Source organism: Planktothrix serta PCC 8927, from assembly GCF_900010725.2.
Classification (GTDB): domain Bacteria; phylum Cyanobacteriota; class Cyanobacteriia; order Cyanobacteriales; family Microcoleaceae; genus Planktothrix; species Planktothrix serta.
The window spans coordinates 57,672-225,910 of sequence record NZ_LR734875.1 but is presented as its reverse complement, the minus strand read 5'-3'; the positions used below and the strand labels follow the sequence as shown (position 1 = coordinate 225,910).

The window sequence follows — 168,239 nt, the reverse complement described above, 5'->3', positions numbered from 1 at the left end:
ATGTTTGCTACAAATACTTGATCGGGTGGGTAATAACTTTTTTCTATTCCCTATTCCCTCCTGTTCCCTGTTCCAAATACCTAATATCCAATTTCACCTGGCATGACTAATATTGTTCTGACCCTTAGTATTGTTGTTCTGGCTTTAATTGCCTTTATTTTTGAATGGCTTCCTGTTGATTTAACCGCCCTCACCGTTACCGTTGTTTTAATGATTTTCAAGTTAGTCACACCCGATGAAGGTATATCTGGGTTTGGCAACTCTGCCACAATTACGGTGATGGCAATGTTTATTTTAAGTGCGGGAATTACAAAAACAGGAGTTGTACAAACCGTTCGAGATTGGTTATTAAAATGGGGAGGAAAAACGGCAGGTCAGCAAATTTTAGTCATGGGATTAATTGTTGGCCCCATTACCGCCTTTATTAATAACACGGCAGTTGTTGCTATTTTCTTACCAATTATTGAAGATTGGTGTCGTAAACAAAAAATTTCCCCTTCTAAATTATTAATTCCCCTCTCCTATGCAACCGTTTTAGGGGGAATGATTACCGTAATTGGCACTTCCACTAACGTTTTAGCCAGTGGCATTTCTAAACAAATGGGATATGGGGAATTCCAGTTATTTCAGTTTACCCTATTAGGCGTTATCACCTTTATTATCGGTTTAGTTTATTTGGCTGTTATTGCTCCTCGACTCTTACCCAACCGCAAACCCGCAAATTTTGATATTCTTCAACAAGAATATGGATTAAAAGATTATGTCAGTGAAGTGGTCATTACTCCCCGTTCTATCCTAGTGGGACAAACCCTTAAAGCCAGTGAAATTCAACGCAAATTTGATTTAGATGTGTTAGAATTAATTCAAAATAATATGCGGTTTGCTCAACCTTTAGCCGATAAAGTATTGAGTGCTGGGGATATTTTAATTGTTCGCAGTAATCGAGAAGATTTACTCAAAATTCGAGATGAAAAAGGGTTAGATATTCTTCCCGATGTTAAATTTAAAGAGGAATCTTTAGAAACCGTTTTGAGTTCTGGGGAAGAAAAAATAGCCGAGGTTTTGATTTTATCTAACTCCCGATTAATTGGAACAACCTTAAAAGATTTAAGATTCCGTCAACGCTACAACGCAACGGTTTTAGCAATTCGTCGAGGTTCCGAATTAGTTCAAGGACGATTAGGGAAAGTTCCCTTACGATTTGGAGATTTATTATTACTACAAGGGCCAAGACAAAGTTTTGTTGGGTTACAAACAACACGGGAACTCCTAGTTTTAGAAGAACGAGATGTAGAAACCCTCAGACAGGATAAAGCTTGGATTGCACTAGCCATTATTTTAGGTGTTATTGTTGTCGCAGCTTTTAATTTAATGCCGATTTTAGTCAGCGCCTTAGCAGGTGTAATTTTAATGGTGATTACAGGCTGTATCAAACCCGGAGAGGTTTATGGGGCGGTTCGTTGGGATGTTGTGTTTCTATTAGCAGGATTAATTCCATTAGGAATAGCGATGGATAAATCGGGTGCTACCCAATGGTTAGCGGATACTTTAGTCGCTTTTGGCGGTCATTTATCCGGTTATTGGATTTTATTATTATTCTATATTGCCACATCCCTTCTGACAGAAATTCTGTCTAATAATGCAACGGTAGTGTTAATGCTTCCTGTTGCTGTAAAAGTCGCAACAACATTAGGTTTAAATCCCTTTGCTTTTATGTATGCGGTGACGTTTGCGGCTTCTAATAGTTATATGACCCCCATTGGCTATCAAACAAATACAATGGTTTACAGTCCAGGGGGATACAAATTCTTCGACTTTACCCGTGTCGGTGCCCCCCTGAACTTAATTTTAACGATTGTCACTCCCTTATTAATCGTTTGGATTTATGGCTTATCCCCGATAAAATAGAAGTAAATTCCTCACTCCTTTACCCTTGAATTTCTTTGATTAATTTAGCATAGGTTTCCGCCGGGCGATCGCCTAAATGATCCTCAAATTCCCGTTCTGTTCCGCGATTAAAATCAATACTAAATAACCCAAACCTGGGCGTATAAGATCCCCATTCATAATTATCGGTGAGTGACCAGTGCATATAACCCACAATGGGAATATTTTCCTTTAATAACTGTTGAATTTGGCGAAGATGAGCTTCTAAAAATTGGCTGCGATGCAGTTGATCAGATCGGCGAGTTGCAATACTATTATCGGGTTTTCGACGTAACGCCATCCCATTTTCAGCGATTAAAATCGGGAGGTTATATTCCTGAGCATAGTATTTGCAGAAAAACGATAATCCTTCAGGGAGCGCTCGCCAGTCCCACCATTTACTCGTAATTCCGGTCATTAACCAATTTCTAATTCCTTTAGTTTTAAATTCAAAATCAGAAAAAGAGGGTAAACGGAAGGTATGAGCAATAAAGGGATCATAATAATCGATGGCGAGATAATCATAGACTTTTTGGCGAGGAGAAACCATTAATTCTTGCCAATAATAATCTAAATGTTGTATATCAAAAGTCCGATGACCAATTCGATTTCCCATCCAACGCGCTAACCGTCCCAATTGATAGGGAAAATCTTTGCGAAAAGGTAAAGAAGCTTGACGCAAAGCTGTTTCTAAATGTTTAGCTTGAGCATAAACATAATTTCTGAGTTCCTTGGGTTTGACTTGATTTTTCTGCGCGTCTAACAAATCCCAGATCACTTTTTCTGACCAATATAAGTCACTACAATAGGTGTTTAAGGTTACTAGGGGTTGTTTCCAACCATACTGTTCATAAATATCATGAACCACATTATAGGCACGAATATGAGCCGCCAATAAATGATTATAAGCTCGCCAAACCGCTAGAATTCCTGTAAAATTCCCGACGGGAAATTGACCACTTAAATAGGTGTTTAAGACTAAAATATTGGGTTCATTAATGGTAATATACCAATGAATTGGCGGTTGTTGATGATAATCCGTTAAACGCTGGTTAATATGGGTAACTGTTACCCTAACATAATCAATAAAACAATCGATGGTTTCTGGGGATAACCAAGCATCAATTCCTAACCAAGCAGGATGGGTAAAATGATGTAGGGTGACAATGGGTTCTAAGCCATGTTGACGACAACTGGCGATGCGTTCAGCATAGTCATCTAAGACTTGAAAATCATAATTTGGGGCTGGAGAAATTTCAGGGGTTGTTGTGGGTTGAATTCGACTCCATTCTAAACTTAAGCGAAAAGAATTTAACCCTAATTCTTGACAATTAGAAAAATCTTCTGGGTAGCGAGTCCAAAAATCCGAAGCGCTTCCGGTTCGCATCACTCTACCTTTTTGTTCACTTTCTGACCAGTTATTCTGGGGTTGTCCAACACCGTTATAACCGCCTTCGCTTTGATACCCAGATGTAGCAACGCCCCATAAAAAGTTACTTTGAGCAGTCAAAATTTAATCTCCTTTTGTTAATATAGTAGTTGCGTTGGGAGCTTGAGAATAATTAAGTTTAATCTAACCACAAAGACACCAAGACACAAAGAATAAGAGCAATTATTATTCTTTGGGTTTCTAAAAACTATTGTCTATTGTGATTTGTGATAAAATATTTTCAGCAATATTGAGAGCCGCGCGAGGTTCTCCTAATTCTAAAGCAGCGGCTTGCATTTGGGATAATCGTTCTGAATGGTTTAACAGAAACTTTACACAAGGAGCAACCATTTCAGGTAATTTTAACTGTACTCCTGCACCCGCCGCCACAACTAAATCCGCATTCCATTCTTCTTGACCGGGAAACGGGTCTACAATAATCATGGGTGTTCCTCTAGCTAAGATTTCACTAACAATTAATCCTCCGGCTTTGGTAATGACTAAATCACTCGCTACAACTAAATCATCCACATAATCAATTAATCCTATTTTTCGCAGTTCTATTTCTGGGGTAGAGTCTAATTCTGTTAATGAATCTAACAGTTGTTCATTGCGTCCGGCTGCTACAATTAATGTTCCACTTTGGAGGTTATCCATGAGTTGAGAAACCATCAAACGTACCCGTTTATAATGTAACCCTCCTCCAAATATAGTAATAACAGGTTTGTCCGTTACTAGGTGATAACGTTGTCGCATTTCGACTTGAGATTTGGGTTCTAAGATTTCCAGTTTAATCGGAATTCCGGTGACATGAAGAATAGCAGGGTCAACGCCTCGTTTAATTAGAAAATCGACGGTTAAATCGTTCGGTAAATAATAACCATCTACTTCTTTATTAATCCAACTACTGTGAGCAATTACATCAGTAATCACGACATAATGGGGTTTGGAGATGCGTTCTTCTTCTTCTAATAATTGTAACAGACGGCTGGGAATTTGTTGAACACAAACAATGGCATCAGGGTTGACTTTTTCAATAAAATGCCTCAATTTTCTAAAAAAAACTCGTTCTAGTTTAGCAGTAACAATATTTAATTCTAAGGAACGTTCTAAATCTTCTACATCGGTTCCTTCATAATAGGCGCGATAAATTTGAGGAGCTTTTTCGCTTAATTGTTTATAAATACTGGTAACGGTATTACGATAAATAGGACTAGCATAATCTAAGGCATCTTCTACCGTAACAGTGACATCTGGAAAATGAGAAAAGGCTTGATTTAATGCTTTAGCTGCACTATTATGTCCAGCACCTAAAGAAGAGTACAATATCAAAACATGAGTCATAAGGAATTAAGAATTGTTAAGACTAAATTAATGTTAATTTAACTTGCTATAGACGTTTATATTATATCATAATTTTGTATAAAGGGTGTAAAAATTTTTATCTATAAACGGGATAAACAAACCTAAAAATAATGCTTAGTAGAGACGTTGTATACAACGTCTCTACACTCTTATCTTTCCATTGCTTCCACAGACTTAGGAACACCTGCGGTTAACACTTCATACCCGCCAGAAGTGACTAAAACATCATCTTCAATTCTGACTCCAATTCCTCGCCAACATTCGGGGATTTCCGGTTGTCCTTCAACAAGTTTAATATTAGGAGAAATATAAATTCCCGGTTCAACTGTTAATATATTTCCAGGTTGTAAGGGTTGCGGATTTTCACCCCATTGATAAACCCCAACATCATGCACATCTAACCCTAACCAATGTCCAGTTCTGTGCATATAAAAAGGTTTATATTTTTCTTCTTTAATAATTTCCTCAATCTCCCCCACTAATAACCCTAAATCCATTAAACCTTCCACTAAAACCCGCACCGCAGTATCATGAATATTTTTATAAGGATTTCCCGGTTTAACTTGTTCAATGGCGGCTAATTGAGCTTTTAAAACCAGTTCATAAATAATCTTTTGTTCCGGTGTGAATTTACCGCTAACTGGAAAGGTACGGGTAATATCTCCATTATAATATTGATAACAACATCCGGCATCAATTAATATTAAATCGTTCTCTTGCACTTGGCAATTATTTTCTACATAATGCAAAATACAAGCATTTTTCCCCGATGCGACAATAGAAGGATAGGCAATAGTTCCCCCATTTAAGCCAAAAATATGTTCAATTTCCGCTTGAATTTCATACTCATATCGTCCGGGTTGAGCAAATTCCCTCGCGTGGTTATGGGCTTTTACAGATATATCTGTGGCTTTCCGCATTAACTCTAATTCCGTATCGCTTTTAATTAAGCGCATCGGATGTAAAATTGTACAAACATCCTCAATAGCAGTTGGCCCTGTGCCATGTTTAGGATAAACTCTTAATAATTTTTGCCAATGTTTTAAAATCGTTTGATTGAATTTTTCATCTCGTCCTAAGCGATAATAAATTCGTTCCGCTTTTTGTAAATATTGGGGTAATTTTTCATCTAACTCGTTAATAGGATAAACTTCATCGGCTCCATACAGTTCTTTGGCTTTTTCAACTCCAGTAATATACCCTGACCAAGTTTCTTTTTCTGGGTCTTTCGGCTGTACAAATAAAATATATCGATGTTCTTGATGATGGGGAGCTAATACTGCAACCGCATTGGCTTCATTAAACCCGGTTAAATAGAAAAAATCACTATCTTGGCGAAAATTATATTCAACATCATTGTGCATTACAGCCATCGGTGAACTTCTAAAAATAGCAGTTCCCTGTTTAATTTTCGCCATTAATTGTTCCCGTCGTTGTCGATATTCTGCTTGAGTAATCATGTTATTGTTCCTTTTTAACCCATAATAATCATAATAATATGGTTTTGTTGTTAATTTAGTATTTTCCCGGTTGACATTGAGGCAATGATCAACAAATTATAATAGTAGAGATGTTTTTCTTAAAGTTGTTGCGCTTGGATGCAGCCTAAGCGTTGAAGCTCAACAACGACTGATCAACCCTTCTTCACTCATTTAAACCTAAAAATTCATGAAAATAGAAGACTATCCTCTTGCTAAAGAATTGCTCTTTGATGCTGAAGGTAACATTAGTCAAGTCATCCTGAATTATACTGACTATCAATATCTTCTCGACGCACTCGAAGATCGAGGACTTCTCATGGCTATGGCTGAAGTAAAACATGAAAAGCCACTCAGTTTACAGGAAGCACTTACAGAACTGGAAAAAGAATGAATATTGAATATTTACCCAGTTTTCTGCTATGTTTTAAAAGCTCTAAAAAGTACACCTGTATTTGATCAAATCAAGGCGATCGCTTTTGAAGAAATACCCAATCTTACCGATTTACAGACAATTATTAACCTGAAAAAATTAAAAGGCGATGACAATGCCTATCGGCTTAGGGTTGGCGACTATCGAATCGGTTTTTATTTTGATGGCGAAACTGTTACTTTTGCCAGAGTTCTCCACCGTAAAGATATTTATCGTTACTTTCCTCCCTAAAAAACAAGGGTAAGCAATGCTTTACCCTTGTTAATTTTAGGTTAATTGAGACTGGAATTGAGATTAAAGCACAGCCGCAAATCGTTCTTTGTCAGGAACTTCTGTGTACTCAGCCACAATTTGCCGAAATTCATCGCCGTCGATGCTTTCTTTTTCAATCAAAAGATCTACTAACCGATCAATGACGGCTCGGTTATCTCGAATAACTTGACAAGCTTGCTGATAACAATGACCAGCAATGGCGCGAATTTGACCATCAATGCGAGAGGCAATTTCGTTAGAATATTCGGTACGAGTCGCAAAGTCCCGACCTAAGAAAACTTCCTGCTGAGATTCTAAGGATAATGGCCCTAAATCGGACATTCCGTAACGAGTTACCATCTGACGGGCCATGCCAGCAACCTGTTGTAAGTCGCCACCTGCACCCGTTGTCACTTCCGAGTCTCCAAAAATAATATCTTCGGCTGCCCGTCCCCCCAAGGCTCCGGTAATCCGCGCTAGGATTTGAGAACGGGAAATTAAGCCTTGATCTTCATCGGGCATAAACCAAGTTAACCCCTGGGCCTGACCCCTGGGAATTAACGTCACTTTCTGTACCGGATCATGGTCTTTCAGCAGAGTTCCAACGATGGCATGACCGATTTCGTGATAGGCAATTAAGCGTTTGCTCTTGCCATCAATTAACGGGGTTCCTTCCATCCCGGCAATTACCCGATCCACCGCATCATCAATTTCTAACATGGTCATGCCTTCTTTGCGACGACGGGCCGTTAAAATCGCGGCTTCGTTGAGCAAGTTGGCTAAGTCAGCCCCGGTAAACCCAGGAGTCCGACGGGCGATCGCTTCTAAGGACACTTCCTCAGAAATTTTCTTATTGCGGGCGTGAACTTCCAATACCGCTAAACGGCCTTTAATATCCGGGGCGTCAACAGTGATTTGACGGTCAAAGCGACCCGGACGCAGAAGGGCGGAGTCCAGAACATCAGGGCGGTTTGTAGCGGCAATAATAATAATTCCGGTATTACCCTCAAACCCGTCCATTTCCGTTAATAATTGGTTTAGGGTTTGTTCGCGTTCATCATTTCCCCCGCCAATTCCGGCGCCGCGTTGACGACCAACGGCGTCAATTTCATCAATAAAGACGATACAAGGGGCGGTTTCTTTGGCTTTTTTGAACAGGTCACGAACCCGGGACGCGCCCACACCGACAAACATTTCCACAAATTCCGAACCGGAGATACTGAAGAAGGGAACACCCGCTTCTCCAGCGATGGCTTTGGCTAATAAGGTTTTACCTGTCCCTGGAGGGCCGACTAATAACACCCCTTTAGGAATTCTCGCCCCAACCGCCGTAAACCGTTCGGGTTTTTTCAGGAATGTTACCACTTCTTGTAATTCTTCTTTGGCTTCTTCTACCCCAGCCACATCATCAAATAGGACTCCGGTTTTGGCTTCCATTTGAAATCTAGCCTTAGACTTGCCAAAGTTCATGGCTTGACCGGGGCCACCAGGAACGTTATTCGAGCGACGGAACAGAAAGAATAGACCCGCGATTAATAAAATTGGGAAGATCAAATTGCCCACGAGTCCCCACAGAGCACCATCATTGCGAGGGGGATGGCTATCAAAACTAATATTAGACTCTCTTAATCGGGTGATCAGTTCTGGGGCGTTATTGGGTAAGTCCACCCGCAACCGTTGAAGGCGGTTATCCAGTTGGGGATCAATGGCATCGACAATGGCCGTGCGACCGCCATCATACAATTCCACACTGGTCACACGACCAGCATTCAAATAGTCTAAGAAACGGCCATAGCTCATGCGGGTGCTGGCGGTGTTTTTACCGAATTCTGCGGGTGCAGTGGCAAAAGCTCCTTGCCAGACAAAAAACCCGATGACCAAGGCGGGTAAAGTCCAAAGCAGTATTGTTTTCCACGACGTCTTCATAAATTGCGTTGCCCTAGGTTATGGAGTATTGAATGTACAAATGCAGTGCGGGTGGACTGCGATCGCATTTTGTTATTCATAATCTTAACTAAATTTAACGAAATCCCCAAAAGAAGTTCTCACCCTTTACTCGAAGCGGGGTGCAGATGAATTTTGGGAAAACAAAAAAGTGCGATGAGCATCCTTGACAATTCAGAACTCCTTTTGTTAGTATTTTATCATAAACGTGGTTCCCGATAAAATGCTGAAAACAGTCAAAGTCAGAATCTATCCCACAGTTCAACAACAAGAGTTATTAGCTCAAGCTTTTGGCTCTGTTCGTTGGCTGTGGAATCGTTTTTTGAACTTGACAAATGAAACTTATCAGCAAACAGGGAAAGGATTGTCACGTTACGACTTACAGAAGCAACTACCCGATCTAAAGAAAGAATATGAATGGTTAAAAAATACCTATAGCCAATGCTTACAGGTTGTCTGTTTGAATCTTAGTCGAGCATTTATCAACTTCTTTGAAAGACGTGCTGATTACCCCAGATTCAAGTCTAAACATGGAAAACAATCCTTGTCCTATCCTCAAAACGTAAAAATCAGTAGTGATACAATATGCTTTCCCAAGCTAGGTGAAATATACGCTAAAATTCACCGTCCTGTAGAGGGAGAAATTAAAACTGTTACTATTAGTAAAAACAAGTGTAATCAATATTACGCTTCTATTCTGTTTGAGGATGGAAAGGAAATTCCTAATCCTTCATCTGAAGGTAAGGCGATTGGTTTAGATATGGGATTAAATGATTTCTGTGTCACTTCAGATGGAAGTAAATTCACTAATCCCAGATGGTTAAAAAAGCATGAACGCAATCTCAAGATTAAACAAAAATCACTATCTCGCAAAAAGCAAGATTCAAACAATCGAGCTAAGGCTAGGCTTAAAGTAGCCAAAGTTCATAATAAAATTACTCGATGTCGTGAAGATTTTCACCATAAACTATCACGCAGGATAGTCAACGAAAACCAAGTTATTGTGGTAGAAAATCTAAATATCAAAGGCATGGTCAAAAACCACTGTTTAGCCCAAGCTATCTCTCAAGTCGGATGGGGTCAATTCCAGACCATGTTGTCCTACAAGGCAGAGCAAGAAGGCAAACTCTATTTAGAAATTGAGAGATTTTTCCCATCTTCAAAGACTTGTAATTATTGCTTAAATGTGGTTAATAGTTTGTCTTTGGAAGTCCGACAATGGACTTGTAATCATTGTGGAACAAAACACGACCGAGATATCAACGCCGCCAAAAACATTAGAGATGAAGGACTGCGAGTTTTGTCGTTAGGGACTAGCGAGTCAGCCTGTTGTCCAGATGTCAGACGCAACAGTGGAGGACGTAAGAAATCCACTGTTGTGCTTTCTGTTGGACAGGAAGCTCCGACAAGCCGCGCGTAGCGGGTCGGAGTAGTTCACCGTAATATTTCAGCATCAGGCAACTCACTTCCCTCAAATTGTGCTAGTAGCTAAACATTGGGTGTTAAGAGTTAACCACCCGTCACCCTTTTCGAGATACAATAACTCAGACTAAACCCCCTCGAATGCCAAAATAGCAAACCTCCTATCTGGTTATAGTGCTCAGGGAATAGTTGCCCTGACAAGGTAGCTGAGATCATTTTTCCAGAAGAGGATGTCAAATTGTCAACAGTTCAGGGATGAAATTGGCAACAGATAAGGCATTATCGAAAAATTGGGTTTAAAACCGTCATGAAAGCGATAGCGGAGGACGGCTTTATATGGGTGGGTTGTCTATTGACATCTGATCCTGGTACTATTTCCAGTAACAGGAAAAGGTAAACAACCTGTCTAAAAACCTAGTTGCTTAACGGCAGAACACTGAACCTTGACAATTGAATCTATGCGGTTCTGCTGCACAGTTCTAGTTTCCCCCAGCAGTGGGTAAAAGATTCATGGGAGCTAGGCAACCAGTTTTTGAAACAAATTTGTTTCAAGTCAAAAAAGAACTCGCAGTCATGCGAATAGGGTAGGGCATACCCGAATTTACGCTGGGGGAGAATCCCACCTCTGGTTGAAGCACTGCAAGGCACTTTGATTAAGTGGTTTCGTTGAACCCAGAATCCCCACGCCTTTAGGCACAGGGAGTGTCAAAAATCTTGAATCTCCGTGAGGTAAAATATTCCGATGCAAACAGGTGGTAACAAACAACAGCCCGGACAACCAGCAGCAGCAGCAGCAGCAGCTTCAATGCTAAATCGGCAAACGCCGACAACCGGCAAAAAAACGATTTTAAGTATTGATTTAGGGCGGACATCGACAAAAGCCAGTACCAGTCGTAACCCGAATGAAGTCGTTTTTATTCCCTCTAATATCAAAGCCCTAACAGTAGATACCGCTAGAGGCGGTGGCTTTGAGTCCAAAAATACCGATCCGCTCCTTGATATTTGGGTAGAATATCAGGGTATGGGTTATGCGGTTGGTCAACTCGCAGCCGACTTTGGAGCGGCATTATTTAAAGATGGTTCCGATTCTCCTTCCAAAGTTGATGATGCTTTAATTAAACTTTTTGCTTGTGTTGGCTACTTCAAGCTACAAGGTGATATCGATGTTGTGCTAGGGCTGCCCTTCTATTCTCAAGCCCAATTTGAGCAAGAGAAAGAACATATCACTCGGTTACTGAGTGGAAGCCACGAAATGTTATATCGGGGTGAGCAGATTAAATTTACGGTTACTACTGTTCGCGTTATGCCCGAAGGCTATGGCAGCTTAATTTGGCTGGAAGCTCAAGGCGGCCAAAACGTCCCCAATTTTGCCGATCTCTCTGTTGCTATTGTGGATGTGGGTCATCAAACCACTGATTTCTTAACGGTTGATCGGTTCCGGTTTGCCAGAGGGGTTTCCCAAAGTGATACCTTTGCAATGGGTAAATTCTATGAAGAAGTGGCGAGTAAAATTGAAGGAGCCGATAGTCAATCTCTGTACTTACTCGAAGCCGTTCATAAACCCGCCGGAGAACGGTTATATCGTCCTCGTGGTGCGGTAAAACCGTTTAACTTAGATGACATTATCCCCGACTTACGGAAGAATTTTGCCCGTGATTTATGCGATCGCGTTGTCCGATGGCTCCCTGAACGGGTGACAGATGTTGTTGTTACCGGAGGCGGTGGCGAATTTTTCTGGGAAGACCTGCAACCCCTGCTGAAAAACGCAGGTCTGAGAGCGCACTTGGTTCAACCTTCCCGCAAAGCGAATGCTTTAGGACAGTATGTCTATGGTGAAGCTCAGTTAACCAGACGTTAATTCCGTCCCCTAAACCCGTCCTTGACTCAGTTCACAACCCGTGAAAAAACTTGGAAAGGCCGGGTTTTATTTTAGCCAAATTGCCTCGAAATTCTGATACACTAACAAACGTGGATCTGGTTAATTATTTGGGGGGTTAAGATTTTCCAGAATCCCCAATAGGCGATGGGATAACAATCGGTCTGGACTTATATTATGCTGTGGGCAAATCGAAAACAAACTCAGTCAGTCACATTCAGCGAAGATCCCGCAGATCAGACGTTATTCGATGCGATCGAAAAAGAATTATCGCAGGCAAAATATCAAACGTTTAGTAATCTTTGTAAACAAGCTCTGTGGCAATTTCTATTATTATCCCGTTCTGAATCTACAACCCCGCCTCCCGCAAATCCTACCCCCAATTCTCCTCAAGTTTTGCCCAATTTGCAGCGCGTTGAAGAACGGTTATTTGAAATTCAAAATAAATTAACAGATTTAGAAAAAAAGGTACTGACGGAGGAGGGAACTCAGACCGAACGTTTGGATGTTCAACTCCATCAGTTAACTGAACAAATGACTCAATTACAAACGTCAATTAACCAAAAATTAACTCAAATTGCGATAGGTTTAGAAACCGTTCAATCTCAACCTGTACCGATGATCGTGACGGATTCAAAACCGTTCCCCGCAGATCCAGAACCTGTTTCTAAAGAAGCGATGGAAGAAGCTGATCCGTTACTCAAACGGTTAGGTTCCCTATTAGATGATTTTTAGGGGTAGTATTAAGTTGTCACTCTTAAAACTTCGTGTCTTAGTATCTTTGTGTTTCCTGATTCCCTTAACCATCAGTTTTCAAAAAAGTGAAATCCCCTAAAACTTGACGTTGAGCTTCTAATAATTCTTGAATTCCTAATTCGGCAAAATCCATAATTTTATCTAATTTTTGCCGACTAAAACTTCCTAATTCAGCCGTTCCTTGCAGTTCAATAATTTCTAATTCTTCTGTCATCACCAGATTAAAATCAACATCCGCAGCCACATCTTCCGTATAATTCAAATCTAAATAAGGTTCCCCTTCTAATAACCCGACAGAAATTGCTGCAATTTGATGACAGATGGGTAATTGTTTAAGTCTACCTTGTTCAACCCATGAATTTAAGGCATCTACTAACGCGATAAACCCCCCTGTAATCGCCGTAGTTCGGGTTCCCGCATCCGCTTGAATCACATCTGCATCAACAGTAATTGTAAATTCTCCTAATGCTTTTAAATCCAGTGCGGCTCTTAAACTGCGTCCAATTAATCGTTGAATTTCTTGGGTTCGTCCTGATAATTTTAATAATTCTCTCGGTTGACGTTGTGGCGTGGCTCCGGGTAACATTCGATATTCTGCGGTTAACCATCCTTGTCCTGTATTCTGTAAAAACTTAGGAACTCCCGGCTCAATACTAACAGTACATAAAACTTTTGTATCCCCACTTTTAGCTAAAACAGAACCAGGGGAAAAGCGAGTAAAATTTCGTTCAAAACTCACAGGACGGAGTTGATTTGGTTCTCTATGATCAGGACGTTTCCACATAATTATTAAAGGTAATTGTAGTAAGCCCGACCGGGCTGTATTATATTAATTGAGACGTTGACAAATCTCTTGATAAATTTGTTCTGGAGATTGCTCCCCATTCACATCTAAAAGCCGACCTCTGGGTTCATAGTATTCTAAAATTGGCACAGTCCGTTGATAAAATAACTCAATTCGACGCTCAATAATTCCCAGTTGATCATCAGCGCGCGATCGCGCTAAAGAACGTTTTGTTAAGATTATTTCTGGAACATTCAAATAAATTACCCTATTTAACCGTTGTTCTAAATCTTCTAATAAAAAATCTAATTCTTCCGCCTGAAATGCTGTGCGGGGATAACCATCCAAAAGCCAACCCTTCGCCACACCAGGCTCTAACAATTGTTGACGGACAAATTGAATCATAATTTCATCGGGAACTAATTCTCCTTGTTCAACATAGGGTTTGGCTTGTTGGCCCAGTTCCGTCTCAGATATAATTCTTTGTCTTAAAATCTGACCGATATCCAAACAAGGAATACCCAAATCTTGACATAGCAATTTAGCTTGAGTTCCCTTTCCGGCTCCTGGCCCTCCCAGAATCACCAGTCTCACAATATTTAGCTCCTTCAATGCTCAAATTTAATCCGTGAAATCTAAGAAATTCGTCTAAATTCGTGATTTAGTTTCCTCCTTTAACCATTGTAGAAACCGAGGTCGGATTTAATAAAAATGAGGCTCCTTTTTGGGTAATTTCTTCAGAAAGATGAATCTGTTTTAACGTAACCAAACCATCGTTAATGTATAAATCTCGTACCATTGCCTTTTCTCCACTATTAAAAATAGTCTCATAAAAGACTTCTTTAATTCCTGTAGAAATAATTAATTTTAAACAGGAAATACAGGGTTCTAAAGTAACATAAATACTCGCTCCCCCACAAGAAATTCCATGTTTAGCCGCTTGAGCGATCGCATTAGCTTCCGCATGAACCGCACGCGAAGGTAAAACTGGACTCGCATCACAGGTACTTAACCCTGGATAACAATAGCCCTGAGTCGTGCAGTGAATGGAACCGGAGGGCGAACCATTGTAACCCGTAGCCACGATTTGCCGATCTTTAACAATGACCGCACCCACCGGAAACACTAAACAGGTCGAGCGTGTGGCGACCAGTTTAGCCATCATCATAAAATACTCATCCCAAGTCGGTCGTAGGGGCGGTTGATAGGTTTCAGGAGAATCTTCCATGCCAATAAAACAGTAAAAATTAGTTGAGTTTTGTGGATGTTAATCCCGTAGATCCAAATCCATTATCGCGTCTTGTGGTATCACTTAACTGTTGAACTTCTTGAATCTCAACCCGCAAAACAGGTGCAATTACCATTTGAGCGATTTTCATGCCTTTGGTAATATTAAAGGATGTTTTACCATGATTGATCAAAATTACTCCAATTTCTCCTCGATATCCCGCATCAATAGTTCCGGGTGTATTCAAAACGGTGATTTGATGTTTCAAGGCTAACCCACTTCTAGGTCGAATTTGGGCTTCTGTTCCGAGGGGTAATTCAATAGCAATTCCTGTGGGAATTAATTGACTTTCTCCGGGGGAAATTGTGAGATTTGCTAGGGAAAATAAATCTAATCCTGCATCCCCAATATGAGCATATTGAGGTAAAATTGCTTCTTCATTCAGTTTTAATATTTTCAATTGCATATTTAATTAACCCTTCACAAAAACTAAGTCCGGGCGGGAGAACCCCGCCCCTACTGATTACGGTGCAAGTCGAGCTTTTCCGAGCCGAGTGTGTTCATACCATTGAGCAATATCAGGAACCCATTCTTCAACATGGGGCCAGATCAAATCACAGAGTTTTTGGATTTCTAACTGAGCATCTTTTTTAAATCGTAAATCCAGAAAATGTAATAACGCCCTTAAGGTAAAACTGACGACAAAATGTTGACGATAATCAAAGGGAACTTTTCCCCGTGCGTGTTCTTCAGACATTCCATTTTCAATATCAATTTTATAGCGTTTGGCAGCTTCTAAACACCAGTTTAAATCCTGTTGGCGTTGTTCAGGAGAATAATAATATTTTTTGCCTTGGCGATCGCTATAATAACCCACAGGTCTTAAATAAAAAGCTTCCTCAATATCACCTTTTCCTTCAGCAACGGCTAATACTTTTCCTGAAGTATAGCGGTAAGAGTTGTGAACAACCACCCCATTAGCAACAAAGTTATGATGAGGAGCAGCCATGACTAAATCATAAGTTGGCTCTATTCCAACATATTCAATGGAAACAATTTTAACAGGATGAGCGCATAACGGATTTTTCTGATTTTGTCTGTGATGTTTTGCATGACAAGGTGAACACAAAACTTCTAAATTAGTTTCATCAAAAGCCAGTTCTGGATGTTGGGAAACTTCTAAAATATGATGGATAGAAAGCCTTCTTGTTCCTCCACATCGAGCGCATTTTTCACCCTTTTCTTCAAGAATTCGCTGACGGTTAGATTTAAGCCAATGATAAACCCGCTTTTCCACAGGTAAATCAGGTTTCCAAGACGGATGATCTTCTCCCTTGAGAATTGTACCGTTTTCAATCCTTAGCGCTGTAATTGCTCTCCCATGATTTGCCCTCCGTTCTCGTTCTTCTTCAGAAATATTAATCTTATATTTTAACCCTTTGTTCCATTGTTTTTTCTGCCAGGTTAACTCATAATAGTAAGCCCACTTTTTGACAGTTTCCACCGAACATCCAATTAGAGCCGCGACTTCTTTCGGAGTCAGTCCTTCAGAAAACTTTGACTCTAACCATTCTTTATTTTGATAAGTCTGATCTGCATTTTTTAACGGTTGACCATTAACAAGCACCTCAGAACCTACCCCAAGTTGAGCTAAAATCCGCCAACCATAAGGGGTTAAGATTTTATGATTTTGAGTACATTTCAACTGTTTGCCATCGGCAAGGGTGACTTGATAAACGGGATTAAACCCATTAAAAACGATATCCTCAATATGATTATAAGTAAAGGTATTATTCTCTTCATTTAAGCTACGAACCCGCATTTTTTTAATCCGATTTTTACAATCCCGTCGATAGAAACCTGGGGGTTCATCATTTCTACCCTTGATCTTACGTTCTCGAATTGCTTGCTCTCCATAATACCAGAGATCATAAAGTTCACCAATCGTCTTTTTTAATTTTTTAGAACTTTCACCATTAATATCAACAAAAGTAATAACAACCTCTGCTGCAAGACACTGAACATCAAAACTAATGCCCACCCTGTGAGTTCTCGCTTGCTGCATGACGCTATGGGGAAAATAACCACAATTAAACACAATTTGACAGTGTTCTAAGGGGCCATAATGTCCCCGTTCTCCGGCTAACAAACGCTTAACAATGACTTCGCCAGCTTTTTCTTCCGACGGCCAAGATTCTCGTTCCTCAACAACAAACTGATCGCTATAATCTTGGTGCATTGCAGCATAAATAACCTGCTGAGGAAAGGGAGTTTTAGCAATTACTTCTACACGAAATCGATCCATTTTTGAAGCTTCAATATTTTCAGCCTTTAATATTAAAGCACCAAATGGATCGATTTAAGTTATTTTTAAGATTAGCAACAGGATCTCAATTATGCTTTCCGACAAATTTACCGAAGCCTTAGTCTATGCAACCCAACTCCACAGCACCCAAATTCGCAAGGGGTCTGGTATTCCCTATATTGCTCACCTGTTGGGAGTTGCTAGTATTGCCTTAGAATATGGAGCTAACGAATCAGAAGCGATCGCAGCCCTTTTACATGATGCCATAGAAGACCAAGGAGGCGCTAAAATTCGAGCCGAAATTCAACAGCGTTTTGGGGAAACCGTCGCCCAAATTGTTGAGGGGTGTACCGATACTGATATTACCCCTAAACCGCCTTGGAAAGAAAGAAAACAGACTTATATTGCTCATATTCCCCACGCTTCTGCTTCGGTGCGCTTGGTTTCTGCGGCGGATAAACTTTATAATGCTCAATCGATTTTAAAAGATTATCGTCAAATTGGAGAGGATTTATGGCAACGATTTACAGGCAAAAAAGAAGGAACTTTATGGTACTATCGAGCTTTGGTAGATGCCTTCCGTCAAGTGGAATCAACACCTTTAGTTGAAGAATTAGATCGAGTTGTTTCTGAACTTGAACAATTAGTTAAAGTAGCTGATTAACTCTGAAATTTATTCTATTTTAATGAATTACTAATGGCAAATGTTCGCTTAGAAAATATTACCCGACGTTATCATACCACGATTGCAATTGAAGAAATTAATTTTGAAGTTCCCGATGGAGAATTCTGGGTATTAGTAGGGCCATCGGGTTGTGGAAAATCAACGGTTTTAAGAACCATTGCGGGCTTAGAAACAGCCACTTCCGGCAATGTTTATATTGATAATACCTTAGTGAATGAGATTCCAGCGCGTAAACGAGATGTGGCGATGGTGTTTCAAAATTATGCTCTTTATCCCCATCTCAGCGTGGCTGAAAATTTAGCCTTTGGCTTAAAAATGCGGGGAGTTGATTCCAAAAAAACCCAAGAAATCATTCAAAAAGTAGCTCAATCTCTCTCAATTGAACATTTATTAAATCGCAAACCCAAACAACTCTCAGGAGGACAACAACAACGGGTAGCGTTAGGACGAGCGATCGCCCGTGAACCGAAAGTATTTCTATTAGATGAACCCTTATCAAACTTAGACGCTCAACTGCGAGATGATACCCGTGCGGAACTCAAACAACTGCATCAACGCTTAGGAATTACAACTATTTATGTTACCCATGATCAAGTGGAGGCGATGACTTTAGCCGATAAAATAGTAATTTTGCATCAAGGAAAAATTCAACAAATCGGTGATCCGCAAAGCGTTTATTCTCGTCCAAAAAATCGCATGGTCGCCACTTTTTTAGGCAATCCTCCCATGAATATTTTACCGATTACATACAAAAATAGTTTATTTTGGATAGGAAATCAATCCTTAACTTGTCCCAGCACAATTCGAGAAAAATTACAAATTCAGGAGGGTCAAAAATTTGATTTAGGTATTCGTCCTGAACATATTCAAGTAGTAAGCCCTTCAGGGCTTCTTCCCACATCCGATAAATTTATTAATGATTTACAACAAGATGTTTGGGCGTTGGAAAAATTACCCCTGAATGTGGAAGTCAGCGTTGTTGAACCCTTGGGCCGAGAAACATTAGTTCGCGCTAATATACCCCAAAGCGATCAATATTCTATTCAATTTCAAGTCCCCATTCAACATCGCATTCATCCCGGCGATCGCTTAACCGTCAAACTCGATTTTAATCAGATTTTGATTTTTGATTCTACAACAGGTGATAATCTCTACCCCTAAACCATTCGTAGGGTGTGTAAGCATCGCGCACGCACCGCCCAACGCTTAATTTTGTATCTAAAGTAACTGAAATTCTTGACAGACTATGATTTTTAGAGTACCTTAGAAATAGCCTTCCCAGAGTAAAACAACAGGCAATTAAAGCCGAGAAATTAGTAAAGAAACTTTAACTAATATTGACTTTTATTAAATCAGTAAAAAAAATAAACTCTACATAAAAAATATTCCATTTTTCTGATTTTGAATCATACTTAAAAACAAATCCTGAGTCGATCCCGACTATGGGTTGGTGGGGGGAATGGAATCGTCAACCATTGGGGTTGTTTCATTCAAGTCCTCATCTATCCTAGATTCAGGACTATTTCCTACCACCCTAAAACCAATATGATCCTTTTAAACCAACCTAGTCTTAAACAGGATGAGTCTGGAACTAGGAAACATCATGATATCTTTCCGATTAGTTACTCAACCCTGGACGTAAGAGCATTAATTACTGAAATTTTAAGCTGTTATCCCATTGATACCGTTGAAAAATGCAAATTTTGGCATCGAGGATTAAGTGATGTTTATTCCGTAAAAACTCTAACTTCCCGTTACTTTTTAAGAATTTCCCATCAACATTGGCGATGTCAATCTGAAATTGATTTTGAGGTTGAACTTCTGGATTTTTTACACGATCATCAACTTCCCGTTGCTTATCCTTTGAGAACAATAGACGGAAAATTATTCATTGAAATTAATGCTCCTGAAGGAAAACGATATGCGGTTTTATTGGTCAAGGCTCCCGGACAAGTTGCGATCGGAGATTTGAATGTTAACCAAAGTTTAAAATTAGGTGCAACCGTTGCTAAAATTCATCAAGTTTCCTTGAACTTTAAACCTTCTGTTTACCGTCAACCCTTAAGTTTAGATTATTTATTAGAAGGTTCATTAGTGGCGATCGCACCCTATTTAAAAACCCGCCCAACGGATTTAAACTATTTAGTTGAAATTGTATTTCAACTCCAAACTCAATTGCAAAGCCTACCTCAAACCCCTCCATTTTGGGGAATTTGTTGGGGTGATCCTCATAGTGGGAATGCTCATTTTACCTCCGATGATCAAATTACCCTTTTTGACTTTGATCAATGTGGGTATGGATGGCGATCCTTCGATATTGCTAAGTTTTTACAAGTCTCCTTACAGTCGGGACTGAGTAAAAAAGTTCGAGAAGCTTTTTTAATCGGGTATGAAGAAATTAACCCGTTAACGGAAATGGAAAAAAACCACATTCAAGCCTTAACTCAAGCCGCCCATATTTGGGCTTGGGCGATTAGTGTTATTAACGCAGAACAGTTTAATTATAGTCGTTTAGATCCGGGCTATTTTACTCGAAATTTAGAACAATTAAAACGGTTACATTCTCCAGATTGGCAATAAAATGAATTTAAAATTAGTCGGGGAGAAATCCACAACTCATTTCAATAATGCGATCGCCCTCTAATTTAAAATAGAGATACGATCCGCCTGAAAAGGAATAGCTAACAACTTGAATGTCCTCTTGACTGTGGGGTTCTTGTTGACCATAAACCTCGAATATACGATTTAAAGAATCTCCCACCCGCACCCCGTCCGGTGTTGATAAACTGCGATCGGTAGTGGTTAAAACGACAATTTTTCCGTCTCCAATATCAACTATTAAATTAGGATAAACCAGTCGAGCATAGGTATTATAATTCCCTGGAGGATGTTTTAAAATTTGAAGCGGTGTTCCTAAAATATCCAATTTTGATTCTAAATCTCCTAAGCGAAATTCCCCTAAACCCAGTTCTTTTTCCGAGGAAGGATCAGCCACACTTGCAGAAATTCCGAACGGAATGGGAAGATTATTAAAAACCGTAATTCCACTTCCCAAAATCAGCAGGGTAAGAATAATTTTTAAATAGTTTTTCATCATGTTAATTTTTCTGAATTTTACTTCTAGCCGTTAGGCCTTGGATTTAGGACATATATAACAATCCGTGTAGGATTTGTGATCAAAACCTGTAGGGGTGGCGTCCCTCCCAACCCTCTTTGCGCCTGGGTTGGGAGGGACGCCACCCCTACGATCAAATATTATATGACTTGATCAGGTGGCCAATCACTTTTTTCTATCTCCTATTCCCTATTCCCTGCTATAAAACAACATTTTAGCGGCTTCCTTAATTCTAACAATCGGTTCAACAGAACGGGGAAGAGTGGGCAAAATGACTAAAGTTTGATTCGGGAATTTCCCAGTAACGAATTCCTGTCCGGCTTCAAAACGATTTTGAACAATATAGCGTTGAGAAATCCCTTTTTCTGTTAAAGATGCGGTTAAGCGTTCGGCTTCTGCCACAATTGCAACTTGTGCTTGAACAACTCCAATAAATTCAGTATAATTCGGATCTTGAAGTTTTTTCTGCGCTTTAACAACTCGTTGACGGAGGGTTCTTAAACGTCCCATAAATTCAGTTCGTCCTAAAACATCTTGATATTTAATCCACAGTTTAAAAATCCACGCTAACCATTCACTCATCGCCGTTGGCATTTCTAAAAATCGTAATAAATGACCCGTAGGAGCCGTATCTAAAATGATTAAATCTAATTCATGACTTTCTAATAAATCCATGACCTCAACTAAGGATAACATTTCATCAATTCCGGGTAAAGATTGGGAGACAATTCGCCGCCATGCTTCCGGGCCATAAGCTAATTGTAAGGTTGCATTGGGATCATTTTTATCCCCACTCATCATTTCGGCGAGTTCCCAGAGATAATCTTCTCGAAACTGGTTTAAAACTTCAGTTGAATCTATTTCTTGACCGAATAAATTTTCCGTAATCGCTATCGGTTGATGGTTTAATTTTAACCCAAAAGCATCCCCTAAAGAATGAGCCGGATCAATAGAAACCATCTGAATTTTTCGCTGAGGATATTGTTGTGCCATCTCCCAGCCAATAGCCGCAGCAACGGTGGTTTTACCTACTCCTCCTTTACCTCCTACAATAATTAATCGCCGATTTTCAGCGATAAAATCACTAAATTTTGCTAAGAAACTGGGGAATTCTAAGGGTTGAGTTGGAATAAACGGTTGATCAGATTTTTCAGATACGGTTAAAATTTCTAGTTTAGAAAATAAGGTTTTTAGAGCATCAGTTCCTAAAGGTTCTGTAGGGAGTTCAGGAATTGTATAAATGGGATGATCTTCAGCAATATCCTGAAATTGTTGTAGAAGTTTTTGTTGTTCTTGATAACGATCTAAATTTTGACTTTCAGAAACAAGATGATTAATTAATAATCCCCCAACCGGGATATTTAAACCCTTGAGAGCGTCTAAAAATCGTCCCGTTTCTAACCAACTCATCGGCTCAGGAATGGCGACTACAAAACAAGCGGTTTTTTCTTGATCTTGGAGTTGAGATCTTCCTGTAGCCAGTTGATCTTGCATTTCTGCTAAAAATTCATCGGCTTGATCCGGTTGATAACGACCTGTAAACGATTGACTAATGGTGTGGTGTTTTTCTTGAAATAACGTTAAAGAAGCTAATAAATTATCTAAAAAATCCATTAATTCTAAAAGGTTCAACGCATGACCACTGGGAGCCATATCCACAACGATCCGATCAACAACTTTGTCATGAAATAACCGTTGAATTTCTAATAATCCCATTAATTCATCAATTCCTGGCCAGTCTAAATCCCAAACCGGAGTTAAATCTTCCCCTTCTACAAAACTACCCCGTTCAACTAATAATTCTAAAACCGAACCATAACGAGCTTTAAATGCCGTTAATAATGTTTCCGCATCTAAAGCTCTAACTTTTAAATTAGGTAAATTGCCAACGTTCTCAGCTTGATCTGTAACCTTAATTTGTAAAACATCCCCCAAAGAATGGGCGGGATCAGTCGAAAGCAGTAAAATTTGTTCATGGGGAAATTCTTTGGCCCATTGTAGGGCAAACCCACAAGAAAGGGTGGTTTTTCCCACACCTCCTTTTCCACTGAATAAGACTAAACTAAAGGTATTGAAATTAAACATTAAATTTTTGGCAAGTTAATCAGAGTTCGCTATATTTCTACTTTAACCCCTCCACAAAAGCCTTTAAGCAAAACTGCAAGATATTTTAAGACATGAAACCCTAGGAATGTGCGTGTGGGAGTCCATTAGTCTATTTTAGAATTAACCCTTGTGTCAGTTGCTCAAGTGTTATAACCTTCAGAACTTATGCCGGAATTGAGTGGGTCGAAGAAAAATCTTAATTTCATCCCATCCAGGTCAGAAACCGGGTTTCTGGTGTCCTGTGCGTAAGTCTTATATGCGGATGGGTAGCTGCGGGTATTCCTCTTGAGTTGGAATCAACTTACAATTGAACTGTCACAGGACAGAGAATAAATCCCCAGTTAATTCAACACAATAGGAAGTAAGAGCAAGCTTTAACCCCAAGCCCTCGGATGAAGCCATCAATCACTGAGTTAGAAACAAATTAGGACGTAAATATTATGTTGACAAATCCTAGAAAAAAATACAGTTGGATCATGGCATTATCGCTATTGGGTGTAATCAATACTACCCCTAGTTTAGCAGCCCCACAAGGGACAAATGCCAACCTTTCGACTAGATCACCCTCGACTCCTGAACAGATCCGACCCCGTACCTCAAATTTAGAATCAATCTTGAGGGGGCCAGCCGTGAGTAGACGCATCTCTGAATGTTACGATAATGGTTTATGTTAGGAACCTTTTCACCATCCGTGAACCTCGATGGGGTCATAAACTTTTGATTGACTGGGTTTCAATAGACCCACCGGATCAGCAGAAGAATTGCTGCGGTGAAATCCAGTCAAAATCTTGAGGATAAAACGGATCGGTTAGGGGATGTGCCTGAATTGTTGATTGAAAATCCCATATTGATAATTTTGATTATTTTTAAGTTAAACCGTCCACTTTTTCTATCAACCTTCAGATCATGATCTGAGAAGGAGATTCATAACGATGGCACTTTATCCCGTAAACGATATAATCACCCAGAATCAGCAACAAATTCATACCCTAGCGAGATCATTAGTGAAAATGCAAGGAAGTTTTTCCTTATTGCTAGTGCGGTGTAATTATGAAAGTTTACGCGAACAAATCGTTGCCCGACTGAAGGAAGAATGTTCGCTGAATATTGGAGAATTTAAGCTTTCTCCGGCGAGTCAAACCTTATATGGTTCAATTAAAGCTGAACTCGAACCTAATTATCCTTCGAGTTTAATGGTTTATGGGTTAGAATCCGTTGTTGCGATTGATCAAGTATTGCATTCCGCTAATTTAGTTAGAGAGGCTTTTCGCAATTTTACTTTTCCTTTAGTGTTATGGATTAATGATAAATTGTGGAAAAAACTCAATCGAAATGCCCCCGATTTTACCAGTTGGGCAACAACCTATGAATTCTTGCTCAGTTCCGATGAATTAATCACTTTTTTAGAGGAAAGAACATCGGCAGTTTTTACAACGGTTTTAGAAGCAGGTACAGAACGATTTTTACCGACGACTGCTATTTTAGGAACAGAATCGGGAACAGAACTTCAGGCGGCTTATCAAGATTTGAAAGAGCGAGAAATTCCTATCGATCAGACTTTAGAAGCGAAGTTAAAGTGGATTTATGGTCGCTATTTTTATGCTCATCAACAAATTGCCCTCGCCCTTCAACAGTATCAACAAAGTTTAAGATTTTGGCAACAACAATCCCAGGGGACTTCCCCAAATTCTACAGATGATTCTGAGATTTTATTATGGGAAGGATTGGTATTATTTCATATTGGTTTGTGTTGGTGTTATTTAGCGGAACAACATCGTCATCTAAATGGTCAAAAGGAATGGAAACAAGCCAAAGATTCTCTCCAGCAGTGTATAGAACGATTTGAGGAGGCTCAACGTCAAGATTTAGTCGCCAAATTTTTAAATAAAATGGGAGAAGTTTTGACCCATTTAAGCGATTTGAAAAGTCTTAAAAACCTAGCTTTAAAAGGTCGAAAATTACATCAGGATTTGGGAGATAGTTTTCTGATTCCACTGGCGCAGGATTATGGATTTTTAGCTTATGTTGCTCTCCAGGATAAAGATTGGGATAATGCTAAGGAATTAGCCAGTGTTTCCTTAGAAATTTTGACTTTAGTAGCTCGAAAAACTCCTGAGCATCCGGGGATTTCTGAAGTAGAAAGTTTCTGTTTATGTTTGTTGGCGCAAGCGTTAGAAAAGCAAGGGTTAAAATGGGAGGCGATCGAGAAATTAGAAGCAGCAGCCCAAAGAATTAAAACAACGCTGTTGACGGTGAATTTAATTCGGTTATATCTGCAAATTTTGCAAATGTTAAACCGTCTTTATTTTGAATTGGGAGATTATCAAGAAGCCTTTAAAATTAAAGAAGAATATCGCAATCAATCGAGTGCTTATGGATATAATGCCTTTGTCGGAGCCGGACGTTTACAACCTCGAAAACAAGTCCTAACTTCGACTTTAGATCCGAGTCAAATCACGGCTAATTTCACCGATGAAATTACCGCTTCAGGACGGGAAGAAGCCATTAAGCATCTGTTACAACGGATGGCGAGTAATCATCATAAATTAACGGTGATTTATGGTCAATCTGGGGTAGGGAAAAGTTCGATTTTGAGAGCCGGATTAGTCCCAGCTTTACAGCAAAAAATTATTGATGCTCGTATTACTCTGCCGATTTTTATTAAAACCTATAATTGTTTTGTAATTGAGTTACAACGAAAACTCCTGACCCCTGATGTAGAATCCCCAGTTACTCCTGTACCGTTAACATTAGATAGTGATTTGAGTGTGGAGAATCAGGAAGAACCGGAACATCAAAATTATACGGATATTTTAATTCAAGTTATTGCTCAACTCCAAGAAAATGCTAGACAAAATTTATTGACGGTTTTAATCTTTGATCAATTTGAAGAACTATTTTTTGCTCAGTCTCCTAAAAATCAAAAGCTGTTCTTTGAATTTTTAAAAGATGCTTTAAATTTGCCTTTTGTTAAAATAATTATTTCATTACGAGAAGATTATTTACATTATTTACTAGAAGGAAGTCGCCAAGTTAATTTAGAAGCAATTAATAATGATATTTTAAGTAAAGATATTTTGTTTTATTTGGGAAATTTTAGTAAAACCGAAGCTTATAACGTGATCAAAAATTTAACGGATCGCGCCCATTTCTATTTAGAAGATACCTTAATTCAAGCCTTAGTTCAGGATTTAGCGGGAGAGGCTGAAGAAGTCCGTCCGATTGAATTACAAGTTGTTGGTACTCAACTTCAAGCTGAGAATATTACTACTTTAGAAGTCTATCAACAACAAGGGCCAAAACAAAAATTAGTCGAACGGTTTTTAGAAGAAGTGATTCAAGATTGTGGGCCAGAAAATGAAGCAATGGCGCGTTTAGTTTTATATGCGTTGACCGATGAAAATGATACTCGTCCTTTAAAAACACGCACTGAATTAGCGGAAGAGTTAAAACACAAATTAAATCAAGATCAGGTATTAAATCCGTTAGATTTAATTCTTTATATTTTAGAAAAATCGGGCTTGGTTTATCGAGATATTAGTCCAACGGGAGAATTTTATCAATTAGTGCATGATTATTTAGCTGGATTTATTCGCCGACAAAGTAGAAATGAACAAGAAGAAGCGATCGCTAAACTTCAACAGGAAAAAGCCCAACTGATTCAAGAAAAAGAAATGAGTAAAAAATTAGCTGAAGAACAGGAAAAACGCCACCAAGCGGAAGAAAGAACTCGCCGTTTAGAACAATCAAGGGGATTGATTATTGGAACAGTTGTGATTATCTTTACAGCCCTATTAGCTGGGATATTCTATGCTAATGGTCAAAATCAAGTTAAAGCTCGAATTCAAGCCTTAACCTCTGCTAAAAATGCCCTATTATTAGCCGATCAACAGGATCAATTAGGGGTATTAACAACAACAGTACAAATTGGTCAAAACACCTTAGAAACAAACGCATCAGAAGCAACAAAAACAGAAATTGCTCAAGGGTTAATGCAAATGATTTCGGGTATTCAAGAACGAAATCGTTTAGAAGGACATACCGGAACAATTTTAGGGGTTAATTTTAGTCCCGATGGTCAAAAGATTGCCACGGCGAGCAGCGATCGCACGCTTAAAATTTGGAGTCTTGAGGGTAAATTATTAACGACACCGGAGCAATTTCCTCATGAGATTCCGATTAAAAGTGTTCGCTATAGTCCTGATGGCAAAATCATCGCTACCACCACAGCCAGTGTTGATAACCCTGATCAAAACCAAGTGTTATTATGGACGACAGCCGGAACTCGCCTCCCCCATCTTCCGATGAAACATCGGCAAGTTATTAATAATATTAGTTTTAGTCCTGATGGTAAACAATTAGTTACCTCTAGTAATGATAAAACGGTTAAATTATGGGGATTAGACGGAACGTTAATTCGTGAATTTAAAGGTCATCAGGATCGAGTTTTTGATGCAAAATTGAGCCCCGATGGTCAAAATATTGCCAGTTGTAGTAAAGATGGAGAAGTTAAAATTTGGTCGATTGATGGCAGCTTAATTCGCACCATTAAAGCCCATAATCAACCTATTTATGATCTCGATTTTAGTCCCGATGGTAAACTGATTGTTTCCGCCAGTGGCGATCGCACTCTCAAGCTCTGGAGTACGGAAACCGGAACAGAAACTAAAGCCCCTTTAAAGGGTCATAACGATGATATTTTAACTGTTAATTTTAGTCCCGATGGTCAATTTTTAATCAGTGGTAGCCGCGATCGCAGCGTCAAACTTTGGAACTTAAACGGGGTATTACTCAAAACCTTTATTGGTCATCGAGATAATGTTTGGGGTGTGGAATTTAGTCCCGATGGTCAAACCCTGGTATCCGTCAGCGCCGATGCGACCGCCCGACTCTGGGATCGAAGTCGAGATCCCTTGAATACGACGTTACAGGGTCATACAGGACGGGTGTGGAGTGTGAATTTTAGTCCCGATGGTCAAACCTTAGCCAGCGCCAGTGATGATAAAACCGTGAAATTATGGGGGCGTCAGGAACCTCTGCAATATACCTCACGGCCTGCTTCGATCTTGCCACATCCGAGTAAAGTTAACTGGGTGAGTTTCAGTCCCAATGGTCAAGAAATCGCCACCGCCAGTGAGGATAAAATCGTGCGACTCTGGACAAAAAAAGGTCAGTTGTTGCGCTCGTTTTTGGGCCATACCCAAGCGGTCAAAGCGGTGACATTTAGCCCGAATGGTCAAATCTTGGCCAGCGCCAGTGAAGATAAAACCGTTAAACTTTGGGACAAACAAGGAAAATTGATCACGACCTTACCCCATCAAGAGGCCGTTTGGGATGTCCGTTTTAGTCCCGATGGCAACACCTTAGCCACGTCAGCGCGTTTTGTCAAAAATATAGGCAAGCCACCAACAACCTCCAGCGTGACTCTATGGACAAAACAAGGAAACCAATGGAAACCAACCTTAGAATTACCCTCGGAAAATAGCCTAACGACCTTAAGTTTTTTAGGTAATTCTCAACAACTAGCCGTTGCTGGAAATGATATTGTAACGCTCTGGAAGGTTGAGGGGAAAAAATCGGTTGCATCTTGTCCGTTAGGACATCATGCGACGGTACAAAGTTTAAGTTTTTATCCCCAAGGGCAACTTTTAGCAACGGCCAGTGATGATAAAAAAGTTAGACTGTGGCGAATTAATGATCAGCTTTGGCAGTCATCAGAATGCGATCGCATTCAACCTTTAATTGTTTTAGCACAGGATGATTTTGTCAATAGTGTTAGTTTTAGTCCAGGGGATGCAACCCTTCTCGCTATTGCTAAGGATAATGGCACTGTGATTTTGTGGAGTTTAGCAAATTTAGACTTAGATCATCAGATGCAACAAAGTTGTAACTGGTTGCACAATTATCTCTCCACTAACCCGATACAATTGCAGCAACAAAACCAGAATTTATGTGTTGCTTCTGGGGAGTCGGGTGCTGTAAAATCTGATGTTACTAACAGATGATTACTGAAAANTACATGGGGGCCAGCGAATGCCAACTAAAGAAGGAATTCCCTTGATTGAAATTTGGCAAGGGTTGGGGGTGGACTGGTCTAAATTATCCTTATCACAAACTCAACAGGTATTTGAAGCAACAGGTTTAGGGTTTGTTTATCTTCCTCAACATTTCCCTGAAGCAGAAAGATTAGTCACCTATCGCCGAGAAATTGGCAAACGGCCCCCTTTAGCAACGATGGAATTGATGTGGAAACCCTATTTAGGACAAGCAACGGTGGTTTCTGGATATGTCCATCCCCCCACAGAAACCATGTTTCGAGAAGCTTTTCAATTGCGGGAGGTGACGGAATTTATTACCGTTAAAGGGTTAGAAGGGAGTTGTGATTTACCGCGCGATCGCACTTGTATTATTGGGTTGCGTCAACCTAGTCTAGGAACACAACAGGTTAAACACCCAACTCCAGAAGGACAAGATTCTGATCCGACAGAGGAGGATTTTTCCTTTGAACGGTTATTATTACATCCCCGTGATTATGGGTTGGGCGGGAAAGAAGTTCCTTTACCTTCGACCCAGATTTTAATTGAACAAATCCAAACTGTTTTAGCGGGTCAAACCAGTGAATTCATGAAAGCAGCGATTTGGAATGGGGGTTTCTATTTGTGGCGTTCTGGGGTTTGTTCTGATTTAGAATCGGGATTATCCCAGGCTGAATCTTTACTGACGCAGGGGAAAGTTCAAGCTAAATTGCAAGAGATTCAACATTCCTTCTAAATCCTTGAACCGATGATCAATGATCTCTCAATTGCAGCTTTAATTCTGGCAGGGGGCCAAAGTTCTCGCATGGGTGAGGATAAAGCTTTTGTTCTTTATGAAGGCAAACCTTTGCTTCAGCGAGTCTATCAAGTCGCGGCTGCTTGTAGCCAAAAAGTATATATTGCTACACCTTGGCCAGAACGCTATAAAACTCTATTAACGGAGGATTACGAAGTTCTATTAGAGACGGAACCGAACCAAGGGCCGTTAGTTGCATTGTCCCAAGGTTTATTAGAAATTCCCTTTGATTGGATTTGGTTATTAGCCTGTGATTTACCGATATTAGAAGTGTCTATGATTCAACGTTGGCAAAGTCGTTTAACGGTTGTTGCTAATACAGTTTTAGCGGTTGTTCCTCAAAGTCAGTCTCGATGGGAACCGTTATGTGGATTTTATCGCCGTTCTGCTTATTCGCATTTACAAGAATTTATGATTCCAGGAGGAAGATCGTTTCAACGGTGGTTAACCCATATTTCCGTAGAACCGATTTATCTATCTAAAGAAGAGTCACAAATGTTGTTAAATTGCAATCGACCTACAGACCTAAAACCTTAAGAAATAATACAAATATTGCTGGAAATTGTAATAAAAATCAAAGTTATTCTCATTTCTGAGGTAGAGAAAACCCTATAATCAGTTGCCAGTTACCAGTTATCAGTTATCAGTGTAGGAAACAACTGTTAATTAATACTCTTGACTATTAGCTTTTAACTCTTAACTCTTAACTGATAACTGATGACTGATGACTGATAACTGATTCTACCTTGTGAATTTTTCTAAAGTCTGCATTAAAATCAAAAAAATCTGGGTAACTTGTAGGTAAATTTACGTTATTAGCCCGGAAAACTTGGTATAACCAGCAAATATTAAAAATGAACAGGAGGAACCTATGCCATACACCTTCGATTTAGTCGGTGTTTCTCCCATTCTTTCCTTTTTTTATCAACAACAAGAATTAACTGAACAACCCGCCCCAGGGGTTGAATACTTGGGAAATCGCAAATGTACCCTCGATACCTTTATTGAATCGGTGCAGACGGTTTCTCCTCAACAAGGTTGGAACGTTGATCAAGTGGTCGATACGGTGATTCACTTCTGGATGAACAACGCCGACAGCATCCAATATTGGAAAACTCGCCTGGAAGACGCCGGACAAGAAAATCTATTAGTCGCCAGAGTCGCTGACCTCAAATTCCTTCGCACTACTTTTGAATCGTTACTAGGACATTAAAGTGTTGATGGTTGACGGTTGACTGTTAATTGTTAATTGTTAATTGTTAAATTTTGGTGCGTGCGATACAGCTTACGCACCCTACAATTGCTTTATATCACAGGAAAACGGGCTTCAGGTCTTAGGTGCCTTGATTATTTCTCCACCTGCCTAGGAATGTCAACTGTCAACTGTCAACTGTCAACTGTCAACCGTCAACCATCTATCATGTCTCGTTCCAGAGCTTTACAATATTACGTCTTTACTCGTTTACTCCTGGCTCCGTTAATGCTGTGGACAATTACCACCGTAGTTTTTTTGTTGTTACGCGCTACCCCCGGAGATCCAGTCGATGCAATTCTTGGCCCCCGTGCGCCGGAAGCCGCCAAAGAAGCGTTGCGATCGCAATTGGGGTTAAAGGGCTCTCTATGGCAACAATATTTTGACTATATGGGCAACCTGCTCCACTTGAATTTAGGAACGTCCCTCACCAGTCGCGGAGAAACCGTTTGGCAAATTATCCAAAATCATTTTCCGGCAACGGTTGAACTGGCTCTGTTTAGCATGATTGTGGCTTTAGCGCTGGGAATTACCGTTGGAGCGGTGGCGGCGTCTCATCCTGATACGGTTTGGGATACAGGGGGGCGTTTATTTGGAATTATTACTTATGCTGTTCCCCCGTTTTGGGCGGGGATGTTATTTCAGTTAATATTTGCGGTGCAATTGGGTTGGTTTCCCTTGGGAACTCGGTTTCCGGTGACTGTTCCTGCGCCAGAAGGTTGGAGTGGTTTATATACCCTGGATAGTTTGTTCACCGGAAGCTGGATGCAATTGGGGGTAGCTCTGTATTACTTGTTTTTACCCTGTGTAACGTTAGGGTTATTGTTAAGCGGTATTTTTGAGCGAATTGTGCGGGTGAATCTCAAACAAACCTTAAAAGCGGATTATGTCGAAGCAGCTAGGGCTAGAGGTATTCCCGAATTGCGAATTGTTCTGGCCCATGCGTTGAAAAATGCCATGATTCCGGTGATTACGGTTTTGGGTTTAACCTTTGCGGCTTTATTAGGAGGGGCGATTTTAACGGAAGTGACGTTTTCCTGGCCGGGTTTAGCTAATCGGTTATATGAAGCGATTAGTTTACGCGATTATCCAACGGTGCAAGGGATTGTTGTGTTTTTCGCGGCAATAGTTGTTCTTGCCAGTATTTTAATTGATGTTCTCAATGCCTGTGTTGACCCACGCATCCGATATTAAAAGAATGGGTTTCGGGTTTCGGGTTTCGGGTTTCGGGTTTCGGGTTTCGGGTTTCAGGCTTTAACGAACAATAATATTGTTGATTGTTCAAATCTATTTCTCTAACACTTCTTTCTTAAAACCTGAGACCCTACTTAATGAACAGGCAAGATGCCTGTTCCACATACCTGAATTAATAACGCTTTAATACCAATTCTAAACGGGATAAAGCACTGGTAGCCGACTCGCGGATATAGGTATCGGCTGCTTCATCATTGGCTAATTGAGTTAAAACTTCAGAGACGCGGGGATCAGGAATTGCACTAATGGCATTAATCATCGCCACCGCCGTACCCAGGTTCTCTGTTGTTTGTAACGCATCTAATAAAATATCTAAAGCGGGTAATCCTATTTCTCCTAATGCCATTACAGAAGCAATATGAACTACTGGATTTGGATCATGTATGGCAATTTTTAGCCCTTCCATTCCCTCTACAGGAAAAGGCAAATCAGGGTGATTATAGGCAACCTGGGCTAAGGCCTTTGCACAACTGGAACGAATTATCGTGTTATCACTTTCTAGTAAAGTTTTGACTAGGGAAGGAACGGAATCTGGGCCAATATAACCCAAGGCTTTCACCGCCGAGCGTCGATAGGTGACATCCTCTTCCCCTAAAATACTCATCAGCCGAGGAATTGTCTCTTGATTCCGGGTTTCGGCTATTTCTACCATCGCCCGTTCTCTAAGATTGGGATTGGGATGTTTTAATTGTTCAAAGACTGAATCTGTAGTCATTATGGTTATTTGTTATTGGTTAGGTATAAACGGCGGACAGTGAGGCTGCTTTGGCTCGAACTAACCCATCGGGGTCATTAGCGAGGAGGGTATAACCTGTAGAATCCCCCAATTGTTCCAAGGCCATTAATGTAGCATATTTCAAATCCCAGATTCGGGTGTTTAAACTATTGATCAGAAGTGGAATTGCCTGTTTATCTCCGAGTTCTGCTAACGCTAGGGCTGCTGCGGCTCTTGATTTCTGGAACTGAGGGGCAGGATTTTGTAATGCTTCCACTAAGAGATCATAACTAGGAGCATACCGCAACCAACCCAAGAGTTTAACAACGTGATAATGGGCTCCATAATCATTATGGGCTTCTTCCCGATAGGCTGTCAGTAATGCTTCAGGAGCTTCTTGAGGATAGGTTTCTAATAGGGTTTTACTGGCTAAATAGCAACGGCCAAAATCCGTTTGATAGAGTTCTTGAATCAAAAACTCTAGGGTCGGTGGCTGATCATATTCATGGACTAAGTTTAGATCATGGGGATGATCTCGCAAGACTTGTTCTAAACTGGGTTGAATTTCCTTAAAGCTAATCTCTCCACTTTTCTCTCCCAGTTCTCCTAATAAGCGAATTCCTCGCAGTCGAAATACTAAAGATACTGGACAGCGTGCAATTTCAGGAATCGCGGCATAATAACGGGCATCAATTAGATCTTGAATACAGCCCCGGCGAGCATTAACATTGGTATGGTACAGAAACTCAACAACTTGATCCATCAAGCTGTAATCTTGACTCAGACGACAAACGGCCGAAAGTGCAGCACAGGCAATGGGGGGATCTTCGGCATCGATCAATCTACGAATTCGTTCTAAAGCGGGTTTATAGTTTAATTTGGCTAAAGTCTGAATAATTGTACGATACAGTTGTCCGGGTTTTTCTAATAATTGAGCCATGTCTTCCAGTATGTCGGGATCACTGACCTCAATTTCTCCGAGAGCCCAAACGGCATTCTCAACGGTATAACAATCTGGATCGGCTAAACAGGTATGAAAGATTGATAACGCTTGGGTGGCTTGCAATCGTCCTAATGTCTCTACACACTTGCGGCGTACAATCTGATTATCCAGAGATGGATCAAGGGTTTGTACCGCCCGAATTAAAGCAAGTATGGTATTTTCTGTGGGGAAATTAACTAAATGGGCGGCGGCTACATAGCGAGAATCATCCTCTCCTATTTCCTCCTGGGGAGTATCTAAGAGGGCGATCGCCTGTTCTTCGGTTAAATTATAAAGATTAAAAAAACGTTTATCCATAATCCGGTTTTAAAACCAACAAACCTGGGGACTCTTTGAGCAATACTCTGCTTTAGAGTAGCAAAGCATTGTACTAAGAATACCCAGGTTTATAGAATCTAAGGCAAAAATAATTTGACTTAAATTCAGTCCGTTACAGTCTACTAAGACAAGGAGTTGATCACATAGTCGAGCAGAGCATTGTATTCAAGCAGAGCTTGAGCGGACATATCACGAGGAGCGCAACCCCGGTTCCGAGAGAATCTCAATGCTTCAACATAGGGAGCGGTAGGCAGACCTAAAGCGCGATACACTTCACGTTGGCCAGCAATTCCCCACTCATCTAAGGGCCCTGTACCACCGACAACCAGGCAGTAGTTGACTAAGCGCAGGTAGTGTTTGATGTCACGGAGGCATTTTTCTTTGAACACAGGGGTAGAATTAGCTTCCCCTTCGTTGTTCAGGTAAGGATATTTTTTGATAGCGGCATCATAACCTTCCCGTGCAACTGCATCCAGATTGGAAGCGAGTTTTTCGGCGGCTTCTAAACGAGCAGCAGCACGTTGAAGACTACCTTGTACGGATTCTAAGTCAGAGGTGCTAGGAAAACGTCCGGCTGCATCCGCAGCGCCGACCGCAGTGGTAACAACTGATTTCATGATTGGGATATCTCCTGAATGGATCTGAATTACTTGTTGGTTTCAATTCAGCTAGTTCATCAATTAGAAGAACATTAGCTATTAGCTGAGGGCAGCAATCACGCGATCAAAGTAGCTGGCAGCTTCAGCAGACAGAGCCGAGCAGTCACCTTGAGGTGTTTCCATTTTGCGGAATTTGTTACCAGCCATCGCAGGAGTGTTGGTGCCATTGATGTGAGCAACGCAAATTGCTTTCATGATTCCAACAGCGCGAGCCGCAGATTGGAGGGGAACACCCAAAGCGATGTATGTTTCTTTCAGACCATTCAAGCAGCGATCATCGAGAACGGAAGCATCACCAGATAACAGGGCGTAGCTGACATAGCGCAGGATAATTTCACCATCACGCAGACAAGCAGCCATGCGACGGTTGGGGTAGCAATTACCGCCCGCTTGGATTAAACCTGTATTTTCGCAGATCATCCCAGCGATGGCATCGGAAACGCAGCAGCTTGCATTACTGGCAATGGCGTTGACTGCATCAAGGCGCTTGTTCCCTTCAGCAATAAAATTTCTGAGGCCGGCGAGGTCAGCACCACCAATTGCGGCTGTTTTGCTATCGGCAGTTACTACTGCTCTGGAAAAAGCGTCTAGCATTGAGTTCTCCTTAAATCAGTTAAAAGGAATTTTTTAATCAGACATCGTTAGTTGTTGTGACTAACTTGTATATGAGAATACAGGCAGGCCATTTTTTTGTCTTTTGTCTGAGAAACTAATTAACAATTTGTAAACTTTCTGAAATTAACCCTCAACTAACCCCAAACTTTCGGCGGTATTGTGGCGGGTAAACGGGTTCCAAGTGCCTAACTCTTCCGCCGGACGACTACACAACATGGCTCTCATCTCCTCGCTCAACCCTTGAACTAAAGTAAAGTCAGCCCCAGCTATACTTTCAATTTGCTCTAGGTTAGCATCGGTTAAGTCGGCCGCCCGGAAATCTACCCCCTGAATCTCGGTTCCAACTAAACGGGCTTTGCGTAAATAAGCCCCCGTCAGCAACGCGCCTTGAAGGTTCGCCCCACTCAATGCCGCCTCTTCTAAGTTGGCTCCACTCAAATCCGCTCCACTCAGATAGGCTCCCCGCAGGTTCACCCCTCGCAAATCAGCGTTTCTCAGATTTGCTGTATTCAGATAGACTCCGTTGAGGTTGGCTTTTGGCCCCACAGCCCCGGAGTTGCGGTAGTTATATCCCTCTGGCCAAAGGGTCTGACCATCATAACGAGCCAGTTGCAGTTTCGCGCCCTCAAGTTGAGCTTGATTGAGACAACATCCCTGTAAATTAGCTCGAAATAATAGACTATCTGCCAATAATGCTTCGCTGAGGTTCGCTCCTGTTAGGTTCGCGGCGCGTAAATCAGCCCCAGTGAGGTTTGCTCCCGTTAGGTTAGCGTGACTCAAATCTGCTTGAATTAAGTTGGCTCCTGTGAAATCAACTCCTGATAAGTCAAGGGAATGGAGATCAAGGCTTTGTAAGTCGGCTTTTGCTAAACTTTTTCCGTGTTGGAGAAGTTGTACAATTTCATGGCGGGTTATGGTCATAGTTGTTGAAAAAAAATCATGCCCAATATTATCGGTGGACGTGGTGACTTACAATACCTTCGCCCGGCTTTTTAATTGTGGAAGGAACCACAAAGACACGAAGACACGAAGGAAGAAATTAAGGGGGATATTTCCTGGTTTCTGGGTTTGGGTTTGCTGGATTTGTCTTTGTCAATCAGCTTTGATGGTAAAAATAGAGGTTTAATAGTCATTTTAATCGCTATAACTTTGATTAACAAGGAGAAAAACGGTCAATGAAATTACCGATGACGATGATGGATTTTTTTAAAAAAAGTGAAGGGATGTGGCTTTCACAACGAGCCGTTCATCGCTTTGATTCGGCTGCGGATGAATCGGGAGAATCGAATTTAATTATTAAAGTTTTAGATAAAACTGATCCGACTATCTTAGAAATTTGTTCGGAACAAGGGGTTGATTCGACTTCAGTGGTTGGAGGGGCTAGTTTTATGTGGCAGGGAAATTTTAAGGAGGGCGAACCTAATCCTAATTATGGTGCTATTTTGATTGATGTTCCTAATCCCGATAATCCTCGTTATGGTAAATTCTTCCGCAATAAAGGCTATGTTGAAGGCATTCCGGTTGTGGGGATTTATCAGTTTGCTGATGATGGGGTTTTAACAATTGATACTGAATATGAACGCAATCAAGGTCAAGAACGTTGTTGGTTTATTACGGATAATTTTCGGGTGAGAGTTAGTACGGTTAAGATGATGAATGGTGTTAATTTGATGACGTATTCTTCTGAACGTCGCTGTGTTTTACCTTCTGAATTAGATGAAATGATGGAAACCAATCGTCAAAGAGCGTTACTTTCAATGTAGGGGAAGGTAGGCTATTAGAAACCGGGTTTCTCAAGATATCTGGATTTAGTTGTACAAAAATTCTGTAGGGGTAATGTCCTTCCAAACCCAGGCTTAAAGAGGGTTTGAAGGGACGCCACCCCTACAATAAATAAAATATTACAATCTCCGTCTCGACGGTGCGGATTGCTCCAGATAACGTTCTAAATCAAATAGAAACCCGTGAATATATTCCTCAGTCCATTCTTCCCCATAGAAACGAGTAAACATTCCCCGTGCGGGGTCTTTTTCAGCCCGATAACTAACATAACGTTTTTGGGCTTGTAAAATGTCTTGGCGTTGCTCAGAATTATCAATGGGTTGGGCTTGTTCTACAAATTCCAGATAGGCTTGTAAATAAGCTTTAAACGCTTCAAAAACATGGGTTTTAACAACTTCTGTTTCTTGAGGACGAGTCCATAAAAAAGCCGGAGAAAAGAAGGGGTGCGCTTCTTCGGGGAAATCTCCCCCCCAAGGTAAATGTTGTTGATAGTTTTGAAAAATAGGCAATATTGGGTGAGTATATTTTTGTTGATAAGCAGAATTATGAAATAACGGCTGCATATCTAAGGCGATTAAATGTCCTCCTGGTAGGGTAACTAAATCAGCCCCAAAAAATGGTAAATCATAGTTTAAATGGGGGAAAATCACAAAGTTGAGAACTTGTAAAGCTTCTCCCCCTTGAACATGAGCGGCTCGAATTTGTCGCAGTTTGGGTGTTTGATAACCGTAACTGGTGGTCATCACAACTTGCTGTCTTTTTCCTGTTCCTGTTACCTGTTCTTTTTGTTCAAATCCTGGGGGAATGGGGTAAGAAGTTAGGGGAAGTTTTTCTTCAAGAAGAGTAAGGGCGTAATCTAAAAAGGGTTGATAGAGCGTCATATTAGTTGAAAAATTTTTATTTGGTAGCAACCGCTAAGGGAACAGCATCTTCAAATAAAAATTCATAGAGAAAACGTTCCGCCCATTCATGACCAAAATAGCTACTAAATAAGCCGGATGCTGGATCTCGGTCAGCGCTATATTGATCATAAGCTTTTTGGGCTTTAATAACTTCTTGAATTCTTTTAGAATCTGAAAGCGGTTGGGAGTTTTGTAACAATTCCCAATAGAGATGAATATAGTCCTGATAAGCTGAAAATACCTTTCCTCTAACGGTGGCTGCATCGGTTTTAGCAAACAGGATATATTTAGAAAAATACTGATTCGCATCATAGAATTTCATGGGTAAATCCTGAGCTAAATCATCATATTTTTCCCAAAGAGGACGCAGGGGTTCAATATATTTTTGTTGATATCCTTCATCTCGAAATAAAGGTTGAAAATCTAAAACCACTAAATTTTTAACTTGACCAAATGATAAGAAATCAATCCCTAAAATGGGTAAATCGTAGTGATAATTGGGATAAATGACACTATTAAAAATTTGAGCCGTTTCACCTGCATCAATATAGGTGTAGCGAATTTTCCGCAATTGAGGACATTCATAGCACCAACTTTGAATCCGGGCGGGATTTTTTCCCCGTTCACTGACGTTAGACTCTAATCCGGCGGGAATAGAACGACTGACCACCTGGAAACGAGAAAAGATCTCTGCTTCTAAAAATTCCTGAAACGGCTGATACATAAAACTTGACACGGGTTTTAATGTTATCCGTTTAGATTAACGGAAGCCCACCGAACTTGTCTGGCTTTTATTAAAGAAAGTAACATTTCTTCAACTTACAAAGTTTTCCAGTACCGCAGCCACCACGCGATGATCTTCATCCTGTTTCAATGCTTCTAAGGCGGTTTCGGCTTGGGGACTGGAAAAGCGATGCAGAGCGCGAGCAACCCTCGCCCGAATTCGCCAGGAAGAATCCTTGACTTTAGATAGAAGTTGTGGTAGAGCTTTTTCTCGTTGGGAGCTACTAGCGAGGAAGGCTAAACTATCGATACAGGCTTCTTGTACCGTTAGATCTTCTCCGTCAATCCCACAAACACAGATTTCTAATAGGTGTTCTGGACAGTCTAATTCTACCAACGCTCCAATAATACTTCGACGCACGAGCCAGTTGTCGTCTTGGTAAAATGCAGCGACCAGATGAGAAGCAACGGGTTGTCCAAATAGGGATAGGGAATTGCTGGCTTCGGCTCGAACATTAGCATCGCGGTCAAATTTAACCATTTGTAACAAAGCGGCTAAGGACTCGGCGGTGCGTTGTTTCCCCAAACCCATGGCGACAAAAGACCGAACTAAAAAGTCTTTTTCCTGCATTTGACTCAAGAGTAAGGGAATGGCGACTTCGGGTTCATACTGATGCAATTCTTGAATGGCTTTGAGTCGGTCTTTGGGGTTGGTGTTGGCTAAACAGGCTTTAATTTCGCTGAGTTCCATGATTTCAGGTTGAGGAGGGGAGGGATCTTCAATATCATATAATATCAAGGGCAGAATTTCTATTTTTTTATTCTCTCCGGTAACGATTCAATTTCTATCAAAAATCAATCCAATTTTATGCAGTTAACTGAACGCGCTAAACAATTAATTCCGCTTTCTCGAATTGTGAGTTTTGCGGCTTGGAAAAATCACTATCCCGCCTCCGTGATTGAGATCTTTCAACAAGCTGATGATCAAGGACGTTATTTAACCGATCAAGACTTAGAACAGATTGCAACGCTGATTCCTGAGTCTTCATCGGCTCTCGAATCTGCCCGATTGCTCAGAGATAAAGCGGATACTATTATCGATTCTGCTCGTCAAAAAGTATTAGATGAATACTCAGGAATTACTAATATTGATGGAGATTTATATCCTCCAGCACGAGCGCAGGCTTGCTGGCGAGATTTTTGGCATTTTCTGCGCTGTATTACCTATGGAATTGCTGGAAGTTGTATTCCGTTTACTTCTTCGGAAGGCTTGAAGAATATGCAATTATTATATCAAGAATTAAAGGTTCCGTTACCTGCGATGATTGTGGGACTAGAAGCTTTAAAAACCTTTGGTCTTGAGGAATTTAACCCGGAACAACAGATAGAATTGAGTTCTTATTTTAACCATTTAATTGAGGCGATGAGACGGTTTCAGTAATCGCTTTTTCTCTGAACAAAGGGTTCGAGTCACCCACACCGGGTTTTAGGTTTATGAGACATAAAAGCTTCCTATCGAGACAAATGTTACAAATCTTTACGGATTCTCAGGAAAATGTCTAATTTAAAACCTTGTATGGTACAACATTAAGCGAACAGGCTTAAGTGTAGCTTTCAAGACAATTTCTGATTTTTATATCTTAACAGATTGTTAAGTTTTGTAACAAACTTCAGAAATCCTAATTTTCGCCAACTTATCGTGCCTCGAGGAGATTGTTTGATGGTTTTTGGGCCAGCATCCCAACTGGGCGTGAGTCTATACGAAGACACCCCCCCGGTAGAAATGATTCTCGGACGTTCTGAAGAAGATGCCGAAGCCGTGATTTGCGCGGTTTATCGGCAAATTCTGGGCAATGCCTACGTCATGGAGAGTGAACGGGCCATCGTCCCCGAATCTCAATTTAAGCGGGGAGAATTGAGTGTCCGTGAATTTGTCCGCGCTGTTGCCAAATCTGACTTGTATCGCGTTCGCTTTTTCGAGAGTTGTCCGCGTTATCGGTCTATTGAACTCAATTTCAAACATTTTCTAGGTCGCGCCCCTCGGGACTTAGAAGAAATGAGAGCACACAGCACCCTGTTAGATACCCAAGGGTTTGAAGCGGAAATCGACTCCTATCTCGATAGCGACGAATATCAAAACGCCTACGGCGAAAACTTCGTTCCTTACTATCGGGGTTATAAAACTCAACCCGGTCAAACAATGGTTGGGTTTACCCATTTCTTTGCTCTGGCGCGGGGCGCGTCCAGTAGTGACCTCAAGGGCAGTTTGGCGGGGAAAGCATCGGTGCTGAATCGATATGTGATTCAAAAAACCCCCTTAGCTGTAATTCCTCCCTCTGGGGGTGCAATGGGCAATGGTTGGTCTTTCCAAGACCCGACCGGAAGCGCTCGCACCCGTCATGGAGCCGGGGCGAGCGAAGGCGGCAAAGTTTACCGCATCGAAGTCACGGGTTATAGCTCCCCTGGGAAAGTTAACCGGGTGTCGAAGTTCCGTCGCAGTAACCAAGTTTTTTTGGTTCCCTTTGAAAAACTGTCTCAGGAATATCAGCGCATTCACCAACAAGGCGGCGTGATTGCCAGTATTACTCCGATTAGTTAATTGGGTTTGGGATTAATATCAATATCCAAAATCCAACTTTTTAATATTTTTTCTGAGGCAATAGGATCTCACTCATCATTTATTGATGAATTGATTGCCGATTTTTTCTATATTCTATTGCCCAGATTTCTTGAATTCCCTCAATCTATTTTTAGGAGATCTAAATCATGGGCGTTGTTGTCGATGCTCCCGTAGAACTGCGGACAGTGAGTTGTTCCGATGAAATTTCGACGGTGATTCGGGCTGTTTACAAACAAGTTTTAGGCAATCCCCATGTTATGGAGAGTGAGCGGTTGGTGACAGCCGAATCTCAACTGGCAAATGGCAGTATCTCTGTGCGGGAATTTGTGCGTCAAGTGGCGAAATCGGAGTTTTATCGGAGTCGTTACTTTGAGTCCTGCGCCCCTTATCGGTTTGTGGAACTCAATTTTAAACATTTACTGGGTCGCGCTCCCAGTTGTCAAGCCGAACTCTCAGAACATATCCGTCGTTGTATTGAGGAAGGATATGATGCTGAAATTGATTCCTATCTCGATAGCCAAGAATATCAAGATCTGTTCGGAGAAATGATTGTTCCCTATTATCAAGGGGCAAAAACTCAGGTGGGACAAAAACAGGTCAACTATAACCGTACTCTGTCTTTATATCAAGGCTATGCGGGAGTTGATAGTGCTTTTACGAATTCTCGCTTGGTGGAAGCGGTGGCTACAAACAGTGGCAATAAAATTCAGTTGCCTAGTTCTGGCGGCCGTTTAGGGGGTTATCAAGATGCCACAGAAAAGACGTTTAAAATTATTGTCAAGGGGTCTAAATTTGACGCTCCCCGTCGGTTTAGCAATACCGTTTATGTGGTTTCTGGCGGGAATATGACTCCCCAAATTCAGCGCATTCATCGGAGCGGTGGCAAGATTATTAGCATCAATGAAGTTTCCTAATTCCGTTTGATTCTCATAGAATTAATTCGGAATTAAGAATTAGGAATTAACCATTAACGGTTGAACGGTTGGGTGTTGATCACTCAGCACCCAACACTCAATAAAATCACCTGTAGCGAGGAAGAATAACAATGACAACTTTAACTCCAAGTTTCACATCAGAACGCCTAGAATTACGTTCTAATACGACAGAAGAAGATTTACAAGTGATTATCCGAGCCGTTTATAAACAGGTCTTGGGTAATGCTCATGTGTTGGAAAGTCAACGGAATCAAACGGCAGAATCTTTACTGCGAAATCGAGATTTAACCGTGCGGGGTTTTGTGCGGGCGATCGCTCAATCAGAACTCTACAAATCTCTGTTTTTTGAACCTAATTCTGCCTATCGGTTTATTGAGTTAAACTGTAAGCATTTATTGGGACGGGCACCGTTAGATCAAGCGGAAATTTCGGCTCATGTTCAAATTTGTATTCAACAAGGTTACGCAGCAGAAATTGATTCTTATCTCGATAGTGCAGAATATCTGAACAACTTCGGAGAAAATTGTGTTCCCTATCCTCGCAGTAGTACCACACAAACGGGGATTAAAAATGTTGTCTTTAATCGGACAATGAATTTATTAGGTGGTGCCGCCACCAGCGACAGTGAACACCAATCTAAATTAATTTCCAGCGTCGCCACCAATTTACCTCAAAAAATCAAGGTGTCTTCCTTGGGTCAAGGTGGCGCTCAAGAAAAGCGGTTTCGGATTGTGGTAACAAAAGGCGTAAATTCGATGTCAAAACTGGCGAATAAAACCTATTGTGTCAGTTATTCCCAACTGTCTCAAAATATTCAAAATATTCAAAAGACTGGGGGTAAAATTCTCAGCATTACTGAGGTGGTTTAACGCTTAAGTTTATGGAAAAAAGGTGCTTCCATAAACTTAAACCTGTGGGTTGTTAAAACTGACTCAGGTTATATTCCATCATCAAATGTTGGCTACATATTCCCCCGGTGTAGAGACGTTGCATGCAACGTCTCTACAGGGGGTAGAAAGATAATCTCTAGCATCTGTAATGGGATTTAATATTAGATTTTGATGACCCACAGAATCTTTAGCCAAGTTGGTCTTGTGTGTTCGCTGATACTCTTTTTATTTTCTGCATGGATATTGCTGAATTTGTTGAACAGTCTTTAGGACGATGGCGTTCACAACGGAGCGCTCATCATCTGGCTTTTAGTCACTTTGAAGCTGTTACTTCTATTATTGATATTGTTCCTTTAGAAGAACAGGATTCTGATGTAATTGCCTTGTGTCATTCTTATCAGATTGATCCTGAATTAGCAACTCATCCTTTTCGGATGACTTGGGAGGGAGAGTCAGATTGGGAGGAGGGAAACATCATTAAAGGAACAACGATTTTAGTTCCTATTCCTGATCAAAATGACTTTACAAAAGGTCAATTATTGCGGGATCAAGGCTATGCAGAAACCATTCCTTCTGTGGGAGATTATCAGATTAATCCAGAAGGAGTTTTTACGCTGTTAACGCCCTATGACCGAGCGATGGCTGAAGAAAGAATTTGGTTTGCTACTCCGAATCTGCGATTTCGAGTTTCATTAATTAGAACCAGTGCTGGAACTGGAGTGGTAACGGCTTCTTTTTCTTCGGAAATCCGAGATTTAAAATCGGAATAAACTATGAGCTTAATTCTACGTTTTTCTCGATGTATAGCTGGGGATTTTAGCAATGCTAAACAAACGATTGCTGACCCTAAAAATTTTGCTCATATTCGGATTTTTTTTCGACCTTTACCCTTTGAATTTTTTCAAGGCATTGGTTTTTATTCTGAGCAAACTTATGATTATGATCTGTGGAGTCCTTATCGTCAAGGATTGCATAGATTAGTTGAACAAAACGATGAAATTTATATTGAAAACTATGGGATAAAAGACGCTTATTTGTACGCTGGAGCCGGACACAATCTGGATATTTTACGAACATTGACTCCAATTGTCACCGAACGTCGTTATCACTGTTCGATGATTTTTCAACCTTTTGGAAATGGATTTCAAGGACGGGTGGAAGGGAATCAATGTTTAATTGAACGCAATGGTCGTCAAACCTATTTAGTTAGTGATGTGGAACTCACAGAAACGACTTGGGTGAGTTTAGATCGAGGCATGGATATTAATACTGATGAACAGGTTTGGGGATCGGTACACGGCCCTTTAAGGTTTGAGAAACGACAAAGTTTTGCGGATGAACTTCCGACTCAGATTGAATAATTTTTTTTTGATTGACACCAAAATGAATCATAAAAACAATGTTACCTCCAGTGGCTCGAAAAAAAATGGAGGCTTGGATTCGGAGTCGCCATTTGATTTTTTTAGATAATTTTTTGATTTTTGAAACCTTAGATTATTCAGCGATTGAACGCTTTGAAGCTTGCATCGCTAGTTTAAATGGAACTCTAATTTCTGTGGCGATTAAGGAAAAAATTTGGATGGGAAACCATCGACAGGTGATTCTTTATCAAGCCAAGGCTTATTTAGATGTTCCTAATCATGAATTGAAGCAATATTGGATTAAGTACGGAGCATTTTATACTCGATTTGATCAACGATTTTAAACGTTTTATAACAAAGGTTTACCAGGAGTCACCGAATCTGAGAAAATTTGACTAGATCTCAATCTAAATTATAAAAATATGACAGAACAAACCGAACTCACAGGCACAGAACCCGTTGTTTCTGAAGAATTGGCAGAAGTTATTCAGGAACTAGAACAGTATCGAGAACGCCTCCTGAATGAAACGTTGACTACGGCGCAACGGGCTAAAATGTCCAAAACAAAGGCAATGGCACAACTAGAGCCGATCTTGGCTCAAATTGATGCCAAACTTGAGGAACTCCGCAGCCAACAGGCAATGCTGAGTGTTCAGAATTAAGTCAACCCACTTGATCTATATATATGTCTAACTCAGAAACTTTATTAGGAGAAGATGCTGCTGTCCTGTCTCCTGAAGGAACAGATTTTTTGTTGGCGAGGGTGAATCAACAGTTAGCCGATAACGGTTTTGACTGTAGCGACCTTACTCTAATCAAACAAATGGTGGAGTGTCTAGGGGATACACGGGGAATGGTGAGACTGGGTTTTGCGGAAGCTTTGGGTCAAGTGGGAAAACCTGCTGTTCCTTTTTTACTGACGGCTCTGGGAACTCACGTTAACCCGGTAGTGCGAAGGGCGGCGGCAAAAACTTTAACGTTGATTGCTGACCCGGAAGCGGTTCCGGTTTTGATCAAAGCGTTGTTAGAGGATGAGGATACGGTGGTCAAAGGTTCGGCGATTGGGGCCTTAGCGGGTACGGGAGCCGCATCTGTCCCGCCTCTATTGGAGATTTTGGCGTCCCCGGATTCCCCTGAAAGCACGAAAGGACACGCGGCTTGGGCTTTGGCTTTTATAGGGCCAGCAGCGAAGGAGATTTTATATCGGGAAATTCATTCTGATTCCCCAGAAGTGCGGATGGCGGTGGTGGGGGCGATCGCAAAAATGGCGGAAGAACAACCGGACACCGAAGCCTCCGAGATTCTTGTTCAAGCTTTAGAGGATATTGATTCGGAAGTTCGCTGTGAAGCGATCGCAGCTTTAGGAAATATCAGCTATGCACCTGCGATTCCCCGGTTGATTGAGTTATTGCAGCATCCAGATGGAGACAGTCGGAAAGGGGTGGCGATGGCTTTGATGAAGATGGGGGATGAAGTCAAAGATCAAGGTGCAATGGAATTCCTAAATATGGCATTGATTCAGGAAACTGACCCCATAGTGCAACGGGCGATGCAGTTAGCCATTTCTCATCTAAGCCGGGATTAACGGCGGAATTTAATTTTCTAGGTAGGTATTTTCACTTAGCAGCAATAATGAGGAAAAGGGGACTGTGTTCTTTGCCCAAGACATAGTTCGTAATAAATTTTAACGCAACTTGTTGCGAGGGCGTTGTATAACTAATATCTGAAGGGCAAAGACGACAGCCAAATGTTGGTCTCCCAACAATTGATTAACATTTGATTAAAAAAGTTTAATGTCCTTTCATAAAATGGTGTAAGATTTCTAAGGTTCTTCTAAGTGAAGTTAAGGTTACTCAAAAAAACAGTAACAATAGCCAAACTAGAGAGACTCTCAAGGGTCAGAATCGGGAAAAACCCATCATTTCGCTTTGAGTCGAAAACAAAGTTAAGCAAGTCAAGTAGGAGATTAATCCATGTTTGATGCCTTTACCAAGGTAGTTTCTCAAGCTGATGCACGCGGCGAACTGTTAAGCTCTAGCCAAATCGATGCCCTCAGCCAAATGGTTGCCGAAAGCAGCAAACGTTTAGACGCTGTTAACCGCATCACCGGTAACGCTTCCACCATCGTTACCAATGCAGCTCGTACTTTATTTGATGAGCAAGCCCAATTGATCGCTCCCGGCGGTAATGCTTATACTCATCGTCGTATGGCCGCTTGCTTACGTGACATGGAAATCATCTTACGTTATGTCACCTACGCAGTTTTCGCTGGAGATGCTAGCGTTCTTGATGATCGTTGCTTAAACGGTCTGCGTGAAACCTACCTGGCTCTGGGCGTTCCTGGTGCTTCCGTTGCTGTTGGCGTTGGCAAAATGAAAGATGCCGCTCTGGCTATCGTTAACGATCCCGCAGGAATCACTCCTGGAGATTGTAGTGCCTTGGCTTCTGAAATCGCCAGCTACTTTGATCGGGCTGCGGCTGCTGTTGCCTAATTTTTCTAAAATCCGATTTTCATAACTCCATAGAAGTCTAATTAAACGACTTCAATTTGTACCTCAACTTTGTAAACCCATAGGGAGATAACTCAAGCATGAAAACCCCCCTGACTGAAGCAGTGACTACCGCCGATTCTCAAGGCCGTTTCTTAAGCAGCACTGAATTGCAAGTTGCTTTTGGACGTTTTCGTCAAGCCAAAGCTGGCTTAGAAGCTGCTAAAGCTTTGACCGCAAAATCTGACAGCCTCGTCAGCGGTGCTGCCCAAGCAGTGTATAACAAATTCCCTTACACCACCCAAATGCAAGGGCCTAACTACGCTTCTAGCGAGCGTGGTAAAGCCAAATGTGCTCGTGATATCGGTTACTATGTCCGCATGGTCACATATTGCTTAATTTCTGGTGGTACAGGCCCTATGGACGAGTACCTGATTGCTGGTGTTGATGAAATCAACCGCACTTTTGAACTGTCTCCTAGCTGGTACGTCGAAGCTCTGAAGTACATCAAAGCCAATCATGGCTTAAGTGGCGACGCAGCTGTTGAAGCCAACTCCTACATCGATTATGCTATCAACGCTCTGAGCTAGACTTAGCGCGCTTGATGCCCGGAACGGTAAGTAGCTGTTAGCAACTGGGTTAACGGTTGTTTAACGCTCCGGGCATTTTTGATTATTTGGGTTGGTATGCCCCATTAACAAAGCTTTCTTTTTTTTGTTTTTCTTGTTTGTTTTGAAAATCTCTTACGGAGCATAAGGCTATGGTTGGCTTGCTTGAGGGTGGCCGACTTGGTATCCGGGCTTTTGAAGAAACAAAACCCGTAGAACTGCGCCCCAACTACACGGAAGCAGACGTGCAAACCGTGATTTTGGCAGCATATCGTCAGGTGATGGGCAACGAACACCTGATGTTACGGGAACGGCTCACTAGCGCGGAATCTTTACTGCGCCAAGGACAAATTACCGTTCGGGATTTTGTCAGAGCTATTGCTTTATCTGAGCTTTACCGGACTAAGTTTTTTTACCCTAACTTTCAAACTCGGTTTATCGAGTTAAATTACAAACATCTGCTCGGTCGGGCTCCTTACGATGAGTCAGAGATTGCGTTTCACGTCGATCTCTATAGCAATCAAGGGTTTGAAGCCGAAATCAACTCTTACCTGGATTCCCCTGAATATCTGGAGAATTTTGGGGAGAATATCGTTCCTTATTATCGGGGCTTTTCCACCCAAAAGGGAGATAAAACTCTAGGTTTTAACCGCTTGTTTACCCTCTATCGTGGGTATGCCAGCAGCGATCGCGCTCAAAACCAAAAGCAAAGTCGCTTAACTTGGGAATTAGCTCGGAATTTGGCTTCTCCGATTCAAACTCCTGAGAGTGGGCAAAGTTTAGTCGGTACGACAGGCGGTAGTCGTGGACAACTCTACCGCCTGACTGTGATTCAAAAAGCAACACAGTCTCTGCCACAAGTGCGCCGTACCACTACTGAATATACCGTACCCTACGAGCAACTGTCTACTCAGTTGCAGCGTATTCATCGCGCTGGGGGACGGGTGATGAGAATTACTTTGGCATAATCTCATTCATTAAAACCTGAATGGCTGTTTATGTCTGAGGATTTAGAGTTCGGGCTGACTTTTAAAATAGGAGGCTTGGACTCTTATCTCTGGTGGCTTAACATCGACAAGTGACTCGTTGCACGCTACACTCGCAACTTCATTCTCGGTCATATTCTTAGTAAGAGGAGAATTTTAGGTGGCTATTACAACAGCAGCATCTAGGCTCGGAACAACTGCGTTCCAAGAAACGCCTCGTGTGGAACTGCGACCCAACTGGAGTCAGAGCGATGCTCAACAGGTGATTCGTGCCGTTTATCGTCAACTCCTGGGTAACGATTATTTAATGAGTTCTGAGCGCCTCAAAGGTGCTGAGTCTATGTTGTGTGATGGCAGCGTCACCGTGCGGGAGTTTGTGCGTTCCGTTGCTAAATCAGAACTGTACAAAACCAAGTTTTTCTACCCCAACTTCCAGACCCGTGTAATTGAACTCAATTACAAACATTTATTGGGTCGCGCTCCCTATGATGAATCCGAAGTGATTTTTCACTTAGATTTATATCAAAATCAAGGTTATGAAGCTGATATTGATTCTTATATTGATTCAGCCGAATACCTAGAAAACTTTGGGGAAAATATTGTTCCCTACTATCGCGCCTTTGAAGTGCAACGGGGACAAAGAACCGTGGGCTTTACTCGGATATTCCAGTTGTATCGCGGTTATGCTAATAGCGATCGCTCTCAATTAGGTGGGAATGCGTCTCGCTTGGCGACGGAACTCGGCGCCAATAGTGTTTCTACGATTGTTGGCCCCTCCGGTGGTAGCGAAGGTTGGTCTTATCGTTCCTCTGGTCAAGGTGTAGTTCCGACTACAGGATTCAGCACCGGGGGCGTTTTAGGACAATCTGGCCGCAGCTATCGCGTTGAAGTGGCTGGAATTCGTGAACGTCGCTATCCGAAAGTTCGTCGGAGCAGCAAATCCTTTATTGTTGCTTACGAACAGTTATCTCCTTTACTTCAGGAAATTCAACGCCAAGGCGGTAAAGTTGCCAGCGTTACTCCTGTTTAGCATTGTTTTCATCAAGACCAGGGTGCGCTGATTAGCAATCCCTGTTCATTCTGTTTTTATAACTGTCGTGGATTAATTCAAGCCCATGTTAGGTCAAATTGCAGTTGGACAATCATCGGCTTCCCCATCGGGAAATCGCTTTTTTCGCTATGAAGTAGTTGGTTTACGTCAATCGGATGAAACTGACAAAACGGGGTATGAGATTCGTTCTAGCTCTAGCCAATTTATTGTTGTTCCCTACAACCGCATGAACCAAGAAATGCAGCGTTTAACGCGGATGGGTGCAAAAATTGTTAGCATTCAACCTTTAACTTCCGAGCCAGAATAATCGCCATTATTCTTTAGTTTAGTTGCTCTAAATTCAGAACTGAATTTAACAATTGAACAGACCTGAGTTTAATTTAAACATTAATATTTAGGGTTAGATGTTTTAAATCCAAAACATCTAACCTTTTTTTATTCAGAGAATAAAAAAATTTTTATATCGACCATTGAGTTGAACTTGAATCAAGATTTCCCCTTGATTGCTGACTCCTGGTATGATTAATAAGGTTGAAAACAATACACTTTAACATAATGCAGGATTTTGGATCTGAATCAACGGGGAACAATACTGCTCAAGAGGAGGAGTCTTTAACGATTGAACAAGCGATCGCTAATCTTCAACACGAAGAACTAGGCCGTCGCTACTATGCTGCTTGGTGGTTAGGACGCTTTCGAGTGAATGAACCCTCGGCCGTGGATGCGCTAATTCTAGCATTAAAAGATGAATCTGACCGCACTGAAGAAGGGGGTTATCCTTTACGAAGAAATGCCGCCAGAGCCTTGGGAAAATTAGGAGATCAACGAGCAGTTCCAGTATTAATTCAATGTTTAGACTGTTCTGATGTTTATGTGCGAGAAGCCGCTGCCCAATCCTTAGAACAGTTAGGGGATGATTGTTGTGTTCCCGCCTTAATCAAATTATTAGAAGGGGGGATAGAAGCAGCCCTACTTGTTCCTGGAAAACCCTATTTAGTTCAACCCTATGATGCGATTTTAGAAGCATTAGGCAGTTTAAAAGCGACTGTTGCGATTCCTTATGTTCAACCCTTTATAGAGCATTCAATTCCCAAAGTTCAGTATGCTGCATTGAGAGCAATGTATCAACTAACCGGAGAAGATGGCTATGGAAAACGGTTAACAGAGGCTTTAAAAGGTAATGATTTAACCTTACGTCGTACTGCTTTAATGGATTTAGGAGCGATTGGTTATTTACCGGGAGCAAATGCGATCGCCAACACCTTAGCAGAAAATAGTTTAAAATTAATTGCCTTAAAAGGTGTTTTAGAACATCAATTAACAGATACTCCAGATTTAAAATTATCTGACTCAGCGATTTCTGTGATGGAGTTAATGGATTCGCTTTTATAAAAAACTGTATCTATTATCCTTTTAAACCAAAAATTCAATATCCAAAATATGACTATACAAACCTTAATTCAAGCTGTTGAAAAAGCGGATTCTGCGAATGCTTTATTAGATGCTGTTTCTGCTTTAGCAGAAGCGAATTCTATTGAGGCAATTCCGACATTAATTACTGTTTTAGGCTATAATAATCCTGGGGCTGCCGTTGCCGCTGTTGATGGATTAATTCAACTGGGTGAACCTGCGGTTATCCCCTTATTAGAACAATTAGATGGTTATAATTATGGGGCAAGAGCCTGGGCTGTTCGTGCCTTATCCGGGATTGGTGATCCGCGTGGATTAGAGGTTTTATTAGAATCCGCAGGCAGTGATTTTGCCTTAAGTGTTCGTCGCGCAGCAGCAAGAGGATTAGGAAATATTCACTGGGATCAATTACCCCCTGAACAACTTCCTGATGCTCAATTTCAGACTTTAATGATATTACAAAAAACTTTAGAAGACCCAGAATGGATTGTTAGATATGGGGGAGTTTTTGGTTTACAGGGTTTAGCAATAGCTACTCAAAAAACTCAGCCGGAATGGTTCAGTAAAATCAAAGAACAGTTACAACAACTCTCGAAGACCGATAAAACCCTAGCCGTTCGAGCCAGGGCAAAATGGGCAATTCAAAAGTTAGAATAAGATGAATATTTTAAATATTGGCAGTGAAAACGGACAGTATTTGCATGATTTAGAACTGGCTTATTTGTTGCAGCAAATGGTTAATAAAAACTTAGAGGTTTCAGTTATTTTAGATTGCTGTCATTATTGATGCTGACCTACCAAATGCTAGTTGAACAAGCTGATTATTTTGTTCGGGTAGCAATTTTAGATGCTGTAATTTAAACTCTGGTTTTGCCGTTGTTTAAAGCTAGGTTTTGCCGTCACCTCCCTTAAACCCTCTTAACTCCGTTTCCTAAATATTCTATCGAGACGGCTTTTTAAACCCTGATTTTGCCGAAATTTCATTTTTCAAGTTTGGCATTGCCGAAATAATTAAGAGTTGTTATGATGATTTTATCATCAAAGTTAAATCAATTTTAGGGAGGATAGCCATGCTCTCTGATACTGAATTTCAAGCATGGTGCGATCGCCTGCAACTCTCACAACAACAAAGAGATTGGGTTAACCAAATTCGCACATCTCCTCCCGTCCGTAAGGTCAAAGGGAGTTCAAGAAATGTTCATGGCCCTTACGCTAGTAAAAAAATGGGCAGAACGATTCAATTTGAATCCCACACCGTTGAATTACCTGCGATCATTCAATTTTATGAAAATGATGACTCAGTTTTAGAATACTGGGATCAACCGATTAAACTCACTATCAAATGCTCACCTCAAGGAAAACAAGCTACTACTATTGCTCATTACCCTGATTTCTTTGTGATGAAAAAGAATCGCTGTGGGTTTGAGGAATGGAAAACAGAGAAAAAGCTTGACACACTAAGCAAGGAACAGGCTTATCGTTACCAAAATTTGGAAGGAAAATGGGTAGATATCATTGTTCAAGAATATATTAAAAGCTTAGGATATTATTACAGTCTTCGCTCAGATAGTGAAATTGATTGGGTCAAATATCGTAATCAGAAGTATTTACAACCCTACAAGCAAGGATATTTAGATCAACAATACATCCTTGATGAACAGGTAGAATTCCATATTAAAGAGATTATCATTAATAATCCGGGTATTAACCTGACAAATCTGATTAAAAAAGCGCAAAATGCCAGCATTGACGATATTAATACCTTAATGGCGCTTGAAAAAGTTTATGTTGATTTAAGTGCAGTAGCCTTAATCGAACAAGATAGAGTACATTTATTCCGTGACCAAGCAACTGCCGAAGCATACATTACTGCTACCCATGATTATAGTGAACCTGTATCTAGCAGCGTGCAGATAGTCGATCTCAAAGTGGGTTCATCATTTCTTTTAGATGGAAAAAGCGTGACTATTGACCATATTGGAGAGAGTAAAATTATTCTCAAAGGAGAACAAGGAATTATTCGTTGGACTCATGCAGAATTTCAACAATTAGTTGAGTTAGGGGAAATTAGTTATCTTCAAACAAAAGAACAGACAACCTTAGATGAGGAGGGATGGCAACAATACTTTATAGAAGCCAGCCCTAAAGCTTTAGAAATTGCTAATCAGCGATATCAAGCAATTAAACCGCTTTTAGATGGAGAGTCTTATGATTCTCTGGACTGTAATAGACCAGAACGAACCTTACGCGAGTGGAAAGCCAAATATCGCAAAGCGAAACAAGAACATGGAGTTGGTTTAGTAGGTCTAATTCCCCAATATAAAGGTAATCCAACTCCTCGCTATTCTGATGAAGATTTAGAATTCATTGATAAGGTGATAGAAGAACACTATGAAACCTTTAAACAAAAGAATGCTTGGCAAACTTATCTAATACTAAGAGATAAATGGGAGGAATCAGGACTCACTTCTCCAATTCCTAGCCATACCTTTTACTATGAAAGGCTAAAGAAACGAAACTCTTATAAACAAACTAAAAGAAGGATGGGATCTCGCGCCGCTAATAGTCTTTTGGGGCCTTGGTTGATTAAACCCACCACCCCCCGTCATGGAGATCGCCCTCTTGAAATTGTTCATATTGACCATACTCAGCTTGATGTTCAATGTGTATGTCCCTACAGTAAGAAGAACTTAGGCAGACCTTGGGTAACAGGCATGATTGATGCCTACAGTCGTCGGATTTTAGCCTTATATCTAACTTTCGATCATCCGAGTTATCGGTCTTGTATGATGGCTATCCGCATTTGTGTGCAACGGTTTGGGCGATTCCCTGAATGGATTGTTGTGGATAATGGAAAAGAGTTTCAATCTACTTATTTTGAAACTTTATTAGCTCGATTTGAAGCAAGTAAAAAACATCGTCCCAAAGATGTTCCGAAATTTAGTTCGATTATTGAACGTTGGTTTGGGTCACAAAATACGGAATTTATCAATAATTTAAGGGGTAATACCCAAATTATGAAGCACGTCCGGCTCGTTAAGAAAGAAAATAATCCAAAAAATTTAGCGGTTTGGAATTTAGAAGAATTATATGATTATTTGGCTTTTGGCTATGCTTATGGAGTTTATGATCGCTCAGAACATCCGGCTTTAGAAGGAATGTCTCCTCAACAAGCCTTTGAATCACGATTAGCTAAAACGGGACATCGCCCTCATCAATATATCAAGTATGATGAGCAATTTAAAATTTTAACTTTGCCTACCAATAATAAGGGAACAGCTAAAGTTATTCCGGGTAAAGGAGTAAGGATTAACTATCAAGATTATTGGTCGGATGAATTTTATAGTGTTGAAAATCAATCTGTTCCCGTCCGCTATGATCCGCTTGATTATGGGATTGCTTATGCCTATGTTAATAATCATTGGGTGAAGTGTTTATCTAATTATTATATGAAATTTCAAGGTTATTCAGAAAAGGCGGTAGAGATAGCATCAACCGTTTGCAAAAGAAAACAACAAAGATACAATCAGAGTCAATATGTGGGAGCTAAAGAGATTGTTGACTTGCTGAATAATGCAGAAGAACATGAAGAAATAATGCTACAAATCCGTCGAGATCAATCGGCTAAATTAGTTTATAATTTAATCGAAGGAACTCTTAGTAGCGCTGTTTTAAATTCAGGAGATATTAAACAGCCTTCCGCACCTAAGACTAAAGAGATTGAAGAGACTATTCTGGATAGGGAAGAAGAAATTTTACAACCTAGTCTATCCAGAGAAATTAACCTTGACAACATTAAACCTTTTGCTGATGGGGACTTATGGTAATCGCTAATAATCGTCCGTTTCCTTTAGAAATTCTTCATGAATCAACGGATAACAAACTTAAATACTTTAAAGATGTGATTGTTCCTCATCGCAATATCAGGTTGATTTTAGAACAGCTACTCAAAAATGCGATCGAACCGGATGATGCTTTAGTCTATCTGGTGTTTGGGGTAACAGGCGTAGGTAAATCTCGATTAAAAGCAGAATTTGAAAAACGATTACTTAAACATTTTCAAGATGAAATTATTTCCAATCCTGGGAGTTTAATCGTAGGGGGAATCGAGGTAGATAGTGCTGAAGGAGGGAAGTTTAACTATTCTGATTACTATATTCAGGTGTTGGAGTCTTTGAAGGAAGTTTTAATTGATTATAAGGAAAATTATGGAATTGATTTAGAAAACGATAACGAAGATAATTTAAAAGGAGATCATGAAGGAAAGAATGCTAAGGCTTTGCGCCGAACAATGCAAAAAGTTTTTCTACACCGTCAGTTAAAGGCTTATACCCTTGATGAAGCACAGCACTTATTTGATGTAGCAGGAGGAAGACAAATTAATGTTCAAATGAACTGGCTTAAATCAATTGCTAATAAAACTCAAACCGTTCATATTTTATTTGGAACCTATGAGCTTTTAAAGTGTCAACAAGTAAATGGTCAGGTAGGAAGAAGAAGTGAAGATTATTATTTACCTCCCTATTATCTAAATAAAGTAGAAGATCAACAAGAATTTATTAAGGTTATTAAGACATTACAGCAGTATTTACCTGTGGAAAATGCACCACAATTAGAAGAGAATTGGGAATACTTTATGGAATACTCGATAGGATGTGTAGGAATTCTCAAAAGTTGGTGGTATCGCGCCCTCAAAAATGCGTTAGATGATCAAGCAAAAACAGTGAGAATGAAAGATTTTAAAGCGAGGGAATTATCCGCAGGAAGACGAAAAAAGATTAAAGAAGAGTTAGAAGCAGGAGAAAGACTTTTAGCCAGTTTATATAATGATGGAAACCTCAAGAAAATTGAATCTACTGCTAGTTCATCGCCCAAGAAAGGTCGAAGGGTTGGGGAGCGTAAGGTAGGTAGAGACTTAGTAGGAATCAATCAAGAAGGATGAGTATTTACTCAGAGCTTTGGAGTCCAAAACCTTTAGAAATCCCCCAACGGAGTCGGTTATTTTGTCTTGAACCTATTGCAGTAGGAACTCCCTACGCAGAAAGTCTTAGTAGTTATATCAATCGTTTGGCGCAGGCGCATTGTTTAACTTCCCAAAAGCTCGTGATGGGTGAAATTGCCCCTCTTATCCTTAAAGATGAGGATCAATCTGAGCTATTGTCAAAAAATCTCAGTCACCTATTGGGAAATAGCGATGCTAAACCAGCCATCAACGGAATGCGGGAAATGACGGAAAAGTTAGTAACTGTCTTAGAAGAGTTAACTAGGCGTCAGGATTTACGTTTTTTGACTCTTTTAAGTTGGAAAGGAATGATTCATGACCAAGGATTATTTCGGAATTACCGCGCTTGGTGTCCTTGTTGTTGGGAAGTGTGGAAGCAGGAGAAGAAGACGGTCTATGAACCCTTATTATGGTCATTTAAGGATGTAGAAGTTTGTTTAATTCATAAACAGCGATTAGTAGAAGTATGCCCTCATTGCGGTTCCAGTTTACCTGTAATGGCTAGGACTTCACCTGCGGGATTTTGTTCTCGTTGTTATGGGTGGTTAGGACAGGAAATTAAAGGTGAAGAAGAAATAGAGAAATATCGAGTTAATATTCAAGGAATTAGTGAATTAATTGTACTTACTCCCCAATTAGAATATCAACCCATCCCAATTGAGTTAACCCGAAAATTACAATTAATTTCTTTAGTGTTTGAACAAGCGATTGAGAAAGATTTGAAGTTCTTGGGAGAACTAGGGGGAATCATAGAATCCTTAAAGATAGCATCAATACAAAATCAAAATCAACCTTATCATTTGGTGAAGTTGATTATTCCTGTTTGTGAGAAAGCGAAGATTAGTATATCCCAGTTATTTTTGTTAAATTTTAAAAATTTTGTAGAGATATTGTTTAAGAATTTTGCTATTGAATTAAAGCTGTAAAAATTAGGGAATTCTAAAAATGGTTAATTGTTTATTTTTGTAGCTTTTATAGTACATTTGTTTTAATTAAGGTATTATAAATATTATAGTGTTTAGCATATTTATTTAGTGAAGTTTCTGGCTTTACTAGAGCCTGGGAAATTTGTCCAGATTAAAAGCCTTATGTCAACAGCCCGTCATGTTATTGCGCTCTTAAAAAGCTACCTAGAAGGTGAGGAGCAGCATTTTTTTTCTGTTGCTCTACAGATGGCTGCACATGAAGTACGACAAGGACATACCAAAATTGCTCAAGAGATCCAAAGCCTGGTTGACCAAGCAAAAGAACGTAAATCTGCTATCGAACATAAGGCTTTGCCCACGTCGCTCGTCCAGTCCAAAGGAGAATTAGTCAATCTTGTATCAGTTTCTTATTCAGAAACCAGGTTGACTGATATGGTTCTTCCTGTAGCCTTAAAAAAAAGATTAGAACGTATTCTTATAGAACAGACCCAGAGGCATCGTTTAGCCGAGTACAATCTTAAGCCTCGTCGCAAAATACTTCTGGTTGGGCCACCAGGATCGGGGAAGTCAATGACTGCTGCTGCTCTTGCTGGAGAACTGAAACTCCCGCTTTTCACTGTTGCTTATACTGGATTAATTACCAAATACATGGGTGATACGGCTAATCAACTCAAACTGATATTTGATGCAATGGCTGTAACACGAGGCGTTTATTTTTTTGAAGAATTTGATGCCATTAGTTCAGAACGGGCTGCGGTTAATGATGTTGGAGAGCTCCGTCGAGTTCTAAACTCCTGGTTGCAGTTTTTGGAGAATGATAATAGCCAGAGTCTAATCATTGCTGCGACTAATCATCATAATTTATTAGACAAGGCTCTTTTTCGACGTTTTGATGATGTTATTCAATACGACTTACCAAATTCAGAAGTTGTTCGCAATTTACTAGAAGCACGTCTAGCTCTTTTTAATATTGAGTGGAACGATTGGCATCATATTATTGAAACTGCTAATGGTCTAAGTCAAGCAGAGGTAGTTCGAGCAGCAGATGAAGCAGCTAAAGCAGCCGTAATCTCCAAACAGGATTCAATATCTGAAGAGAATATGATTTGCGCGATTACAGAACGCAAAAAAACTATCTTTCAGTAAATGGGTTATTCCCTTTATAATAGGTGTTGAAAATGACTTTATAGTTCAATGGTAAAATACCAGAGGAATCTCCCTAATTTTTATATTGTAGAAAAGGGAGATAGCCAAAAATATACATCTCGCGGTGGCGGCGGAGACGGGAAGAAATCGCTTCCACCCCGCGATCGCATACAACACGCTGAAAGGTTGCAAGAAGCTTTTGAAAAAGCTCTGGAAAATTATCAGCAACAAAAATTAGTGCGCGAACCAGAACTTGCAGTTGGACAATCTGGTTTTTATTTAGAGTTACAGCTACAAAAAAGTGAACTGAAAGCGGTTGCGTCATTGGAAAATAAGCTTAAGAAAATCGAGTTGCTTGCAGTCCGAGCAAATGATGAGGCAGAGGAAACTGTATCAGCAACCGTATTTGTGCCAGAGAAGGCATCAGATTTTTTTTCTTCCAGGATAGAAGCTTACCGCGATCAGGAAACTATAAAGGGTAATCCGAAGAACGAGCAGTTAATCGCACCATTGGAAGAAATTAACTTAGGTACAGTGCGATCGCTATTCACAGACAATCTTGAATTTCCATCTGAATATCAGCAAGTATGGTGGGAAGTTTGGTTACGTCAGGGTTGTCTTGAATCTTTCCAGCGAATAGCTCAAATACTGGAGATTAGGATAACAGAAAACTCCATTAGTTTCCCTGAGAGAGAAGTAATTTTAGCATTGGCAACTGTAACAGATTTATCACGAATTATTAACAATAATGGTTTGATTGCCGAACTTCGCCTTGCTAAAGATTTACCTTCCATATTCTTGGAAATGGATAACCAAGAACAGATTGACTGGGTAAAAGAGCTTGCTCACCGCACTATCGTGCCATCAAATAATAATTTAGCTATTTGTTTGTTAGATAGCGGTGTCACACGCTCCCATCCTTTAATTAAGTCAGCCCTTGCTCCTCAAGATTTGTTGACTTGCGATCCAAACTGGGTACTGGCAGACAATTGTGGGCATGGTACTGAAATGGCTGGTATAGCTCTGTATGGCGACCTTTGTGAGCCATTGATAAAATCAAACAGGGTATATCATCTAACCCACTGTTTGGAATCTGTAAAGATACTTCCAGACCAAGGACAAAACGACCCTAGACTTTATGGAGCGATTACACAAGAGGCTGTTTCTCGTGCGGAAATCAAGAACCCGAAACGCCAGCGTGTAATTTGTATGGCTTTAACGAGTGAAATCAATAGTAATGCCGGAGTTCCCTCTTCTTGGTCGGCAGCAGTCGATCAAATCTGCTTTGAATCTCAAAGATTAATGATTATTCCGGTTGGTAATATCAGAGGGGACATTATGCTTAGTGAATATCTTGATAAAAATGATCTAAGCCCAGCAGAAAACCCCTCGCAAGCATGGAACGCACTTGTAGTCGGGGCTTATACCGATAAAGTTAATATCATCGATCAGAAATATGCTGGATGGCAATCTATTGCTCCTGCGGGCGACCTTTCACCTCGAAGTCGAACTTCTCTTTTGTGGCGTGATAAGTGGCCTATCCGACCAGATGTGACTTTTGAGGGCGGAAACCTAGCAACAGATGATCCTAATTATCCAGGGATGGATCTTGATGATTTACGACTTTTGACAACGTATTATCAACCCAATGTACGCCCATTCAACCTCTCTGGAGACACCAGTGCAGCAGCAGCTTTATGTAGCAATATGGCAGCACGTATTTGGGCTAAACATCCCGAATACTGGGCAGAAACAGTTCGTGGGTTAATCGTTCATTCTGCGGAGTGGACTCCCGCAATGCTTCATAATTTGCCTAAAAGTCCTTCCCAAAGGGACAAAGTATCGATACTACTGCGTCGATACGGTTATGGTGTTCCCAATCTGAATAGGGCAATTTTTAGCAGTCAAAATGACTTAACAATGATTTGTGAAGATGAGTTCCAGCCTTTTCATAAAGTTGATGGCGAAGTAAAAACAAAAGAAATGAACCTTCACATATTACCCTGGCCAACACAAGAGCTAGAAGAGTTGCGTGAAACAAAAGTCGAAATGCGGGTAACACTTTCATACTTTATCGAACCCAACCCTGGAGAGCGAGGATGGTTGAATAAACATTCTTACGCTTCGTATGGTTTGAGGCTTGCTGTTAAGCGTTCTAAAGAGTCTTTAACTGCTTTTAGGCAACGGATTAATAAGGAAGCGTTAAAAACTGAAGAGAATGTTCCATCTACTAAAAATAAAGATAAAAAAGATCAAGATACTGGATGGTTTCTAGGGCCTAAGACATGGAATCGGGGTTCAATCCATTCTGATATTTGGCAAGGTACTGCGGCTGAGTTGGCTCAGAAAGACGCTATTGGCATATACCCTGTTAGCGGTTGGTGGAAATATAACTCAAGGTGGGAAGGATGGAATAATACTGCTAGATACGCTCTAATTGTTTCGATCCGAGTTGTAGATGAAGTTGAAGTTGATATTTATACTCCTATTTCTATTTCCAATAAAATTAAGCAGACTATACCTATTAATCTGTAGGTTTCACTGATAGGCATCGCATCCGCATCACACAGCTAATACTTCTCGTGCTGCAACTTCCATCAGTTTTTCGCTGTGCGATCACACTTCCTTCAGCTTGCCTTCCAGCGCATCACAGAGGACAGACGATTTAAATCTGCTTGTTATGTCTTAGTAACTACACTTTTACAGACAGGGCAACGCCATATCGGGCCAACGTCATTAACTCTGATTAATTTCTGATTATTGTCATAACAACCTGTGCAGTAAGGGCCATCGCCGTCCTCTTTGTAGTAACCACCCTTTTTAACAGTCAGCTTAATTTCTTCTTGGCCGTCTGCTAATCTCTGCTCAAGTTCTGTAATCCTAGCTTTGAGTGTAGCGTTCTCTTCCTTATAATTAGAAACCTGTTCTTTTGCATCTAAAAGTGCGTCTTTTGCCTCTAAAAGTTGTTCTCTAAGGTTAAGAATCCCTTCTCGCAGCTCTAGGTTTTGAGTTTTGACTGCCAAATCACCAAGCTTTTTAATTGCATCGATACCTGCTGACACGCCCATAACGGCTTTTGAAATATCTGTTGACATTAAGTTAATTCCTTTACTATGTGTTATGGCAATCCAGCATCTTGCTATCCCAATATCCACCCTAAGACGGACTCAAAGAAGGTCTTAGGGTAACAAGGCAAGGTAGTATGTAATTAACGCCAGTGTTTAGTTGGGTCAGCTAACTTAAAACCATAACCAGAAGGAACGGGTGGAAAAGGTTCTCCCTTAACAACCGTAACTTCACGGCCAATACTATATCCTTGCTGATTAACTACAGCATATTGGCCACTTGTGGGTACGATTTGACCTGATCTATAAATCATGGCAACATTGCCTCCATATAAATTACAACTAGAGCATGAGCTTAGAGGTCAAGCTATCTCATGCTCCTCTCATATACTAACAAATGTATTCAGTTTTGTGTTTTGAATACTTCATTGATTGATCGGTTCATTAGAAAAGAGATAATGGAACTGACTGGGGCGACCTCCAATCAGCTACAATCTCTTGAGCGTGCTGGATTGGTTGTGCCAGAGAGAATATGGAATGGGAAGAAGAAACCTGAAGTCTATTACACTTGGGAACAACTTCTAGATATCAAAGCTATTCGAGACCTGCGAGAAAACACCTCGCTCCAGATGATCCGCAGAGTCTTAGATTACTTTGACAAGTGCAATATAGACGGGAGCTTAAGGGATAAAAGGATTGTTGTGGTAGGTGATGAAGTCTTCTGGATAAAAGAGGACTTGTCAGATCTGGGCTATCAAATCTCAGCATTAAAAGTGGGAGACAAACGGAATAAAGGGATTGGGCAATATACGTTGCTAGTATTACCTGCTTTTCAGGAAGTAGTAGACGATATATGGGATGCTGCTGAGAACTCTACAGTAATTGACTTTGGAGAGTTTAGAAATAAAGCTAAAGCTGAACGTAGTAGGAACCCCAAAGCTTCTTAGTCTCAATGAGCAGCAGACTGTTGCCATAAAGATTCATTCAACTAAAGCCACCCCACGAGGAGGATGACGAGCCATATAATGCCAAAGTGGTATTGTATTCCGAGTAGGTTGGATTCCTACTGATTGCGATCGCCTTTCTAAAACTTACACTAACCATCGCACTCCCCATCAAACAGCCAACACTTCCCGCGCTGCAACTTCCATCAGTTTTTCGCTATGCGATCGCGTTTCCTTCAGTTTGCCTTCTAGTTCATCGCAGAGTGACATCAGGCGATTAATTTCCTTCATAAGTTCGTTTAAATTTTTAGCGCAACTAACCCTAGACTTAATGGTACTTATAGTCCGTAGACTTATAGGACTCAGGGAAATATTCTAAGCAATCAGACACAAGATAACTAGCTATTACCGTTTTTTATCGTGCTAGTGGTCTTAAGTTTAATAAGCTATGAAAAAGAAACATCCTTGGTTAGTTGACATCGGTAAAAATATAAGAGCTATTAGAGAATCGAAAGGGTTATCTCAAGAAGAGCTTGCTGAGTTAGTAGAGATAGACCGAACTTATATAGGAGGTATAGAAAGAGGAGAGCGTAATGTTGCCTCACTAAACCTTATTAGAATTGCTATTGCGCTTAATACCGAAGTTGGAAACTTGTTTCCAAGACTAGATATGCTTCCATTGATTTCTAGGTATTAAGTCATGACCAGAACTCCTCCAGATTCTCTGATCCAGTTAGTTCATCAAACTATCTCAAAGCTACTGGAAGATAATCCAGCAGCAACTTCATCGGAAGCTTATGTCCAACATTATATGCAATTTGAAATAATCCGAGCAAATGTCACTCCTCGGTATTATCTTCGCATTGGTATTAATTATCATGGTCAGCAAGTTCAACATATCCGAATTGATAGTTCGACAGGTAGGTTAATAGGTTGGAATCCTTCAGGAGATGCTCTCGGTACAAGAAAAAATGCAAAAGTTCAACTTGCAAATGTAACAATTTTTGATCGCGATCCACATGAACCAATGATGAATGATGCTAAAATTGGTGGAGGTGAGATTCCTGAACATAAATATATCCGGGTTGAATTTAAAGCTCGTGGTTGGTTAGGACAAACAAAAAATCTTGCTGGTAAAGAGCTTGAAAAAGATTTAGATTTGTTAAAAGAAGACAAGGCAGATTTGCTCGTTATTTGTCTCTCGGAAACTGCTCATCGCAAATGGAGAGGCGAGGGAAAGGAACATCAAATGAAAAAAAGAACTGGTGTAGAGAGATTTAAACAGATTCTAGTTGATGTAAATCAACTTTCGGGAACAAATATTCTCAGGCAGAAGATTACTTTTGAAGATCAAAGCTGGGTGATTTCTACTCAAAAAGTCATTGGTTCTTTGAACTCTATTATGCCTGGGGCTGAACATTACATAACACTTTGCTGGACTGAATAAAGATAGATTTTAGGTCAGAGATTTAGAAGTTTTATTTATTAAAGCTTCGGCTAAACGTTCCTGATGAATTTTTACCTCTGTCATTTTCGCTTCAAAAGTATTGCAAAGTGACATAAGGTAATCAACTCTTTCAACAATACGCTTTTGTTCTTTAAGGGGGGGGATAGGGATCATAATTAAACTAAATTCTTTACCTGATATCTCTTTAAAAGTGGTTCCAGAAGCTTGATAATCTATTTCTCTAGCAGCGAATTTCAAAAAGTAATAAATATATTCGCTCATCTCTAAACAGAAAGGAACACATGATTTAAACCCCTGATTTGTAGACAAATCGTTTTTAGCAATGGCAACATAACCTATAGGCGCACGGCTTGAGAATACCACAGTACCCGTTGGCATTAGCTGTGCTGAACTCTTTTGCAATCCTAGGAGAGAAATATCTTTTTTCCCCCGACTAACGAATTTACCTGATAATCCATATAAGTCAGATGGAGTTATCCAAGGAATGTCATGATCTGCGTAGTATTCAGATTGATCCGTTTTTGGAGTGCCTCCCCCTACAACATTTCCGATATCTCCAATACGCACCCATTTCCAACTATCGGGAATCTTGAATGGTATTTCAGTTGGCTTGATGCCGATAACGGGATATTTGTCTCTAATCTTTTTCTCCTTAATTAAACGCTCTTTTTCAGTTCGGATTCTCTCTAGCAGTATAGAAGCAGGTTCATCATTAGGATCTTGACGAACAAGCTTACCGCTTACAGCCAATTGCAGAATAAGTTCCCGCAACTTAACAACAGCATTCGGCGCATCAGTTAATAATTCAAAATTACTAAAAAAACTTTCTATTTTCATTTGAACGGATTCACAATTTCAAGTTGATTATTAATAACTAACCCATCTTGCATATCTTGAGAATAAAGGATACTAGCCTTTGCAGACAAGGCTGTAGCAATAATAAAACTGTCCCAGAACGAAAAATTATGCTGAAGTCGCAGACTAGAAGCTTGTTTCCAAGTAGCAACCGTTAACTATAGGTTTTAGTCACTTGCTCACCATTCTTTTTCATCACTCATCCGGCATTAATGCCTCCATTAACTCAAACTTCAGTTTACTCCGCACCTCATTCAATTCTACCATCAGTTGTTGATGATGCTTGAGCATCTCATCGAGATCAGTGTGTTCAATATCAACTTGGTGAGGGTTCTTAATATCCAAGTTGTAGTTATTTGCCTTAATATCCTCTACTGAAACCTGCCAAGCAAACTCATTTTCCTCTCGATTATCCCACCAATTTTGCTCCGGTTGAAACTCCTCAAATCTAATCGGTTTAGTTTTCGAGTAAGACTTGTAACCCAGTGGGTATGGGTGTTCATAATACCAGATTTTTTCCGTCGGTTCACCCTTAGTAAAAAATAGTAAATTCGTTTTAATCCCCGTATAAGGATTAAATACCCCATTCGGTAAACGAACAATGGTATGGAGATTGCACTCTTGCAGCAACTTTTCCTTAATTCGGGTTTTCACCCCTTCCCCAAACAGTGTTCCATCGGGCAGAACGATCGCTCCTCTCCCCCCATCTTTTAACAAGTGTATAATTAACAAAAGGAACAAATCCGCCGTTTCCCTAGTGCGATAACTCGCCGGAAAATTGCTCTCAATTCCATCTTCTTCCATCCCTCCAAAGGGCGGATTAGTAATAATGACATCGACTCGTTCTTTAGGACTATAATCTCTTAAAGGCCGTGCCAAAGTATTGTCATGTTCCACCGAAGGCAGATCAATCCCGTGCAAGATCAGATTTGTCATACACAGGTTATAAGGTAAGGGCTTTTTCTCAGTTCCCCGAATATTACGCTGTAATATTCCTGGCACATCAGCACTATTAAAATGATGGCGAATATGGTCAATTGCGGCGATTAAAAAGCCACCCGTCCCACAAGCCGGATCGAGTAGCACTTCCCCCAATTGAGGATTAACGCGATCGACTATAAACTTTGTCACCGCACGGGGCGTGTAATATTCCCCCGCATTTCCTGCACTTTGTAAATCCTTCAGAATTTTCTCGTAAATCTCGCTAAACTGCTGCTTTTGTACCGACTTATTAAAATCAACCTCATTCAGCTTGTTAATTACCTGGCGGATGAGAGTGCCATTTTTCATGTAGTTATAGGCATCCTCAAACACCTTCCCAATCATCCGTCCACGCGGATCGGTAGAGGTTCTTAAATCCTTCAGGCTTTTAAACAGCGCATTATCCACAAAATCCAGTAAATTAGGCCCAGTAATTCCCTCATCATCTGCCGCCCAATTCCGCCATCGCAACCCCTCTGGAATCGGCGATTTATAATTGTCTTTCAGCAGTTCGTATTCCTCCTCACGAGAGTCAAACACCTTGAGGAAAATCATCCACACCAATTGACTAATGCGCTGGGCGTCACCATCCACACCCGCATCTTTCCGCATGATGTCTTGAATGGTTTTAATCGTCGTGCTGATAGACATCTACATTGCCTCATAGAGCCGAATCTTTAATTCTGCCAGAGTTTGTAGGTATTTGGGCTTTCCGCCAAAAAGACTTAAAATTTCTAAAGGCGTCCCCATGTCGCTTAACGGCTTCACCTTGAGTACGTCCATCTTCTCGATATCCTCAACGCCCTGATCCGTATATTTCTCTAACAGCGCATCCAGCACCGCCCGTACCTGTTCCCCATACTTATTGAAGTAATCCCGCTTTCGCACGTTATTCGCTCGTTCCCGTCGAGTTAGGGGTGGCTGATCAAAGACTACATGACAAATCAAATCAAATGGGTCAAACTCCTTCCCTACTTCATTTTCTAATGCTTCCAGCAGTACCCCTTGTTCCTGCAACTCCTGAATAATCACTTGTTTCTGTTCGATGCTATTCCATTTCTTCAGAAACGCATCCAAAGAAGTATACTGTTTGCGAACGGTTTGCCGCGTGTAATCCTTAATGGATTCTGTAATCAGCTTGCCTTCTTTGCTGTAATATTGTTCTCGAATGAGTGCGATCGCTACATCCGTATCAGCCACCACATACCGTTCTGGCTTTGCTTTACGAACGATTTCCCTATCAATTACTTGTACCTCATCTTCCCCTGGTTCTGGTGGCACAATAGGGTCAGTTGGTTTAGGTTCGTAAATCTGTACGGGGTCGCCATCAAAATCACGATCAGCAAATAGTTCTGTCGCCTTCTTAAAATCCATAATCACAAAAAACAGCTTGCCATAATCCTCATCAATTCTGGTTCCGCGTCCAATAATTTGTTTAAACTTGGTCATGGACTGAATACGCCGATCCAAAACAATCAGCTTACAAGTTTTGGTATCAACTCCAGTTGTTAGTAAATCAGACGTTGTAACAATGGTCGGATATCGACTTTCGGGGTCAATAAAATTATCGAGTTGTGCTTTCCCTACTTATCTCGTTGACCAGGCTTAGGTTTCCATCCCTCTAAATCTTTATCTAAATCAATGCGAATAACCTTATAAGGAGCCAAGAAGCCATCATCAATCCCCTGCTTTAGCGAATAAGTATAAATCGGTTTACCAAAATAATCAATATTAGAAACATCCTCAGTTTCTTTCGGAGTTGCTGTTAAACCTATCTGAGTTGCATTGTTAAAATAATCAAGGATTTCTCGCCACGCCGAATCATCAGAGGCACTTCCCCTGTGACATTCATCAATCACAATTAAATCAAAGAAATTCGGCGAAAACTGCTTATAAATATTCTTATCTTCTTCAGTTCCCGATACTGCTTGATATAAAGCTAAGTAAATCTCAGGGGACTTATTCACCTGTCGCTTCTGAATTTTAGTCATCACTGAACCAAAGGGTTTAAAGTCATTAATTCTAGTTTGGTCAATTAAAATATTCCGGTCAGCTAGAAATAAAATTCGCTTTTTCGTCTTAGACTTCCACAACCGCCAGATAATCTGAAACGCGGTAAAAGTCTTCCCCGTCCCCGTCGCCATCACTAATAGAATTCGGTTTTGACCTTTTGCGATCGCCTCAATCGTGCGGTTAATCGCAATCTGTTGATAGTAGCGTAACAGCTTATTATCTGAACTGGGGTAATAATCCTGAGTAATAATTGGCTCAATTTCCGGTTTAATATCCTTCCAAACACAATACTTGTGCCAAAGTTCCTGCTGTGTAGGGAATTGATCAAGGGGTATTTCTCGCTCTCGCTTTCCGGTGGTGATAGTGCGATCGCAAAACATGAACCCATCACCATTTGAGCTAAAAATGAATGGTACATCAATTAGTTCGGCGGTGGCGATCGCCTGCTGCATCCCATCGCTAACGCCGTGATTATTATCCTTCGCTTCAATCACCGCCAGTGAAATACCAGGCTTGTAATACAGCACATAATCTGCACGTTTTTGCTCACCTCTAGTCGTAAGCTTTCCTCTAACAATTACCCGACCTTTGGTAAGCGTTACCTCCTCCCGAATCTGAGCCATGATATCCCAACCCTGACTGGTCAGAGCAGGTGTAATATACTTGGTACAGATATCTCGTTCGCTCAAGAGCCACGAATCACAATCCCTGGAATCCCTTGATCAAGAGCGTGGGAAATCTGAGCAACGCCTAACGGCATAAAGCCACGAATCACATTAATCGGTTACGGAGATCGGGTTCAGCTTCGATCTGAGCAACGCCTAACGGCATAAAGCCACGAATCACAGCAAAGGTGAAAACCCTTGGCTGATGAAGGCTCATTTACAATCTTACAAGTATCTTCCCGATAGAGAACCCGAAAACACAAAACTTACCAAAATCTCCTTTACTTTCAGCCCCTCAAACCCTCTCCCCATAAACCTTTTCAGAAATAGCAAGCACCTTTTCCCTTAACTAAATTGCTATATCCATTACCCTGTAACACTTTTAGCCATTCTTGTACCTTCAATACCCTTTCCCATCAGAGATACTTGTCAAATGGGAGATCGAATCATCGTCCACGCTAAATCAGGAGGCGATAAACTTGACCTTTCCTCAATCTTATACCTCAAAAATCGGGTATTTCTTGACCCCACATGGTCAACCCAATAGGGTAAAGTTAACCTGCATTGATTATCCTTAATCACCCACTGTCTCATCCCTTCTAAATAATCTTCCGAGACAAGTTTGATCGTTTTAATCAACTGATCACTTTCCCCCAGAAATAAACAGCCAAATCGTTGCACTAACTCAGGACGGTCAAACGCTAACTGTAGCCTCTCCCTTAAACTTGGTTGTATTTTCTCTCCCTCAGAACGAACCCAAATCAAACACTTTAGATTAGACAAAATCTCTTGATAAGCGGGATTAACATTCTCTGGCTCGCTAAAATTAAGATTTTTAAACCGTCTCATTTGACGCAAAATTCGAGACTTTCTGGGGTTGGATAACATTGCGATCGCCAATTCTACTCCACAGTGACGATAAACATCCGTTTCCCCGACCAAAGACAACAGCATCCCATACACCGTCGCTGGAGGAGGAACAGGATAAGTTTTCCCCATTTCCCTTGCGTGGGACTCCCGAAAGGTCACAAACGGAACATCCAAATAGAGAATTAATGGTGTAATCATTTGGGTTCTTCTAATCTTAAATCTCTTTTAATAACTGTTTTTAAAGCATCAATCAGTTCATTTCGGTTGCGATGAAGATGCACCTTCTTAAAAGGGGAATTATCAAAATCAGCCAACTGTTGTAACTCCGCAACAATTGGCCCTCCAATCCACAATTCATCAGGGTCAATTTGTCCGCATTCCACTTCGTCCCTAAACTCTAATGAAGTGATGTACTATCCTTTTCTCTGCCACTTTTGGCCCCTAGCTTTAATGTGCCATCATAAGGCGTTAACGAAACAGCCATATTCATACCTAACGCACCCATTCGCTGATTAGGACTGCTGAGTTTTGCCTTTTTCTTTCTTGTTTTTGTTGTTACAGTCCCTTCCTCTGTTTCAGTAGACTCCAATAAAGCAAACCCGAAAATATCATCATCATAAAATTGCTCTGGGTCAAAATCTTCACTTGTTAACCGATTAATATGTTCATTCTCATCCCAAACTCGATTAACTAAATAACCTTGCTTTTGAAGATAAAAACGTAATGCCCAACGAATTGAACTTGAACTTACAAAAGAATGAATTTTACCATTCCAATAGCCTTTTTGTAGGATAGTCTTATTCCCTTGTCTCATGCCATGATTTAAGGACGCTAAACCATAACGAGTAAGAACTGTCCCGTAAAGATAATAGTTTGGCATTCTATCGTCATTATTATTCTGATTCATCACTAACTTCTTTTAGATCTTGATTATTTGTAGATGAACTATTTTCAGTATCGTTGGGTTTCTCCTTGGGTTTATAACTTGCGATCGCTAACAGCGACCAAATTCTTAATTCTTCCCAATGTGATTTTTTAATTAGTAGTAGAATTGACTCTTTGTTCTCATTAAAATACTTGTTTAATCCTCCTCTTACTAAAAAATCAGATAAATATTGCTGAAATGACAATTTATCATAACAACTGTTTAGCTCTGCCCGTAAGCGTTCGACTTTCTTCTTAATTGGAGGCTCTTTTCCTTCCTCTGCCTTGGCATACATCTTAGCAAAGTTGCCCTTCATCGCTTGCTGAAATACCTTAACAAAAGTAAGATATTGTTCGTCCTCTTCACTATTCTCTGCCATCATTATGACTCCTCCTCGATTGTAAAGTAACTGGTTAAATAAATATCCTTTTGTATCCTCTATAACCAATTTTTCCCATAAATCAGACCACCAAGGGATTCCTTTTACTAAGTTTTCAGCAATTAGTGATCGTATGGGATTTACTTTAACAAAAATTTTCTGAGGTTGAATCTTCTCATAATTGGGTTGAAAGCTTTGTTGAACCCGTTGATAGGTGATTAGAGTATTCTGATTAATTTCAATTTCTTCTATACTCATCAACGTCCGTTGATGAGAAGATTGATTCATTTTTTCATATAACCAAACTTGACAAGCTTGATAGTAGTCGCCTTCAGGTTGAATATTGTCTAAACTGTAATAAAGTAACCCTGCCTCGCCAATGCTACTAACATGAAGCTGTTTAGTTTCTAATTGCTGTAATCGCCATCTCCTTTGGGAAGCGTCTTCAAAATCCTTGATTTCTGGAATCACCACAAGGTAGCGATGGGGTTTCCTTTCCTTTAGGTCTTCTGATGGAAGATGAAGTAACCAATATTGACAAATAACTGGTACAAATAACAATGCTAAGGCATATTCAGGTTTCTCTTCCAGTTTTGTCATATTTTGCGCTCTGGCATGGCGTACAATTCCCCCTAGATATAACCAACTGGTTATTTGAACATAATCCTGTTTCAGTTGTTGGGTATCTGTTTCACATAACTTATCCGCAAAGGTTTGATGTGCGTACCATGTTAGGGATTTATATTGATACTCCACTTTTTTTCCTTCAACCGTTAGTTCGGTCTTTACCTGCTTCCCTGCTTTATAAAACTTATTAAGACGCAGAAAAACAGCACACATTCCTTCATGAATCTGGATTTTCTGGCTTAAATCTGCCGCATCATTATCTAATCCTGCTAAATGAATTAAACCTGTATCATCCAGTTGAAAAGACTCCTTAAATAACCATGATAATGCGACAAAATCAGTTCCCTCCCAGAATAATTCAATAGTATCAGCAGTCAACGACCATGATATATGTGCTCCACGTTGATGAGACGAGGGATATTGCGCTTCTAATCGCTTTAAAGTCATGTAAAGTCCCGTTATTCCTGCGCGGTGCATTATTGTCGTATCCGAAGCATGGAGAGATAGGGAAATTTTGGGTTGGGTAGCCACTATCATTAGCCTTCCTCCTCTTCCTTGCTACGAGTCGCCGGGACAAATATTCCACACATCATCTTTCGTTTTCCGCCAATTCCCTGTTCTTGCAACGTTAAGGAATCTTCTGGGCTGAGTTCACTAATTTTTACGCCAAATCCTCTGACTTTAAACTGTTTCCCTTGTTTATTGATGGTCAATTGTCGTCGTTGAGGTGTTCCATCTTGTCGGGTTAGAAGTTCAATCTTTCCTCGTATTCCTAAATTATCCAGTTTGCGTTGAACAGCTTGAATAAAGGTAGTTGGGTCTTGATACCCTGTAATTACAACTAATCGAGAGTAGAGGCTTTCTGAGGAAGTTAACGGTTTATAATCGGGAATATCTAGTTGATAAGAATGTTGACCTAGTTGAAAAGTTTGACCCGTTAGGTAAGGGTAGATTAAAGGAATTTGTTGATGATGAATCCGAATTTTTAACCGAGATTGAGCAGTGAGTTCAAGGAAATTGTTGCTGGTTGGTATTCCGGCAATAGGATGAATTCCAATAGAGTCGAGTTTATGAAGGGAAGGACAAATACGGGACACGGCAGCATAGATAGGATAACCATTATCCAGAGGAATCGGTGCGCCTTTTAGCTTAAAGCTTAGGTCTAAATATTCTTCACTGTTAATAGATACAGCTGTCATAGATGAAGTTTTTCGGATAAAAAATTTATGATTAATTGCATCAAATCGCTAATAATTCAATTATCATAGTATATAATAATTTACTTTTACAGTTTAGAACTATCCCTAGTCTAATTTTTAAGGAAAATTTTAAGTTTTTTAACTAAAAATTAATGGTGATGGATATTAATGTAGCCGAAATTCAACCCTACACTAATGATGAGCTATGGAGTCCAGAGAAGTTTCCTATGCCGCCCCGAAGTTCTCTGCATCATTTAGAACCGATTGGTGTGGGCACTCCTATGGTTGAGAGTTTAACCAGCTATATGACAAGGTTAGCTCATTCTCATGGAGTTTTTGTCAGTACATTATTATCGAGAGTAGTTAATCCCCTGTTACAACGAACTTTTATCAAAAATTATACGAGTAGGGGATTAGAACCCTTTTTTAACCGTTCTCACACTTTAAATGGATATGGAACAATAGCTACTGACTTTATTGAGGTTTTAAATCAATTAACTTTGTCTAATAATTTAAAGTTTTTAACATTGAGCCCTTTCTCTAATATTTTGGTGACAAAAGGCTTATTGCGTCCTTATAAAGCTTGGTGTCCAATATGCTATAAACGCTGGAAACAAAATCAAGAAGTTATTTATGAGCCACTGTTATGGTCACTCAATGATGTCAAGGTCTGTTTAATACATCAACATCCTCTTGTGCAAAATTGTCCTCATTGTCATCGTCAATTACTTTGGTTAAATTGGAAATCGAGTTTAGGCTATTGTTCGCAATGCTCTCAGTGGTTAGGAGGATCTTCTAATACTTCAATTGTAACTCAGCAGAGATGGATAGCCGATACTTTGGGAGAATTGGTTGCTAATGCAGATCGGTTATCTTCTGTACTGACTCAAGAGCGTATACAACAATCTTTGACTTATATAGTGCATCAAGTTTCTGAAGACAACATCGCTGCTTTTGCTGCAATACACAAAATTCCTAAAAATACTTTTTGGGGGTGGTACTCAGGTAAAAACCGTCCCCCTTTATCTGCTTTAACACAAATTTGTTATAACTTAAAAATTTCTCTATTTCAGTTTTTGACACAAGATTTCAATCTATCGGCTATCCCAGATCGAGATCAGAAGGTTGAGATGGAATATTGCAAGAATACGCGATCATCTGCTAGAACGCTTGATTTCAATCATATTGAAAATACCCTGAGCCTGATTTTGTCTCAAGCAGGAGAGTCTTTACCAACAATTGCAGAAATAGCAGAACAGTTGCAGATTAATAGACGACTTCTTTCAAGGCATTTCCCTGACTTATGTCACCAAATTGTCACGAAACGTCGCAATTATGTTCGTATGAGCCACTTAACTGCTATTGAACACTGTTGTCAAGAAATTAAAGAGGCGATCGCCTTACTCCATCAATCAGGAGAATACCCAACCGAGTCCCGCGTATGTGAACTGATTAGTAACCCCGGCTATTTCCGTTATCAGAAGGTTAGGCTACTGTATAAGAAAGAAGTTCAATCCATGTTCAGTCGCTTGTAAGCTCTAAGTATGAGTAAGGAAGGCTGCTCATCTACAACTATTGCTCCTTAGCATTTTTCAGGCATGGTTTTGCCGTTACAGTTTTCAGGCATAGCTTTGCCGTTACGGCAAAACCAGAGTTTAAATGACACATGCAGAAACAGCTTAACTCTTAATAATCAATGGACACAACTGGACTCGAACCAGTGACCCCTACGATGTCAACGTAGTGCTCTAACCAACTGAGCTATGCGTCCGACAATTTCTTAATATAGCACAAGGTTTTAGAAGATGCAAGCTTTTTCCAAAATTTTTTTATTGAGACAGCCACAGCCGAAAACTGTTGAACAGTTAGGGGTTTAGTGATTGAGTATTTTTAACTAATCATTTAAAATAGCTATAGTCTTGATTACCCTAATTTATCGAAAATGGGAGGCAACATGAAGGTTGCTAAACTGTCCGGTCTGGGAATTGCTTGTTTCTGTTTAGCATTCAGCCAACCTGTGAAGGCGGAAATGTTAACGTTAGGGACGGCTTCTGGGGGTCAACAAATTAGACTGGATACCAATTCTATTCAACGCAACGGAAACACAGGGAGTTGGTGGTCAGGGTTTACTTATTATTTAGGGAATGAACGAATTCAAGCAGAGGCCCATTGTGGTCGAGGACTTTGGACGGTAGACGGTGAGGAATATTCGCCCCAGTCTAAAGCCACTGAAAATATGTTGAGTATTGTTTGTTCAGCCAGACATATTCGAGAAGTTGAAGACATGGGTTATTCTGTAGTGTTTGACCCTCCTTCTAATGTTCGTTCTTCTCCTGGGGGTGCTGTTAAATGCACTCTTGATAAAATGACGGTGATTCAAGTTTATGTTGAACCGAAAAATGGTTGGTATTCGACGCAAGCTTGTGGAGGAGGATGGATTCACGAAAGCCAAATTCGAGCGTTTCGTTAAGAGGGTGTAAGCGGGTTTTGGATTTATTCAGTTTCTTAGGAGTTTAAGTTAGAGACTATAATATTGATGCCATAATTGAGGAATTTGGGAGTTTTTATGACATCAAATTTTGAAAACATGACCAATGCTGAACTTAGAGCTTATGCTTTGAAACACCGGGGTAAAGAAGATATTGAAGCTTTGCGGGTGTTATTCCGTCGTCGGACACCCTATAGAAAAGAGCTTACATTCTATCCAGCTGAAAATCCGACGGAGAAACGGGAACAATTTGAAAGATTTAAACAAATTATTGAAGAAAAACAAGGTCAAAAAATTAAAGATACAACACCCCCTTTAGACGAGTGAAATTGTATTGATAGTTTTCATACTAACTGTTCCATGAAATTAAAGGGTAACGTTCTTAGGTCTACCTCCTTTTTTTCCATTTTTTCGAGCCGCTTCAGATTTTGCTTTTGAGGTAGATTGACCGTCTTTTCGTCCGAGTTCAGCCATCCAAGATTTTGTGCCAAAAATTCCCCTCACTAATTCAGGAATTCCAAAATCTACATCTAAACTATCCCAATGAATACTTTTACCCGATGGCGGTATCCAAAAGTCTGCTAATTGTTCTGGAGTCGCCTCAGCTAAACCTTGCGCGAGTCGAGGCGGAAAGCTAAAAATACTACCATTTTTTAAGTGAATTACAATTAAATCTTGATCTTGATCATATTTTACAGAAATAGCCCTGGGTTCCGTTGCTTCTGCCTCTTGCCAAGCTTGTTTAGCTTTAGCAATTTCTTCTAACAGATTTTCTTCTATTAATTCTTGCTCCCCCTTGTTATTATTCTTCATACTGTCTACCTTGATTAAAATGTTTTGATGTTTAAATTTGCGGTTAGTTTTAAATTAATCTATTAAAGTAGAGGTCTATTCTTGACAAACCTCTACATTGATTCAAAGATTTAATTAATCATTTTTTCACCTCATATTGATTTAGAGAAGATAAAGAACGTTAAACGTTGTTGTCTGATGACTAGGTTCAACCTAGTCATCAGGAATACATTAGTTATTCTGGGATAATCACTTCAATATCCATGTCTCTACACCAAGCAAAATCATCAACATTAAAAGTATATATTCGCCTGATTCCGTGTGACATCATTGTAGCAACGTGCATAACATCAAAAACGGTTGCACCAGTTACGGGATGATTTTCCAACAATTCCAGCCAAAGATTAGTCAAGTTTGATGGTTTTGGTAAAAGTTGGATATTGGGCATTTGAATCAGTCTTTTTATTCTCCATATTGTGTCTACTGGTGTAATGGGTTTTTTGACTTGGCTACTACTGGTCATAACAGAATAAAATTCTGCAAGAATTTGATCGGAAACGCACAATATTTCCTGTTCACTAGGTCTTAAAATTTTTAATGATGTTCTGTGTTTGTCCCCACTGTCGGTGTCTACAGAATAAACTAAAATATTTGTATCTATGAATGTCTTTTTCATTTATCCGGTTTGATATATATTTGCTCTGTTAATTGGTTTTTTAACGCCAATATCAGCAACAAGCCAACTAAATTCTGCATGAAGTTGCCTAAGTTCATCATCTTCTGGAGTTAGGGTTACGTCATGATTACCTCCTTGATTAATTTGTTGATTCTTAGGAACAGACCGAAGTGCTGTTACAATTTCTTCGACAAGAGCAATTTGCTTGTCGCTGAGTCCAGTTACATCAATTATCTTAGTCATCATCATCAATCCTATTAAGCTTAATAAGCCTGTAAATTTAGCTTACAGTTATATAAATTTAAACCCTCAATACCCCCAATATTGATAGATTTAAAAAATGCTCTAAAAAGTAGATTATTAAAACTTAATCTACCTTTTAGTAGCAAGATATCTTCATATTAACACATCAAACTCATAATGGGTTAATGAAGATTGTAGAAGAGATTAAAGATTGAAGTATTTAGAAACAGGATGATAGGTAATAAACGCCGTTGTAGACTGTTCTGGATAAATTTGTTCACTTTCATCCATATACATATTAATCCGGTCAATTTGTAATAACTCCACCTGTTTATATTGGTCTTGAATATTCGGACAAGCCGGATATCCAAAACTATAGCGAGAACCGCGATGACGTTGGGCTAAAACATCCCGAACATTATCGGGTTCTTCACTTCCAAACCCTAACTCCCGACGAATTTTTGCATGAGTCCATTCAGCTAACGCTTCTGCGGTTTGCACAGCCATTCCATGAAAATACAAATAATTCGTATAGTCGTTTTCTGCAAATAGTTTTTGGGCGTATTCGGTGGCAATTTCTCCAACTGTTACCGCTTGCATCGGGAAAACATCAATCTGTCCGCTTTCTTTGGGGGCAAAAAAGTCCGCAATACACAACCGTCGCCCTGCTTTTTGTCGAGGAAAGTCAAAACGAGCAACCTGTTTTTGATGATTTTCGGGGTCAAAAATGAGTAACGAGTTATCCTCTGCTTGACAGGGAAAATACCCATAAATCACCGTTGGATGTAATAAGTTTTCCGCTAAAATTTTGGCTTTCCATTCTGTTAAAACAGGATAGACTTTTTCGGCTAAGAAAGCATCATATTCTTCCCGTGATTGTTCTCTGGGTTTGCGGAATTGCCATTGACCAGCGACTAACGCTTGTAAATCTAAATACCACCAAATATCCTCTAAAGAAATATCTTCTGGCTGTAAAATTTTCGTTCCCCAGAAGGGCGGGGTAGGACGGTGAATATTAACATCAACGGCTTCAGAACGTCGGGTATCGATGACAATTTCTTCAGGATTTTCAATTTTTTCTGAAGCAGTTTTAACGGTTTCTAACTTAACTTTAGTTTTCTTCGCTTCCGCATATTCTCCTAAAAAGCCTTGAGCATTATCCCATTTTTTCGCTTTTTTTGCAGGCATTAATTTATCCATAAAGTTCAAGTCTGAAAAGGCATCTTTTCCATAAATAACTTGACCTTTATAGGCATTTTGGCAATCTTCATGGACAAATTTCGGGGTTAATGCAGCGCCGCCTAAAATCACGGGAACTGTAATTCCGGCTTCGTTAAATGCCTCTAAATTATCCTTCATGAAGGCAGTGGATTTTACTAATAATCCACTCATTGCAATACAGTCTGCTTTGTGTTCTTGGTAAGCGTTGATAATATTCTCAACGGGTTGTTTAATCCCTAAATTAATCACGCGATAGCCGTTATTAGATAAAATAATATCGACTAAATTTTTACCAATATCATGCACATCTCCTTTAACAGTAGCAATGATAAAAGTTCCTTTGGAATTATCCCCCGTTTCCGATTTTTCCATGTAGGGTTCTAAATAGGCAACGGCGGCTTTCATGGTTTGGGCAGATTGTAACACAAAAGGTAGCTGCATTTGCCCAGAACCAAATAATTCTCCGACAACTTTCATCCCATCCAAGAGAATATTATTAATAATTTCTAGGGGAGGATATTGTTTTAAAGCTTCTTCTAAAGCAGTATCTAACCCAATGCGTTCTCCATCAATAATATGACGTTTTAACCGTTCTTCTATGGGGAGGTTAGCATCTCCAGAACGATCTCGTTTTGTGGTTTTTCCTTGGAAAAGGTTGGTGAGTTCTCCTAACGGGTCATAAACACAAACATCCCCATCAAATTGTCGCTGGTCATAAATTAATTTGCGACAAACTTCTTGATGTTCGGGGTCAATTTTTGCTAAGGGTAAAATCTTATTGGCGCTCACAATAGCCGCATCTAACCCGACTTGCATCGCTTCATGAAGAAACACCGAATTTAATACTTGTCGCGCCACTGGGTTTAACCCGAAGGAAATATTAGAAACCCCTAAAACAATATGACATCCGGGTAATTCTTGACGAATTTGCCGAATAGAATCAATTGTTGCTTTACCATTATTCCGGTCTTCTTCAATACCCGTAGAAATCGGTAACGCTAAGGGATCAAAAAAGATTTCATGAGCAGGAATTCCATAGTTAATGGCATCATTATAGGCGCGTTTAGCAATTTCAAATTTCTTGTCTGCTGTCCTCGCCATCCCTTCCTCGTCAATGGTTCCCACCACAATAGCAGCCCCATATTTTTTTGCTAATTCTAATACTTTAAAAAAGCGTTCTTCGCCGTCTTCATAGTTGGTAGAATTGAGTAAACATTTACCCCCGGATACTTTTAAACCCGCTTCCATTTTCTGCCATTCTGTGGAGTCTAACATCAAGGGTAAATTCACGTTAGTCACAACGCGAGATACTAATTCTTTCATATCTCGCACCCCATCTCGTCCGACATAATCTACGTTAACATCTAAAATTTGCGCCCCTTCTTTTATCTGGGATTTTGCTAAGGAAACTAACCCATCCCAGTCTTCTACATTGAGTAAATCTCGGCATTTTTTAGACCCACTGGCGTTGAGACGTTCACCAATAATTAAAAAGGAGTTTTCCTGTTCATAAGTTTGGGGACTATAAATAGAAGCCGCCGATGGAATTAACTGGGGTTCTCGTTGTTTGGGTTTGAGGGTTTGGGAAATTTCAGCTAAGGCTTGAATATGCTCATAACGGGTTCCACAACAGCCCCCAATGACTTGAACTCCCAAGTCTTCAACAAAGTGCATTAACGCCATTCTCAGTTCCATTGGCGTTAATTTATAATGGGCTTTACCCCCAATATTTTCGGGTAAACCTGCGTTAGGAATACAGGACACAACAAACGGAGAATGTTCAGCTAAATAGCGAATATGTTCTTTCATTAAATCGGGGCCAGTGGCACAATTTAACCCTAAAATATCAATTTTATAGGGAGCTAAAATTGTTAATGCTGCGCTAATTTCTGAACCCACTAACATCGTTCCGAAGGCTTCCATTGTTACAGAAACCATAATCGGACGACGTTCTCCTTTTTTGGCAAAAACATCCTCAATTCCGTTTAATGCGGCTTTAATTTGCAGCACATCTTGACAGGTTTCAACAATAAATAAATCGACACCTCCATCAAATAATCCTTCGGCTTGTTCAGCAAACGCATGATGCAAGGTATCAAAATCAATATGTCCGAGGGTGGGTAATTTAGTTCCTGGCCCCATTGAACCTGCAACAAATCGAGGTTTTTCGGGTGTAGAATATTCCTCGGTTAAACGTTTCGCTAATTCGGCTGCGGTTTTGTTTAAATCATAAGTTTTATCGGCTAAATCATATTCTGCTAAAACAATAGAAGTCGCACCAAAAGTATCGGTTTCAATAACATCTGCACCTGCTTCTAAAAACCCTCGATGAACGTTAGCAACGGCTTCGGGTTTGGTATAAATTAAATATTCATTACAGCCTTCATAGTCTTTTCCGCCAAAGTCATCCGCCGTCAGGTTTTGGGTTTGTAGGTTAGTTCCCATTCCTCCATCAAATACGATAACGGGACGTTCAGGACTGTGAAGGCGGTCTAAAAATGCGCTTTTCATAGAATGTTAATGATAGGGAGTAAGGGTAGTTTTACAATTTTACACGAAGAAACCGGGTTCGGTGGTAAAAAGTCTGGGTTTAACCCTGAGATATTTAAGAAGCAACCCAGTTTCTAAGTTTCATGATAAAATTAGATCAGATTTAAGGTGGGTGAGGTGAGTGAGTTTTTGTCGGGTAATAAAAATTGATTGTCCCCCTAATATTCTGATTACGAGGTATCTCTCATGATAGAACAAGTCATCAGTAAAGAATCTCAGACTTTTGATCAAAATCCTATTTCTCGTCTTAACTTAAAGGAAGTTTCTGAAAATTTAGATAAAATTATCTCTGCTGTGAAATCCGGCGAAAAACGGATTATTATTAATCAAGATCAAGAAGATATTGCCGCAATTATTTCTATGGATGAATTTTTATTATTAGAGCGTGTTATTCAAGAGTTAGAAGATCAAATAGATTTAGAAGCCTTTCAAGAAGCAAAATCAGAGTATCAACAAAATGAAGGAGTTTCCTGGGAAGATTTAAAAGAAGAATTGGGACTTTAAGCAATTGTGGATTATAAAATCGAGTTTTCTAAAAAAGCGAAGAAACAATTTAAGTCTTTACCTAAATTATTTCAAGAACGCCTCGCACCCCAGATTAATGCTTTGGCTAGTAATCCTCGTCCTAGAGGATCAATCCAATTATCAGGAGTTGAGGAAGATGTTTATCGAATTCGTGTAGGGGATTATCGAATTGTTTATGAAATTTATGATAAAATTTTGTTGGTTTGGATTATTGAAATGGGTCATCGACGTGAAGTTTATCGAAAAAAATGATTAAAAACCAGAAGTAATCAAACATGATTTATCACTTATTCTAGCGTAATAATTGATAAATTATGCGGAAATAGATGAAGGATAAATTTGTTGAAAATAAACAAAACTATTGCAAAAATTGTTGATGTTCGGGAGTTGCTAACCCAGTTTGTAATGTAGTAATAACTTCTAGCATATTCCCATTTAAAAGGGCTGAAACTGACAACCATAACCCCGGAAAAACTTGGCTGCGGATAATTCCTTCTGCATCAGGAGTTAAAGAAATATAGTCTCCATTCTGCCATAAAAACCAATCAAAACATCCTTCCATAACTTGCCAAACGAGATATTCTTTTACGCCATTTCGACGATAAACTCGCTGTTTATAATGCTAAAGTCTAATTTAACCACAAAGACACCAAGACACAAAGAAGTTGTAAACGCTTATATAAGATATGATATTCTTGATGGGGATGATTTTAATTGATCATCAATAGAAAGTTTATCGAAAAAATAATTAAAACTTCAGGAGTCAGTCAAGATGGTTAATCAATTATTCTGTAGATGCTCCCATAAACCCCCTGTAGAGACTAAGCATGGCTAGTCTCTACAGGGGACGGATGCCTAGCAAACATTAAAGGATGGAATATAAGCAATACCAACTCAAAAACCCGGTAACTTTTAAGAAACCGGGCTTTTAAATTATCTAAAACTCAATGAATTTAGATTGAGAAATCTTTCAATCTTATTGAGCGCCAGGAGCAGGAGCAGTAGGAGGAAGAATAACAACCTTAATCACATGAATAACACCGTTGCTGGCATTAATATCAGGTTGAATAACTTCAGCGCCATTAACTGTAACTTTGCCTTCAGCTACTTCTAAATTAACCGGATCTCCTTCAACCGTAGCGACTTCGCCGGGTTGAATTTCAGCCGCAGCAACTTTATTCGGCAGAATATGATATTGGAGAATTTTAGCCAATTTTTCTTTATTTTCTGGCTTCATTAACTCTTCTAAAGTTCCCGCAGGTAAGGCTGCAAAAGCTTCATCGGTGGGGGCGAAAACCGTGTAATTGCCTGCGCCAGAGAGGGTTTCTGTTAACCCAGCGGCTTCAACGGCTTTGGTAAAGGTACTGAAAGAGGGGTTGCTGTTGGCAATTTGGACAACGGTTTCTGACTCATTGGAGACTAAAGCCGCATCTGTTCCAGTATTTTCGGAAGCAACGGCGGGAGTGGTGGTTGCTGTGCTGGCTGTGGTATCAGCACCAGGAGAAGCAGTAGTTGTAGAGGTTGTAGACTCAGGAGTCCCGGCTGCTTGTTCGGTAGCGGGTTGTTCTGGGGTGGTGTTAGTTGCAGTAGGCTGACCACAGGCTGCAAGGACAGCGACACTGCTGACGGTTGCTAATAAAGTCAGAAATTTTTTGGTTTTTTGAGTCATGGTATTCCTAATTTAGGGGTAAAGTCTGTAAACGGCTACACAAACTGCTGATGTAATTTTACGCATAGTAACATATCTTCACAAAAATTCAAGCCCCTTGGGAAAATCCTGAGCCTTTACTTCCCTAAAAGCCAGCGACCTGTTCAAATTCCCAATTGCTATCGGCGTTTTGTTAACCAATATGTCACCATTTCTCCTCGACCTTTGACATCAATTAAACCGCGTTCCTCAAAGGCGTATTTGCCATTTAAAAGGTTTTTGGTTGTGGTCGTGACTTGAATTTTGCCCATTTCTCCTTGAGATTCCATGCGAGAAGCAATATTAACGGCATCCCCCCATAAATCATAAATAAATTTTTTCGTCCCAATCACACCTGCGACTACGGGCCCAGTATTCATGCCAATTCTTAAATTAAAACATTGACCCCTTTCTCGTTGAAATCGTTGAATTTGTTCCTGCATATCTAAAGCCATTTCTGCCATAGCTTCTGCATGGTCATTTCGGGGAGTTGGCAACCCGCCAGCGACCATATAAGAATCGCCAATGGTTTTAATTTTTTCTAAATTGTGTTTGTCGGCTAATTCATCAAAAGCAGAGAAAATTTGATTGAGTAAATCGACTAATTCCGAGGGAGAAATTCGGGCAGAAAATCCGGTAAAATCTACAATATCGGCAAACATAATTGTAGCTTGTTCAAAACGTTCGGCAATAGAATGAGGGTTTTGTTTGAGTTGTTCTGCAATGGATTGAGGGAGAATATTAAGTAACAACCGTTCTGATTTTTCTCGTTCTGCTTTTAAGGCTTCTAAAACCCGGCGCCGTTCGGTTGTATTTCGAGCCACCCAAATCACACAATTATCTGGCATCGGAGAAACGGTTGCCGCAAACCAGACTTCATCTCCCCCCAGGAAATCAGAGGAATTGAGTGCATGATGTCCGGGTTCAGTTTCGGCGGAAGTTAAACTATATTCAAGGTTTAAGGTTTGTTTCGTTTCTAATACTTTTTGAATTTGATCATAAAATAAAGTGGCATGACTCGAAGGAAAAACTTCAAACACACTTTTTCCTAGACGTTCTTCCGTGGGACTATATAAAACTTCCGAATTTGTGCTGACAATCTTTTTATATCGTCCTTCACTATCAAAAACCGTAATTACATCGGTCATGGCAGCAAATAAGGCTCGTAGTTCGGCTTCCGACTCTCGCAATGCGATTTCAATGCGTGTCCGTTCAGCAATTTCTCGAACTAATTGATGATTTGCCTCGCGTAAGGCTGCGGTGCGTTCTTCTACACGGGTTTCTAACTCTTCCATTGCATTTTGTAGAGCTTCTTCGGCTTTTTTACGCTCGTTAATATCCTCAACAGTTCCTTCATAGTGGAGTAAATTTCCGGCTTCATCTCGCACAGCAAAAGCATTTTCTGAAATCCAAGTTAACCGTCCATCTAAACGGCGAATTTGAGATTCAAATCCGACAATGGCTCCCTGTGCTTCTAAGAGTTGAACAAACTCTTGACGACGCGGAGGGTCAACATACAGTTGGTCTTGAATATTGGTCAAATTGTCGATTAATTCTTCAGGAGATTGATAGCCATAAATTCGAGCTAAAGCCGGATTTGCACTTAAATAAACTCCGGCGGGTGTGGTTTGGAAAATTCCTTCAACGGCATTCTCAAAAATGCTGCGATAGTTGGCTTCTGCTTGTTTTAAAGCTTCTTCTGCTTGTTTGCGCTCGGTAATATCAATTCCCACAAAGAAAGCCGCTTGATTGTTATTATATTTATGAGCAACAATTAAATAGTTTCGAGGTTTACCTTTAACGACCGACATGACTTCCTGATAGGCATCTTTTTCGGAATTATTAAAAAAACCTTGAACAAAACCATTAAATTCAAAACTAGCTTTTAAGAACCCAATATCTTTACCCACAAAGTCTTCGGGTTTTAAATCAAAAGTTGAGGCTAAATAACGATTAACGCCTAAATAGCGTAAATCTGAACTAATCCAAGAAACTGTACCCGGAACAACATCTAATACTGCTTCTAATTGGTCTTGAGTCAGTCGTAATGCTTCTTCTGCATCTTTGCGAGCGGTAATATCAATTCCCACTACAAAAGCAGCTTGATTTTGATTGTATTTTTGAGCTACAATTAAATAATGCCGTAACTGTTCATTAACAGGAACTGACACCTCTTGAAAGGCATCAATAGCAGAACTATCAAATAAATTTTGCACAAATTGAGTAAATTCTGAATTATCCCCTAAAAACCCAATATCTTGATCGATAAAAGCTTCCTTCGGCAGATTAAACATATCCGCTAACCGTTGATTTACTTCGATATAACGCAAATTTGAATTAATCCAAGAAACGCTCCCTGGAACCGCTTCTAATACGGTTTGCAATTGATCTTTTGCATTCTTTAAAGATTCTTCTGCTTGTTTACTGGCGGTAATATCAATTCCTACAATAAAAGCAGCCTGATTATTATTGTATTTTTGAGCCACAATTAAATAATTACGCCACTCTTCTTTAATTTTAGTTCTAACTTCTTGAGAAGCATCAATGTCAGGACTATCGAATAAATTTTGAACAAAATTATGGAAGTCTGAACTGGTACCTAAAAATCCAATATGTTGATCAATAAAAGCTTCTTTGGGCAGATTAAACATATCCGCCAACCGTTGATTCACTTCGATATAACGCAAATCTGAACTAATCCAAGAAACACTACCCGGCACCGCTTCTAATACCGTTTGGAGTTGATCTTTGGCATTAATTAAAGATTCTTCTGCTTGTTTGCGATCCGTAATATCAATTCCTACGACAAAAGCCGCCCGATTATGATCATATTTTTGGGCAACAATTAAATAATGTCGCCATTCCCCATAAATTTGAGTTTTGACTTCTCGATAAGCATCAATTTCAGGACTATCAAATAAATCTTGGACAAATTGATTGAATTCTGAACTGGTACCTAAAAACCCAATATGTTGACCGATAAAAGTCTCCTTGGGGAGGTTCAGCATATTAGCTAATCGATCATTGACTTCAATATAACGTAAATCAGAATTAATCCAAGAAACCGTACCCGGCACCGCTTCTAATACCGTTTGTAATTGATCTCTAGCCATGCGGAGAGCTATTTCTGCTTGTTGATGTTGAACAATTTCTTGGACTAAATTATCATTAGATTCTTTTAAAGCAGCTGTGCGTTCTTCTACTTTTTCTTCTAACTCTTCATTGGCTCTTTGTAACGCATCTTCAAATTGTTTGCGGATTTCAATTTCCTGCTGAAGTTGAGCTTTTGTTGCTTCCAATTCTATCGATTTTTGTTCTAATTGTTCGGCGCGTTCAATTCCTTGACTGACTTCGGCTAATAACTCAAAAACAATATCAGAAGCATTAAAATTCGCCTCATTAAATCCTAACCAAGGTAAAGGTTTAATCGGTTGTTCACTGGTGTATAAAATCTCAAATTGTTGATTGGGTAACACTTGACCAATTCGACAAACTTTAGCAATATGATGATTGGGTTCTAAATGAACTAACCCTCCAGGAGCTAGAAAACGTTGTCCATAAGCAGCAATCCGAATCCGCTCGATGTCAAAAGACTCCGCTAATTCAACGGCTTGTTTCCATAGATAAATTTGAGTATAAGCCGTAGCCATCGAGTCGTTTGTAACCCGATCTGCTCCATAACGGTGTTTAAATGCTTGGACAAATTGATGATTTTCTGGAGTGTTTAAACTTTGAAAATAATTAAAACAACTTAAATGACCAAGAGCAGCATTTTGAAGTTGTTGAACTTCCGATTCTGATAAGGAAGTGGCTAAAATTGGCAGGTCTGAAGCGAGAATTCCACTTTCATAAAATTGGCGATAAAAAATTAAATTGCGATCGCCTCTTAAGGTATTAATAATAATATCCGGTTGCGCCTGTCGAATCCGGGTAATAATCGGTTCAAAATCTCGTGTCGAAGACGGAACATAAGCTTCTCCTACCACCTGTCCATCGTGATGTCTGAGATGAACTTTCATCAACTTATTGAGAGTATGAGAAAAGACTTGATCCCAACCCAATAAATAACAGCGTGTTTTTTGATTTCGGAGTAACCAAGTAATTGTAGATTCAACTTGCTGATTCGCACAAAATCCCGTATAGAAAATTTGGCTACAATTTTCTAACCCCTCATAAGGGGCCGGATACCATAATTGAGCATTGAAAGTTTCCAGCACAGGTTTGACCCCGTGACGACTCGCCGAAGTCCAACATCCAAAGAGGGTGGTGACACCATCTTCTTGAATCAGTTTTTTGGCTTTTCGCTCAAACGTGAAGCAGTCTGAGGCACCATCCTCAATGATCGGCTCAATGATTTGTCCTAAAACTCCACCCCGATCATTAATTTCGGCAATTGCCATTAACTCCGCTTCTAGCAAAGGCCTTTCCCGATAGGCCATCGCTCCACTCAGAGAATGCAGTAACCCGACTCGTACACCTGGCATAGTTGATTAACGGCTGGTAGAACTAAACTTTAGACTTCGGGTAAGATAGCCGCACCCTCAAATTTCTTTACCCTTGATGCAACTGATGGTTAGACTGTCCTATCACAACAGTCTAAGCTGGGATTAGCTGAATTTTCTAATCCAATAATTCCTTGATCTTAGCACTCACATCCTCCTCCTCGTAGAGTTAGGCCGATAAAATGTATAGCTTGATACCAATTTAGGTTCGATGATGCCGGAAAAACTAGGTTTCTGGGAAGATGCGATCGCCTATATTTTCCTTTAGGCTAATTTAGAGATAATTTCCGATCTGCTTCTCTAAAATTATGAATAATCGATTAATTGTTTTTGATTTACTCAGATGTTTAGCAATTTTTATCATACTTGTCCATCATTTCCTGGAATATTTGAGTTATTTTTACAATTCAAATTTTATTGGGATTAATGTTAATTTATTATTTTATCTCAATGAATTGAATAGATATTTGGGTTTGGGATTATTTACATTTGTTTCCGGTTATTTAATAAATCTAAAAAGAGAACGCTTTAAAGATCTAAATTCTGCTTTGAAGTTTTTATATAAAAAATTTCTCAGAATTTTCCCCCTTTATTATTTAGCATTAATTACTTTCATTTACATGGATAAAATTTTTTCACCCCTCAAAATAGCAATTCATATCTTAGGATTACAATTATTATTTTCTTCTTCCAACTTTCAGCCCATAAAAACTTTATGGTTTATCGGCTTAATTCTAATTTATTACTGCTTATTTATCGTTATAAACTTTAGGAATATTATCCCCATTTATAGAATCTTTATTATCATTCTCTTTCCTATTGTTTTAGGAGGATTATCGGTTGTTTTTGGAGTAACGGATTTGAGACTTATTCTATATTACTGGATTTTTATATTTGGGATATTCTGTGCAGAAAATAATTTCTTTGAACAACAATTTTGGCGGAAAATAAGTCCAATAAATCCTATTTTATTTTTATTTATATTTTTGATTGCTTTTTTTGTAGAAATAAAATATGGATTGATGGAGATTAATTTAGTCTATAGCTATATTTTAATTACTATTCTTGAATTATTATTTGTTTTGTTGGTTTATCAAATCAGTAGTTTGATACCCATCAAAAACTCATTATTAAAATTAATTCAAGTCATTTCTTATTCTTCATATTGTATGTTTCTGTTTCATCGTCCACTCTGGTTTGTCATGGAGAATCTACTTCAACAAACACTAGAAATTAATAATTTTTATATTATGATATCAATATCAACCCTTTTGGCAATTCCAATTTTGATTACTTTCTCATATTTTTTACAGCATTTTTACGATAAATATTTTATGAAGTTAGCCTATTCTTATTGGGTCACTTCTGGGAAAGTAAAAGTTAAGTAGCAACGAAAATTAGAACAGAAAAGGTAAATTATCGTCAAGATTTAGGTTTTTCAAGAGGAAACGCCACTGAAACCCTCTTGAAGTCTAATCAATCATAAATTAATTAACAACTCCAATAAAACCTCTGCTAAATATTCATATTGAGATATATTATTATAAATTTGGGCAGAAATTCTCATCAAAGATTGATTCTCATCCTCCCAAGGCATAATTGGCACCTCAATCTGATATTCTTGCCAAAGTTTTTGATTCAAATCAGAATAATTTTTCCATCTTTTCCCCAGAGGTAAAACCGCCATTGAACCAATCATATCATCAGGACAGGGTAAAGTTATCCCTATTTTTTCTGATAATAATTTTCTGGAATTTACCGCTAAATTATGATTAGTTTTGATTAATTCTGACCATCCTCCCGGTAAAAGAGAACCCATAAATTTAATTGCTTCAGGAATAGATAAATAAGCACTGGGATCGGGGGTTCCTGTCCAGTCAAATTCTAAGAAAAATCGAGAGCGATCGCTTCGGGGAGAATTGGCTCCATGACTAATTGTAAGCGGACGAATCAACGATTGTTTATCCCGTTGTACCGATAAAAACGCGGCTCCTTTAGGTGCAGATAACCATTTATGGCAATTTCCAGTATAGTAGGTTGCTGCAATTTCTTGTAAATTTAAAGCTAACATTCCGGGTGCATGGGCACCATCCACTAAAGTATCAATTCCTAAATTAGTTAATTTTTTAATAATTTCTTGAATTGGAAAAATTAACCCGGTTTGGCTGGTAATATGATCAATTAATACTAATTTTGTTCGAGAAGAAACCTTTTCCATCAAAGCTTCAATAATTTGTTGAGATGAATTTACAGGAAAAGGAATATGTGCTATAATAATTTTAGCTCCTGTGCGAGAGGCGACAAAATCCAAGACATTGCGACAGGCATTATATTCATGATTGGTTGTGAGTAATTCATCCTGTTCGGAAAAAGTAAGCGATCGCAAAACCGTATTAATCCCCGTTGTTGCATTCGGAACAAATACCAATTCTTCAGAATTTGCCCCTACAAAATCAGCTAACTGTTGTCTAGCATCATCAAGCAAAGTTTCATATTCTCGGACAAAAAAATGGAAAGTTTGTTGTTCAAGTTGTTGTCGAAATCGATATTGAGCTTCTAATACAGGACTAGGACAAGCACCAAAAGCACCATGATTGAGGAAAGTTACCTCTGGATTAAATAGCCAATACTGATGAAAAGGAGAATATTGGGGTTTCGTCTGTAAATGAGTATCTTTCATCATTCTTCCTCTGTGGAGACTCCCACTGAACCTGTAATCAGGTCAGTGGTGAGAGGAAACAGAGGGTAGGGTTTATGTTGCATACAAGTAACCATCCTTTCTGTGAATTATTGTGCAATATTTATAACTAATTCCTTGAATAATTCCCCCTTTCGCGGTGATATTAAAACTTCCACTTGAGCGAACCGCAACTCGTCCAATATAGGTTCCAATTTTCTTGCCTTGGGTGACAACAGCTTTAATAATATCGCCCGTCTGAAACCCTTTAATAAATTTAAAGCGGGGTCAAGTCAGTGGGGGTTGTTTACAGTGGATAATGTTAAGAGCTATAGCATTCGCGCTGGTATCTTGACAAGGCAAGGGTTAAGCTTTAATTTAACCACAAAGGCACAAAGACACGGAAGTTGTTGTAAAGACTAACCTGCTGATTGCTATAGAATGATTTTAAACGAATCTTGAACCCATTATTTTTTTGAATAATTGTTTCAGATTCCAGTAAATTATAAATCAAGTATGCTTCCCTAAAACCAATGGTAATAGCCAGCTTTTTCCCGTCCTGGCGACATCTAAAATGGGTCAAGTGGCGACCTTGTTCTGTTCACACCCATTTAGTTAAACTGATTGATCACAGTGCTGATCTCGTCGCTAATTTATTGATCGCCTTGTTTCCTATCTTGATCAGAGGGATTAAGAGGGTTCATCGGCGAATAATGCGTTTTTGCTGTTTTTTTCTGTATTTGAATCCCAAAACCTTCAAACAACTGATTCAGGCTACCCTAGAACAACGATTACCGGGTTTTGCGGCGGAAATGGCTTATCATGCGACCCTGGCTTTATTTCCGGCTGTATTGGCTTTATTAATTGCCATTAGTTCGTTTGAATTAATACAAACTGAACTTTATCAAATGGCAACTTTACTGAGTCAGATTGTCCCGGAAGAGGTACAGAGTTTAATTGGAAATGGAATTGAACAATTATCCGTAACTCCGAGTTCTGGTTTACTCTCGGTTAGTTTTCTGGTTTCTCTGTGGGTTTTTTCGGGTGTTATTGGTGCGGCAATGACGGCATTAAATCATATTCATCGCGTTGAAAATAAAAATCTTAGGCCGTTTTGGAAAAATAAATTAATTGCCTTAGCCTTAGCATTGGGAACACTATTCTTATTAATTTCCGCATCGGCATTAGTCTTAATTAGTGATTTTATTGTTGAAGGAATGGCTCGTCAAAGTTGTTTGATTGAAACCGTTGGCAATTGTGCTTTAGAGGATTTAGCAATTTGTATGAGCAAACCTCCGGTACAAACTTGTTTATTACAATCAACTTTATTAGAAACCTGGAAACAATTTCGATGGCCGATTACATTAGGTATTGTTTCCACGAATTATGCCTTTATTTATCGTTATGCTCCCAGTTACCGAGAGCCCGGAACCCCTTTAATGCCAGGAGCTATTTTAGCATCTGTACTTTGGGCTTTTGTGTCTAATTTATTTCGCTGGTATGTTTACCATTTTGGCAACTTTAATATTACTTATGGCACAATTGGTGCTTTCGTTGTTTTGTTACTTTGGCTGCAAATTAGTTCCTTAATTATGTTGATTGGTGCTCAACTTAATGTTATTGTAGGAGATGCCATGAAAACCCAATCCTAGGCAATGAATCAACCTCTGTCATTACAAACCATTGCTGAACAAGTTCAAGAATTACTGCAAGCTGAAACGGCTGTTGTTGTGCTGGCAGAATCCTCTGGTGAGCAAGTTTATTCGGCGGCAGCCGTTGGCAAATATGCAGCAGATGTTGTGGGAAAACGAGGAGATGCAGCAACATCTGGTTTACCGGGAATAGTGTTTAAAGGTTCATGTCCTATTTTAATTGAAAATACTAAGGGAGATCTGCGAGTTCGCCAAGATTATGTAGAAGCCTGGGGAATTCAAACTGCTTTAGCAATACCTTTATTTTTCCGAGGTCAACTTTGGGGTGCTTTAATGGTTTTGAATCGTTTAGACAGTAAAAGTTTTAATCAAGAAGATCAGCAAAAATTAGTGAACTATGCAACAATGATTTCTGATCGCCTTCCACATACTTAATAATCAGAATTGAAACGTTAAAATTCAAGATTTTCATAAAAAACAAAATCCGCGACGTTACTCCCAGCTTTGTCCATTGGGCTTCAAGCGGGAGTTGTGGCGCGGTAGATTTTAGAGCAAGCTTCTAGGTCATGAAACACCTGAAACTAAAACATCCGCTTTTTGCGGAAAGCACGTCTTTGACGTTGGTTAGCGATGGCTTTACGCTTACGCTTTTCTGGAGGGGTTTCAAAGTGACGTTTTTTTCTAACATCCGCCAAAATCCCAGCCTTAGAAACTTCACGTTTAAAACGTCTTAAGGCTGACTCTAGCTGTTCATTTTCACCCAGAATAACTTGGGTCATGTCCTCTCCTTAATGGTCTACAACAACATTTGAAAATTTTTTGTGAGATTATTCCCCTTTATGCCATATTACAGCAATGGGGAAGATCTCGTCCATGTTTGTGAAGGCTACAAACAGGCGTGATAGTGGGGTGTAGAGGCTAACCTTAGCGGCTCACCGAACTTAAAACGCCCGTCATAATAGAGAGGATTAGTAAAATCCAAATCACATAACCTGGGATAAACGCTAAAAGGGATAAACCCCTGAGCGTCCATAACAATAGCAGTAGGCTCGTTATGAACGCAAACAGGTATGAAAAAAGCTGTTTTTGAGAATAAGGAGATCGAGTCACAGATATTACAGGGCTTGAGACGCTACGGATCTAGCTTAACCCAAGACCTCAAAGGTATTAGAAGTAATTAAATCCGCCTGTACACCCGCAAGACGCGCTAGGGATTGATCTCCAACACGAATGAGGGTAGAAGTTCCCTCTTGGGTGATGCTCAGTTGATTAAACGTTAAACCTTGAGCCAAAACCAAGAGATCCTGTCCGACTTGGAAATCGATAATCTGGTCAAAACCTGTATTAGCAGCCATAACAAAGCGATCGCTACCCGTCCCTCCACTGATTAAATCATCACCGAGATCCCCAAACAACCAATCATCCCCGGCACCACCGCTCAAGGTATCATTTTGTTGTCCACTATAGAGAGTATCATTGCCATCACCACCGCAGAGTATATTTTCTCCCTCATTAGCCAAGATCAAGTCATTCCCAGCACCGCCACTTAATTGATCTCGGTCAGAACTATTACCAAGGTTATTATTCCCTCCGACACTACCATAGAGGGTATCGTCGCCGTCGCCACCGCAGAGAATATCAGTACCTTGATCGCCGAACAGAAGATCATTTCCAGCATCTCCATAGAGCATATCATCCTGTTCGCCGCCATATCCTATATCATCTCCCTCACCGCCGATCAGGGTGTCGTTGTTGCGGTTGCCAAACATCCAATCATTTCCGGCTCCCGCCCAAACCACATCAGGCCCATCTCCGGTGTTACTGAGATCATCGGTATCAATACCGATACTGAGATTATCGGCAAATATGGTGTCATTACCCTGATCTCCATAAATCGTATCCGTGCCTAATTCACCCCGAAGAAGATCGTCACCTTGACCCCCAAACACAAAATCATTGCCGGGGCCACCATAAACCGTATCGTTACCGACACCGCCTTGGAGTAAATCGTCTTCTGTGTAGCCATAGAGGACATCTTGTTCCTGGGCTTCCAACACAGAACCATCGGTAGGACTGCCGATTAAAGTATCATTCCCCTGATCACCATAGAGGGTATCGTTGCCGTGATCTCCAAAAATTAGGTCATCATTTTGACCGCCATACGCAATATCGTTGCCATCTCCTGCTGTCAGGGTATCATTGTTCTCATTACTCGATAGAAAATCATCGCCCTGACCCCCACTCAGCCAATCTCGCCCTTCCAAATCTTGGGGAGCGTCAGGATCATCAATTCCGGCTAAGAGGGTATCATTTCCTTCTTGACCCTGAAGGGTATCATTGCCATAGCTACCCCGCAGTAGATCATCACCTTGTTCCCCTTCAATCCAATCATTACCCGATAAAGCATCAACGGTATCATTCCCTTCACCCGCGTAGATGTTTTCATTGCCTGTAAAGGCTGTAATCAAATCATCCCCACCAAAGGTAAAGATGCTTTGATCAGCAATATCTGCGATCGCAATATCATTATCCTCTGTGCCGTTCAGGATATTTGTGGTTGGGTTGGGAGAAATTAAACCCAGTATTGGCGCTTCAGGGAATACAACATCCGGTAACTCTGGAGCAGGTAGACAGATATTACACTCGAAATTTTGCCCAGATGGCGGTGGTGGTGTGGGTTCTGGGGTTGGAATCGGTGTTGGTGTTGGTGTGGGTTCTGGGGTTGGAGTTGGTGTTGGAGTTGGAACTGGAGTTTGACTGGGTGTGGCTTCCGGCGTGGGAATCGGTGTTGGAACTGGAGTTTGAATGGGTGCGGCGACTACAGAAATTGTTAGGGTTGCTGGATTAGAAGTCGCGCCGAAATTGTCCGTTGCCAGATAATTAAGAACAAAGGAACCTGCAAAGTTAGGATTGGGAGTAAATGTTAGGGTTTGGGCTTGTTCTGGGGTGAGTCCTTCTACCTGAGTCAGATCCGTAATCGGGGTTTGACCTAAGAATAATGTTCCTTGTTCAGAATTAGGCAAGCTGGTGAGACTATAGTTAACGATACTTCCGGTTAAATCCGTTGCGATCAAATTGGGTAATTTCACCGAATCAGAAGTATTGAGAACCTCTGAAAGGTCAAGGTTTTCCGCCACAGGAGGTTGATTGGGAATTGTCACCCCAAGGTTAGCGGGATTTGAAGTAGCACCTTGGTTATCCTCAACGGTATAACTGAGGGTGGCAACTCCGGCAAACCCTAGAACTGGAGTAAAGGTAATATTACCTTGATCATCAACCTCAAAGGTTCCTTGATTGTCCAGAGTAATCGTTTTTTGTAGGCCTGGAGTATTGGGATCGAGATCCACAGTGGCTAAATTCAGCGTGCCATCGGGGTCAGTGATCTGATCGGCAATATTAAAGGTAATTGGGGTATTAGGAGCGGTTTCCAGACTTTCATCGGTAGCAACGGGAGGCTGATTGGGTATGGGTTCAAAGTTTAAGTTTACGGTTGTCCCGGCTGATGTTGCGCCTTTATCATCCGTGACCGTGAAACTAAAGCCACCGCCATCGAAGTTACCCGTAGATTGAAATTGCAGTTGCGCCGCTTCTTCTGGGGTCAAAACCTGATTGAGTGTTACTGGTTTACCATTGAGGAGCAGTACCCCATCCGCCGGATCAGGGAGTTCAGTAATCGTAAAACTGGTGATTGTACCATCCGTATCTGTTCCTGAAAGCGGAGGCACGTTGACGGTACTACCCGGTTGTACAGGCAGATCTAAATCGGTAGCAACTGGAGGCAGATTCACCTCAATGAGGACTAAAGATACCGTTGCTGCTGTCGGAGAAATTAATCCTTCGTTATCAATGGTTTTATAAGCAAAAACAACCTCATTTGAAGAACCTGTAGATTGAAATTGCAGTTGCGCCGCTTCTTCGGGTGTGAGAATTTGATTGAGTTCGACAGGTTTTCCATTCAACAGCAGCACACCATCGGCAGGATCGGGGAGTTGAGTTATCGTAAAATTAGCGATCGTACCATCAGGATCAGTACCCGATAATGGGGGAATAAAGGAGGTACTATTGGGCAAAAAGGGAACGTTCAGGTTATTGGCGGTAGGAGGTTCGTTAACGTCCACCAGGACTAAATCCACCGTTGCCGCTTGTACTGAAACTGTCCCCTGATCATCCGTAGCAGTGTAACTAAAGCTACCTCCGTCAAAGTTGCTTGTTGCTTGAAATTGGAGTTGAGAAGCCTGTTCGGGTGTAACAATTTGATTCAGGGTGACAGGGTTTTCATTCAGTAATAACACCCCATCGACCTGATCAGGTAAACCAGTAATTGTATAATTTGCGACGGTTCCATCGGCATCTGTTCCCGATAGACTCGGTAGATTTACGGTGCTATTCGGAACAACGAGAGTATTTAAGTTATTGGGAATGGGAGGTTGATTGACGGGAGGTTCAATCAAGCCAATATTTCCGGCTCCGGTAGATGTCAAACCTTGATTATCCGTGACCGTGTAACTAAAGCCACTACCATTAAAGCTACCCGTAGATTGAAATTGTAGGCGAGAAGCTTGTTCAGGTGTCAAAACCTGATTTTTTGCTACAGGTTGACCATCCAGGAGCAGCACCCCATCAGCGATATCCGGTAAGCTAGTAATCGTAAAACTTGCTACTGTACCATCGGGATCACTCCCCGATAAGCTAACAGGAACAGTAGTATTAGGAGTGACAGAAACGTTGAGATTATTCGCCACAGGGGGTTGATTCACCGCAGGCGCGATTAAGCTAACAACACCAGCACTGGGGGAACTTAAATCTTGATTATCTGTAACGGTGTAAGTAAAACTACCCCCATTAAAGCTTCCTATGGCTTGGAATTGTAGTTGCGCTGCTTCTTGAGCCGTTAAAACCTGATTCAACTGTACAGGTTGACCATTGAGCAACAATATCCCATCGGTTCCCTCCGGTAAGCTCGTAATAGTAATAGTCGCTACTGTTCCATCAAGATCTTGTCCCGATAAGGAAACAGGTACGGTACTATTCGGAGTTAAAGTAAGATTAATATTATTTGCAATCGGAGGCTGATTCACAGTAGGCTGAATCAGTGTTACTGTTGCTGGAGTGGAATCAGTGGCTCCTTGATTATCCGTGACCGTATAACCAAAACTACCCCCATTAAAGGTTCCTATGGCTTGGAATTGCAGTTGAGTCGCTTCTTCAGGCGTTAAAACCTGATTCAATTGTACAGGTTGACCATTAAGCAACAATACCCCATCGGCTACATCCGGTAAGCTGGTAATCGTAAAACTAGCTATAGTCCCATCGGAGTCACTTCCTGATAATGAGATTGGAATCTTACTATTCGGTAAAACCGCAACATTTAGGCTGTCAGCCACCGGAGAAATATTATCTGGTGAAGGTGTTGGTGAAGGTGTTGGTAACGGTGTTGGTGTCGGTGTTGGATTAGGTGTTGGTGTGAGTGTAGGAGTGGGAGTTGGTGTGAGTGTAGGAGTCGGCGTGGGCGTTGGTGTGGGAGTCGGTGTAGGAGTCGGCGTGGGTTCAACGTTAACGGTGAAGGTGTTATCACCACTAAAGTCTGTACCATCACCGACTTGGAACTTAAAGTTGGCATAGTTAGTGCCGTTTTCGTTGGGGTCGGGTTGGAATTTCAGTTTACCGATATCTGCTACGGCAATATTTAATCCACCGAGGGGTAAGGTGACGGGGCTACCGTTGTATAACAGTTGACCGTTAGCAGGAAGTTCGGTAATTTTGACCGTTTGCAGAGTATCTCCCGTATCGACATCGCTGAAGGGGAAGTCGGTGCTACTGAAGGTGTAGGGTTGGTCTTCGTTGATGGTGGTGTTATTAGGGTTGCTGGTGGGGATGTCGTTGACGGGTACAACCGTAATCGTACTAACAGCAGTGTTACTAACATTAACACCATCATTAGCAATTACACGAATTTCCCGATCGCCCGGTGTTGGATTTTCTGAAGTATTCTCGTAAGCAATACCACGTAATAAAGTCTGTAAGTCAGCCGTTGTCATATTAGTTAAAACGTTATTGACATCGGGCTTAGTGATTGTAACTAGCTTTGTGGTAGAGTCGTACTTAACCGTCAGACTGGTAGCGCCTACTATTGCTGTTTGAGTTAGATTCAGGGGAAACTTTATACCTCCAATGGTTAAAGATTCTGAATCTACATCTGATAAAATACCAGAAATTTGGAGGGTAAGACTGATAATATCATCCCCATCAGGATCACTCACCGTAGGGACAATATTATCAGAACTAGCAATGAGAATTGGAGTATCGCCTTCGGTGAACGTTCTTTCGTAATTATAGCCTGCTGGAATTGTTGTTACATCGGCATAATCCAAATCAACAACAGGGGGAGAACCGAGGGTTAATACTTTTAAGTTTGAAATTTCATGAATATTTGTCGCCGAACCTCCTGTAGCAGCAGCGAAACCAAACTTGAAGGTATCAGGTAAATCTAGGTCTCCATTCTCTGTTTTTATATTCACATCATCGAAAACATATTCACCTGCATCTCCAACCCCATTTCCAACCCAATTTCCATCCTCATCAAGAATAGTAGGCTTATCGAAGAAAAGGCTTAATATTCCATCAGGAGACAGTTGAATTCCTACTTGTCTTTTAACACCATCGGTATCTCTTGTAACTGTAACTGGATTATTATTTACATCTAAATAGAGGTCATTAGGAGCATCAATGCTAGTAACACCCGTTTTCGTTAGTAATTCATTCTTGTCATAGGTCTTAATCCAGGGATAAGAATTTTTGAGATTTTGTGCCTTGGTGATAGGATCAATAATTTCTTCTTTTCCACGAATTGTAATTGAGTCAGGAACAGGGGTTTTTAAATCTGGATTTGATGCTCCTACACGAATAATCTTATTATTGCTGTTGGCTTCTGTGGCAAAGTTTCCATACTCATCAAATCCAATTCCAACATAACCTCCTTTAATACCGTATGTTGTCGTTCCAACTGTACCGTTGGGGTCAATATTACCGTTAACGTCTGGGTTAATAGCTCGATTTTGAGCATATCCCAAAGAACCGCCGAAGGCTCCTGCCTTGCTTGGAGACTCGCTACCATCAATTAAGAAAAAGCTTAATCCATCTCCTCTATTATCTGTTCCATCAGGAGTTCCTCCATAAGAGTAATAATCAAATAATATTGTTAATCCAGAGATAGAAGGAATCTCCTCATTGTAGATCACAAAACCCGACTGACTGTTCTCGTTTGGAGTTAATCTTAAGGCTCCTTCACCATCAGTATCAGCCGTACCTGAAAGAATTCCGGGAATCCCATTGGTTTCAGGTGCTCTGGTTCCTCTTGCTGTTAAGTAGGGGAAAAATTGGCTATTTAACAGGGGATCAGTAACAGTAGCTGAACCATAATCCTTATTTCCATACAGCCAATTAATTGTAGGTAAATTTCCTCCTGGAGGTTGAGGTGTTAGGTCAATGTCTGTAAAAGATTCATCGACTAATGTTTTCAGTAATACGCCATCATAGTTCAATAAAGTTTGAGTTTGAATGGCTAAATGGGTGTCAATTGTTCCAGTTATATATTCTAAATTCCAATCTGCTCCGAACTGAGTCGCACCTGTTAAATTCTCGGAGGCGGCTACATCTGTTTGAGTGAGTTGAGATAAATTTGTAACGAAAGATTGTCCTAAACTTCCAGAAGCAAGATTGCATCCGTAGAGTAAAATATCGGCATTTTCAGTTAATCCGGTTTGCCACTGTTGGAACTGTTCGGTATAGTGATCAAAAGTGTTATTATCTACAACCGTATTACCTAAGTGTAGACTTCCTGAACTTCCGTGAGCAATAATTTGTAGGGAATCAATATTTTTATAGTTAGACAAAATGGAACTAATTTGCTCAATTCCATCTTGATTTGGGTCAAGGATAACAACTTCTGCATTTGGATCAACCCCTTGCAGTAAGGTTTCGTAGTTTTCGACTTGAGGATCAATAATAACGATGGCTTGAGTTTGAAAAGAATTATTTTCAGATAGCATACCCTGATTTTCCTTGATAAAATTTTGGTAAAAAAAAATGGGATTAGCTCAATAAAGCTTTTTTGAAAAATTTTCTTATTGTCTTAGATCTCTAGTGTTTTTGAGTCAGACGAATCTTCTTCAATTCTGAGATTGATTCTGAGAGTTATTTTGACAGCTTTAGCTGTTTTACTTGTTGGACTAAACCTCAAATCTATAAGATGATAGGCTGAGTTTTAAAGTTCCGGTTTTGATTAAAACTGGATGTTGAAAGCACAATTTGAAATACTCCTAAAAAATTTTTCGCACAAAACTTAGGAACAAAACTTTTCAAATCTAGGTGTTCCTCTGGGAATACCCCATCGAAATTATCTGAAGCAGACATAAAATGTATGGGTTTATTGAAACCTATAATTGAGCTTGGATTCTAGAGAAACTGATACACTTTAACAATACCGATGACCCTGAATAGATTGTGTGTATCAAAAATTATACTTTTGATTTAAGTGTAAATGCGTAGATTCCGGGGATTAGTTGAGTGTGTACCAGATTTAAAACTGTCACATTTAGATTGACAAAATGTTTAAAGCATGGTATGTGGTTCAACTAATAACTAAGTTTCTGAATTAAGTTCCTTAGAAAGCCAGGGCTGTTTCAAAGTCGGATCTAAAATGCGATGGCGTAGCCGCCGCCTTGCGGCATCGCTAAACTCTAAAAGCCTTTCTCTGTAAAGAAAAGGAGAATGATTTCAACAGTTTTGATATTTTCTGTTTAAATAGGGTCTAAAACTTGCCCCAGATCAAAGGTTTAGCGATCGCAAATTTTGAGAAGGAAACAGCCCTGGGCTGTAAAGTGTCACTCCCCTCAATCAGTTAAGTTAAGTTTGTTTTCGGTCAACCCTGGCTGAGGATAACCTGGAAGATGTCAACTAGCATACAATAATAATATAAACCTTCCTGGCTAAGAGCGATCTCACGGATGTCTTTAATTTCATCTCAAAAGCACTTAACAAAAAGTAAGATTTCCTCTAGCATTATCTTGCCTATGTTTGATCGTCTGAGCATTCGGCAAAAAATTGGCTGGGGTTATGGGTTAGTAATCGGGGTTGTCCTTGTAGGTATCACCTCAGCATTTTTAACGGAAACCTATTATAAAAAGCCTCTGCAAACCCAATTAAAAATTGATCAGGAGAAAGCCAAGGTTCTTGATGGACTCAGCCAAAGTCTTCTACAGTTGAAGCACAATCAAGATAACTTAGTCCAATCCCTCAGCAATAGCCAGGATATAGAGAAAATTGAACAGGGGGTTTCGGCTCTGCGTTCCAATATTTTTGTGATGAATAATCAGCTTCAACAGCTACAAAATATTCCTGAAACGACAGATAATCAGATTCAACAGGATTATCAAGGGTTACAAGACTTAACTCAACGTTATAAAGAACGGTTAAATAATTATGCCCCCCAGTTTGAAAAACTGATTCAAACCACAGAAAAACCTAACCTCAATCCTAAAATTTTGCAATCGGTTCAAAAATCTCTGATCAATTTGAATCGCAGTACAGGAATTACCCAAGTTTATCCCCTCTATTCCGAAACAACTCAACTCGAAAATAGATTTCGGAAACGTGCTGAAACCGCCATCGAATACTATGAACAAATCGAAGTTTTCGGCCATAGAATTATTATCATTACTTTAGTAATATCCGGTGGATTAGCAACAATCTTAGCCATTGGTATTGGGGGAATGATTGCAATTCCTTTAGATACAATGATTAAAGTGGCAGAGCAGGTGAGTGAAGAATCTGATTTTGCCCTACAAGCACCCGTAACCAGTTCTGATGAAATTGGGGTGCTAACTCAATCTTTAAATCATTTAATTCTACGGGTTGCTGAATATACAGAAGAATTGCAGAAAGCGAAAATTGTGGCGGAAGCAGCTAACCGTTCTAAAAGTGTGTTTTTAGCCAATATGAGCCATGAACTTCGCACCCCTTTAAATGCGATTATTGGCTATAGTGAAATGCTCCATGAAGAATCTGAAGATTTAGGATATACGGGCTTTTTACCTGACCTAGAACGAATTCAGACCGCCGGAAAACATCTGCGAGATATGATTAGCGATATTTTAGATATTTCTAAAATTGAAGCGGGTCATGTCACCCTTTATTTAGAAAATTTTCCTGTTGATAAACTCATCGAAGATGTGATCACAACAGCTACACCTTTAGCAGAAAAAAATAATAATGTTTTGAAAGTTAAGGCTAAACCCAATATCGGAACAATGTATGCAGATATGCCTAAAGTTCGACAAATTCTTTTAAATTTACTCAGCAATGCTTCCAAATTTACGGAAAAAGGAACGATTTATTTAATTGTTGAACGCACTCAGGAAAAACCCCCGATTCCAGAAGATGATGAATTGATGTATGGATTAATTGGAAACTCTTCTCAATATCTGGTTTTTCGAGTTCGAGACACCGGAATTGGGATGACAGACGAACAATTACAGCATATTTTTAAACCCTTTATTCAAGCGGATGCGTCTACTACAAAACGATTTGGAGGAACGGGATTAGGATTGGCAATTAGTCAACGTTTATGTCAAATTCTGGGTGGCGTGATTACGGTGGAAAGTAAGATGGATAAAGGTTCTATTTTTAGTGTTTGGCTTCCGGTTCATGTTAAGGGGTAAAGTGTTTTTAGTCAAAATAAAATGTCTTTGGCTATTATTGACAGCAGTACCAGCGTCCTCGCTGGCTATTATTTTCAGCTATTATTAACAACCAATATTTAAGAAATGGGTGCAATTTCATGCCATTCTCTTGCTTCAACAAAAACAGATAAATGCTTTTTATTGGTAGTCACAACAATCACAGAATCTCCCTTTAATTCTTCTAATTTTGCTTGCGCTGCCAAAATCACATCCGCATCTAAAGATTTATTATCAGCCGTAGGTTTTCCGCTTTTTCTCGCATCCGCCCACATTTGAGATGCTAATAACATCACCTCCGTTGTAATCGGTTTATACTCTAAAATTGATTTTAATTGATCCAGTTTCCTAATACTGGCGTGTTTATTCGCTCTTAATAATTCTCGACGAACTTCATAATCCGCAATTTCAGGTAAAATCACTTTTTCGCCTTGAGCTAATAAGTTTTCCAACCACAATTGACAGTCTAAATTTGAGGGTGTTGCTTTCGGGTTAGAAATCATCCCTAATGGTGCAGTATCTAAGACAATTAATCGCATTTTTAGAGTCCTTAAATTGATGTGTTTTCAAAATCTAATGCTTTGCTAAGGATTTCCCAGGTTTCTGTTTGTTCTTGTTGATCATCTTCTTCTCTCCACTTTCTTAATAGTTCAATCACCGCTTGATTTTTCTTAATTTGTTCTTGACGTTGCTGTTCATCGGGAGTAAGAATAATAGGTTGAGGTTGAGGAGTTGTTGCTTGTCGAAATGTTCTCATAATTTGCAATAAATTTTGCCATTGTTCTTGAGGAGTTAATTGAATTTCTGTTAAAAATTCATTAATTAATAACGTGGGTTCGCCTTCCGATGAAGTCGGGTTACTTTCTGCTGAAATTGTGGAACTAGGGTTAACAGTTTGTGTCATGGTCAAAAGTTCCTTAACGATTTAGGATGTTTTTATTATAGATCGATTCCCCTTTGACCTTCAAATTCAGAGATTAATCCTTGATTTTCGGTGAACCGTACTAAAAAAGTCGTGAAAATAAGATAAACTACCTTAATAGAGTTCGGTATAGTAAGGAAGTGTTATAGGAAATCTCTAACTTAGAGCGTTGCTAATATTGGTAATTGTTAGTCAATTCATTTTAATCAACGTGGAGGATCAATAAAAATGCAACCGACCGACCCCAATAAATTTACAGAAAAAACCTGGGAAGCTCTAGCCAAAACTCCTGATATTGTTAAACAATCCCAACAGCAACAAATTGAAACTGAACACTTAATGAAAGCGTTGCTAGAACAAGAAGGATTAACTAAAAATATCCTGAGTAAGGCGGGAGTATCTGTTGCTCAATTCCGAGAAAGAACCGATGGGTTTATTAATCGTCAACCTAAAATAACCGGAACAATTTCTAATGTTTATTTAGGTCGAAGTTTAGATACCCTTTTAGATCGAGCCGAAACTTATCGTCAAGAATACAAAGATGAGTTTATTTCGGTTGAACATCTATTTTTAGCTTATCCTAAAGATGATCGTTTTGGCAAGGCGTTATTTCAAGAATTTCACTTAGATGAAACCAAACTCAAATCAATTATTGCTCAAATTAGAGGAAACAATAAAGTGACTGATCAAACACCCGAAAACAAATATGAAGCTCTCGAAAAATATGGCCGAGATTTAACCGAAGCCGCCCGTCAAGGAAAACTTGATCCGGTGATTGGACGAGATGATGAAATTCGGCGCACGGTGCAAATTTTAAGCCGGAGAACAAAAAATAATCCCGTATTAATTGGGGAACCCGGTGTAGGAAAAACAGCGATCGCCGAAGGACTCGCCCAACGAATTATTGCGGGAGATGTACCTCAATCTCTGCAAGAAAGACGGTTAATTGCCTTAGATATGGGGGCATTAATTGCTGGCGCAAAATTCCGAGGAGAATTTGAAGAACGCCTCAAATCGGTATTAAAAGAAGTTACCGACTCTAACGGCGCAATTATTCTGTTTATTGATGAAATTCATACTGTTGTAGGGGCAGGTGCAACCCAAGGGGCGATGGATGCTGGGAACCTTTTAAAACCCATGTTAGCACGGGGAGAATTGCGCTGTATTGGAGCAACAACCCTAGATGAATATCGCAAATATATTGAAAAAGATCCCGCCTTAGAACGCCGTTTTCAACAGGTTTATGTGGATCAACCCACCGTTGAAGATACTATCTCGATTTTACGCGGATTAAAAGAACGCTATGAAGTGCATCATGGGGTTAAAATTTCTGATAGTGCGTTAGTAGCAGCGGCCGTATTATCAACTCGATATATTAGCGATCGCTTTTTACCCGATAAAGCCATTGATTTAGTTGATGAATCTGCGGCTAAATTAAAGATGGAAATCACGTCTAAACCGGAAGAACTCGATGAAATTGATCGGCGAATTTTGCAATTAGAAATGGAACGATTATCGTTGCAAAAAGAAAGCGATCCGGCTTCTTTAGAACGTTTGGAACGGATAGAAACGGAATTAGGAACCTTAAAAGAAGAACAACGCAGTCTGAGTTCTCAATGGCAATCTGAGAAAAATGTGATTACCGATATTCAATCGATCAAAGAAGAAATTGATCGGGTTAATATTGAAATTCAGCAAGCAGAACGTAACTATGATTTAAACCGGGCTGCGGAATTAAAATATGGCAAAATGGAAGAACTCAAGAAAAAACTTAAAGCTACAGAAGCGCAATTAGAAGCGACTCAAACCAGTGGTAAAACCCTATTGCGGGAGGAAGTTACCGAAGCTGATATTGCGGAAATTATCTCGAAATGGACAGGAATTCCGATTAGTAAGTTAGTTGAGTCGGAAATGCAAAAACTCCTGAATTTAGAAGATGAATTGCACCACCGAGTTATCGGTCAAAATGAAGCCGTAACCGCCGTTGCCGATGCCATTCAACGCTCAAGAGCCGGGTTATCTGACCCCAACCGTCCCGTCGCCAGTTTTATCTTTTTAGGGCCTACAGGAGTCGGTAAAACGGAGTTAGCAAAAGCCTTAGCTTCCTATTTATTTGATACCGAAGAAGCGATGGTGCGAATTGATATGTCAGAATACATGGAAAAACACGCCGTTTCCCGTTTAATTGGCGCTCCTCCAGGGTATGTGGGATATGATGAAGGGGGGCAATTAACAGAAGCCATTCGTCGCCGTCCTTACGCTGTAATTCTGTTTGATGAAATCGAAAAAGCCCATCCCGATGTGTTTAATATTATGTTGCAAATCCTCGATGATGGGCGGGTAACGGACGCACAAGGTCATACTGTTGATTTCAAAAATAGCATTATTATCATGACGAGTAATGTGGGATCACAGTATATTTTAGATGTGTCGGGTTCTGATTCTCAATATGAAGAAATGCGGAGTCGGGTATTAGACGCAATGCGGGCAAGTTTCCGCCCAGAATTTCTCAACCGCATTGATGAAATGATCATTTTCCATGCCTTACAAAAATCGGAATTACGACAAATTGTGAGTCTGCAAGTTGAACGGTTATCTAAACGTTTGGCTGAACGGAAAATGGCATTAAAATTATCAGATTCTGCCTTAGATTTCTTAGCAGAAGTGGGTTATGATCCAGTGTATGGCGCACGTCCGTTAAAACGGGCAATTCAACGGGAATTAGAAACACCCATTGCTAAGGCAATTCTTCGCAGTGAATTTGTGAATGGAGATACCATTTTTGTTGATATCGAAAACGAACGATTAGCATTTAAACGTTTACCCGTTGAATTATTAACAGTTCAAGAAGGATAAATAAATAGAAACCGGGTTTCTTAACAATAACCCGTCATAACAATTTAGAGCGATCGCTTTTTTTATATCAATAAAAGCGATCGCTCTAAATTGGTGTTTTAGGTGAAATAGGCTTACCAATCATTAGTGATGATCGGGTAGTTTGGCGGTTAGCTCAATATGTAGTAAAATGTTATCTAAGAATAGATAAAATCGTTATGACGGAACTTTTTATGGAGAGATTTCTACCTGTGAAGGAGTCTATGCAAATGCTGAAACTCTTGAAGCGTGCCGAGAAGAATTGCAAGAGGTATTGGAAGATTGGATTTTACTGAGTCTTACCCTGAATCTTCCTTTACCTGTCCTTGATAAAAATAACTTTTAGGAGACTATCAGTATGACAACCGTACCTAACGATAAAACAGCTATTATCCGTACAGAAAGAGGATTAACAATCGCGGGTACTAGAATTACACTCTATCAGTTAATGGACTACATTCATGCTGGCTATCCCCCCAATTTAATTCGGCACAAATTTTACATTACCGATCGACAGTTTGACGCAGCTATGTCTTATATTGATGCTCATCGTGATGAAGTTGAAGCAGAATATCAAATTGTTTTACAACAAGCAGAAGAAATTCATCAATACTGGGAAAATCGTAACCGGGAACGATTTACTCAAATTGCCACAATATCTTTAAAGCCTGAACAAGAAGCAATACGCGCTAAACTAAATGCTTGGAAAGCCAAAATTGAGTCTAGGACATGATTTTTTTGATAGATCATAATATTGAAGGTCAAGCAACATGGCTTTGGGGGACTATTCTCGCTGAAGGTTGGCTTGATTTGATAGAAATTCAATTTATTACGTTTGAACAAGTGAAACTATCTATTGAAAGCAGCGATCTTGTAGTTTGGCGCTTTGCTCAAAAAAACAAAATGATCGTCCTCACTGCTAATCGTAGTATGAAAGGTAAGAATTCTTTAGAAGAAGTAATCCGTACAGAAAGAGGACTGACAATCGCGGGTACACGCATTACTATCTACGACATTATGGACTATGTGACGGCTCAATATCCCCCTAAATTTATCAGGGGATTATTCGATTTAACAGAGGCACAAATTAACGCAGCTTTAGCTTATATTGAGGCAAATCGCGCTGATGTTGAAGCTGAGTATCAAATCGTTCTTAAAGAAGCTGAAGAACTGCGACTATATTATGAAGAAAAAAATCGTGATCTGATTGCTAGAATTGCGGCGCAACCTCCCCAACCTGGAACCGAAGCTGCATGGGAAAAACTGCGAGCAGCTAAGGCAAAACGTGAGGCTAAAGCATGATTTTTTTGATAGATCATAATCTCAATGGACACGCCATGATTTTCTTTGGCTCTATTGCTAATCAAGGTTGGCTTGATATTATTCCAATGCGTTTTGTCACCTTTGCACAAATGGAATTGCCTATTAATAGCGATGATAGAGTTGTTTGGCGACTGGCTCAAGAAAATCAGATGATTTTGCTCACAGCTAATCGCAGTATGAAAGGTAAGGATTCTTTAGAGCAAGTAATGCGTGAAGAAAATACCCCTAATTCATTACCTGTGATTACGATTGGAAACGCCGATAGATTACTCAATGATTCGGAATATCGAGAACGTTGTGTTGAGCGTCTAATTGAGATTGTGCTTAATATTAATAGTTATATGGGTGTAAGTCGGCTTTTTATCCCATAAAATAAGGTTGAGATTTTTGAAGAACTGCGATCGCTTCTTTTATATCAATAAATGCGATCGCTCTAGGATTAGTATTTTAAGGTATAATATTGAAACGAGGGAACAACAGATTAAGATTGGGATACTTTAGCTGAAAGGGTAAGTCAAGACATTAGCAGATAAGTTTCTGTGTTAACTCAATAAACCTTAAACGAATATGGGAATACAAATTTCAATTTCTGATTCTGTTCTACAAGCCATTCGTTTACCTGAACAGCGTATTGAACAGGAATTGCGACAAGAATTAGCGATCGCTCTCTATACCCAGGATCTATTATCCTTTGGTAAAGCACGAGAACTGGCTGTTATGGATAAATATGAATTTGGCCAACTATTAGGAGCGCGTGGAGTTTTACGACACTACACACCAGAAGAATTAGATGATGATTTGACTTATGCTCGTAGTTAATAATACTTCACCCATTTTAAATTTGGCTATTGTGGATCAGCTTACCCTTTTACATCAGCAATATCAAAAGCAAATCTTATGAAAACATTTACTGCTATAATCGAAAAAGATTCTGATACCAATCTTTACGTTGGTTATATTCCTGGGTTTCCTGGCGCACATTCCCAGGGAGAAACATTGGATGAGTTACAGGAGAATCTGCGTGAGGTAATTGAGATGCTCCTAGAAGATGATGATCTGGTTATTGAGACAGAGTTTATAGGGACACAACAGATTGTGATCCGATAAATTATGAGCAATATTCCAGTTCTAAAACCACAGGAAATAGTTCGCATACTAGAGAATTAGGAGGCTATAAATATGACAACCCTATCCAACGAACAAACAGCTATTATCCGCACAGAAAGAGGACTAACAATCGCAGGTACACGCATCACTATCTACGATATTATGGACTATGTGACGGCTCAATATCCACCTAAGTTTATCAGGGGATTATTTGATCTGACAGAGGCACAAATTAACGCAGCTTTAGCTTATATTGAAGCCCATCGCGCTGATGTTGAAGCTGAGTATCAAATCGTTCTTAAAGAAGCTGAAGAATTGCGACTATATTATGAAGAAAAAAACCGCGATCTGATTGCTAGAATTGCCGCTCAACCACCAAAGCCAGGTCAAGAAGCTATTCGAGCAAAACTTCAAGCAGCCAAAGCCAAATTTAAGTCTCAGCTATGAATTTTTTAGTTGATCATATATATCAATAAATGCGATCGCTCTAGGATTAATATCTTTAATACATCCAAGCTGCCATGAAGCAAGCTAAGTATGAAATTTGATCGGAGAAAGCCGCTATATTATTATAGGTATATCTAGGTTTGGGCAACTTTTAATTGTTGCACACACTGATCGATTAGAAAGGGTACGAATCATCAGTGCCCGAAAAGCCACACGACAGGAGCAGAGGTTTTATGAACAAGGATAAACAGAACGAAATGGAAGATGAATTACTGTCTGAGTATGATTTTCAGCAATTGGAAGGAGGTGTTAAAGGTAAGTATGTTGAGCGGTATCGTGCGGGAACAAACTTAGTGCTTTTAGACCCCGATATTGCTCAAGCTTTTCCTAATGATCAAGCTGTCAATGAGGCATTAAGGATGTTAATTGAAATTGCACAGCGCCAGCAATCAAACACCAAAATGACGCGAACAGAATAACAATTATTAATAGAAATAATCGCGCTTATGGGAATACAAATTTCAATTTCTGATTCTGTTCTACAAGCAATTCGTTTACCTGAACAACGTATTGAACAGGAATTACGACAAGAATTAGCGATCGCTCTCTATACCCAGGATCTATTATCCTTTGGTAAAGCACGAGAATTAGCTGTTATGGATAAATATGAATTTGGCCAACTATTAGGAGCGCGTGGAGTTTTACGACACTACACTCCAGAAGAATTAGATGATGATTTGATTTATGCTGGTAGTTAGTAATACTTCACCAATAATGAGAACAGGAGAAATGAAAATGAATAAATTACTTCAGCAAGTTATGGAAGAATTGGAAAAACTCCCAGAAGACGAACAAAATGCGATCGCAACCCGTGTTTTAGCAGAACTTCAGGTTGAAAATCCTGAAAAAAACTCTCAACTTCCTACCTTTAAAGGGAATGATTTAGGATCAAAACCATCTGGACGTTCTCGTTGGGATATATCGGTTTATAATCCTGAAAACCAACTGATATTAATTGTTGAAGTGAAGCGACGATCTAATCCTCCACTCCCTTGGGTGATAGAATTAGGCTGGAAAATTTTTAAGAGTGAAAATTTTACGAAAATCCCTTATATTATGTTAGTTTTTACTGATTCAATCTATTTATGGTCTAATCTTAATCATCAAAAAAAGATCGCAGAACCTTCTTATATTATTGATGCCACTTTGATTTTTAAACCTTACTTTGAACGGGCTGGAGTTACCGCAGATCAAATCAATCCCCAGAGTTTTGAAATGATTGTTACTTCTTGGTTAAGAGAAATAATTCATTCTCAAACTTTGGGTAAAGAGGGTGATAAATCTCAACAATGGTTAGTTGAGTCAGGGCTAGGGACTGCTATAGCAGGTGGTTATTTTCAATATGAGGATATTGCGTGAATATTTACGTTGAGACTAATTTTGTCCTAGAATTAGTTTTCGAGCAAGAACAGTTTAAAAGCTGTGAAGAAATTCTGTTACTGAGTGAGCAAAAACCTGCAACATTAATTATTCCCGCCTATAGTTTAGCTGAACCTCATGAAAAACTAATTCGCCAAGCTAGAAACCGTAAAGCTTTGCAGCAATCTCTTGATCGGGAATTCAAACAGCTTGAACGCACAGTTTCCTATAAAAATCGGATTCAAAATAATATTAGAGAGTTTTTTAATTTATTGGTTGAAATTGATGTGGAAGAAACAAAACGATTTGCAAAATATAGAAATAGGTTATTGAGTTATGCAGATATTATCCCACTAAATGGGAATATTCTCTCTGAAGCAGCAACTTATGAAAACCGTTATGCTTTGATGCCTCAAGATGCCTTAGTCTATGCTTCAGTTCTGTTTCATCTACAGCAGAATCAACCAACAATTGCTTGTTTTTTAAGCCGTAATTCAAGAGATAATGATGCAAGGAAATATAGTTGGGTGGCAATCGAAAGCGAATCTTATGAAAACATTTACTGCTATAATCGAAAAAGATTCTGATACCAATCTTTACGTTGGTTATATTCCTGGGTTTCCTGGCGCACATTCCCAGGGAGAAACATTGGATGAGTTACAGGAGAATTTGCGTGAGGTAATTGAGATGCTCTTAGAGGATGATAATCTCGTTCTTGAGACAGAGTTTATAGGGACACAACAGATAGTGATCCGATAAATTATGAGCAATATTCCCGTTCTAAAACCACAGGAAATAGTTCGCATACTAGAGAACTAGGAGGCTATAAATATGACAACCCTACCTAACGAACAAACAGCTATTATCCGCACAGAAAGAGGACTAACAATCGCAGGTACACGCATTACTATCTACGATATTATGGACTATGTGACGGCTCAATATCCACCTAAGTTTATCAGGGGATTATTTGATCTGACAGAGGCACAAATTAACGCAGCTTTAGCTTATATTGAGGCAAATCGCGCTGATGTTGAAGCTGAGTATCAAATCGTTCTTAAAGAAGCTGAAGAACTGCGGCTGTATTATGAAGAAAAAAACCGCGATCTGATTGCTAGAATTGCCGCTCAACCACCAAAGCCAGGTCAAGAAGCTATTCGAGCAAAACTTCAAGCAGCTAAGGCTAAATTCAAGTCTCAGCTATGAATTTTTTAGTTGATCATAATTTAAGAGGACACGCCGTACTTCTCTCAGGTAGTATTTTAAATAGCGGCTGGCTAGATTGGGTACTGATTCGATTTATCACCTTTGATGAAATAGGCTTACCAATCAATAGTGATGATCGGGTAGTTTGGCGGTTAGCTCAATCAAACCAGATGATTCTATTGACCGCAAATCGGAGCATGAAGGGTGATAACTCTCTGGAACAAGTGATGCGCGAGGAAATAACTTCTACATCACTCCCCGTGATTACTATTAGCGATGCTGATCGCTTCTTGAATGATTTTGAATATCGGGAGCGTTGTGCAATTCGTCTGGTTGAAATTGTGATTGATATTAATACTTATATGGGTGTAAGTCGGCTTTTTATCCCCTAAAGTGAGGTAGAGGTTTTTGAAGAAACACTTTTTCTCCTACTGGGGATGGTAGAGGAGGCGCGATCGAGATTATCTAAGTTATCCCTCTTACGAAGATGGCATCCAAAACTTCCAAGTACAATCAGGATTATTTCCTAAACATCTTTCATGTAATTTCAATTCTGCGCCGTACTTTGCTCCATTCCAAGCATTGATCGCTACCCCCGTATCCATATCACTAATAAACATTCCACCTCTATAAGTCCAAGTGCAATTACGGTCATTGGCTGAACAATTATTGCTTAATCTTATATCACCACCATGTTTGGCACCATTCCAAGCCTTAATAGCTAATGATGGATCTCTTGCACTTAAAAGCATTCTATCTGTGGTATAGATCCAAGTACAATCAGGATTCGTAGGACGGCAAGCATTATGCAGTCGTAATTCTCCTCCATGACGCGCACCATTCCAAGCGTTAATTGCTAAAGTGGTGTCTCTGTCACTTAAAATCATCATTCCTTTTGGATTTTGGCTAATAATATTTTTTTGATCATCTTGAATTGCTGGTGTCATTGAAAATGTTTTTTCTATAAAATAATCTTTTTTCAATGACAAAAAAGCCAATGGAAACGCCATTAATGAAACCATTCGCAATAAAAGCTTATTAGAAGTTGTTTTCATATTTTCATAATTTTAAGCATTTTACTATATTGCTAACTAAAATATTGTATTTGGTTATAGTTATATATGACAAGTCCAAACAGTCGGATTTAGCACCCAATTTTTCCAACCATCCCGAACCAATTTAGTAGAATCTGGTACAATGCAGTTGACAAAGTAGGATTTAGTAGGATATAGTACACTCAACCGCACTCAACCCTGACCCATGAATGTTGAAGATGTTGTAGAATGGGCTAATAATTCAATTTTTGATAAAACTGGAGAAAATCTCACACCCCTACAGGAAGCAATACTAACGGGTGTTTGGCAAAGACAAAAATATCCTCAAATTGCTAAAGACTTCCATTGTAGTGAATCTCACGTTAAAAAAGAAGCGGCTAAGTTATGGGAAAAGCTGGGTGAAGACTTAGGAGAAGATCTCAAGAAATTTAATTTTCGTTCTAAGGTAGAGAAAAAATATAGGGTTTCTCAAGTTTCTAATTCAGGCGACTGTTTATTACAAGAAATTGATATTAATATTTGTAATCAATTTATCAAAAATATTAAAAATACACAAACGAGATCGCAATCTCCCCCAGAAACATCCCAAACTCAAAATCAATCAACAATCATCAATTTAATAGAAGCACCCGAATTAACAACCTTTTACGATCGCACTTCAGAATTAACCACCCTCAAACAATGGATATTAGAAGACCATACTCGCTTAATTACGATTTATGGATTAAGTGGAATTGGAAAAAGTGCGATCGCCCTTAAACTCATCGAAGAAATAAATACACAATTCGATTATATTATGTGGAAAAGTCTTAATAATATTCCTACGCTTTCAACGTTACAAACCGAACTCAAACAATTTTTTTCCAAATCTCAACAAACTCCCTTATCTACAGTTATTGATTATTTTCGTAACTGTCGCTGTTTACTGATTCTTGATGACTTACAGGATATTTTAAAAAGAGGTGAATTAGCAGGTCAATATTTACCCGGATATGAAGATTATAGTAAATTTTTTAAACAAATTGCCACATCTCCCCATCAAAGTTGTTTAATTCTTCTGAGTTGGACAAAACCCATAGAAATCGCTACATTAGAAGCTGAGAATAGATCAACACAGACCTTAAATCTCAAAGGATTAGGAGAAGAAGCAACCGAAATACTCAGAGAAAAAGGATTAATTGATCAGGAAAACTGGTTAGAATTAATTACCCTATATCAAGGTCATCCCAGGTGGTTAAAGATTATTGCTTCAACAATTATTGAACTGTTTAACGGTAGTGTTTCTTTATTTTTAACTGAACAAAATGATATCTATATAGGGGATTTAGAACCTAATTTAAAATCACACTTAGAGCGTTTATCGGAATCAGAAAAAACGGTAATTAATTGGTTAGCGAATGAAGATCAACCTGTGAATATTTCCCAAAAACCTGCTAACCTGGTATTATCAAAACCTGAATTTATGCAAGCAATACAATCCTTAATTCGACGGAATTTAATCGAAAAAGTTGAAGGAGGAGGGCGATCGCTCTTTCTATTAAATCCAGTATTCAAAGCATATATTCAGTTTGATACAACAGAACCGTAAATATAATTATCTAGTTTTTCAGACGCATCAGAAACCCCGCAGTTTACCGGGTTCATCCCCATCTCAAAAATTGGATCTGTCTGATTAGTTACGATCACAAAGATAATATTATTTTCCTTACGAATTTCTACCTCTTCAACTCCCTTGAGAAAATCCTTGGGAATAACTACACCTTGTTCTGTTACTTTAACTTTCATCAGCTTTACTCAATTTAGTTACTTTCAGTATATCCTAACTTCTATAATCTTGACTATAATGTTAATAGAATGTTTATAAAAGATAATGACGAGGAATAAAAAATGCGATCGCCCTTACCCCTATTTACCGTTGAAGACTATCTAAACGCCGAAGCTAACAGTCCTACTCGCCATGAATATGTCGGTGGCTATGTATTTGCGATGGCGGGTGCGAGTGAGGAACATAATATTATTGTAGGAAATATTTTGGCTTTATTGCGTCCTCATCTGCGGGGAAGTTCTTGTCGGGTGTTTGTGTCAGATATGAAAGTTAAAGTTCAAGACGATATTTTCTATTATCCTGACTTGCTGGTCACTTGTAACCCCCAAGATAATCACAGATATTTTAAAACTCAACCTAGTTTAATTATAGAAGTTCTTTCAGAAACGACAGAAACCACCGATAGACGGGAAAAATTAATCAACTATCAAACCCTAGACAGTTTAAAAGAATATGTTTTAGTCTCCCAAAATCAAATGCAAGTGGAAGTTTATCGTCAAGATGATCAAGGAAATTGGACTGTCCAAATCTTAGGACAAAAAGACGATTTAATCTTAGAATCTGTGGGGTTAACGTTAACAATGGCGCAAATTTATGAAGATGTATTTAATAATCAAAATTAGGATTAAGTTTAAGACTCCGATGCTCTGGGAAGTTCGATGATAAATTCGGTTCCAATTCCTAACGATGACTGACATTTAATTTTACCTTGATGTCGATCTTCAATAATTTGACGACTGACGGATAAACCAATTCCGGTTCCTTGTTCTACCCGTTTTGTGACTAATAATTCCTCAAAAATAGTCTTTTGATCACTCTCAGATATTCCTAAACTATTATCTTGAATTGATAAAATAACAGCATCTGAAGTTAAGCTGGTTTTAATCGTGATCGTCGGTTTAAATTCAGGGTTAGAGGGTTGAGCTTTGGCTTTTTCATCTAAAGCATCAATTCCATAATTAATTAAATAAGATAAAGCTTGATTAAAATGCCCTGGATAACAGTTAATTTCCGGGATGTCTCCATAGTTTTTAATCACTTCAATAGGAGATCGGATTTTAGTTCCTTTACAACGACTTTTTAACATTAATAATACACTATCAATGCCATCATGAATATTAAATAAAACTTTGCGATCGCTCTCAAATCTCCCAAAGGTTCGTAAAGCATTACTAATTTGATGTAAACGTTCTGCTCCATTCTCCATAGCCGATAACAATTTCGGCACATCTTCCATTAAATATTCTAAATCAATCGCATCAATTTCATCAGTAATTTCATTAACAGGATCGGGATAATGTTCTTGATACAATTCAATTAAATTTAATAAATCTTTGACATAATCTTTAATATAAGTAATATTCCCTGCAATACACCCTAATGGATTATTAATTTCATGGACAACACTAGAAACTAAATGACTCAAGGTAGCTGTTTTTTCTTGTTGAACTAATTGCAAAATCTCCGCCGTATTGAGTTGTTCTTCTGATGGGTTTGTTGGACTCATACTTAATTCTCCTTATAATCAGTTATCAGTCAAGAAAAGAAGTTAACTCTTAACTCTTAAACTGATAACTGATAACTGATAACTGATAACTGATTACGGTGCTAACGCACTTCCGCGTAACAAACTCCCCAGGGTTTTTGCGGTAATCTTCATCTGAATTAGAGGGTTGGCTGGAACAACGGTTTTGTACAGATAGCTATCAAAGGTTAACTTCTGCACATCTCTATCAGCACACATCTCTACAAAAGCTTCACGGGTCGCATCCGTGCGATAGAAGACTCGTTGCAGAATATCCAACACCAGATAAGTAATGCCATATTTCTTATCCCAGAGTTTGATATATTCCTTCAGATCCGCTTCTGTGGGAATGCGTTGACCACTATTACTCCGTTCCACAATGGTTTCCGCACACATCCGGCCAGACTTGGCGGCGAAATAGATGCCTTCTCCAGAGGACTTCGTAACTGTTCCGGCGGCATCTCCGACTAAAGCCACTCGTCCCACAACCCGACGGGGACGGGGATGTTCGGGAATGGGGTGAGCTTCGACTTTAATAATTTTACCGCCTTCGATGCGGTTCGCTGCCCGGGCGCGAATTCCCGCTTGCAATTGTTTGATCATGGCTTGGTTGGGTTTCATTGTCCCAGTTCCCACCGCAACGTGATCATATTTGGGGAATACCCAGGCGTAGAAGTCAGGAGAAACATCGTTTCCAACGTACATTTCCGCCCGATCTTCATAATAGGCCATTTTATCTTCGGGGATACGGATGCGTTCTTGGAAGGCGATCGCATAATTATAATCCCCAGCATCCATGGCTTTAGCAATGCGGGAGTTAGCCCCATCTGCCCCGATCACCACATCCACTTCTAGGGTTCTGGGTGTACCCACGCCACCTTCGGCCGTTGCATGATCATGGTAATGGATCACATAAGGCTTGGAACTGGTTTGAGGAATTTCTAATTGATGAACAGTACCATTGATTAAAATTGCCCCTAAAGAGACGGCGCGATCGCGCATAAACCCATCGAGAATTTCCCGACGGCACATTCCAATATATTCGTCTTCTTTTTCAATGAAAATATCAACCTCACGGTTCGAGGGAGAGATCATTTTCATTTTTCTCACCCGCCGATCAATGACGTGAGCAGGTAAGTCAAACTCACTCACCATACAAAGCGGGATCGCCCCACCACAGGGTTTGGCGTTATCCAGCTTGCGTTCAAACAGGTAGGTTTCAATGCCTGCTTTCACTAGCGTCTCGGCTGCGGAAGAACCCGCAGGGCCAGAACCAACAACAGCAACCCTTAGTGTCAACGGTCTTCTCCCAATCTATCTCGTCTTTTTACTAATGTCTGATGGTATCACGGACGCTCACGTCTGAGCCATTTTCTCTTCCTCAGTTGTGACGCTTTGCAATACACCTTAACAGTTGGTAATAAATTGTTAGCTGTTGGCGGTTCACTGACACCCTTAAAAATGGGGTTTGGGTAAAATGCGGACAAATTTGACAATTTGACCTGTAACTTCAATTCCAATTAAATAGTTTTCTAAAGTAAATCGATAAAAGATTGCACTAGAACCTAAAGGTTTAAGATCGGGTAAATCTTTAAGATGTTTAATATTTTTAAATTCAACAAACACAAAATGGTAGACCTTAGAATAAGCGGAGGGTTCTAAGCTCATCAGGTCATAAATAAAAGATCGACCATAGCGGACATCAAGCGTCACGATGGAGTTACTCAGTCATTAATTTGGGGGATAGGGCGATAAGTGGGATGGTGATGTTCTGAATGAGCAGCATTAGCTCGACTAAACTCAAAATGCAGCATTTCTAATGCTTCATCATAAGTCAAGGAGTCTCCAGGTGTTAGAGTTTCCTTCGCTTCTTCGATGGCTTTGAGCATATAGGCATTGTAAAATAGGATTTGCAAAGTTTTCCATGCTTTTCCTAAGTCTTCCTCGGAGATCTGATCTACTAAATAGTGCAGTTTTTTTCTAAGAGGATTGATCATTTGTATAAGTTCAAATCACGAAGGGGGCAGTTTGTATCTCCTATTTTATCATTTTTGGGTTTAACCTTTAAGTTGTAAAGTTTCGCTTGAAACGGGGATCAAAATCCGCTTTCTTTTTCTGGTTACATTCAAAACACAAGGTTTGCAAATTACTAATATCGTTAGACCCGCCTTTGGCTAAAGGAATAATATGATCAATCGTCAGTTGGGTTTCACTGTCTGTTTTTCCACAACTTTTACATTGATAATTGTCTCGTAAAAATACATATCTTCTGACTTCTTTGGGAATAAAAATTCTGGGGTTACTTTTCATGGGTTTACCCGTGATTGAATAATGGTTCCATTCTCTAATTTTGACACTCCTCCGTCAAGCTACTACGCTGTGACGGGGGATTCTTGTTTCACAGAAGAATGCTTTTTAATGCAAGCATTAACGAGTCTTACATCCTCTCCACAAGCTTGAATTCCTGTGTGTCTGGGCTGGCATCGAAATATTTTTATAAGACCAGGATGGGAGATTGAAAACTCAGTGTCTTCAGACCTGAGATGAAAAACGACCCAGGGGGTTTTAACCCCAGTGAATATTTTCCTGATTTATGTTAACATAGAAGCAGGTCGAAAATAGGAGAATTCCATGATAGTTTTAGAATACAAAGTTAAAGGTAAACCCAATCAATATAAAGCAATTGATCAAGCAATTCGTACCACTCAATTCATTCGCAATAAAGCGATTAGATACTGGATGGATAATTCCAGAGAATTGAAGATTGATAGATTTGCTTTAAATAAATATTCCACAACTCTCAGAAATGAATTTCCCTTTGTTGCTGACCTAAACTCAATGGCAGTCCAATCCGCATCCGAGCGGGGGTGGTCTGCCATTAGTCGTTTTTACGACAACTGTAAGAAAAAGATTTCGGGTAAAAAAGGATATCCCAAATTCCAGAAAGATTGCCGTTCTGTTGAATATAAAACATCGGGATGGAAGTTGCACCCAACCAAAAGACAGATTACCTTTACCGACAAAAACGGGATTGGCAAACTTAAATTGTTGGGAAAATGGGAGATCCATACTTACAACGTTAAAGACATCAAGCGAGTACGTCTAATTCGTCGTGCTGATGGGTATTATACTCAGTTTTGTCTAAACATTGATGTAACTGATGTTCAACCGAAAACCGGAAAGGAAATTGGACTTGATGTTGGCATAGAATCGTTTTACACAGACTCAAATGGCTATCACGAACCTAATCCTAATTTCCTGAGAAAAGCTGAACAATCAATTAAGCAATCTCAGAGACAGATTTACAAGAAAGTTAAAGGTTCATCGGGTAGACGGAGAGCCAGAAAAATTTACGCCAAAAAACACTTAAAAGTAAGCAGACAACGGATTGAACACGCAAAGAGAACTGCGCGTAACGTATGCACATCTAACGATGTAGTCGTCTATGAAGATTTAAGTGTTAGGAATTTGGTTAAAAACCACTGTTTAGCTAAATCAATTAGTGATGCCAGTTGGTATTTGTTCCGACAATGGATAGAATATTTTGCAGCTAAATTTGATAAATTAGCAATTCCGGTTCCACCTCATTACACTTCACAGAGATGTTCTAATTGCGGGGTAATTGTAAAAAAATCTCTATCAACTCGCACCCATATTTGTAATTGTGGATGTGAACTTCATAGAGATACAAATGCTGCAATANTTCTCCCCCTCCTATTTCTAGGGTAAAGTTAGCTTTGCCAATGTTATCAAGGCTTGTTAGGCTGAGTACACTGCCTCCCAAATGGCTGTTTAATACTAAGCGACAGAGCAGGGGACTAGCTTCGCATCCCAGGNGGGTTTTAATTTAGAAAATTGGGGACTCAATTTGTCTCCCCAATTTTGTAGAATGAAACAGCCCTGCCTTAAAAAGGGGGACTTGGATCTCCTGTTCCCCCCTTGTTAAGGGGTTAGGGGGGATCATTGACTGGGAATCAGATAGCGCGTGAATTCGGGTTTGAGCGCCTACTTCTAGCGTTAAGTTGACACCAATGGTTAACCCCGCCCATAACAGTTAACAGACAATCATACAACCCATCCTACGCCCCACCTTCTTGTTTTTTTTGTACCGAGTCAATACTGCGTTGGGTTTCTTGAACAGCTTTTTGGTTTCCGGTTTGTTGGAGAATAGCTAAGGCTTCTTTCCAGGTTTGTAAGGCTTGGGGATAATTTCCTAAACGTTCATAAACTTGTCCAATATTGTTTAAGGTTGTACCCATTTCGGGTTTATTACTGAGGGTTTGATAAATAGAGAACGCATTTTGGTAGGCTTCTAACGCTTGCGAATATTGACCTTGGCTATAATAAACAGTTCCTAAATTATTCAAGGCTGTACTTAAGTTAATTTGATCCTTGGCTGTTTTTGACAATTCAATTGCCTTTTGATAGGAATTTAAAGCTTGATCAGTTTGTTTAGATTTCACATGAATTTCCCCCATTAAATTATAGACTCTGGCAGCACTAGAATTATCCTCAATTCTGAGCATCAGTTCCGAAGCTTGTTGAAAATAAATTAAGGCTTGAGAATCATCTCCTAACTGACGATACAATAGCCCAATATTACTTAATAATCGTCCGACTCCGGCTTGATCTCCAATTTGGCGACGCAGGGCTAAAGCTTGTTGATAAATCTCTAAGGCTTTTTGATTATCTCCCTGAATTAAATACAAAGCGCCTAAATTATTTAAAGTGCGACTAAGATCCCGTTTATCTCCGACTTCTTCCCGGATTTTTCGGGCTTGTTGATACAAGTTTAAGGCTTGATCATATTGGTTTAAAGTGGTATAATCAGAAGCTAAATTATGCAAAGATTCGCCAATATTAACCCGATCATTAATAGACTGGGAAATTTGTAACGCTTCTTGATGTAATTTCAGGGCTTCTGAGACTTTATTCTGATTGCGATAGGCAAATCCTAGCAAATTTAAACTCCGACTGATTCCCGTTTGATATTCGGGGTTTTTGTTTGCGGCTTCTTGATTGAATTGTCGATAAGAATTGAGAGCTTGTTGTAAAACGTTGATGGCTTCGGCATCCTTCCCTAAATTGGTATAAACTTCCCCAATATAAGTCAGGGTTTCCGCAATTTCAGCTTTTTGACCTTGTTTCTGTTGTTGTTCTAAAACCGTGTTAAACGTTGCTAAGGCTTCAGAAAATAACCCTTGACGAAATTGGTCAATTCCGGTTTTAAATAAAGAATTAATGTTAGATTCTGTTGTTGTTTGAGCGAGAGCGACCGTTGAGTCTCCGAATAGAAAAGTTAAAGGTGTTGCATGAAGCAAAAACCAACTGATGCCTAAACTCAAAGAAACTTGCAACACTCCAGTACCAGCAGTTAAAATACCTTCATGTTTGAATAAAAGCAACCCTTTTTGAAAAAATAACAAATTGTTCATGGCGAGATTTTAAGAGTAAACAGCAAGATCACAAAGAAAATCGGCGGATAGGGGGAAATACAGAGGATTGATCTCTCTTCCCTGTTTCGGTATTCCCTGTTCCCTTCGTCCAAGAGCGATTCAGGTCACTTATCTTTATATTGATCAATTCATGATACTAAATTTAACTGTTGATACCATTCTTAACCGGGCTGTAGCAGGTAATGATTTATCCCCAGAGGAGGGGGTGATTTTGCTGGAACAAACTGATCCAGCGATCCTGGAAAATATTCGAGGGGTGAGTGATAGCTGGCGATCGCAACAAGTGGGAGAAACCGTTACTTATGTGATTAATCGTAATATTAATTTTACGAATATCTGTGAACAGCATTGCAGTTTTTGTGCGTTTCGTCGAGATGCGGGAGATGAAGGGGCGTTTTGGTTGGAAATTGATCAAATTTTAGAAAAAACGGCTGAGGCGGTTCAACGGGGCGCGACGGAAATTTGTATGCAGGGCGGGTTAAACCTGGAAGCCAAAATTCAGGGGAAATCCTTACCCTATTATTTGCATTTAATTCAAACGATTAAAACTCAATTTCCTCACCTGCATCTTCATGCCTTTTCCCCCCAAGAAGTACAATTTATTGCCAGGGAAGATCATCTCAATTATGCAGATGTGATCATGGCTTTAAAGGATGCTGGAGTCGGTTCAATGCCTGGGACTGCTGCGGAAATTTTAGAAGATTCTGTGCGAAAAATTATCTGTCCTGAAAAAATTAATACCGCCACTTGGTTAGAAATTGTTGAAACAGCCCATCGTCTCGGTGTTCCCACCACTAGCACAATGTTATCGGGTCATATTGAAACCCCTCAACAGCAAATGTACCATTTACAACAGTTGCGATCGCTCCAACAAAAAGCCATTGAACGGAATTATCCCGCTAGAATTACAGAATTTATTGTCTTACCTTTTGTCGGAGAAACGGCTCCGGCTCCCTTACGGCGACGAGTAGGACGGGATCAACCCCTGTTAGCTAATACCTTATTATTAACGGCCGTTGCTCGAATTTTCCTCGGTAATTATATCCCTAACCATCAACCCAGTTGGGTGAAATTGGGTTTAGCAGGTGCTACAGAAGCCTTGCGATGGGGATGTAATGACATTGGCGGGACGTTAATGGAAGAACACATCACCACAATGGCGGGTGCGAAAGGTGGAACCTCTATGGAACCCAAAACCTTAATTCAGGCGATCGCATCCCTCGGACGTCCTGCTCAACAACGAGATACCCTTTATATTCCCAATTCGTAATTCGTAATTCCCTGTTCCCTGTTCCCTGTTCCCTGTTCCCTGTTCCCTGTTCCCTCCTATTACAAAAAAGACTCGCTTAGATGAATGTTAAACCATCTCTACGAGTCCAAAGGACAAAACAGAAACTTGAGTGATTAAGCCGCGAAAGAATCCCGAAATTCTTGGGTTAAGTAATCCAATACGGTATCGAGAGTTTGCTGTTTGATCCAGCCTTTCATCACCGCAACTTCTCCAAACCTTAGATTCAATTCCCCTTGTTCTTCTAGGATTAAATCAATTTGGGCTTCATTTAACAATTTAGCTTTGTATAGATAGTAACCCAAAGGATGCCGATGTTTTGACAGTGCTAAATCGGGTAAATAATCGGCAAAGAAATCAACCGTTTCCTGTTCCAACCATCCGAACTCAACAATAAAATCGCCGAATCGTTTTTCCGGTTGTTCCATCTGCATTTCTAAGACCTGGTTTACTTGATCAGCAGACAGTAAACCAGCTTTTCTTAACAGTTGTCCCAAGCGAGGAGATTCCCAATTGACAAATTCTTCTCGCGTGGAGAACGGAGGATTATACAGTTTTAACTTTTGCAGAATCAGTAACCAGAAGAAAGGCAGATCTTCAATCAGATACCGCTTCCATAAACGTCCAGGTTCAGAAAACAAACGGTGCAACCATTCGACCCCCATATCGCTCATCCATTGGGGAGAGCGACCTTTTTCTCCGGCTTCAAAGTCAATTGTTGCACCAATTGCTAAGAAAACTTTGATATTTTTGAGTTGACTACGGTATTGTGAAATCCATTTTTCTTGTTTGGGAGCACCCACACCAATTGCTAATACTGTTGCACCCGAATTATTAATCCGATCAATAATCCGTTGACATTCTACCTCATCTTTTTCAAATCCAAAGGGAGGAGAATAGGACTCGATAATCATTTCCCGGCCTACTTTGGCATTAATTTTTTCCTGAGCGCGTTTAGCTACGCCTTCCGCAGCCCCCATCAAAAAGATGGTCATTTCTTCATTGTCTTTGAAATAATCATAGAATGCTGGAAATAAATCCGAACCTGAAATTTTTTCTATTATGGGCTGACCTAAAAATTTAGAAGCATAAATCAGGATTTTACTATCACAAACTCGGTAGGTTGAATCTTGATAGATTCCATAAAATTCCGGGTCTTTTTGCAACTTCATCAAATGATCAACATTGGGCGTAAAAACAACACCACCTTTTGCACCCAGTCGTTTGAGAAGCTCGGTTTTGCTAATGTTATGGATAGGAACATTGAGGATATTGATTTCGTTAGCCATAGCGTTTTTCTGTCCTGTCCTCAGAAATAAGGGAATTAACTTAAATTTTGCCAAAGCTTAGTTTAACGTTATGCCACAACGATCAACTTGGCAATCGGCCACAGCATCATTGTCATTTTTCTTCCTCCTTGGAGACTCCCGCCATAGCTGTACTCAGCTTGGCGGTGAGAGGAAAGGGAAGGCAGGGTCTATGCAACATAGTANATCTTGGTAAACAAGCTAGGGGAGGGCATCCCCGAAGTAACGCTAATGGACTAGAAACCTCTACTCTTCTTGGGGAAACCCTGGCGGAGCAAGTATCTAGGTTGAAGTTAGAATCTCAGTGTCTTCAGACCTGAGAGTGTCAATTCCTAATCCTCCCTTTAAAAATTCCCCAATTTTGACTTAACTATCGAATCAATATTCTGCCATTCTTCAAGAGTTAATTGGGAAGACGACAGATATTTTTGATAACCCAATCTTAACCGCTCTTCCATCTCCGAATATAGGTTATGTTGGTTGGCTAAGGGATCGGTAAAAGAATAGTCAACTAGGGCGATATTCAAGGCAAACCACAGGCAATAAATCCAGTAACAATGACGATCATTTTCTAATTTCCCTAAAGCATTTTCTATTGCTAAGGCAATTCTACCAAACTCCTCTTCTGCCTTATAATTAGCTATTCCCATTTCGGCTACTAAATCATAGTTTAGCTCAGAATATTTTTTTTTACCATTAGTCCAGAATTTATTAAACAGTTCATCCCTATCAATTTTTTTGGAATTCTCCCGATTATTAATAATAGTGCAAATTGAAGTGATTAGACTATCAATTGCAAAATATAAACTGTAAATTTTAGCTTGATTGTTCATAATTTATAAAAGGTAAGGTATTGTTTAATAAACCGAGTTTGTAGACCGTTAAATATTATTAACAAACAGGTTTATAAGCGGTTCGTTTCAAGACTGAAAAATATTAACAATTTGACAAAACCCTTCTACTTCTGAACCTGCGGTTACATACCGGGGTTTATGGATTAATTGATCCGTGTAGTCTAAAAGATTAGCAACTCCAACGGACTGAGGAAATAACTCAGAATTAAAAAGGGTTTGATCATTAGGACTATCACCAATGGTGAGAATTTGTTCAGGGGTTAATTCTGACCAATAGTGTTGAATTATTTTTAATAATCCCGTTGCTTTATCTTGGGTTTTGGGTTTAATATGACCTTGAACGGTACTATAGGTAAATCCCCAGCCTAATTCTTCACAGAGTTCTGTTAACAGTTGAATTTCCGATAAACTAATATTTTGAATATCAAAAGTCCAGTCTGTAAACCGAAAAGGATTATCGGCGGAGGCTTGTAAGTGAGGACATTGGACTTGGAGAATTTGAAAGGCTGTGGCTAAATTTTGACGATGTTGAGATAGGGAATTTAAGGAACTTAAAAATTGAGGCTGATCGGACTCAAAGGGATAAAATAATCCGCCATTTTCGGCGATCGCACCTGTCACTGGAAGATAATTTTTTAACGCTTGTACCCATCCGGCGGAACGTCCTGTAATTAAAATTACCGGAATTTTAGCTCGTTTTAATTGAGATAAAGCTTGTAATAAATCCGTTGTAAATTTTCCCTGTTTTGTTAAAGTTCCATCAATATCCGTTGCAATTAAACGAATATTATCAAGTGCATTCGCTTCTATGGCTTCTGTGAATGGTATTAAAGACATCAACACAACCCCTCTATAATTACTCAAATTATTTTACTAATTTTTTACATTAATTGAGATAGGGGTGGGTTGGGCAGGTTTATAGCGCTACGCATTACGGTTAGGACATTTCTGAATTCTCAAACTCTTTCACTTTTTACTGTTCCCTGTTCCCTGTTCCCTGTTCCCTGTTCCCTCGCGCGTAGCGCTATAGAAAGATTATTTGTCAGATTTGAAAGATTTTGTCGAACCCGCCCCTACAGATTTGATATATTTAATTCAATTTATTAATTATTTGTATTTGTCGAGCCAGTTTTTCTGTCCCGTATTGACAAGTCTCTAGAGTCCGAAATTGATTTCGGAACTTTTAGAGTTTGAACGGAGAGGGTGGGATTCGAACCCACGAGGAGTGCAAGACCCCTAACAGATTTCGAGTCTGCCGCATTCGACCAACTCTGCCACCTCTCCAAACCTGAAATCATTCAGATCGTATTTTAGACGATTTTCTGATTATATCAAAGAAAAGACCCATCTGTTTGATCAAAATCTAAAGTTGTTTCAAAACCTTGGGTCGGTGTCCATCTTAAGGCCCCATCTCGACCTGTCCAAAAGATTTGAGTCTGTTGTTGACTCAGGGTTTCTACGGTTTTAGGATCAATCGAATTGGAAGAAGCGATCGCAATTTTAGGGGTTAATACGGATAAAAGTTCTGGGGTTAAGGGTTCTCCTGACCACCATAATACCTGAGTTGAGTTGACACTTTGAGTTTGAATTAATTGTTGTTGATCAGAGGGTGAAGTTTCCCCTAATAATGTCCAAGTATTTTGACCAATTTGAAATTGAATTACCGGGGGTTGAGCATTTAATAATTCAATTTTTACAGAACCTAACATCACAGGTTGACGTAATTTTAAAGGAACATAAGCACCTTTTTGTTGAGCTAATGTTTTCAGAATAACTTCATTGGTTGCTTGATAGGTTTTTTTCGGAGCGGGATTATCGTAAAAGGTTTTTATCGGAATATTTTCTAAGATTAACGGCCAACCAATACTTAAACCCAGTTGGGAATGGGTCGCAACTGATCCTTGAATTTCATTCACACCTTGAGCGTTTAAAAAGGGTAAAACGGCAAATTGAGCCGTGTTCTGACTCCCACTATTAATTAAGGTGACTTTTCCTTTTTCTTCAATGACTAAAATCGGTTCTTTGGGTGTACTGAGAATTGTGGCTTGAAACTGAATATTTTTAGTATACCAACTCGGAACTACAACAATTAATACCGCTATAGTTACAGTAAATAAAATCGGGATTAACCCTTTTTTTGAAGAAGCAAATCTTGGATTTGATGGGCGATTAATAACCGTAAAGTAAGCCCAAATTAAAAGATTTAAACTATAAAGAACGATCAGTTGAATCAGGGAAATACTGCCAACAGCAATAGAATTCCCCGGAAGTTGACTAAAATAGTCTGCCGTTTCAATTAAACCTAATATGGGATAATGGAGTAATTGGGCGATCGCACTTCCTAAACCGGGCAAAAATAGGGAAACTAATGCACTCGCCATGCCTCCTAATGTAATAATAGAAATTAGAGGAGAGGCGATAATATTGACTAGAATACTATAAGGACATAAGGCTTTAAAAACATAGAGTTGTAAGGGTAATGTCCAGATGATAGCCGCTAAAGGAACGGCAATTAAAGAGGCGAAGAAAGGCGGCATCCAATTTAACCCTTGCATTAAGGAAGGAACCGTTACCATTAATCCTAAAGTGGCTAAAAAACTGAGTTGAAATCCAATATCAAATATCCAGGTTGGATTGACAATTAATAATAATATTGCTACCATTAACAAAACGCTTAAAGGTTTCGTTTGACGTTGGGTGACAAGGGCAATTAATACCGCTAATCCCATTAATGTTGCTCGTAAAACGGAGGGGGAAATTCCTGTTAATCCCAAATAAATTAGTAAGGTTAATAATCCCAAATTAAACCGAACGGTAGGGGAAAACTTTTGAGTAATGGCTAAAATAATACCCAATAAAAATGAGACTTGAAAACCAGAAGCAGCGAGAATATGAGCGAGTCCAACTTGAACAAAAATATCTCGAATATTGTAAGGTAAATCAACGGCTAAACGTCCTAATACCATCGCGCTTAATAGTGAACCTTCGGGAACTCCTAATAATTTAGCTTGAGCGCGAGTAATGCGTTGGCGAATTTTCCACAGTCCCCAAGGAGGCGGTTGACTATCATCATGACTAATATAACGTCCCCGCAATCCTGCAAATGATCCTTGTTGAGCGAGATAGTTTTGAAAATTAAATCCTCCGGGGTTTGAAGGGGGTTGAGGTTTGTATAAACTTCCGGTAATGGCTATACTTTCCCCAGGATATAACCCCGTTGCTTTTAATAGGGGAACGGTAACATAAACTAGACCAGTAACATCTCGACTAACGGCGATCGGAGTATTATTATTGGTAATTTCATTAACTTGATTTACCTTTAACCAAAATTGTCCCCGTCCTGAACGAGTTAACCGAGGAATACTATTAACTTCTCCGCGAACGGTAATTAATAAATCTTGGCTATTTCCACTATTTAGAATTAACTGACTAATATCATTTAGAGAAGGTTGAGGCGTTTTAATTTGTAAATAAACACTCGCCAAAAAAGCAGTAATTCCGGCTAATAACCACACCCAAAATGGCAGTTTAGGACGAGGAAGTTTAGGAACTTTAGTAGCAAACTCTATCGGGTCTGTTAGGGCATCTTTGCGGGTTTCTTTTTGCTTTATAAATTGTTGAATTCGGGCTTTACGAGATTGTTTCTGTTGATAAATTTGTTGCAAGGCTGTCGCTATTGCTAATATAATTCCTAATCCTAATAGTGCATAGTTTCCCCCAGGAATTGCACCCACCAACAAACCTAATAAATAAGCAAAAGCCAGAATTAAAATTACCGTTTGATTCATAGGAAAAAAGGGGTTTCAGGTTTCGGGGAAGAGCGGTTTCAGGTGTTGACGGTTGGCGGTTGGTACTGAGAAGAATGAAGGATCACCGTCAACAGTCGTAGGGGCGAGTTAACCCCCATCCGTGTCAACTTAAGCCGAAAACCCGTGATTACATCCGAGATCTNCGTGACCCAAATAACGGAGTCAGTTAAGACTTAGGCGGGTCAACTAGGGCTGTATTTCAAGCCCCCACTGTACTTGTACTCAAGCCAGTGGTGGGTTGTTGACTTCTATCGAGCAGTTCTCTTTTATTTCCCTTCGATTCTCTCGGCTCGGCCACCCGTTTCTTTGACGGAGAGACTTCGATCTAATTCGTCGCTTACCCATCAATGTAGCTAATATGAGGAATGAAGGGTTACTACTCGGTAGTTATGTCAAGTGGAAGGATAGGGTTTTGAATCCTTAAATTTTACACTAAAACCCCCAAACATTACTAGATTTTTTTGTAAAACTTTAAAATTATTCATGTAAAGATTTGGTAAAGGGTAGATTTCGATCAGGAATCTTTTAGAGTAACTTCATCTTTTTTCGCGGTTGTTGACCTCTGGGATGAATTATTTTTTGGGTAAACCTTAAATTTTTCCGTAAAATTACTGAACTTACTCTTAACAATCTGTTACAGGAGGACTCAGAGATCGAGTCATTGCTAAAATACTAAAGCAAGTTGCAGTTTCTAGTCAGAGGTTCAAAATGATCGATGAAGGTGTGGTGAAATATTCCTGTGAATGTATTCCTGGGGACAAGGTTGCGGTTGAATGGATCGAATCTTTAATGGAATGGCGCGATCGCATTCATGAATTAGGACTAATTGGAGTCTATGAAAATGGCATCGGATTCGGTAATATTAGTATTCGGATTGCGAATAGTTTACAATTTATTATTTCTGGAAGCCAAACCGGACATTTAGCTCAACTCAATCCCGATCATTATACTGTTGTCACAGATTTTAATATTGAACACAATCATCTCACCTGTTGTGGCCCCATTCAAGCTTCTTCTGAATCCTTAACTCATGCTGCAATTTATAGTTATGAACCCCATATTAACGCAATTATTCATGTTCATCACCCCCAACTGTGGCGAAAACTATTAAATCAAGTTCCCACTACTAGCAAAGATGTTCAATATGGAACACCACAAATGGCAAAAGAAATGTTGAGATTATTTGATCAAGAAAATTTAGCAGAAAAGAAAATATTAGTCATGGCTGGACATGAAGAGGGCTTTCTAACCTTTGGAAAAGACTTAAACGAAGCCGGAGAAATATTAATGAAATATTATCATTCGTAGTGAGTCCTTCAGGACTCTAATTTCCATAACCAGGAAAAATTAAACATTAAAAATTTGTGCAACAGTTACGTTTAATTCGGGGAAAGTTGGGAAAGCGATCGCATCTTCTCCCCGAAACTCTACCCCATCATAAAACCCATCTACTAAAGTTAAAATGGATATCTTTGATTCCTGGGGATTAATAATCCAATATTCAGGAATTCCTAATGCTGCATATTCTGAACGTTTATAACGATAATCCTCAGTTATATTATAGTTAAAAATAGATCTATAGAGGGTTAAATTTTATTAACCCTTGGCAAACTTTGATTTATATGCTACATTTATATTACACAATAAAATATTAACAGGCAATTTGTCAAAATATTGCCTCTTAATTCAATTGATTATCTATTTAAAACTGGCTATGAACCGTTTAGAAATTGAAAACCGTACTATTTTACTCACCTTAACAGGTTCCAGAGGCTATGGACTAGCAACAATCACCTCGGATTATGATTATCGTGGGGTTTTTATTGCCACAAAGCCCTATTATTTAGGATTTAATTTAATTGAACAAAAAGATACAGGCTGGACGGATGAACCTGCGGGTAAATTTCCATTTTTATCAAAAGATACCTGTTTGTATGAATTAAAGAAATTTCTGAGATTATCAACGGAAAATAACCCCAATATTTTAGAATTATTGTGGTTTAAAAACTATGTTGAGATTACAGAAGTTGGGGAATATCTAAAACAGCATCGCCAGATGTTCTTATCTAAAAAAGTCAAACAAACCTATTCTGGCTATGGTTATGCTCAAATTAAAAAGTTAGAATCCCATCGCCGTTGGTTATTGAATCCTCCGACTCATAAACCGACGGCGGCAGAATTTGGGTTAGTGGATACCCCGCCATTAACTGTTAGTCAAATGAATACTTTTTTGGAGTATTTGTATGGGTTAGTGCGCGATCGCATTGAATTTTTAGAACCCGCCAAAGAACTGTATAAACTCCTAACTGCTGATATTGATTTTAAAGGGATTTTAAAACAACATCCCTTACCCGAAGACACCTTAGAAATGACCCAACAGTTGGCAAATTCTTCTAAGGATTTTATTCAATTATTGCAAAAAAGTCAACAGTATCAACGAGCTTGTCGAGAATACCAACATTATCAAGATTGGAAGAAAAATCGCAATCCTGAACGCGCTGAAATGGAAGCTAAAGTCGGATATGATTGCAAATTTGCCATGCAAGCCATTCGGTTATTAAAAACAGGAATTGAGATTTTAGAAACTCAATCCTTAATCGTAGACCGTCGAGAAGCGGGGGATGCAGAGGAGTTATTGGATATTAAAAAGGGGAAATATGCCTATGATGAAGTTATGGAAATGGCAAAAACCTTGTATCAAAAATTGGATCAAGCGGAGGAAAATTCTACTTTACCCAAACAAGTGAATGGGGAAGCGGTGAATCAACTTTGTATTGAGTTAGTTTCTCAACAGGGATTTTGATCACGGATTTCACAGATTTTACGGATTTTTAGGGGCGGGGTATCCCCCAAAGTCCGTCAACTTAACCCATGTTAGCCCTGAACTAAAGTTCGGGCTAAGAGCTAAAGTCATCTAAAGATGACTCAAGACTTGTCTTTCTTAACCCGTTTTAACGGGTTTAAGCTTTTAGCCTGAAATTTATTTCAAGGCTTTTGGCATTAAGTTGACGGACTTTGGGTATCCCCGCCCGTAGCTGTCAATAGTCAGGGTGAATTCACAATGTAATCAGAAGCAATGGGTTGTGCTTTTCCCCGATAAACTAACCCTTGGTAAATCATAGATGACACTTCACCATAGGTTGCAGTTTGATTGGGATTGAGGGTATTTTTATCAGGATAATTAACGACTAATCCCGCTTCTGTGGCGGCGGCAACACCCTCAATAGCCCAGGGAGGAATTTGATTAGCATCTGTGAATATTTTCAGGGTTTGTTGAGGATTTGTAGGGGGTTTTAACTCTAACCCACTTGCTAAAGCGACTAACACTTGAACACGGGGAATTTCTTGTTTAGGTCGGAAGATATCTCCTGGATATCCTACTAAAAAACCCGATTGAGTTACTTCTTTTAAAGCGGGTTTAGCCCAGAAGTTTTGCGGAACATCCTTAAATTTTATCGGGGGTTGTTCGGGTTGTTTATTAAACGCCTTTTCTAATTGAGCGGCAAATTCTCCGCGTGTAATTTTTTCATCGGGTTTTAACGGTTTTTGATCAGACCCTGTTGCCCAATTTTTATTAATAAAATAGACCACAAACGGACTCGCCCAATATCCTTCTGGAATCAAAGAAGATTTGGCTGTTTGAGGTGTGGATTTTGTTGTTACAGGAGGTGGAGTCGTTGAACAAATATTTCCCCCATTAGGTTGAGTCGGACAAGCCGTTTCCGTTGGGTTGATGTTCGTTGTTTCGGGGGGAACTGGGGTAACTTGGGGCTGGGGGGACGTAGCAATGGACGTATCCGGTGCAGTTTGGGGAACTAACCCTAAAGCAATCCACCAAGGTTGATTGACTGTTGGTGCAGGTGTAGTGGCAGTTGTTGGGGGTTGGGAAGTCGTTCCCGATGGAGCCGAAACCCCGTCTGGAAGGGAATCTTCTAGGATTTTGGATAAGGTTTGATTTTCGGAAGAAGTTTGAGTTTGTGGGGGAGTTTGATCGGGGGTAAGGGTTAATTTACGGTTGGGGTGGCTTAAAGTCCAAAACAAAATTGTACCCATCGTTGCTAAGGCAACAATAATGGCAATGATCTCATCTAAGCGGGGATTCGACCGACCATTGGGGGGATCAGGGGGATAAGATTGTGACATGGATCACTCCTAATCAGGGAACAGGGAACAGGGAACAGCTTAACTGGGAATAGTCAACGGTCAACCGTCAAGGGTCAACGGTCAACCGTATTTAGGTTAATTAATCACACGCAATCCTGCTGCTTCGGGGTTATATCCTTCCATTTCAACAGGAACAGGTTTAACGTTCCAGATCTCGTTGCAATATTCGCGGATAGTGCGATCGCTAGAGAATTTACCCATGCGAAGGGCATTCAGAATCGACATTCTTGTCCATTTGGCTGTATCTTGGAAAGCTAAACTAACTTGTCGCTGACAATCAATATAAGCTTGATAATCGGCGAACAGCATATATTCATCATGGTACATTAAGGAATCCACCAAAGGTTTAAATAATTCCTCATTTCCATGGGAGAAATAACCTGATGAAATTCGATCTATCACTCCTTTTAACTCAGCATTTCGATGATAGTAATCGCTGGGTTTATAGCCTTTAGATTTTAAGGCATAAACTTCGGCTGCGGTTAATCCAAATAGGAAGAAATTATCAAAACCCGCTTCTTCTCGGATTTCAATATTCGCCCCATCCAGGGTGCCAATTGTTAAGGAACCATTCATGGCAAACTTCATGTTTCCAGTTCCAGAGGCTTCTTTTCCAGCCGTTGAAATTTGTTCCGATAAATCCGCCGCCGGATAGATGCGTTGACCCAAAGAGGCGTTAAAGTTTGCCAAAAACACCACTTTTAACCGTCCCCGCACATCGGGATCTTTATTAACAACTTCCCCAACGGCGTTAATCAATTTAATGATTAATTTTGCCATAAAATAGCCCGGAGCCGCTTTCCCCCCAAAGATAAACGTTCGGGGAGAGATATTAATATTGGGGTTCTGTTTAATCCGGTTATACAGGGTAATAATGTGCAGAACATCCAGATGTTGACGTTTGTATTCGTGAATCCGTTTCACCTGAATATCAAAAATCGAATGGGGATCAACTTCAACGCCATTATATTTCCAGATATAATCGGCTAACAATTTTTTGTTGTACAGTTTAATTTGACGCCACTGTTCACAAAACTCAGGATCATCAATGTGGCTTTCTAATTGACGCAGTTTATCCAAATCCTTGAGCCAACCATCGCCAATTTTAGAGCTATAAAACGCCGATAAAGTGGGATTACTTAATAAAATCCAACGGCGAGGAGTAACACCATTGGTTTTATTCAGAAACTTGTCTGGCCAGAGTTGATAAAAATCTCGGAGGGTATCTTGTTTCAACAATTCCGTATGTAGTGCCGCCACCCCATTAATGGCATGACTTCCAACACAGGCTAAATGAGCCATTCGCACAAATTGTTCTGGCCCTTCTTCAATTAAAGATAAGCGTCCGACTAACTGATCATCTTCGGGATACCAACGGCGAATATCTTCAATGAAACGACGGTTAATTTCATAGATAATTTGCAAATGACGAGGTAACAAATAGGCAAACAAACGCACTGACCATTTTTCTAGTGCTTCGGGTAACAGGGTATGGTTGGTATAGGCAAAGGTTTTTTGGGTGACTCGCCAAGCGGAATTCCAATCAATCCCGTGTTCATCCAACAATAACCGCATTAATTCTGCGATCGCAATCGCCGGATGGGTATCATTCAATTGAATGGCGGCGGTTTCATTTAAGTTATAAAGACCGCTATTGTGGCGTAGATGACGTTTAACAATATCTTGCAAAGAACAAGCCACAAAGAAATATTGCTGTTCTAAGCGCAATTGTTTCCCTTGGGGGGTGTTGTCATTGGGATACAAGACTTTAGAAATGGTTTCCGATCGCATTTTATCGGACACCGCGCCATCATAATTTCCGGCGTTGAAGGCTTCAAAGTTAAAATCATCACCTGCTTCTGCTTTCCACAGTCGCAGAGGGTTAACGGTATTGGTGTCATACCCTGGAACTGGCGTATCGTAGGGAATTCCGATCACGGTTTTGGCGGGAATCCAGCGAATCCGTTCCCGTCCTTTCTCATCGTGATAAATCTCGGTCAGACCGCCAAATTTGACTTCAATCGCCTGTTCAGGACGAGGAATTTCCCAAGGATTACCAAATCTTAGCCATTTGTCGGGAATTTCCGCTTGCCATCCATCTTGCATGGTTTGGTGAAAAATCCCAAATTCATAACGAATTCCATAACCAACGGCGGGAATTTCCAAGGTAGCCAGGGAGTCGAGGAAACAGGCGGCTAATCGTCCTAAACCGCCATTTCCTAAACCGGGGTCGGGTTCTTGTTCGAGGAGTTCATCTAAATTCAGTCCCGATTCTTCGACGGCCTGACGGACGCGATCATAGAGGTGTAAGTTAATTAAACTGTTACCAAGGTGGCGTCCCATCAGGAATTCGGCGGACAGATAGTAAACAATTTTGACACTATTGTCCTCGTAGGTTTTAACCGTTTTCAACCAACGGCTTAACTGGCGATCGCGCAAGGTATAGGCCAAGGCCATGTAAAAATCTTCCTTTGTGGCGATGGCTTCATATTTGCCCAGTTCATAGAATAGATTATCGGCAAAGGCCCGTTTTAGAGTTTCCACACTCGTTCCAGTGCGATCGTCCTCAATTTGGATGGGACATTGATTAATCGGAATCAAGGATTGAGTCATTCAGTCTCCTTTCTGAGCATCAATTAGCGTTCAAACAATCGTCTGGGTAACAGGATACAGATTTACTAGCGTTCGTGATGTTGTGTTTATAACTGTTGTTGGTCAACGATTCTGTATCCCGCCCCTGAATGATACAGATTATGTTGAACTCAAAATTACTTAAGGTCAGTTACGTTGGCATTTATTTTAGCTTGTTTATCAGTCCTGCACACCCCCACAGCAGAAATTAGCACAGCGTCGGGTTTCTGAGTGTCAGGGAAGTCTCCAAGAAGATCAACTGGCCTCAAGGGTTGAGTTTGGAGAACAATTCATCCTTTTTTGAAGAAAAAATAAACAGGCGATCGCATTTTAAACAAGTGACTCATCGGGTTTAGGAACTTGTACAACTAATTTAGAATGCTATATTCCTCTTTAGCTAGACATCTTTGCGAATTGTTATTTATTGCTCTTACAGAACAATTAAATGAGTGCAGAAATTTAAGTCTATATTCCTAAACTCTACAAGTGTTAAAATTTAAGATATTGCCCCAAATGAGAAAAGCAAAAATATGAGCAAAAAAACAGCACAATACGGGTCTTGGAAATCTCCCCTTATCGCCGATTTAATCGTAGAAGGAACCGTTGGACTGGGTGGGTTGACGGGGGATGGCGATAATATTTATTGGATAGAAGGACGGCCATCGGAAGCAGGACGCAGTGTGATTGTTCGTTTGACACCTGATAATCAATTAAATGATGTCACACCTCAACCCTTGAATGCTAGAACTCGTGTTCATGAATATGGGGGGGGTTCCTATATTGTTAATCAAGGAAATGTTTATTTTTCTAATTTTGTTGATCAACGTCTTTATCAACAGAAAATTCAAGGAGAAAATACCCCTCATCAAATTACTCCCGCACCTATTACTCCAGAAGGTGCATATCGTTATGCAGATGGAGTTATTGATTCCCAAAATCAACGGTTAATTTGTGTCCGAGAAGACCATACCCAAGGGGGAGAACCTGTTAATACAATTGTTAGTATTAATCTTAATAACAGTCAGGAGATTCGAGTTTTAGTCGAGGGTCATGATTTTTATGCCTTTCCCCGTTTAAGCCCCGATAATAAAAAATTATCTTGGATTTCATGGAATCATCCGAATATGCCTTGGGATGGTACAGAATTATGGATTGCTGATGTTAATTCTGAGGGTTCTTTAGGAGAAAAAATCTTAATTGCGGGAGGAACAGAAGAATCTATTTTTCAACCGCAATGGTCGCCGGATGGGGTATTATATTTTGTTAGCGATCGCTCGAATTGGTGGAACTTATATCGCTATACAGGAACAATAGAACCTTTACATCCAATAGCGGCAGAATTTGGTTTACCCCTGTGGGTCTTTGGAATGTCAACTTATGGGTTTAGTTCCGCAGAAAAGATTATTTGCACCTATAGTAAAAATGGTAATTCCTATCTAGCAAGTTTGGATACTAAAACTCTGCAATTACAGGATATTGACACCTCCTACACGGCTATTGATTCCTTAAAAGTTTCAGGAAATCAAGTCTTATTTATTGGCAGTTCTCCGACAGAAAGCAGTGCTATTGTCAAACTCAATTTAGACACCGGAGAACTGGAAGTATTAAGACGTTCTAGTCAAATTGTACTGGATAAAGGCTATTTATCCGTACCTCAACCGATAGAATTCCCCACAGAAAATGGTAAAACGGCTTATGGATTTTTCTATCCTCCTCAAAACAAAGATTATCAAGCTTCTGAAGCCGAAAAACCGCCTTTAGTGGTTAAAAGTCATGGGGGGCCAACGGCTGCCACTTCTAGCAGTTTGAGCTTAAAAAATCAATATTGGACGAGTCGAGGATTTGCAGTTTTAGATGTCAATTATGGGGGAAGTACAGGTTACGGACGAGAATACCGTCAACGGTTAAATAAAAGTTGGGGAATTGTGGATGTTGATGATTGTTGTAATGGGGCAAAATATCTGGCAGAACAGGGTTTAGTCGATGGAAACCGGATGGCAATTGCGGGGGGAAGTGCGGGCGGTTATACCACTTTATGCGCCTTAACTTTTAAGGATGTATTTAAGGCGGGAGCCAGTTATTATGGAGTCAGTGATTTAGAAGCTTTAGCAACGGATACCCATAAATTTGAATCCCGTTATTTGGATGGTTTAATTGGGGCTTATCCTGAAGAAAAAGCCATTTATCAACAGCGTTCACCGATTTATTCTGTTGATAAATTATCTTGTCCAGTGATATTTTTTCAAGGGTCAGAGGATAAAATTGTCCCTCCTAACCAAGCAGAAATGATGGTAGCAGCATTAAAAGCAAAAGGTGTCACCGTAGAATATGTTCTGTTTGAAGGAGAACAACACGGTTTTAGAAAAGCCGAAAATATTAAATCCGCTATTGATGGTGAATTTAATTTTTATGCCAAAGTCTTTGGTTTTGAACCTGCAAAATAAACCTTGATTTCATTATAAAGATTTGTTCTTGTTCCCTGATTTGGGATGGGGGTTTGAAGACCAAACCCCTACAATAAAATATTACAATATCAGCAAGAATTGCTATAATAGTCTGTAAACAGATAGCATCATTATATTATGTCTATCACACCGATTCAACCTCCAACAATTGATTTAACAGAAGTTATTACCGAGGATGATACTCCTGTGGATAATTTTCTCTCGGCAAAGTTACAGCGTTTATTAGTTGAATGTTTATATAGTTCTTGGCAAAGAACAGGAGAAAATTCAACCTTTTTAGCCGATGCAAATGTGGGGATTTTCTATGCAATTCGTCATCCTCCTATTGTACCGGATGTATTTTTATCTTTAGATGTTGAAGTCCCGCCAGATTTTCGAGAAAAACGAAATCGAACTTATTTTATTTGGGAGTTTGGTAAACCGCCCGATGTGGTAATTGAAATTGTTTCTAATCAAGAAGGTAATGAACTGGGGCGGAAGTTAATCGATTATGCTCGAATGCGGGTAACTTATTATGCAGTCTTTGACCCGTTACAACAATTAGGCGATATTTTATTACGAGTTTATGTTTTACGCGAGGGAAACTATCAAGCGTTAGCACCAACGAAAATTGAAAATCAATCTATCTTTTGGTTAGAACAAATTGGTTTAGGGTTAACTATTTGGTCAGGAATTTATGAAGAAAAACAGGAGCTTTGGTTGCGATGGTGTGATGATAAAGGGGTTATTATTCCCACCGGAAAAGAACAGGCTGAACGGGCGGAGAAATCTCGACGCAACGCGATTCCTCGGTTACGAGAAATGGGGTTAACAAATGAACAAATTGCTGACGCTTTGGGTTTAGATAGGGGAGAAATTTAACCCTCTTTTATCGACGTTTTCTCAAATTTATTTAGAGGATAGTGAAAAATGAAAATAGAAACAGCGATCTTAAAAAATGTCGAAAAATTACCTAAATCTGTTAAACAAGCAGTGCTTGACTATACGGAATTTCTTGTGAACCGATACAATGAGGAAACACCTCAAATAGAGAAACCTACCAAGCGAGGAGGACTTGGAATCTGGAAAGGTAAAATCTGGATGGCAGATGATTTTGATTCTCAATAATTACGGAAAGTAACGATAAAATTCTCGACGATGTAGAACCCGCATTACTTCTATAATATCTCCATTCACTTCTATTCCTATGCGGTAATCACCGATACGAATTCGATAGCGACTTGTATAACCTCGCATCGCTTTAATGTTAGGAATTTCTTCTAAAGTGTTGATAGCTTCCAGAGTTATAAATACTACCTCATAGATGCGTTGGTAGGATGTCGAACTTTTCAGTTGTTTGAGATCTTTTAAGAAAGCCTGACGATATTGAACTTTCAAGCCATTATTCCTCCAGATAAGCTAAGGCTTCAGAACGATTCAGCAATGGTGTATTCACAGCTTCATCAATCGCTTTATTCATGCAATAATCTTCTATAGCTTCAGTAAGTTCTTCAAAGGAAACTTCGTCAGTTGGCAACAATTTTCGCCAGATATCAATCGGAATGACCACAGCGATCGCTTCTCCATCTTTATTGGTAAGATAGTCAATATTAACCATTTTTTACTCCCTTGTTTTAGATTCAGATCCCCTACAATTATCCTAATTATAGTTTAACTCTAAAATCTAATTTTTTCAATAATAATTTTTAAATATCTTTAGACACAGAGCGCCGTTTTCTGATTCCTTTGGTTAAAATTGCTAACAAAAATCCTGTTAAAAATGCTAATTCTAACGCCGGATTTTGAGTTGTTAACAAAAAAGACCCGACAATGGAAATAGCAGCTAAAGTGTAGACAATTTGTTTGGGTTTCATCGTTCTGAACCGTAAATATTACAAAAACAGACAAAATCAATTATAATAAACTGTGTAGAGAGGTTGCATTTAACCTTTTTCAAGAAATAGGAGACTGCTAAAATTCGATGAGTACAAATTCTCGACGTTACCATATTACAACTTTCGGCTGTCAGATGAATAAAGCTGACTCTGAACGCATGGCGGGTGTTTTAGAAGAAATGGGATTTGATTTTACTGAAGATCCCAATGATGCCAATGTGATTCTTTATAATACTTGTACGATTCGAGATAATGCCGAACAAAAGGTTTATTCCTATTTAGGAAGACAGGCAAAACGCAAACAGGAAGAACCGAATTTAACCATTATTGTCGCCGGATGTGTTGCTCAACAGGAAGGGGAAACCTTGCTGCGTCGGGTTCCTGAAATCGATTTAGTTATGGGGCCACAACACGCCAACCGTTTACAAGACTTATTAGAACAGGTGTTTGATGGCAATCAAATTGTTGCGACAGAAGCCATAGAAATCATCGAAGATATTACTAAACCCCGTCGAGATAGTGAAGTGACGGCATGGGTTAATGTGATTTATGGTTGTAATGAACGCTGTACTTATTGTGTAGTTCCTAATGTGCGCGGGATTGAACAATCTCGCAGACCAGAAGCTATTCGTGCTGAAATTGAAGAATTAGCTCGTTTAGGGTATAAAGAAATAACATTATTAGGACAAAATATTGATGCCTACGGTCGTGATTTGCCCGGTTCAACTCCTGAAGGTCGGCATTTATATAACTTCACGGATTTATTATATTTTATTCATGATGTACCCGGTATTGAACGGATTCGATTTGCCACCAGTCACCCCCGTTATTTTACCGAAAGATTGATTCGAGCTTGTGCGGAACTTCCGAAAGTTTGTGAACATTTTCACATCCCGTTTCAGTCGGGAGATAATCAGCTTTTAAAGGCAATGGCACGGGGTTATACCCATGAAAAATATCGCCGAATTATTAATACGATTCGGGAGTATATGCCGGATGCTTCTATTAGTGCGGATGCTATTGTCGGATTTCCTGGGGAAACCGAGGAACAGTTTGAAAATACACTAAAATTAGTGGATGATATTGGCTTTGATTTGTTAAATACCGCAGCTTATTCTCCTCGTCCAGGGACTCCGGCGGCGTTGTGGGAAAATCAACTGAGTGAGGAGGTGAAAGCTGATCGTTTACAACGATTAAATCGCTTAGTTTCTGTTAAAGCTGCTGAACGTTCACAGCGTTATTTTAACAGAATTGAAGAAGTGTTAGTTGAGGGAACAAATTCTAAAGATCCTTCTCAAGTTATGGGGCGGACACGGGGAAATCGTTTAACGTTTTTCTCTGGAAATTTAGCGGAATTAAAAGGTCAACAGGTGAAAGTGAAAATAACCCAGGTAAGACCCTTTAGTCTAACTGGAGAACCTGTTGAGTTGTGTATACCTGTATGACCGCTAAAAATCATTTGAGAACGACGATTTTATCCTTGGGTTTGGGGTTAGTTGTAACAGGAATGGGAGTGAGTGCGATCGCCTGTCAAACCTCCTTTAATTCCCTAACTCCTCAAGGGGAGGAGACTGTAAATTATTATTGGGAGTTACCAAAAGTTCCCTTAAATACTGGGGAAACAGAGAAAAATCCCGTACAATTACCCCAACCGCAGGCGAATGGAGATTATCAGCGATCGCCTCATTCTTCCTGGGAAGCAACCAACCCCAATGCTCAAGGAATTGATTGTCGGATGTTAGGAAATACCACTTATGAAAAATTAGAAAATCCCAGCAATAAAACCGAATTAAATATTGATAATTGGCCTGTAGTTGGACAATTAAAACCCGGACAAGATTTTGAAATTAATTTAGGCCCTGCGGGATTTGGTGTGGTTTACGATACGAAACAACAACCTTGGATTTATGTTGAAAAAACCGATGAAGCAGGCGCACCTTCCCAATGTTTTGTGCGGGCAAATCAACGGTTTGTACAACCGATTTCTCCTCAATAGATTATACCATAAAACCCTGTTTTTTTGACAATACTGTCGCCATTTTTGAAGTTACCACAAAGACACAAAGACACGAAGAAAGAGAGAAGGATTATCAAGGCGAGGGTATTGTTTGAGAAACCGGGTTTTTATCTATCACTCAATGATTAATTGATTTTACAAGTTTCTATTTTTTCTGCTAAAATTTCTAAATGTTGCCACCATTTTCCGGTAGCAATAATCCAATTACGGGTGGGTAAATGTCCGATGGGAGCAGAGATTTTATATTCAATGCCATAATTAGGATTATGGGGATTATAAGTTAACCATCCAACTTGCTGACAAAATTCTCCATAATCTCTTTCAGTTTGTTGATAAATTTGATTTTGAATACTAAACCCAAACCGTCCATTACTATATTTTACCCAAAGATGATTAATAGTTTTTAAATCTTCACAGGGTAAGTTTTCTAAATCCTTGGCGTGTATGTAGGCTTTTTTAGATTTTTTGAGTGCTGCACACAAGACGAGCCAGGTTTCTTGATCCGCTAGTTTCCACCGTTTTTGAGCTAATAGAGTTTGTAGTTTAGTATAATCAACACCAACGGCAGATTTTAAAGGATCATTTAATGGCTGATAGCCAAAATTCTCTTTAATTCGATCTAATAAACTAGGCGTTTTAGGAGGAGTTTGGGGGAGTTTTGGAGATGTCTTTTTAATAGAAATAACAGGTTTAACTGCAATATTTATAGAACTTTCAAAAGATTCAATGTCTTTTAAGGCTTCTTCGGCAGATTTATAACGCTGATTAATTGCGGGGGAAATTAACCGATTTAATACGGTTTCTAAGCGATCGCTAATGATTTGTTGAGACGATAAATAATTTTTCCAATTCCATTGATCATTATGCTCATCATATAATTTTCCTGGGGAAATTCCCGTAATTAAATATAAACAAGTGACTCCCAAACTATACAAATCACTGGCTGGATAAACATTTCCTCTAGTTTGTTCAGGAGCCATAAATTCCGGTGTTCCAATAATTGTTCCACTGTGGAGTAAAGCAGTTCCTGTTAACACTTTTGCTACGCCAAAATCAATGAGAACAATATCACCTGTTTCTATATTTTGGTTAATTGTATTTTGAGAATTTTTCTCTGAAAAAATATTTGAAATCTGCTGTTTGAGTTTCAGACTAATTTGAACCTGTTCCTGTTCTCCCATTTTCAAAGTTGGAGGACTTTGGGTTAAATCTTCAACAGGATTTAATAAATTTTGAAGCGGATCGAGAGAACATCGCCGCATCAAATTAGCGGGTTTAATATCTCGATGAATAATATTTTGTTCATGAATAAACTGTAAAACTGGAAGAATTTGTTTTAACACTTGCCAGATTTTTTTCTCTGAAAATAATCCGCTTTCTTTAAGTTCATCAAATAAAGTTTTTCCCTCAATATATTCTTGCACAATAAACAATTGTTGATTTTGCTCAAAATGAGCTAGAAGTTGAGGAATTTGAGGGTGTTTTCCCAATTGATCTAAACGCACTGCTTCTTGACGAAATAATTTGGCTGCGGTTTCATAATCCTTGGGGTTTTCATATTGAAACAAAAATTGTTTAATCACACAATAGGGATGGGAAGGAATTTGTTGATCAATTGCTAAAAATGTTCTACCAAAACCCCCTCGGCTTAAAGGTTTTATAGCGAGATAACGGTTTTGAAGTAATAGAAATTGACCACAACCTTGACAATATTCGGCTGAGTTGGGATTTTCTGGGTGAGAACATCCTACGGTAAAACAGTAACTCATCGCAGGGGTGGGGGGATGGGGAAAAAGGATTGTTGAGCCGATAATAGCACAACTCATCCTTAGTCGTATATAGAGTAAAAACCAGATTTGTTAAACAATACCTTCGCCAATTTCAAGAGGGAGTAGAAGAAACCAGACTACTTCGTCTCCTGGTTTAATTTCTGACGAATATCATCTAAGGATTTTGCTACTTTATCCATTTCGTCTATTTTTTCTTCCTCTTGAAATTCTACTTCTTCTAGTTCATCAGGACAAAATTCGAGAGTAACTTTAATTCTAACCTTTCCGGGTTGCCATTCCTTCGCTCCTAATTTTAAAAGTTTACACTCTTTTCCTTCTTCAAACCATTGTTGATTACAATATTTACCACCTACAATTATATGAAATATGTCACTAGATTGTTGACCAGAAACTGAGATTATAATAGACTGTATAGAGTCTTTTAAAGCACTCTCAAAATTTTGTTTAATTTTTTGAACAAGAGAAGTATGATTCTCAAACAATAGAACTTCATAATCTTCACAATTTTCTGAATCAACAACATCACTCATATTGATTATTAGCCTCATAAAATATCCATAAATTTATTATAGAGTTATAAATATAATTTGTCAATTTCAAAATATTATAGTAAATTAAATGAATTATTCAGGTAAATGTAGATAATCCTTCTTCCTTTGTGTCTTAGTGCCTTTGTGTTTCCTAAAAAAATAGCAACAGGGAATAAGGTGGGCAAAGCCCACCCTACTATTAGAAGTCTAAACGCTGATCACTGGTACTAGAATTAGAGATGGTTGGTAATAAATGTTCAAACAGTTGCATCGACTGTAAACAACTATTAATCTCTGAAACAAATTGATTGTATTCCTCAATCTTTTGATTCACTTCTGACTGAAATCGAGCATTAGTTTTGATTTTTTCCTCCGCTTCCTGTTCTAAGGTATTCTCTAAATAAGCTCGCGCTTGACTGTATTGCTGCATAATTTCTTCCCCTTGAATTTCTGTCATCGGTAATAACTGGGTTTTTAGGGTTTGGTTAACGGTTTGACGGAAGGTTTGATTAATGGTTTCTGCAACTTTAGGTTCTAAATCTAACTTCAACAATTGACGAATAGCGGGTTCTGCATCAAGCATTGCTTTAATATCATAACTGGATGAGGTTTGTAATAGGGTTTGGCGAAATTGATAAATTGAAAATGTCCGTTCATCATAGAAGTTAGGACTTTCTCGGACATAGCGATCGCATTCTGTTTTAGCCATCGCAACTAACGCTTGATTAACTTCTTCTTCTAACCGTTTTAACCGCAGTTCTATTCCGCCATCATTCCCTAATAAACGATTGAGTTTGCGATAATATTCGGTCTTGCGAACTCGTTCAACTAAACGACGGAAAAACCCAGCATTTACAGATTGAACCGCCTCTACTAAAATATCCTCTAATTGGTTCGCCAAATAATACAAAGCTTCGACTAAAACCGCTAATAACGGTGCTGTTGCATTGCGAGGATGGCTGAAGGTTGCACGACTATAGGCTTCTTTTACAGAAAAAGCATCTAATAATTCATCTAAACGTCTTACCATCCGAGATTGTAATTGATTAAAATCCTGCTCAAAGCCATCACATTTACTGGTAATAATCCGATTCACTTCTTCTGCAATATGATCTCGAAACTCCTGTCCGGCTTCTTGCAATTGTTGATTTAGAAGTTGTAATTCCTGGGCTTTCATCGATTCAATTTCACGCGGTTGACTGTCTAATTCCCGTTGAATTGATTCGTAATACTTGCGGAGAGGAATACAAATATCTTCTAAATCATCGGCTAGATTTTTAAACAGTTGGGGACGTTTTTCTTGGGTTAAATAGTAAGTAATTGCGGTACGAAAATCTTCAATTCCACTATCTTTAATTAACTGATCCATTAAGGGTTGTCCCCAATCTGCTAAAATTCTCACATAGTTTTGGTTGGGAGATTCATAGCCATTAATGGTGACTCGAAATTGGAGCGGAAGCTTCCGAGAACTACCACAATAGTTATTAAAAGCATAGACAAATTGAGGGGTTTCTTCTTCTCCCCCAAATCCTTTTATACTTTCAGCAAAAATACTATCTAATCCAAAGCGATCGCGTCCCGTTGTTGATTTAATTTGACTCCCATAAAACCCTAATAATCCACTGGTTTTATAGACTCTTGTAGTATCCTGAAAATCAGAATAAATTAAGTTATCTAACCGTTGACGCAGTTGGGCATTATACCAAGTCTCATCAATGCGATTAAAGATATAAAAAACGCGATCGCGGATACTGGGATTTTGACGCATCCGTTCTAACAGTTCTGTTTCTTCTATTGTCATTTCTCCCGCCGATGCAGGTTTCAAAACACAGACCACCGCCGATGTATCGGGGTTCTCGATTTTGCTATAGGTTAATTGGGCATCTTTTTCAACTGGGGCATCAATTCCAGGGGTGTCAATAATGACATTTCCATCTTTTAATAGGGGATGATAGCAATAGTATTCGATGCGTTTTAAGACCGCGCTATTACTGCCACGACGGGCATAACCCGCCGCTTCTTTGAGGTTGGAAAAGTTGAACTGTTCCATCGAATAGGTGGCGTTGTTGAGGGTGTGAATGCGATCGCGGTTTTCCACAAACCCTTTGATTAATAAATCTAAAGCCTTGGCTTTTTTGGCCCGTTCAGATTTATTCACGCCTCCTTCTTGCTGAATAATTTTGTCACATCCTTCTACTAATAAATCAATCACATCATTGCGATTAATATTAACATTAGAAGACAGTCCTAAAAGTTGACATAAAGCCGCGACTTGTTCCCGAATTTCGGCTTCACTTAAAAAGGTTAAAACCACCCGTTCTTCATCCGGTTCCGCATAATCAATATAACATTCTGTTCCGGTGGCGTGTCCCTCTGCACTATATAATAACTCCCGTTCTAAAAGGGCGTTAATTAACATTGATTTTCCCGCACTAAACGCCCCCGCAAACACAATTTCAAACTTGGGAGAAATGACTTTATTCAAAGAAGCACGAATAGCAGTAATATCTTGTTGTCGCAGGGAAGGTTCTTGATGCAGGAGTTTGACTAAGCCATCAACTTGATGTTGTAAATTTTGGCACTGAGGTGATAGTGGATTATTCATCTGGAAAACCAAGAGTGTTAATAAAATTATCTCAGTTTAGATTATCCCAGAAAAGGGACAGCTTGGGTATTAAATTTTACTTTAATTTAGAGTTTTGCTGTAAGTATCTGTCAGATTTGGGACTAATTTGTTGATTTTAACTTCTGTCTGCTAATTTTTTGACCCTTTAGGTTTAATTAAGCTAGAGCTTCCCTAAAGTCGCTTTTATTGCATTTGTTATCCTGCAAAAAAGGGAGTTATGATAACGGATGTAAATAATTCGTAAACCTGCGAAGATCAGAAAAAGTATGATAGGATTATAATGATACAATATTGAAGAAATAACTAGCTCAAAAAAGCGTATGTCAAAGTTTAACTGGTATGGAAAATCTCAAAGTAAATTTTTATATTTACTCATCGCTAGTATTATTTTTCCCGTTCTGGCTGTTAGTTCTTTCAATATTATTAATTCTCGCCAATATTTAATAGATTCCGTTGTTCGTTCCATGAAAAATGAACAACAAAATAGTGGAGAAACAATCAATCTTTTGTTGGAAAATTTTAAATCTGATGTTTTATATTTAAGTGAAACACCCCCCATTCAAGGAATTGTTCGAGCTAGAGATAATAAAGGGATTGATCCTCAAGATAAATCTACCTATGAAAACTGGATTGAGCGCTTAACAATTATTTTTACATCTTTCCTGCACAATCGACCCTATTACGATCAATTGCGTTATCTGGATGAAAAAGGGAATGAACTATTGAGAGTTAAAGTAGTCAATGGTCAAGTTTTAGTCATTCCCTCTAACCAGTTACAGAATAAATCCTCATCGGAATACTTTTCTAAAAGTTTAGCATTAGCACCGGGACAAGTTTATATATCTCCGATTAATTTGAATCGAGAAAACGATCAGATTGAAATTCCCTATAAGCCGATTATTCGTTATGCAACTCCCATTTATAATCAAGCGGGAGAAAAACGAGGAATCATCATTGCTAACATTTTAATTGAACGGTTGTTTGAACTGGCTGACAATGATAGTTTGACTTCGGACATGAGCCAACAATTTTTAGTCATTAATCAAGAGGGATATTATTTAAGTCACCCCATTCCAGAAAAGCGCTGGGGATTTGAATTCAATAACAATAATAATTTAAAGAATGATTATCCAGAACCTATTGTTAATCAACTGCTATCGGGAGAAAATGGTTTGATTACAGAAAATTCTAATTCTATTATTACTTTTAATACCATATTCCCCAATACAGTTACTCGTCAAAACCCTTTCATTTTAATCTATGAAACTCCTAAATCTGTTGTTTTAGAACCGATTAATCACTTTATTAGAGTAGCGATCATTGTTACCTTAGTAACTGGAGGAATCTTTATTATTTTTGGAGTAATTTTATTCAGAAAGTTAGTTAATTCTATTCTGGAAGTTGTGGGTGTAGTTACATCCTTTTCAAATCAGATCTTTTCCACAATTAATGAACAAGAACGCATTGCTAATCAACAATTATCTGCGGTTCAAGAAACAAACGTTACTATGGATGAATTAAGCGCATCCTCTCAACAGTCGGCTCAACAAGCAGAAGGCGCTGTATTCGGTGCTAAACAAGCTTTAGTGCGTGTAGAACAGGGAACAACTGCGATTCAAAAAGCATTGCAAGAAATGGAAACCCTAAAAATTAAAGTAGAATCCATAGCCGAAAAAATTGTGCAATTAAGTGAACAAACTCATCAAATTGGTAGCGTTTCTGATGTGGTCAGTGATTTATCCAATCAAACCAATATGTTAGCCTTAAACGCCGCCGTTGAAGCGGTACGAGCCGGAGAACATGGTAAAGGATTTGCTGTTGTTGCTTCTGAAATTAGAAAACTATCCGATGCGAGTCAAAAATCTAGCCAAAAAATCAATACCTTAGTTAACGATATTCAACGGATGATTCAAACAACAGTTGTTGTCACCGAAGAAGGCACAAAAAATGTTGAATCTGGGGTTCATATTGCTCACCAAACGGCTCAGGTTTTTACCGATGTGGCAAAATCAATGGAACAAATTGTCGAAAGTAGTCAACAGATTGCCTTAACTTCTAAACAACAAGCTTTAGCGATTCAACAAGTGAATCAAGCCATGAATAATCTAACCCAAGGTGCGAATGAAACCGCCCTGGGAGTTAATCAAATTAAAAGCGGAAGTGAAAAACTGAATGACGCTACTCATAATTTAAAAGAAGTTTTATAATTCTTTGTTGGCTGTTGGCCGTTGATTATATTCTTCCCCAACAGCCTGAGAATAGAGGGCGGGTTTAGTCAGATAATTACTGATCATTAAAGATTGTCTCGGAACCCGCCCCTACGGTTTAATTGTTGATTATTGCTCAAAGGCGAGCGGATTTTTTCAACCACAAAATGTAGGGGCGGGTTCTGTAATTATCTTCAATTCTCACCAAGAGCTTTTATAAACCCGCCCCTCTTAAAAGCGATCGCCTTTCCTCTCTCCTTGTAGGAGAGGGCAGGGAGAGATGGGAAGCGGGTTGGGGGTTTAGGTCTTAGGGTTGGCAATGGAAAATGAAACAGCCCTGCTCCGTCTAAGGATAGATAATCCTGATTCTTTCAGATAATTAAGCGCAAAACGGCAAAATTGTGTAATTTTTGAGCTAAAATCAAATCGACGTAAAGATTTGTTTAGAGTTACCCCCAGTAACCCTAAACTCTACAGAGAATCAAAATCTGGCTCAACGTTTCCTAATTCCTATACCTATTGAGAGAGGATAGAACACAATGGCTTTTGAACTTCCAGCGTTACCCTATCCGGCCGATGCTTTAGAAGCAAGCAAGATGTCGGCGCAGACCTTTTCCTTCCATCATGGTAAGCACCACGCGGCTTATGTTACAAATCTAAACAATCTGATCAAAGACACTGACCTGGCGGATAAATCCTTAGAGGAAATTGTCACAGCAACGGCGAATGACCCCGCCAAAGCCGGAATTTTCAATAATGCGGCTCAGGTGTGGAATCATTCTTTCTTCTGGAATTGCATGAAACCCGGTGGAGGCGGTCAACCCACAGGTGCTTTAGCAGAAAAAATCAATAAAGATTTTGGTGGGTTTGACAAATTTGTAGAACAATTCAAGGCTGCGGCTACTACTCAATTTGGTAGTGGTTGGGCTTGGTTAGTGTTGGATAATGGCACACTGAAAGTCACAAAAACGGCTAATGCGGCTAACCCCATTGTTGATGGGGCGACTCCCTTATTAACCCTAGATGTTTGGGAACACGCCTATTATCTCGACTTCCAAAACGCTAGACCCGCTTACATTGAGAACTTCCTCAGTCAACTGGTGAATTGGGACTTTGTTGCAGAAAATTTAGCTTCTGCCTAATTAAAGATTCCTGAACAGTTAGATTGAAACCAGACCAAGACAGTCATTCTATTTCGAGGGCTGTCTTGTTTGTTTTTACAGTTTTCGGCTTGTCCCCTAGATTAAAATTCTGATCATGAATAGTCAAGAACTAGCCCGATATATTGAAAGTACAAATGGTATTTCTAAACCTTGGTTATTAATGCAATTGAGGTTAAAAAAACTCCAAGAACGTCGAGCAGAAATCTCCCAGGAAGAATATATCCAAGAGTTAGCCGAACTGCATCAAGAGTTAATTAATTTGGGAGAATGGTGGTTAGGAATTGAAGATGAAGTCTTTGGGTGAACTACCCACACTTCTCTACGAGTAAGTGTGGGCTTCCAACTTCGACTAATGTTTGCTACTTATGCACCTGTAGAGACGTTGCATGCAACGTCTCTACAGGGGGTTAGGAGAAGCATCAGTAGCATCTATAATTACACAAGTTTTTGAGAGAAAATCAAACAGCCCTATTCCCTATTCCCTGCTATATTTACCCCCAAAACCTAACAATATTTCGAGATATCTTCATGACAATCATCAGCTAGATAACACAACGCCCGGAAACGTAACCCGATAAATTGTTCATATAAAGGATTCAGTTTGCACATCGGAGGAATATGAACAATTTTGCGTCCAAAGATAGTGAGATCTCGTTCAAAAGGACATTGAGGAGGAATTAATTTACACACCGCATGGGCAACTTTAGAATCATGAATTTCTAAGTCATCTAACCAATGTTTAACTGGGGAAAGAACATCAAGATGATGATCATCATGGCTGTGTTGATTAATACAAATTTCTCCTAATTCACCCGCTTGAATTTGGGATAAATCTTGTAAGGTTTTTCGCAACGTGTCTAACGCATCAACTTGTAGGTTTAATGCTTGACAATATTGGTGTAATAAATCATCCTCACAAATTGAGTAAATTCCATCGGCTAAAGCCACCATTACAGCCGTTCTCAGGAAGTTTTCTGCTATTTTAGGATGAGTCCCCAAAACAGCCCCTAACTCCTGGGGTGAAATCGGATCTAAACTGTCAACATCCGTAACAGCGACTAATTCATCATGGGTTAACGCATCAATTAATTGATGTTCTTCTTGATCAAAATTCCCATCCGCCCAAGCTAGGGTTAACAGTCCCCGCATCCAAGCCAGGGTTTGCTCTTTGGTATATAAAGTTTGAGATGTGCTAGTCATAGGTTGGCCTCTTCGCAATATCTCCTATCCAAATTTCTTAGTCCCTGTTATTTTCCGTTGAGTTCCTCGGAAGAACAAGACTAAGCTTTTCTGCCTATTCCTATGCTAACTTTGAATTCCTAGAAGTGACGGACAAACTCTGCTAATTAATGCAAAACCAACGCCCAGCATTTGCTATGGCGTTGGAGTCTTCACACAATCAAAACATATCTCAAGGTGAAGGAGATCAGCTGCTCCCTGTAAAGATAACTTCAGGAAATTTGCCTTGGGCTTCGCTCATCGGGCGATTTCTGCCTTCTTCTTGCCAATAATTGATCACTTCGGTTGCTTTGTTAAGCAAACTGATTTGATCTTCTTCGGAAATCCAACGCTTGGATTCCATTTCTGTTTTCAGTTGTTCCCAAGCATCGTTGCGGGGCCAGAAAAAGTAAGAGGTTAAAGGACTTGTGCCTTTACCCACCACTTGATCCACCGCCAGTGCAACATTCTCATCCAGCCAGAGAACTTTTAATACAAACCTTGACAATTACACCTCCAGGTCTACCCCAGGCTTAACTAAAAATACTACAATCCTTTATAATACCTGATCTTGAACTGAATCTTCCAGAATTTGTTAACTTGATCAATTTTTATCGAGATTTGCGTGGATGTAGGATTCAGGTGTAGCCTTGAGCATGGCAGAAGCTCAACGGTCTAAGGGTGACTCAATGATGAAAACAGCTATCGTGGTTTTTGATATTGATGGGGTAATTCGGGATGTCGGGGGTTCCTATCGACGGGCGATCGCCGATACCGTAGAACACTTTACAGGTGGCGCCTCCCGTCCCACCCTCACGGATATTGATTACCTCAAGTCTGAGGGTATTTGGAATAACGATTGGGAAGCATCTCAAGAATTAGTCTATCGTTATTTTGAAGCCCAGGGACAAGCCAGAACCGGAATTTCCCTCAATTATCAACACCTGATCGACTTTTTCCAGTCCCGCTATCGAGGGCCAGATCCCGAACAGTGGACAGGTTATATTGGCTCAGAACCCCTACTCTGTACCCCTAATTATTTCAAAAATTTGACCGAAAATCAGATGCTTTGGGGTTTCTTTAGTGGTGCGATGCGAGATGAAGCCCTCTATGTTTTGCAAGGTAAACTGAATTTAGGTATCCCCGTATTAAGGGCGATGGAAGATGTTCCAGGGAAACCTGATCCAACGGGACTATTTGAAGTCATTGCAGAATTAGAAACCGAAGAAAATCAACAAACTCCCGTTCTTTATGTTGGGGATACTGTTGCTGATTTGTACACTGTAACTAAAGCGAAACAACAACAACCTGAGCGTTTTTGGATCGGTGTTGGGGTGCTTCCGCCCCATATTCAACAAGCTGATTTAGAACGTCGTCAAACCTATCAGCAAAACTTAGAAAAGGCGGGAGCAACAATTGTATTAAATCAATTAGAAGAATTAACTCCCGCAAAAATTAAGGACTTAATTTCTTAATCTAATTGCCTTTTTATTAAAAATCAGCGTCAATATGGGTTTAATGTGCGGTGAAATTCCTGATCAAAAATTGGTTTAATTTTTTCTCTAAAAATCAAGCTTCAAACCCTTCTGCTATTCTTAAAGAGGGTTTTATTGATTCGGTAACGGGTCGGCATAGTTTGGATCGTCTCTATGAAAAATTTGCTAAACCGCAAGTTAAAGGACTGTTTGAACCGGATGCTCCTTCGATTTATATTAATCATAACATCGGACAAAAGGTTTTAGGAGACTATATTATTGATCAAGTGTTTGAAGATAAACTAACCGGATTTTATGCCGAGGGTCGTCTTCCCTTAAAAGCGAATCAACCTCCCGTTTTAGTGATTCGAGGATATGGGTCATGGTATCCATTTTATCGAGTTTTAGAAGATACACCCGATGTGTTTATTGCCAGTTGGCAAGGACAGTTAAAAGCGGCAGAAAAAAAAGGAGCGATCGCTTGGTTAAAACAACACAGTCAACAGGGACAGAAACCCGATATTATTGGGGAAAGTTTAGGAGGAAAAGTGGCTCAACAGATTGTACTCAAATACTCAGATTATATTCGCTCAACGGTGACTTATAATTCCTTGGGAATTTCACCCGAATTAACTAAAAATAGTAAAATTAATAATATCTTTCACTATTTTACATTAGGAGAACGCTATGCGTTTTGGGCAAATCAAGGCAGTTATCTCCCCGGTTATTGTTTTCAAATCTCTAAACGGGGAGTTAATTGGGTTTATAAACTAGAAAATAAAATAATAGCAAAAGCAAACCTTTCAGAAATTAAAAAGCATCTTAAATCTCGTAATCTATCACAACTATTTTGGGTATTTATAGCTCAGATTATCTTGCTTAAAAGACATAATGATATTATATTAAATTGTCGTTCTCCTGTTGTTGATATCATCAGTTTGGATCAATTGCAAAATATTTGATTTATAGCGATCGCCAGTATGATTAGGACAAATATTGATCCTCAAACCTAAATAGTCAAGTCTTTTTATTTCCATTCGTAATTCGTAATTCGTAATTCACAATTCCCTGCTTTAATATGGAAAATCCTATTGATATTTTAATCCTTTCTAATGGCCCCGGTGAAATTACAACCTGGGTGCGTCCCGTTGTTCAAGCCTTACGAGAACAACTACAAAATCAACCTGTTCAGGTGAGAATTTCTTTAATATTATCTCCTTGTCCAAATGCGACCGGAAAAGAAGTTAATATAGCTCATTCTTACCCAGAAATTGATCGAGTTCAAGGTGCGGAATATTTTTGGCAATTTTTATTATGGGGAAAAACTCAAGAAAACTGGGACTGGTATAAACAAGGTGTCGTTTTATTTTTAGGGGGAGATCAATTTTTTACCGTAGTTATTAGTAAACGCTTAGGCTATCACAGCGTAATTTATGCCGAATGGGAGGCGCGTTGGTGGCGTTATATTAATCGTTTTGGGGTGATGAAATCAGAGATTTTAGATACTATTCCTCAACCTTATCAAGCTAAATTTGAAGTGATCGGAGATTTAATGGCAGATGTAGCTTTATCAAGTTCTTCCGCTATAATTTCTGATGATATCATCATTGGATTATTACCCGGATCTAAATCTGCAAAATTAACCCAAGGTATCCCATTAGCCTTAGCGATCGCTGAATATTTACACCAAAAACGACCTCAAGCCAGATTTATTATTCCTGTTGCGCCTACCTTAGATTTACAAACCTTAGCTAATTTTGCCGCTCCTCAATCTAACCCAATTATAGCAAAATTTGGAGGAATTTCAGCCCAACTGCATTTAGGAGATCCAGCTTATTTAGAAACAAAAAATGGGGTAAAAATAGAACTTTATACCCAGTTTCCCGCTTATGATTTACTTTCAAACTGTCAGATTTGCTTAACAACAGTGGGAGCCAATACCGCCGAATTAGGCGCCTTAGCTGTTCCCATGATTGTGTTATTACCTACTCAACAATTAGATGCGATGCGTTCTTGGGATGGGATACCCGGAATGTTAGCCAATTTACCCGGATTGGGTTCTATTTTTGCTAAAATTATTAATGGGTTAATATTAAAACAGGGTAAACTATTTGCATGGCCGAATATTTGGGCAAAACAGGAAATTGTACCCGAATTAGTAGGAGAACTCAAACCCGAAGATATCGCTAATTTAGTTTTATATTATTTAGATCATCCTGAACAATTAGAAGCCATGCGCCAGCGTTTACAACAAGTCAGAGGGAAACCAGGAGCCGCCCAAAAATTAGCAACTATTATCCTCAACTCTTGTAGTTTAGAATAGTGGGGCGGGTTTATTTAGATTTATTATTATTAACAAAAATCTGGGCGAACCCGCCCCTACATTTCCCAAAACCCGTAGGGGCGGGTTCTATACAATCTAACAAATCCCAGAAATAATCTTTGTAAACCCGCCCCACCCCAGTTGAGAAAGAGAAAGAGGGCGGGTTTATTTAGGTTTATTATTATTAACAAATATTCTGGCGAACCCGCCCCTACTAAGGAACACTGCAATTATTGTTAATTGGATTAATTTTTAATAAAATCTTGATGGTCAGTGGTGGCTATTCCCTGTTGTAATATATTTAAAACCTGAGCTAAATTACCCGCTAATAAAGCTTGTTCATCTAACCATAAACCCGGAAATACTTCGCTTTTTAGAATTCCTTCTGAATCTGCTAAAAGTTTAATATATTGTCCTTCTCTTAATCTAAACCAATCTAATTGTTGTTCATACACTCGCCAAATTAAATATTCTTGGACTTGGTTACGACGATAAACCTTTAACTTTTGATGAGCATCAATAGAAGCACTGGAAGCGGCAATTTCAACAAGTAATTCTGGCGCTCCTTCGACATAATCATCTTCACTAATTATTGATTGTCCCCCCTGTTCAATTCTTAATAAAGCATCCGGTTGAGGTTCATTATCTTGATCCAGACGAACAGTTGTATTATCCGCTAAACCGACTCCGGGTGTTGCTGCTTTATAGAAAGCTAACCAACCGATAATAGAAGCATGGGGTTCTCCGTGACTTTTGTAACGTAATGCGGCTGCCATATAGACAATTCCTTCAATTAATTCTGCTTTTTTTTCATCAGACATCGTGGCATAACGACGTTCAAACTCAATCCGAGTTAATTGATCACCGTTTTCTAGGGGGAGAGTTGTTAAAGTGGATACCATATTATCAGAGCTTAACGTTCCTAATATAAACAAGTTTAGCATATTTTAGAAAAATCATTATTGCTTTTGATACAAAATTTAATTATTTTGGTATAATTAAAGTGATTTAATCTTTTCTATATCCTAAAAACAAAAAATGAATTTAACTGAAATAATTGGGATTTTGGGTGAACCTTATTTTAAAACTCAGAACTGCTTGATTTATAATTTAGATTGCTTAGAAGCATTAAAAAAAATTCCTTCTGATAGCTTTAAATTAACCGTTACAAGTCCTCCTTATAACATTGGTAAAGAATATGAAGATTGTTTGCCTCTCAATCAATATTTAAGTTGGTGCATTGAATGGATTCAAGAAATTTTTCGACTGACAAATCCTAACGGTGCATTTTGGTTAAATTTAGGTTATACCTCTATTCCAGGTTCTGCTAAAGCAATTCCGATTCCTTATTTATTATGGGATAAAATACCGTTTTATTTAATTCAAGAGATTGTTTGGAATTATGGAGCAGGAGTTGCTGGAAAAAAGTTCTTTTCACCCCGAAACGAAAAATTTCTCTGGTATGTCAAAGATCCTAATAATTATATTTTTAATTTAGATGAAATTCGTGATCCCAATGTTAAATATCCCAATCAAAAGAAAAATGGTAAAATTAAAGTCAATCCATTAGGAAAAAACCCGACGGATGTTTGGTCATTTCCTAAAGTAACCTCCGGTAAAAATCGTGCTTCTAAAGAACGAACTTCTCATCCTGCACAATTTCCCGTTTCTGTTATTGATCGGATTATTAAAGCCTCTTCTAATCAAGGAGATTTAATTCTAGATCCTTTTTTAGGTTCGGGAACATCTGCGATCGCAGCTTTAAGTTTAAATCGTCCGGTAATTGGTTTTGAAATTAAACCCGAATATTGTGAAATTGCAACTCAAAGAATACAAAATCATTTAGAAGAAATAAATTTCATACAAACTTCATTATTGCCTTTAATTTATAATTAATCTACAAATCTGGTAACGAATAGTTGTTACATTATCTCAATTCTAAATCTTCAAGCTTTTGTTTAAATTCCAACAATTTTTGATTGTTACCTTGATAGTTTTTCAACTCTCGAACTGTTTTAATGCCTTCTGCTTCAAATATTTTAGCTGTCTTTTTGCCAACACCTTTAAGCAATGTGACAGGAGTATTTAACCGATATTCTCCAGTAATAGGGATTAACTTATAGGTGTAAGTCTCTTCACTTAAACCTGCGGCTTGACCTGTTTGTGATAATTGTGCTTTCCAATCTGAATGATCAATCCAACCAAATCTGATCAAGTTGATCATCTGATCGTAAAAATTAACGGTGATATAATAACCCGATTTTTCTTTTTTAGCTAAATCAGGATTTTCCACTGATTTTCCATAGCTGCGATTTCCGAAAATTTTTGAACCCAGTTGACCTGATGTTTTGATCTCAATAGAATAAGATTGATCTGAAATATAAACTAGATCTTTTTCTTCTTTACTAATACCACCCCTCCACAATTGAGGTGCTCTCATTTGTAGTTCTTTAGCAAATAACTTTTCAAAAAAGTAACCAACGACCATAGCAGGAACATCTAAGCTATAAAGTGGTATTGCTAATTCACCTTCTCCAATTGTTGTTTGCCATAAAATATCCCAACTTTTCAAAGCAATTTCTCTAATCATTTCTAAATGAAGCGGATGATTTTCAATTAACTCCTGTGTTTTGGATTTCCATTGCTCAATACTTAAACCTTCATAGGGTGAAGTCATTAAATTTTTTACTCCTTATTCAAACGTTAAAAAGTTTAGGTGTCCCATCTAAACACCTGATATTTGATGATTAAATTAATAAAAATTTATGAAGATGGTGCAACGGTTTGGACTAAAATTTGATTGCGATTCGGATCACCAATACCCGGACGACGACCATCAATATGAGGTTGAATTAATTCGGGTAAGGTATTAGGAGAACCCCATTGACTTACCAATTGTTGTAATAATAAATCCTGATCGGCTCTTAACCCATCTAAATCCGTTCCGCGATTAATAATAGCAAACCAAACTAAACCCCGGTCACGGGTGGGTAAAACCCCGGCTAACGCACTAACATCCGATAACGTTCCAGTTTTTACCGGAGTAGAAACGGGTATTTTTCGGTCTTCTAAAGTTCCTTGGGTGTCTATTCCGGCAATCGGAAATAAATCAGCAACGGTAATATTAGTCTCTTGTAAATATCGAGCTAAAGCCATGAACATTCCGACAACAGCCCTCGGAGAAATTTGATTTTCAGGTTCTAATCCCGAACCATTAATTAACCGAATTTCTTCTATAGGAACTCCTGCCGCTTGTGATACTAATTGCCTAACTGTAGCTGCCCCCCCAACATTAGCCGCTAAAATTTCAGCCATCGGATTATTACTATAAATATTCATTTGTTTAATAATTTCCACTAAGGCTAAAGACTGATGACGGATAATTAATGTTGAATTAGCTCCCCCAAATTGAGAGATTACATTTCCCGCAATCATAACTTGAGGTTTAGCGGTTCCCGGTGTCATTCGAGAATGTTGATAGATAATTTCTTCGTTCCAAGAAGTTGAATTTAATGCTTGTTTTAATAATTCACCCACCTTAAGGGGATCAACTTCATAATTCATATAGAAATTACCCGCAATAATTAAATTCCCTGTTACCCCACGAATTCCCATTTGATTTAGGGTATTTCCTAATGCGATCGCTTCTTCCCAAATAAAAAACGGATCACCATTCCCCGTAATCACTAAATCCCCTTGTACCACACCCCCAACAATCGGCCCAGTGACCCCGATTAACGTCTCAAACCGATGTTCAGGACTCCAAACCTGTAGGGATGCCAAAGAAGTCGCAATCTTCGTCAGAGAAGCCGCAGGTAGGGGTGTTGTCCCCGAATTCTTAGCCAAGGGAACCCAACTCGACTGCACCCAGATCCCCTGTATATCCTTTGAAAGTCCTTTTGCTGATAAGCGATTCAAATATTGCTGCATCACCGCTTCTGCAACCGGATCAGGCTGTTGAGGAAATACGGCTTGCGATAACTCAGTCTCTAAATTGTCCAGTAGAGAGGCATTCAGTCCCGCCTGATCCATCCCCGCCATTTCCAACCAAACACTCACTAATCCCGAACTAATAATATCAATCATATTTAATCGCTAAAAAACATCAAACCAACCCAATACTAAAGAATAAAGGAAAAACTCTTCCCCTGCTCCCGGTGCTCCCCTCTTTTAGACTTGGCAATCTTCCGGTAAAATTTTGAAGGTTTCTCTAACGTTGGTCAATGGGTTCAACTCGCACACGAATTGCAATTGACGCTATGGGCGGAGATCATGCTCCGGCCGAAATCGTTGCAGGGGCAATTATGGCACAGGAAAAATGGGACGTGGAAGTCTTTTTGGTCGGTGATCCCGATCAAATTGAATCCGCCCTCAAACACCACTCTAGCAATTTGCCCCTACCCCAAATTATTCCGGCTGAGGGAACGATCGAAATGCACGAAGAAGCCTTGGGAGCATTGAAACGCAAACCCAAAGCTTCAATTAACGTGGCAATGAATTTAGTTAAGCAAAAAAAAGCCGATGCAGTCGTTTCGGCGGGTCATTCCGGTGCAGCAATGGCTTCGGCTTTGTTGCGTTTGGGACGTCTCCCCGGTATTGATCGCCCTGCTATTGGTGCTGTTTTGCCCACCATGAAGCTTGATTCTCCGGTTTTGGTCTTAGATGTGGGTGCGAATGTTGATTGTCGCCCCAAATTTTTAGAACAGTTTGCCGTAATGGGAACGATTTACAGTCGTTATGTCCTGGGAACGCCTCAACCCCAAGTGGGGTTACTCAATATTGGTGAGGAAGCCTGTAAAGGCAATGATCTGGCAATTCGCACCTATCAACTCCTAGAAAATCATCCTGAAATTGCCTTTGGTGGAAATGCTGAGGGCCGAGATGTCCTCACGGGGAAATTTGATGTGATTGTCTGCGATGGTTTTGTAGGAAATGTGCTATTGAAATTTGCTGAAGGAGTGGGAGAAGCAGTTCTGCAAATGCTCAAGGAGGAGTTAACTTCGGGATTACAGGCAAAATTGGGAACAACGCTGCTGAAACCGAGTTTAATGCGGTTTAAACAACGGGTGGATCATGTTGAACATGGCGGCGCTTTGCTCTTAGGGGTGGCGGGGGTTTGTATTATTAGTCATGGTTCCTCGAAAGGTGCAACGATTGCTAATGCAGTTCGTTTGGCAAAAGAGGCGATCGATAACCAAGTGCTAGAACGCATTCAATCCCAATATCAACAACACTCTCAACCTGATCAAAAAGCTGTCAGTAGTTAATCCTAATTTTAAGGGAAAAGTAAAAAGTAAAATGGCAAAATGTTCTTGTTTTTACCTTTTACCTTTTACCTTTTACCTTTTACCTCGTCACTGATCGCCTTCTTCAAGCTCATGACAAAGAACAGAGGTTCGATGACAATAACAGGCATTGCAATTACAGGCTGCGGATCGGCGACTCCCTCGGTTTTACTCGATAATTATGGACTGTCTGAACGGGTCGCAACTTCCGATGAATGGATTACTTCTCGCACGGGAATTCAGCAGCGACGGTTAGCTGATCCGAATACTTGCTTAAGTGCATTAGCAACATCGGCGGCTAAATCGGCGATCGCTATGGCCCAAATTGATCCTGGGGATATTGATTTGATTATTTTAGCTACATCAACAGCTGATGATCTATTTGGAAGTGCTAGTTTAATTCAAGCTCAATTGGGTGCAACGAAAGCAGTGGCTTTTGATATGACCGCCGCTTGTTCGGGGTTTGTATTTGGGTTAGTTACCGCCTCCCAATTTATTCGGACTGGGGTTTATCAAACTGTTCTTTTAATTGGGGCTGATATTCTATCTCGTTGGGTTGATTGGTCAGATCGTTCCACCTGTATTTTATTTGGTGATGGGGCTGGGGCTGTGATTTTACAGGCGGATGAACGCGATCGCCTCTTGGGATTTGAAATTAGAAGTGATGGCAGACAAAATCAATCTTTAAATTTATCCTATCAACCCCAACCGCAAGAAATATTACCCGGAATTACGATTGGTCAAGGGAGTTATCATCCGATTACAATGAATGGTAAAGATATCTATCGATTTGCTGTTAAAAAAGTTCCAGAAATCATTGAAAAAGCATTATTTAGAGCAAATTTAACTGTTGATCAAATCGATTGGTTAATTCTCCATCAAGCGAATCAACGCATCTTAAATGCGGTCGCAGAAGAGTTAAATATTCCCTCAGAAAAAGTGATTAGTAATTTAGCAAAATATGGTAATACTTCTGCGGCTTCTATTCCCTTAGCCCTAGATGAAGCTGTTCGAGAGGGAAAAATTAAACCCGGCGATCGCATTGTTACTTCTGGTTTTGGCGCTGGATTAACCTGGGGTGCGGCTATTTTTGAATGGGGAAGATAATCAGTTGTAGGGGCGGGGTTTCCCCGCCCAGAATCAGTGTAAAAGTAAACAGTTAATCGTTAAAAAATAAAAATGACAACAACAGCATGGATTTTTCCGGGTCAGGGTTCGCAAAAGATTGGCATGGGGGCAGATTTATTTGAACAGTCTGAACTTCAAGCTCAATTAGAATTAGCTAAAAATATTCTGGGGTGGTCTATTCCTGAAATTTGTAGTGATCCAGAAGATAAAATTTCTAAAACTTTATACACTCAACCGAGTTTATATGTGGTTGAAACGTTACTGGTAGATCAGTTAAAAAAACAAGGGCAATCTCCTAATTATGTTGCAGGTCATAGTTTAGGGGAATATGTGGCTTTATATGCGGCTGGGGTGTTTGATTTTGAAACGGGTTTGAAGTTAGTTAAATGTCGTGCAGAATTAATGGCTAAGACGGCTGGCGGACAAATGGCAGCGTTAATAGGGTTTAATCGAGAACAACTGGAACAACAAATTCAACAAATAGAAAATGTGGTTTTAGCCAATGATAATAGTGACGCACAAGTTGTAATTTCAGGAACTCCTGAAGCCGTTGATCAACTGTTAGCAAATATTAAAGTAAAACGGGCGATTAAATTGAATGTTTCCGGTGCATTTCACTCTCCCTTAATGGCGGAAGCTGCTACAGAATTTCAACAAATTTTAGACGGAATAACCTTTAATTCTGCTGAAGTTCCGGTCTTATCCAATGTTGATCCCACACCCACAACCGATCCAACTCTGTTAAAACAACGTCTAACTCAACAAATGACGGGTTCTGTCCGGTGGCGAGAAATTTGTTTACAATTATCAGCATTAGAGGTTCAACAAGTCGTAGAAATTGGCCCCGGAAATGTCTTGACGGGTTTAATGAAACGGACTTGTCCTAAAATTCTGTTACAAAATATAAGTTAATGGTTGACAGTTGACAGTTGACTGGTACGGGCGGGGTAACCCAAAGCGTGTCAACTTAACGCTAGAAGTAGGCGCTTAAACCCGAATTCACGCGCTATCTGATTCCCAGTCAACGATCCCCCCTAACCCCCCTTAACAAGGGGGGAACAGGAGATCCAAGTCCCCCTTTTTAAGGGGGATTTAGGGGGATCTAATCTCGGCTTTAATCACGGGTTTTCGGCTTAAGTTGACACCCATGGGGGTAACCCCGCCCCTACGAACGTGAACCGACAACCAACAACCGTCAACGGTCAACCGTCAACAACCAACCGCCAACCCCAGCTAAATTATGACTGTTTCTTCCTTAACATCATCCAGAGTCACGGAAAACACCCTAAATTTTCTCAAACCCACTTCTCCTCGACCAGATTTACCGTTATTTTTGTTTTTACCGGGAATGGATGGAACAGGTCAACTGTTTAATGTTCAAATTCCTCGGTTAATGGATGCGTTTGAAATTCGTTGTTTAACGATTCCGAAAACTGATCAATCTGACTGGGAAACCTTAGCTAAAAAAACCATAGATTTAATTGAAGTTGAACGCCAAGCTAACCCCAAACGGGAGATTTATTTATGTGGAGAATCCTTTGGCGGATGTTTAGCTTTATTAGTCGCAATTGTTGCTCCTGAATGGTTTAGTCGTTTAATTTTAGTTAATCCGGCTTCATCCTTTAAACAACGACCTTGGTTAAGATGGGGTTCCTATTTAACTCAATGGCTTCCTGATTGGTTTTATCCCGGTTCAGTAATCGGTTTACTGCCGTTTTTGGCGTCTTTAGGACGAATTGAAGCCTCAGAACGTCAAGCGTTATTAGCAGCAATGAATTCAGTTCCTAAAGAAACATCAGCATGGCGATTAGAATTATTGCAAGGGTTTAAACCAAAAGAATCCCATCTTCGTGAGATTAATATTCCGGTTTTAGTAATTGCGAGTGGTGCTGATCGATTATTACCTTCTGTTTTAGAAGGACAATTTTTAACTCAAACTTTACCTAATGCTCAAATGGTGGTTTTACCCGATAGCGGTCATGCGTGTTTATTAGAAAATGATATTGATTTATATACGATTATTCAGGCTTATTGTGCTTCTGAAGAAAGCGATCGCCTGGTTCAATATCAAACTGAATTTTAACATTTAATATGGAGATTTATCGGCTCCAGAAGATATTAGCCTGCACATCTCCTCACTGTAAATTGAACTCACATTAATATAGGTGAATCACGTCACTGTCCATTCTAAGCCTCGCATCTGAGTAGACTCAACAACCTTTGGATGCGGGTCAATCGGTTTGATCAAGGTTCTTAGTTTTAGTTGTACATTGGAAGGATCAATAGCACGCGGAAATAGTTTTGAGTCTTTTTCTGGTTGTTCAAGATGTAGCACCACCCGTAATTGAGTGGTTTTCAGAACCTTCCCGGCAAAATTACATTCTTCAATTACCGAAGCATTAATTTTGGCAGGTAGCATAGCAGCAAGGGTAGAGAACACCTTCTTTGCCACTTCATCGGCCAAATCTATAGTTTTTGTCCGAGGATGCTGACGATAATCCTTGACTTCAATAAGCCATGTGACTTGGTTTTCAATAGCGAGAAGATCAACTGCCTTAATACCGTCCCACATCTTAGAGAATTGGTTCTGGTAAAAAGCCCAGTCGTCATACTTAGTGACGCTCCATGAGTCTGGAAAATCAAACGTCAAACTATCAACGGTGACAGTCACCATGCTCAGTCTCCACTATCCAGAAAGCGGTCAGATTGGGCAAGATCTTCATCTAGTGCAGCGATGTCCCCAATCTCATCAATTGCATCTCCTTGTTTGACCATAACACTACCATCTGAGAAGTGTAATCCAAAAAATCGTGCATTAAGTCCGGGGTTAGATTTGTTAGTCATCAGTATTTCAAGCTCGCGCAATAGAAATAAGCTATGAGTAGCAATAAATACTTGGATGCCTGCACTACTTAGATTCACGATGCTCTGAGCCACCTCTCTGATAAGACGCGGGTTGAGATTTGCTTCAGGCTCGTCCCAGAATAAAGCACCTTTGTCCAGTAACACGCCAGTTGCAATTAGACGTGCCAACATCGCCAGCTTACGCTGTCCTTCTGCAACGAGAGGCATCTCAAATCGACCACGCTCATTCTTCAAATAAAAACGCCCATTTGTATCTAGCTCGATTGAACCACTCATTGCCGACTCAAGCGGTTTCAACAACTCCTGAATTCGTTTCTCCTTGGGCCCTCGCTGCAAAGGGGCACCAAGGAGCAGACAAGTGTCTCGCCAAGTCTCCTCAAACTCAAGATAATGACCTTCGTATACTGAGACAAAATTTGGGAAAATGGTAAGTAATTCACGGGTTGGAAGATAGACTGCCGCCGCATCAAGCCAATGCTCTGGGACTTGCTCTAGTAAAACTTCTGTCTTACTATTAGTGGCGAAGCTAAAGGCAAAATTGAACTGTCTATTTTTAAAGTTTAGTTTGATATCGCATCTCTCACGCCCTTGTTTCCGTCGAGCAAGTCGTCCAAGAGACTCAGGACGAAACACATTAACAAGCTTTTCTGCTAACCGAGTTTGTATTAAAGCTTTTGTTGGCAAGCTACTTGTTGGTTTTCGCCCTTCTTCCCAACTGGTAGCAAGTGCTGAATAAGCCATCTTAAGAAGATGAGTTTTTCCCGTTCCGTTCTCTCCAACTATCACATTAAGATATTTGGAGAACTGGAGATCAGCTTCGGGAAAAACTGTCAAGTTTTTAATAATTAAATTATCTAACACGGATTACTCCTCAAGTGTCATGATTATATTTCAGATTCAACAGGTCATCTTTTAAGAATTGAACCGAAATTTTAAGGTCTAACATAACTTAATCGCGCTAATAAAGAAGGCGGTTTTAAATGAGTAACAATCCGATTTAAGGGTAAAATCCGAATTTGGTTATGATGGAGAACATTCACCTGATAAACTTTTTTATTGGTAATATCCAATCCGGTTAACCAGCCACTTCTGGCATGGTAAACCCCCGTATCAATTCCTAACCACCCCTGACCCTGAACTAACTGTCCCGGTTCTATGCCATCAAAGGTAAAGGTGATTGTATGACCGACAATAATTAACTTATTAGCAAAATAGGGTTTAGGGATATTGTGAAATTCTCGCCGTATCCAACAAAATTCATCTTCATTTTGTTCTTTAATCGACAATTTGGGATGGACACCCGCATGAACGAGCCAAACATCTCCTAAATCCAGATATAAAGGTAAAGAGGCCATCCAATGAACATGATCCCTGGGAATAATCCCTATATCCTGATAACTGGTAATGGTGGTTAGACCGCCACTGTATAACCAGGCTTGCCAAGCTTGAGGATTTTTTCCATCTTCAGGCAAAGCATTTAACATCAGTTGTTCATGGTTGCCCCGTAAACAGTGATAGGGGCTATTTTTGACGAATTCAACGACCTGGGCGCTTTTAGGGCCACGATCAATTAAATCTCCTAAAAAATACACTTGATCATTTGCACCCGGAGCAAGACGCTCTAAAAGGGTTATTAGCCCGTCATAATGCCCGTGTACGTCACCAATAACAATGCGTCGAGTCAGCATTTTGATTCACTTGCACACAGTTAGAGGATGTTCGTCGGAACAGGAATTATTGGCTTAAGGCGCGAATAAAACTCTGAAGTCCAGACAAAACACCTTTTTTGGGCCGTTGGACAGGTTGTCCCACTGACTCATCACTTCCTTGAGTCACCTGTGCCAAAATCAGATCCAGTTCATCCCCGACAGGTTTTGTCGCTTGTTCGGCTATTAACTGGTACTGCCCATCAATTTCTAACCAAACTTCCCAGATTGAAGGATAACAACGTCTGAGTGCGGCACCTTCTAAGAATTTGAGATAATAACAAGACTCAATGGTCTTGATAAACCGTTCGCGTAACTGACGAGCAGCGTATCCTATTCCTATAATAGCAATATCTTCGAGTTTTGGATTCAGTAAAATTACGGGACGATCTCCGGCCAATTGAGACAATTTTTCCATCTGTGCCACTTCTACAGCCGAAGGAGATACGACTAAAAACTGTTGATCTTCGGGTTCTAAGCGAGTTTCAACGGGAGAGCGAGAGGTTCCTAAATCTGTTACCCGAAAACAGGTTTTTCCCCAGTCCCGACGGGCTAAAGCTGCGGCGCCTGTATCGGGAAATAAGACAACTAATTGACGATCAGGTTGTTCGATAACTGGAATAAATTCTTGGGCAATAGATTGCGCTTCTAGTTCAATTTCAGGAAAAACTAATTCAACTTGAATTAACTTATAACCATCAGCTAAAGCTGCTTTAGTTGCTTGTTTAGCTTGTTCAATTGCTTCTTCTAAGCTGTTAGGGAGTTGGGACATAACTGCAATGTGATTATTAAGGTTTTTGATCGAGTTGCTGTTGTTTGTTAATTTATCTTGAGTATAACCCTCTTCGGGCTTGTAACCAAGCTTGTAAATCGAAATCAATAAAATAGGTGTGTATCCTCTATCCTTTAATTCTTTAGCGTGTTCTCTGAAGTTTTTTAAAGTTCCTATATCTCCCGATCCAATTCTATATTTTGTATCAATAGCATCAGTTCCGATCCTTAAATCACATAATTCATCTTTTCCTGCGGGATAAAAGTCTGCACAACTTTGTCTGCAAACTTCAATAACCAGACGTTCCCAACATTTCCCTAACTCTCTCCCCCAATACTGTTTATTGAGATCTTTGATTTCTTGTGTTAAGCCAAAAACCACCATTAAATCATCTTCTTCCGACAATTTATTTATAAACTTTTTGTCAGTGAATGATAGACTATACTGTTGTAAAATTGATTCAAGTGGGTCATCATCAATTGAATTAAACATTAATTTAATTTCTCCAGAACAATAGTAGTATCATGTTTGATCGTTCCTGCCCAATTAACGTTTCTTGGAAGATTCAAACGCCGATTTTTCAACAGAAGATTAAAAGTGAATATTTGCTTAAAGCCCAAGTCAAAAGCTATTTCTGATAAAAGAGAAGCAACGGGTATCTCCACACCACAAATATTACTAACATCACCTACAGAAAAACAGTAATACCCACCTTTTTTTAATACCTTTAAACTCTGTAAAAAATGTGATTTCATATCCATAAAATATTGATAAACAACTCTAGATCTAAGTTGATTTTGACCTGAAGTTGCTTGATATCTTTTCCCATAATAGATATCTTCGATTAACCGATCTAAATGTAAATAGCCAGTTTTTCCTAATTCTTTACACTCCTGCTTTGGGATTCGTTCAGTTCCGATTTCTTTAGAGTATAAGTTTAAACGTTCCTGGTTGCTATTCACCAATCCTAACCAATGCAGTTCAAACTTAGAAGCCCAAACATAATCAATTGCATTAATATAGGGTGGAGAAGTAATAATTGCATCAACTTTTAATTGTTCTGGAAGTTGGCGAGCATCTTGAGAGGAGAGTTGTTGAATTTTAGCATCAAATTTATTTAAGAAAGGGTTCCATTCCACAAACGCTTCAATAGATTGTTTAACATAGTGTTGAAAATATTGAAATACATCTGAACGGGAACGAATAGGGATTTTCTCAATATGGGAACGTCGGGCTGCCAAAATCATGCCATCATTCATAT

Annotated in this window: 158 protein-coding genes, 2 tRNA genes and 3 pseudogenes (1 of these 163 only partly in view); 88 read left to right on the top strand and 75 right to left on the bottom strand. The window is 39.6% G+C overall.

Annotated features, from left to right (window positions below; all coding sequences use genetic code 11):
- Window positions 1–102 precede the first annotated feature (102 nt).
- Window positions 103–1,908, top strand: a complete 1,806-nt coding sequence (locus tag PL8927_RS15945; protein WP_083623342.1) for an SLC13 family permease — start codon at window positions 103–105, stop codon at window positions 1,906–1,908.
- A 19-nt stretch (window positions 1,909–1,927) separates the two neighbouring features.
- Here PL8927_RS15945 and PL8927_RS15940 read toward each other — a convergent pair whose 3' ends face one another.
- The 3 genes from PL8927_RS15940 to PL8927_RS15930 form a co-directional block, all read right to left on the bottom strand.
- Window positions 1,928–3,436, bottom strand: coding sequence for a glycoside hydrolase family 1 protein (locus PL8927_RS15940; RefSeq protein ID WP_083623339.1), 1,509 nt, complete (start codon window positions 3,434–3,436; stop codon window positions 1,928–1,930).
- A gap of 120 nt (window positions 3,437–3,556) precedes the next feature.
- Window positions 3,557–4,699: an MGDG synthase family glycosyltransferase gene (locus PL8927_RS15935; RefSeq protein ID WP_083623336.1), complete on the bottom strand. Its 1,143-nt coding sequence runs from the start codon at window positions 4,697–4,699 to the stop codon at window positions 3,557–3,559.
- Between the two features lie 170 nt (window positions 4,700–4,869).
- Complete coding sequence (locus PL8927_RS15930) at window positions 4,870–6,180, bottom strand: aminopeptidase P N-terminal domain-containing protein (protein WP_083623334.1); 1,311 nt, start codon at window positions 6,178–6,180, stop codon at window positions 4,870–4,872.
- 208 nt (window positions 6,181–6,388) lie between these two features.
- On the opposite strand from PL8927_RS15930, the gene PL8927_RS15925 reads away from it, so the two are divergent.
- Complete coding sequence (locus tag PL8927_RS15925; RefSeq protein WP_083623331.1) at window positions 6,389–6,592, top strand: hypothetical protein; 204 nt, start codon at window positions 6,389–6,391, stop codon at window positions 6,590–6,592.
- A gap of 3 nt (window positions 6,593–6,595) precedes the next feature.
- Window positions 6,596–6,862, top strand: a complete 267-nt coding sequence (locus PL8927_RS15920; RefSeq protein ID WP_231506036.1) for a type II toxin-antitoxin system RelE family toxin — start codon at window positions 6,596–6,598, stop codon at window positions 6,860–6,862.
- Between the two features lie 63 nt (window positions 6,863–6,925).
- On the opposite strand, the gene ftsH2 is transcribed toward PL8927_RS15920, so the two are convergent.
- Window positions 6,926–8,809, bottom strand: a complete 1,884-nt coding sequence (gene ftsH2, locus PL8927_RS15915) for an ATP-dependent zinc metalloprotease FtsH2 (protein ID WP_083623325.1) — start codon at window positions 8,807–8,809, stop codon at window positions 6,926–6,928.
- Between the two features lie 241 nt (window positions 8,810–9,050).
- On the opposite strand from ftsH2, the gene PL8927_RS15910 reads away from it, so the two are divergent.
- The 3 genes from PL8927_RS15910 to PL8927_RS15900 all read left to right on the top strand — a co-directional run bounded on the left by PL8927_RS15910 (window position 9,051) and on the right by PL8927_RS15900 (window position 12,860).
- Window positions 9,051–10,247 carry an RNA-guided endonuclease InsQ/TnpB family protein gene (locus PL8927_RS15910; protein ID WP_083623392.1) on the top strand — a complete coding sequence of 399 codons (1,197 nt, stop codon included), beginning with the start codon at window positions 9,051–9,053 and terminating at the stop codon, window positions 10,245–10,247.
- Between the two features lie 744 nt (window positions 10,248–10,991).
- Window positions 10,992–12,107, top strand: coding sequence for a ParM/StbA family protein (locus PL8927_RS15905; protein ID WP_083623323.1), 1,116 nt, complete (start codon window positions 10,992–10,994; stop codon window positions 12,105–12,107).
- A gap of 195 nt (window positions 12,108–12,302) precedes the next feature.
- Window positions 12,303–12,860, top strand: coding sequence for a hypothetical protein (locus tag PL8927_RS15900; protein ID WP_083623320.1), 558 nt, complete (start codon window positions 12,303–12,305; stop codon window positions 12,858–12,860).
- A gap of 64 nt (window positions 12,861–12,924) precedes the next feature.
- Here the strand turns inward: PL8927_RS15900 and rph are convergent, their stop codons facing one another.
- The 5 genes from rph to PL8927_RS15875 form a co-directional block, all read right to left on the bottom strand.
- Entirely contained in the window at window positions 12,925–13,668 is a 744-nt protein-coding gene (gene rph / locus PL8927_RS15895) for a ribonuclease PH (protein WP_083623318.1), read from the bottom strand.
- A gap of 42 nt (window positions 13,669–13,710) precedes the next feature.
- A complete protein-coding gene (locus PL8927_RS15890; RefSeq protein ID WP_083623315.1) occupies window positions 13,711–14,259 on the bottom strand; it encodes an adenylate kinase in 549 nt (182 codons plus the stop codon).
- A 67-nt stretch (window positions 14,260–14,326) separates the two neighbouring features.
- A complete protein-coding gene (locus tag PL8927_RS15885; RefSeq protein ID WP_083623313.1) occupies window positions 14,327–14,893 on the bottom strand; it encodes a deoxycytidylate deaminase in 567 nt (188 codons plus the stop codon).
- 19 nt (window positions 14,894–14,912) lie between these two features.
- Window positions 14,913–15,359 (bottom strand): dUTP diphosphatase, encoded by a 447-nt coding sequence (dut, locus tag PL8927_RS15880; RefSeq protein ID WP_083623307.1) that lies wholly within the window; start codon window positions 15,357–15,359, stop codon window positions 14,913–14,915.
- Window positions 15,360–15,416: 57 nt separating this feature from the next.
- Window positions 15,417–17,198, bottom strand: a complete 1,782-nt coding sequence (locus PL8927_RS15875; protein WP_083623304.1) for an FAD-dependent thymidylate synthase — start codon at window positions 17,196–17,198, stop codon at window positions 15,417–15,419.
- Window positions 17,199–17,289: 91 nt separating this feature from the next.
- On the opposite strand from PL8927_RS15875, the gene PL8927_RS15870 reads away from it, so the two are divergent.
- The 3 genes from PL8927_RS15870 to PL8927_RS15860 all read left to right on the top strand — a co-directional run bounded on the left by PL8927_RS15870 (window position 17,290) and on the right by PL8927_RS15860 (window position 20,463).
- Entirely contained in the window at window positions 17,290–17,862 is a 573-nt protein-coding gene (locus PL8927_RS15870; protein ID WP_083623301.1) for an HD domain-containing protein, read from the top strand.
- Between the two features lie 33 nt (window positions 17,863–17,895).
- On the top strand, window positions 17,896–19,044 hold the full coding sequence (locus PL8927_RS15865; protein ID WP_083623299.1) for an ABC transporter ATP-binding protein: 1,149 nt from the start codon (window positions 17,896–17,898) through the stop codon (window positions 19,042–19,044).
- A 384-nt stretch (window positions 19,045–19,428) separates the two neighbouring features.
- Complete coding sequence (locus tag PL8927_RS15860) at window positions 19,429–20,463, top strand: phosphotransferase (protein ID WP_083623296.1); 1,035 nt, start codon at window positions 19,429–19,431, stop codon at window positions 20,461–20,463.
- Between the two features lie 13 nt (window positions 20,464–20,476).
- On the opposite strand, the gene PL8927_RS15855 is transcribed toward PL8927_RS15860, so the two are convergent.
- Both PL8927_RS15855 and PL8927_RS15850 read right to left on the bottom strand, forming a co-directional pair.
- The gene (locus PL8927_RS15855; RefSeq protein WP_156093208.1) at window positions 20,477–20,977 is read right to left on the bottom strand and encodes a hypothetical protein; all 501 of its coding nucleotides are present in this window, start codon (window positions 20,975–20,977) and stop codon (window positions 20,477–20,479) included.
- Between the two features lie 210 nt (window positions 20,978–21,187).
- Window positions 21,188–23,083, bottom strand: coding sequence for an ArsA family ATPase (locus tag PL8927_RS15850; RefSeq protein WP_083623291.1), 1,896 nt, complete (start codon window positions 23,081–23,083; stop codon window positions 21,188–21,190).
- Between the two features lie 461 nt (window positions 23,084–23,544).
- Between PL8927_RS15850 and PL8927_RS15845 the strand changes: the two genes are divergently transcribed.
- The 6 genes and pseudogenes from PL8927_RS15845 (at window position 23,545) to PL8927_RS15820 (ending at window position 32,381) form a co-directional block, all read left to right on the top strand.
- Complete coding sequence (locus PL8927_RS15845; protein ID WP_156093207.1) at window positions 23,545–23,778, top strand: hypothetical protein; 234 nt, start codon at window positions 23,545–23,547, stop codon at window positions 23,776–23,778.
- 258 nt (window positions 23,779–24,036) lie between these two features.
- Window positions 24,037–29,109: an nSTAND1 domain-containing NTPase gene (locus tag PL8927_RS15840; RefSeq protein ID WP_083623289.1), complete on the top strand. Its 5,073-nt coding sequence runs from the start codon at window positions 24,037–24,039 to the stop codon at window positions 29,107–29,109.
- A gap of 13 nt (window positions 29,110–29,122) precedes the next feature.
- Window positions 29,123–29,875 (top strand): annotated as a pseudogene (locus tag PL8927_RS15835) (hypothetical protein); the annotation flags it as partial.
- 12 nt (window positions 29,876–29,887) lie between these two features.
- Window positions 29,888–30,472: a molybdenum cofactor guanylyltransferase gene (locus PL8927_RS15830; protein ID WP_083623284.1), complete on the top strand. Its 585-nt coding sequence runs from the start codon at window positions 29,888–29,890 to the stop codon at window positions 30,470–30,472.
- Between the two features lie 334 nt (window positions 30,473–30,806).
- On the top strand, window positions 30,807–31,148 hold the full coding sequence (locus tag PL8927_RS15825) for a hypothetical protein (RefSeq protein WP_083623281.1): 342 nt from the start codon (window positions 30,807–30,809) through the stop codon (window positions 31,146–31,148).
- Window positions 31,149–31,355: 207 nt separating this feature from the next.
- Window positions 31,356–32,381, top strand: a complete 1,026-nt coding sequence (locus PL8927_RS15820; protein ID WP_083623390.1) for an ABC transporter permease — start codon at window positions 31,356–31,358, stop codon at window positions 32,379–32,381.
- A gap of 172 nt (window positions 32,382–32,553) precedes the next feature.
- Here the strand turns inward: PL8927_RS15820 and PL8927_RS15815 are convergent, their stop codons facing one another.
- The 5 genes from PL8927_RS15815 to PL8927_RS15795 form a co-directional block, all read right to left on the bottom strand.
- On the bottom strand, window positions 32,554–33,156 hold the full coding sequence (locus tag PL8927_RS15815) for a HEAT repeat domain-containing protein (protein ID WP_083623278.1): 603 nt from the start codon (window positions 33,154–33,156) through the stop codon (window positions 32,554–32,556).
- 19 nt (window positions 33,157–33,175) lie between these two features.
- Entirely contained in the window at window positions 33,176–34,456 is a 1,281-nt protein-coding gene (locus tag PL8927_RS15810; RefSeq protein ID WP_083623275.1) for a HEAT repeat domain-containing protein, read from the bottom strand.
- Window positions 34,457–34,599: 143 nt separating this feature from the next.
- Entirely contained in the window at window positions 34,600–35,094 is a 495-nt protein-coding gene (locus tag PL8927_RS15805) for a globin family protein (protein ID WP_083623272.1), read from the bottom strand.
- An 81-nt stretch (window positions 35,095–35,175) separates the two neighbouring features.
- Entirely contained in the window at window positions 35,176–35,730 is a 555-nt protein-coding gene (cpeB, locus tag PL8927_RS15800) for a class 1 C-phycoerythrin subunit beta (RefSeq protein WP_083623270.1), read from the bottom strand.
- Window positions 35,731–35,874: 144 nt separating this feature from the next.
- Window positions 35,875–36,672 carry a pentapeptide repeat-containing protein gene (locus PL8927_RS15795; protein ID WP_083623267.1) on the bottom strand — a complete coding sequence of 266 codons (798 nt, stop codon included), beginning with the start codon at window positions 36,670–36,672 and terminating at the stop codon, window positions 35,875–35,877.
- A 254-nt stretch (window positions 36,673–36,926) separates the two neighbouring features.
- Here PL8927_RS15795 and PL8927_RS15790 point away from each other — a divergent pair, with 254 nt between their 5' ends.
- Window positions 36,927–37,514 carry a phycobiliprotein lyase gene (locus tag PL8927_RS15790; RefSeq protein ID WP_083623261.1) on the top strand — a complete coding sequence of 196 codons (588 nt, stop codon included), beginning with the start codon at window positions 36,927–36,929 and terminating at the stop codon, window positions 37,512–37,514.
- Window positions 37,515–37,652: 138 nt separating this feature from the next.
- Here PL8927_RS15790 and PL8927_RS15785 read toward each other — a convergent pair whose 3' ends face one another.
- The 3 genes from PL8927_RS15785 to PL8927_RS15775 all read right to left on the bottom strand — a co-directional run bounded on the left by PL8927_RS15785 (window position 37,653) and on the right by PL8927_RS15775 (window position 39,909).
- Window positions 37,653–38,414 (bottom strand): phycoerythrobilin:ferredoxin oxidoreductase, encoded by a 762-nt coding sequence (locus PL8927_RS15785; protein WP_083623259.1) that lies wholly within the window; start codon window positions 38,412–38,414, stop codon window positions 37,653–37,655.
- 16 nt (window positions 38,415–38,430) lie between these two features.
- Window positions 38,431–39,159: a 15,16-dihydrobiliverdin:ferredoxin oxidoreductase gene (locus tag PL8927_RS15780; protein ID WP_083623256.1), complete on the bottom strand. Its 729-nt coding sequence runs from the start codon at window positions 39,157–39,159 to the stop codon at window positions 38,431–38,433.
- Window positions 39,160–39,249: 90 nt separating this feature from the next.
- On the bottom strand, window positions 39,250–39,909 hold the full coding sequence (locus PL8927_RS15775; RefSeq protein ID WP_083623388.1) for a HEAT repeat domain-containing protein: 660 nt from the start codon (window positions 39,907–39,909) through the stop codon (window positions 39,250–39,252).
- A gap of 117 nt (window positions 39,910–40,026) precedes the next feature.
- Between PL8927_RS15775 and PL8927_RS15770 the strand changes: the two genes are divergently transcribed.
- The 22 genes from PL8927_RS15770 (at window position 40,027) to PL8927_RS15670 (ending at window position 61,117) form a co-directional block, all read left to right on the top strand.
- Window positions 40,027–40,599 (top strand): globin family protein, encoded by a 573-nt coding sequence (locus tag PL8927_RS15770; RefSeq protein WP_083623253.1) that lies wholly within the window; start codon window positions 40,027–40,029, stop codon window positions 40,597–40,599.
- A 279-nt stretch (window positions 40,600–40,878) separates the two neighbouring features.
- A complete protein-coding gene (locus tag PL8927_RS15765) occupies window positions 40,879–41,757 on the top strand; it encodes a phycobilisome linker polypeptide (protein WP_083623250.1) in 879 nt (292 codons plus the stop codon).
- A 167-nt stretch (window positions 41,758–41,924) separates the two neighbouring features.
- Window positions 41,925–42,692: a phycobilisome rod-core linker polypeptide gene (locus PL8927_RS15760; RefSeq protein WP_083623247.1), complete on the top strand. Its 768-nt coding sequence runs from the start codon at window positions 41,925–41,927 to the stop codon at window positions 42,690–42,692.
- Between the two features lie 131 nt (window positions 42,693–42,823).
- Window positions 42,824–43,582 carry a phycobilisome rod-core linker polypeptide gene (locus tag PL8927_RS15755; RefSeq protein ID WP_083623245.1) on the top strand — a complete coding sequence of 253 codons (759 nt, stop codon included), beginning with the start codon at window positions 42,824–42,826 and terminating at the stop codon, window positions 43,580–43,582.
- Between the two features lie 257 nt (window positions 43,583–43,839).
- Entirely contained in the window at window positions 43,840–44,373 is a 534-nt protein-coding gene (locus PL8927_RS15750; RefSeq protein ID WP_083623242.1) for a phycobiliprotein lyase, read from the top strand.
- Window positions 44,374–44,376: 3 nt separating this feature from the next.
- The gene (locus tag PL8927_RS15745) at window positions 44,377–44,964 is read left to right on the top strand and encodes a chromophore lyase CpcT/CpeT (RefSeq protein ID WP_083623239.1); all 588 of its coding nucleotides are present in this window, start codon (window positions 44,377–44,379) and stop codon (window positions 44,962–44,964) included.
- Between the two features lie 38 nt (window positions 44,965–45,002).
- The gene (locus tag PL8927_RS15740; RefSeq protein ID WP_083623237.1) at window positions 45,003–45,308 is read left to right on the top strand and encodes a CpeR family transcriptional regulator; all 306 of its coding nucleotides are present in this window, start codon (window positions 45,003–45,005) and stop codon (window positions 45,306–45,308) included.
- 78 nt (window positions 45,309–45,386) lie between these two features.
- Entirely contained in the window at window positions 45,387–45,626 is a 240-nt protein-coding gene (locus PL8927_RS15735) for a hypothetical protein (RefSeq protein WP_083623234.1), read from the top strand.
- Between the two features lie 23 nt (window positions 45,627–45,649).
- Window positions 45,650–46,549 carry a HEAT repeat domain-containing protein gene (locus PL8927_RS15730; protein ID WP_083623231.1) on the top strand — a complete coding sequence of 300 codons (900 nt, stop codon included), beginning with the start codon at window positions 45,650–45,652 and terminating at the stop codon, window positions 46,547–46,549.
- Window positions 46,550–46,937: 388 nt separating this feature from the next.
- Window positions 46,938–47,456, top strand: coding sequence for a phycocyanin subunit beta (locus tag PL8927_RS15725; protein WP_083623228.1), 519 nt, complete (start codon window positions 46,938–46,940; stop codon window positions 47,454–47,456).
- Between the two features lie 98 nt (window positions 47,457–47,554).
- Window positions 47,555–48,043 carry a phycocyanin subunit alpha gene (gene cpcA, locus PL8927_RS15720; RefSeq protein WP_083623226.1) on the top strand — a complete coding sequence of 163 codons (489 nt, stop codon included), beginning with the start codon at window positions 47,555–47,557 and terminating at the stop codon, window positions 48,041–48,043.
- A 170-nt stretch (window positions 48,044–48,213) separates the two neighbouring features.
- Window positions 48,214–49,029 carry a phycobilisome linker polypeptide gene (locus tag PL8927_RS15715; protein ID WP_083623223.1) on the top strand — a complete coding sequence of 272 codons (816 nt, stop codon included), beginning with the start codon at window positions 48,214–48,216 and terminating at the stop codon, window positions 49,027–49,029.
- A gap of 178 nt (window positions 49,030–49,207) precedes the next feature.
- Complete coding sequence (locus PL8927_RS15710) at window positions 49,208–50,077, top strand: phycobilisome linker polypeptide (protein ID WP_083623221.1); 870 nt, start codon at window positions 49,208–49,210, stop codon at window positions 50,075–50,077.
- Window positions 50,078–50,162: 85 nt separating this feature from the next.
- Window positions 50,163–50,405, top strand: a complete 243-nt coding sequence (locus tag PL8927_RS15705; RefSeq protein WP_083623219.1) for a phycobilisome linker polypeptide — start codon at window positions 50,163–50,165, stop codon at window positions 50,403–50,405.
- Window positions 50,406–50,653: 248 nt separating this feature from the next.
- Window positions 50,654–51,490 carry a HEAT repeat domain-containing protein gene (locus PL8927_RS15700; RefSeq protein WP_083623217.1) on the top strand — a complete coding sequence of 279 codons (837 nt, stop codon included), beginning with the start codon at window positions 50,654–50,656 and terminating at the stop codon, window positions 51,488–51,490.
- 48 nt (window positions 51,491–51,538) lie between these two features.
- Window positions 51,539–52,165 carry a HEAT repeat domain-containing protein gene (locus PL8927_RS15695; protein WP_083623214.1) on the top strand — a complete coding sequence of 209 codons (627 nt, stop codon included), beginning with the start codon at window positions 51,539–51,541 and terminating at the stop codon, window positions 52,163–52,165.
- A gap of 1 nt (window position 52,166) precedes the next feature.
- A complete protein-coding gene (locus PL8927_RS28850) occupies window positions 52,167–52,295 on the top strand; it encodes a hypothetical protein (RefSeq protein WP_269322021.1) in 129 nt (42 codons plus the stop codon).
- Window positions 52,296–52,578: 283 nt separating this feature from the next.
- Window positions 52,579–55,335: a TnsA endonuclease N-terminal domain-containing protein gene (locus PL8927_RS15690; protein ID WP_083623207.1), complete on the top strand. Its 2,757-nt coding sequence runs from the start codon at window positions 52,579–52,581 to the stop codon at window positions 55,333–55,335.
- The gene (locus tag PL8927_RS15685; protein WP_083623205.1) at window positions 55,329–56,450 is read left to right on the top strand and encodes an ATP-binding protein; all 1,122 of its coding nucleotides are present in this window, start codon (window positions 55,329–55,331) and stop codon (window positions 56,448–56,450) included. Before PL8927_RS15690 ends, PL8927_RS15685 begins: the two co-directional genes overlap by 7 nt.
- A complete protein-coding gene (locus PL8927_RS15680; RefSeq protein ID WP_083623203.1) occupies window positions 56,447–57,436 on the top strand; it encodes a TniQ family protein in 990 nt (329 codons plus the stop codon). Before PL8927_RS15685 ends, PL8927_RS15680 begins: the two co-directional genes overlap by 4 nt.
- A gap of 162 nt (window positions 57,437–57,598) precedes the next feature.
- Window positions 57,599–58,582, top strand: coding sequence for an AAA family ATPase (locus tag PL8927_RS15675; RefSeq protein WP_083623386.1), 984 nt, complete (start codon window positions 57,599–57,601; stop codon window positions 58,580–58,582).
- A 48-nt stretch (window positions 58,583–58,630) separates the two neighbouring features.
- Entirely contained in the window at window positions 58,631–61,117 is a 2,487-nt protein-coding gene (locus PL8927_RS15670; RefSeq protein ID WP_083623201.1) for a S8 family peptidase, read from the top strand.
- 143 nt (window positions 61,118–61,260) lie between these two features.
- Here the strand turns inward: PL8927_RS15670 and PL8927_RS15665 are convergent, their stop codons facing one another.
- On the bottom strand, window positions 61,261–61,677 hold the full coding sequence (locus tag PL8927_RS15665) for a hypothetical protein (protein ID WP_083623199.1): 417 nt from the start codon (window positions 61,675–61,677) through the stop codon (window positions 61,261–61,263).
- A 113-nt stretch (window positions 61,678–61,790) separates the two neighbouring features.
- The gene (locus PL8927_RS28070) at window positions 61,791–61,961 is read right to left on the bottom strand and encodes a hypothetical protein (protein WP_197047440.1); all 171 of its coding nucleotides are present in this window, start codon (window positions 61,959–61,961) and stop codon (window positions 61,791–61,793) included.
- A 144-nt stretch (window positions 61,962–62,105) separates the two neighbouring features.
- Here PL8927_RS28070 and PL8927_RS15660 point away from each other — a divergent pair, with 144 nt between their 5' ends.
- The 3 genes from PL8927_RS15660 to PL8927_RS15650 all read left to right on the top strand — a co-directional run bounded on the left by PL8927_RS15660 (window position 62,106) and on the right by PL8927_RS15650 (window position 64,038).
- The gene (locus PL8927_RS15660; RefSeq protein WP_231506035.1) at window positions 62,106–62,594 is read left to right on the top strand and encodes a MerR family transcriptional regulator; all 489 of its coding nucleotides are present in this window, start codon (window positions 62,106–62,108) and stop codon (window positions 62,592–62,594) included.
- A 445-nt stretch (window positions 62,595–63,039) separates the two neighbouring features.
- Window positions 63,040–63,288, top strand: a complete 249-nt coding sequence (locus PL8927_RS15655; RefSeq protein WP_083623194.1) for a helix-turn-helix domain-containing protein — start codon at window positions 63,040–63,042, stop codon at window positions 63,286–63,288.
- 3 nt (window positions 63,289–63,291) lie between these two features.
- Window positions 63,292–64,038, top strand: a complete 747-nt coding sequence (locus tag PL8927_RS15650; RefSeq protein WP_083623192.1) for a hypothetical protein — start codon at window positions 63,292–63,294, stop codon at window positions 64,036–64,038.
- Window positions 64,039–64,047: 9 nt separating this feature from the next.
- Here the strand turns inward: PL8927_RS15650 and PL8927_RS15645 are convergent, their stop codons facing one another.
- From PL8927_RS15645 to cas6, 9 genes are all read right to left on the bottom strand, one after another.
- Window positions 64,048–64,896 carry a restriction endonuclease subunit S gene (locus tag PL8927_RS15645; RefSeq protein ID WP_083623189.1) on the bottom strand — a complete coding sequence of 283 codons (849 nt, stop codon included), beginning with the start codon at window positions 64,894–64,896 and terminating at the stop codon, window positions 64,048–64,050.
- 213 nt (window positions 64,897–65,109) lie between these two features.
- Window positions 65,110–66,546 (bottom strand): type I restriction-modification system subunit M, encoded by a 1,437-nt coding sequence (locus tag PL8927_RS15640; RefSeq protein ID WP_083623187.1) that lies wholly within the window; start codon window positions 66,544–66,546, stop codon window positions 65,110–65,112.
- Window positions 66,547–67,344, bottom strand: coding sequence for a type I restriction-modification enzyme R subunit C-terminal domain-containing protein (locus PL8927_RS28065; RefSeq protein WP_197047439.1), 798 nt, complete (start codon window positions 67,342–67,344; stop codon window positions 66,547–66,549). It lies immediately after the preceding gene.
- Between the two features lie 134 nt (window positions 67,345–67,478).
- Complete coding sequence (gene hsdR, locus PL8927_RS28060) at window positions 67,479–68,597, bottom strand: EcoAI/FtnUII family type I restriction enzme subunit R (protein ID WP_331281834.1); 1,119 nt, start codon at window positions 68,595–68,597, stop codon at window positions 67,479–67,481.
- Between the two features lie 405 nt (window positions 68,598–69,002).
- Window positions 69,003–69,641 carry a type I-MYXAN CRISPR-associated protein Cas5/Cmx5/DevS gene (gene cas5 / locus PL8927_RS15630; RefSeq protein ID WP_083623186.1) on the bottom strand — a complete coding sequence of 213 codons (639 nt, stop codon included), beginning with the start codon at window positions 69,639–69,641 and terminating at the stop codon, window positions 69,003–69,005.
- The gene (locus PL8927_RS28055; RefSeq protein ID WP_197047437.1) at window positions 69,638–69,826 is read right to left on the bottom strand and encodes a hypothetical protein; all 189 of its coding nucleotides are present in this window, start codon (window positions 69,824–69,826) and stop codon (window positions 69,638–69,640) included. The genes cas5 and PL8927_RS28055 overlap by 4 nt, the downstream gene beginning before the upstream one ends.
- 14 nt (window positions 69,827–69,840) lie before the next feature.
- Window positions 69,841–70,350, bottom strand: coding sequence for a hypothetical protein (locus tag PL8927_RS15625; protein ID WP_197047436.1), 510 nt, complete (start codon window positions 70,348–70,350; stop codon window positions 69,841–69,843).
- Window positions 70,337–71,911: a type I-MYXAN CRISPR-associated Cas8a1/Cmx1 gene (cas8a1, locus tag PL8927_RS15620; protein ID WP_197047435.1), complete on the bottom strand. Its 1,575-nt coding sequence runs from the start codon at window positions 71,909–71,911 to the stop codon at window positions 70,337–70,339. Before cas8a1 ends, PL8927_RS15625 begins: the two co-directional genes overlap by 14 nt.
- A complete protein-coding gene (gene cas6 / locus PL8927_RS15615) occupies window positions 71,911–72,573 on the bottom strand; it encodes a type I-MYXAN CRISPR-associated protein Cas6/Cmx6 (protein WP_083623184.1) in 663 nt (220 codons plus the stop codon). The genes cas8a1 and cas6 overlap by 1 nt, the downstream gene beginning before the upstream one ends.
- Before the next feature lie 158 nt (window positions 72,574–72,731).
- On the opposite strand from cas6, the gene PL8927_RS15610 reads away from it, so the two are divergent.
- Window positions 72,732–74,108, top strand: coding sequence for a TniQ family protein (locus PL8927_RS15610; protein WP_197047434.1), 1,377 nt, complete (start codon window positions 72,732–72,734; stop codon window positions 74,106–74,108).
- Between the two features lie 162 nt (window positions 74,109–74,270).
- Here the strand turns inward: PL8927_RS15610 and PL8927_RS15605 are convergent.
- Window positions 74,271–74,344 (bottom strand) — tRNA-Val (locus tag PL8927_RS15605).
- 183 nt (window positions 74,345–74,527) lie between these two features.
- Between PL8927_RS15605 and PL8927_RS15600 the strand changes: the two genes are divergently transcribed.
- Together PL8927_RS15600 and PL8927_RS15595 are read left to right on the top strand one after the other, a co-directional pair.
- Complete coding sequence (locus PL8927_RS15600) at window positions 74,528–75,043, top strand: hypothetical protein (protein WP_083623180.1); 516 nt, start codon at window positions 74,528–74,530, stop codon at window positions 75,041–75,043.
- Window positions 75,044–75,139: 96 nt separating this feature from the next.
- On the top strand, window positions 75,140–75,388 hold the full coding sequence (locus PL8927_RS15595) for a DUF6887 family protein (RefSeq protein WP_083623178.1): 249 nt from the start codon (window positions 75,140–75,142) through the stop codon (window positions 75,386–75,388).
- Between the two features lie 39 nt (window positions 75,389–75,427).
- On the opposite strand, the gene PL8927_RS15590 is transcribed toward PL8927_RS15595, so the two are convergent.
- The 4 genes from PL8927_RS15590 to metH all read right to left on the bottom strand — a co-directional run bounded on the left by PL8927_RS15590 (window position 75,428) and on the right by metH (window position 80,504).
- Complete coding sequence (locus tag PL8927_RS15590; RefSeq protein ID WP_083623176.1) at window positions 75,428–75,874, bottom strand: DUF2442 domain-containing protein; 447 nt, start codon at window positions 75,872–75,874, stop codon at window positions 75,428–75,430.
- A gap of 214 nt (window positions 75,875–76,088) precedes the next feature.
- The gene (locus tag PL8927_RS15585) at window positions 76,089–76,529 is read right to left on the bottom strand and encodes a type II toxin-antitoxin system VapC family toxin (RefSeq protein WP_083623174.1); all 441 of its coding nucleotides are present in this window, start codon (window positions 76,527–76,529) and stop codon (window positions 76,089–76,091) included.
- On the bottom strand, window positions 76,530–76,772 hold the full coding sequence (locus tag PL8927_RS15580) for a hypothetical protein (RefSeq protein WP_231506034.1): 243 nt from the start codon (window positions 76,770–76,772) through the stop codon (window positions 76,530–76,532).
- 204 nt (window positions 76,773–76,976) lie between these two features.
- The gene (gene metH / locus PL8927_RS15575) at window positions 76,977–80,504 is read right to left on the bottom strand and encodes a methionine synthase (RefSeq protein ID WP_083623170.1); all 3,528 of its coding nucleotides are present in this window, start codon (window positions 80,502–80,504) and stop codon (window positions 76,977–76,979) included.
- Between the two features lie 225 nt (window positions 80,505–80,729).
- Between metH and PL8927_RS15570 the strand changes: the two genes are divergently transcribed.
- Complete coding sequence (locus PL8927_RS15570) at window positions 80,730–81,047, top strand: hypothetical protein (protein ID WP_083623168.1); 318 nt, start codon at window positions 80,730–80,732, stop codon at window positions 81,045–81,047.
- Between the two features lie 6 nt (window positions 81,048–81,053).
- On the top strand, window positions 81,054–81,320 hold the full coding sequence (locus tag PL8927_RS15565; RefSeq protein WP_083623166.1) for a type II toxin-antitoxin system RelE family toxin: 267 nt from the start codon (window positions 81,054–81,056) through the stop codon (window positions 81,318–81,320).
- A 106-nt stretch (window positions 81,321–81,426) separates the two neighbouring features.
- Here the strand turns inward: PL8927_RS15565 and PL8927_RS15560 are convergent.
- The 3 genes and pseudogenes from PL8927_RS15560 to PL8927_RS15550 all read right to left on the bottom strand — a co-directional run.
- Window positions 81,427–81,672: pseudogene (locus PL8927_RS15560) on the bottom strand (Uma2 family endonuclease); the annotation flags it as partial.
- Between the two features lie 372 nt (window positions 81,673–82,044).
- The gene (locus PL8927_RS15555; protein WP_083623164.1) at window positions 82,045–82,737 is read right to left on the bottom strand and encodes a fasciclin domain-containing protein; all 693 of its coding nucleotides are present in this window, start codon (window positions 82,735–82,737) and stop codon (window positions 82,045–82,047) included.
- 158 nt (window positions 82,738–82,895) lie between these two features.
- Complete coding sequence (locus tag PL8927_RS15550) at window positions 82,896–87,239, bottom strand: transporter substrate-binding protein (RefSeq protein ID WP_083623162.1); 4,344 nt, start codon at window positions 87,237–87,239, stop codon at window positions 82,896–82,898.
- A gap of 326 nt (window positions 87,240–87,565) precedes the next feature.
- On the opposite strand from PL8927_RS15550, the gene PL8927_RS15545 reads away from it, so the two are divergent.
- A complete protein-coding gene (locus PL8927_RS15545; protein ID WP_083623159.1) occupies window positions 87,566–88,645 on the top strand; it encodes an acyltransferase family protein in 1,080 nt (359 codons plus the stop codon).
- 92 nt (window positions 88,646–88,737) lie between these two features.
- On the opposite strand, the gene PL8927_RS15540 is transcribed toward PL8927_RS15545, so the two are convergent.
- On the bottom strand, window positions 88,738–89,937 hold the full coding sequence (locus PL8927_RS15540) for an aminotransferase class V-fold PLP-dependent enzyme (protein WP_083623157.1): 1,200 nt from the start codon (window positions 89,935–89,937) through the stop codon (window positions 88,738–88,740).
- A gap of 530 nt (window positions 89,938–90,467) precedes the next feature.
- Here PL8927_RS15540 and PL8927_RS15535 point away from each other — a divergent pair.
- Both PL8927_RS15535 and PL8927_RS15530 read left to right on the top strand, forming a co-directional pair.
- Window positions 90,468–91,586 (top strand): YihY/virulence factor BrkB family protein, encoded by a 1,119-nt coding sequence (locus PL8927_RS15535; RefSeq protein WP_083623155.1) that lies wholly within the window; start codon window positions 90,468–90,470, stop codon window positions 91,584–91,586.
- Window positions 91,587–91,589: 3 nt separating this feature from the next.
- Complete coding sequence (locus tag PL8927_RS15530) at window positions 91,590–92,021, top strand: GAF domain-containing protein (RefSeq protein WP_083623153.1); 432 nt, start codon at window positions 91,590–91,592, stop codon at window positions 92,019–92,021.
- A 146-nt stretch (window positions 92,022–92,167) separates the two neighbouring features.
- Here the strand turns inward: PL8927_RS15530 and rpsU are convergent, their stop codons facing one another.
- Both rpsU and PL8927_RS15520 read right to left on the bottom strand, forming a co-directional pair.
- Complete coding sequence (gene rpsU / locus PL8927_RS15525) at window positions 92,168–92,365, bottom strand: 30S ribosomal protein S21 (protein WP_006616180.1); 198 nt, start codon at window positions 92,363–92,365, stop codon at window positions 92,168–92,170.
- Window positions 92,366–92,731: 366 nt separating this feature from the next.
- The gene (locus PL8927_RS15520; RefSeq protein ID WP_083623149.1) at window positions 92,732–99,634 is read right to left on the bottom strand and encodes a DUF4347 domain-containing protein; all 6,903 of its coding nucleotides are present in this window, start codon (window positions 99,632–99,634) and stop codon (window positions 92,732–92,734) included.
- Between the two features lie 1,023 nt (window positions 99,635–100,657).
- On the opposite strand from PL8927_RS15520, the gene PL8927_RS15515 reads away from it, so the two are divergent.
- A complete protein-coding gene (locus PL8927_RS15515) occupies window positions 100,658–102,304 on the top strand; it encodes a sensor histidine kinase (protein WP_231506032.1) in 1,647 nt (548 codons plus the stop codon).
- 98 nt (window positions 102,305–102,402) lie between these two features.
- Here PL8927_RS15515 and PL8927_RS15510 read toward each other — a convergent pair whose 3' ends face one another.
- Both PL8927_RS15510 and PL8927_RS15505 read right to left on the bottom strand, forming a co-directional pair.
- On the bottom strand, window positions 102,403–102,861 hold the full coding sequence (locus PL8927_RS15510) for a PIN domain-containing protein (RefSeq protein ID WP_083623145.1): 459 nt from the start codon (window positions 102,859–102,861) through the stop codon (window positions 102,403–102,405).
- A gap of 11 nt (window positions 102,862–102,872) precedes the next feature.
- Window positions 102,873–103,226, bottom strand: a complete 354-nt coding sequence (locus PL8927_RS15505; protein ID WP_083623143.1) for a hypothetical protein — start codon at window positions 103,224–103,226, stop codon at window positions 102,873–102,875.
- A 246-nt stretch (window positions 103,227–103,472) separates the two neighbouring features.
- On the opposite strand from PL8927_RS15505, the gene clpB reads away from it, so the two are divergent.
- The 16 genes and pseudogenes from clpB (at window position 103,473) to PL8927_RS15430 (ending at window position 112,012) form a co-directional block, all read left to right on the top strand.
- Window positions 103,473–106,100, top strand: a complete 2,628-nt coding sequence (gene clpB, locus PL8927_RS15500) for an ATP-dependent chaperone ClpB (protein ID WP_083623141.1) — start codon at window positions 103,473–103,475, stop codon at window positions 106,098–106,100.
- Window positions 106,101–106,311: 211 nt separating this feature from the next.
- Window positions 106,312–106,464 (top strand): annotated as a pseudogene (locus PL8927_RS29000) (type II toxin-antitoxin system HicB family antitoxin); the annotation flags it as partial.
- 12 nt (window positions 106,465–106,476) lie between these two features.
- Entirely contained in the window at window positions 106,477–106,851 is a 375-nt protein-coding gene (locus tag PL8927_RS15495) for a DUF433 domain-containing protein (protein WP_083623139.1), read from the top strand.
- Complete coding sequence (locus tag PL8927_RS28995) at window positions 106,848–107,420, top strand: DUF433 domain-containing protein (RefSeq protein ID WP_331281833.1); 573 nt, start codon at window positions 106,848–106,850, stop codon at window positions 107,418–107,420. The genes PL8927_RS15495 and PL8927_RS28995 overlap by 4 nt, the downstream gene beginning before the upstream one ends.
- Complete coding sequence (locus tag PL8927_RS15485) at window positions 107,417–107,812, top strand: ACP S-malonyltransferase (protein WP_083623137.1); 396 nt, start codon at window positions 107,417–107,419, stop codon at window positions 107,810–107,812. The genes PL8927_RS28995 and PL8927_RS15485 overlap by 4 nt, the downstream gene beginning before the upstream one ends.
- 196 nt (window positions 107,813–108,008) lie before the next feature.
- Window positions 108,009–108,260 (top strand): UPF0175 family protein, encoded by a 252-nt coding sequence (locus PL8927_RS15480; protein ID WP_083623136.1) that lies wholly within the window; start codon window positions 108,009–108,011, stop codon window positions 108,258–108,260.
- A 78-nt stretch (window positions 108,261–108,338) separates the two neighbouring features.
- A complete protein-coding gene (locus PL8927_RS15475) occupies window positions 108,339–108,548 on the top strand; it encodes a type II toxin-antitoxin system HicB family antitoxin (RefSeq protein WP_083623134.1) in 210 nt (69 codons plus the stop codon).
- A gap of 72 nt (window positions 108,549–108,620) precedes the next feature.
- Window positions 108,621–108,995, top strand: a complete 375-nt coding sequence (locus PL8927_RS15470) for a DUF433 domain-containing protein (RefSeq protein ID WP_083623132.1) — start codon at window positions 108,621–108,623, stop codon at window positions 108,993–108,995.
- 97 nt (window positions 108,996–109,092) lie between these two features.
- Complete coding sequence (locus PL8927_RS15465) at window positions 109,093–109,242, top strand: BrnT family toxin (protein WP_083623130.1); 150 nt, start codon at window positions 109,093–109,095, stop codon at window positions 109,240–109,242.
- Window positions 109,229–109,474 (top strand): hypothetical protein, encoded by a 246-nt coding sequence (locus tag PL8927_RS15460; protein ID WP_083623129.1) that lies wholly within the window; start codon window positions 109,229–109,231, stop codon window positions 109,472–109,474. Before PL8927_RS15465 ends, PL8927_RS15460 begins: the two co-directional genes overlap by 14 nt.
- Window positions 109,475–109,501: 27 nt before the next feature.
- Entirely contained in the window at window positions 109,502–109,753 is a 252-nt protein-coding gene (locus PL8927_RS15455) for a UPF0175 family protein (RefSeq protein ID WP_083623127.1), read from the top strand.
- 37 nt (window positions 109,754–109,790) lie between these two features.
- Entirely contained in the window at window positions 109,791–110,414 is a 624-nt protein-coding gene (locus PL8927_RS15450) for a hypothetical protein (RefSeq protein WP_197047433.1), read from the top strand.
- Window positions 110,411–111,001: a PIN domain-containing protein gene (locus PL8927_RS15445; protein WP_083623125.1), complete on the top strand. Its 591-nt coding sequence runs from the start codon at window positions 110,411–110,413 to the stop codon at window positions 110,999–111,001. Before PL8927_RS15450 ends, PL8927_RS15445 begins: the two co-directional genes overlap by 4 nt.
- On the top strand, window positions 110,919–111,173 hold the full coding sequence (locus PL8927_RS15440; protein ID WP_331281832.1) for a type II toxin-antitoxin system HicB family antitoxin: 255 nt from the start codon (window positions 110,919–110,921) through the stop codon (window positions 111,171–111,173). The genes PL8927_RS15445 and PL8927_RS15440 overlap by 83 nt, the downstream gene beginning before the upstream one ends.
- A 72-nt stretch (window positions 111,174–111,245) precedes the next feature.
- Window positions 111,246–111,620 (top strand): DUF433 domain-containing protein, encoded by a 375-nt coding sequence (locus PL8927_RS15435; protein WP_083623121.1) that lies wholly within the window; start codon window positions 111,246–111,248, stop codon window positions 111,618–111,620.
- Complete coding sequence (locus tag PL8927_RS15430) at window positions 111,617–112,012, top strand: ACP S-malonyltransferase (protein ID WP_083623119.1); 396 nt, start codon at window positions 111,617–111,619, stop codon at window positions 112,010–112,012. Before PL8927_RS15435 ends, PL8927_RS15430 begins: the two co-directional genes overlap by 4 nt.
- Before the next feature lie 87 nt (window positions 112,013–112,099).
- Here the strand turns inward: PL8927_RS15430 and PL8927_RS15425 are convergent, their stop codons facing one another.
- Window positions 112,100–112,675, bottom strand: coding sequence for a hypothetical protein (locus PL8927_RS15425; protein ID WP_083623117.1), 576 nt, complete (start codon window positions 112,673–112,675; stop codon window positions 112,100–112,102).
- Between the two features lie 205 nt (window positions 112,676–112,880).
- Here PL8927_RS15425 and PL8927_RS15420 point away from each other — a divergent pair, with 205 nt between their 5' ends.
- Window positions 112,881–114,263, top strand: coding sequence for an NB-ARC domain-containing protein (locus PL8927_RS15420; protein ID WP_083623114.1), 1,383 nt, complete (start codon window positions 112,881–112,883; stop codon window positions 114,261–114,263).
- Here the strand turns inward: PL8927_RS15420 and PL8927_RS15415 are convergent.
- A complete protein-coding gene (locus tag PL8927_RS15415; RefSeq protein ID WP_083623112.1) occupies window positions 114,239–114,460 on the bottom strand; it encodes a hypothetical protein in 222 nt (73 codons plus the stop codon). The two genes, PL8927_RS15420 and PL8927_RS15415, sit on opposite strands and share 25 nt — an antisense overlap.
- Window positions 114,461–114,562: 102 nt before the next feature.
- Between PL8927_RS15415 and PL8927_RS15410 the strand changes: the two genes are divergently transcribed.
- Window positions 114,563–115,123 (top strand): Uma2 family endonuclease, encoded by a 561-nt coding sequence (locus PL8927_RS15410; RefSeq protein ID WP_083623110.1) that lies wholly within the window; start codon window positions 114,563–114,565, stop codon window positions 115,121–115,123.
- An 8-nt stretch (window positions 115,124–115,131) separates the two neighbouring features.
- Here the strand turns inward: PL8927_RS15410 and PL8927_RS15405 are convergent, their stop codons facing one another.
- The 5 genes from PL8927_RS15405 to PL8927_RS15385 form a co-directional block, all read right to left on the bottom strand.
- Entirely contained in the window at window positions 115,132–116,007 is an 876-nt protein-coding gene (locus tag PL8927_RS15405) for a sensor histidine kinase (RefSeq protein ID WP_083623108.1), read from the bottom strand.
- A gap of 93 nt (window positions 116,008–116,100) precedes the next feature.
- Window positions 116,101–117,324, bottom strand: a complete 1,224-nt coding sequence (gene chlP / locus PL8927_RS15400; RefSeq protein ID WP_083623106.1) for a geranylgeranyl reductase — start codon at window positions 117,322–117,324, stop codon at window positions 116,101–116,103.
- Between the two features lie 156 nt (window positions 117,325–117,480).
- Complete coding sequence (locus tag PL8927_RS15395; RefSeq protein WP_083623104.1) at window positions 117,481–117,738, bottom strand: cytotoxic translational repressor of toxin-antitoxin stability system; 258 nt, start codon at window positions 117,736–117,738, stop codon at window positions 117,481–117,483.
- A gap of 11 nt (window positions 117,739–117,749) precedes the next feature.
- Window positions 117,750–118,022: a hypothetical protein gene (locus tag PL8927_RS15390; RefSeq protein WP_197047432.1), complete on the bottom strand. Its 273-nt coding sequence runs from the start codon at window positions 118,020–118,022 to the stop codon at window positions 117,750–117,752.
- Between the two features lie 67 nt (window positions 118,023–118,089).
- Window positions 118,090–118,335, bottom strand: a complete 246-nt coding sequence (locus PL8927_RS15385; protein ID WP_083623103.1) for an HNH endonuclease — start codon at window positions 118,333–118,335, stop codon at window positions 118,090–118,092.
- A gap of 321 nt (window positions 118,336–118,656) precedes the next feature.
- Here PL8927_RS15385 and PL8927_RS15380 point away from each other — a divergent pair, with 321 nt between their 5' ends.
- Window positions 118,657–119,754: an RNA-guided endonuclease InsQ/TnpB family protein gene (locus tag PL8927_RS15380; RefSeq protein WP_197047431.1), complete on the top strand. Its 1,098-nt coding sequence runs from the start codon at window positions 118,657–118,659 to the stop codon at window positions 119,752–119,754.
- A 350-nt stretch (window positions 119,755–120,104) separates the two neighbouring features.
- On the opposite strand, the gene PL8927_RS15375 is transcribed toward PL8927_RS15380, so the two are convergent.
- Window positions 120,105–121,460 (bottom strand): tetratricopeptide repeat protein, encoded by a 1,356-nt coding sequence (locus PL8927_RS15375; RefSeq protein ID WP_083623101.1) that lies wholly within the window; start codon window positions 121,458–121,460, stop codon window positions 120,105–120,107.
- Window positions 121,461–121,611: 151 nt separating this feature from the next.
- On the opposite strand from PL8927_RS15375, the gene cofH reads away from it, so the two are divergent.
- Complete coding sequence (gene cofH, locus PL8927_RS15370) at window positions 121,612–122,751, top strand: 7,8-didemethyl-8-hydroxy-5-deazariboflavin synthase subunit CofH (RefSeq protein ID WP_407947416.1); 1,140 nt, start codon at window positions 121,612–121,614, stop codon at window positions 122,749–122,751.
- Between the two features lie 134 nt (window positions 122,752–122,885).
- Here the strand turns inward: cofH and PL8927_RS15365 are convergent, their stop codons facing one another.
- From PL8927_RS15365 to PL8927_RS15345, 5 genes are all read right to left on the bottom strand, one after another.
- Window positions 122,886–124,058, bottom strand: coding sequence for a WecB/TagA/CpsF family glycosyltransferase (locus PL8927_RS15365; protein ID WP_083623099.1), 1,173 nt, complete (start codon window positions 124,056–124,058; stop codon window positions 122,886–122,888).
- 362 nt (window positions 124,059–124,420) lie between these two features.
- Window positions 124,421–124,909, bottom strand: coding sequence for a hypothetical protein (locus PL8927_RS15360; protein ID WP_083623097.1), 489 nt, complete (start codon window positions 124,907–124,909; stop codon window positions 124,421–124,423).
- Between the two features lie 87 nt (window positions 124,910–124,996).
- Window positions 124,997–125,767 (bottom strand): HAD hydrolase family protein, encoded by a 771-nt coding sequence (locus tag PL8927_RS15355; protein ID WP_083623095.1) that lies wholly within the window; start codon window positions 125,765–125,767, stop codon window positions 124,997–124,999.
- A gap of 358 nt (window positions 125,768–126,125) precedes the next feature.
- Window positions 126,126–126,214: transfer RNA gene (locus PL8927_RS15350), tRNA-Ser, on the bottom strand.
- Window positions 126,215–126,261: 47 nt separating this feature from the next.
- Window positions 126,262–128,718, bottom strand: a complete 2,457-nt coding sequence (locus PL8927_RS15345; protein ID WP_083623093.1) for a ComEC/Rec2 family competence protein — start codon at window positions 128,716–128,718, stop codon at window positions 126,262–126,264.
- Between the two features lie 729 nt (window positions 128,719–129,447).
- Between PL8927_RS15345 and PL8927_RS15340 the strand changes: the two genes are divergently transcribed.
- Window positions 129,448–130,047 (top strand): class II aldolase/adducin family protein, encoded by a 600-nt coding sequence (locus tag PL8927_RS15340; RefSeq protein ID WP_083623091.1) that lies wholly within the window; start codon window positions 129,448–129,450, stop codon window positions 130,045–130,047.
- 39 nt (window positions 130,048–130,086) lie between these two features.
- Here PL8927_RS15340 and PL8927_RS28530 read toward each other — a convergent pair whose 3' ends face one another.
- Window positions 130,087–130,230: a Uma2 family endonuclease gene (locus tag PL8927_RS28530; RefSeq protein WP_231506037.1), complete on the bottom strand. Its 144-nt coding sequence runs from the start codon at window positions 130,228–130,230 to the stop codon at window positions 130,087–130,089.
- A gap of 223 nt (window positions 130,231–130,453) precedes the next feature.
- Between PL8927_RS28530 and PL8927_RS15330 the strand changes: the two genes are divergently transcribed.
- Window positions 130,454–131,542, top strand: a complete 1,089-nt coding sequence (locus PL8927_RS15330; protein ID WP_083623089.1) for a nucleotidyltransferase domain-containing protein — start codon at window positions 130,454–130,456, stop codon at window positions 131,540–131,542.
- Between the two features lie 242 nt (window positions 131,543–131,784).
- Here PL8927_RS15330 and PL8927_RS15325 read toward each other — a convergent pair whose 3' ends face one another.
- Together PL8927_RS15325 and PL8927_RS15320 are read right to left on the bottom strand one after the other, a co-directional pair.
- Window positions 131,785–132,882 carry an S-layer homology domain-containing protein gene (locus tag PL8927_RS15325; RefSeq protein WP_083623087.1) on the bottom strand — a complete coding sequence of 366 codons (1,098 nt, stop codon included), beginning with the start codon at window positions 132,880–132,882 and terminating at the stop codon, window positions 131,785–131,787.
- 96 nt (window positions 132,883–132,978) lie between these two features.
- On the bottom strand, window positions 132,979–135,516 hold the full coding sequence (locus PL8927_RS15320) for a glycogen/starch/alpha-glucan phosphorylase (protein WP_083623085.1): 2,538 nt from the start codon (window positions 135,514–135,516) through the stop codon (window positions 132,979–132,981).
- A 548-nt stretch (window positions 135,517–136,064) separates the two neighbouring features.
- Between PL8927_RS15320 and PL8927_RS15315 the strand changes: the two genes are divergently transcribed.
- From PL8927_RS15315 to vapB, 3 genes are all read left to right on the top strand, one after another.
- Window positions 136,065–137,978: a S9 family peptidase gene (locus tag PL8927_RS15315; protein WP_083623083.1), complete on the top strand. Its 1,914-nt coding sequence runs from the start codon at window positions 136,065–136,067 to the stop codon at window positions 137,976–137,978.
- A 138-nt stretch (window positions 137,979–138,116) separates the two neighbouring features.
- Entirely contained in the window at window positions 138,117–138,860 is a 744-nt protein-coding gene (locus PL8927_RS15310) for a Uma2 family endonuclease (protein ID WP_083623081.1), read from the top strand.
- A gap of 48 nt (window positions 138,861–138,908) precedes the next feature.
- A complete protein-coding gene (gene vapB, locus PL8927_RS15305; RefSeq protein WP_083623079.1) occupies window positions 138,909–139,106 on the top strand; it encodes a type II toxin-antitoxin system VapB family antitoxin in 198 nt (65 codons plus the stop codon).
- Here vapB and PL8927_RS15300 read toward each other — a convergent pair whose 3' ends face one another.
- The 3 genes from PL8927_RS15300 to PL8927_RS15290 form a co-directional block, all read right to left on the bottom strand.
- On the bottom strand, window positions 139,107–139,376 hold the full coding sequence (locus tag PL8927_RS15300) for a type II toxin-antitoxin system RelE family toxin (RefSeq protein WP_083623077.1): 270 nt from the start codon (window positions 139,374–139,376) through the stop codon (window positions 139,107–139,109). It lies immediately after the preceding gene.
- Window positions 139,377–139,380: 4 nt separating this feature from the next.
- The gene (locus tag PL8927_RS15295) at window positions 139,381–139,596 is read right to left on the bottom strand and encodes a hypothetical protein (protein ID WP_083623075.1); all 216 of its coding nucleotides are present in this window, start codon (window positions 139,594–139,596) and stop codon (window positions 139,381–139,383) included.
- Between the two features lie 88 nt (window positions 139,597–139,684).
- Window positions 139,685–139,852 carry a hypothetical protein gene (locus PL8927_RS15290; RefSeq protein WP_156093206.1) on the bottom strand — a complete coding sequence of 56 codons (168 nt, stop codon included), beginning with the start codon at window positions 139,850–139,852 and terminating at the stop codon, window positions 139,685–139,687.
- Between the two features lie 107 nt (window positions 139,853–139,959).
- Between PL8927_RS15290 and miaB the strand changes: the two genes are divergently transcribed.
- Together miaB and PL8927_RS15280 are read left to right on the top strand one after the other, a co-directional pair.
- Window positions 139,960–141,318, top strand: a complete 1,359-nt coding sequence (gene miaB, locus PL8927_RS15285) for a tRNA (N6-isopentenyl adenosine(37)-C2)-methylthiotransferase MiaB (RefSeq protein ID WP_083623073.1) — start codon at window positions 139,960–139,962, stop codon at window positions 141,316–141,318.
- The gene (locus PL8927_RS15280) at window positions 141,315–141,869 is read left to right on the top strand and encodes a hypothetical protein (protein ID WP_083623071.1); all 555 of its coding nucleotides are present in this window, start codon (window positions 141,315–141,317) and stop codon (window positions 141,867–141,869) included. The genes miaB and PL8927_RS15280 overlap by 4 nt, the downstream gene beginning before the upstream one ends.
- A gap of 146 nt (window positions 141,870–142,015) precedes the next feature.
- Here PL8927_RS15280 and PL8927_RS15275 read toward each other — a convergent pair whose 3' ends face one another.
- From PL8927_RS15275 to PL8927_RS15265, 3 genes are all read right to left on the bottom strand, one after another.
- On the bottom strand, window positions 142,016–143,659 hold the full coding sequence (locus PL8927_RS15275) for a serine/threonine-protein kinase (protein ID WP_083623368.1): 1,644 nt from the start codon (window positions 143,657–143,659) through the stop codon (window positions 142,016–142,018).
- Window positions 143,660–143,796: 137 nt separating this feature from the next.
- The gene (locus PL8927_RS15270; RefSeq protein WP_156093205.1) at window positions 143,797–144,210 is read right to left on the bottom strand and encodes a KGK domain-containing protein; all 414 of its coding nucleotides are present in this window, start codon (window positions 144,208–144,210) and stop codon (window positions 143,797–143,799) included.
- A 199-nt stretch (window positions 144,211–144,409) separates the two neighbouring features.
- Complete coding sequence (locus PL8927_RS15265; RefSeq protein ID WP_083623067.1) at window positions 144,410–146,815, bottom strand: dynamin family protein; 2,406 nt, start codon at window positions 146,813–146,815, stop codon at window positions 144,410–144,412.
- A gap of 341 nt (window positions 146,816–147,156) precedes the next feature.
- Here PL8927_RS15265 and PL8927_RS28525 point away from each other — a divergent pair, with 341 nt between their 5' ends.
- The 3 genes from PL8927_RS28525 (at window position 147,157) to PL8927_RS15250 (ending at window position 150,510) form a co-directional block, all read left to right on the top strand.
- Window positions 147,157–149,043: a methyl-accepting chemotaxis protein gene (locus tag PL8927_RS28525; protein ID WP_083623065.1), complete on the top strand. Its 1,887-nt coding sequence runs from the start codon at window positions 147,157–147,159 to the stop codon at window positions 149,041–149,043.
- A 539-nt stretch (window positions 149,044–149,582) separates the two neighbouring features.
- Window positions 149,583–150,185: a superoxide dismutase gene (locus tag PL8927_RS15255; RefSeq protein ID WP_083623063.1), complete on the top strand. Its 603-nt coding sequence runs from the start codon at window positions 149,583–149,585 to the stop codon at window positions 150,183–150,185.
- Between the two features lie 115 nt (window positions 150,186–150,300).
- Window positions 150,301–150,510, top strand: a complete 210-nt coding sequence (locus PL8927_RS15250; protein WP_083623061.1) for a hypothetical protein — start codon at window positions 150,301–150,303, stop codon at window positions 150,508–150,510.
- A 200-nt stretch (window positions 150,511–150,710) separates the two neighbouring features.
- Here PL8927_RS15250 and PL8927_RS15245 read toward each other — a convergent pair whose 3' ends face one another.
- Window positions 150,711–151,406: a Mo-dependent nitrogenase C-terminal domain-containing protein gene (locus PL8927_RS15245; RefSeq protein WP_083623059.1), complete on the bottom strand. Its 696-nt coding sequence runs from the start codon at window positions 151,404–151,406 to the stop codon at window positions 150,711–150,713.
- Between the two features lie 226 nt (window positions 151,407–151,632).
- Window positions 151,633–151,932 (bottom strand): 30S ribosomal protein PSRP-3, encoded by a 300-nt coding sequence (locus PL8927_RS15240; protein WP_083623056.1) that lies wholly within the window; start codon window positions 151,930–151,932, stop codon window positions 151,633–151,635.
- A gap of 184 nt (window positions 151,933–152,116) precedes the next feature.
- Here PL8927_RS15240 and PL8927_RS15235 point away from each other — a divergent pair, with 184 nt between their 5' ends.
- The 3 genes from PL8927_RS15235 to PL8927_RS15225 all read left to right on the top strand — a co-directional run bounded on the left by PL8927_RS15235 (window position 152,117) and on the right by PL8927_RS15225 (window position 155,222).
- Window positions 152,117–152,899 (top strand): TIGR01548 family HAD-type hydrolase, encoded by a 783-nt coding sequence (locus PL8927_RS15235; protein ID WP_083623365.1) that lies wholly within the window; start codon window positions 152,117–152,119, stop codon window positions 152,897–152,899.
- A 50-nt stretch (window positions 152,900–152,949) separates the two neighbouring features.
- The gene (locus PL8927_RS15230) at window positions 152,950–153,861 is read left to right on the top strand and encodes an alpha/beta hydrolase (RefSeq protein ID WP_231506031.1); all 912 of its coding nucleotides are present in this window, start codon (window positions 152,950–152,952) and stop codon (window positions 153,859–153,861) included.
- A gap of 116 nt (window positions 153,862–153,977) precedes the next feature.
- Window positions 153,978–155,222 (top strand): glycosyltransferase family protein, encoded by a 1,245-nt coding sequence (locus PL8927_RS15225; protein ID WP_083623054.1) that lies wholly within the window; start codon window positions 153,978–153,980, stop codon window positions 155,220–155,222.
- A gap of 245 nt (window positions 155,223–155,467) precedes the next feature.
- Here PL8927_RS15225 and PL8927_RS15220 read toward each other — a convergent pair whose 3' ends face one another.
- Window positions 155,468–156,124: a Uma2 family endonuclease gene (locus tag PL8927_RS15220; RefSeq protein ID WP_197047430.1), complete on the bottom strand. Its 657-nt coding sequence runs from the start codon at window positions 156,122–156,124 to the stop codon at window positions 155,468–155,470.
- 136 nt (window positions 156,125–156,260) lie between these two features.
- On the opposite strand from PL8927_RS15220, the gene PL8927_RS15215 reads away from it, so the two are divergent.
- Window positions 156,261–157,118 carry a DNA-methyltransferase gene (locus PL8927_RS15215; protein ID WP_083623050.1) on the top strand — a complete coding sequence of 286 codons (858 nt, stop codon included), beginning with the start codon at window positions 156,261–156,263 and terminating at the stop codon, window positions 157,116–157,118.
- 31 nt (window positions 157,119–157,149) lie between these two features.
- On the opposite strand, the gene PL8927_RS15210 is transcribed toward PL8927_RS15215, so the two are convergent.
- Both PL8927_RS15210 and PL8927_RS15205 read right to left on the bottom strand, forming a co-directional pair.
- Window positions 157,150–157,899 carry a ScaI family restriction endonuclease gene (locus PL8927_RS15210; protein WP_083623048.1) on the bottom strand — a complete coding sequence of 250 codons (750 nt, stop codon included), beginning with the start codon at window positions 157,897–157,899 and terminating at the stop codon, window positions 157,150–157,152.
- Window positions 157,900–157,985: 86 nt separating this feature from the next.
- Window positions 157,986–159,308: a D-alanyl-D-alanine carboxypeptidase gene (locus PL8927_RS15205; protein ID WP_083623047.1), complete on the bottom strand. Its 1,323-nt coding sequence runs from the start codon at window positions 159,306–159,308 to the stop codon at window positions 157,986–157,988.
- 137 nt (window positions 159,309–159,445) lie between these two features.
- Here PL8927_RS15205 and plsX point away from each other — a divergent pair, with 137 nt between their 5' ends.
- From plsX to PL8927_RS15185, 4 genes are all read left to right on the top strand, one after another.
- A complete protein-coding gene (gene plsX / locus PL8927_RS15200) occupies window positions 159,446–160,489 on the top strand; it encodes a phosphate acyltransferase PlsX (RefSeq protein ID WP_083623044.1) in 1,044 nt (347 codons plus the stop codon).
- Between the two features lie 132 nt (window positions 160,490–160,621).
- A complete protein-coding gene (locus tag PL8927_RS15195) occupies window positions 160,622–161,614 on the top strand; it encodes a beta-ketoacyl-ACP synthase III (protein ID WP_083623042.1) in 993 nt (330 codons plus the stop codon).
- A 72-nt stretch (window positions 161,615–161,686) separates the two neighbouring features.
- Window positions 161,687–162,547 carry an ACP S-malonyltransferase gene (fabD, locus tag PL8927_RS15190; RefSeq protein ID WP_083623039.1) on the top strand — a complete coding sequence of 287 codons (861 nt, stop codon included), beginning with the start codon at window positions 161,687–161,689 and terminating at the stop codon, window positions 162,545–162,547.
- Between the two features lie 328 nt (window positions 162,548–162,875).
- Window positions 162,876–163,718 (top strand): alpha/beta fold hydrolase, encoded by an 843-nt coding sequence (locus PL8927_RS15185; protein ID WP_231506030.1) that lies wholly within the window; start codon window positions 162,876–162,878, stop codon window positions 163,716–163,718.
- Window positions 163,719–163,805: 87 nt separating this feature from the next.
- On the opposite strand, the gene PL8927_RS15180 is transcribed toward PL8927_RS15185, so the two are convergent.
- The 5 genes from PL8927_RS15180 to PL8927_RS15160 form a co-directional block, all read right to left on the bottom strand.
- The gene (locus PL8927_RS15180) at window positions 163,806–164,309 is read right to left on the bottom strand and encodes a cysteine--tRNA ligase (protein WP_083623037.1); all 504 of its coding nucleotides are present in this window, start codon (window positions 164,307–164,309) and stop codon (window positions 163,806–163,808) included.
- Window positions 164,310–164,311: 2 nt separating this feature from the next.
- Complete coding sequence (locus PL8927_RS15175) at window positions 164,312–165,361, bottom strand: AAA family ATPase (protein ID WP_083623034.1); 1,050 nt, start codon at window positions 165,359–165,361, stop codon at window positions 164,312–164,314.
- 71 nt (window positions 165,362–165,432) lie between these two features.
- Complete coding sequence (locus PL8927_RS15170) at window positions 165,433–166,188, bottom strand: metallophosphoesterase family protein (protein WP_083623032.1); 756 nt, start codon at window positions 166,186–166,188, stop codon at window positions 165,433–165,435.
- 46 nt (window positions 166,189–166,234) lie between these two features.
- On the bottom strand, window positions 166,235–166,978 hold the full coding sequence (locus PL8927_RS15165) for a DUF1995 family protein (protein ID WP_083623357.1): 744 nt from the start codon (window positions 166,976–166,978) through the stop codon (window positions 166,235–166,237).
- A 491-nt stretch (window positions 166,979–167,469) separates the two neighbouring features.
- Window positions 167,470–168,239 carry the 3' portion of a DNA methyltransferase gene (locus PL8927_RS15160; RefSeq protein ID WP_083623030.1) on the bottom strand. 547 nt of this gene lie beyond the right edge of the window, so 770 of the gene's 1,317 nt are visible here — the last part of the coding sequence; the start codon falls outside the window, past its right edge — the gene reads right to left on this strand; it ends in the stop codon at window positions 167,470–167,472.

Bases quoted from the DNA above. Each gene is read 5' to 3' on its own strand.
- PL8927_RS15665 (WP_083623199.1), bottom strand. From the start codon at position 61,677: ATGTCAACAGATATTTCAAAAGCCGTTATGGGCGTGTCAGCAGGTATC.
- PL8927_RS15610 (WP_197047434.1), top strand. From the start codon at position 72,732: ATGGATATTAATGTAGCCGAAATTCAACCCTACACTAATGATGAGCTA.
- PL8927_RS15180 (WP_083623037.1), bottom strand. From the start codon at position 164,309: ATGGTGACTGTCACCGTTGATAGTTTGACGTTTGATTTTCCAGACTCA.
- PL8927_RS15470 (WP_083623132.1), top strand. From the start codon at position 108,621: ATGACAACCCTATCCAACGAACAAACAGCTATTATCCGCACAGAAAGA.
- PL8927_RS15600 (WP_083623180.1), top strand. From the start codon at position 74,528: ATGAAGGTTGCTAAACTGTCCGGTCTGGGAATTGCTTGTTTCTGTTTA.
- PL8927_RS15225 (WP_083623054.1), top strand. From the start codon at position 153,978: ATGGAAAATCCTATTGATATTTTAATCCTTTCTAATGGCCCCGGTGAA.
- PL8927_RS15735 (WP_083623234.1), top strand. From the start codon at position 45,387: ATGACAGAACAAACCGAACTCACAGGCACAGAACCCGTTGTTTCTGAA.
- PL8927_RS15235 (WP_083623365.1), top strand. From the start codon at position 152,117: ATGAAAACAGCTATCGTGGTTTTTGATATTGATGGGGTAATTCGGGAT.
- PL8927_RS15530 (WP_083623153.1), top strand. From the start codon at position 91,590: ATGAATCAACCTCTGTCATTACAAACCATTGCTGAACAAGTTCAAGAA.
- PL8927_RS15765 (WP_083623250.1), top strand. From the start codon at position 40,879: ATGGTTTTTGGGCCAGCATCCCAACTGGGCGTGAGTCTATACGAAGAC.
- cpcA (WP_083623226.1), top strand. From the start codon at position 47,555: ATGAAAACCCCCCTGACTGAAGCAGTGACTACCGCCGATTCTCAAGGC.
- PL8927_RS15420 (WP_083623114.1), top strand. From the start codon at position 112,881: ATGAATGTTGAAGATGTTGTAGAATGGGCTAATAATTCAATTTTTGAT.
- PL8927_RS15815 (WP_083623278.1), bottom strand. From the start codon at position 33,156: ATGACTACAGATTCAGTCTTTGAACAATTAAAACATCCCAATCCCAAT.
- metH (WP_083623170.1), bottom strand. From the start codon at position 80,504: ATGAAAAGCGCATTTTTAGACCGCCTTCACAGTCCTGAACGTCCCGTT.
- PL8927_RS15475 (WP_083623134.1), top strand. From the start codon at position 108,339: ATGAAAACATTTACTGCTATAATCGAAAAAGATTCTGATACCAATCTT.
- PL8927_RS15330 (WP_083623089.1), top strand. From the start codon at position 130,454: ATGAACCGTTTAGAAATTGAAAACCGTACTATTTTACTCACCTTAACA.
- ftsH2 (WP_083623325.1), bottom strand. From the start codon at position 8,809: ATGAAGACGTCGTGGAAAACAATACTGCTTTGGACTTTACCCGCCTTG.
- PL8927_RS15265 (WP_083623067.1), bottom strand. From the start codon at position 146,815: ATGAATAATCCACTATCACCTCAGTGCCAAAATTTACAACATCAAGTT.
- PL8927_RS15255 (WP_083623063.1), top strand. From the start codon at position 149,583: ATGGCTTTTGAACTTCCAGCGTTACCCTATCCGGCCGATGCTTTAGAA.
- PL8927_RS15390 (WP_197047432.1), bottom strand. From the start codon at position 118,022: ATGATCAATCCTCTTAGAAAAAAACTGCACTATTTAGTAGATCAGATC.
- PL8927_RS15885 (WP_083623313.1), bottom strand. From the start codon at position 14,893: ATGGAAGATTCTCCTGAAACCTATCAACCGCCCCTACGACCGACTTGG.
- PL8927_RS15440 (WP_331281832.1), top strand. From the start codon at position 110,919: ATGATGCAAGGAAATATAGTTGGGTGGCAATCGAAAGCGAATCTTATG.
- PL8927_RS15425 (WP_083623117.1), bottom strand. From the start codon at position 112,675: ATGAAAACAACTTCTAATAAGCTTTTATTGCGAATGGTTTCATTAATG.
- miaB (WP_083623073.1), top strand. From the start codon at position 139,960: ATGAGTACAAATTCTCGACGTTACCATATTACAACTTTCGGCTGTCAG.
- PL8927_RS15325 (WP_083623087.1), bottom strand. From the start codon at position 132,882: ATGTCACAATCTTATCCCCCTGATCCCCCCAATGGTCGGTCGAATCCC.
- PL8927_RS28070 (WP_197047440.1), bottom strand. From the start codon at position 61,961: ATGATTTATAGATCAGGTCAAATCGTACCCACAAGTGGCCAATATGCT.
- PL8927_RS15695 (WP_083623214.1), top strand. From the start codon at position 51,539: ATGACTATACAAACCTTAATTCAAGCTGTTGAAAAAGCGGATTCTGCG.
- PL8927_RS15650 (WP_083623192.1), top strand. From the start codon at position 63,292: ATGACCAGAACTCCTCCAGATTCTCTGATCCAGTTAGTTCATCAAACT.
- cas8a1 (WP_197047435.1), bottom strand. From the start codon at position 71,911: ATGATAGTGGCTACCCAACCCAAAATTTCCCTATCTCTCCATGCTTCG.
- PL8927_RS15580 (WP_231506034.1), bottom strand. From the start codon at position 76,772: ATGACTAAGATAATTGATGTAACTGGACTCAGCGACAAGCAAATTGCT.
- PL8927_RS15660 (WP_231506035.1), top strand. From the start codon at position 62,106: ATGGAACTGACTGGGGCGACCTCCAATCAGCTACAATCTCTTGAGCGT.
- PL8927_RS15715 (WP_083623223.1), top strand. From the start codon at position 48,214: ATGGTTGGCTTGCTTGAGGGTGGCCGACTTGGTATCCGGGCTTTTGAA.
- PL8927_RS15725 (WP_083623228.1), top strand. From the start codon at position 46,938: ATGTTTGATGCCTTTACCAAGGTAGTTTCTCAAGCTGATGCACGCGGC.
- PL8927_RS15850 (WP_083623291.1), bottom strand. From the start codon at position 23,083: ATGTTTAATTTCAATACCTTTAGTTTAGTCTTATTCAGTGGAAAAGGA.
- PL8927_RS15280 (WP_083623071.1), top strand. From the start codon at position 141,315: ATGACCGCTAAAAATCATTTGAGAACGACGATTTTATCCTTGGGTTTG.
- PL8927_RS15415 (WP_083623112.1), bottom strand. From the start codon at position 114,460: ATGAAAGTTAAAGTAACAGAACAAGGTGTAGTTATTCCCAAGGATTTT.
- PL8927_RS15830 (WP_083623284.1), top strand. From the start codon at position 29,888: ATGATCAATGATCTCTCAATTGCAGCTTTAATTCTGGCAGGGGGCCAA.
- PL8927_RS15675 (WP_083623386.1), top strand. From the start codon at position 57,599: ATGTCAACAGCCCGTCATGTTATTGCGCTCTTAAAAAGCTACCTAGAA.
- PL8927_RS15375 (WP_083623101.1), bottom strand. From the start codon at position 121,460: ATGAACAATTTGTTATTTTTTCAAAAAGGGTTGCTTTTATTCAAACAT.
- rpsU (WP_006616180.1), bottom strand. From the start codon at position 92,365: ATGACCCAAGTTATTCTGGGTGAAAATGAACAGCTAGAGTCAGCCTTA.
- cpeB (WP_083623270.1), bottom strand. From the start codon at position 35,730: ATGCTAGACGCTTTTTCCAGAGCAGTAGTAACTGCCGATAGCAAAACA.
- PL8927_RS15290 (WP_156093206.1), bottom strand. From the start codon at position 139,852: ATGAAACCCAAACAAATTGTCTACACTTTAGCTGCTATTTCCATTGTC.
- PL8927_RS15315 (WP_083623083.1), top strand. From the start codon at position 136,065: ATGAGCAAAAAAACAGCACAATACGGGTCTTGGAAATCTCCCCTTATC.
- PL8927_RS15485 (WP_083623137.1), top strand. From the start codon at position 107,417: ATGATTTTTTTGATAGATCATAATCTCAATGGACACGCCATGATTTTC.
- PL8927_RS15745 (WP_083623239.1), top strand. From the start codon at position 44,377: ATGAGCTTAATTCTACGTTTTTCTCGATGTATAGCTGGGGATTTTAGC.
- PL8927_RS15840 (WP_083623289.1), top strand. From the start codon at position 24,037: ATGGCACTTTATCCCGTAAACGATATAATCACCCAGAATCAGCAACAA.
- PL8927_RS15410 (WP_083623110.1), top strand. From the start codon at position 114,563: ATGCGATCGCCCTTACCCCTATTTACCGTTGAAGACTATCTAAACGCC.
- PL8927_RS15795 (WP_083623267.1), bottom strand. From the start codon at position 36,672: ATGACCATAACCCGCCATGAAATTGTACAACTTCTCCAACACGGAAAA.
- PL8927_RS15935 (WP_083623336.1), bottom strand. From the start codon at position 4,699: ATGACTCATGTTTTGATATTGTACTCTTCTTTAGGTGCTGGACATAAT.
- PL8927_RS15270 (WP_156093205.1), bottom strand. From the start codon at position 144,210: ATGAGTGATGTTGTTGATTCAGAAAATTGTGAAGATTATGAAGTTCTA.
- PL8927_RS15790 (WP_083623261.1), top strand. From the start codon at position 36,927: ATGAAATTACCGATGACGATGATGGATTTTTTTAAAAAAAGTGAAGGG.
- PL8927_RS15210 (WP_083623048.1), bottom strand. From the start codon at position 157,899: ATGACTTCACCCTATGAAGGTTTAAGTATTGAGCAATGGAAATCCAAA.
- PL8927_RS15360 (WP_083623097.1), bottom strand. From the start codon at position 124,909: ATGAACAATCAAGCTAAAATTTACAGTTTATATTTTGCAATTGATAGT.
- PL8927_RS15875 (WP_083623304.1), bottom strand. From the start codon at position 17,198: ATGGATCGATTTCGTGTAGAAGTAATTGCTAAAACTCCCTTTCCTCAG.
- PL8927_RS15250 (WP_083623061.1), top strand. From the start codon at position 150,301: ATGAATAGTCAAGAACTAGCCCGATATATTGAAAGTACAAATGGTATT.
- plsX (WP_083623044.1), top strand. From the start codon at position 159,446: ATGGGTTCAACTCGCACACGAATTGCAATTGACGCTATGGGCGGAGAT.
- PL8927_RS15205 (WP_083623047.1), bottom strand. From the start codon at position 159,308: ATGATTGATATTATTAGTTCGGGATTAGTGAGTGTTTGGTTGGAAATG.
- PL8927_RS15910 (WP_083623392.1), top strand. From the start codon at position 9,051: ATGCTGAAAACAGTCAAAGTCAGAATCTATCCCACAGTTCAACAACAA.
- PL8927_RS28995 (WP_331281833.1), top strand. From the start codon at position 106,848: ATGATTTTTTTGATAGATCATAATATTGAAGGTCAAGCAACATGGCTT.
- PL8927_RS15245 (WP_083623059.1), bottom strand. From the start codon at position 151,406: ATGACTAGCACATCTCAAACTTTATATACCAAAGAGCAAACCCTGGCT.
- PL8927_RS15655 (WP_083623194.1), top strand. From the start codon at position 63,040: ATGAAAAAGAAACATCCTTGGTTAGTTGACATCGGTAAAAATATAAGA.
- PL8927_RS28065 (WP_197047439.1), bottom strand. From the start codon at position 67,344: ATGACCAAGTTTAAACAAATTATTGGACGCGGAACCAGAATTGATGAG.
- PL8927_RS15295 (WP_083623075.1), bottom strand. From the start codon at position 139,596: ATGGTTAATATTGACTATCTTACCAATAAAGATGGAGAAGCGATCGCT.
- PL8927_RS15455 (WP_083623127.1), top strand. From the start codon at position 109,502: ATGGGAATACAAATTTCAATTTCTGATTCTGTTCTACAAGCAATTCGT.
- PL8927_RS15385 (WP_083623103.1), bottom strand. From the start codon at position 118,335: ATGAAAAGTAACCCCAGAATTTTTATTCCCAAAGAAGTCAGAAGATAT.
- PL8927_RS15545 (WP_083623159.1), top strand. From the start codon at position 87,566: ATGAATAATCGATTAATTGTTTTTGATTTACTCAGATGTTTAGCAATT.
- PL8927_RS15520 (WP_083623149.1), bottom strand. From the start codon at position 99,634: ATGCTATCTGAAAATAATTCTTTTCAAACTCAAGCCATCGTTATTATT.
- PL8927_RS15185 (WP_231506030.1), top strand. From the start codon at position 162,876: ATGACTGTTTCTTCCTTAACATCATCCAGAGTCACGGAAAACACCCTA.
- vapB (WP_083623079.1), top strand. From the start codon at position 138,909: ATGAAAATAGAAACAGCGATCTTAAAAAATGTCGAAAAATTACCTAAA.
- PL8927_RS15860 (WP_083623296.1), top strand. From the start codon at position 19,429: ATGATCCTTTTAAACCAACCTAGTCTTAAACAGGATGAGTCTGGAACT.
- PL8927_RS15690 (WP_083623207.1), top strand. From the start codon at position 52,579: ATGCTCTCTGATACTGAATTTCAAGCATGGTGCGATCGCCTGCAACTC.
- PL8927_RS15365 (WP_083623099.1), bottom strand. From the start codon at position 124,058: ATGGCTAACGAAATCAATATCCTCAATGTTCCTATCCATAACATTAGC.
- PL8927_RS15740 (WP_083623237.1), top strand. From the start codon at position 45,003: ATGTTACCTCCAGTGGCTCGAAAAAAAATGGAGGCTTGGATTCGGAGT.
- cas6 (WP_083623184.1), bottom strand. From the start codon at position 72,573: ATGACAGCTGTATCTATTAACAGTGAAGAATATTTAGACCTAAGCTTT.
- PL8927_RS15865 (WP_083623299.1), top strand. From the start codon at position 17,896: ATGGCAAATGTTCGCTTAGAAAATATTACCCGACGTTATCATACCACG.
- PL8927_RS15755 (WP_083623245.1), top strand. From the start codon at position 42,824: ATGACAACTTTAACTCCAAGTTTCACATCAGAACGCCTAGAATTACGT.
- PL8927_RS15310 (WP_083623081.1), top strand. From the start codon at position 138,117: ATGTCTATCACACCGATTCAACCTCCAACAATTGATTTAACAGAAGTT.
- PL8927_RS15770 (WP_083623253.1), top strand. From the start codon at position 40,027: ATGCAGTTAACTGAACGCGCTAAACAATTAATTCCGCTTTCTCGAATT.
- PL8927_RS15570 (WP_083623168.1), top strand. From the start codon at position 80,730: ATGATAGAACAAGTCATCAGTAAAGAATCTCAGACTTTTGATCAAAAT.
- PL8927_RS15705 (WP_083623219.1), top strand. From the start codon at position 50,163: ATGTTAGGTCAAATTGCAGTTGGACAATCATCGGCTTCCCCATCGGGA.
- fabD (WP_083623039.1), top strand. From the start codon at position 161,687: ATGACAACAACAGCATGGATTTTTCCGGGTCAGGGTTCGCAAAAGATT.
- PL8927_RS15220 (WP_197047430.1), bottom strand. From the start codon at position 156,124: ATGGTATCCACTTTAACAACTCTCCCCCTAGAAAACGGTGATCAATTA.
- clpB (WP_083623141.1), top strand. From the start codon at position 103,473: ATGCAACCGACCGACCCCAATAAATTTACAGAAAAAACCTGGGAAGCT.
- PL8927_RS15405 (WP_083623108.1), bottom strand. From the start codon at position 116,007: ATGAGTCCAACAAACCCATCAGAAGAACAACTCAATACGGCGGAGATT.
- PL8927_RS15625 (WP_197047436.1), bottom strand. From the start codon at position 70,350: ATGAATCAGAATAATAATGACGATAGAATGCCAAACTATTATCTTTAC.
- PL8927_RS15215 (WP_083623050.1), top strand. From the start codon at position 156,261: ATGAATTTAACTGAAATAATTGGGATTTTGGGTGAACCTTATTTTAAA.
- PL8927_RS15430 (WP_083623119.1), top strand. From the start codon at position 111,617: ATGAATTTTTTAGTTGATCATAATTTAAGAGGACACGCCGTACTTCTC.
- PL8927_RS15775 (WP_083623388.1), bottom strand. From the start codon at position 39,909: ATGGAACTCAGCGAAATTAAAGCCTGTTTAGCCAACACCAACCCCAAA.
- PL8927_RS15925 (WP_083623331.1), top strand. From the start codon at position 6,389: ATGAAAATAGAAGACTATCCTCTTGCTAAAGAATTGCTCTTTGATGCT.
- PL8927_RS15930 (WP_083623334.1), bottom strand. From the start codon at position 6,180: ATGATTACTCAAGCAGAATATCGACAACGACGGGAACAATTAATGGCG.
- PL8927_RS15535 (WP_083623155.1), top strand. From the start codon at position 90,468: ATGGTAATAGCCAGCTTTTTCCCGTCCTGGCGACATCTAAAATGGGTC.
- PL8927_RS15275 (WP_083623368.1), bottom strand. From the start codon at position 143,659: ATGAGTTACTGTTTTACCGTAGGATGTTCTCACCCAGAAAATCCCAAC.
- cofH (WP_407947416.1), top strand. From the start codon at position 121,612: ATGATACTAAATTTAACTGTTGATACCATTCTTAACCGGGCTGTAGCA.
- PL8927_RS15805 (WP_083623272.1), bottom strand. From the start codon at position 35,094: ATGAAATCAGTTGTTACCACTGCGGTCGGCGCTGCGGATGCAGCCGGA.
- PL8927_RS15670 (WP_083623201.1), top strand. From the start codon at position 58,631: ATGGTAAAATACCAGAGGAATCTCCCTAATTTTTATATTGTAGAAAAG.
- PL8927_RS15870 (WP_083623301.1), top strand. From the start codon at position 17,290: ATGCTTTCCGACAAATTTACCGAAGCCTTAGTCTATGCAACCCAACTC.
- PL8927_RS15170 (WP_083623032.1), bottom strand. From the start codon at position 166,188: ATGCTGACTCGACGCATTGTTATTGGTGACGTACACGGGCATTATGAC.
- PL8927_RS15905 (WP_083623323.1), top strand. From the start codon at position 10,992: ATGCAAACAGGTGGTAACAAACAACAGCCCGGACAACCAGCAGCAGCA.
- PL8927_RS15945 (WP_083623342.1), top strand. From the start codon at position 103: ATGACTAATATTGTTCTGACCCTTAGTATTGTTGTTCTGGCTTTAATT.
- PL8927_RS15550 (WP_083623162.1), bottom strand. From the start codon at position 87,239: ATGCCAGGTGTACGAGTCGGGTTACTGCATTCTCTGAGTGGAGCGATG.
- PL8927_RS15460 (WP_083623129.1), top strand. From the start codon at position 109,229: ATGAACAAGGATAAACAGAACGAAATGGAAGATGAATTACTGTCTGAG.
- PL8927_RS15810 (WP_083623275.1), bottom strand. From the start codon at position 34,456: ATGGATAAACGTTTTTTTAATCTTTATAATTTAACCGAAGAACAGGCG.
- PL8927_RS15435 (WP_083623121.1), top strand. From the start codon at position 111,246: ATGACAACCCTACCTAACGAACAAACAGCTATTATCCGCACAGAAAGA.
- PL8927_RS15785 (WP_083623259.1), bottom strand. From the start codon at position 38,414: ATGACGCTCTATCAACCCTTTTTAGATTACGCCCTTACTCTTCTTGAA.
- PL8927_RS15555 (WP_083623164.1), bottom strand. From the start codon at position 82,737: ATGACTCAAAAAACCAAAAAATTTCTGACTTTATTAGCAACCGTCAGC.
- dut (WP_083623307.1), bottom strand. From the start codon at position 15,359: ATGCAATTGAAAATATTAAAACTGAATGAAGAAGCAATTTTACCTCAA.
- PL8927_RS15855 (WP_156093208.1), bottom strand. From the start codon at position 20,977: ATGAAAAACTATTTAAAAATTATTCTTACCCTGCTGATTTTGGGAAGT.
- PL8927_RS15780 (WP_083623256.1), bottom strand. From the start codon at position 39,159: ATGTATCAGCCGTTTCAGGAATTTTTAGAAGCAGAGATCTTTTCTCGT.
- PL8927_RS15590 (WP_083623176.1), bottom strand. From the start codon at position 75,874: ATGAAGAATAATAACAAGGGGGAGCAAGAATTAATAGAAGAAAATCTG.
- cas5 (WP_083623186.1), bottom strand. From the start codon at position 69,641: ATGATTACACCATTAATTCTCTATTTGGATGTTCCGTTTGTGACCTTT.
- PL8927_RS15540 (WP_083623157.1), bottom strand. From the start codon at position 89,937: ATGAAAGATACTCATTTACAGACGAAACCCCAATATTCTCCTTTTCAT.
- PL8927_RS15585 (WP_083623174.1), bottom strand. From the start codon at position 76,529: ATGAAAAAGACATTCATAGATACAAATATTTTAGTTTATTCTGTAGAC.
- PL8927_RS15685 (WP_083623205.1), top strand. From the start codon at position 55,329: ATGGTAATCGCTAATAATCGTCCGTTTCCTTTAGAAATTCTTCATGAA.
- PL8927_RS15515 (WP_231506032.1), top strand. From the start codon at position 100,658: ATGTTTGATCGTCTGAGCATTCGGCAAAAAATTGGCTGGGGTTATGGG.
- PL8927_RS15820 (WP_083623390.1), top strand. From the start codon at position 31,356: ATGTCTCGTTCCAGAGCTTTACAATATTACGTCTTTACTCGTTTACTC.
- PL8927_RS15825 (WP_083623281.1), top strand. From the start codon at position 30,807: ATGCCATACACCTTCGATTTAGTCGGTGTTTCTCCCATTCTTTCCTTT.
- PL8927_RS15700 (WP_083623217.1), top strand. From the start codon at position 50,654: ATGCAGGATTTTGGATCTGAATCAACGGGGAACAATACTGCTCAAGAG.
- PL8927_RS15760 (WP_083623247.1), top strand. From the start codon at position 41,925: ATGGGCGTTGTTGTCGATGCTCCCGTAGAACTGCGGACAGTGAGTTGT.
- PL8927_RS15595 (WP_083623178.1), top strand. From the start codon at position 75,140: ATGACATCAAATTTTGAAAACATGACCAATGCTGAACTTAGAGCTTAT.
- PL8927_RS15900 (WP_083623320.1), top strand. From the start codon at position 12,303: ATGCTGTGGGCAAATCGAAAACAAACTCAGTCAGTCACATTCAGCGAA.
- PL8927_RS15495 (WP_083623139.1), top strand. From the start codon at position 106,477: ATGACAACCGTACCTAACGATAAAACAGCTATTATCCGTACAGAAAGA.
- PL8927_RS15510 (WP_083623145.1), bottom strand. From the start codon at position 102,861: ATGCGATTAATTGTCTTAGATACTGCACCATTAGGGATGATTTCTAAC.
- PL8927_RS15355 (WP_083623095.1), bottom strand. From the start codon at position 125,767: ATGTCTTTAATACCATTCACAGAAGCCATAGAAGCGAATGCACTTGAT.
- PL8927_RS28525 (WP_083623065.1), top strand. From the start codon at position 147,157: ATGTCAAAGTTTAACTGGTATGGAAAATCTCAAAGTAAATTTTTATAT.
- PL8927_RS15450 (WP_197047433.1), top strand. From the start codon at position 109,791: ATGAATAAATTACTTCAGCAAGTTATGGAAGAATTGGAAAAACTCCCA.
- PL8927_RS15730 (WP_083623231.1), top strand. From the start codon at position 45,650: ATGTCTAACTCAGAAACTTTATTAGGAGAAGATGCTGCTGTCCTGTCT.
- PL8927_RS15845 (WP_156093207.1), top strand. From the start codon at position 23,545: ATGTTGACAAATCCTAGAAAAAAATACAGTTGGATCATGGCATTATCG.
- PL8927_RS15320 (WP_083623085.1), bottom strand. From the start codon at position 135,516: ATGACTCAATCCTTGATTCCGATTAATCAATGTCCCATCCAAATTGAG.
- PL8927_RS15680 (WP_083623203.1), top strand. From the start codon at position 56,447: ATGAGTATTTACTCAGAGCTTTGGAGTCCAAAACCTTTAGAAATCCCC.
- PL8927_RS15480 (WP_083623136.1), top strand. From the start codon at position 108,009: ATGGGAATACAAATTTCAATTTCTGATTCTGTTCTACAAGCCATTCGT.
- PL8927_RS28850 (WP_269322021.1), top strand. From the start codon at position 52,167: ATGAATATTTTAAATATTGGCAGTGAAAACGGACAGTATTTGCATGAT.
- PL8927_RS15340 (WP_083623091.1), top strand. From the start codon at position 129,448: ATGATCGATGAAGGTGTGGTGAAATATTCCTGTGAATGTATTCCTGGG.
- PL8927_RS15345 (WP_083623093.1), bottom strand. From the start codon at position 128,718: ATGAATCAAACGGTAATTTTAATTCTGGCTTTTGCTTATTTATTAGGT.
- PL8927_RS15165 (WP_083623357.1), bottom strand. From the start codon at position 166,978: ATGTCCCAACTCCCTAACAGCTTAGAAGAAGCAATTGAACAAGCTAAA.
- PL8927_RS15195 (WP_083623042.1), top strand. From the start codon at position 160,622: ATGACAATAACAGGCATTGCAATTACAGGCTGCGGATCGGCGACTCCC.
- PL8927_RS15750 (WP_083623242.1), top strand. From the start codon at position 43,840: ATGGATATTGCTGAATTTGTTGAACAGTCTTTAGGACGATGGCGTTCA.
- PL8927_RS15505 (WP_083623143.1), bottom strand. From the start codon at position 103,226: ATGACACAAACTGTTAACCCTAGTTCCACAATTTCAGCAGAAAGTAAC.
- PL8927_RS15645 (WP_083623189.1), bottom strand. From the start codon at position 64,896: ATGAAAATAGAAAGTTTTTTTAGTAATTTTGAATTATTAACTGATGCG.
- PL8927_RS15640 (WP_083623187.1), bottom strand. From the start codon at position 66,546: ATGTCTATCAGCACGACGATTAAAACCATTCAAGACATCATGCGGAAA.